The sequence below is a fragment of the Kribbella sp. NPDC051952 genome, from assembly GCF_040680855.1.
GTDB lineage: Bacteria > Actinomycetota > Actinomycetes > Propionibacteriales > Kribbellaceae > Kribbella.
Genome location: NZ_JBFAXQ010000013.1, coordinates 56,075 through 250,165, shown reverse-complemented (window position 1 = coordinate 250,165; position 194,091 = coordinate 56,075). Strand labels below are relative to the sequence as shown.

The following is a 194,091-nucleotide window of genomic DNA, read 5'->3' as shown; positions in this document are numbered from 1 at the left end:
ACTGCACGCAGAAGTCCATGTCGAACCCGCGCTGCGCCTGCCGGATCAACCCGAGGTACGAGTTGTTCACCACGACATGGATGTACGGGATGTTGCCGTCCGGTTCGGGCAAGTCGACGTTGCTGCGGTCGATCAACCATCTGGAGAAGGTGGATCGCGGGCTGATCCGGATCGACGGCGAGCTGATGGGCTACCGCCGGCGCGGCAACAAGCTCCACGAACTGCGCGAGCGGGACATCCTGCGGCAGCGGTCGCAGGTCGGGTTCGTGTTCCAGAACTTCAACCTGTTCGGCCATCTCACCGCGCTGCAGAACGTGGTCGAAGCGCCGGTGTCCGCCCAACGCCGCAAGCGTAGTGAGGTCGAGCCGCAGGCGCGGGAGCTGCTCGAGCGAGTCGGGGTCGGCGACAAGGCCGATGCGTACCCGCGTCAGTTGTCCGGCGGCCAGCAGCAACGCGTCGCGATCGCGCGAGCGCTGGCGTTGCGGCCGAAGGTGTTGCTGTTCGACGAACCGACCAGCGCGCTCGACCCGGAGCTGGTCGGCGAGGTCCTCGACGTGATCAAGGAGCTCGCCCGCGACGGCGCCACGATGATCGTCGTCACCCACGAGATCGGCTTCGCCCGCGAGATCGCCGACACGGTGGTGTTCATCGACGGCGGCCGGATCGTCGAGTCGGGCCCGCCGCAGGAAGTGCTCGACAACCCCGTCCACGAGCGCACTCGCGCCTTCATCTCCAGGGTGCTCTGATCATGAAACGTTCTCTGATCGCTGTGGTGGCCGGCCTCCTGCTGCTGGCGCTGGCCGGCTGTGGCGTGGAGCCGCAGGCCACCGCTGATACCGGCGTCAACACGTCGGCCGAGCAGGACCGCGTCACGACAACGAAGAACGTGGCCGCGGCCGAGCTGTTGCCGGCGAAGGTCCGCGAGCGCGGAACCTTGATCGTCGGCGGTGGGTTCGGCAGCGGGAGTGTGCCGCTGGGGTTCCTTGCTGATGACAACAAGACTCCGGCCGGCCTGGAGGTCGACATCGCCCACCTGGTCGCGGAGGCGCTCGGGTTGAAGGCCGACGTACAGGTGACGAGTTGGGAGAACCTGTTCATCGGGATCGATTCCGGCAAGTACGACGTGGGCTTCTCGAACATCACGGTGACCGAGAAGCGCAAGCAGAAGTACGACTTCGCCACGTATCGCAAGGACGACATCGCGTTCGAGGCGAAGAAGGGCGGCAGCTGGAAGGTCTCCGGGGGCAAGGATGTCGCCGGGAAGACGATCGCGGTCGGGTCCGGGACCAACCAGGAGAAGATCCTGGTCGACTGGAACGAGGCGAACGTCAAGGCGGGCTTGCCCGCGGCAACGATCAAGTACTTCCAGAACCAGACCGACACCTACCTGGCGCTGAGCTCCGGCCGGATCGACGCCTATCTCGGACCGAACCCGTCGATCGCCTATCACGTGAAGACCTCCGGGCAGACCGAGACGATCGGCAAGTTCTCCGGCGCCGGTCCCACCTTGCAGGGGCTGATCGCCGCGACCACCCACAAGGACAACGGTCTGGTGCAGGCCTATCAGGCGGCGCTGAATGCGGTCATCGCGGACGGCTCGTACGCCAAGGTCCTGGCTCGCTGGAACGTCTCCAACGAGGCGGTCACCCAGTCACAGATCAACCCGCCCGGCCTTCCCATCACTAGCTGAGGAACCGCTATGAAACAACGCTCGAACCTATTGGCCGCCCGGCGAGGGGGCGGACTCGTCGTAGTCGCCTTACTGGCGCTCGCCGCCTGCGCCGATCCACAGACGAATGCCTCGTCGACCGGCGGCGATGCGTCGGTGGTGGCGTTCGATACCTCGGCCAAGCAGGAGCGCATCACGTCGGCCAAGGTGGACAGCATCGCGGCCGAGCTGCCGGCCGCGCTGCGTGAGAAGGGAACGCTTGTCGTCGGCAATGGGTCGGCGGGTGGCGGTCTGCCACCGTTGGGCTTCACCGCCGATGACAACAAGACGCCGATCGGCGTGGAGATCGACATCGCGTACCTGGTCGCGAGTGTGCTCGGGTTGAAGCCGGAGATCGACACGACCAGCTGGGAGAACCTGTTCCTCGGACTCGACTCCGGCAAGTACCAGGTCGGCATCTCCAACATCGGCGTCTCCGAACTGCGCAAGGAGAAGTACGACTTCGCGACGTACCGCCTCGGTCTGCACGCGTTCGAGGCGAAGAAGGGTTCGGGTCTCAAGGTCGCCGGCCCGGCCGACATCTCCGGCAGGACCGTGGCTGTCAGCTCCGGCACCCTCCAGGAGGCGATTCTGGTCGACTGGAACAAGCAGAACGTCGCCGCCGGACGCAAGCCCGCGAACCTGAAGTACTACCAGCAGGCGTCGGACATCTATCTCGCGCTGCAGTCCGGCCGGATCGACCTCTACCTCGGCCCGAACCCGAACGCCTCCTACCACGTCGCGACCCAGGGCAAGACCGAGATCGTCGGCACGGTGTCGTCCAGCTATCCGGTCCAGGGCTTGGTCGGGATCACGACCAAGAAGGACAACGGCCTGGTCAAACCGCTCGCCGACGCCCTCAACGCGACCATCGCCGACGGCAGTTACGCGAAGGTCCTGAAGAAGTGGGGCCTGGACGACGAGGCCGTCCCGAAATCCCTGGTCAACCCGCCTGGCCTCCCCAAGAAGTAGGAGAACGCATGTCGACCATCGCAACGATCTCCAGCAGTCCGTCCGTCCCGTCGCGCACCGACGCGGTCCTCGACTATGTCACCAAACGCCTGATCAGCCACGGCCACGACGTCACCCCGATCGTGCTCCGCGACCTACCGGCCGAGCCTCTGGTCCGCGGCCAGGCCAACCACCCCGCGATCGCAGCCGCGGCCGACATCCTCGCGGCCGCCGACGCTGTTGTGGTCACGACACCTGTGTACAAGGCGGCGTACTCAGGCTTGCTCAAGGTGTTCCTCGACCTGTTGCCGCAGTACGCGCTGAAGGGCAAGACGGTGTTGCCGTTGGCAACCGGCGGTACGCCGGCGCACGTACTGGTGATCGACTATGCGCTCCGGCCGGTCCTGACCAGCCTCGGCGCGGGCGCGATCGGCCAGGGCTGGTTCGTACTGTCGTCGCACATCACGCTGTACGACGGCGGCGGGCTGCTGCTCGACCCGGTCGCGTCCGTACCGCTCTACCAGGTGACCGAGGCCTTCCTCGCCACGGTCGAAGGCAATCAGCCGGTGGAGAGTGTCCCGGTCCAGGCTGCCGCGGTCGAGGCAATGCGTGCTCGGCCGGAGGATCCCGAGGCGGCGCCACTCCTCGCGGACCTGGTCGTCGAGTACAGCACTCGCTACGGCCGGACCAACGAGAACACTCAGCTCACCGAGGTCCCGCCCACCGACTTCCACGCCGACTCTGGGGGTGCGTTCGTCCTCCTGAGGTACGGCGACCAGACGGTTGCCGGCGGCGCCATTCGCCGGTACGACGACGAGACCGCGGAGATCAAGCGGATGTGGACCTCCCATCTGTATCGGCGGCAGGGTCTCGGGCGCCGCGTCCTGACGGAATTGGAGGCGGCGGCTGTTGATCTCGGCTACCGGCGGCTCTACCTGACCACCGGACCACGCCAGCCGGAGGCGGCCGGGTTGTATCTGGCGGCCGGCTTTCAGCCGCAGTTCGACACTGAGGCAGATCCCGAGTCGATCGGCCCGCTGCCGTTCACCAAGGAACTGCCGCTCGCGTTGAGGGTGGCGTCATGAGCCGGCGGCTGATCACGGCGATCGAGATCGACGGAGCGGGTGGAGACCCGCGCGCGTGGCGTGGCGCCGAGGTAGATCCGGCCGCGATCCTGACCGGTGAGTTGGCGCTGCGGGCGGTGCAACGGGCCGAGGCAGCCGGGGTCGATCTGGCGACGTTCACGGACACGCTCGAGGCGCCGGCCGACGTACCCGATCAGGTCAGTGTGCGGCTGGACGCACTCGGACTTGCGGCGCGGATTGCTCCCGCGACGGAGCGGATCGGGCTGCTCCCGACGATCACGGTCACGCACACTGAGCCGTTCCACGTGCAGGCAGCTGTGGCCACGCTCGACTTTGTCTCGTCCGGTCGGGGTGGATGGGTTGCCGAGGTGTCGACCTCCGCCGAGGCGGCCGCGGTGATCGGGCGCCGCGAACCGGCGCCGGTGGCCGACACCTGGCGGGAGGCCCGGTACGTCGTTGATGTCAGTCGCCGGCTGTGGGATTCGTGGGAGGACGACGCCATCATCCGGGATGCGTCCACCGGGCGTTTCATCGACCGGGACCGTATTCATTACGTCGACTTCGAGAGCCCGACGTTCAGCATCAAAGGCCCGTCGATCGTGCCGCGCTCACCCCAGGGCCACCCACTCACCGCCATCCGGGTGAGCACGCCGGAGGCGCTGGAAGCGGCGGCCGAAGCCGACCTGGTGCTCCTCCCCGGAACCACAGACCTGGCCGAGCGAGTAGCAGCCGTCCGCTCCGTCGGGGCGCCCCGGGTGCTGGTTTCGGTGAGTGTCTTGCTGGACGAGGATCCGGCGGCGGCTGCTGTTCGGGCTGACGGGGCGACTCATCTCGACCACATCGGCGGCGTGGACGGGCTGGCGGATCTGATCGGGAAGTGGAAGGAAGCCGGGGTCGACGGGGTGCATCTGCGGCCCGCCTCGGTGGAACTCGACGTACCGGTCATCGCGGACCGACTGATCCCGTTGCTGCGGGCAAGGAAGCTCGTCGGGCCTGTCGATCGGGCGGCGACGTTGCGGAATCGGCTGGGGTTGCGGCGACCGGCGAACAGGTACGCGGTGGGAAGCGACCGATGACCAAGCAGATCCATCTCGCCGCGCATTTTCCCGGCGTGAACAACACCACGGTGTGGTCGGATCCGGACTCCGGATCGCAGATCGACTTCGCGTCGTTCCGGCATCTGGCGGAGACGGCCGAGCGCGGGACGTTCGACTTCTTCTTCCTGGCCGAAGGACTGCGGCTGCGGGAGGTGAAGGGAAAGATCCACGACCTGGACGTCGTCGGCCGGCCGGAGTCGTTGACGGTCCTGAGCGCGCTGGCCGCGGTGACCACGCACCTCGGGCTGGCGGCGACGGTGAACTCGACGTTCAACGAGCCGTACGAGTTGGCCAAGCGACTGTCCACCCTCGACCACCTTTCCGGCGGGCGCGCCGCCTGGAACGTCGTGACCTCCTGGGACGCCTTCACCGGGGAGAACTTCCGGCGCGGCGGGTACCTCGACAAGGCCGACCGCTACATCCGCGCGCAGGAGTCGCTGCGGATCGTGCGGCAACTCTGGGACTCCTGGAGCGAGGACGATCTGGTCCTGGCCCAGGCGGCGGGTGTGTTCGCCCGCGAGGGCACTGGGGCCTTCGCGGACGAAGGCGCTCACTTCGACATCCGCGGCCGGTTCGGGCTGCCGCCGTCGCCGCAGGGGCGGCCGGTGATCATCCAGGCCGGTGACAGCGACCAGGGCCGGGAGTTCGCGGCGTCGAGCGCGGACGTGATCTTCAGCCGGCACGGGGCGTTCGAGGCCGGGCAGACCTTCTACAAGGACGTGAAGTCGCGACTGGCCCGCTACGGGCGGTCCGAGGACTCGTTGAAGATCATGCCCGCGGTGACCGTGGTCGTCGCCGATACAGACGCCGAGGCGATCGAGAAGGCGGCGTACATCCGGGAGCAGCAGGTCTCCGGTCCGACGGCGCTCGTACTCGCGGAGTTGCTGTGGGGTCGGGATCTCTCGTCGTACGACCCGGATGGGCCGCTTCCGGTGGAGGAGCCGGTGGTCGGATCGGCCGTCACCCAAGGGCGGGTCGGCTACAACGATCCGGGTCCGATCGTGGCGGAGTGGCGAGCTCAGGCCGAGGCCAATGGGTGGTCGCTTCGCGAGACCGTGATCAACCAGCAGAACCGGCAGACCTTCGTCGGCTCGCCGACCACCGTCGCCGAAGCCATCGACCACCACGTCCAGGAGGACGCGGCCGACGGCTTCGTGCTCGTTCCCCACCTCACCCCAGGCGGCCTCGACGACTTCGTCGATCGCGTGGTCCCACTCCTCCGGGAGCGCGGCGTCTTCCGCACCGACTACACCGGTACGACGCTCCGCTCCCACCTCGGGCTGAACCCATGAGCCGTGCGACAGGGGAGCTGCGGCGACTTCCCACGTCCTCGTCGTCGGACGTGGCGACTGTGGTGTTCGTCGGGGGTGGGCCTCGGACCGTGGGGGTGATGGAGCGGTTCGCCGCCAGCGCCGTCGAGTTGCTCGGAGAACGCCCGGTCGAGATTCATGTGGTGGATCCGTATCCGGCGGGTGGTGGGCGGATCTGGCGGCGGGAGCAGTCGCGGTTGTTGTGGATGAACTCGATGACCTCGGACATCACGATCTTCACCGACGAGTCGGTCGAGTGCGCGGGCCCGATCGTGCCGGGCCCGGACCTGGCCACCTGGGTTGCCGGTGAAGGCGCGGTGATCCTGGAACGGGCCGGGCTGGAGATCCCAGGCCCGATGGACTTCCCACCACGCCTGGTGCAGGCGGAGTACCTGGCCTGGGTGTGGAACCGCGTCGTCCGCGACCTCCCGACAACAGTCACCACGCATCTCGAGCGAGCCGTCGGACTGACTCCCGACCATCGCGTGATCCTTGCGTCCGGCAAGGAGATCGCGGCCGACGTCGTAGTGCTTGCCGTCGGCTACCTCGACCGGTTGCCGACAGCATCGGAGTCGGCCTGGGCGGCGCAGGCTGCCGATGCCCGGCTGACCTACATCCCGCCCGGCTACACCGCCGATGTCGACCTCGACGGCCTCTGGCCGGGCGAGAACGTCATCGTCCGCGGCTTCGGTCAGGCGTTCATCGACCTGATGGTCCTCCTCACCGAAGGCCGCGGCGGCTGGTACGACGAATGTGACGGCCTGCTCAAGTACCACCCCTCCGGCGACGAGCCGGTCCTGTACGTCGGCTCGCGCCGAGGCGTCCCGTATCACGCCAAACTCGGCTACACCGTCGCCGGCACGAAGCCGGTCCCGACCCGCTACCTGACCAAACAAGCCCTCGACGACCTCGGCGACGGCGTCCTCGACTTCGATGCCGACGTACGCCCGTTGATCGACAAGGAACTCGCCTTCGCGCACTACCAGCAACTGTTCACGGCACACCCGGAAAGGACCAGGGGGACGTGGCAAGAGTTCGCAGACGTGCTCGACCGCTTGCCTGTCGTAGCGCTCACGAGTGCGGTTGAAGCTGCCGTGCCCGATCCAGCTGATCGGTTTGTTCGGGCAGATGTCGATCGGCCACTGGCCGGCCGGTTCTTCGAGGATCGGGACCTGTTCGAGCGGTTCCTGACCGAGCTGATCGAGACAGACCTGCTCCGCCGATCGGACTCGTCGTACTCCGCCGACCTCGCCGTCTTCAACGCGTTGCTGAGCATCTACAGCGTCCTCTCGCAGGCGATCACCGAAGGCAGGCTGTCCGACGAGGACCGGGTCCGAAGCGTCGAAACCGAGTGGCACGGCTTCTTCTCGTTCGTGGCCAGTGGCCCACCACCACGCCGGCTGGAGGAACTCCTCGCCCTGCACCGAGCCGGCATCGTCCACTTCGCCGGCCCGGACCTGGACATTGCCATCGACAACGACCGCTTCGTTGCCAGCAGCCCCAACATCGAAGGCGAGATCCACGCCCGCGCCTTCGTCGAAGCCCGGCTGCCACGACCAGACGTCCTCGCCAGCACCGATCCGCTGCTCCAGGGACTCCTGGCCGACGGCGTCCTCGCGGCCGACGAACTGTTCGCCACCGACGGCACGAGCCTCGGCGGCGGTCAACTCAAGGCGGACTCGCAGTCCCGCGCGATCCAGGCCGACGGCACCGTTCATCCGGCGGTGTTCCTGCTCGGCCCGTCCGTCTCCGGCTCGGCCGGATCGTCCGGATTCTCCCGCCCGCACTTCAACGGTCCCGGCTTCCGGCAGAACGACGCCGTCGCCCGGGACCTGCTCCGACTGCTCGCACCCGCCGTACGGAAGGAAGAACGTCATGCCAGTTGAGTTTCTGGGAATCGCCGGCACCAACCCGGCCAGTGAGGTGACACCGCGAACCGGTGGCCCGCTGGACCTGGAGTACACGGCCAAGCTCGCCCGCGCCCACGAGGACAACGGGTGGGACCGGATCCTGTTCGCCTACCACTCGGGCTCACCCGATCCGGCCCAGGTCGCGGCGTACGTCGCCGGCCGGACCGACCGGATCAACCTCGTGGTCGCCCACCGGCCGAACGTCGCCTACCCGACCCTGACCGCGAAGACGTTCGCGACTCTCGACCACATCAGTGGCGGTCGGTTCGAGGTGCACGTGATCACCGGCGGGTCGACCGCGGACCAGGCCGCGGAGGGTGACTTCCTGGCCAAGGACGATCGGTACGGGCGCACCCGCGAATTCATCCAGATCCTCAAGCAGGCCTGGACGTCGGACGAGCGGTTCGACTTCAACGGCGAGCACTACCGGTTCGAGCAGTTCGTGGCCGATATCAAACCGCTGCAGCAGCCCAGGCCGCGGATCTCGTTCGGTGGCTCGTCGTCCGCGGCGTACGCGGTCGGAGCCGCGGAGGCGGACATCTTCGCGCTGTGGGGTGAGCCGCTGGCGGGGACCCGCGAACAGTTGTCGACAATCGACAAGGCGGCCGCCGACGCGGGTCGCACCGACCGGCCGACGATCCAGATCGCGTTCCGGCCGATCCTCGCGCCGACCGAGGAACTGGCCTGGCAGAAGGCGGAGACGATCCTCGGCCGGATCAAGGACGTTCGAGGCGGTCAGTCCAGGAAGCCAGAGAATGCAGGGTCTAAGCGTCTGCTCAAAGCAGTTGCCGAAGGCGAGCGGCACGACCGCGCGCTCTGGACCGCACCGACCGGTCTGACCGGTGGCGGCGGCAACTCCACCGCCTTGGTCGGTACGCCGGACACCGTCGCGGCAGCCCTGCTCGACTACTACGACCTGGGCATCCGGATCTTCTCCGCCCGCGGGTACGACATCTACGACGACGCCATCGACTTCGGCCGCTACGTGATCCCACTGGTCCGCTCCGAAGTCGCCCACCGGGAGCAGCGGAAGGACCTGGCCTCATGACCGTCATCTCGGACCTCGAGCAGGACTGGCAGACCTGGCACGCCGCACGCGAGCGGGATCTGGACACCGACTACGGCTGGCTCTCGATCGCCGCCTTCGACTGGCTGCCGCCGACTCCGACCAGGTTGCAGGGTCTGCCCGGCCTCTGGTGGGCAGACGACGAACGAGCGCACGTACGGGCCGACGGTGAGCTGACCCGGTCCGGCGAGCCGGTCCACGGTGAGGTCGCGGCCAGCGTGCCCGAGGCGGGCTCCCTGAGCTGGCTGCTGTACGGCGATCGCCTGGCCGAGCTCGTGTTGCGCGGCGGACGGTACGCCATTCGCCAACGGGATCCCCAGGCTGCGACCCGGATCGGGTTCGCCGGCGTTCCGACGTACGCGCTCGACGACGGCTGGGTGGTCACGGCGTACTACACGCCGTACCCGCAGGCCCAGCGGGTGGAGGTCTCTACCGCTCGGGATGACTTGCGTCAGCACGTGACGGCGATCGGGACTGTCCACGTTGCGCTGGGCGGGACGGCGTACGAACTCGTGGCGACGCCGGCGGGTGATGGGCGGCTGAACCTGTCCTTCCATGACCGGACCAACGGCGAGGAGACCGCGCCCTGGCGCACGGTGACGACCGGGCCGGTGGGGCGGGACGGGTCGGTGGTGATCGACTTCAACCGGACGATCAACCTGCCGTTCGCGTTCACGGCGTACGGGACGTGCCCGGCGCCGGTCGCGGGCAATCGGCTCGGTCTGCCGGTGACCGCGGGCGAGAAGAAGCTGCGGTGAAGTTCTGTACGTACACGCTGATCGACAACTCGCCCGACCCGATCAGCGGGGTACAGCTCACGCCGTACGAGCGGTTCCAGCACGTTGTACGCCAGGCGCAGTGGGCGGAGGAGCTCGGGTTCGACGGGTACGGCGTGGGGGAGCGGCATGCGCAGCGGTTCATCTCGTCTTCGCCGCCGGTGGTGCTCGCGTACATCGCCGCGGCGACCTCGCGCATCCGGTTGCTGACCACAGTGACTGTGCTGTCCTTGCTGGATCCCGTGCGGGTGGCCGAGGACTACGCGACGCTGGACCAGCTGTCGGGTGGGCGGCTGGACATCATCATCGGCAAGGGGAACGACCCGGACCAGAACGCGCTGTTCGGGTACGACCTGGATGGGCAGTGGGATCGGAACCGGGAGAAGTACGAGCTGCTCCGGCGGTTGCTGCGGGAGACCGGGGTCAGCTGGTCGGGGTCGTACCGGCCGACGTTGGTGGACGCGACCACGCAGCCGCGGCCGTACCGGGCGGACGGCATCCCGTTGTGGCACGGGTCGGCCTCGTCGACGGAGTCCACCGAGCTCGCGGCGCGCTGGGGTGATCCGTTGTTCTCGGCGAACGGCTTCCACCCACTGGAGAAGTACGCCGGCCTGATCCGGCACTACCGCGAGCGATGGGAGGCGTACGGGCGTGATCCGGCGGCTGCCGTGGTCGGGGCCGGGTTCAACGGGCTGTACGTGAAGAAGACGTCGCAAGAGGCGGTCGACGGGTACCGGCCGATCTTCGACGCGTTCATGGACTCACCGGGCGCACGGCACAACCAGTTGCCGTTCCGGACCTTGGAGGAGTTCCTCGAGGGCGGATCGGTGCTGGTGGGGTCGCCGGAGCAGGTGATCGACAAGTTCGGCCGCTACCAGGAGGCGTTCGGGCACGAGCTGTCCGGCATCTCCCTCGAGGTGCCCGGCCTGCCCGAGGAGGACAACCGCGCCTCGGTCGAGGCCTTCGTCACGGAGGTGATGCCGGTCCTGCGCTCGACGTACCCGAGCCGCGTGTGGGCTCAGCCGTAAGTGGGGTGCTGCGGCCAGCCGGCGGGGGAGTCCTCCCAGTCCTCCTGCCGGCCGTACGGCGCGAGGTCGAGGATGTTGTTCACGAAGAGCAGCCGGTCCACGCCACGCTGACCGGTCGAGTAGGTGCGATAGACCTCGTCGCCGTCGCGGATGAACAGGTTGAGCAGGAAGCCCCCACCCACACCGGTGTCCGCGGCGAACGCCGTACCGGCCGAGGAGGCGAACGGGACCGTCCAGCCCATCTTCTTCCAGTAGCCGGCCATCTGGTCGATCGGCATCTCCGACACTGTCGCCCAGGCAACACCGTTCCGCTCCAGGCCGCTGAGGTCCGTGACCTGCTTGGTGAAGTGCGTGCAGCCGGGGCAGAAGTGGTCGGGGCCGCTGTGCATGAACTGGTAGACCGCGAGCTGCTGCTGGTCACCGAACAACTCGAGCAGCGTCACCGGCCCGTCCGCAGACGCGAAGGTGTACTCCCCGAACCGCACCATCGGCAGCCGCCGCCGCTGCGCCCCCAGCCGATCCGCAGCCCGAGTGACCTCCTTCTCGGCCGCCAGCAGCTCGGCGCGAGCCTTCTCCCACTCCTCGGCCGAAACCACCGGGGGCAGAGCGTTCTTCTCAGACATTCCAGTGTCCTCTCGTCTGGTCTTGACCCTAGGACGAAGCCGGTCAGCGATTCTCTACATCGAGTTTCTGCTGCGCGCAGATCATCCTGGGCCGGAACCGGTCCGGCGGGTAGGACTGAGGCATGCGAATCGCGATTCTGGGTGGAACTCGGTTCATCGGCCGGGCAGTGCTGGAGCAGCTGGCGGGGGAGGGACACGAGCTGCTGGTCGTGCATCGCGGCGAACACGAGCCGACCGGGCTGACGGAGGTCGAGCACGCCCACGTGGACCGGAACGACGGTACGGCGTTGGCTGCGGCACTGAAGCCGTTCGACCCCGAGGCGTTGGTCGACATCTCCGGGATGAACGCGGCAGCGGCCGACGCGGCGCTGGGAGCGGTCGGGCCGTCGGTGAAGCTGGTGGCGATCTCCAGTGGAGACGTCTACCGCGCGTACGACGGTCTGCGCTCGGACCGGACCACGGACGAGGTGCCGTTGACGGAGGAGGCGGCGCTGCGGGAGCGGCGGTTCGTCGACGGGCCGAAGTACGAGAACCTGGAGATGGAGGAGCGGTACCTGCCCCGGGGAGCCACCGTGCTGCGGCTGGGGGCGGTGTACGGCGAGCACGACTACCAGCGGCGGTTCGAGTTCGTGCTGCGGCGGGTCCGGGCCGGGCGACGGCAGATTCCGGTCGGATCGGGTCAGTTCCTCTTCAGCCGGGTGTACGTCGGTGACGTGGCCCGGGCGGTGTCATTGGCGCTCGGTGGTGAGTTCCCTGGCGCATTCAACGTGGTCGAGCCGGCGACAGCGCCGTACCGGTTGTTCGCCGAGCAGATCCTGGCCGCGGCGGGCGCTCCGGACGTGGAGCTGGTGCGGGTCCGCGACGACCTCCTGCCGGAGGATCTCTCGCTGACCGGCGCCGTGGACCAGCACCTGTTGATGGACTCCTGGAAAGCCCGCACGGTGCTTGGGTGGCAGCCGCTCGATCCGGCCGGAAGTCTGCTGAGGTCGGTCCGGTGGCATCTCGAGAATCCGCCGGCCGATGCGTCCGACGACTTCGCGGCGGACGACGCCGTACTGGCCTGAAAATTGGTCAGATCCACTCGTGGGAGCCGGTATGCTTTCCGGGACGGACTGAGGGGCCTGCAGGGTGCGGTCGGCTCGATTTCACATCGGGGCGACAGACCGTGTAATCTCTCTCCTCGGCCCGCCCCTTTAGCTCAGTCGGCAGAGCGTCTCCATGGTAAGGAGAAGGTCTACGGTTCGATTCCGTAAAGGGGCTCTGAGAATCACTGTCCCGTCCGGTCCGCCGGATGGGATGATGAACTCTCTGGCGGGGTAGCTCAGGTGGTTAGAGCACACGGCTCATAATCGTGGTGTCGCGGGTTCGACTCCCGCCCCCGCTACCCACCAACGCAGTATCTCGAGAGTGCGATCACCCAAGTTGCGCACTCCTGACATGAAGAGGCAGCAGTGGCCAAGTCAACCGACGTCCGCCCGAAGATCACGCTGGCGTGCACGGTCTGCAAGGAGCGCAACTACATCACCAAGAAGAACCGGCGCAACGACCCGGATCGTCTTGAGCTGAAGAAGTACTGCCACCGTTGCAACGATCATACCGACCACCGCGAGACCCGCTGACCTCAGCTGTTCTTCGAAAGGGCCGCTTCGGATCACCGAAGCGGCCCTTTCGCTATGCCTAGACGGTGAGGATCGGGCGGCCGCCCTCGTAGGCAGTGAGGCGCTCGTCACGTGGAGTCAGACAGCAGGAACCGCAGACCGTGCCGGTGCCGACCTCGCTCGTGTAATAGAGACAGCACGTGTTCCGCAGGTAGACCAGCTTCCCGGCCGCGATCTCCACGTCGCCGAGCCGAGCCAACCCGCCCGGCGCTTGAGCGACGAAGGTCCGCCACTGCTCCAGCAGGTACGCCGGGTCCACAGTCGTCTCCTCGCGGGTGGCCGCGCAGAATCCCATCGCACACCCGGCCGCCACGCCGCCGTGGAGTTGCCGGAGACCGGCTCGAGTCCGGCGGTGGAGCTCGTCCGACAGCGGGAGCAGGTGCTGTCGGAGGACTACGTCGTACAGGGTTTCGACGCCGCCCGGAAGGAAGCTGGCCGAGCGTACGGCGACGGCCGCGAGCCCATGTCCGTCGTGCGGCCGGACCCACAGGTTCTCCGGGCGGATGTCGAGGATGCGGCCCTCCAGCGCCCAGTGTAGGAGTGCCGTCGCGGGCGCTCGGCCGGCGTAGAAGGACATGAAGCTGAGCGCGTTCGCGTGGGCGGATCGGTGGCCGCTCGCCTCGTCGTCGCGCTTGAGCAGCTCAGTCAGCTCCGGACTGTCCGGCTCCAGAATCCGGTCGACCCGCAACCACTCCGAGCCTGCCGGTTCACCGATCTCGAGCTTGTATCTGGGCGCATACCGCTCCAGCCCCATCCCTGCCGTCACGTCCAACCTTCCCCGTCGGATCTCTAGGTCAATGGGTGGCGGCATCCCGGTCAGAGCGTACCTACCAGTCCCATGCCTACTGCGCGGCACTCGGCACGGTGCCTCAGCGCACTGGAGCAAAGGCCACGATGGAAGAACATCGAGGCCTTCACTCCAGCACTCTGAGGCACCGCACCGAGCACCTGCTCGCTACGGCATGGGACTGGCAGGCACGCTCTATCAGTCTGCCAGTAGGGTTAGCGGATATGACGATCGACGCCACGATGGTCGGCCGGAGCTACTCGGCCGCCGAGTCCTACCAGGTCGGCCGGGAGAAGATCCGCGAGTTCGCCGACGCGATCGGTGACAGCAACCCGGCGTACCGGGGTGATGACGCGGTCGCGCCGCCCACCTTCGCGTTCATGCTCGGCAGCCGCGCGCTCGAGCAACTGCTGAACGACGAGGAGCTCGGCCTCCGGCTGGACCGGATCGTGCACGGCGCGCAGAAGTTCACCTACACCCGCCCGATCAAGGCCGGCGACGACATCGCCGCGACCGCCACGATCACCACGGTCCGCAAGGCCGGTGACGTCGAGGTGATCATGTACGAGACCGCCCTGACCACGGTCGACGGCGAGCCGATCGCCACCTCGACCTCCACGATCTCGCACAACCGGGCGGACGCATGAAGACCGCATCAGTCGGCCTGGAGCTGCCCACCCTGACCGTCACGCTGCGGCGCGACGACCTGGTCCGGTACGCCGGCGCCAGCGGCGACTTCAACCCGATCCACTGGAGCGACCGGATGGCGGCCGCACTCGGCCTGCCCGGCGTGATCGCCCACGGCATGCTCACGATGGCTTCCGCCGTACGCGTGGTCACCGACTGGCTGGATGATCCGGCCGAGCTGGTGGAGTACGGCGTACGTTTCACCAAGCCGGTCGTCGTACCGGATGACGACAAGGGCGCCGGCGTGACGTTCTCGGCCAAGGTCGACAAGGTCACGGACGGGCTGGCGGAGATCGACATCACCGCGCTCGTCGGCGACGAGAAGGTCCTCGGCCGGTCCAGGGCGGTCGTGCGCGTCCAGTGAGAACCCACGTACCCCTGGCTGACTTCACCACCCTGCGGATCGGCGGGCTGGCCGACAAGCTCGTCGAAGTCACCACCGAGGACGACCTGGTCACCGCGGTCCGCGACGCCGACGCCGCCGGGGAGCCGGTGCTTCTGCTGTCCGGCGGTAGCAATGTCGTGATCGGCGACGACGGCTTCCGCGGGACCGTGATCAAGATCGCGACGCGCGGCATCCGTGTGGACGCGGACATGTGCTCCGGCGCCATGGTCAACATCGCGGCCGGCGAGGACTGGGATGGAGTCGTCCAGCGCGCGATCGCGGAGGAGTGGAGCGGGCTGGAGTCGATGTCCGGCATCCCCGGGCTGACCGGGTCAACGCCCGTACAGAACGTCGGCGCCTACGGCCACGAGGTCGCCGAGACGATCGCGTCCGTCCGGGTCTGGGACCGGGTCGCCAACGAGGTCCGGACGATCTTCGCCGCGGACTGTGGGTTCAGCTACCGCAACTCCCGCTTCAAGGCCGACCCGAGTCGCTACGTCGTACTCGAGGTCGGCTTCCAGCTGAAGCTCGGTGACCTGTCGGCTCCCATCGGCTATGCCGAACTCGCGCGGGTGCTTGAGGTCGAGCCGGGGTCGCGCGCGCCGATGACCGCGGTCCGCGAGGCCGTCCTCACGTTGCGCCGCAGCAAGGGCATGGTCCTGGATCCGTCCGACCACGACACGTGGAGCGCGGGTTCCTTCTTCACCAACCCCATCCTCGACACCGCCGCCGAGGTCCCCGCCGGCGCCCCCCAATGGCCCCAGCCCGACGGCCGAGTCAAAACCAGCGCCGCCTGGCTGATCGAACACGCCGGCATCTCCAAAGGCTTCGCCCTGGGCGCCGCCGCGGTCTCGACCAAGCACACGCTGGCCCTGACCAACCGAGGCCAGGCCACCGCCAAGGAACTCCTCTCCCTGGCCGCCCACGTCCGCGCCCAGGTCCAGCAGGCCTTCGCCATAACCCTGATAAACGAACCAGTCCTAGTGAACTGCACCCTCTGAGGTCCTAAGGACAGGAGGTAGTGCCGGTCGGGCTGCGTTCCCGGCGTCGCGCGAGCCTGGACTGCCCGGTCGGGGCGGACTACCTCCTGTCGTTAGCGCACCTGTGGATAACGCCCGTCACGATCTCCGCCAATTCGGCAAGATCCTTGGGTGGCATCCGTCGTCGAAGTCTTGGCCCGCCTGGGCGGTTCGGCGACCTCAGCCGAGCTGGCCAGGGCGACGACTCGGGCGGCTTTGAAGGCGGCGGTTGAGCAAGGTGAGGTCGAGCGACTTACCCGTGGTATCTACGGACTGCCGATCCTCGGCGCGGACAAGATGGCCGCGATCGCCTATGACGGCGTCGTTTCGCATCTGAGCGCCGCGGTCGCCTGGAAACTGCCGTTGCTTGTTCGGCCGGAGAAGCCGCACATCACGGTCCCGGTGAAGCGTCGGCCCCGCCCTGGCCGGCCGGTCGTCATGCACTGGGCGGCCGTCTCCTCTGCCGAGCGGATCGGTCGGATGACCTCGTTGCTGCGAACGGTGCTCGACTGCGCGCGGATCCTGCCGTTCGGTGAGGCGCTCGCCGTGGCCGACGCTGCCCTCGCGACCGGCCAGTTGAGTCGAGACGAACTGGAAGCAGCAGCCACCGCAATGCGCGGACCAGGCCGTCCGAACGCACTACGGATTGCCGCGGCGGCGATCGACCGTTCCGAGAGCTTCTTGGAGTCGATGCTGCGGAGTTTGCTGATCGCTGAACGGATTGACGGCTTCGAGCCGCAGTTGCTGGTGGACACCGGCGGCACCCTGGCCAGGGTCGACCTGGGGTATCGCTCGGCACAGGTCGCCCTGGAGGCAGAGGGGTACGAGTTCCACGGCTCGGCCGGCGACTTTGCCGCCGACTGCAGACGGTACGACGACTTGGTCGCCGCCGGCTGGTTGGTCCTCCGATTCACCTACCAACAGGTCCTCGGCGACCCGCGGTGGGTGGTTGAAACGGTCCGCAGCGCGGTGGCCCAGCGATCGCCGGCAGCTAACGACAGGAGGTAGTCGCGGTTCCGCGGCTGGGTGTCGTGGACGCGAGCCTGCTGGTGGTGGCTGCGAGGCACTACCTCCTGTCGTTAGCCACGACCCTCTCTGAAAAAGATTTGCACTTGGGGTTCACAAGAGGCGGCTGGGTCGCTAATCTTTTGCGCAGTCTGGTGGGAGGTGGGTTGTGAGGCGCAAAAGATTTTCGCGGCGTGAGGTGCTCGCGGGGCTTGGTGCGGTGGGTGCGGCGGCGGTGGTGCCGGGGTGTTCTGGTGGTGGGGCGCGGTCGAACGTGCTGCAGGTGTGGGGCGGGGTGCCGGCGGCGTCCGGGCCGGGTGATGTGGTGAAGGCGTTCCAGCAGCAGTTCCCGCACTACAAGGTGAACTACACCCGGTTCGTCAACGACGCCCGCGGCAACCTGAAGCTGGACACCGCGCTCCAAGGCGGCCTCGACATCGACGTGTACTTCACCTACTCGCAGGCCTCGATGGCACTGCGAGCAGGATCCGGGCTCGCGGCCGACCTGACCGACCGAGTCAGCCAGGACCCCGACCTGAAGCCGTTCCTCGACACCGTCGAACCCCGGGTGTACGCCGAGAACGGCAAGATCAAGGCCCTAGCCACGGCCCGCGAACCGAACTTCGTCCTGTTCAACGAGAAGCTCCGCCAGCAGGCCGGCGTCGACCTCCCGCAGCAGTGGACGATCGACGACTTCCGCGCCACGGCCCGCAAGCTGACGACCAAGGACACGATCGGTGCGTACGCCGTCCCGGACGTCGCCCGGATCGCCCTCGGCCCCAACTACTGGTACGCCGGCGACCACTCGAACTTCGGTGATCCGCACTTCGAGCAAGGCTTCCGCCTCGGTCGGGAGATGATCGCCGAGGGGTCCGCGTTCCCGCAGACCGAGGTGCTCGCGCGGCACCTGGACGCCTACCAGCAGAACTCGTTCCTCGGCGCGGAGTTCCATCTCTGGCCGACGGCACCGTTCAACCTGCGCTACCTGTACGACCCGAAGAAGTACCCGCACGACTTCAAGGTCTCGTTCGCCCCGACGCCGACCGTCGACGGCAAGGACTGGAACGGCGGCAGCTACAGCAACTTCATCATGATCAACCCGCAGTCGCCGAAGTTCGAGGCGGCCTGGGCGTTCGCGAAGTTCTGGCTGACCGCCGGCTCCACGCCGATGCTCAAGGGCGGCAAGTTGCCCACCCTCGAGAACGTCACCGACGACCAGGTGATCACCGGCATGCTCGGCAAGGAGCCGGAGAAGTACTTCGACGTCGAATCGTTCCAGCGGGTCGTCCTGGACGCGAAGCCCAAGCTCGCGACCGACACCCGGCTGACCGGCTTCCCCGAGATCAGCCTCGCCGTGAAGCAGCAGCGCGACCTGTGCCTGCTCGGCGAGAAGGACCCCGGCGCAGCGATCCGTGAGGTACGCCGGGTTGCCGACGCCGCGATCGCCCGCAACCAAAGGAGGCCCTGATGGCTACCGCAACCGTCGCCACGGCCGCCGCGGTCCGGACCGAGAAGGCGCCGGGAATCAAGCCCCGCGGCTGGATCGGGTTCCTCTTCATCGCGCCCAACCTGCTCGGCGTGATCGCGTTCACCCTGATCCCGCTGATCAGCGTGATCGTGCTCGCCTTCACCGACTGGAACCTGGTCTCCGGTCTGGGCGGCATCACCTTCAACGGCCTCGACAACTTCGTCGCCATCGCCCGTGACCCCGGCTTCTGGCGAGCCGTCGGTCTGACCTTGGTGTACGTCGGTGTCTCCGTCCCACTGACCGTCGTACTCGGGCTCGCCCTCGGCATTGCGCTCAACCGGCCGTTGCCGGGTCGCGCCGTACTGCGGGCCATCTTCTTCCTGCCGTACATCGTCAACGTGGTCGCGATCGGCATGACCTGGTTGATGTTGATGAACCCGAAGGCCGGGCTGGTCAATCAGGTGCTCGACGTCTTCGGCATCCAGCCGGCCTGGTTCGCGTCGTCGCACTGGGCGCTGCCTGCGCTGATCGTGATGGCGGTCTGGGGTGGTGTCGGCTACTGCTCGCTGATCTACCTGTCCGCGCTGCAGGACGCACCCCGGCAGCTGTACGAAGCGGCCGACATCGACGGCGCGTCGGCCTGGGCCAAGTTTCGCGTGATCACCTGGCCATCGTTGCTGCCGACAACGACCTTCCTGCTGGTCACGCTGATCATCGGGGCCTCGCAGGGCTTCGGCCTGATCGCGCTGATCACCGCCGGTGGTCCGGGCGACGCGACCACGACGATTTCCTACTACATGTACCAAACAGGCTTCCAGTTCTACCGGTTCGGCTACGCGTCGGCGATCGGCCTGGTGACGTTCATCGGCGTACTCGCGCTGACCCTGGTGACCTGGCGCGCGCAGCGAGGAAGGGCACTCCATGACTAACCGCAGCAAGTGGTACTGGGGCATCCCGCTGTGGATCCTCGCGATCGCCTTCCTCGCGCCGTTCGCGTGGATGATCTCGACCGCGCTGAAGCCGGATGTCGACGCCTACAAGATCCCGATGCAGTGGATCCCGAATCCGTTCCAGTGGGACAACTTCAGCACTGTGCTGAGCGGCGCGACCTCGGTGCTCCCGGCGTTCGGTCGCTCGGTCTTCGTCGCCGTACTGCGAGTTGCCGGTGAACTGATCACCGCGACGATGGCCGGCTACGCCTTCGCCCGGATGTCGTTCAAAGGCCGGGACAAGTTGTTCCTGCTGTACCTGGCGACCGCGATCATCCCGGCGCAGTTGCTGCTGGTGCCGCGGTTCATCTACTTCCAGAAGCTCGGGCTGTACGACACGTTGTGGGCATTGATCCTGCCCGGCATGTTCACCGTGCTCGGGACCTTCCTGATGCGGCAGTTCTTCATCAGCCAGCCGGCCGAGTTCGCCGAGGCGGCCCGGATGGACGGCGCGAACGAGTGGCGCGTGTTCACCCGGATCTACTTGCCGTTGGCAACACCGGTGATGAGTGCCCTCGGCATCCTCGCGTTCGTCTGGTCCTGGAACGACTACGAGACCCCGCTGGTGCTGATCAGCAACCCGGATCGCTACACACTGCCGCTCAGCCTGACCAACTTCGTCGACGAACAGGGCCAGATCGCACCCGGCCTGACCATGGCCGCCTCGGTGATCTCGATCGTGCCGGTGCTGATCGTGTTCGTCGTCCTGCAACGCCGGTTCATCGCCGCTATGACTCACACAGGGATCAAATAAATGCAGAACGTCTCAGGTGTCTTCCCGCATCTCGCCCAGATCGGCGACTTCGGTCCGCCGCGCAGCGAGCTCGGCGTCGGTTCGCTGATGCCGTGGAACGGGAAGCTCTACGTCCAGAACTACAACTCCCACAAGGCCAGGTCCGGGGCCGGCGTCAGCCTCCGCCGGGTCGACGCCGACCTCTCGATGGAGGTCGTCGCCGAGACGCTAGGTGTCGACGGCACCTATACGAACCGCTTCGTGCACTTCCCGACATCCAAGCTGGTCCTGGGTCCGCATGTGATCGACGAGGACCACAAGATCGTCACGATCCCCGAGCTGCAGCCGCTCCGGGTCTGCGGTACGGCGCGGCACCTGACGAAACCGGATACGCACGTCTATGTGCTCGCGATGGAAGGCGAGTTGTTCGAGCTCGACCTCACGACGTACGAATGCACGCAGCTCTTCGACCTCAACGACGAGCTCCGCACCGACGGCGAGATGGAGGTCCACTACAAGGACTGCTACACGTCGTTCGGCCGGCTGGTCGTGTGTTCGAACGAGTACGCCGAGCCTGAGTGGGCCGGCGTACGGTCGCGCGGACGACTGGCGGAGTACGACGGTTCGTCCTGGAAGGTGCTGCGGGAGGACCCGTTCACCGCGATCGGTGGCCGGCACGAGTTCGGCGGGACGATCTTCGCGACCGGCTGGGATCGGGCGTCGGCGATCCTCGAGGTGTTCACCGAGGCCGACCAGAAGTGGACGCGGTACCGGCTGCCGAAGGCGTCGCACTGCTTCGATCACAAGTGGCAGACCGAGTGGCCGCGGATCCGTGAGGTCGAGCACGAGCGCCTGCTGATGGACCATCACGGGATGTTCTACGAGCTCTCGCCGTGGGCGTACGGCGGACGCATCTGGGGCGTACGGCCGATCTCGACGCATCTGTGGGTGCTCGGCGACTTCTGCTCGTGGCGCGGGATGCTCGTCGCCGGGGCGGACAACGCGTCGCCGAGTCATGGGCTGAACCCGACGACGGCCGAACCGCAGTCCGGATTGTGGTTCGGGAAGACGGACGATCTGTGGAGCTTCGGGAAGCCGGCCGGGTGGGGCGGACCGTGGTGGGAGACGCCGGTGACCGCCGGTGAGCCGTCGGATCCGTACCTGATGACGGGCTTCGACGGGAAGTGCGTGCACCTGGAGAACTTCTCGGACCAGCCGATGACGATCACCGTGGAGATCGACTTCCATGGACACGGGCGGTTCGGGGCGGTCACGTCGTTGACGGTCGAGCCTGGACAGATCGCGACCCATGTCTTCCCGCCCGGGTTCAGTGCGCATTGGGTGCGGGTGGTGAGCGATACCGACGGTGTGGCGAGTGCCCAGTTCGTCTATACGTGATGATCGCGGGGTGGCAGACAACATGGAGAGAGCGGACAGTCCTAGCCCGTTGCAGCTGGTCAAGCGGGCGCAACCGGAGCTGAACGGTGCGATGCAGCGGGTCGCCGAGTACATCCTGGCGAACCCGGACGAGGTCGCGCGCGGGTCGATCACCAAGCTGGCCGAGGCTGCGCAGACCTCCGCCGCGACGGTGACGCGGCTGTCCACTCACCTCGGCTTCGCCGGCTACCCGGCGCTGCGGGCCGCGCTGGCGATGGAGGTCGGCCGCGGCCTGGAGGCCGGCTGGGCGAGTGACATCGGGATGGCGATCGGCCCGGCGGATCCACCCGAGCAGGTGCTGAACGTACTGGCGTCAACCCAGGCCAACGCACTCCGCAACGCACTGGCTGCCATCGACCTGACCGAGGCCACGCGGGTCGCGGATGCGATTGCGGGCGCTCGCCGTACGCATATCTATGGCGAGTGGGGGGACGCGATTCCGGCGCGGGAGCTCTACATCCGGCTGCTGCGGATCGGGATCCCGGTGTGGTTCTTCGACGGGCCGCAGTCGTCGCAGATCGGGGCGGGGTTGCTCGGGGCTGGTGACGTGGCGTTGACCGTGACTCGGTCCGGCACCGATCCGACCACGCTCGAGTTCGTCCGGCGGGCGGCCGACGAGGGAGCGCTGACGGTCGCGATCACGGGCATGGTCGATTCGCCGATCGGGCGGTTGGCCGACGTGACTTTCGATACGGGTACGCCGAACGGCCGCACCTGGACCGAGTTCTTCGCGGGCCGAGCGAGCGACGTACTGACAGCCGGTCTGCTCTTTGTGCTGGTCGCCCAGCGCGTCCCCGACCACCTCACCGCCAACCACCCGAACGGCCCAGGCCAGCCCGTCGTCCACCCAGACTCCGAACTCCAGCCACCAACCGTCATCCATCCAGATACCCCTTCGTAGAACGTGACGCCCTCCTGAAAGGTCTTGTGTATGCAGCAGCTCGAGGTCCGGACCGATCTGACCGTTGTCGGCGGCGGGCTCGCCGGGATCTGTGCGGCGATCGGCGCCGCGCGGCAGGGGAGCACGGTCGCGCTGGTGCAGAACCGGCCGGTCCTCGGCGGCAACTCCTCCAGCGAGGTGCGGGTGTGGGTGTGCGGGGCGACCGCGCATGGGACCCAGAGCTTCGCCCGGGAGACCGGGATCATGGGCGAGCTGTTCGTCGAGAACCAGTACCGCAATCCGCTCGGGAACCCGTACTACTGGGACCTCGTGCTGCTGGAAGCGGTACGCGCGGAACCTCTGATCTCGCTCTACCTGAACACCGATGTGCGGACGGTCGAGGCAGGCGACGGGGTGATCCAATCGGTCACCGGGTGGCAGATGGGATCCGAGAAGGAGATCCGCTTCGTGAGCCCGGTCTTCGCGGACTGTTCCGGCGACGGGCTGGTCGGGGTGCTCGCGGGCGCCGACTACCGGACCGGGCGCGAGCCGAGGTCTCTTTACGGCGAGTCGTGGGCTCCCGAGATTCCGGATGGGAACACGCTCGGCAGCACGATCCTCTTCTATACCAAGGATGCCGGGGAGCCGGTGCGGTTCGTGCCGCCGTCGTTCGCGCGCGACATCACCGAGACCGCGATCCCTGCCCGCCGAATCATCCGGTCCGACCTGAACGGGTGTGCCTACTGGTGGATCGAGTGGGGCGGCGAGCTCGACGTCGTCGATGACAACGAGCGGATCCGGGACGAACTGCAGGGCGTGGTGTACGGGATCTGGGACTACATCAAGAACTCGGGTCAGTTCGACGCGGACACGTTGACGTTGGAGTGGATCGGGTCGGTGCCGGGCAAGCGCGAGTACCGGCGGTTCCTCGGGGATCACGTGCTGACGCAGCACGACGTACTCGAGCAGACCCTGTTCGACGATCGGGTTGCCTTCGGTGGTTGGTCGATCGACCTGCACCCGCCCGGTGGGGTCTATGCGGCCGAGCGCGGATCGAAGCACTGGCATCCGGACGGGAACTATCACATCCCGCTGCGCTCCCTGTACTCGCGGAACGTACAGAACCTGTGGATGGCCGGGCGCAACATCAGCGCGAGCCACGTGGCCTTCGGTACGACGCGGGTGATGGCGACCTGTGCTGTCCTGGGTGAGGCGGTCGGGATCGGGGCTGCTGTTGCCCTGCGCAATGGACTGACGCCGCGCGAGCTGGCCCGGGATCGCTTCGACCTGATGCGGCAGGCTTTGACCCGCTCCGACGCGTCCGTCCTGGGGCTCGTCGACAACGACCCGGCGAACCTCGCCCTGACTGCTTCCGTCACGGCCTCGTCGACGCTGACCCGGCCGGCCGTCGAGGTCTCGTCGGGGACGTTGCCGTTGACAACCGACATCGCGATGGTCGTCCCGATTGATCCGTCCTTGGATGGCTTTGAGTTGTTGGTCGACTCCAGCGGTGGCACGTTGACCGTCGAACTGCATGATCCGGTGAAGCCGCAGAACTACCTGCCGGCCGCGCTCGTCGACTCCTGCACGGTGGAGGTCCCGGCCGGCGAGAAGCGGTGGATCCACGTGCCGTTGAGCTGGCGGCCGGAGCAGCCCGGCAACGGCATCGTCGTACTCCGGCAGACCCCTGCGATCTCGGTTCACACCGCGGCGACCGCACTGCCCGGGATGATCTACTTCGCCCACCGCGAGCCGGCTCCTGATGAGCAGTGGACCGAGCAGTTCCGCGCCTGGAAGCACATCCTGCCGCGGGCCGGTCTGTGCCTCCGGCTCGGTGAGACCTCGGCGTACTCCCCGTCGAAGGTGCTCGGCGGCTACGCGCGCCCGTACGGCGGCCCGAACCTCTGGTCCTCCGAGGACCTCGCGTGGGACCCCGAGCCGTGGATCGAACTCAGCTGGTCGAATCCGGTCTCGCTGTCCCAGGTGACCGTCATCCTCGACGACGACGTCCAGGAAGACCTCATCAACCTCCACCACCACCGCACCCCCTTCGAGGCCATCCCCACCCTCGTCTCCGACTACACCCTCGAAGCCCGCAACGGCGACACACCCTGGCACCCCATCGCCACCATCACCGCCAACCACCAACGCACCCGCCACCACCACCTCCCCACCCCCTTCGAAGCCACCCACCTCCGCCTAACCACCCAATCCACCAACGGCACCCCCCGCGCCCACATAACCGCCATCCGCACCTACGGAAGCTGATCGACTGTGGCGTCCTGCAGGGTGATCGTGTGGGTGGGGGTCCAGTGGTAGAGGTGGTGGGTTCTGGTTAGGGATAGGAGGGTGAGGGTGTTGATGGAGAGGGCGGTTGAGGTGTCGGGGTGGGCTAGGAGGCGGGTGGCGATGGGGGCCGCCGGGCCGGTGTGGTTGCTGTAGGCAAGGGAGATGTGGGGGTTGAGTTCGGGGAGTTCTGGGACGGCGTCGTCGCCCCAGACGTCGGTGATCGCGGCGCGGGTGAGGTCGCGGAGGTGCTGGAGTGGCTCGATCGGACGGACCGGGAGTTGGAGGGATTCCGGGTCGAGGACGGCGGGACCGACGGTGACGGGGATGGGGCCGAGGCCGGTGACGCGGAGGCGGGTCGCGTCGATGATGGCGGCCAGGTCCGCGTCGGGCACCCGGTCGGCGAAGCCGATGCCCTGCACGGTGAGGTGCAGCCACTCCAGCGGGACTGGCGTGAACCCCGGGAGCTCGCGTAGCAGATCGGCGTACGACGCTTGTAGCGCAGCGATCTCGGGTCGGTCGCCGAACGTGAGGTGCCAGGTATAGAAGGAACGGTCGGGGCGCCAGCCGGGACGCCAGTACCAGTGGTCACGGACTTCTTCGAACATCGGCGGTTGGTCCTCTCACTTACTCGGGGTGGCCCGGCTGGCGGGGTGACGGGTGAAGACCCGGATCGCGTCGTGCAGGGCGCGGGCCTTCGGGTCGTTGGCGTGTTTGCTCATCCGGGTCAGGGCGGCGACCTCGCTGATCCGGTGGATCAGTGGGCGGACCCGGTACTCGACCGGGGTGTTCAGGACGACGGCGACGGCCTCGGTCGCGCCGTCGAGCTCACCGAGATGCAGGTGGGCCTTGGCCTGCTGGAGCCTGACCATGCGTTCGGAGCCGAAGTTGCGGGCCGCGTACGGCGAGGCTTCGAACTGCGCGATCCCCCGATCGGCGTGCGCCAGCGTGAGCTTGGCGTCGCTGAGCGCCAGGTGTGCGTCGGACCAGATGCCCTCGGCGCGTTCCGGCGTACAGAGGAAGGGACCGCCGAGCTCGGCGACGTCGGTGCGAACCGTGGTGCGCTTGGCGATCGTGAGCGCTTCCCGGGCCTCCGCGTGCCGTCCCGACCGGGCCAGGTCGACCGCCACCACGCTGGCGAGGAAGAGCGTGGAGCTCCCCGTCGCGTACCTGAGCCCGTCCTCGGCGTACGTCGTCGCCCGGTCGAAATCGTCCTGCCAGAACGCGGCCGTGTGCTGCGTCGCACGGACCCACGCACGCAGGTCGTCGCGGTCGGCCGCCTCGGCGCAGGCCCAGGCCGTCCGGGTGTGGTTCTCGGCGACGTCCGGGCGGCCGAGGTCCACCGAGATCCAGGCGAGCAGGTTCAGTGCCCAGCCGGCCGCGGCGTACAGGTGGCGGGTCTGGTTCGGGGCCTGCCGTCCGGCCAGCAGCCGGAAGGCGCGGTCGCGGATCGCCCGGCCGCGGACATACAGCGGTTTGGTCGGGGTGCGGAGGTAGGCCTGGCTGATCCGGAGGATGTCGGCGTGCAGTTGCTCGACGGTGAGGTCGCCGACGTTCGACTCCTCGGCGAGGGCGAGCTGCGCGACCGACTCGTCACCGGCCTGCACCAGGTCGTCCTCGAGGTCGATCACCGAACTCACACCCGGCTCGGGATCGACGACACCGAGGCCGCCGGGTGGGACGAACCCCAGGTCGCTGTCGTCGGCGACGTTCAGCACGAACCGGAGACCGGACCGGTACGCCGCGCCGGGCCAGCGCACCGCGCCGCGTTCGAGCTTGGCGATGTAGTGCCCGTCGAGTTCGTACTTCGTCTCGGTCGTCTCCCACAGCCAGGTGCAGACCGCTTCCGCGAGCTCGGCCCGGGACATCTGCTCACCGGGCGCGCGCCGCGACGGCGTCCGCTCCCGTGCGACTCGCAGTAGTTCATTGGGCTCTGGCATGCCGGTAACTGTAGGTGCGCGAACACCGTCTGCGACCCCGAAGACAGGGCCTGTGGATGATCTGCCCCAAGCTGCCCCGAGATGCCCCGCCCTGCCCCGGATCTTCCGCTGTGGAAGGGTTTTCCAGCCACCTCGCGCACCGGCTGAAGGCCGGATCGGGGCAGATCGCGGGCCGAAGGGTGCTCGCTGAGCGTGAAGGCGCGGGGCAGATGCGGGCAGACCGGGGCAACCCGGGGCAGATCCACCTCGATCGGCCCACCCCGGCCAGATACGAGCCGATCAGCGGGCCGGGGCAGACGCGGGCTGATCAACGACGGACCGGGGCAGGGTGTGAGTGGATTGGGCTGGTTGGCACGTCTTCGGCGGGCGATGTCCTGGCTGGGGGACTGGGACTTTTAGGGTGGGGAGATGCCCGAGGAAGCGGTCACAACGTTGCGAGCCGAACTTGACCACTTCGAGCAACCCGAAGAGGCGCTTGCTCTGCTGGAGGTGTTCCTCGAGGTTGCCCGCCCCTGGCTGGGCGCGGTGGTCCTGGATCCCGTCGGCCTGCGACTACCCGAGCAGCTGGCCATCGACCGCAAGGTCGTCCTCGACCTGATCGAAGCCATCGAGAACGAGCCCCGCTCGAACGGCCGCATCGTGGAACGACCCTTCGACCTGGAGGACGACCAGGCCCGCTGGGACTACGTCCGCCTCGCCTACAGCTCCCGCCAGGCAACCGTCTGGAGCCCTCGCCAACGCACCACCTACTTCGAGGTCACCCACCATCACAAAGCGACCTACTGGCTCCCTGACTCCCTCAAAGCCATCTACTTCGAGGCCCTGACCGCCAAGGGCTGGTTCATCCCCACCGACTGGCTGACCGCCGTCCCCAAACGCCCCAAGCCCTGGTGGAAACGCGGCGGCAGCTAGCCGAACCTCTCAGCTGATGGCTGGAAGGCGGGACAGGGCTTGGGCTACGGCGGATTGGATGTCGGCGTCGTTCCAGGAGCGGTCGGTCATGGTGCCGGAGAGGTAGGCGTCGTACGCGGCGAGGTCCAGGTGGCCGTGGCCGCAGAGGGCGGTGAGGATGACCTTTTCCTCGCCGGATTCCTTGCAGCGTTGGGCTTCCTCGATCGCGGCGGCCAGGGCGTGGGTCGGCTCGGGGGCGGGGACGATGCCCTCGGTGCGGGCGAACTGGAGGCCGGCGGCGAAGCACTCGGACTGCGGTTTCGCGATCGCCTCGATCTCGCCGGTCTCGTAGAGGTGGCTGATCAGCGGGCTCATCCCGTGGTACCGCAGGCCGCCGGCGTGGATCGGGTCGGGGACGAAGTCGTGGCCGAGGGTGTGCATCTTCATCAGTGGCGTCATCCCGATCGTGTCGCCGAAGTCGTACGCGTACGTCCCCTGGGTCAGCGACGGGCACGCGGCCGGCTCGACCGCGCGGACGACCGGGGACATCCGGCCGGCCCACCGCTCCCGCAGGAAGGGGAACGCGAGACCGCCGAAGTTCGACCCACCGCCGGTGCAGCCGACCAGCAGGTCGGGAGTCTCGCCGACCATCGCCAGCTGGATCAGCGCTTCCTCGCCGATGATCGTCTGGTGCATCAGCACGTGGTTGAGCACCGAGCCGAGGGCATAGTGCACCTCGGGATCCTGGACCGCCGCCTCAACCGCCTCACTGATCGCGATGCCGAGCGAGCCGGTGGAGTCCGGATTCTCGGCGAGGATCTTCCGGCCGCCCTCGGTCAGGTCCGACGGGCTCGGGTGCACGGTCGCGCCGAAGATCTCCATCATCGTCCGGCGGTACGGCTTCTGGTCGTACGACGCCCGCACCTGCCAGACCTCGCACTCCAGCCCGTACTGCGCGCACGCGAATGCCAGCGCCGTGCCCCATTGCCCCGCACCGGTCTCGGTTGTGAGCTTCCGGACCCCGGACTTCGCGTTGTAGTACGCCTGCGGTACGGCGGTATTCGGTTTGTGCGAGCCCGCGGGCGAGACGCCTTCGTACTTGTAGTAGATCCGCGCCGGTGTGTCGAGCGCCTTCTCCAGCCGATGCGCCCGGTATAGCGGACTGGGCCGCCACAACCGGTACACATCGAGGACCTCGCCGGGGATGTCGACGTACTGCTCCTGGGAGACCTCTTGCATGATCAGGTCCATCGGGAAGAGTGGCGCGAGATCGTCCGGCCCGATCGGTTGCCCGGTCCCCGGGTGCAGCACCGGCGGCGGGGGCGTCGGCAGATCGTGCAACACGTTGTACCAACGGGTCGGCAGCTCGTCCTCTGGCAGCAGGATCTTCGTCGGCATCATGCACGCAAAACTAGGCCCACCCCAGACACCCCGACAATGCCCTGCTCAGGAACTCAGTCCGCACTTATTCTGCCCAGGTCAAACGATCGACCACCGGACCGCGGACCCGATAGACGACATCCGACGGCTGCCCGAGCTGCAAGGCATCCACTACGCCCAGCTGCTTCAACAGCATCCGACCGATCATCTCGTGCGACACCACCAATGGTCGACCGCCGCCAACCTGCGCCAAGGCCCGCCCAGCCCGTGCGTCGGCATCCGCATAGCTCTCGCCCTCAGGAAAGCGAAAGCCGTACTTGTCCCGAACCCGCGCCGCACGCTGCCCCGGCCACCGCGCGTCGATCTCCGCGGACGTGAGCCCGGACCACGCGCCATGCGAGATCTCAGCCAGGTCGTCGAGCACCTGCACCGGCAGTCCGAGCGCCTCCCCGAGGATCTCGGCTGTCCGGCGAGCTCGCCCCAACGGACTCGTGAATACAGAGTCGACCCGCTCGTCGAGGAGCAGGTCCGCGTTCCGGCGGGCCTGAAGCAGGCCCAGTGCGGTCAGCGGTGAGTCCAGCCGACCTTGGCGGCGGCCCTCGACGTTCCACTCGGTCTGACCGTGGCGGGCCAGATAGATGACGTCGAACGTCACGCCGGGACGCTGGCTGGGGTGGTGGCGCCGAGCCAGGCATCGATGTCGGCCAACAACGACTTTTGGATCTCGGGTGGAGCGGTGGAAGCCAGGACTGAGCCCCGGGCCAGGTCGGCCAGTTCTGCGTCGGTGAAGCCGTGCACCGACCGAGCTGTCTCGTACTGCTCGGCCAGGCGGGAGCCGAACAACAACGGGTCGTCGGCGCCGAGCGCGATGCGGGCGCCGGCCTCATAGAGCTGTCGGAGCGGCACGTCCTCGATGCTGCGGTAGACGCCGAGTGACACGTTGGAAGCCGGGCAGACCTCCAGTGCGACCTGCGCGTCGACCACTCGCTTCAGAAGGTCCGGATCCTCAACAGAACGCACCCCATGACCGATCCGGCCGGCCCCGAGCTCGTCCAGGCAGGTCCGCACGGTCGCCGGACCGCACAGCTCACCACCGTGCGGTGTAGAGAGCAGTCCGGCGTTCCGAGCGATCCGGAAGGCCGGCGCGAACTCGGACGTCGTCCCGCGGCGCTCGTCGTTCGACAGCCCGAACCCGACCACACCGCGACCGACGTACTGCGCCGCGAGCCGCGCCAGCGTCCGTGCGTCGAGGGGGTGCCGGGTGCGGTTGGCCGCGATGATCACCTGTACGGCGATACCCGTTGAGGCAGCCGCGTCCCGGGCAGCGTCCAGTACCAGGTCGGTGAACTCAGTGATCCCGTGGAACCGGTTCGCATATCCGGACGGGTCGACCTGGATCTCCAGCCAGCGGGAGCCGTCCGCACTGTCGTCCTCGGCCGCCTCCCGGACCAGACGTCGTACGTCGTCCTCCGTGCGCAGGACCGAACGAGCGATGTCATACAGCCGCTGGAACCGGAACCAGCCGCGCTCGTCCGCCGCCGACAACTCCGGCGGCCAATCGGTCCGCAGTGCGTCCGGCAGCCGCACGCCGTGCTTGTCCGCCAGCTCGACCAGCGTGAGGTGCCGCATCGACCCGGAGAAGTGCAGATGCAGGTGTGTCTTGGGCAGCACCCGCAGATCCCGCTGCGTCATTACCGAAGGTTACCGAGCCCCCACCGATCAGCGAAATCAGCTGAGCAACTTCGCGATCCGGCCGACGCCTTCGGCCAGGTCCGCGTCGCCGAGCGCGTAGGAGAGCCGCAGGTACCCAGGAGCCCCGAAGGCCTCGCCCGGAACCACCGCGACCTCGGCCTCCTCCAGGATGACCTCGGCCAGCTCCGCGGACGTCGTCGGCGTACGTCCGCCGATCTCGCGACCGAGCACGCCCTTGACCGACGGATACGCGTAGAACGCGCCGGTCGGCTCGGGGCACTCCACACCCGGGATCTCGTTGAGAAGACGGACCATGGTCTGCCGACGCCGGTCGAACGCCTGCTTCATCTCCTCGACGGCCGACAAGTCGCCGGACACAGCGGCGATCGCGGCCCGCTGCGCGATGTTGCAGACGTTGGAGGTCTGATGCGACTGCAGGTTGGTCGCAGCCTTGATCACGTCCTTCGGGCCGATCATCCAGCCCACCCGCCAGCCCGTCATCGCGTACGTCTTGGCCACGCCGTTCAGTACGACGGTCTTGTCGGCCAGCTCCGGCACGACCACCGGGATCGAGGTCGACTTGGCCCCGCCGTACGTCAGGTGCTCGTAGATCTCGTCGGTGATCACCCAGAGGTCGTGCTCGAGCGCCCAGCGGCCGATCGCCTCGATCGCCTCCGGGCTGTCCACCGCGCCGGTCGGGTTGGACGGCGAGCAGAACAGCAGGGCCTTGGTCTTCTCGGTCCGGGCCGCCTCGAGCTGCTCGACCGTGACGGAGTAGTTCTGCGACTCGTCGGCGAACACCTCGACCGGCACGCCGCCGGCCAGCTGGATGGTCTCCGGGTACGTCGTCCAGTACGGCGCCGGCAGCAGCACCTCGTCACCCGGGTCGAGCAGGGTCGCGAACGTGTTGTAGACCGCGTGCTTGCCACCGTTCGTGACCAGCACCTGGGCCGGCTCGATCTCGTAGCCGGAGTCACGCCTGGTCTTGTCGGCGATCGCCTGCTTCAGCTCCGGCAGACCGCCGGCCGGGCTGTAGCGGTGGTTCTTCGGATCCCGTGCGGCCGCGACAGCCGCCTCGACGATGTACTCCGGCGTCGGGAAGTCCGGCTCGCCGGCACCGAACCCGATCACCGGGCGTCCGGCCGCCTTGAGGGCCTTGGCCTTGCTGTCCACCGCCAGCGTCGCCGATTCACTGATGGCGCCGATCCGCGCCGAGATCCTGGAACCCATGCCGCCCATCCTGGCACCCGGCCGCCGCCGGAGGCACCGCCGTATCACCAGGTGACGCCGGTACGACGGACGCCGTACGGACCCGGGAACACGCAGGGGGTGTGGTCCGTTGGGACCCGATGAAGGCTGTATGGTTCTGGTCGCGGTACGGCGCCCGATGGGGCTCGTGCGGGTAGGGCCTCAGTTCGACCAGGTGGCTCAGACCCCGTACACTCTTCTAGTCCGGGCGTTGGTGGCCCTGATCCGGCATGCCCGAGATCAGGTTCCGTGCGGCGTCCGGAGGGATTGCAGAGGGCACTAGCTCAACTGGCAGAGCATCGGTCTCCAAAACCGAAGGTTGGGGGTTCAAGTCCCTCGTGCCCTGCAAATCCTGACCGGCGCAGGGCCGGTCAGGCCGCCGCTAGCGAAAGAGGTAGGTCGTGACGGAGACGCGCACCCCGGCACCGTCCGGCGCCGGCAAGCCTGCGGAAGGCAAGCAGCGCAGGGGCCTGCTGCGTTTCTACCGCGAGATCGTCGCCGAACTCCGCAAGGTCGTCTGGCCGACTCGTAAGCAGCTGTCCACCTACTTCGTGGTCGTGCTGACCTTCGTGGTGTTCGTCATCGCGATCGTCTCGGTCCTCGACCTCGCCTTCGGCTGGGCGATGTTCAAGATCTTCGGCTGAGGTTCACAGCCGCCCTGACGCTCCAGCCGCAGGTCCCGGCCTCCGGGCCTGACCGAAGCAAGCCAAGACCCCGATGCACAGATGACGGAGTACAACGTGTCCGAGCGCGACGACGAGGTCCTCGACCTGAAGGACGACTTCGACGTGTCTGCTGACTCCGACGACGTCGAACTCGACTTCGACGAGAACGCCACCGACGATGACGACCTGTTCGCCAACGACGACGACGATGACGACGACCCGTTCGCGGGCCTCGACGACGAGGACGAGGACGACACCGCCGTGGTCGCGGAGGCAACGGAGTACTCCGCCGATGACGAGGCCGAGGAGCCGCCGGCGGACGAGGACGACTCCGACGCGGAGCCGGTCGTGGTGGTAGCGGCCGCCGACGACGCCGAGGCCGCCGAGGTGGTGACCGAGGCCGACGTCGAGGACGCGACCGAGGAACTGGCCGAGGAGACCGCCGAGACCGCGCCGGAGAGCACCGAGGAGGTGCCGGCCCCCGCCGACGAGCTGGTCTTCTCCAGCGCCGACGGTGCCGACTCCGCCGACGAGGACGACGCCGACGAGGAAGCGCTCGCCGCCGCGGCTGCCGCGACCGAGGACGAGGAGCCCGAAGAGCCGGGCGACCCGCTCGAGGAGCTGCGCAGCCGGCTGCGTTCGCAGATCGGCGACTGGTACGTGGTGCACACGTACTCAGGGATGGAGAACCGGGTCAAGGGCAACCTGGAGAACCGGATCAACTCCCTGAACATGGAGGACTACATCTTCGAGATCATCGTGCCGACCGAAGAGGTCGCCGAGATCAAGAACGGGCAGCGCCGGATGGTCAAGCGCACCGTGCTTCCTGGTTACGTGCTGGTCCGGATGGACCTGACCGACGAGTCCTGGTCGACCGTGCGGCACACGCCGTCGGTGACCGGCTTCGTCGGGAACAGCCAGAAGCCTGTCCCGCTCAGCCTCGAAGAGGTGGAGAAGATGCTCGCTCCGGCCGTCGTGGCGGCGGCGGAGCAGGCGGCAGCCGAAGCCGGTGCCGCACCCGCCAAGACCGCGGCCAAGAAGAAGGTCGAGGTCGCCGACTTCGGTGTGGGCGACTCGGTCATGGTGGTCGACGGGCCGTTCGCGACCCTGCACGCCACAGTCACGGAGATCAATGCCGAGGCCCAGCGGATCAAGGCCCTGGTGGAGATCTTCGGCCGGGAGACCCCGGTGGAACTCAGCTTCAACCAGATCCAGAAAGTCTAAGGACCCGAAGAATGCCTCCGAAGAAGAAGATCGCTGCCCTGGTCAAGGTGCAGCTCCAAGCCGGTGCCGCGACGCCGGCACCGCCGGTCGGTACCGCGCTCGGTCCGCACGGCGTCAACATCATGGAGTTCTGCAAGGCGTACAACGCCCAGACCGAATCCATGCGCGGCAACGTCATCCCGGTCGAGATCACGATCTACGAAGACCGTTCCTTCACGTTCGTCACCAAGACGCCGCCGGCGCCGGAGATGATCAAGAAGGCCGCCGGTCTGCAGAAGGGCTCGGCTGTCCCGCACAAGGACAAGGTCGGCAAGATCACCAAGGACCAGGTCCGCGAGATCGCCACCACCAAGATGCCGGACCTGAACGCCCGTGACATCGACGCCGCGATGAAGATCATCGAGGGGACCGCCCGTTCGATGGGCGTCACCGTCGACAAGTAGTCATCCACCAGGTTCACCCCGGTGGACCGGCAGTAGTGGAAGGGCGATGCGATTCGCCCGCCAGAAACCACAACGCGCGAACGATGAACACCGTTCGCCACAGGAGAAGACGTAATGGCACAACGCAGCAAGGCTTACCGCGCAGTCGCGGACAAGATCGACTTCGATCACCTGTACACCCCGCTCGAGGCGATCAAGTTCGCCAAGGAAGCGGCCGGTAGCAAGAAGTTCAACTCCACCATCGACGTCGCGATGCGCCTCGGGGTCGACCCCCGTAAGGCCGACCAGATGGTGCGCGGCACCGTCAACCTTCCGCACGGTACCGGCAAGACGGCACGGGTCCTCGTCTTCGCCACCGGTGACAAGGCTGAGGCCGCGAAGGCCGCCGGCGCCGACTTCGTCGGCGACGACGACATGATCAAGAAGGTGACCGACGGCTGGCTCGACTTCGACGCCGTCGTCGCCACGCCTGACCTGATGGGCAAGGTCGGCCGGCTCGGCCGCGTCCTCGGCCCGCGTGGTCTGATGCCGAACCCGAAGACCGGCACGGTCACCCCGGACGTGACGAAGGCTGTCACCGACATCAAGGGTGGCAAGATCGAGTTTCGGGTCGACCGGCACGCGAACCTGCACTTCATCATCGGCAAGGCGTCGTTCGACGAGGCCCAGCTGGTGGAGAACTACAGCGCCGCGCTGGACGAGATTCTGCGGCTCAAGCCGGCCAGCTCGAAGGGCCGCTACATCAAGAAGACCGTCTTCTCGACCACCATGGGTCCGGGTGTCCAGGTTGACCCCAACCTGACCCGCAACCTGCTCGAGGAGCCGGCCGACGCCTGAGCTACTCAGCTCTGAGAAGCCAGCTTGAGAAGGACCCCCGGGATCTCCCGGGGGTCCTTCTTCGTTTTAGCGGGCGAGGCGTTAGCGCGTGAGCCGTAGCGGCAGATCGCCGGTCTGAACGGTCCAGCCGTCGTCGTGCTCCGCGAGGACAGTGCCCGGCGCGGCCCTCGACTCACCCAGTACGACGTCAGTCCGCGCGATCACGTACGTCGTACCGCCGAGCCGGACCGTGGCTTCGTTGGATGTCACGTTGAGCGCGGCCGCCTTCCGCCGTACGACGGCTGATGGCTCGGTCAGGTCGAGCACGCGCTCCGCATCGGTGAAGAAGGGCGCGTCAGATGCCTGCGCCGGGTCCTGCGGGATGCCGGGGTCGCCGGCCACGAGCTTGGGCACGGCTTCGTCGAGGCAGGCGCGGAGCAGTTCGCCCCAGGACGCCATGATCGCGCTGCCGTTGAGATCCTCGGGAAGTGGCGCGATCCGCTGAGCGAGGATCGAGCCGGTGTCGAACCCGGCCGCGGTCCGGTGCACGCTCGCACCGACCCGCTGGTCACCTTCGTAGATCAGCCGTTGCGGCGTCGGCCCGCGCCCGGCCGGGAGCGGTGACGGGTGACAGTTGATCGCACCGAACTTCGGAATCTCCAGGATCTCGGCCGGGATCAACCGCGGGAACGCCGCCGAGATGATCACGTCCGGCCGCAGAGCGTCGATCACCGACGCGGCCACGGTCCGCAGCTTGCGCGTGATCAGCACGTTCATGCCTTCCGGCAACTCGGTCACCATCGGCGCGCTGGCGCCGTACCTCCCGGCGTCGGGAACTGTCACCACCAACACGAGCTCGTGTCCGTTGCGCTCGGCAAACTCGTGCACCAGCCTGAAACCGGGCATGAACGCGTTCAGCCCGACAATCCGCAAACCCTCCATGCCGTGAGATACGCCCATCACGCCTCCATGGTTCCCCCGAAACAAGCCACCGGGCTGCCGACTCCTTCCATCCCAACCCGTCGATCAGCTAGGGACGATGAGGTCCGGGGTGAGGGAGCCAGGCGTCGGGTGACCGACGAGGCAGAGGGTGTGGTCCAGCTCTTCGGCCAGATCGGTGAGGAGGCGGGTGACACCGGCGGAGGAGTCCACGGTGAGGGCCCAGAGTGCGGGGCGGCCGACGAAGACGGCGCGGGCGCCCAAGGCGAGCGCGGTGAGGACGTGTTCGCCGCGGCGGATGCCGCCGTCGACGTAGACCTCGGTGCCGGTCCCGACCAGCGCCTCGGCGACCTCGGGGAGGGCCCGGGCGGTCGGGATCGAGCCGTCGAGCTGGCGGCCGCCGTGGTTCGACACGATGACGCCCGCGGCGCCCGCGTCCGCGCACCGCTTGGCGTCGTCACCGCGCAGGACGCCCTTCACCACCACCGGCAGACCGGTGCGCTCGGCCAGCCAGCCGATGCTGTCGGGGCTCAGGTCATCGGCCTTGTCCAGGTCGTCGTCACTCCAGTCGCCCTCGGGCAGGTTGGCCAGAAACTGACCGGGCTGGGACAGCTCCCAGACCGTCTGACCGTCGTCTTCCTTCCGGCCGACGACCGGGGTGTCGACGGTAAGCACGATCGCCCGCGCCCCACCCTCGACCGCGGCGTCGAGCATCCGCTCGGTGATGGTGCGGTTCCGCAGGATGTAGATCTGCAGCCACCACGGCACTCCGGCCGCGCCGAACTCGGCGAACCTCGTCCCGGCGTTGCTGGAGACCCCGAGCACCGACTTCGCCGCGAGTACGCCGCGCGCCATCGCGATCTCGCCGTCCGGGTCGGCCATCCGCTGCATCGTCGACGGTGCGACCAGGATCGGTGCGTCGACCGGCGTACCGAGGACGGTGGTGCTCAGGTCGATCGAGGAGACGTCGTTCAGCACCCGCGGCCGGAACCGGTACGCCGACCAGGCCGCCACCGCCTCGCCGACACTGACCCCACCGGCCGAGCCCTGCCGAAAGTATCGGTGCACGGCCTCCGGCAACTTCTCGGCGGCCGCGGCTTCAAGAGTGTCGATCCATCGCATGCCGCCCATGGTTGCATCGCTTCGCTCGCTGGTCCCGCGAAATAAGTTGAGGCATTGAGTAAAGTGGTGGGTATGAAGCGGTACGGGCAGCGATTTCTGCGCCCCGGGCGGCACGACAGTGCTGACGGGGTGAGGTGCTGCTGCGCTCTCTCCTGATCTGACTGCGGCCGGCCGGGGTGGATTCCTCGTCGAGACCGCTACCTGGAGAGAGACCCATGTCTGTTCTTACTACTGCTGAACTTCACGCTGCCCTGGCCCTTCGTGACCTCACCGACCCGGCTCAGGGCCCGCACGCCATCCAGTTGATCGTCGACTCCGTGCGTACGGCGCTCGCCACGACCTGGCCCTATACGGAGATCTGGACCCGGCGCGACCATCCCGTGGTCTCGCTGGCCGACAACTACGACAATCTCGGGTACGCCGGTGACGCGGTGACCCGGGAGGAGCGCTACACCCGGTACGCGTCGGAGACCGAGGTACTGCGAAGTCACACGTCGGCGATGATCCCGCCGGCCCTGCGGGAACTCGCGGCATCCGAGTCGTCCGACGTACTGATGGTCTGCGCGGGGATCACCTATCGCCGTGACTCGGTCGACTGGCAGCACACCGGTACGCCGCATCAGCTCGACCTGTGGCGGATCAGCCGGAACGTCACGCTGGGCGAGCCGGAGCTGGAGGACCTGATCGCTCGCCTCGTCGACACCTTGCTGCCTGGGCAGCAGTACCGGACGGTGCCGGCGGTTCACCCTTATACGATCCACGGCCGACAGGTCGACGTATTGCTGGACGATCAGTGGATCGAGATCGGTGAGTGTGGTGTCGCCGCGCCGCATGTGCTCCGGTTGGCCGGGCTGGACGACAGCTGGACCGGACTGGCGCTGGGGTCGGGGCTCGATCGGCTTCTGATGCTGCGTAAGGGTATCCGGGACATTCGCTTGCTCAGGTCAACGGATGCCCGGGTGATGGGGCAGATGCTCGACTTGTCGCCGTACAAGTCGGTGTCGTCGATGCCGCCGGTCCGCCGGGACCTCTCCGTTGTGGTTGATGCGTCGACGGACGTGTCGGCGGAGGTGCTCGGCGACAAGGTCCGGGACGCGCTCGGGGTGGACGCCGATGCCGCGGAGTCGCTGGAGGTGCTCGGTGAGACGTCGTACGACGACCTGCCGACGACTGCACGCGAACGTCTCCAGCTGTCCCCGGGCCAGCGGAACCTCCTGGTCAGGCTGATCCTCCGGCCGGTGGATCGGACGCTCACCGACGCCGAGGCCAATGTCCTGCGGGACAAGGTCTACCAGGCGCTGCATGAGGGTCCGGTCCTGGAGCTGATCGGCTAGCGCCTCCTGAGCTCGCGTGCTGCCACGAGGAACGCGCAGAGCGCGAGCGGGAGTTCCAGGAGGAGTGCCTCGGTCAGGGAGAGGCGGCGGTCGAACCCGGCGCCCGCTGTGCTGACGTCGAACCAGGCGTCCGCGATCAGCAGCGTCCCGGCGGCCATGGCGGTCATGACGGCGTACCTACTGCGGGTGTGCAGCAGGTACGCCGTCAGCCCGGCGGCGATCGCGGTCCCACAGTCGAGGCCGATCCAGGTGAGCTTCCAGTTGCCGGCCTGGTAGGTGCTCGGCAGGGTGGCCGCGAGGATCAGGCACCAGGGCAGTAGGACGGCCGCGACTCCGGCGGCGACGAGTGTGGCCAGCCCGCCGGGGGAGCGGCGTGGGCGGATCCGGCCGTCCAGCCGGCCCTCGGCGAGGTAGTCGTCGAGCGCGTCGGCCACGCGGTCGTCGATCGCGTCGCCGAGTCTGCCGTCGAGTGTCCTGTGCTCGGAGAGTGTCGTCGTCATGCCTTCGAGGATTCCGCCGACGGGCGGCCGACGCAGTCCGGCCAGCCCACGAACCTGGGTGGGGTTAACCCGACATGCGATCGGTGGGATATCCCGATGTCGGCCGGTTCGTGGGCGTCGTAGGTTGGTCGTGCGATCGGCGCTGACACGGGGAGGTGGTCCGGGTGACGAGTATCGCGAGTCCGGTTCCCCGGACGCCGTGGCGGCTGTGGCGGTCGCCGTACTTGTGGTTGGCAACGATCCATCTGCTCGGCGACGCGTTCGTCGTGCTCACTTCTGGTGTGCTGGTGCTGGGGGCAGTGGTGGTCACGGTCCTGGCGTGGCCGCTGGCGTTCGTCGGGATTCCGCTGACCGTTGGTGCGAACCGGCTTGTGTATGCGGTGGCGGGGTGGGAGCGGGCGCGGGCGCGGATCACGCGGGGGCAGGAGGTGCTGCCGCTGGTGCCGCCTCCGCCGACCGGGTCGCGGATCGGGGATGCTCGGGCGGCCGTGGTCGATCAGGGGTTGTGGCGGCAGTTCTCGTACTACGTCCTGCTGTTGCCGATGGCAATGGTGTGGATCGTGGCGATTCTGGTGGCCTGGTCGGTGCCGCCGGTGCTGATGGCGTTGCCGCTGTACTACACGCGGTTCGCGGCGGCGCAGGCGCAGCTCGGGCCGTTCGTGATCGACACGATGACGAAGGCGTCGGTTGCCGCGGTGATCGGTGGGGTGTTCCTGCTGGTCGCGTCGCCGGTGTTGATGCGGACGGCGTCGGCACTGGACGGGTGGTTGGCGCGGTCGTTGCTGGGGCGGTCGGAGACCGGTGCGCTGGCGGAGCGCGTGACGCAGCTGGTGACGAGCCGGCAGCAGGTGGTCGACTCGGTCGAGGCCGAGCGGCGGCGGATGGAGCGTGACCTGCACGACGGTGCTCAGCAGCGGCTGGTTTCGTTGGCGATGACGCTTGGCCGGGCCAAGAACCGGCTCGGGGACAAGGATCCGGCGGTGCGTACGTTGATAGAAGAGGCGCACTCGGAGGCGCTGCAGGCGATTGCCGAGATCCGGGATCTGACCCGCGGGTTGCATCCGCCGGTGCTGTCGGATCGTGGGTTGGACGCGGCGATCTCGGCGGTCGCGGCGCGGTCGCCGGTGCCGGTGCGGGTGAAGGTCGCCGTGGATCCCCGGCCGTCGCTGACGGTCGAGTCGATCGTGTACTTCGTGGTGACGGAGGCCCTCACCAACATCGCCAAACACGCTGCCGCAGCCCAGGCCTGGGTCTCCATCGACCGCGAGGCCGACGTGATCCGGATAGAAATAGGCGACGACGGCCAAGGCGGCGCCACCTTCACCACCGGCACCGGCCTCCAAGGCCTATCAGACCGAGTATCCGGCATAGACGGCTGGCTCCGAGTCTTCAGTCCACCGGGTGGTCCAACAGTTCTTTCGGCGGAGGTGCCGTGCTGATGAGCAGGTGTGGGGAGGTGGGGTTGTGCGGGTTGTGATTGCTGAGGATTCGGTTTTGTTGCGGGAGGGGATTGTTCGGCTGTTGGTGGAGCAGGGGTGTTCGGTGGTTGCGGCGGTGGGGGACGGGGACTCGTTGTTGAAGGCGGTGGCGGAGCATCGGCCGGATGTTTGTGTTGTGGACGTGCGGATGCCGCCGACGTTTACCGATGAAGGGTTGCGGGCGGCGCTCGTGATTCGCGAGCAGTTCCCGGAGATCGGCGTACTGGTGCTTTCGCAGTACGTCGAGGAGCGGTACGCCAGCGAACTCATCGGCGGGAACCCCGGCGGCGTGGGCTACCTGCTGAAGGACCGCGTCGCGGATGTGGACCAGTTCATCGACGGACTACGCCGGGTCGCCGGCGGAGGCGCGGCCCTCGACCCCGAGGTGATCTCCCAGCTGCTCGTGCGCTCGCGTCGAGTGGATCCGCTCGCGATCCTGAGTCCGCGGGAACAGGACGTTCTCCGGGCGATGGCGGAGGGCAAGTCGAACGCCGGCATCGCCCAGGCCCTCGTGGTCGGTGAAGGCGCGGTGGAGAAGCACATCAGCAACATCTTCCTCAAGCTCCACCTGGCCCCGACCGACGGCGAGCACCGGCGCGTACTCGCCGTACTGAAGTTCCTGGAGTCCTGATGACGACCGCGCAGCGGAGGATGCTGATCATCGGGCTGGTCCCGTTGTTGGTGCTGGTCCTCGGCGGGGCAGCCGTCGCGGTGTCAACGATCCGCGGCAAGCTCCCGTACAACTACTCCGCCTCCTACGCCCCAGGCTCCAAGGGCATCCGCGTAGAGACCGAGGTGCCGACCCAACTGCTGGCGAGCGTCGACGGGCAGGTGCACGTGACCGTCGACGGTTCGTACGGCGCCGCGAAGCCGGCCGTCCAGGTCTCGACGGTCAGCGACCAGCTCACCATCGACACCAGGTGCCCGGATTCGCACTGCGAGGTGGATCTGACCGTCGAACTCCCGGCCGTGTCCGCGGTACAGGCGAAGGTCGGGCGCGTCTCGCTCACCGTCGTCGGGGTCGCGTCCCCGCTGACCGTGGACTCCCTCGACGGTTCGGTGACGATGACCCGGCTGCGGAGCCCACGGGTCTCGGTCGACGCCCAACGCGGTTCGGTCGACCTCATGTTCGACGACGTACCCAACCAGGTCACCGCCACCGCCAGCGATGGTTCTCTCACCGTCCAGCTTCCCCGGTCCGCGACGTACGCAGTCGATGCCGTCGCGGCCCAGGGCACGACCAAGCTCAAGGTCCCCAGCGACCCGACCTCCACCAACCGCCTCTACCTCCGCACGAGCTACGGAAGCATCACCGTGCAGTGATCAGAGCCGTGAAATCTGCGTAGGCCCGAGGTCGTCATGGAGACGGACGCCGTGACCCGGCGTCGTCGGCAGCACAATCTCATCGCCGGCCACCGTCGGGTACCCCTCTGCAAGCTCGGCGTACCAAGTGCGGATGAACGAGCGAGCGGTCTCCTGGATCAGACCGTTCGGCTGGCTACAGACGAGGTGAGTCGAGACAGCCAGCGAAACCGGCCCGGTGCAGTCGTGCGGCGCGATCGGCACCGAGAAGGTGTCGGCCAGCGACGCGACCTTCGCAGCCTCGGTCAGGCCGCCAGTCCACCCGATATCGAGCGTCGCCACGTCGACCGCACCCGCCTGGAACAGCGGCAAGAACCCCCGCCGACCGGTGCACGTCTCGCCGGTCGCGATCGGCATCCCGATCTCCGCCCGCAACGCACCCAGCGCAGCCACAGCGTCAGGCCGCAACGGATCCTCGATCCAGTACGGCCGGAACTCCGCCAGCGCCCGCGCGATCTTCGCCGCCGCGGTCCGGGTCCACAGCCCGTGCAACTCGATCATCAGATTCATCTCGAGCCCGACCTCGGCCCGGATCGCCGCGACGACCTCGAGCCCGGCGGCCAGCTCCCGCGGCGTGATGTCAGTGCCGTTGCTCGCCTCGGCCGCCTGATCGAACGGCCAGATCTTCATCCCCCGGATACCCTCGTCCCACAACTCCCGCGCGAGCCGAGCCGGGTGGTGCATGAACGCGTACAGGTCCTCGTACTGACCGTCCTCCGCCACACCCCAGTTGGACGAGTTCTGCCGCGTCGTCGCGCTGACGTACCGCACGCCGGCGCAGGTGTTGTACGTCGGGATCCGGTCGCGCACCGCCCCGCCGAGCGATCGGGCCAATGGCAGACCGGTGGCCTGCCCCATCAGATCCCACAACGCGATGTCGACCGCGCCATTACCCCGCTGTTCGGCACCGCTGCCCTGATAACCGACGTACGGCGTGAGCAGCGCCGCCATCTGCTGCGGGGACGGATCGTCCAGCCCGAGCAGGACGGGCGCAACCGACTCGTGGATATAGGTCTCGACAGTCCTAGCGCCGTAGAACGATTCGCCGAGTCCGGTCAGTCCGGTGTCGGTGTGCAGCCGGACGAAACACAGGTTCGACTGAACCCGCGGGCGGATGGTCTCGACCGCGGTCACCTTCATGACTGGAGTGCGGCGCAGAAGGTCTTGGCCTTCGTGGTGATGGTGTCCCAGTTGGCCGCAGCCACGTCGGCCGGCGCGACCACGTCCGTACCGGCGCTGACGGCAAGAGCACCCGCGTCGAGGAAGTCCCGGGCGTTGCCGGCGTTCACCCCGCCCGACGGGATCAGCGGTACGCCGGGGAACGGGCCGTTCAGGTCCTTGAAGTACTTGGGTCCCAGCTGGTGCGCCGGGAAGATCTTCACCGCGGCCGACCCGAGTGCCAGCGCGGTCATCACCTCCGACGGCGTGAAGGCGCCGAGGATCACCGGGATGTCGGCAGCGCCCGCCAACGAGGCGATAGCAGCCGCCTCCGGACCCTGACCTGGCGTGACGAGGAACTGCGCCCCTGCATCGATGGCCTGTTGTGCCTGCAGCCCGGTCAGGACAGTACCGGCGCCAACCACCGCACCCGTCTCAACAGCCGTCGACGCGGCCCGCTCGAGGTGCCGGGGAAGGTCGGGCGTGGTGTAGGTCAGTTCGACCACATGGATGCCGCCAGCAACCAACGCGGCACACAGATCCCGGGCATCGGAGATCTCCGGCGCCCGGACGACGGTCAGCACCCGGTCGGCCCGCAGCAGATCCAGCGTAGACATTGAGGTTCCTCTCAGAGGTTGGTACGCCGGATCGCGTGACCCGGCAGTGCGTCGGTGCGATGGCCGTCGTCGATGACGGGCGTCCCGTTCACGAACACGTACGGGATCCCGATCGCCTGCTGGCGGGGTTCCTCGAAGGTCGCCGTATCGCGGACGGTGGCGGGATCGAACAGCACGAGGTCAGCCACGTATCCCGGCCGGACCAGCCCGCGATCGGTCAGGCGGAGGCGGCCAGCCGGCCGACCGGTGAGGTGGTGGATGCAGTCCGCAAGGTCTAGGACACCGAGCTCCCGGACGTAACGGGCCAAGTAGCGCGGGAAAGTACCCCACGACCGCGGGTGCGGCTTCCCGCCGACCAGGATCGCGTCCGAACCGCCCGTGTGGCTGCGGTGACGCATGATCGTCTGGACGTTCTCCTCATGCCCGACGTGCTGCAGGATCGAGGTCGCCAAGTCGTCGCGGATCAGCAGATCGAAGAACACGTCGGCGGGCGCCTGCCCACTCTCGGACGCCAGCGCCGCGATGGTCTTCCCGACCGCGCCGGCCACCGCGTCGTGCCGGACGCCGCCGATCTCGATGGTGTCCCACTCGATCACGCAGCCGTGGCAGCCGTCCGATCCGAGGTTCTCCATCTCGTAGGTGATCCGCTCGCGCGCGGCCGGATCCCGCAGCCGGGCCACCAGTGCGTCCGGACCGCCCTCGGCCGTCCAGCTCGGCAGGATCGCCGCCAGGGTGGTTGCCCCTGGCAAGTACGGATAGGTGTCGGTGGTGACGTCGATCCCGGCCGCGAGTGCCTTGTCGATCATCGCGACCAGCTCGGCGCCGCGGCCCCGGTTCGGCCCGAAGTTCATCACCGCGTGGGTCAGGTGCAGCGCGCAGCCGGACCGGCGAGCCACCTCGACCATCTCGCCGTACGCGTCGAGCGCGCCCTCGCCGTACGAACGCTGGTGCGGGCCGTAGTAACCGCCGTACTGCGCGACGACCTCGCAGAGCTCGACCAGTTCGTCGGTGGTGGCGAACATCCCCGGTGTGTAGGTGAGCCCGCTGCTCATCCCGACCGCGCCCTGCTCGAGCCCTTCGGCCAGCAACCGCTTCATCTCGTCCAGCTCGGCCCGGGTGGCCGGCCGGTGTGAGGTGCCGACGATCATCATCCGCAGCGTGCCCTGCGGGACCAGGTACGCCGCGTTGCAGGCGATCCCCTGGTCGAGCCGGTCGAGGTACCCGGCGACTGTCGACCAGCTGAAGTCGAAGTCGTCTGGCTCACCGTTCCACCCGGCGATCTGACGTCGTACGGCGGTCCGGGTCGGGTCGTCGATCGGCGCGAACGACAGGCCGTCCTGGCCGAGCACCTCCAGCGTGACCCCCTGGCTGACCTTCGCGGTGTGGTCCGGATTCGCCAGGATCTGCAGATCGGAGTGGGCGTGCATGTCGATGAACCCGGGCGACAACGCCAGCCCGTCCGCGTCGATCGTCCGCCGCGCCGTCGGCAGATCGTTGCCGACCGCCACGATCCGGCCGGCGTCGACCACGACATCGGCCCGGACGCCGGGTGCGCCGGAACCGTCCAGGACCACGGCCCCCGTGATCAGCAGATCGGCCATGTCAGAAGAACGTCCGGACCAGGTCGACGACGACCGGGTCGGCCGCATCCGGGTCGTCCACGACCGGGATCAGCCCCCACTTGTCGAACGCCGTACACGGATGGGACAGGCCGATCCGTAGCTCGTCGCCGATCACCACCGGGACCTCGCCGAAGGTCAGGAAGCCGTGCTGGTCGTTGAGCTTGGTGACGGTCATCCCAGTTGCCTCGAGCACCGGCTCTCCGTCAGCGCGGGGACGGATCAGCTGCGGCTCCGGCATGTCCTGGTCGAACGGCAGATCACGCTTGCCCGCATCGAACAGCGCCAACCCAGGCTCGGGTTGCGAGACGATCCGGATCCACCCGTGCATGGCTGGTATCAGCTGCTCGCCATCCGTCCGCGGCGTCTCGCCGAGTGGGGACACCCGGCGGTAGAGGCCGTCGTCATGGGCGATGTACGCACCCGACCGCAGCACGACCCGGGCGCCCTCGCCAGTGAGGTCCGCGAGCACCTTCGCGACCTGCTCGAAGTACTGACTCCCACCCGCGCTCACCACGGGTACGACGTCCGACGGGTACAGATCGCGCAACCGGTGATGGACCTCGACCAGATCACGCAGGTACTCGCGGACCTCCTCGAGGTCGGCCTCGTCCACCCCATGCCCGATCGCACCTTCGTACCCGGCGACCCCGGCCAGCCGCAGCGTCGACGCCTGCGCGATCGCGTTCCCGACGGCCACCGCGGTCTCGGCATCCCGGGCGCCGGTCCGGCCGCCGATGCCACCGACCTCGACCAGTACGTCGAGCGGTCGCGCGTCAGGACCGACGTACGCCGATCGCGCCGCCTCCATGATCTCGATGGTCCGGACCGAGTCGGCCCAGACCAGCACCTCGAACTCAGGGTCTGCCGCGAGCTCGTCGGCGATCCAGCGCAGCTGCAGCGGGGAGATCACCTCGTTCGCGATCAGCACCCGGCGGAAGCCGTGCGCCCGGGCCACGCTGAGCTGGAAGACGTTGGCCAGCGTGATCGCCCAGCAGCCGGCGTCGAGCTGCATCGCCCAGAGCGCAGGCGCCATCGTGGTCTTGCCGTGCGGCGCGAGCTCGACGCCGTGCCGCTGGCACCAGCTGGCGAGCGTGTCCACGTTGTGGCGCATCCCGGCCGCGGACAGTGTCATCAGCGGAGTGGGCAGCTGGGACAGCCGGGGCTTGCCGGCCAGGACCTCGGCGACGGTCTTGCCCCAGAACGCGGGTGGCAGGGCCTTGTCCTGCCAACTGACCTGCTGCTCGGCGAGAGCGGCGACGGCGTCGGCATCGTAAGCAGGCATCGAGTGTCCTCTAACGTGGGTGGTTGCAGATTATGCAACGCTCATTGCGTAATCTGACCTGACGGTTGTAACATCACGCCCAAAGTTGCGTCAATGACCGGTGTTTCACACCCATCTCATCACTTCGCCCCCAAGGAGTGCCGATGCCGGACCCGCTCGCTGAGACGGGCGCGACCGCCGTGTGCATCGGCGAAGCGATGATCATGCTCGCGGGGACGCCGGGCACGGCGCTCGAGGACGTGGAGTCGTTCCGGCGCTCGGTGGGCGGTGCGGAGTGCAACGTGGCCGGTGGGCTCGCTGCCTTGGGTGTCGCCACCAGTTGGGTCTCGCGACTCGGCGACGACGGCTTCGGCCGGCAGGTACTGCGTGACTTGCAAGGCCGAGGTGTTGAGGTCGGTGGGGTCGAGCTGGATCCCGACCGGCCCACTGCGCTGTATGTGAAGGAGTCCTTCGACGGGCGCTCTCGCATGCATTACTACCGCACCGGCTCCGCGGCGGCCGCGATGGATCCGGGCTTTCTGGATCGACCGGCCGTCCAGGACCGACTGGGGAGCGCACAGGTCGTGCACACCACCGGCATCACCGCAGCCATCTCCGCCACGGCAGCTGACATGCTCACGCGCTTAGCCGAGGCGAGCCACGACTTCATCCTGAGCGTCGACCTGAACTGGCGGCCGGTGCTCTGGCGCGACAAGGATCCGGAGCCGCTCTGGCGCGTGTTGCGCGCGGCTGACGTCGTACTGATCGGGGCGGACGAGGCGTTGGTGTTCGCCGGCACCAAGGACCCGGCTGAGCTGCACGAACGCCTCGGCGGGCGCTGCACGCTGGTGGTGAAGGACGACGCGCACACTGCGGTCGTGCTGGAGCCGGGTGGTCGTCGTACCGAGGTCCCGGCCCTCACGGTCAACGTGGTCGAGCCGGTCGGTGCAGGTGACGCATTTGCGGCCGGCTTCCTCGCTGGGACGTTGCAGGACCTGCCGATGAAGCAGCGGCTGAGGCTTGGGCATCTGACCGCCGCTGCGGTGTTGGCAGTGCCGGAGGACCACGCCGCACCGTTCGAGCCGGAGGTTCGCGAGCGGTTGCTGGCGGCGTCCGACGAGGAGTGGGCGGCGACGAAGGTATGAGTCAGAGCCTCGGCAGGGCCCTGCAGATCCTAGCCAGTCTGGGCGAGGGGGAGCGGTCGCTCGATCAGCTGGCGGCGGAGCTCGGCGTACACAAGACGACTGTGCTGCGGCTGCTCCGGACCATGGAGTCCGAGCGGTTCGTACGGCGTGATGCGGCGCACCGGTATCGCTTGGGGTCGCGACTGTTCGCCCTGGCGGACGTTGCCCGCGAGCAGCACGTCGTACAGGAGGTCGCGGCACCGCATCTGCGCGAGCTGAACCAGAAGACCGGGCAGACCGTGCACCTGGCCGCGTGGGAGAACGGTGAGGTCGTCTACATCGACAAGCTCGAGAGTGTCCGGTCGGTGCGGATGTATTCGCAGGTCGGCGTACCGGCGGCGCTGTACTGCACCGCGGTCGGCAAGGTGCTGCTGGCCGCGCAGCCCAAGCGGCTGCGGGAGGCGCTGCTCGTCTCGATGGACTACCACGCCTACACGCCCAGCACGATCACCGATGCGGACGCCCTGCGGGATGAGCTCGATGGCGTCCGGGAGCGCGGTTGGGCGCAGGACCGGGGCGAGCACGAGTCGTTCATGAACTGTCTCGGTGCGCCGATCAAGGATCATGCCGGGCGGATCGTGGGGGCCGTGTCCCTGTCGATTCCCGACGTACTGCTGAACTATGAGCAGGTGCTCGAGCTCCTGCCCGACCTGCTCGCGACCGCAGCCGCAATCAGTGCCGACTACAACTGAGAGGTGTCAGACCTGATGTCCGACAAGACCGTCATCTCCACCACCGACGCACCCGCCCCGATGCCGGTGTTCTCGCAGGGGGTACGCAAGGGCAACATCCTGCAGGTGTCCGGCCAGGGCTCGGTCGATCCGGCCAGCGGCGAGTTCGTCTTCACCGGCGACGTGAAGGCCCAGACCACCCGGGTCCTGCAGAACATCGAGGCGATCCTGAAGGCCGGCGGTGCGAGCATCGACGACGTCCTGATGCTGCGCGTCTACCTGACCACCCGCGACGACTTCACCGCGATGAACGACGCGTACGCCGAGTTCATGTCCACCCGCACCCCGAGCGGCGTCCTGCCCTCCCGCACCACCGTCTTCACCGGCCTCCCCCTCCCCGACATGCTGGTAGAAATCGACGCCCTCGCCGTCCTGAGCTGATTCCACCGAGCCCGGTCCACATGGTGGGCCGGGCCCGCTTTTGCCTGGCAGGCTTCCCGCATGGCGGGATACGATGCCGTAATGCAGGAAACGCGGGGGTCGGTGCAGTCTATTGATCGGGCTGTGGCGATTCTTCGGTGTTTTGACAGTCGTACGCCGGATCTTGGGATCAGTGATCTCGCCCGGGCGACCGGGCTGTCGACCAGCACGGTGCATCGGCTGCTGTTGGCGATGCAGGAGAACGGTCTGGTTCGGCAGACCGCTCACAAGAGGTATGCGATCGGTCCGCTGGTGGTGCAGCTCGCTCACAGCGGTGGCATCCCGGCCACGCTCCGGGACGCCGCGATGCCAGTACTTCGTGCACTCCGCGATCACACAGGGGAGACCGCGGCTGTGCACGAGTTGCTGCCGTCCGGGCAGCGCGTCGTGCTGGACCAGGTCGAGAGCCATCACCAACTGCGGCGTACCTACACGGAGTTCGGCATGCCGGTCGCGTTGCCGCTCGGGGCACCGGGGAAGGCAATGCTCGCGTTCTTGCCGTGGGAACAGCAGGAGGCGGTTCTGAGTGGTCACCTCGAGCGGGTGCTGCCGCAGACCATCACCGATCCGGTGGTGCTCGCTGCCCAGTTCGCGGAGATCCGGGCGCGTGGGTTCGCGCTGTCGATGATGGAGCGGACGCCGGGGATCCGCAGCGTCTCCGCGCCGGTGTTCGGCTACTCCGGCCAGGTGGCCGGCTGCCTGAGTGTGTCCGGCCCCGAGATGCGGATGCCGGTCGAGCGAATGGAGGAGTTCGGGATGAGGATCGTCGCGGCCGCCTGGTCGGTGTCCGAGCTGCTGGGAGCCACTCCGGTCGCCCGCGATCGCTGCATCGCACTGGCAAGCGGTCAGTGATGTCCCAGGCCAAGGACCTCTGGAAGATCGCCCCCGCGGTCTATCTGCCCGCACTGCTCTACGGAATCGGGCAGGGCGCCATCGCGCCCGTAATCGCCTTGTCAGCAACGCATCTGGGCGCCTCGGTCGCGGTAGCCGGGCTGGTGGTTGCCGCGGTCGGACTCGGGCAGGTGATCGGCGACATCCCCGCCGGTGCACTGACCAACCGGATCGGCGAACGACGCGCGATGCTCGGCGCGACCTTCTTGGTCGCACTGGCGTTGCTGGCCTGTTTGCTCGTGCCGACCGTCTGGGGCCTGGCCATCGCGATCGGGTGCACCGGACTGGCCGGCGCCGTCTGGGGCCTTGCCCGCCAGGCGTATCTGAGCGAAGCGGTTCCGATCGAGCTGCGAGCCCGCGCGCTGTCCACACTCGGTGGTGTCCAGCGCATCGGCTCGTTCATCGGCCCGTTCATCGGTGCCTTCGCGATGAAGTTCCTGGGTACTGACGGCGCCTACTGGGTGCACCTGGTCGCCGCACTTCTCGCCTGCGGAGTCCTACTCAGCCTGCCCGACGTCGAGTCAGTGCGACGTACCCGCGGAAGCCGGCCCGTTGCCGCACAGTCGACCTGGGTCGTGATCCGGGACCACCTGCCGGTACTGCGGACTCTCGGGGTCGGAGCGATGCTCGTCGGCGCGGTCCGGGCGTCACGGCAGGTCGTGATCCCGCTGTGGGCGCTGCACATCGGACTGGATGCTCAGACGACCAGCATCATCTTCGGGCTCTCCGGTGCCGTCGACATGCTGCTGTTCTATCCAGCCGGCTCGGTGATGGACCGCCTGGGCCGCAAGTGGGTCGCCGTACCGTCGATGTTCGTGCTGGGGCTGGCGCATCTCATCCTGCCGCTCACACACTCCACTACGACGTTGACCGCGGTCGCATTGCTGATGGGAGTCGGCAATGGGCTGGGAGCCGGAGTGATCATGACGCTGGGTGCTGATGCGTCTCCACCGGTCGGGCGGGCACAGTTCCTTGGTGCCTTCAGATTGTTCGCCGACACGGGGAACGGGGCCGGGCCGCTGCTTTTGGCGGGGGCTACCGCGTTGCTGGGGCTGGGGCCTGCGATTGTGATCATGGCAGGCACAGGGTGGGCCGCCGCGACGGCCATGCACCGGTGGATCCCGCCGCATCCGACCCGCGAACAACCGGCGTGATGGAACCGATTTGGCTAAATACCTGTACACCAGGCACACTGAACCTTGCCGAAGACCGCTGGTTGTCGCTTTCGAGTGACTGAAGGTCCCACCACTGAGTGGGCGGCCCGCGTAGGTGACTTGGATAGTGTGACCGCAGTTATGTTCACGCCCTTGCGCCTGCGCAGGGGCGTTTTCTCATTGATGGAACCGGTCCAGGGGTCGAGGCATGGAAGCGAAACGAAGGAGACCCCATGGCGAGGCCGGACAAGGCAGCCGCAGTCGCCGAGCTGACGGACGAGTTCCGTAGCTCGAACGGCGCCGTGCTGACCGAGTACCGCGGACTCACCGTCTCGCAGCTGCGGCAACTGCGCACTGCGCTCGGTGACGACGTGAACTACGCCGTGGTGAAGAACACGCTGACCAAGATCGCGGCCAAGGACGCGGGTGTCGAGTCGTTCGACTCGCTGCTCGAGGGTCCGTCGGCCATCGCCTTCATCAAGGGCGACCCGGTGGTTGCGGCCAAGGGCCTGCGTGACTTCGCCAAGGCGAATCCCCTTCTCGTCATCAAGGGCGGAGTGCTCGACGGTAAGGCACTCGGCACTGACGAGATCACCAAGCTCGCTGACCTGGAGTCGCGTGAGGTCCTCCTCGCGAAGCTCGCAGGTGCGATGAAGGCGGCCCCGCAGCAAGCGGTGTCGTTGTTCGCTGCTCCGCTGTCGCAGGCCGCGCGCCTGTTCGCGGCGCTGCAGGAGAAGCTGCCTGCCGCGGACGCCCCTGTGCAAGATGCAGTGGCGGACGAGGCGCCGGCCGTGCAGGACACGGTCGAGGCACCTGCCGAGGCGAGCACCGAGGAGGCCGCGCCGGCTGACAGCTGACGCGGATCTCAGCAATACACCCATCAGTGATCACAAGCACCACAGTTAGGAAGGACCGCCAAAATGGCGAAGCTCAGCACCGAAGAGCTCCTCGGCCAGTTCAAGGAACTGACCCTGCTGGAGCTGTCGGAGTTTGTTAAGGCGTTCGAGGAGGAGTTCGGCGTCACCGCCGCCGCCCCGGTCGCCGTTGCTGCCCCGGGTGCGCCCGCTGGTGGCGCCCCGGCCGAAGAGGCCGCCGAGCAGGACGAGTTCGACGTCGTTCTCGAGAGCGCCGGCGACAAGAAGATCCAGGTCATCAAGGAGGTGCGTGGTCTCACCAGCCTTGGGCTGAAGGAGGCCAAGGACCTCGTCGAGGCGGCCCCGAAGGCCGTTCTGGAGAAGGTCGACAAGGCTGCCGCGGAGAAGGCCAAGGAGGCCCTCGAGGGCGCCGGGGCCACCGTCACGCTGAAGTGACCTCGCTTACGTTCCGTTCCGGGACGTAACGAATGTGTACAGAAGGGCGGTCCCCCGCGAGGGGGGCCGCCCTTCTGACATTTTCCGGTAGCTAGGATCGCACCGCTTGAATGCTAGGGGTTACGCAAAACCGTACTCGTGCGTAACCTAGGCCACTGCTCCCTCGTTGAGACCGACGTACTCGTCGGTTTCGGGGCCAAGATCGAACATCCCGTGAGGCAGAGCCGATAGGAGGGCCAGGTGGGCGTAGAAGTCCGCGTCGAGGGTCTCACCAAGTCCTTCGGAAGCCAGCTGATCTGGGGCGACGTGTCCCTGACTCTGCCGGCCGGCGAGATCTGCGTGATGCTCGGTCCGTCCGGCACCGGCAAGTCCGTCTTCCTGAAGACGCTGATCGGTCTGCTCAAGCCGGACAAGGGTCACGTGTTCATCGAGGGCACCGACATCGCCACCTGCTCCGAGCGCGAGCTGTACGAGATCCGCCGCCTGTTCGGCGTGCTGTTCCAGGACGGCGCGATGTTCGGCTCGATGAACCTCTACGACAACGTCGCGTTCCCGCTCCGCGAGCACACCAAGAAGTCCGAGTCCGACATCCGCTCCATCGTGATGGAGAAGATGGAGATGGTCGGCCTGGTCGGCGCGGAGAAGAAGCTGCCCGGCGAGATCTCCGGCGGGATGCGCAAGCGGGCCGGCCTGGCCCGCGCGCTGGTGCTCGACCCCGAGATCCTGCTCGTGGACGAGCCCGACTCCGGTCTGGACCCCGTGCGTACGTCGTTCCTGAATCAGGTCATGATCGACCTCAACGAGGCGTTCGGCCCGACCTTCCTGATCGTCACCCACGACGTGAACACCGCCCGGACCGTGCCGGACAACATCGGCATGCTCTACCACCGGCACCTGGCCATGTTCGGCCCGCGCGAAATGCTGCTGTCCAGCGAGGAGCCGGTGATCCGGCAGTTCCTCAACGCCCAGATGGTCGGCCCGATCGGCATGTCCGAGGAGAAGGACGCCGACGAGCTCGCCGCCGAGGCCGGCCAGGAGCTCCCACCGCTCCCGCCGATCCCACTCCAGCAGCTCCCCAGCAGCGGGATTCGCCGCCCGACCCAGCGCGAGCCGGGCGAGTGGTGCGAAGAGAACGGCATCACCCCGCCCCCGGGCTCGTTCGCCACCGCAACGGTGGGGGCCACGTGACCGTTAGCGCGACCGCGCCCCTGAAGCACGCCGGTTCGCTGTTCTCCTTTGCTCTCGACACCGCGCGCGCTTCGGTACGGCGGCCCTTCCAGCTCAAGGAGTTCCTGCAGCAGGCGTGGTTCGTCGCGAGCGTGACGATCATCCCGACCGCGCTGGTCGCGATCCCGTTCGGCGCGGTGATCGCCCTGCAGGTCGGCGGCCTGATCAAGCAGTTCGGCGCGCAGGCCTTTACCGGCTCGGCTGCGGTCCTGGCCGTGGTCCGGGAAGCGTCGCCGATCGCGACCGCCCTGCTGATCGCCGGCGCCGGCGGGTCCGCGATCTGCGCCGACCTCGGTTCGCGCAAGATCCGCGAGGAACTCGACGCGATGATGGTTCTCGGAATCGACCCGATCCAGCGGCTCGTCGTCCCGCGCGTCCTGGCCACGATGCTGGTCGCCTTCTTCCTGAACGGTTTCGTCAGCGTGGTCGGCGTGATGGGCGGCTACGTCTTCAACGTCGTCCTGCAGGACGGCACCCCCGGTAGCTATATCGCCTCGTTCACCGCGCTCGCCCACCTGCCTGACCTGTGGCAGGGCCAGGCGAAGGCCCTGGTGTTCGGGTTCATCGCCGCGGTCGTTGCCTCGTACAAGGGTGTGAACGCGGGCGGCGGCCCGAAGGGGGTCGGGGACGCGGTGAACCAGTCCGTCGTCATCACCTTCATGCTGCTGTTCGTCGCGAACTTCTCGATGACGGCGATCTACTTCCAGCTCGTCCCGCCGAAGGGGGCGTGACGTGTCGGCCCTGATGGACACCCTGGTGAAGAAGCCGCTTAACTCGCTCGACAAGCTCGGCGAGCAGCTGGCGTTCTACATCAAGGCACTGGCCTGGTCCGGCAAGTCGATCACCCGGTACCGCAAGGAGATCTTCCGCCTGCTGGCCGAGGTGACACTCGGCACCGGCGCGCTCGCGGTGATCGGCGGCACGGTCGGCGTGATCACGTTCCTGGCCTTCTTCACCGGCACCGAGGTCGGCCTGCAGGGCTACTCGGCGCTGAACCAGATCGGTACGTCGGCCTTCGCCGGGTTCGTGAGCGCCTACATCAACACCCGCGAGATCGGCCCGCTGATCGCCGGTATCGCACTCGCCGCGACGGTCGGTTGTGGCTTCACCGCGCAGCTCGGTGCGATGCGGATCAGCGAGGAGATCGACGCCCTCGAGGTGATGGCGATCCCATCGCTGCCGTTCCTCGTCACCACCCGGATCATTGCGGGCCTGGTTGCCGTCATTCCGCTGTACGTCGTCGGCCTGTTGGCGTCGTACTTCGCCACCAGGCTCACTGTGACCACCTTCTACGGGCAGAGCACGGGCACGTACGACCACTACTTCCATCTGTTCTTGCCGCCCGGTGACGTGCTCTGGTCCTTCGGGAAGGTGCTCGTCTTCTCGGTCCTGGTGATCCTCGTCCACTGCTACCACGGCTACCACGCCACGGGCGGTCCGGCCGGTGTGGGCGTCGCTGTAGGTCGCGCCGTACGGACGTCGATCGTCGTGATCAACGTGGTCGACCTGCTGCTGTCGATGGCCATCTGGGGTACGACGACCACCGTCAGGCTGGCCGGGTGACTCGATGCGGAAACTGATCTCCCACAAGGTGCTCGGCGTCGCGTTCATCGGCGTCGTGTGCTTCCTGCTCTGGCTGACGTACGCCTTCTACGCGAAGGTCTTCACCCCGACCGTCAACGTCGAGCTGAAGACCAGCCACATCGGCCTGCAGCTGAACGAGCACGCCGATGTGAAGCTGCGCGGCATCATCGTCGGCGAGGTCCGCGGGGTCTCCACGGACGGCGACGAGGCAACGGTCAAGCTCGCCCTGAAGCCCGACCAGGTCAGCGAGATCTCCAGGGAGGTCAGCGCCCGGATCCTGCCGAAGACGCTCTTCGGCGAGAAGTACGTCGCCCTCGTGCCGCCAACGGGTGCCGAAGGACAGCACATCAAGGCCGGCGACGTGATCTCGCGCGACAAGACCGCGGTCGGCATCGAGATCGAGAAGGTGCTGAACGACGCTCTCCCGCTGCTGCAGGCGGTCGACCCTGCCGACCTGAACGCCACCCTGAACACGCTGGCCACCGCACTCGAAGGCCGCGGCGCCGAGATCGCCGGCACGCTGACCCAGCTCGACGGGTACCTGAAGAAGCTGAACCCGAGTGTCCCGAAGCTGATGGCCGCGCTGACCAAACTCACGCAGGTCGCACAGTTGTACGGCGATGCCACCCCGGATCTCGTCCGTGCACTGCGGAACCTGACCATCACCGGCAACACCGTGGTGGAGAAGCAGGTGCAGTTGCAGAAGTTCTTCGTCGACGTACAAGCGCTGTCGACGAACGGCAACGCGTTCCTGAAGGAGAACGAGGACCGCGTGATCCGGCTCGGCGAGGTGAGCGAGCCGGTGCTGGACCTGCTGGAGCGCTACTCGCCCGAGGTGCCGTGCTTCCTCAAGGTGATGAGCGACACCACCCCGATCCTGAACGACACGTTCCGGAACGGGCAGCTGAACATCAACCTCGAGCTGATCACGAACCAGCCGACGCCGTACGAGCCGAACGAGAAGCCGGTCTACCGGGATCACCGTGGCCCGACCTGCGTCGGCAAGAACTACAGCCACCCCGGTGAGAAGCCAGGCCCGTACACCCAGGAGAACCCGGCGCCGTACATCACCGGTGACGACGGTGTGATCGGCGACCACAACAAGAACCAGCGCTTCCCGCTGAACCTGCAGCTGAACCGGGCCATGCCGGGCTTCGACATGGACACCCAGGGCGTCGGTACGCCGGCCGAACAGAAGGTCGTCGACTCGGTCATCGCCCCGACGATGGGCATCCCGGCCGACGACGTACCTGACCTGACCACTCTGATGGTCGGCCCCCTCCTCCGCGGAGGGCAGGTGAATCTCAAGTGAGCAAGCTGCTGGACAAGAAGACCTCGCTCGACACCGTGCGGCTGGCGATCTTCGTGGTCGTCACCACGGTTGCGACCGCGCTGCTCGCGGTGACGATCGGGAACATCAGCTTCACGCCGACGACGAAGTACAAGGCGGTCTTCACCGACGCGGTCGGGCTGAACAAGGGTGACGACATCCGGATCGCGGGTGTGAAGGTCGGGCAGGTCGACAAGATCGCGCTGTCCCAGACCGATGCCGGGCAGAGCGGGCTGGCGATGGTGACGTTCAGCGTCGACTCCGACCAGATCCTCGACGCCTCCACGCACGCGACGCTGCGCTACCGGAACCTGGTCGGCAACCGCTACATCGCCCTGACCGATGGTGTCGGCGGCGGCGCGCGGCTGAAGAAGAACGGCGTCATCCCGAAGGAGCGGACCGCTCCCGCGCTGGACCTGTCGGTGCTGTTCAACGGGTTCAAGCCGCTCTTCACCGCACTCACGCCGGCCGATGTGAACCAGTTCGCCTTCGAGGTGATCAAGGTGCTGCAGGGTGAGGGCGGCACGATCGAGTCGCTGCTGGCCAAGACGGCCTCGCTGACCACCACGCTGGCCGATGCCGACCAGGTGATCGGCGACCTGATCACCAACCTCACCTCGACCCTGCAGATCGTCTCGCAGCGGCAGCAGAACTTCTCCCAGTTGCTGGTGAACCTGCAGCAGTTCATCACCGGGCTGAGCCAGGACATCAACCCGATCCTGAGCTCGCTCACCTCGATCAACTCGCTGAACTCCAAGACGGCCGGCCTGCTGCAGCAGACCCGGGTCCCGATCAAGGCCGACCTGGACAAGCTGCGGATCACCGCGGCCACCCTCGACGACACGCAGGCGATCTGGGTGAAGACGCTGCAGAACATGCCGGAGAAGCTGAACACGATGACCCGGACCGCGACGTACGGATCCTGGTTCAACTTCTACCTGTGCAACTTCGACGGCAACGTCACGCTGCCCACGGGCACGCGGATCCCCGTCGCCTACGACCTGAATTCGGCGAGGTGCCAGAAGTGAAGCCGTTCCGGGAGCAGAACCAGGTCACCATCGGGGTCATCGGCCTGACGGTGATCGGGCTGATCATGCTGGCCGCGTTCAAGGCGCAGGACCTGCCGCTGATCGGCGGCGGGACGAAGTACTCGGCGCAGTTCTCCGAGGCCGGCGGGTTGAAGCCGAACGACGAGATCCGGGTGGCCGGCGTCCGCGTCGGGCAGGTCCGCAAGGTCGAGCTCGAGGGCACCCACGTCCGGGTCGACTTCGTGGTGGACAAGGGCGTGAAGCTCGGTGACCAGACCGGCGCCGAGATGAAGATCAAGACACTGCTCGGACAGAAGTACCTCAAGCTGAACCCGGCCGGCGGTGGCCAGCTCAAGGCCGGCACCGAGATCCCGCTGGCCCGGACGATCTCGGCGTACGACGTGGTCGACGCGTTCTCGGATCTCGCGAACACGACCGAGCGGATCGACACCGCCCAGCTGGCCAAGGCCCTGGACACGCTGTCGGCGACCTTCAAGAACACGCCCGAAGAGGTGAAGGCCTCGCTGACCGGCCTGTCCCGGCTGAGCCGGAACGTGGCCAAGCGGGACGAGCAGCTGAAGTTGTTGCTGCAGCACTCCAACGTGGTCACCAAGGTCCTTGCCGACCGCAACCAGCAGCTGATCAAGCTGATGAAGGACGGCAACAAGGTCTTCCAGGCCGTCCAGGCCCGGCGGGCGCTGATCCACCAGCTGCTGGTGTCGACGCAGCAGCTGTCCGCGCAGATCACCGCGCTGGTCCGGGAGAACCGCAAGGATCTCGGCCCGACCCTGCAGAAGGTGAACGCCGTCCTCGCGGTGCTGCTGAAGAACCAGAACGACCTGGACGCCAGCATCCGTGGTCTCGCGCCGTTCATCCGGGTCTTCACCAACACCCTCGGCACCGGGCCGTGGTTCGACGTCTACCTGCAGAACCTGGTGCCGGTCCCGGAGATTCCGTTGCCGAAGGTCCCGATCGCCGGACTGCCCCCGATCCTGGGAGGTGGCGGCCGATGAAGATCCAGTCCCTGTCCCGGCTGATCGCGATCGCGGTGGTCCTGGTGATCCTCGCGGTCAGCGTGGTGTCGCTGTGGCCGAAACCCGATCGGGTCACGGCGACGGCGTACTTCCCGCGCGCGGTCTCGGTGTATCCGGGTTCCGACGTCCGGATCCTCGGGATCAAGGTCGGCGAGGTGGAGAGCGTCACGCCGGCCGGGCGGACCGTCCGGGTGAAGTTCTGGTGGGAGGCCAAGCACAAGGTGCCCGCCACCGCCAAGGCCGTGATCGCTGCGCCGTCGATCGTCGCGGACCGGTACGTCCAGCTGACTCCGGCGTACTCCAAGGGCGATGTGATGGCCAACGGGGCGCAGATCCCGGTCGACCGGACCGCCGTACCGCTGGAACTGGACCAGATCTACCAGAGCCTGAACGACCTGTCCGTTGCCCTCGGCCCCAAGGGCGCGAACGACCAGGGTGCGCTGTCGCGGCTGCTGGACGTGTCGGCGAAGAACCTGAACGGCCAGGGCGCGAAGCTGAACCAGACCATCACCGACGTGTCCAAGCTGAGCAGCACGCTGGCGGGGAACTCGAAGAGCCTGTTCAGCACGATCCGGCAGCTGCAGACGTTCGTGTCCGCGCTGGCAGCGAACGACCAGCTGGTCCGTCAGTTCAACACCAACTTCGCCGCGACCTCGACCACGCTGGCCGGTGAGCGCAAGGACCTGTCGTCCGCGCTGTCGCTGCTGGCGACGGCGCTCGGCGAGGTCGCGACCTTCGTCAAGGACAACCGGACGCTGGTGAAGACCACGGTCCACAGCGCAACCCAACTGTCGACCCTCCTCGTCAACGAGAAGGCCGCGCTGGCCGAGATCCTCGACACGGCGCCACTCGGCCTGGGGAACCTGGCCCGGATCTACAACCCGCAGTTCGGGACGCTGGACCAGCGGCTCAACGTGGCCCAGCTGGACGATCCGGCGGACTTCGTCTGCTCGCTCCTGCTGCAGGCGAACCAGCCCCTGTCGACCTGCTCGCTGCTGAAGCCCGTCCTGGACGCCCTGCCCAAGCTGCCGCTGCTGAGCCAGCTGACCGGCGGTGGCATGTCCAGCGGTGGCCCGGCCGGTACGCCGTGGGCCCCGGCCCCGAAGGCGCCGATGACCAGTCCAGACCCGGTCGACCCGACCCTCGGGGGGCTGGTCAAGTGAAACGCCGTACGGGCTTTGTCGCTGGAGTGGTTGCGTTGGCGTTGCTGCTCACCGGATGTGACTTCAGCGTGTATTCGCTGCCGTTGCCGGGTGGCGCGAAGATCAAGGGACCGGCGTACACGGTGACGGTCGAGTTCGCCGATGTGCTGGATCTGGTGCCGAAGTCGTCGGTCAAGGTCGACGACGTCACCGTCGGTACGGTGCAGAAGGTCTGGCTGGACGGGTACGTCGCGAAGGTCCGGATCAAGCTGCCGAAGAGCCTCGAGCTGCCCGACAACACGCACGCGACGATCCGGCAGACCAGCCTGCTGGGCGAGAAGTTCGTGTCGCTGTCCCGGCCGACCGGGTCGGAGCAAGCGCGCGGCAAGCTCGACAACGGCGAGGTCATCCCGCTGTCCCGGACCACCAGCAACGTCGAGGTCGAGGAAGTCCTGTCGGCGCTGTCGCTGCTGCTGAACGGCGGCGGCGTGGCCCAGCTGCAGATCATCACCCAGGAGCTGAACAAGGCGCTCACCGGGAACGAGCCGGCCATCCGCAGCGTGCTGACCCAGCTGAACACGTTCGTCGGCACCCTCGACGCGAACAAGAAGCAGATCGTCACCGCGATCACCGCCGTCGACTCGCTGGCCAAGAAGCTGAACGCGCAGAAGGCGACGCTGGCGACCGCGATCGATTCGCTACCGAAGTCGATCGCCACCCTGGACAAGCAACGTGCGGCCCTGGTCAAGACGCTGCAGGCGCTGGCGACCCTGGGCAACACCGCGACCCGGGTGATCACCTCCGCGCAGAAGGACCTGGTCGCGAACCTCAAATCGCTGTACCCGATCCTGACCAACCTGGCCAAGGCCGGGAAGGACCTGCCGAACTCGCTGCAGCTGCTGTTCACCTACCCGTTCCCGGACGGTGCCGCGAAGGCGGTCGACGGTGACTTCACCAACCTGGGCATCACGCTCGACGTCAACACCCAGAAGGCGCTGCAAAACATCATCGGGCTCAAGCTGCCGACCGTCGGCCCGACTGCGCTGCCGACCGGGCGGGTCAGCCTCCCGATCCATAACCCGACCGGCCGGGGGACCGCCGGCCTGCCGTCCCTGCCGGTTCCGACCGGTACGGCGACCACCTGCATCACCCTGCTCGGCCTGCCGGTCTGTGCACCGAAGCTGAACCGGTCCGGGTTCGACCCCGACCTGGCGAAGGCCCTGATGCCGGGGGTGACCAAGTGATCACCAGAACGGTCCGGATCCAGCTGATGGTGTTCCTGCTGATCACCGTCGTCGGGGTCGCCTTCGTGGGCGCGAAGTACGCGCAGGTGGACAAGCTGCTGTTCGACGACGACTACACGGTCAGCGCGAGCTTCGCCGAGTCCGGCGGCATCTTCACCGGCGCCGAGGTGACGTACCGCGGCCAGCCGGTCGGCCGAGTCGGTGAGCTGAAGCTGCTCTCCGATGGTGTCGACGTGAACCTGGACATCGAGAAGAAGTTCAAGATCCCGAACGACCTGCTCGCGGTGGTCGCGAACCGGTCCGCGATCGGCGAGCAGTACGTCGACCTGCAACCCCGGCGCGACAACGGCCCGTACCTGCAGAACAACTCGAAGATCGCCCGCCAGGACACCGCGATCCCGATCGACACGACCGAGCTGCTGCTGAACCTCGACCAACTGGTCAACTCGGTCGACAAGGACAGCCTGCAGACCACGGTCCGCGAGCTCGGCGCCGCGCTGAAGGGCAAGGGCTCCGACCTGCAGAAGATCATCGACAGCTCCGGCAAGCTGATCGACGACGCGGACGCGAACGTCCTGCAGACCATCAAGCTGATCAACGACGGCGACACCGTGCTGGCCACCCAGGTCGCCAGCGGCGACGCGATCAAGGCCTGGGCGAAGAACCTCGCGCTGCTGTCCGACACCCTGGTCAACTCCGACGCCGACCTGCGCAAGGTGATCGACCAGGGCTCGAACGCCGCCACCGAGGTGACCGGCCTGATCCAGGACAACCGCGCGGACATCGCGGTCCTGCTCGGTAACCTGCTGACGGTGAGCGAGATCACCGCCGTCCGCCTGGACGCCGTCGAGCAACTGCTCGTGGTCTACCCAGCCGTCTCGATGGGCGGGTACGTCGTACCCGCCAAGGACCCCGGCACCGGGCACTACGACGCGCACTTCGGCCTGGTCCTCGGGCTCAGCCCGGCCGCCTGCCGGGCCGGGTACGGCGGCACCGACAAACGCCCGCCGCAGCTCGTCACGAACACCCCCGCCAACACCAAGGCGGGCTGTACGGCGGATCCGAGCACCGGCGTCAACGTCCGGGGCTCGCAGAACAAGCCGGGCCCGTCGTCGCGCGAGGACCTGAACCGGACCGGGTACGGCATCGGCTACGACCCGGCGACCGGCGACGCCGGCGGCACCGACGGGATGCCGTCGATGGTCCTCGGCTCCACCGGCGGACAGGAAGCACTGCTCGGCAGCGACTCCTGGAAAGCCCTCATCCTCGGACCGGTGACCAGCAAGTGACTGCCAGTACCTCCAAGCGTGGCCCGATGATCCTGGCCTGGGCCCTCAGCGTCCTGCTGCTGATCGCCCTGGCCGGTACGACGATCGCGGTGGTCGCACTGCGGAAACAGGACGCGGACAAGTCCGAGCGGTCCGCCGCGATGAAGTCGGCCCGGCAGATGGGCCTCGACTTCACCACGTACGACTACCAGACCTGGGACGCCGACTCGAAGCGCGTCGTGGACGACTCGACCGGACAGTTCAAACAGGAGTTCCAGGACGGCATCGCGACCGTGAAGGCCGACGTCGCGACCAACAAGGCGACCTCCAAGGGTGACGTGAAGGAGGCCGCTGTGGTCTCGAACGACAAGGACTCCGCCCAGGTGCTGCTGATCGTGAACGCGGTGGTGACCAACACGACCGCGCCCACGGGCGTGGAGCGCCGGTACCGGATCAAGCTCGACATGGTCCGGGAGAAGGACCACTGGCTGACCGCCGACCTGCAGGTGGTGGGCTGATGCCGGATCGTTCCCGCAACCGCCCGCGCATCGCGGGCCAGCGCCGTACGACGTCTGATGCAGCATCTGAGGCAGGATCCGGCGCGGTCGACACCGCCGAGCTGACAACGAGCGCCACCGAAATCGGGTCCGAGGATGTGACCCCAGCCACACCGGAGGCCGTCGAGACCCCTTCGGAGCCCGCTTCCGACGCCTCGACGACTACGGAAAGTGATGGAAAGCGGGGTCTGGGCACGATTCTGACCGTGGTCCTCGCGATCGCCGTCGCTCTCGTCCTGGCCGTCGCGGTGGTGCTCGGGATCAAGGCGTGGCAGGGCAAGCAGGCCGAGGACGCCCGCGACCAGGCCGCCGCGGCGGGCCGGAAGGCGGCCGAGACCGCGCTCAGCTACGACTACCGCGACCTGGACAAGAGCTTCGCTGCCGCGCGGGCGACGATGACTCCGGAGTTCGCCGGCAAGTTCGACGAGACCGCGAAGGTGGCCGGCGAACTGGCCACCAAGAGCAAGGCCACGGTGGTGGCCGACGTCCGTGAGGTCGGGGTCCGCGACGCCGACGCCGACCGGGTCACGCTGATCATCTTCGTGAACCAGACCACCACCAGCACGATCACGAAGGGTAGTCCCCGGGTCGACCTGAACCGGACCCGATTCACGATGGTGCGAATTGACGGCCGATGGCTGGTCCAGGAGATCGCCGGACTGTAGTCTCTTTGTGACTCCACACCAGGAGGGCGCCGGGAGGCTCGCGGGTGATCTATCCGCTGGAGACCCCGGGTCGGTCCTTGACGGAGAGGGTGGTCCGAAGGCAGACTATCGGACCCCATTGGACAGGCTTGCCTGTATCGGGTAGCCTATTGCTTTGCGCTGCCTTTCTCCTCGCCCTGGCTCGGGTCTCGACTTGACTAGGGCGGCTTGGCGTGCGCTCCCAGCACCGATGTGATTTTGCGAGCCCGTGGAAGGACGCCCCTTGGTCGCCTCGCGCAACCCCCAGTCCGACAGCATTTCCGACGTTTCCGGCTCACCACGCCGCATCTCCTTCGCAAAGATCTCCGAACCTCTCGAGGTTCCGGATCTCCTTGCGCTGCAGGTGGACAGTTTCGACTGGCTGGTCGGTAACGAAACCTGGCAGGCCCGAGTGGCCGCCGCCGAGGCAGATGGGCGGACCGAACTGTCCGGTCCCAGCGGCCTCGAAGAGATCTTCGAAGAGATCTCCCCGATCGAGGACTTCAGCGGCACCATGTCGCTGTCGTTCCGCGACCACCGTTTCGAGCCGCCGAAGAACACGGTCGACGAATGCAAGGAGCGCGACGTCACGTACTCCGCGCCGCTGTTCGTCACGGCCGAGTTCATGAACAACGAAACCGGTGAGATCAAGAGCCAGACCGTCTTCATGGGTGACTTCCCGCTGATGACGCGCAAGGGCACCTTCGTCATCAACGGGACCGAGCGGGTCGTCGTGTCCCAGCTCGTCCGCTCGCCCGGTGTGTACTTCGAGCGCACTCCGGACAAGACGTCGGACAAGGACATCTTCACCGCCAAGATCATCCCGTCGCGCGGTGCGTGGCTGGAGTTCGAGGTGGACAAGCGCGACATGGTCGGCGTCCGTCTCGACCGCAAGCGCAAGCAGAACGTCACCGTCCTGCTGAAGGCGCTGGGCTGGACCGACGCGCAGATCCTGGAAGAGTTCGGCGACTACGAGTCGATCCGGCTGACCCTGGAGAAGGACCACACCTCCGGGCAGGACGACGCGCTGCTGGACATCTACCGCAAGCTGCGGCCGGGTGAACCGCCGACGCGCGAGGCCGCGCAGGCGCTGTTGGACAACTACTACTTCAACGGCAAGCGCTACGACCTGGCCAAGGTTGGTCGCTACAAGATCAACAAGAAGCTGGGCCGCGACGAGGCGCACGACACCGCGGTACTGACGATCGACGACATCGTCGCCACGATCAAGTACCTGGTCGCGCTGCACGAGGGCAAGACCGAGCTGCCTGCCCCGACCGGCGAGATCGTGGTCGAGGAAGACGACATCGACCACTTCGGCAACCGCCGGCTGCGGACCGTCGGCGAGCTGATCCAGAACCAGCTGCGCACCGGCCTGGCCCGGATGGAGCGCGTGGTCCGGGAGCGGATGACGACCCAGGACGTCGAGGCGATCACGCCGCAGACCCTGATCAACATCCGTCCGGTGGTGGCGGCGCTGAAGGAGTTCTTCGGCACCTCCCAGCTGTCCCAGTTCATGGACCAGACCAATCCGATCGCGGGTCTGACCCACAAGCGCCGCCTGTCGGCACTTGGCCCGGGTGGTCTGAGCCGGGAGCGGGCCGGCTTCGAGGTTCGCGACGTGCACCCGTCCCACTACGGCCGGATGTGCCCGATCGAGACCCCGGAAGGCCCGAACATCGGCCTGATCGGCTCGCTCGCGACGTACGGACGGGTGAACCCGTTCGGCTTCGTCGAGACGCCGTACCGCAAGGTCGTCGACGGCCAGGTCACCGACCAGGTGGACTACCTGACCGCGGACGAGGAGGACCGGTTCGTCATCGCGCAGGCCAACGCCGCGCTCACCGACGACGACCGGTTCGCCGAGGACCGGGTGCTGGTTCGCCGGCGCCACGGTGAGGTCGAGCTCGTGCTGGTCGACGACGTGGACTACATGGACGTCTCGCCGCGCCAGATGGTGTCGGTCGCGACGGCGATGATCCCGTTCCTCGAGCACGACGACGCCAACCGCGCCCTGATGGGCTCCAACATGCAGCGCCAGGCCGTTCCGCTGATCACCGCGGACGCCCCCCTGGTCGGTACCGGCATGGAGTTCCGCGGTGCGGTCGACGCCGGCGACGTGGTTGTCGCCGACAAGGCCGGTGTGATCAAGGAGGTCTCGGCCGACCTGATCGAGGTCGCCGCCGACGACGGCACGTACCAGACCTACCGGCTGGCGAAGTTCCGCCGCTCGAACCAGGGCACCTGCATCAACCAGCGTCCGCTGGTCGACGCGGGGCAGCGGGTCGAGATCGGCTCGCCGCTGGCCGACGGTCCGTGCACCGACGAGGGTGAGATGGCGCTCGGCCGCAACATGCTGGTCGCCTTCATGCCCTGGGAGGGTCACAACTACGAGGACGCGATCATCCTCTCCCAGCGCGTCGTACAGCAGGACCTGCTGACCTCGATCCACATCGAGGAGCACGAGGTCGACGCTCGCGACACCAAGCTGGGGCCGGAGGAGATCACCCGGGACATCCCGAACGTCTCCGACGAGATGCTGGCCGACCTCGACGAGCGCGGCATCATCCGCATCGGCGCCGAGGTCACCACCGGCGACATCCTGGTCGGCAAGGTCACGCCCAAGGGTGAGACCGAGCTGACCCCGGAGGAGCGGCTGCTGCGCGCGATCTTCGGCGAGAAGGCCCGCGAGGTCCGCGACACGTCGCTGAAGGTGCCGCACGGCGAGGAGGGCACCGTCATCGGTGTCCGCGTCTTCGACCGCGACAACGGCGACGAGCTGCCGCCGGGTGTGAACCAGCTGGTCCGGGTGTACGTCGCCCAGAAGCGGAAGATCTCGGTCGGCGACAAGCTGGCCGGACGCCACGGCAACAAGGGCGTCATCTCGAAGATCCTCCCGGTCGAGGACATGCCGTTCCTCGAGGACGGCACCCAGGTCGACATCATCCTGAACCCGCTGGGCGTGCCCGGCCGGATGAACGTCGGTCAGGTTCTGGAGACCCACCTCGGGTGGATCGCCAGCCGCGGCTGGAAGGTCGACCCGGACAACACCGAAGAGTGGGCCCAGCGACTGATCAAGATCGGCGCCGGCGAAGCCGAGCCGTTCACGAACGTCGCCACCCCGGTGTTCGACGGCGCCAAGGAGGAGGAGGTCACCGGCCTGCTCAGCTCCACGCTGCCGAACCGCGACGGTGTCCGGATGGTCGACGGCTCGGGCAAGGCCCGGCTGTTCGACGGCCGTTCGGGTGAGCCGTTCCCGGAGCCGGTCGGCGTCGGCTACATGTACATGCTGAAGCTGCACCACCTGGTCGACGACAAGATCCACGCACGGTCGACCGGTCCGTACTCGATGATCACCCAGCAGCCGCTGGGTGGTAAGGCCCAGTTCGGTGGCCAGCGGTTCGGCGAGATGGAGGTGTGGGCCCTCGAGGCCTACGGTGCCGCCTTCGCGCTGCAGGAGCTGCTCACCATCAAGTCGGACGACGTGGTCGGTCGCGTCAAGGTGTACGAAGCGATCGTCAAGGGCGAGAACATCCCGGAGCCGGGTATCCCGGAGTCCTTCAAGGTTCTGGTCAAGGAAATGCAGTCCCTGTGTCTGAACGTGGAAGTGCTCTCGTCCGACGGAAGCCGGGTCGAGATGCGCGACAGCGAAGAGGACGTCTTCCGCGCTGCGGAGGAACTGGGAATCGATCTGTCCCGGCGTGAGCCGAACAGTGTCGAAGAGGTCTGAGCGGGTTGCCGCTTGAGATCAACAACCAACTCACTCAGACCGCTTCAACAATCGGGAGATAACACATCGTGCTCGACGTGAACTTCTTCGACGAGCTTCGGATCGGCCTGGCCACCGCGGACGAGATCCGTCAGTGGTCGCACGGCGAGGTCAAGAAGCCCGAGACGATCAACTACCGGACGCTCAAGCCCGAGCGTGACGGTCTCTTCTGCGAGAAGATCTTCGGTCCCACCCGGGACTGGGAGTGCTACTGCGGCAAGTACAAGCGCGTTCGCTTCAAGGGCATCATCTGCGAGCGGTGTGGCGTCGAGGTCACCCGTTCCAAGGTGCGCCGCGAGCGGATGGGCCACATCGAGCTGGCCGCGCCGGTCACCCACATCTGGTACTTCAAGGGTGTTCCGTCGCGACTCGGCTACCTGCTCGACCTCGCCCCGAAGGACCTCGAGAAGGTCATCTACTTCGCGGCGTACATGATCACCGACGTCGACGACGAGGCGCGGCACCGCGACCTCTCGTCGTTGGAGGGCCGGACCGACGTCGAGCGCAAGCAGCTCGAGAACCGGCGCGACAACGACATCGAGACCCGGATGAAGAAGCTCGAGGAGGACCTGGCGCAGCTCGAGGCCGAGGGCGCCAAGGCCGACGTACGGCGCAAGGTCAAGGAAGGCGCCGAGCGTGAGGTCAAGCAGCTGCGCGACCGTGCGCAGCGCGAGATCGACCGCCTCGACGAGGTCTGGACCCGGTTCAAGAACCTGAAGGTCCAGGACCTCGAGGGCGACGAGATCCTCTACCGCGCCATGAAGGAGCGGTTCGGCAAGTACTTCGAGGGCGCCATGGGTGCCGCCGCGATCCAGCGCCGGCTGGAGACCTTCGACCTGAAGGCCGAGGCGGACAACCTGCGCGAGACGATCAAGACCGGTAAGGGCCAGCGCAAGACCCGCGCCCTGAAGCGGCTCAAGGTCGTCACCGCGTTCCTGGCCACCAACAACAGCCCGATGGGCATGGTGCTCGACTGCGTCCCGGTGATCCCGCCGGACCTGCGGCCGATGGTTCAGCTCGACGGTGGCCGGTTCGCCACCTCGGACCTGAACGACCTGTACCGCCGGGTGATCAACCGGAACAACCGGCTCAAGCGCCTGCTCGACCTGGGCGCGCCCGAGATCATCGTCAACAACGAGAAGCGGATGCTGCAGGAGGCCGTCGACGCACTGTTCGACAACGGCCGCCGTGGTCGTCCGGTCACCGGCCCGGGCAACCGGCCGCTGAAGTCGCTGTCCGACATGCTCAAGGGCAAGCAGGGTCGCTTCCGTCAGAACCTGCTGGGCAAGCGCGTCGACTACTCGGGCCGTTCGGTCATCGTGGTCGGCCCGCAGCTGAAGCTGCACCAGTGCGGTCTGCCGAAGGCGATGGCGCTGGAGCTGTTCAAGCCGTTCGTGATGAAGCGGCTGGTCGACCTCAACCACGCGCAGAACATCAAGTCCGCCAAGCGGATGGTCGAGCGTCAGCGCGCCCAGGTCTGGGACGTGCTGGAAGAGGTCATCACCGAGCACCCGGTCCTGCTCAACCGTGCACCAACCCTGCACCGGCTGGGTATCCAGGCGTTCGAGCCGCAGCTGATCGAGGGCAAGGCGATCCAGATCCACCCGCTCGTCTGCTCCGCGTTCAACGCGGACTTCGACGGTGACCAGATGGCGGTGCACCTGCCGCTGTCGGCCGAGGCGCAGGCCGAGGCCCGGATCCTGATGCTGTCGACCAACAACATCCTGAAGCCGGCCGACGGCCGTCCGGTCACGATGCCGACGCAGGACATGATCATCGGCATCTACTTCCTGACCATGCTGAAGGAAGGCGTCAAGGGCGAGGGCCGGGCGTTCAGCTCGGTCGCCGAGGCGCTGATGGCGTTCGACCGGCTCGAGCTGTCGCTGCAGGCCAAGATCACGCTGCGGCTGAACGAGTCCGGCGTACCGGCTGGTGCCACCGAGCGGGCCGAGGGTGGCTTCGCACTGGAGACCACGCTGGGCCGGGCGCTGTTCAACGAGGCGCTGCCGACGGACTACCCGTTCGTCGACGTCGAGGTCGGCAAGAAGCAGCTGGGCGGGATCGTCAACGACCTGGCCGAGCGTTACTCCAAGGTCGAGGTCGCGAACGCTCTGGACGCACTGAAGGACCTCGGTTTCCGCTGGGCCACCCGGTCGGGTGTCACGGTGTCGATCGACGACTTCAGCACGCCGCCGAGCAAGCCCGAGATCATGGCTCGCTACGAGTCGCAGGCCGAGAAGGTCCAGAAGCAGTTCGAGCGGGGTCTGATCACCTCGTCCGAGCGGCGGCAGGAACTGATCGAGATCTGGACCGGCGCCAACGCCGAGGTCGGCAAGGCGATGGAAGAGAACTTCGAGAAGGCCAACCCGATCTGGATGATGGTCCACTCGGGTGCCCGAGGCAACATGATGCAGATCCGGCAGATCGCCGGTATGCGTGGTCTGGTGGCCAACCCGAAGGGCGAGATCATCGCCCGGCCGATCAAGTCCAACTTCCGCGAGGGTCTGTCGGTGGTCGAGTACTTCATCGCCACCCACGGTGCCCGGAAGGGTCTGGCCGACACCGCGCTGCGGACCGCCGACTCGGGGTACCTGACCCGTCGTCTGGTGGACGTGTCGCAGGACGTGATCATCCGCGAGGAGGACTGCGGGACCGAGCGGGGTCTGCCGAAGAAGATCGGCGAGAAAGACCCGTCGGGCAAGGTCGTGCACGCCGAGAACGTGGAGACCAGTGCCTACGCACGGACGCTGGCCACCGATGTCTCGGGCGCCGACGGCACCGTCGTACTGACGGCCGGCAGCGACCTGGGCGACGTCTCGATCGCGAAGCTGGTCGAGGCCGGCGTCGAGGAGGTCAAGGTCCGCTCCGTGCTGACCTGTGACGCCAAGACCGGGACCTGCGCGAAGTGCTACGGGCGTTCGCTGGCGACCGGCAAGCCGGTCGACATCGGCGAGGCGGTCGGCATCATCGCGGCCCAGTCCATCGGTGAGCCGGGTACGCAGCTGACGATGCGTACCTTCCACACCGGCGGTGTCGCGGGTGATGACATCACCCACGGTCTGCCCCGTGTCGTCGAGCTGTTCGAGGCCCGGCAGCCGAAGGGCAAGGCGCCGATCGCCGAGGCGGCCGGCCGGATCGCGATCGAGGACACCGACAAGACCCGGAAGCTGGTGCTCACCCCGGACGACGGTTCCGAGGAGGTCGCCTACCCGGTGTCGAAGCGTGGTCGCCTGCTGATCGAAGAGGGTCAGCACGTCGAGGTCGGCCAGCAGCTGACGCAGGGTACGCCGGACCCGCAGGAGGTTCTGCGGATCCTCGGCGTACGCAAGGCGCAGGAGCACCTGGTGGACGAGGTCCAGGAGGTGTACCGGTCGCAGGGTGTGGCCATCCACGACAAGCACATCGAGATCATCGTCCGGCAGATGCTGCGCCGGGTCACGGTGATCGAGTCGGGCGACGCCCAGCTGCTGCCGGGTGAGCTCGCGGACCGGATCATGTTCGAGGCGGAGAACCGTCGCGTCGTGGCAGAGGGCGGTACGCCGGCCTCCGGTCGTCCGGTGCTGATGGGTATCACCAAGGCCTCGCTGGCCACCGAGTCGTGGCTGTCGGCCGCCTCCTTCCAGGAGACGACCCGCGTCCTGACCGAGGCCGCGATCCACGGCAAGTCCGACTCGCTGGTCGGTCTGAAGGAGAACGTCATCATCGGCAAGCTGATCCCGGCCGGTACGGGCATGGACCGTTACCGCAACATCCGGGTGGAGCCCACCGAGGAGGCGAAGGCCGCGATGTACTCGATGGTCGGCTACGAGTCGTACGACTACGACTTCGGCCCGTCCACCGGTCAGTCGGTCCCGCTCGACGACTTCGACCTCGGTTCCTACCAGAACTGAGCCAAGTCACCCGCGAGGGCGGCACTCCCACCTGGGGGTGCCGCCCTCGCGGCATTCCGGGAGTCAAACGCTTGGCTGACAGGGGATCCGGGCATTTTGACGGATGTTGTGCACCGGCTTCGGTAAGACACTCGGGGTGGCGGCTGAAAGTGTCCGGCTGATGCGCCAAGATTGGTCCATGACGGATCTCCCGGCCTACCTGCGGCCTTTCGTCCTGGGAGTTTTGGATGGGCCTGATGTCCGGGTGGACAGACTTGGGGAGATCGACTTCTATCGGCCGGCCGGCACCGCCCGGACCGGTGCGATCTTGTTCGTGCACGGGGGTCCTGGGCCCGACGGCCTCGAGGTGATGCCTCGGGACTGGCCGGTCTACCGGGGTTACGCGACCGCCGCCGCCAGACGAGGACTGGTGGCAGCTGTCGTCGACCACAGTTTGATCCGCGGGTTCGACCAGTTGGTCACCGCCGCGGACGAGGTGGAGACTGCGGTCGGCGTACTGCGTTCGGATCCACGAGTCGACCCCGACCGGGTCGGCCTGTGGTTCTTCTCCGGCGCCGGCCTGCTGGCAGGGGAGTGGCTGGACAGCCGCCCCGACTGGTTGCGTCTGGTCGCCCTCACCTATCCGCTCCTCGCCACCCCGCCCGGTGTCGACGATTTGGTCAATGCCGCCGAAGTGATCGGCAAACACAAGGACCTGCCGGTGCTGCTGACCAGGGCCGGGCTCGAGCATGAGGAGCTCGCCGGCCCGGTCGCGGAGTTCGTCTCCGCAGGTGGCACCGCGTTGGACATCATCGACGTACCGAAAGGGCACCACGGGTTCGACATGCTCGACCACACCGAAGAATCACGCGCCGCCGTCACCAAGGCCCTGGACTGGGCCATCGCCCACCTGGGTGAGGATCCGGACGGCCAGGAAAAACTCCTCGTCCCGCCACCGCAGACCAAGACCACCACTCGCCCGCCGACCACCTCCCGTCCGCCGACCAGCACTCGTCCGCCGGCCACGGCGAAGAAGGCGGCCGCAGTGAAGCGAGCCCCGGCACCCACCGTGCAGGCACCTGCTGAACCCGCCAGTCAGCCGGCGCCCGCCACCCTCCCGATCACCCCGCCGGCCGCGCCACCCGCCGCACCGACTGCCACACCAGCTGCCACGCCACCCGTCACCCCGGCTCCGGTTGTCAAGACCCCGCCGCTGGCAGACCTCGGAGCGGCCACCATTGCCGCTGTCACGGCCGATACCCAGGCCGCACGGGTGATCGGCCGCGAACACGCTGCGTACGCCGCACACGACCTCGAGGCGTTCCTGGCGATGTACTCGCCGACCGCCCGGATCCTGCTCGCGGACGGCACCGAGCTGAAGGGCCGCCGGTTCCTCCGGGAGCACTACCGGCCACGGTTCGACGCCGGCCGCTGCAAGACCGAGGTGGTGCAGAAGCTGATGCTCGGCGAGTGGGTGGTCGAGCACATCCTCGCCTACGATTCCGGCGATCCGACCCCGATGCTGGCGCTGTACCGGGTCACCGACGGATCGATCACCGAGGTCGAGTTCCGGGCCTGATTCCACCGGCAAGTGGTCTGGCCGTCGTACCAGCACGATCACGGCCAGACCGCCGGTGGTGAGGTCCTCAGAGCGTCGCGACCGGGTCACCGCGGTGACCCTGTAAGCTGGAAGAGCGGACAGACCTCAGCCCCGGTCGGTTACTCATTTTGACCGTGCTTGAGGCAGCCGCTAGTCTTAACGATCGTGCCCGGGTCATCCTGGGCCGTCATGCGTGCCCCTCTTCATCGGGTCTGCGCGCGTGGCACGGGAATCCTGCCGACAGTCTGGAAGATTACGGCTTCGGTACGCCCGTGCACACGCGACACACCCGACCGCGGGGGTCAGGCAAGCAAGAGCAGAGAGATAGCCGGACGACAGAAAGAGACCTACGCGGTGCCCACCATTCAGCAGCTGGTCCGCAAGGGCCGCCAGGACAAGGTGTCCAAGAACAAGACGCCCGCCCTGAAGGGTTCCCCTCAGCGTCGCGGTGTGTGCACGCGCGTCTACACGACCACACCGAAGAAGCCGAACTCGGCCCTTCGTAAGGTCGCGCGTGTCCGCCTGACCAGCGGCATCGAGGTCACCGCGTACATCCCCGGTGTCGGCCACAACCTGCAGGAGCACTCGATCGTGCTCGTGCGTGGCGGTCGTGTGAAGGACCTCCCGGGTGTCCGGTACAAGATCATCCGCGGTTCGCTCGACACCCAGGGTGTGAAGAACCGGAAGCAGGCGCGCAGCCACTACGGCGCGAAGAAGGAGAAGAGCTAATGCCGCGCAAGGGCCCCGCCCCGAAGCGTCCGGTCATCATCGACCCGGTCTACAGTTCGCCGCTCGTTACCCAGTTGATCTCCAAGATCCTGGTCGACGGCAAGAAGCAGATCGCGCAGAGCATCGTCTACAACGCGCTCGAGGGCACCCGGACCAAGACCGGCACCGACCCGGTGATCACGCTGAAGCGTGCGCTGGACAACGTGAAGCCGAGCATCGAGGTCAAGAGCCGCCGCGTCGGTGGCGCCACCTACCAGGTGCCGATCGAGGTCAAGCCCGGTCGCTCCACCACGCTGGCGCTGCGCTGGTTGACGTCGTACTCCCGCGCTCGTCGCGAGAAGACCATGGCCGAGCGCCTGATGAACGAGATCCTGGATGCCTCCAACGGCCTGGGAGCCTCGGTCAAGCGCCGCGAAGACACGCACAAGATGGCCGAAGCCAACAAGGCTTTCGCCCACTACCGCTGGTGATCCGGGGTCCGATCCGGACCCCAGAGTTCACCCTTTGGCAGCAGTACAGAATCGAGAGGTAGACCACCGAGGTGGCCGTACAAATCACCACCGACCTGGCCAAGGTCCGCAACATCGGGATCATGGCTCACATCGACGCCGGCAAGACGACGACGACCGAGCGGATCCTCTTCTACACCGGTATCACCTACAAGATCGGTGAGGTCCACGACGGCGCCGCCACGATGGACTGGATGGAGCAGGAGCAGGAGCGCGGCATCACCATCACGTCCGCCGCGACGACCTGCACCTGGAAAGACCACACCATCAACATCATCGACACCCCGGGCCACGTCGACTTCACCGTCGAGGTGGAGCGCTCGCTGCGCGTGCTCGACGGTGCGGTAGCCGTGTTCGACGGCGTTGCCGGTGTCGAGCCCCAGTCCGAGACCGTGTGGCGCCAGGCCGACCGGTACGGCGTTCCCCGGATCTGCTTCGTCAACAAGCTGGACCGGACCGGCGCGGAGTTCATGCGCTGCGTCGACATGATCATCGACCGGCTGGCCGCGGTGCCGCTGGTGCTGCAGCTGCCGATCGGTGCGGAGTCGGACTTCATCGGCGTCGTCGACCTGATCGGCATGCGCGCGCTGACCTGGCGCGGCGAGACCACGATGGGTGAGGACTACACGGTCGAGGAGATCCCGGCCAGCCACACCGAGATCGCGGCCGAGTGGCGCGACAAGCTGATCGAGACGCTGGCCGAGGCCGACGACGAGATCATGGAGATGTACCTGGAGGGCGACGAGCCCACCCAGGAGCAGGTCGTCGCCGCTATCCGGCGGGCCACCATCGCCAGCAAGCTGACCCCGGTCCTGACCGGCACCGCGTTCAAGAACAAGGGCGTCCAGCCCCTGCTCGACGCGATCAACGCCTTCCTGCCCAGCCCGCTCGACGTCCCGGCCATCGAGGGCCACGACGTCAAGGACTCGGACCAGGTCGTGCTGCGCAAGCCGGACGACAGCGAGCCGTTCTCGGCGCTGGCGTTCAAGATCGCGGCCGACCCGCACCTGGGCAAGCTGACCTTCATCCGGGTGTACTCGGGCAAGCTCGAGACCGGCACCCAGGTCCTGAACCCCACCAAGGGGCGCAAGGAGCGGATCGGCAAGATCTACCGGATGCACGCGAACAAGCGTGAGGAGATCGCGTCGATCGGCGCCGGCCACATCGTCGCCGTGATGGGTCTGAAGGACACCACCACCGGTGAGACGCTGGCCGACCCGGCCAAGCCCGTCGTACTGGAGTCGATGCAGTTCCCGGCCCCGGTCATCTCGGTCGCCATCGAGCCCAAGTCGAAGGGCGACCAGGAGAAGCTGGGCGTCGCGATCCAGCGGCTCGCCGAGGAGGACCCGACCTTCCAGGTTCGGACCGACGAGGACACCGGCCAGACCATCATCGCCGGTATGGGCGAGCTGCACCTCGAGGTGCTGGTCGACCGGATGAAGCGCGAGTTCCGGGTCGAGGCGAACGTCGGCAAGCCGCAGGTCGCCTACCGCGAGACCATCAAGAAGAAGGTCGAGAAGGTCGACTACACGCACAAGAAGCAGACCGGTGGTTCAGGTCAGTTCGCGCGTGTGATCATCAACATCGAGCCGACTTCGGTCGAGGCCGGTGGCGAGGGTGGCTACGAGTTCGTCAACTCCGTCACCGGTGGCCGCATCCCCCGGGAGTACATCCCGTCGGTGGACGAGGGCGCCCAGGAGGCGATGGAGTTCGGCGTACTGGCCGGCTACCCGATGGTGGACGTCAAGGTCACGCTGACCGACGGCGCCTACCACGACGTCGACTCGTCCGAGCTCGCATTCAAGATCGCCGGTTCGATGGCCTTCAAGGACGCCGCCCGGCGGGCGACTCCGGTCATCCTCGAGCCGATGTTCTCCGTCGAGGTCACCACACCCGAGGACTACATGGGTGAAGTGATCGGCGACCTCAACTCACGCCGCGGCCAGATCCAGTCGATGGACGAAGGCCCCGGTGGCAGCCGGGTCGTGAAGGCCCTGGTGCCGCTGTCGGAGATGTTCGGGTACGTCGGTGACCTGCGTTCCAAGACGCAGGGCCGCGCTTCGTACTCGATGCAGTTCGATTCCTACGCCGAGGTTCCGAAGAACGTGGCGGAAGAGATCATCAAGAAGGCCCGGGGCGAGTAATCTCTCGCTCCTGACCACCACACCCCAAGCGCGTCGGCGTACGGCGTAGTCAACATTTATCCAGGAGGGCCCCAGTGGCGAAGGCGAAGTTCGAGCGGACCAAGCCGCACGTCAACATCGGCACCATCGGTCACATCGACCACGGTAAGACCACGCTTACCGCGGCGATCACCAAGGTGCTGCACGACAAGTACCCGAACCTCAACGAGGCGTCGGCCTTCGATCAGATCGACAAGGCGCCCGAAGAGCGTCAGCGCGGTATCACCATCTCCATCGCGCACGTCGAGTACCAGACCGAGGCCCGGCACTACGCCCACGTTGACTGCCCGGGTCACGCGGACTACATCAAGAACATGATCACCGGTGCGGCCCAGATGGACGGTGCGATCCTGGTCGTCGCCGCCACCGACGGCCCGATGCCGCAGACGCGTGAGCACGTGCTGCTCGCCCGTCAGGTCGGCGTGCCGGCGATGGTCGTGGCGCTGAACAAGTGCGACATGGTCGACGACGAGGAGATCCTGGAGCTCGTCGAGCTCGAGGTCCGCGAGCTGCTCTCGGAGCAGGAGTTCGACGGTGACAACGCGCCGATCGTGCGGGTTGCCGCGCACCCGGCGCTGCAGGGCGACGCCAAGTGGGGCGAGTCGATCATCGAGCTGATGGACGCGGTCGACTCCTACATCCCGCAGCCGACCCGTGAGATCGACAAGCCGTTCCTGATGCCGGTGGAGGACGTCTTCACCATCACCGGTCGCGGTACGGTCATCACCGGCCGGATCGAGCGCGGCGTCGTCAAGATCAACGAGACGGTCGACATCGTCGGCATCCGTCCGGAGAAGCAGACCACGACGGTCACCGGTATCGAGATGTTCCGCAAGCTGCTCGACGAGGGCCAGGCCGGTGAGAACGTCGGTCTGCTGCTTCGTGGCACCAAGCGCGAGGACGTCGAGCGCGGCATGGTTGTCATCAAGCCGGGCACCACGACCCCGCACACCAACTTCGACGCTTCGGTCTACATCCTGTCGAAGGAGGAGGGCGGCCGTCACACGCCGTTCTTCCAGAACTACCGCCCGCAGTTCTACTTCCGCACCACGGACGTCACCGGCGTCGTCACGCTGCCCGAGGGCACCGAGATGGTCATGCCGGGCGACAACACCGACATGTCGGTCGAGCTGATTCAGCCGATCGCCATGGAAGAGGGCCTGAAGTTCGCGATCCGTGAAGGTGGCCGCACCGTCGGCGCCGGCCGGGTCACCAAGATCATCAAGTGATCTCACGAGGTCCGCGAGGGCTCGCACCACTGAGCCCCCGCGGACCTCTGCTTTGCGCCTGATCCGGCGCTCAGGTGGTACCGGATCAGGCGGAAAGCCACCCGATTGGCGTTTACACGCCGATCTAGGGCACAATATTCAGGTTGCTCAGGCGAGGCCGCCGGGGCGCGCCCCAGACTGTCGTCTGGCTGGTGCGCCGGACCGGAGACCATGCCGAGGTTCCGGTCCGAGACCGGGCCCCGATCACCACTCCAGGTCGACGAAGCGGTGGGTCACGCACGTTCCGCGTGCACGACACACCCGACCGCGGGGGTCGGAGCAACGAACGCGAAGACGATAGAGAAGGACGAAGCGAAGCGATGGCGGGACAAAAGATCCGCATCCGGCTGAAGGCCTACGACCACGAGGTCATCGACAGCTCGGCGCGCAAGATTGTCGACACGGTGACGCGTACTGGTGCGAAGGTTGCTGGCCCGGTGCCGTTGCCGACGGAAAAGAACGTGTTCTGCGTCATCCGCTCGCCGCACAAGTACAAGGACAGCCGCGAGCACTTCGAGATGCGCACCCACAAGCGGCTCATCGACATCATCGACCCCACGCCGAAGACCGTTGACTCGCTGATGCGGCTCGACCTCCCGGCCGGCGTCGACATCGAGATCAAGCTCTGAGGGACGCGAACAACCAATGAGCATTTCCACTAAGAACACGCGCGGTCTGCTGGGCACCAAGCTCGGCATGACCCAGACCTGGGACGAGAACAACCGAGTCGTCCCCGTCACCGTGATCCAGGCCGGCCCGTGCGTCGTGACCGAGGTTCGCACCTCGGACCGCAACGGGTACGACGGCGTCCAGATCGCCTTCGGCGACATCGACCCCCGCAAGGTGACCAAGCCGATGCGCGGTCACTTCGACAAGGCCGGCGTGACGCCGCGGCGCCACCTGCTGGAGCTGCGCACCGCCGACGCCAGCGAGTACACGCTGGGCCAGGAGATCAAGGCCGAGGCCTTCGAGGCCGGTGAGCGGGTCGACGTTTCCGCCACCAGCAAGGGCAAGGGCTTCGCCGGTGTGATGAAGCGGCACGGCTTCCACGGTCTGCGCGCCACCCACGGTGTGCACAAGAAGCACCGGTCGCCGGGCTCCATCGGCGGCTGCGCCACCCCGGGCCGGGTCTTCAAGGGCCTGCGGATGGCGGGCCGGATGGGCCACGAGCAGATCACCACGCAGAACATCACCGTGCACGCGGTCGACACCGAGCGCGGCCTGATCCTGCTGAAGGGTGCGGTTCCCGGCCCCAAGGGCGGCCTCGTGCTGATCCGCAACGCCGCGAAGGGAGCTGCGAAGTGAGCACCGTCGACGTCGTCGTCGTGAAGGGCGACAAGGTCAGCAAGAAGGGCTCCGCCGAGCTTCCGGCCGAGCTGTTCGACGTCCAGGTCAACATCCCGCTGATCCACCAGGTAGTGGTGGCCCAGCTGGCCGCGGCCCGTCAGGGCACGCACAAGACCAAGACCCGGGGCGAGGTGTCCGGCGGTGGCGCCAAGCCGTACCGCCAGAAGGGCACCGGTCGCGCCCGTCAGGGCTCGACCCGTGCGCCGCAGTTCACCGGTGGTGGCGTCGTCCACGGCCCCACGCCGCGTGACTACAGCCAGCGGACCCCGAAGAAGATGATCGCCGCCGCGCTCCGCGGCTCGCTGTCGGACCGGGCCCGTGACGGCCGCGTGTTCGTCGTCGAGAGCTTCGTGGACGGCGACAAGCCCTCCACCAAGTCGGCGCTGAAGGTGCTCGGCGAGGTCACCGATCCGGGCAAGGCGCTGGTCGTGGTCGACCGTGCCGACGAGCTGACCTGGCTGAGCCTGCGCAACGTGCAGCACGTGCACCTGATCGCGGCCGACCAGCTGAACGCGTACGACGTGCTGTGCAGCGACGCGGTCGTGTTCACCAAGAGCGCGCTCGACTCGTTCGTCGCCGGCGCGCCCAAGGGCAAGTCCGTCAAGGCCGTCGCCACGTCGACTGAGGCCGAGGAGGCAGAGGCATGAGCCACGGAGTCAACAAGGACCCCCGCGACGTGCTGCTCCGGCCGGTCGTGAGCGAGAAGAGCTACGGCCTGCTGGACGAGCAGAAGTACACGTTCGAGGTCGCACCGGACGCCAACAAGACCGAGATCAAGCTCGCGGTCGAGAAGGTGTTCAAGGTCAAGGTCAACGACGTCAACACCCTCAACCGCAAGGGCAAGCGCCGCCGCACTCGTGCCGGCTGGGGCAAGCGCCCGGACACCAAGCGAGCGATCGTGACCCTCAAGGGCGACGACCGCATCGACATCTTCGGAGGCCAGTCGTAATGGGGATCCGCAAGTACAAGCCGACAACGCCGGGCCGTCGTGGCTCGAGCGTGGCCGACTTCGTCGAGCTCACCCGTTCGACCCCTGAGAAGTCGTTGCTGCGCCCGCTGCCGAAGAAGGGCGGCCGGAACAACTCCGGCAAGATCACCACCCGGCACCACGGTGGCGGTCACAAGCGTGCGTACCGCCTGATCGACTTCAAGCGGTACGACAAGGACGGTGTGCCGGCCAAGGTCGCCGAGATCGAGTACGACCCGAACCGCACCGCGCGGATCGCACTGCTGCACTACGTCGACGGCGAGAAGCGCTACATCCTCGCCCCGTCGAACCTGAAGCAGGGCACGATCGTCGAGAACGGTCCGGGTGCCGACATCAAGGTGGGCAACAACCTGCCGCTGCGCAACATCCCGGTCGGCTCCACGGTGCACGCCGTCGAGCTGCGCCCGGGTGGCGGCGCGAAGATGGGCCGCTCGGCCGGTACCAGCATTCAGCTGGTCGCGAAGGAAGGCCGGATGGCCACCCTGCGGATGCCGTCCGGCGAGGTCCGGATGGTCGACGTGCGCTGCCGCGCCACCCTCGGTGAGGTCGGCAACGGCGAGCAGTCGAACATCAACTGGGGCAAGGCGGGCCGGATGCGCTGGAAGGGCAAGCGCCCGACCGTCCGCGGTGTCGCGATGAACCCGGTCGACCACCCGCACGGTGGTGGTGAGGGTAAGACCTCGGGTGGTCGCCACCCGGTGTCCCCGTGGGGTCAGCCTGAGGGCCGTACCCGCACCCGCAAGGAAAGCGACCGCATGATCGTCCGGCGCCGCAAGGCCGGCAAGAAGCGCTGATAGGAGCCGGCCAGAATGCCACGCAGCCTCAAGAAGGGCCCGTTCGTCGACCACCACCTGATGAAGAAGGTGGAGGTGCAGAACGAGAAGGGCACCCACAACGTCATCAAGACCTGGTCCCGCCGATCGATGATCGTGCCGGACATGATCGGCCACACGCTCGCGGTGCACGACGGCCGCAAGCACGTGCCGGTGTTCGTGACGGACGCGATGGTCGGGCACAAGCTCGGCGAGTTCGCCCCGACCCGGACGTTCAAGGGTCACGAGAAGGACGACCGGAAGTCACGGCGTCGCTGACCCATGGTCAGTGACGAAGCGAAAGCAACCTACGGAGAGATTCGAACATCATGAGCGTTCAAGAGCGTAGGGCGACCAGCGCCCGTCGCGAGAGCCTGCTGGGCGAAGAGCCCGGGGCCTTCGCGGTCGCGCGCTTCGTCCGCGTGACGCCGATGAAGGCGCGCCGCGTGGGCGATCTGGTGCGCGGTCTGGGCGTCGACGACGCACTCGCCACTCTGAAGTTCGCCCCGCAGGCCGCTGCCGCGACCGTGTACAAGGTCGTCGACAGCGCCGCGGCGAACGCCGAGGGCACCGAGCACCTGAGCCGGGCCGACCTGGTCGTGACCAAGGTCCTGGTGGACGAGGGGCCGACGCTGAAGCGTCACCGCCCGCGTGCCCAGGGCCGGGCCACCCGGATCGACAAGCGGACCAGCCACATCACCGTCGTGGTGACCCCGCGGGTCGAGGACGAGCCGGTCGAGAAGGCTCCCGCCAAGAAGTCCGCGAAGAAGGCCACCACGAAGAAGGCCGACTCCGCGAAGGCGGGCACGGCCAAGAAGGCGCCAGCGAAGAAGTCTGCGGCCAAGGCCGACCAGGCCGACACCGCCGAGAAGCCGGCCAAGAAGGCGACCGCCAAGAAGTCGGCCGCCAAGAAGGCCACCGCTGAGAAGAAGGAGTCCTGACGTGGGACAGAAGGTCAACCCGCACGGGTTCCGTCTCGGCATCAGCACGGACCACAAGAGCCGCTGGTACGCCGACAAGCTGTACAAGGACTATGTGGGCGAGGACGTCAAGATCCGTCGCCTGCTGAGCAAGGGCATGGAGCGCGCCGGCATCTCCCGCGTGGAGATCGAGCGCACCCGTGACCGCGTCCGGGTCGACATCCACACTGCTCGTCCGGGCATCGTCATCGGTCGCCGTGGCGCCGAGGCGGACCGGATCCGCGGCAGCCTGGAGGAGCTCACCGGCAAGCAGGTGCAGCTGAACATCCTCGAGGTGAAGAACGCCGAGGTCGACGCTCAGTTGGTCGCACAGGGTGTGGCCGAGCAGCTGTCCGGCCGCGTGGCGTTCCGCCGCGCGATGCGCAAGGCGATGCAGACCACCATGCGTGGCGGCGCCCTGGGTATCCGGATCCAGTGCTCCGGCCGTCTGGGTGGCGCCGAGATGTCGCGGTCGGAGTTCTACCGCGAAGGTCGGGTGCCGCTGCACACGCTCCGTGCGGACATCGACTACGGCTTCTACGAGGCCCGTACGACGTTCGGCCGGATCGGCGTGAAGGTCTGGATCTACAAGGGTGACGTGGCCGGCTCCCGGGCCGAGCGCGAGGCGCAGGCCGCGGCCCGCGCCGCCACCCAGCAGCGTCGGCCGGCCCGTCGCGACGACCGTGGTGGCCGTGGTGGCGACCGCGACCGTGGTGACCGCGGTGGCCGTCGCGACGACCGCCGGGACAACGCCCGCAACGCGGCTCCGGCCGCCGAGGCGAGCGCGCCGGCTGCCGAGAAGCCTGCCGAGACGACCGGAACGGAGAGCTGAACCATGCTCATCCCCCGCAAGGTCAAGCACCGCAAGCAGCACCACCCGAAGCGCTCCGGCGCTGCCAAGGGCGGCACCACGCTGGCGTTCGGTGAGTTCGGTATCCAGGCGCTGGAGAACCACTACGTCACCAACCGGCAGATCGAGGCCGCGCGTATCGCGATGACCCGGCACATCAAGCGTGGCGGCAAGGTGTGGATCAACATCTACCCGGACCGCCCGCTGACCAAGAAGCCTGCCGAGACCCGGATGGGTTCCGGTAAGGGTTCGCCGGAGTGGTGGATCGCCAACGTCAAGGCCGGCCGGGTGCTGTTCGAGCTCTCCGGTGTACCTGAGGACATCGCTCGCGAGGCCCTGCGCCGCGCGATTCACAAGTTGCCGATGAAGTGCCGCTTCATCACCCGAGAGGCAGGTGAGAACTGATGGCTATCCTGACCGCCGCCGAGCTGCGGAACCTGGGCCGGGACGAGCTGCTGAGCAAGCTCGGTGAAGCCAAGGAGGAGCTGTTCAACCTCCGGTTCCAGGCTGCCACGGGCCAGCTGGAGTCCCACGGCCGGCTGCGCGCCGTCCGCAAGGACATCGCCCGCATCTACACGGTGATGAGCGAGCGTGCGCTCGGCATCACCGATGAGGTCGACGCCCCCGCCGCCGAGGCCGAGGTCGAGACCGAAGAGGTCGCGGACGACAGCGAGAAGGCTGGGAGCAAGGCATGACCGAGAACGCAGCGAAGGACGACACCGTGAGCACGACCCCCGACGTGAAGCGAGGCAGCCGGAAGACCCGTGAGGGTCTGGTGCTGAGCGACAAGATGGACAAGACCGTCACCGTCGAGGTCGAGGACCGGGTCAAGCACAAGCTGTACGGCAAGGTCATCCGGCGTACCAGCAAGCTCAAGGCGCACGACGAGCAGAACGCAGCCGGCATCGGCGACCGTGTCCTCCTGATGGAGACCCGGCCGCTGTCGGCCACCAAGCGGTGGCGCGTCGTGGAGATCCTCGAGAAGGCGAAGTAGTCGTTCCGGCCTGACCGGCAACCAATCGAAATTATTCGTTCCGCAAGGCTCACGTGAGTGAGAACCAGCGAGACAACCAGGAGATCAACAGATGATCCAGCAGGAGTCGCGACTGAAGGTCGCCGACAACACGGGTGCCAAGGAGATCTTGTGCATCCGCGTTCTCGGTGGCTCCGGTCGGCGCTACGCCGGTGTCGGTGACACGATCGTCGCCACCGTCAAGGACGCGATCCCCGGCGGTGGTGTGAAGAAGGGTGACGTCGTCAAGGCGGTCGTCGTGCGGACCGTGAAGGAGCGCCGGCGTCCGGACGGCTCCTACATCCGCTTCGACGAGAACGCCGCGGTGATCCTGAAGGCCGACGGCGAGCCCCGAGGCACCCGCATCTTCGGGCCGGTCGGCCGGGAGCTGCGCGAGAAGCGGTTCATGAAGATCATCTCGCTTGCCCCGGAGGTGCTCTGAGATGGCTGCACAGAGGAAGCTGCACGTGAAGAAGGGCGACACGGTCCGCGTGATCGCCGGTAAGTCCAAGGGTCTCGAGGGCAAGATCATCCAGGTCATGCCCGACGCCGAGAAGGTCGTCGTCGAGGGCGTGAACCGGGTCAAGAAGCACACCAAGGTGCAGCAGGCCCAGCGCGGCGGCACCACCGGTGGCATCGTCACCCAGGAAGCCCCGATCCACGTCTCGAACGTGATGCTTCTGGTCGAGGTCGAGAAGGACGGCAAGAAGCAGAAGGTGACCACCCGCGTCGGTTACAACCGCGTCGAGGTGCAGAAGCGGCGCCCCGACGGCTCGACGTACACCGGTTTCCGGAGCGTCCGGATCGCGCGGCGTACCGGCGAGGAGATCTGATGACTGCGACGGCTACCGAGAACACCAAGGTTCAGCCGCGGCTGAAGACGAAGTACCGCGAAGAGATCGTCGGCAAGCTGCAGGAGCAGTTCCAGTTCGAGAACGTCATGCAGGTGCCCGGCCTCACCAAGATCGTGGTGAACATGGGTGTCGGCGAGGCGGCTCGCGACTCCAAGCTGATCGACGGCGCGGTCAAGGACCTGGCCGCGATCACCGGGCAGAAGGCCCAGGTGACCAAGGCCCGCAAGTCCATCGCGCAGTTCAAGCTGCGTGAGGGTATGCCGATCGGCGCCCACGTGACGCTGCGCGGCGACCGGATGTGGGAGTTCCTGGACCGGCTGCTGGCGCTCGCGCTGCCCCGGATCCGCGACTTCCGCGGTCTGTCGCCCAAGCAGTTCGACGGCACCGGGAACTACACCTTCGGTCTGACCGAGCAGGTGATGTTCCACGAGATCAACCAGGACCGCATCGACCGGGTCCGGGGTATGGACATCACCGTGGTGACCACCGCGAAGAACGACGACGAGGGCCGGGCCCTGCTGCGGCAGCTCGGTTTCCCGTTCAAGGAGAACTGACGTGGCGAAGACAGCACTCAAGGTCAAGCAGGCCCGGAAGCCGAAGTTCGCGGTGCGCGGTTACACCCGCTGCCAGCGCTGCGGCCGGCCGAAGGCGGTCTTCCGCAAGTTCGGCCTGTGCCGGATCTGCCTGCGGGAGATGGCGCACCGGGGCGAGCTGCCCGGTGTGACCAAGTCCAGCTGGTGACCGTCTCCACCCCCGATCTTTTCTCCATTCACCATCTAGTCACCGTAGGTCGCCGGCCGGCGAAACCACGGCGGGAAAGAGGCCCCAGGCCATGACGATGACCGACCCGATCGCAGACATGCTGACGCGTCTGCGCAACGCCAACCAGGCGTACCACGAGTCGACCTCGATGCCGTACAGCAAGATCAAGCAGGGCATCGCCGACATTCTCCAGCAGGAGGGTTACATCTCCTCCTACCAGGTGGAGGAGCCCAAGGAGGGCGCCGTCGGCAAGACCCTGATCGTCGACCTCAAGTTCGGCCCGAGCCGGGAGCGCTCCATTGCGGGCGTCCGCCGGATCAGCAAGCCGGGCCTGCGGGTCTACGCGAAGTCGACCAGTCTGCCCAAGGTCCTCGGTGGCCTGGGCGTCGCGATCATCTCGACGTCCCAGGGACTACTGACGGACCGCCAGGCCAAGAACAAGGGCGTCGGCGGGGAAGTCCTCGCCTACGTCTGGTGACGAAGAACCGGAAGGAGGACCACTGAAATGTCTCGCATCGGCAAACTCCCGGTCACGGTCCCGTCCGGCGTCGACGTCACGATCGACGGCCAGACGGTCACCGTGAAGGGTCCCAAGGGTCAGCTCTCGCATGTCGTGGCTGAGCCCATCGCGGTCAACCGGGACGAGGACGGCACCATCGCCGTCAGCCGCCCCGACGACCAGCGCAAGAGCAAGGAACTGCACGGCCTGTCCCGCACCCTGATCGCCAACCTGGTGACCGGTGTGACGGAGGGCTACGAGAAGAAGCTCGAGATCGTCGGCGTCGGGTACCGCGTCCTGTCCAAGGGACCGACCCAGCTGGAGTTCTCGCTCGGGTACAGCCACACCATCACGGTGGACGCGCCGGAAGGCATCACGTTCGCGGTGGAGGCGCCGACCCGCTTCTCGGTGCAGGGCATCGACAAGCAGTCCGTCGGCGAGGTTGCCGCCAACATCCGCAAGCTGCGCAAGCCTGAGCCGTACAAGGGCAAGGGCGTGCGGTACGCCGGCGAGCAGGTACGCCGCAAGGTCGGAAAGGCTGGTAAGTAACCATGGCGATCGGACTGCGTCCGCACAAGCACTCCGCCAAGAAGACGGCGTCGCGTCTGCGTCGCCAGATCCGGGTCCGGAAGAAGATCAACGGCACGGCCGACCGGCCGCGCCTGGTGGTCACCAAGTCCTCGAAGCACCTGTTCGTTCAGGTCATCGACGACGTGGCCGGCACGACGCTGGTGTCCGCCTCCACCATGGAGGCCGACCTGCGTGGCGCGGAGGCGAACAAGACCGACAAGGCCAAGACCGTCGGCGGCCTGATCGCCGACCGGGCCAAGGCCGCAGGCATCGACGCGGTCGTCTTCGACCGGGCCGGGAACAAGTACCACGGCCGCATCGCGGCACTGGCCGACGCCGCCCGTGAGGGCGGGCTCGGCTTCTGACATGGCGACACAAAGGGAAGAAGGTAGTTCGAAATGAGCGGAGGCCAGCAGCGTCGCGGAGGCGGCGCCGGTGGTGAGCGCCGTGGTCGCGACGGTGGTCGCGGTCAGGCAGCTGACAAGACCGCCTACATCGAGCGCGTGGTAGCCATCAACCGTGTTGCCAAGGTCGTGAAGGGTGGTCGTCGCTTCAGCTTCACCGCCCTCGTGGTCGTCGGCGACGGTGAAGGCACCGTCGGTGTGGGTTACGGCAAGGCCAAGGAGGTGCCCGCGGCGATCGCCAAGGGTGTCGAGGAGGCCAAGAAGTCGTTCTTCAAGGTGCCGCGGATCCAGGGCACCATCCCGCACCCGGTCCAGGGCGAGAAGGCCGCAGGCGTTGTCATGCTGCGTCCGGCCGCTCCCGGTACCGGTGTGATCGCGGGTGGCTCGGCACGCGCCGTACTGGAGTGCGCCGGGATCCACGACATCCTGAGCAAGTCGCTGGGTTCCTCCAACGCGATCAACGTGGTGCACGCCACGGTGGCCGCGCTGCAGGCCTTGGAGACTCCGGAAGCCGTGGCCGCGCGTCGCGGTATGCCGGTCGAGCACGTCGCCCCGGCGGCACTGCTGAAGGCGCGGGCGGAGGTCGTTTCCTGATGGCACGCCTGAAGGTGACCCAGACCCGTTCCGGCATCGGTGGCAAGCAGAACCAGCGCGACACCCTGCGGACGCTGGGCGTGAAGCGGATCGGCGACGTCGCCGTTCACGACGACCGCCCGGAGATCCGGGGCATGGTGCGTACGGTTCGCCACCTCATCACCGTCGAGGAGGTCGACTGACATGGCGCTGAAGGTTCATCACCTGCGTCCGGCGCCCGGCGCCAAGACCGCCAAGACCCGTGTGGGTCGTGGTGAGGGCAGCAAGGGCAAAACGGCCGGCCGCGGTACGAAGGGCAGCAAGGCCCGCAACAACATCCCCGAGTGGTTCGAGGGTGGCCAGATGCCGCTGCACATGCGGCTCCCGAAGCTGAAGGGCTTCAAGAGCAGGAACCGGGTGGAGTTCCAGGTCGTTAACCTGGACAAGCTCGGACAACTGTTCCCCGACGGTGGCGAGGTCGGCATCGCCGATCTGGTCGCCAAGGGTGCGGTTCGTAGCGGTCAGCCGGTCAAGGTACTGGGTGACGGCGAACTGACCGTGGCACTGCAGGTTTCGGTGCACAAGTTCTCCAAGTCCGCGAGTGAGAAGATCACGGCGGCCGGGGGAACCATCACCGAGGTGTGACGAGGTCCAGGGCTCGTGTGTGCCGGCGCTTGATATCCTGCGCCGGTCGGACGAGCCCTGGTTCGTCTCTTGCCCAGCTGCTTTGCTTGGCCCCTGCCCTGCCCGGGGCAGAGGAAACTTGTGGGAGGACAGGGTGTTAGGCGCCTTTGCCAACGCGTTCAAGACTCCGGACCTGCGCCGGAAGATCTTGTTCGTGCTCTTCATCGTCGTGATCTTCCGGATCGGCTCGGTCGTGCCGGCCCCCGGGGTGAACGTCCAGTCGCTGCACACCTGTATCAAGATCTCGCAGGGTGGTGCGAACGCGAACCTTTACAACCTGATCAACCTGTTCTCCGGCGGCGCGCTGCTGCAGCTCGCGATCTTCGCGCTCGGCATCATGCCGTACATCACCGCCAGCATCATCCTCCAGCTGCTCACCGTGGTGATCCCGCGGCTCGAGTCGCTGAAGAAGGAGGGCCAGGCGGGACAGGCCAAGATCACGCAGTACACCCGGTTCCTGACCGTCGGCCTCGCGATCCTGCAGTCGACCGCGTTCGTGGCGCTGGCCCGCACGCCGGGCCGCCTGTTCCAGGGTTGCTCCGAGCCGCTGCTGTACAAGGACGACTGGTTCACGATCAGCGTGATGGTGCTGACCATGACCGCCGGTACCGGCGTGATCATGTGGCTGGGCGAGCTGATCACCGACCGCGGTGTCGGCAACGGCATGTCGATCCTGATCTTCACCCAGATCGTCGCCACCTTCCCGACCCAGCTGTGGAACATCCGTAAGGAGAAGGGCATCCCCACCTTCGTGGTGGTGATCGCGATCGGTTTGGTGATCATGGCCGCGGTCATCTTCATCGAACAGGCGCAGCGCCGGATCCCGGTCCAGTACGCCAAGCGGATGGTCGGCCGGAAGATGTTCGGCGGCACCTCGACGTACATCCCGCTGAAGGTGAACCAGGCCGGTGTCATCCCGGTCATCTTCGCCTCCAGCCTGCTCTACCTCCCCGTGCTCGTGAGCCAGTTCCAGCAGGGCAAACCCTGGGCGAACTGGATCCAGGGGAACCTGGTCAAGGGCGACCACCCGATCTACATGGCGACGTACGTCGCTCTGATCATCTTCTTCACCTACTTCTACGTCTCGATCACCTTCAACCCGAAGGAAGTCGCGGACAACATGAAGAAGTACGGCGGCTTCATTCCCGGGATCCGGGCGGGACGGCCGACGGAGGAGTACCTGAAGTACGTGTTGGACCGCATCACGCTGCCCGGCGCGATCTACCTCGCGGCGATCTCGATGATCCCGCTGGTCGCCCTGGTTCTGCTGAACGCGAACCAGAACTTCCCGTTCGGTGGTACGTCGATCCTGATCATGGTCGGCGTCGGACTGGACACGGTGAAGCAGATCGAGAGTCAGCTGCAGCAGCGTAACTACGAAGGGTTCCTGCGCTGATGAGAATGTTGCTGATGGGTCCGCCCGGGGCGGGCAAGGGCACGCAGGCAAAGGTGCTTGCTGATCGCCTGAATATCCCGGCCGTTTCCACCGGCGACATCTTCCGTGCGAACGTCAAGGACGAGACGCCGCTCGGGCTCGAAGCGAAGCGCTACATGGACGCCGGGGACTACGTCCCGGACGAGGTCACCAACGCGATGGTGCGCGACCGTTTGTCCGAGGCAGACGCGGGTTCGGGCTTCCTGCTCGACGGGTACCCGCGGACGGTGGCCCAGGTGGGCACGCTGGACGACATCCTGGCCGACCACGGCCACAAGCTGGACGCGGTGGTGGCGCTGGTCGCCGACACCGACGTACTGGTGGGCCGGATGCTGAAGCGGGCCCAGACCGACGGCCGGACGGACGACTCCGAAGAGGTCATCCGGCACCGGCAGGACGTCTACACCGCCGAGACCAAGCCGCTGCTGAGTGTGTACGAGCAGCGCGGCCTGCTGGTCGAGGTGGACGGAGTCGGTGAGATCGACGAGGTGAGCGAGCGCGTGCTCGCCGCCCTCAAGACGGTGACCGAATAACCCCATGATGTTTCGGGACCGCGGGATCGAGATCAAGACCCGCGAGCAGATCCTCTCCATGCGTGCGGCCGGCCTGGTCGTCGGCCGCACGCTGGAACTGCTCCGCGGTGAGGTCCGGCCCGGTATCAGCACCGGCGAGCTCGACGCGATCGCCGAGGACAACATCCGTTCGGCCGGCGCGACGCCGTCGTTCAAGGGCTACCACGGTTTCACCGGCTCGATCTGCGCGTCGGTGAACGAAGAGATCGTGCACGGCATCCCCGGCGGCCGCGTGCTGGCCGAGGGGGATCTGATCTCGATCGACTGTGGCGCGATCGTCGACGGCTGGCACGGCGACGCCGCGATCACGGTGGCGGTGGGCGAGGTCGACGCCGAGTTGCTCGAGCTGGCCCGGATCTGCGCCGAGTCGATGTGGCACGGGTTCGCCGCCGCCAAGCTCGGTGGCCGGCTCACGGACATCTCCGCCGCGGTCGAGACGTTCGTACGGGCGAATTCGTCGTACGGGATCGTGGAAGACTTCGTCGGGCACGGGATCGGCTCGGCGATGCACCAGCCGCCGAACGTGCCGAACTTCGGCCGTCCGGGCCGTGGCCCCAAGCTGATCGAGGGTCTGGCGCTCGCGGTCGAGCCGATGCTCACCCTCGGCAAGCAGGAGAACCACACGCTCGAGGACGACTGGACCGTGGTCACCGACGACGGCCGCGCCGCCGCTCACACCGAGCACACGTTCACTCTCACCCCGCAGGGTCCCTGGGTGCTGACCGCGCTCGACGGCGGTGAGGCCGAGCTGGGCAAACTCGGTGTCAAGATCGGCCCACTCGCCGACTAGAAGTACTACAGTCCGCGTCCGCCCATCGGTGGACGCGAGGGAACCGCACCTGAGGCACACTTGAGACATGCCTCAGTACCAGCCGTACCAGCGTTTCACCGAAGCCGACCGCGAGAAGATCGCCGGCCGGTTGCGGGACGCGTTCGCCGACGGCCGGCTGGATCAGCCCGAGTTCTCGTCGCGTCTCGACCAGCTCTACACGGTCCAGACGTACGGCGAACTCGAGCCGCTGGTGCGTGATCTGCCACCGGTCCGGACGTACCAGACGCCCGAGGTGGTCAAGGACAGCAAGCCCGCCCCCGCGCCCGGCGACTTCCCGGAGCGGAAGAAAGGCGCCCATCCGGACCGGCGCTCCGGTGCGATCGGTGGTTTCACCGGTGTGGTCCTCGTCAACGTGGTGATCTGGTTCGTGATCGGCCTGGCCGGCGGCGGGCACTGGCCGTACTTCTGGCCGGTCTGGCTGTTGATCCCGTGGGCCATCATCGCCCTGGGCAATCTCGGGAAGCGCCGTTGACAGCGGCCCCGGTCACCCGCCGCGTCCTCGGCCCGCGCCTGCGGCCGGACTGGGCGTGGCAGCTGCGCCAGGGGTCCGCGCTGGTCTACGTGATCTGGTTCGCGATCGCCGTACCGCTGGTGATCGTCGGTCTGCTGCTGGAGCCGCGGTGGGTCGGTTGGTTCGTGCTGGGCTGGTTCCTGGTGCTGCTGCTGTTCACGCTGTACATGCGGATGGCGGAGAGCCGGCAGCGCAAGTCGTGGAACGATGCGGCCGGCCAGCTCGGCTGGCGGGTCAATGCGAGTGGCCCGGAGCTGCTGGAGCGCTGGCCGTTCCCGCCCTTCACCCTGGACCCGAACGCTTCCGTAGCGGACGTGACTACTGGTAGGCATCGAGGCCGGGAGTTCTGGACCGGGCGGTTCCGGCACAAGGTACGGCGGCGTGAGCTCGGCTTCGACTTCCTCGAGCTGCAGGTGGACCGGCCGCTCCCGCCGATGCAGGTGCTGCCCGCGGCGCTGGCCCCGGTGGCCGCCGCGAGTCTGTTGCCGATCAAGTTGACCGTCGACGCGTTGCCCGGGCACCACCTCCTGTTCAACGGTCGCGAGGACCACGCCCAGGCGGTGTTGCACCCGCGGGCGGTCGAGGCGCTGGCGCAGGTGCCGCCGTTCGGCTTCAGCTGCGAGGGACGGCGGTTCGTGGCGATCCTTCCGGCGTACCGCGATGCCACCACCGCCATCGCCCAGTTGGACGCTGCCTGCGACCTGCTCGACCTGATGCCGCAGCAGATCTGGCGCGAGGGCGAACAGTGGGCGGCCACACACTCTCCGTGACCATTACGCAGGGCGCTGGTCTCGATTGGGTTTCCGGTGGGGGAGTGGCGTAGACTCAACCCTTGGCTCTTTGTGGAGCCATAGTCAGTCACGTCTACAGAAGTGCGAGGACATGCCCAAAAAAGAGGGAGTTATCGAACTCGAGGGCACCATCGTCGAGGCCCTGCCGAACGCGATGTTCCGTGTTGAGCTGTCCAACGGGCACAAGGTGCTCGCGCACATCAGCGGCAAGATGAGGCAGCACTACATCCGTATCCTCCCCGAGGACCGGGTCGTCGTGGAGCTGTCGCCGTACGACCTCACCCGAGGCCGGATCGTCTATCGGTACAAGTAACACCACCAACACCTGTCGAAGAAAGTAGCTCGATGAAGGTCAACCCGAGCGTCAAGAAGATCTGCGACAAGTGCAAGGTGATCCGCCGTCACGGCCGGGTCATGGTGATCTGCGAGAACCCGCGGCACAAGCAGCGGCAGGGCTGACAAGCCTTACTCGAGCAGTACACGGCACTTTCGCACCACAGCGCGCATGCTCGTCCAGCACCTAGGCACCACGCTGGGCGTCGCCCCTGGAACAGAGGCCAGGGCCTTGCCGGTGATCAAACAACTCACCGAGGCGGGCAAGGACGCAGCGCGCCACCACACCTCTGCTGACGAAAGGAACACCGCCACATGGCACGCCTCGTAGGAGTCGACCTGCCGCGCGACAAGCGCATCGAGGTCGCACTCACCTACATCTTCGGTGTAGGTCGTACTCGCGCCCTGAAGACGCTCGAAGCCACCGGCATCTCCGGTGACAAGCGCGTCCACGAGCTGGGCGACGAGGAGCTGGTTCAGCTCCGGGACTGGATCGAAGGCAACTACAAGATCGAGGGTGACCTCCGTCGCGAGGTCACCGCGGACATCCGCCGCAAGATCGAGATCGGGTCGTACCAGGGTCGCCGGCACCGCAGCGGCCTGCCGGTACGTGGTCAGCGCACGCGGACCAACGCCCGCAGCCGCAAGGGTCGTCGCAAGGCGATCGCCGGCAAGAAGAAGAAGTGATGACCCGGATGACCGTCGACCAGCCCAGGAGCAACTGACCTATGCCTCCCAAGAGCCGCACAGCGGCCGGCGCGAAGAAGGTGCGCCGCAAGGAGAAGAAGAACGTGGCCGCCGGCCACGCGCACATCAAGAGCACGTTCAACAACACGATCGTGACGATCACCGACCCGACCGGCGCGGTCATCTCGTGGGCTTCCGCGGGCACCGTCGGCTTCAAGGGTTCGCGCAAGTCCACCCCGTTCGCCGCGCAGATGGCCGCCGAGGCCGCCGGGCGCCGAGCGATGGAGCACGGCATGCGCAAGATCGACGTGTTCGTGAAGGGTCCCGGCTCCGGCCGTGAGACCGCGATCCGTTCGCTGGGTGCCGTCGGCCTCGAGGTCGGCACCATCCAGGACGTCACCCCGACCGCCCACAACGGATGCCGCCCGCCGAAGCGGCGCCGGGTCTGACCCAGAGAGGTAGGTAGCGAAACATGGCCCGTTACACCGGACCGATGACCAAGAAGTCGCGCCGTCTCGGGGTTGACCTCGTCGGTGGCGACAAGGCGTTCGAGCGCCGTCCGTACCCGCCGGGTATGCACGGCCGCGGCCGTCCGAAGGAGAGCGAGTACCTGCTCCAGCTGCGCGAGAAGCAGAAGGCCCGCTTCTCGTACGGCGTCCTGGAGAAGCAGTTCCGCCGGTACTACGAGGAGGCCTCGCGGCGCTCCGGCAAGACCGGTGACAACCTGCTGATCATCCTGGAGTCCCGGCTGGACAACGTGGTGTACCGCTCCGGCCTGGCCCGCACCCGTCGGCAGGCCCGTCAGCTCGTCGTGCACGGTCACTTCACCGTGAACGGCGTCAAGGTGAACATCCCGTCGTACCGGGTGGCTGCGCACGACATCATCGATGTCAAGGCGAAGTCGGTCGAGACGACCCCGTTCATCATCGCCCGGGAGACGCACTCCGAGCGCGTCGTCCCGGCTTGGCTCGAGGTGCTGCCCGAGCGGCTGCGCATCCTCGTCCACCAGCTGCCGACCCGGCAGCAGATCGACACCCAGGTCGCCGAGCACCTGATCGTCGAGCTCTACTCGAAGAACTGATCCTGCTCCGGCCGGTGGCCTCCTGGGCCGCCGGCCGGAAACGGTCAGTTCTTCACTTCGCGGCCTCAAATAGTGGTCGTCGCGGAAAAGAAGGAAGTTAGACAGTGCTTATCGCACAGCGCCCCACCCTGACCGAAGAGGTCGTCGGCGAGCACCGCTCGCGGTTCGTGATCGAGCCGCTGGAGCCGGGCTTCGGTTACACCCTCGGCAACTCGATCCGCCGGACCCTGCTGTCCTCCATCCCCGGTGCCGCCGTCACCAGCATCAAGGTCGACGGTGTCCTGCACGAGTTCTCGACCGTTGCCGGGGTCAAGGAAGACGCCACCCAGCTGATCCTGAACCTGAAGGACCTGGTCGTCTCCTCCGAGCACGACGAGCCGGTCACCATGTACCTGCGCAAGCAGGGCCCCGGTGACGTCACCGCCGCCGACATCGCGCCGCCGGCCGGTGTCGAGGTGCACAACCCGGACCTGAAGATCGCCACCCTGAACGAGAAGGGCCGGCTCGAGATGGAGCTGGTCGTGGAGCGCGGGCGCGGTTACGTGTCGGCGATCCAGAACAAGTCCGCCGACGCCGAGATCGGCCGGATGCCGGTCGACTCGATCTACTCGCCGGTGCTCAAGGTCACCTACAAGGTCGAGGCGACCCGTGTCGAGCAGCGCACCGACTTCGACCGCCTCGTGGTCGACGTCGAGACCAAGCCGTCGATGCTCCCGCGGGACGCGGTCGCATCGGCCGGTAAGACCCTGGTCGAGCTGTTCGGCCTGGCCCGCGAGCTGAACGTCGAGGCCGAGGGCATCGACATCGGCCCGTCGCCGGTCGACGAGCAGATGGCGGCCGACCTGGCCCTGCCGGTCGAGGACCTGCAGCTGACCGTCCGGTCGTACAACTGCCTCAAGCGTGAGGGCATCCACACCGTGGGTGAGCTGATCTCGCGCAGCGAGCAGGACCTGCTGGACATCCGCAACTTCGGCTCCAAGTCGATCGACGAGGTCAAGCTGAAGCTGGCCGAGATGGGCCTGTCGCTGAAGGACTCGCCTCCTGGCTTCGACCTGCGTGCGGCCGCCGAGGCCTACGGCAGCGAGGCGGACGACGAGGACGAGAGCTTCGCCGAGACCGAGCAGTACTGACGTACTGAGTCAACCACCCCCGGGTCCCTTTGTGGCCTGAGATTCCTGGAGTCAAGAGATGCCTACCCCAACCAAGGGTGCCCGGCTGGGCGGCAGCCCGGCGCACGAGAAGCTGATCCTCAGCAACCTCGCGACGTCGCTGTTCGAGCACGGCGCCATCACCACCACCGCGGCCAAGGCCAAGCGCCTGCAGCCGCTGGCGGAGTCGATGATCACCAAGGCGAAGCGTGGTGACCTGAACTCGCGCCGCCAGGTGATGAAGCGGATCAAGGACAAGAGCGTCGTGCACGTGCTCTTCACCGAGATCGGCGAGCGGTACGCCGACCGTCCGGGCGGCTACACCCGGATCACCAAGCTCGGTCCGCGGAAGGGCGACAACGCCCCGATGGTGAAGATCGAGCTGGTCGAGGCCCTGGCCGAATCGCCGAAGGCGAAGAAGGCTGCCGCGAAGAAGGCCCCGGCGAAGAAGGCCGCCGCCAAGAAGGCGGAGACCGAGGACAAGGTCGAGGACGTTCAGGACGAGAAGGTCCAGGACGTCACCGCGGGCAAGTACGAGGGCTCCGCCGCCCCGAACGCCGACGGCTCCGCGCCGGCCGGCTTCGACATCAAGGGCAACGAGAACTCGATGAAGTTCCACACCACCGACTCGCCGTGGTACGACCAGACCGAGGCTGAGGTCTGGTTCAAGAGCGAGGCGGACGCCGAGGCGGCCGGCTTCACCAAGGCCGGCGATACCGAGGACGACAAGTAAGTCCAGGCTCCAGCGCAGCGCCCCTCACTTCACGGTGAGGGGCGCTGTTCGGGTTAGATTGCCGTGTGCGTTGGCGGATTGACCTGAGGTACGACGGAACGGCCTTCCACGGCTGGGCCCGGCAGGACGGGCTCCGAACCGTGCAGGGCGTGCTCGAAGAGACCCTGCAGGTCGTACTGCGCTTGTCCGAGCCGCTGACCGTCACCTGCGCCGGCCGTACGGACACCGGCGTACATGCTCGGGGCCAGGTCACCCACGTGGACGTGAACGGCGCTGTGGACCCGCTGAGGCTGTTGAGAAGCCTGAACGGCGTCCTGCCCGCGGATGTGGCTGTCACCGCCGTCAATGCGGCTCCAGACGGCTTTGACGCCCGGTTCTCCGCCCTGGCCCGTCGCTACGTATACCGCGTGTGCGATGACCCGGCCGGCTGGGATCCGCTGACGCGTGGCCATGTACTGCGGGTGGGCCGCCCACTGGATGTGGATCGGATGAACGCGGCCGCGACCGGACTGCTCGGTGAGCACGACTTCGCGGCGTTCTGCAAGAAGCGTGAGGGGGCCAGCACAGTGCGCGCGTTGCTGGAGTTCTCCTGGCGACGAACAGCTCCCGGGCTTCTGGAGGGCACTGTGATCGCGGATGCCTTCTGCCACTCGATGGTCCGGGCCCTGGTCGGTTCGATGATCCCGGTGGGGGACGGACGCCGTGAGGTCGATTGGCCGGCCGCCGTACTGGCTGGGAAGATCCGGGACTCGGCTGTGTCGGTGTTGCCCGCGCACGGGCTGACACTGGAGGAAGTGCGTTACCCGGCGGATGACGAGCTGGCCGCACGGGCGCTTCAGGCCCGTCAGGTCAGGGGAGAGGTACACCAGCGTGGCTGACCACTACTTCTCGGCGGAGCCCGGTTCCGCCGATGTACGGCGTACTGTCGAGGCCCGGATCTGGGGACGCGAGTACACGTTCACCACCGCGACCGGTGTGTTCTCCCGGGACCGCTTGGACATCGGTACGTCGGTACTGCTGCGCGAGGTGGATCCGCCCAAGGAATCGGGGACGTTCCTCGACCTGGGGACCGGCTACGGGCCGATCGCTTGCGCACTCGCGGTCGAGACCAGCGCAGTGGTGTGGGCCGTCGACGTGAACACCCGGGCTTTGGAGCTCACCGCGGAGAACGCGCGTACGGCGGGTGTGGAAGACCGCGTGAAGCCGGCGCTGCCGGACGACGTACCGGATGACGTGGTGTTCGACCAGATCTGGAGCAACCCGGCGATCCACATCGGCAAGCCAGAGCTGCACAAGATGCTGCTGCTCTGGCTTGCCCGTCTCGCCCCCGACGGCGTGGCGTGGTTCGTCGTCGGCAAGAACCTCGGTGGGGACTCCCTCCAGCGCTGGCTGACCGAGCAGGGCTACCCCTGCTCGCGAACAGGCAGTGCGAAGGGCTTCCGGGTGCTGCGCGCTACCCGCGGCCGCTGACGTCCCGCTCGGACCGGCCGGCCTCCGGCAGGTGCGCGGGTCCGGTGGATGCAGCCACACCCTTGGCTCGGGTGCTACCGGCGAGTGCTTGGCCTGTGGTTGCCGCCCGCAACGCCTGGTCCGCGGACGAACTGACCCTGTCGATAGGTCTCCGGGTCTTGTCGATGGCACGCGTGAGCTTCTGGCTCAGCGCTCTGCCGGCGGTGGCTCGACTCCACGCATGAAGTTTGGCCTGGCCGGTGCGGTCGGCCTCCTGAGCGGTCGCGAAGGTGGTCCGGATGTTCCCGGCGAGGGCCGTCGTGGCGCTGTCCCACTGACCGCGGTCGACGACTTTGCCCTGGTTACCGAGGCTCAAGGCGGCTGCCTTGGCGAAGCGTTCGTCCGGTGGTGTGGTGAGGAGCTCGGCGGCAACCTGGTGCGGCTGCAGGCGGAGTTGCTGCCCGGCCTTCTTCGTCAGGGCCGCCGTGACCTGCGCGGTCGCTGTCTGGCTGTGCTCGGAGCTGGCGTCCCGGGGCGGATCGGGGTAGCCGACAGCGGCGAGCAGGTGACCCCGTTGGCGCTCGACGAAGTCTCGCCGCAGCTGGTCCTCGAAGGCCTGCGCGACGGGATCGGCAGCCGCACTGCCTGGTGTGCTCGGGTTGCAGAGATGGGCGGCCTGACTCGCGACGGCATCGACAGCCGCGTGGACCTCGGGCGTGGGCGGTGCGGTCAGGTCGGCGGTCGCGAGTACGTCGATCACCTTCTCCCGGTCGAACGTCAGCGCACGGTCCGGACCGGCGTACCCGAGCATCTCGCTGGGAAGAGTTGCCTCGTGCAACTGTCCGTTCCAGTAGTCGGTCTCGCCGGCGGTCAGCTCGGACTGCACGGCGGCCACGAGACTCGAGACCTGGGCATAACCGCGTTGCTCGCTGTCGATGTTGTCCCTGGCTTCGTCGAGGTGCCGAACCAGGTTCGTCACCGCCTCCGCGCCGAGCTGGTTGCCGACTGTCCTGGTGTTCCGGCCCATGAAGGCGTGATCTTCGCACCTGGCGAAGCTGGTATCGAGTTCCTGCACGAGACGTGCCTTCAGCGCGGCCAGGTGGTCCGGCGGCAGGGTGCGTGCGGATCCGTCCGGCAGGCGTCGCTGCTGCGGGTCGCGCTCGATCAACGTGTCCGCGAGCACCTCGAAGCGTTCCGCCGGCTCCGCTCGCCGCAGCAGATAGTCGAGTTCCTCGGGCTCCATCTTCATCCGCTCGCCGAGCGTGCCGGTCAGCGTTCGCGTCGCAGCCTGGTACAGCGGGTGCCGGTCGCCCAGGTTGTTGATCTGCGCGAACTCGAGCTCGAGATGCGATTCCCGGATCATCCTCGGGAGGTCGATGTTGTCGCGTAGTCCGCGGTCCAGGACCTTCAACGCGGCGCTGAGGTCCCGGTCGCGCGGCAGCACCATGTCCCCGTAGACGCGCCCGAATCTGGCCACCGTGTACCTGACCTGCCTGGTCTCGGCCAGGGTGGGATCAGGGTATTGGCCTGCGTAGCGCGCGTTCAGCAGTCGCTCGCCGGCCATCGTCGCCCAGCCCGCCGACTGTGCGCTCAAGGTCATGGATCCGTCCGGATTCGCCCTGGTCCCGATGCCCAGCTCGGTCTGCCGGAACAGCTCGAACGGCTCGGAGCGGCGCCGTCTCCCCATGATGTCGTCCATCGTGTCGGCCCAACCCAGGGCCATGTCGGCGCCGCGGTCGAAACGAGTGTCCATGCGCACTTCGTTCTCTCTCGCCATACCTGGTGCATCCTCCAGCTCGAAAAATTGCAGCGTAAACCTGTCTAGCGGTCATGCTGGGCTACTCTGCGAACCCGGCGCATCGGGCCCGAGGTTGCGGGTGTGCAACGAACCCAGGGCCGGCGCCGTCCTGAGGGTATGGAGGCAGCCTTGGCGGCAGCAGAGGCACGAACCGAGTCGCTGGACTTCGAGGTGTGGGTCACCGAGAAGGCCGACGCTCTGCTGCGGTTCGCCTATGTCCTGACCGGGGACCGCAGCCTGGCCGAGGACGCCGTACAGGATGCCTTGACGACGGCCTGTGCCCGCTGGAGCCGGGTGAGCCGGGCCGACGACCCCGAGGCGTACGTGAAGCGGATGGTGGTGAACGCACACATCTCCTGGTGGCGCCGGTTCCGTCGCCGCGAGGCGCCGACACCGGACCCGGTCCGGACCGCGTCGGCCGCACCGGACGGAGCGGGTGCGCGGGCCGAGTCGGAGGCGGTCTGGGCGCTCTGCGCGACGCTGCCGGACAAACAGCGAGCAGCCGTCGTACTGCGTTTCTACGAAGACCTTTCGTACGCCGAGATCGGTGCGCTGCTGCACTGCGCCGAAGCCACTGCCAGATCGCACGTCCATCGAGCACTGGCCGCACTGAAGACCACGCTGAGCAAGGAAGGAGCCGAGGATGCCTGAGCACGACCCTGAGCAGGAGCTCGGCCCCAAGATCGCATCGGCGTTCCAGAACCGGGCCGACAGCGCCGGCGAGTTGCGTAGCAGCGGACTGGCCCGAGAGGCCCGGCGGCGGGTCCACAAACGGCGGCAGACGCTGACCGTAGCGGCGGCGGCCGTCCTGGTCGTCGTGGCCATCGGCGGCGGCTGGAACCTCGCGAACCAACCGTCGCAGGACGCCTCGACCGCCAGCAGCGCGGGGGACAGCAAAGAGGGCGCGGGCACTCCCGACAAGTCGATCCAGGGCGTGCTTCCGTCCGAGGCTGCCCGACCGTCCTGTCCGATCACTCACCCGATTCTCAAGGCCGACGGTGGCAACGAACTGGCGGCTGGGACCGGGCTGGATCTGAGCACTCCGGTACAGGGGCTGGAGGCGTGCCGCTATCAACTCACCACGGGTGCGCTGCTGGGGCAGCAGAGGTTCCCGTCCGCAGTGGCGCAGCAGGTGGTCGATGCGATCAAGGTGCTGCCGGAACGGAACCCGGCCCTGCCGGTCTTCAAGTGTGCACCGTCGACCGCCAAGCCGTCGGAGGCGATCGTGCTGCGGTTCGACACCGCGACCGGCGTCCGCGAGATCTGGGTCGAGTACGACGGCTGCGAGTCGGCCGGCTTCTTCACCGGCACCCACACCTACGGCCTGTACTCCGCGCCCCTCAAGCTCTTCATGGTCGGCGACGTGCGCCCAACCGGTGGCACATATCTGAGCGCCTTGAAGGACTGGTAGCTCACTCGACGCCGCGCTCAGTGCTACGCCGACTTTCCAGCTTGTGCACGTTGTCGGTGGTCGTCGCGGGAACGGCCGGACCGGCCGGTGCGGTGTGCTCCCACAGGAATCGCTGCAGGTCCTGCACCTCCTGCTCCCGTGCCGTCGGGTACGGCTGGTCGGGCAGCTTCGCGTTCTCCTCGTACCCCTGCACCGGCTCCTGCGCGGGCCAGCCCCGGTCGGCCCAGATCTCCCGGATCTCCTCCTGCCGGTCGAGGAAGGTGTCATGGAGCTCGGCCGGGAGCCTGGGTGGCTCGGTGCCGGGGTGTTCTGCCTGCCAGCCCCGGTAGTGCGACTCGATGTCCTCCAGGTTCGCGCCGAGCTCGGTCATCGCCCACTCGGCGGATTCGCTGCCCCAGCTCTGCTTGGTGCCGGGGTGGGTGAGCTGACTGAGCTCTGTCATCGTCAGTCCGCGGAGCTCTCGCCGTACCGGTCCCGCGAGGGCCTCCCGGACCTCCGCGCGGTGGTCGTCCGGCACCAGGCCTTCCAGCTTGTTGTCGATGATCTTGTCCGCGATCGCGGTGAAACGCTGCGCGCGCCCGGTCTGCTCGATCGTCGCCCGCACCTCGGGCACTGGCACTCCGGTGTGCCCGGCCAGGCTGTGCATCATCATGTTCGTCGCCGTGGAGTACGCCGGAAGCCGCATGCTCGTGCCGGTGTACACACCCCGGTCCGCGCCGAACCCGATGTCGTCGAGCAACGCCTCGTCCGAGTTGTTCCGCGTCCAGTCGTCCGCGAGCGTCTGCTCGAGGGCGAGGTCCTCGAGCGACCCGAGCTTCGTAGCACCGGGCGGACTGTCGTCGCCGGGAGCCGACAGTGATTGTCGCGCCAGATTCACCGCGAGTACGGCGGCCTGCCCGGTCTTGACGGCTTCGGCGGAGGAGAGCCGCTCGTCGCTGCTCATGGCCGCCCGGGCCGGCTCGAGTACGTAGGCGCGGTGGACGCTCAGACTGCCGTCGCGGTCGAAATGGCCCGCAGCCGGCAACGTCTCCTCGTACAGCTTCCCGTTCCAGTTCGAGGGCCGGCCGGATCGCTGCTCGACCGCGCGGACCACTCGCGCCATCCACTCGTACTCCCAGCTGCCCGGAAGGATCTCGTTCACCGGGCCTCCTCCTCCGAGAGTGCGCGGAACTGCTGGAGGAGCGTGCTGTTCAGCAGCAGTACGGCGCTGTCCTGTCCGGGTGGCGCCTGCGCGGCCAGCGCCGCGATGCGCTCCATGGTCCGCGGCAGTGAGCGGATCCGCTCGCCGGGTGACGCGGTCGACATGACCGCCTCGGCGTACAGGCGTTGCGCCTCGGACCATGCGTCGGTGGTCATGCGTACCTCTCCTCGCCTCCAGGACCCCGCAGATCATTCCGCCTCAGGGGGTCGATAAGTATTCGCCGTCCTGGGCTGTGGCGGTCAGACTGTTGAGATGGGTCACGTGGATGTCGCCGGTGTCGGGTACGAGCTGCCGGACGGGCGGGTGTTGCTGGACGACATCACGTTCCGGGTCGGGGACGGTGCCAAGGTCGCGCTGGTCGGGGCGAACGGGTCCGGCAAGACCACGCTGACCAGGATCATCGCCGGCGACCTGAAGCCACACAGCGGCAGCGTCTCGCGGTCCGGTGGGCTCGGCGTGATGCGCCAGTTCGTCGGCTCGGTCCGGGACTCGACGACCGTGCGCGACCTGCTCCTCGGTGTCGCACCGGCGGCGATCCAGGACGCCGCGGCCAAGCTGGACCAGGCCGAGCTGGCGATGATGGAGAACGACGAGGAGAAGACCCAGCTCAAGTACGCCCAAGCGGTGTCCGACTGGGGCGAGGTCGGCGGGTACGACGCTGAGGTCCTCTGGGACGTCTGTACGACGGCTGCCCTCGGCGTACCGTTCGAGCGCTGTCGCTGGCGCGAGGTGAAGACGCTGTCCGGCGGTGAGCAGAAGCGCCTGGTCCTGGAAGCCCTGCTGCGTGGACCGGAGCAGGTCCTGATGCTGGACGAGCCGGACAACTACCTCGACGTACCCGGCAAGCGGTGGCTGGAGGAGCAGATCCGCAGCACCGACAAGACCGTGCTCTACATCAGCCATGACCGGGAGCTGCTGGCCAACACCGCCACCCGGATCGTCACCGTGGAACTGGGTGACGCCGGCAACACCGCGTGGACGCACGGCGGCAGCTTCCGCACGTACCACGAGGCCCGGCAGCATCGGTTCGAGCGGTTCGAGGAGCTGCGCAAGCGCTGGGACGAGGAGCACGCGAAGCTCCGCGCCCAGATGCTGATGTACAAGCAGAAGGCGGCGTACAACTCGGACATGGCTTCGCGCTACCAGGCCGCTCAGACCCGGCTGCGCAAGTTCGAGGAGGCCGGGCCGCCGCAGGCACTTCCGCGCGAGCAGAAGGTCAGCATGCGGCTCACCGGCGGCCGCACCGGCAAACGTGCCGTCGTGTGCACCGGCCTGGAGCTGACCGGCCTGATGAAGCCTTTCGACCTGGAGGTCTGGTACGGCGAACGGGTCGCCGTACTGGGGTCGAACGGCTCGGGGAAGTCGCACTTCCTCCGGCTGCTCGCCAACGGTGGTTCGGATCCGGACGTGGAGCACCAGCCGATCGGCGACGTACAGATCGCTCCGGTGGCGCACACGGGCAACGTGAAGCTCGGTGCGCGCGTGCGGCCGGGGTGGTTCGCGCAGACGCACGAGCACCCGGAGCTGGTCGGGCGGACACTGCTGGAGATCCTGCACCGCGGTGACGATCACCGGGAGGGCATGGGGCGCGAGCTGGCGTCGCGGAAGCTGGACCGGTACGAGCTGGCGCATGCGGCCGAGCAGACGTTCGACAGTCTGTCCGGTGGGCAGCAGGCCCGGTTCCAGATCCTCATGCTCGAGCTGTCCGGAGCTACGTTGCTGCTGCTGGACGAGCCCACTGACAACCTCGACGTCGAGTCCGCCGAGGCGCTGGAGGAGGGGCTGGATTCCTTTGACGGCACTGTGCTGGCGGTGACCCACGACCGCTGGTTCGCGCGCGGCTTCGACCGGCATCTGGTCTTCGGCGCCGACGGCACCGTCTACGAGTCTGACGAACCAGTCTGGGACGAGGGCCGGGTAGAGCGGGCCCGCTAGGGGCTAGTGCACCAGCCGTCGCGGTACGCCGCCCAGTGGTCCGCCGTGGCGGTGAAGTCGACGTACAGCGCCAGTCCGAAGTTCTGGCGATCTGAGGCGCCCAGCCCGAGCCGGGCGCCTCGGACCGCGGCCTGGACCGTCTCTGCGTGCCCCCAGTGGGACGGATTGCTCTCCCAGTACGCCGGCAGCCCCATGAGTAGGTCCGTGGACGCAGGGGTGACCTCCAGCGCCAGTTCGGTCTGCTTGGCGACATAGCCGCCGTACAAGGACTCCAGCGGCATGGCGGTGTCGTACGACATGACGGCGATTTGGTTGACCCGCTGGGCCACCTGACCGAAGTACGCCTGTGACCACCACTTGTCGATCGGGAGCCGGTGCAGCTGCCACAGTGGGTCGATCTGCGCGGCCGCTACGGACAGCGTCGTACCCAGCGCGCGGGTCTCATCGAGTACGGCGAGGAAGCCCTTCGAGCCTGACCGCACCGGCTCGAAGTCGTAGTGGAGGCCCTGAAACCCCTGTCCCAGCACGGCTTTCGCCGACGTGACCACTTGCTTCCGGACCGCGGCGTCCTCCAGGTCCATCCCCGGGTTCTTCCCTGGTTGTACGACGTCACCGAGCCAGGCCTGCACCCGGACGGAGGGAGCGGCCGCCTTCATGGCGTCAACGAACCAGCCGGCCTTCGGGGAGACCTTTGCCAGCGGCAACGATCCGTCGTGTTCTAGGGGACCCGTGTGCACATAGAGGTCGCGGATCCCGGTGCCTTGCAGTTGCTTGGCCAGCGCGGTGACGTCGGCCGGGGTCTTTCGGCCGTCGACCCAGGCGTGGCCGAGCCAGAGGGCGTCGTGGTTGCGGGTCCGCGCCTCGGCGGCCGGGTCACCGGCGTACTGGATGCGCAGGGAGACGGCGTACGCGGTGAGTGGGACAGTTATGAGGAGGACGAAAGCCAAGGCGACCAGTAGTAGGCGCCGTCTCACGGCTTCAGGCCGTCGTACACCAGGGCGAGCATCTTGTCCCGGGTGGCCGGCTCGAGGTCGACCGCGGTCGCGCCGCGGGATGCGCCGACCAGCAACGCGTAGACCTCGGGGAACGCGGCATCCGTCCGCACGGCACCACTGCGCTGCGCCTCGGTGAGGAGTATGTCGAAGGCCTCGCGCATGCCACGTCCCGCCTTCTGGGCGTCCTCACCGGCGGCCGAGCCGGCCGCGATCAGCGCCTGGGCGATCGCGAGCTTCGAGGCGGACTCCGACACGACCTGCGTGAAGAAGCTGTAGAACGCCGCGCCCGGGTCGTCGCTGCCGGCCAGTTCGAGGGCGCGGTCGCGCAGTCGCTCCAGGCGCAACGTCAGTACGGCCTCGAGCAGTTCGGTCTTGGTCGGGAAGTGCCGGAACACCGTCGCGATCCCGACCCCGGCCTGCCGCGCGACGTCGTCGGTCGACGCGTTCGGTGAGCGGCCGAAGATCTCGTCCGCCGCCGTCATGATCCTGGCCCGGTTGTCCCGCGCGTCTGCTCGCACCCTGCTCCCCTTCATCCGCCCTCAGCCTAGGAGACGCTCCGAGTCGCCCGGGGGTTGTAAACGAAGTCGTGACTCCATATATTCGGAGTCGTCACTCCATTTAACTCCTGTGAGGAACTTTGATGACTCCCGAAGAGGTCTTCCGCAAGCTCGTCAACGGGGTCGCTGCCCGCGACTTCGACGTACTGCCGGAGCTTTACGCCGAGCAGACCGACGTACGCCATCCGATGAACCCGTACGGCGATCACCCGCTGCTGACCCGGGATGCGCTACGGGAGCACTTCGGGGTGAACGGACCGCGGGTGATGGACGTGGTGCGGTTCCAGCCGGAGAACATCCGGGTGCACCAGACCACGGATCCCGAGGTGATCGTCGCCGAGTTCGACTACGTCGGGACGGTGCTGGCGACGGGTGCGCCGTACCGGACGCCCTGCATCTTCGTACTGCGGATCCGGGACGGGCTGATCGTCGAGTCCCGGGACTACATCGACCACGTCGCGAACATCAAGGCCCGCGGCCAGGTCGAGGAATTCGTCGCCCACCTCCGGGAACCGGCCGGCGCCCCCGCCGCGTCGTAGTCGGCAGAGGCGCCGGATGGCCCCGGACCGAGGCATCAAGCCCGCCCGGGGCCATCTCCAAGTCGCACCGGCATGACCGTGAGTGCTTTCGCCGCAACCACCAGTCCGGCCGCCGCGAGCACGATGTCCTTCAGGACGTACTGCGCCTCGAGCGTCGGAGCTCCCGGGAACAGGTCGCCGAAGAACAGCACCAGCGGCGACATGATCCCCACCAGCGAGAACCCCAGCACCAGCAGCCCCGTCCGCAGGAACCGCCCGGACACCAACGTGATCCCGATGAAGCACTCCATCACCGCAGTCATCAACACCGCCGACCGCCCGTGAATCACCCCGAGTGTCAGCGTGTCGATCGTCCGCATCACCAGCGCCTCCGCCGGACTTGCCCCCGGGAAGAACTTCAACACCCCGAACACGAGAAAGATCACCCCGAGGCTCACGCGCAGAATGTCAACACTCCGACGCCCCAGCCAGTCAGCAACCCGATTCCCCTTGTACAGCAACGCATTCATGCTCTTTCTCCCTGTCGCAATCGATGTGACAACAGAGTCCCGTGAACACCCCGTGGGCCGCGTCGGGCCCACGAGGACACCTCTACTACCCCACCCGACGTACGAGTCAGGGACACCCTGAACCCTGAGGGAGTAGACGGCGCGTAAAGGTCACCGCTTCGCGGCGGCTGTTCTGTTGCCCGCCTCCGGCGGGATGCGCCGGGTGTTGTCACGGGGCGGGTGTACTCGGCGGGTTGTGGGTGTAGTCGTGTGGGGTTGGCGCTTAAAGGACACTGCTTCGCGGCGGCGGTTCTGTTGCCCGCCTCCGGCGGGATGCGCCGGATGTGTCACGGGCGAGTGCACTCGGCGGGAACGGATGTGGGGTGGGGGGCGCAAATGACGCCGCTTCGCGGCGGCTGTCTTGTGGCCGCCTTCGGCGGGTGCGCGAGTCGTTGTCACGCGTCGGTGCGCTCGGCGGAACAGATGTGGTGGACGGCCGCATGTACCTCGTGTGCGGTGGTGAAACCCATGAGGCGTGATCGAGCTCGGCGACGCATTGATCGGCCAGGGGAGGACCTAGATCCACGGCTCGTTGCATGTCGTGGGAGGGCATCCGCCAGGTGTGGTGGGCTCCTCCGCCGAGGGCACTCCTCGGATTCACGATGGGCGACCGCCGCCGGAGACGGGCAAGGGAATGGTCGCGGCGAAGCGGTGTCCTCTACTCGAGGAGGCGGCCTTTTAGGTTCAGGCGACGGACTGTGGTTTCTGGGTGGCGGCCTCGGTTGACGGGGTTCGGGTAGGGCGTGATGGTGACGGGCTGGTGTTCGACTCGGGCTATCTCGGCGATCAGTTGGGCTCGGAGGTCGGCTGCTACCTCCTGGTGGCCGAGGCTGTCGATGCGGTTGTCCAGTTCGTACGGGTCGGCCTGCAGGTCGTAGAGGGCTCGCTCGACGTAGTGGTCGGCTGACGGCTGGTCGCCGGCGTCGGGCGCGTGGACGTAGTACTTCCAGCGCCTGGTGCGGAGGGCGCGGCCCACCTCGGATTCGCTGACCTGGATGAGCACCGCCTCACCAGGAGACTCCCGCAGAGGTACGCCGTCCAGATGATCGGGCAACTCAATCCCAGCGGCATCCAGCAGCGTCGGTACGACGTCAACCGTGCTGACCGGACCACTCACCCGCGACCCACCCCGATACCCCGGGCCCTCAACCACCAACGGCACCCGGACAGACCCATCGTGGGGCGACCGCTTGTACTCGCTGTTCCGCGTCTTGAAGTGAGACCCATGATCAGACGTGTAAACGAGCAAAGTGTCGTCAGCCAACTCCAGACTGGTCAGTGCATCCCGCAGCCGCCCAAGACACTCGTCAACGCGCTTGATCTGCCCGTAGTACCCGGCCGCATGCTGATGCGCCGTACCGGGCAATGTCGCCAGATCCGGCGGCAGCCAAGCCCCGTTGTACGTCTCCCGATACACGTCCGGCGCCGGGTAGTCGTCATGCTCGTTCTGGTGATGCGGCTCGATCAGCGACAGGAAGAGCATGAACGGACGGTCGTCACCACTAGCCCGCGTGACAAAGCGAATCGCCGCATCGGTCAACGCATCCGGCCGATAGCCCGGCAGAAACACCGGCTCACCCTCACGGTCGTACACCACGGTCCGATAAGCATCAGACGTGAACTCGAGCAGGTTCGACCCCAGCCAGAAGTCGTAACCCGCCTGCTCCTCAACAGGAACAGGATCCGTCGTCCCGAGATGCCACTTGCCGACGTACCCAGTCTGATACCCAGCCTCCCCGAACAACCGCCCCAACGTAGGAGCGTCCCTCGGCAGGGGTACGTCGTTGCGATACACGCCAGTGTTCGTCGGGTACATCCCCGTCTGCATCGCCGCGCGAGCAGGTGCACACACCGGGTTCGTCGTACACGCGGCCTCGTAGAACGTCCCGCGACGAGCCATGAGATCCAGGTTCGGCGTCAGGCCGAGTGGGCAGCCGGCGGCGCCGACGGTGTCCCAGCGCTGCTGGTCGGTGAAGAAGACAACCACATTGGGGCGCGTCAAGAGGTGCTCATTTCAGTCCGGAGAGCGCGATGCCCTCGACCAGGAACTTTTGCGTGATCACGAAGAAAAGTGCGGTAGGGACGAACAGAAGGAGTGCACCGGCCGCGGTCAGGTTCCACTGGGTGAAGTACTCCTGGTTGAACAGCGTCAGCCCGATCGGCAGCGTCCGCATCTCGGTCCGGCTGGTGGCGATCAGCGGCCAGAGGAACTCGTTCCACTGGAACACGAACGTGAACAGCCCGAGCACCGCCAGCGCCGGCTTGCACTGCGGCAGGATCACCCGCAGGTAGATCCGCAGCTCACCGGCGCCGTCCACCCGGGCCGCCTCGATCAGCTCGTCCGGCAGCGGCCGGATGAACTGCCGCATCAGAAAGATGCCGTAGGCATCCATCAGGAACGGGACGATCAGTCCTTGGTAGCTGTCGATCCAGCCCAGGCTCGCGAAGATCGAGTAGATCGGCAGCATCCGGACGAAGAACGGCACCATCAGCGTGGACAAGACGGCGACGAACGCGACCCGCTTGCCCGGGAACTCCATCTTCGCGAACACGTACCCGATCAGCGGATCGAAGATCAGGTGCGAGACCGTGATCGCGCCCGCCATCACGAAGCTGTTCACGAAGAACCGCCCGAACGGCGCCGCCTCGAACAACCGGGTGAAGTTCTCCCAGTGCAGCTGGTCCGGCCACAGCACCGGATCACCCGACTGCACCTCGGCGTCGCTCTGCAACGCGAGCACGATCATGTAGAGCAGCGGCAACACCGTGACCAGGCCGAGCCCGACCAGTACGACGTACGCCGCCACGCGGTCGCCCGGGAAGAGTCGTTCACGCATTGGCGCGGTCTCCGATCCGCAGCTGGACCAGGGACAGAACCAGTACGACGATCAGCAGCAGCACCGACAACGCCGATGCGTACCCGAAGTCGTTGTCGTTGAACGCGACAATGAACAAGCGATGCGCGTACAGCGAAGTCGCGTTGCCGGGACCGCCTCCGGTGACGATGTACGGGAGCGCGAACTGTTGCAGGGTACTGATCAGTCCGATGATCGAGACGAACAAGGTCGTTGGCATCAACAACGGGATGGTGATCGCGAGGAACCGCCGCCATGGCCCGGCGCCGTCGATGCGCGCGGCCTCGTAGTACAAGGCCGGAATCCCTTGCAGACCGGCAAGAAACAGCACCATCGTGTACCCGGCACCCGACCAGACCGTGATGCCGACGATGGTTGCCAGTGGATGCGTACTGAGCCAGGTCTGACCGGGCAGCCCGATTGCCTCGAGCAATCGATTGAGAATGCCGACCTGTGGGTCAAGGATGTTCCGCCAGAGCAGGCCGACGATTGAGACCGACGTCAAGTACGGGATCAGCAGCACCGAGCGGAACAGCGTGCGGCCAGGTATGGCCTGGTTCAGGATCACCGCCAGTCCGAGGCCGACCGCCGTACCGACGACCAGTGTGCCCGCTGCGTAGGCGAGCGTGATCAGGAACGAGTGCAGTACTTCGGGATCGCCGAAGGCGCGGGTGAAGTTGCCCAGGCCAACGAACGAGACACCGTCGGAGTCGTACAGGCCGGTCAGCAGCTGGTTGCCGATCGGAAGGAAGAAGAGCAGGGCGAAGAACAGTACCGCCGGAGTGAGGAACAGCCATGCCGTCAGCGCCTGCCGCCGACGGGTCACAGTGCCGCCCCGGCCTGTTGGCGGAAGTCGGCGAGGGTCCGTTCGACCGGCGCGTGCTGGATGATCATCTGCTGGTAGGCCTTCTTCCACAGCTCGTTGATCTGCGCGGCCTTACCGCTGGCGGGCAGCGCGGGATCCTGTTTCGCCACGACTGCAAGGGCTTTCGCGATGACCCCGAGGTTCGGGTCGGCGGCCACGGCCGGATCGGCGGCCCAGCTCTTCCGCGGCATCGACATTCCGGCCTCCTTGGTCGCGGCCAACTCGACCTTCACCGCGGCGAGCTTGGTGATCAGCTCCCACGACAGCTTGGGGTCCTTCGCCTTCGCCGGGACCATCAACCCGGAGCCGGCCATCGCGGACGCCTGGACGGAGCCGGTCAGCGGTACGGCGAGACCGAGGTCGATGTCCGGGCTGCCCTGACGAACCGGGCCGATGTCCCACGGCCCGGAGACGAACATCGCCGCCCGCTTGGCCGAGAAGAGTTTCTGCGGTCCGGAGTAGTCCGTTGTCGCGACCGGCGCGGGGGAGACCTTGTGCGTGAAGATGAGATCTTGCATGTACTGCAGGGCTTTGAGCGCACCATCGGACGGAATCATGAACTGCTTGCCCTTGGCATCGCTGAAGATGACGTCCTGCTGGTTGTAGAAAGGTGCCGCGTAGCTGGCATCAGAGTTCAGTGCGGTGCCGGAGACCTTGTCCTTGGTCGTTTCCTTGGCGACCGCGAGGAACTCGTCCCAGGTTGTCGGCGGCTTGTCGATCATGGCCTTGTTGTAGAAGAGCAGGCCGTTCGGGGTCAGGTGCAACGGAATCGAATACGTCTTGTCCTCGTACTGCCGGGCCACCACAGCCTGGTCGAGAAAGTCGTCCGGGAAGCCGAACGCCTTGTCCGCGGCCGCGAACTCGTCGAGCGCTAGTACGTTGCCGGCCAGGCCGTACTGCGTTCCAGTGCCGGCGCTCACCTCTTCGACCAGATCGGGGACGTTACCGGAGCGGAAGTCGGCGGTGAGCTTGGTGGTCAGGTCCGGCCACTGGAACTTCTGCCAGTTCATCTGCAGGTCGTGATCCTTGCCGAACTGGTCGATCACTTCCTTGTAGGCCTGGTATCCGTGGCCGGCGTTCCAGTAGATCGTGAACGTCCGGGGGTCCTGCTTCTTCGCGGCCGGGGTCGCGGGCGAACACGCCGTACCGACTGCGCCGAGGACGGTGACGCCGAGGCCGAGCTGGAGGAACGAGCGGCGGTTGAAGGAGTGCATGGCGAGCCTTTCAGGCGGATGCGCGGCGGTTCAGGACCCAGGGCATGGACAGCTCCCGGGCCGGCCGCGTGGGGTCGTCGATGCGGGCGAAGAGCGCCTCGACCATCTCGGTGAAGTCGAGTTGATGCATGCCGACACTGGTCAGCGGCGGCGCGGAGTACGTGGCTTCCTGGGTGTTGCCGGTGCCGATCACGGCCAGGTCGTCCGGCACCTTGAAGCCGCGGTCGACGGCCGCTTGGAGGGCGGCGAAGGCACCGCGATCGGACTCGGAGACGAGGGCGTCGGGCGGATTGGGGGAGTCGAGCAGATCGCGTACGACGACCACGGCCTCCTCGCGGGATGCCGCGCCGATGCGGACCAGGGCCGGGTCGACCTCACGGCCGGCGGCTTGCAGGGCATCGGCGTACCCGAGGTATCTGTCCTCGTGGCTGCCGGTGTGGGAGAGGAACGCGATCCGCTCGCGGCCGGCCTGGATGAGGTACGTCGTTGCCTCGGCCAACGCCTGTCGGACGTTGTTGCGGACGAGGTCGACGCCGGGGAGTTCGAGGTGATCGCTGAACGCCATCAGGGCGCGGGTCGATCGCCTTGCCGCGGTCAGGTCCAGGTCGTCACTGAGTCCGGCGACGATGATCGCGCCGTCGACATGGCCGCGGGTGATGACGCGGAGGGACTGCGCTGCGCGGTCGAGCCGACGTACCGGTACGCCGATGACGGAGTAGCCGTGCTGGGCGGCGATGTCCTCGCACTGCATGGTCAGCCGGTCCAGCCATGGGCCGACCGGGGGTGCGTAGACCAGGGCAATCAGCTCGGAGCGCTGGCGGCGGAGGCTGCGGGCGGCCGTGTTGCCTTTGTAGCCGAGCTGCCGGGCAGCCTCCTCGACCCGGCGCCGGGTCGGCTCGGGCAGGGGTGTGGTCCGGTCCGCACGTCCGCTCAACACGTAGGAGCAGGTAGCCACCGAAACCCCGGCAGCCTCAGCCACATCCTTGAGCGTCGTCCGCCCTTCCCTACCCATGGTGAAAGCATTAACCTGACCAGAGACCCGGTCAACACCCCTAAGTTGGTTAATTAGCTAGACATTAACCACGACGATCTGTGGGGTTGCCGCCGCGAAAGGACACCGCTTCGCGGCGGCTGCCTGTTGCCGCCTCCGGCGGGGCTGGTTTCGGCGAGTACGTGCACCTGGGTTGGCAATCGGTGCATGGCGCCGGAGGTGGTCGAAGGGACAGCCGTTGCGTGGCGGGGTGCTTTGCGGGCGGTGTCCCTTCGGGACGTTCAGGCGGGGATGCGGCGGTGGGATGGGTGGGTGGTGACGAGGCGGTGGCTTTCCTCGATGAGGGTTTGGATCAGGGCGTCAGGGACGTCGCTGTTGAGGGTCGCGGTGATCCAGTGGCGTTTGTTGAGGTGGTAGCCCTCGGTGATACCGGCGTAGGTCTGGCGCAGGGCGACGGCCTGGTCGGGGTCGCACTTCAGGCTGATGTCGAGGGGTTCGGTCGCGGTGACGCTGACGGCGTACATCTTGCCGTTCGCGGCTTTGAAGACTGATACGCCGGGGCCGAAGGCGAAGGTCTCCTCGGTGCCGGGGAGGGCCAGGCAGGCGGCGCGGAGTTCGTCCCAGTTCATTGCTGTACCTCCAGGGTGTTCATTGCGAGAGTGCGACGGTGCCGTCGGCGTTGCGGATCAGGGACTCGATCCAGGCGACCTCCCAGGTGTGGCCGTCGGGGTCGGCGAAGACGCCGGAGTACCCGAATCCCTTGTCCTTGGGGGTGGCGGTGACGGTCGCGCCGGCGGTGGCGGCGTCCTGGCAGAGCTGGTCGACCTCGGCCGCACTGCCGACGGCGTACCCGAGGGTGAAGCCGCCCCAGGCGTCGCCGGCGGAGGTGACTCCGCTGTCCTCGGCGAGCTTGCTCCGGTCCCACAGCGAGACGATCATCGGGCCGGCCTGGAACATGACGATGTCGCCGTCGGTGAACGCCACGGTCCAGCCGAGGCGCTCGTAGAACTCGCGGGCGCGTGACACGTCGGCCACGCCCAGGGTGATGACATTGAGTCGTTGGTCCATGGGGTCGACGCTAGGGGCGGGCGGGCCGCGGTTCCTTGGAGAAAACGGACATTGTCGGACCCCGTGAATACACTCGAATCATGTCCGCCGGACCGGCGCCTCGTGCGATCTTCCTGGGCGGGGAAGGTGTGCATTGGAGCGAGCGGCCGCCACCGCCCGAGCTCGCCCCGTGGATCGCCACGTTCTGGCACCTGACCACCGACCGCCCGGCGATCCTCCGGGTGATCCCGGACGGCTGCACGGACCTGATCGGCGGGGACGTCGTCGGTTCACTCAGTCACGCGATCGTGGCTGAGTTGGGGGCCGGCGAGAGCACGTACGGCGTGCGCTTCCGCCCCGGTGCGTTCAACGCGCTGTACGGCGTACCTGCTGGTGAGATCGCGGACATGCGGCTGCCGCTGGCCGACGTCGTACGCCGCCCTCGGAAGCTGCTCGAGCTCGCGCGCGACGCGGAACGGCCGGATCCGCTGGCGACTGCGGCGCTGTACGCGAACGATGTCCGTGCGTTGGCGCGGGAGACCGGATACAGCGAGCGCCACCTGCACCGACGCGTGCTCGCGCTCACCGGCCACAGCCCGAAACGACTGGGCCGGATCGGCCGGATGCAAGCCCTCCTGGCCGCCGGTCGCGGCCAGAACTGGGCCCAAACCGCCGCCCACTTCGGCTACTCCGACGAATCCCACATGATCAACGACATCCGCCGCCTGGCGGACGCTACCCCCCACGCCCTCCTCACCGCCCGCTCCCGCCCAGCACCCCAACCCACGTAACTCCGCGGCCGGCGGTGGGCTTCCGGATCCAGGTGATGCGATCCCTGCCGTGATCGGCATTCGATGGGATAACCCCTTGAGATGAGGGTTATCGGCCGGTACACCACCAGAGAACCCACGTGTCGCGTGGATATCCCCTCGAATGCCAGAGCGGCGGACCCCACACTCGCGCGCACCGCAACCAGCCGCCGTACGACGCGAGGTCTCACCAATCACCCTCGTCGCGCCGATCCCATCCCCGGGAGAACGATCTACGCACCCCGCCGAAGCTGCCGTCGCGGAGCGGGGTCCTTTACGCGAACAACCCCTCGACCGGGTGGTCGAGGGGTTGTTGGGAGTGAGGTTCAGCGGTCGCCCATGGGGACGTACTGGGTGCCTCGGGCGCCGGTGTAGATCTGTTTCGGGCGGGCGATCTTCTGGTCGTTGTCGCCGAGCATCTCGAGCCACTGGGCCAGCCAGCCGGAGGTGCGGGGGATGGCGAACAGGACGGTGAACATCTCCGGCGGGAAGGACAGGGCCTCGTAGATCAGGCCGGAGTAGAAGTCGACGTTCGGGTAGAGCTTGCGGGAGACGAAGTACTCGTCCTCCAGCGCGATCTTCTCGAGTTCGACGGCGATCTTCAGCAGCGGGTTGATCCCGGTGACCTCGAAGACGTCGTCGGCGGCCTTCTTGATGATCTTGGCGCGCGGGTCGTAGTTCTTGTAGACCCGGTGGCCGAAGCCCATCAGCCGCTCTTCGCCGGCCTTCACGCCCTCGATGAACGACGGCACGTTGTCGATCGAGCCGATCCGGCGAAGCATCTTCAGGACCGCTTCGTTGGCGCCGCCGTGCAGCGGGCCGTAGAGGGCGCCGATGCCGCCGGCCACCGCGGTGTACGGGTCGACCTGGGTCGAGCCGATCGCGCGGACGGCATTGGTGGAGGCGTTCTGCTCGTGGTCGGCGTGCAGGATGAACAGGACCTCGAGCGCCCGGACCAGCCGGTCGTCGGAGGCGTACTTCGGCTCGCTCATCTTGAACAGCATCGACAAGAAGTTCGCCGCGTAGCTGAGCTCGTTGTCCGGGTACACGTACGGCTTGCCCTGGGCGTGCCGGTACGCGAACGCGCCGAGGGTCGGCATCTTCGCGATCAGCCGGCGGATCTGCAGGGCCCGCGACTCCTCGTCGAAGATGTCGCGCGACTCGGGATAGAAGGTGGACAACGCCCCGACCGACGCGAGCAGCATCCCCATCGGGTGTGCGTCGTACCGGAAGCCCTGCATGAAGGTCTTCAGGTTCTCGTGCACGAACGTGTGATACGTCACGTCGTGCGCCCAGCCTTCGTACTCCGCCTTGTTCGGCAGCTTGCCGTTCACCAGCAGGTAAGCCACTTCGAGGTAGTTCGACTGCTCGGCGAGCTGCTCGATCGGATATCCGCGGTACTCCAGGATGCCCTTGTCGCCGTCGATGAAGGTGACGGAGGACCGGCAGGAGGCGGTGTTGACGAAGCCGGGGTCGTAGGTGGCGAGCCCGCCGTCGCCGTCGGATGCGCTGATCTGCTTGAGGTCGGCGGCACGGATAGTGCCATCGGTGATGGCAAGGTCGAAGTCCTTGCCGGTCCGGTTGTCCCGGACGGTGAGCGACTGTTCGGTCACAATGCCCTCTTCGGAAGCTGGCGCCATCGCCTGGTGAGTGAGGGTTATCGTCAGCCGGCGGGACGCGGGTTCGGACTGCAATCTTCACCGCTAAACTAGTGCTGTCCTCAGCTGCTTCCAAGCCGGGGTCCCCTGGGCGCCTGGGCTCGCTTTGACCCCGGGGTGCCGACGCCGGTATTCTGGGCTGCTGTTGTGCGTTCCAGGTCCTTGCCATTGTCGGTGGACCGCTCGCCGACGTACCAGTTTTGTCAACCTCTGAGAAACGAAGGTCAACGACCGTGCGCACGTACAGCCCGAAGCCTGCTGACGTCACCCGTGAGTGGCACGTGATCGACGCCACCGACGTCACGCTCGGTCGGCTCGCCGTCCAGATCGCCACGCTGCTGCGTGGCAAGCACAAGCCGACGTTCGCACCGCACGTGGACGGCGGTGACTTCGTCGTCGTCGTCAACGCCTCCAAGGTCGCGCTGTCCGGCACCAAGCGGACGGACAAGCTGGCCTACCGCCACTCGGGTCACCCGGGTGGTCTGACGGCCACTCCGATCGGCGAGATCCTCGACAAGGACCCGCGTAAGGCCGTCGAGAAGGCCGTCTGGGGCATGCTCCCGAAGAACCGTCTGAGCCGGAAGCTGCTGAACAAGCTGAAGGTGTACGCCGGTCCGGAGCACCCGCACACGGCCCAGCAGCCGAAGCCGTTCGAGATCACCCAGATCGCCCAGTAGAGCGATCGCCGAGCCAGGTAAACGAGGATTCACAGCGTGAGCGACATCACCACCGAGACCGACGCAGCATCCGACATCGAGGTCCCCATCGACACCGAGGGCCCGGTTGCCTACACCTCCGAGACGAACCCGAGCCCGGAGCAGCGCGCCGAGTCGGGTCGCGTCGCGGTGATCAACCCGGCCGGTGCGACCGGTCGCCGCAAGGAGGCCGTCGCTCGCGTCCGCCTCGTCCCGGGCACGGGTCAGTGCACCGTCAACGGCAAGCCGCTCGACGTGTACTTCCCGAACAAGGTGCACCAGCAGCACGTGAACGAGCCGTTCGTGGTTGCCGGTCTCGAGGGTTCGTACGACGTCATCGCCCGGATCAACGGCGGCGGCATCACCGGCCAGGCCGGTGCGCTGCAGCTGGGGATCGCCCGCTGCCTGAACGCCGCCGACGAGGAGGCGAACCGCCCGGGTCTGAAGAAGGCCGGGCTGCTCACCCGCGACGCGCGGATCAAGGAGCGCAAGAAGGCCGGTCTCAAGAAGGCCCGCAAGGCTCCGCAGTACAGCAAGCGCTGATCACCTGATGGGCCGTTTGTTCGGCACGGACGGAGTCCGTGGCCTGGCGAACGTGGACCTGACCGCGGAGCTGGCGCTCGACCTCTCGGTCGCGGCAGCTCACGTACTCGGCGAGGCCGGTGCCTTCGAAGGGCACCGGCCACGCGCCGTTGTGGGCCGGGATCCTCGTGCCAGTGGTGAGTTCCTGGAAGCCGCCGTCGTGGCCGGTCTGGCCAGCGCCGGCGTCGACGTGTTCCGGCTCGGCGTCCTGCCGACGCCGGCCGTTGCCTACCTGACCGGTTCGACCGGCGCCGATCTCGGCGTGATGCTGTCCGCCAGCCACAACCCGATGCCGGACAACGGCATCAAGTTCCTGGCGCGTGGCGGGATCAAGCTCGACGACGTGATCGAGGACGCGATCGAGGCCCGGATGAACGAGGCCTGGCAGCGTCCGACCGGCGCGGCCGTGGGCCGGGTGCTGGACGACGGGCAGGGCTTCGAGACGTATGTCTCGCACCTGGTCCGCTCTGCCCCGAACCGGTTCGACGGCGTCAAGGTCGTGATCGACTGCGCCAACGGCGCCGCCTCCGAGACGGCACCCGAGGCGCTGCGCCGGCTGGGTGCCGAGGTGATCACGTACGCCGCCGCCCCCGACGGGCTGAACATCAACCTGAACTGTGGCTCCACCCACCTGGAGGGGCTGCAGCGCGAGGTGATCGGTCACCGCGCCGATCTCGGCATCGCCCTCGACGGCGACGCCGACCGCTGCCTGGCGGTCGACGCGAACGGTGAGCTCGTGGACGGCGACCAGATCCTCGCGATCCTGGCGCTGGCCATGCGTGACAGCGGCCGGCTGTCCAACGACACCGTGGTCGCGACCGTGATGAGCAACCTGGGCTTCGTCCAGGCGATGGTCCGGGAGCAGATCGCGGTCGAGCAGACCAAGGTCGGCGACCGGTACGTGCTCGAGGCAATGAAGGCCGGCGGTCACAAGCTCGGCGGTGAGCAGTCCGGGCACGTGATCCTGTCCGACCACGCCACCACCGGCGACGGCACGCTGACCGCGGTCATGCTGCTCGCCCGGATCGCCCAGACCGGCAAGGCACTGAGCGATCTGGCCGGTGCGATGACGCGCCTGCCGCAGGTTCTGGTCAACGTGAAGAACGTCGACAAGTCCCGGGCCGGCACCGATCAGACCGTCCAGACGGCGGTGGCCGAGGCCACCAACCGCCTGGGCGACACGGGCCGGGTCCTGCTCCGCCCGTCCGGCACCGAGCCGCTGGTCCGCGTGATGGTGGAGGCCGAGTCCTCGGACACGGCCGACGAGATTGCCCACTCCCTCGCCGACGTCGTCGCCACCTCCCTCAAGCTCTAGAGGCCGACGACCTTCAGCACAGAAGGCCAGCTTTCGAGCGTCGCTCGAAGGCTGGCCTCTTCGGTTGTAGCCAGCGCCTCGGCATAGGCAGCCTCCAGTACGTCGGCAATCTGCACGGGTGCTCCCGAGGACGCCGAGCGTACGGCGGCCTCGACCATCGCGATGCTGATCACGTTCGAGTGGACCTCGGACTGCGGGACGGTCGAGGACCGGACCGCGGCGACGAACTCGACCAGCGAGCCCGCGATCTGCTCGGGATCGTCGACGAGCACGGCCGGCAATGTGTCGCCCGAGTCGAGTTCGGCCACGGGCGGGTTGTCACCGTCCCAGGTCGCCGTACCGCCGGATGCGCTGGCTCGCCAGCTGCCGTTCCAGGAGGTCTCCAGGCCGGGGGCGCACCAGCTTCCGGTGAAGGCGAAGCGGGTGCCGTCGGCGAACCGGAAGATCGCCGACGCGGCCGCGTTTCCGTCGAACCAGCTCCAGTCCGGGTTGTACGACTCGCAGTAGACCGACACCGGCTCGGAGTCGATCAGCTTGCGGGCCAGGTCGAACTGGTGGATCGCCATGTCGACCAGGAGCGGCTCGGCCATCCGCTCCCGGAACCCACTGAAATGTGGGGCTTTGAAGAATTCGCACGACAGCGTTCCGAGGGTGCCGAGCTCGGCGAGCTGCCGGCCGAACGCGGCGGCGGCCCGGAAGTAGCGGCGGGACTGCGAGACCATCAGCAGCTTCCCGCTCACCTCCGACGCCGCGACCATCGTCAGGCACTCCCGGACAGTCTCTGCGAGCGGCTTCTCGCAGAGCACGGGAAGCCCACGCTGTAAGGCTTCTACGCTCACGACCGGATGAGCGACCGGCACAGTCACGTCGATGACCGCGTCGGCCTCTACGCCCAGTGAGTCGATCGACGCCGCCACCGGGACAGCGCTGAAGCCGTGCTCGTCCGCCGCCGCTCGCGCGACCGCGACATCCAGATCCACCAGGCCGACGAGGTCGACATCAGGATTGTCGGCAATCGTACGAAGCCAGGCGCGGCCCATCCCGCCCGCGCCGGCCTGGATCAGGCGAAAGGGCTCAGGCATCCGCAGACTCCTCGATCGGGCCGGTGTACCCATGACCGTTGAAGAAATCGCCGGTCTCGTAGCGCAGCAGCACCGGGACAGCCCGCTCGGGCCGATCCGATCGAGCCCACTCGACCCCGTTCGCGATCACCTTGCGAACGTCCTTGTGGTGGTACACCGGGAAGTCCTGGTCGCCGGGGGAGAAGTAGAAGATCTTCCCGTGTCCACGGCGGAACGTGCAGCCGGAGCGGAACACCTCGCCACCGGAGAACGACGACACGAAGATCAGTTCGTCCGGTACCGGGATGTCGAAGAACTCGCCGTACATCTCCTGCTGCTCGATCTCGATCGGGTGCGGGACGCCCTGCGCGATCGGGTGCGTCGGGTTCACCGTCCACACCAGCTCGCGGTCGCGCTCACTGCGCCAGCGCAACGTGCACGACGTACCCATCAGCTTGCCGAAGATCTTCGACCAGTGACCCGAGTGCAGTACGACGAGACCCATGCCCGACAGCACGTGCTGGTACACGCGGTCGACCACCTTGTCCTCCACCTCACCGTGGGCCGCGTGACCCCACCACACCAGTACGTCGGTCTCCGCGAGCACCTCCTCGGTGAGCCCGTGCTCCGGCTCGTCCAGCGTGGTGGTGGAGACGTCGGCCTCGAGGTTCTCGCGGATGCCGGCGGCAATCGTGTTGTGCATGCCGTCCGGGTAGATCTCGGCGACGTGCGGCTCGACCTGCTCGTGCCTGTTCTCGCCCCAGACGAGTACACGAATCGTCATAAGTGTTGTCCTTAAGGGATTATTTGACGGCTCCGCCGATGGCACCGGCGGCGATGTACTTCTGTGCGGCGACCAGCAGCACGATGGCCGGGATCGCCGAGAGCACCGCGGTCGCCATCACCGCGTTCCAGTTCTGCACCTGGGTGCCGAGGTACTGGTAGATCCCCAGCGTCACCGGGCGTACGCCGCCCTTGGTGGTCAGCGTGAGCGCGAAGAGGAAATCGCTCCAGGAGAAGAGGAAACTGAACAGTCCCGCGGTGATCAGCGAGTTCTTGCTGATCGGCAGCACGATCGCCACGAACGCACGGAACAGCCCGGCGCCGTCCACCCGTGCGGCCTCCACCAGTGACGGCGGCAGCGACATCATGAACGACCGCAGGATCAGGATCGCGAACGGGATCCCGCTGCTGCAGTTCGCGACGATCAGGCCCGGGATCGAGTTCAGCAACCCGATCCGCTCGTACGCCGTGTACAGCGCGTTCGCGATCACGATCCCCGGAATCATCTGCGAGATCAGGATCGCCAGTAGCCCGATCGACACCCAGCGGGACCGGAACTGCGAGAGCGCGTAAGCACACGGGGTCGCGATCGCCAGACTGAGCACGACCGTCCCGGCCGCGATGATCATGCTGGTGACCAGGTTGCCGCCCTGCTCGTCGAGGGCGCGTTTATAGCCGGCGAATGTCGGGTGCAACGGCAGGAACCCCGCGGTCAAGGTGTTCCCGGACGGTTGCAGCGAAGCGTTCACCATCCAGTACACCGGGAACAACATCACGCACAGGATCAGGACACCGATGACGGTGTACGCCGTACGTCGCATCGTGGCCTCCCTACTCGTCGACAGCGCGGCGGGTGCTGCGCAGGTAGAAGATCGCGAACAGGAACGAGATCGCGATCAGGATGTTGCTCAGCGCCGCGCCTTCACCGAACTTGAAGTCGATGAACGACCGCTCGTACGACTGGGTCGCGAGCGTCTGCGTCGCATTCGCCGGTCCACCGCCGGTCAGGCCGAGGATGATGTCCAGCACCTTGATCGTGTAGACGACCCCTAGCATCAGCACCACGCCTGCCACCGCCCGCAGGTTCGGCCAGGTGATGTACCAGAACGCACGCCACCCGGTCGCGCCGTCGAGCTGACCGGCCTCGTAGAGCTCGTCCGGGATCTCGCTGAGACCCGAGTACAGCAGGGTCACGTTGAACGGGATGCCGATCCAGATGTTCACGCCGATCACCGCGATCAGCGCGACCGACGGCGAGTTCAGCCATGGCACCGGTTCGTTGATCACGTGCAACCAGGACAACGTCCGGTTCAGGATGCCGCTGTCCTGCTCGAGGATCGAGCGCCAGGTCGCGCTCGACACGATCAGCGGCAGCAGCCACGGCAGCAGGAGCAGCGACCGCAGCAGCCCGCCGAGCGGGAAGCGCTGCCGGAAGAACAGCGCCAGCCCGAGTCCGATCACGAACTGGAACGCGATCGACCCGATGGTGAACAACGCGGTGTTCAGCATCGCGTCGGAGAACAGGTTGTCCCGCACGACCGTGCTGTAATTCTTCAGTCCGACCCAGGGAGCGTCACCGGTGAAGAACGTCCGCAGGCCGTAGTCCTGCAGGCTCATCATGAGGTTCTTCAGCACGGGGTAGCCGAACAACGCGATCATCGCGACCGCGGCCGGCAGGACGAAGAGGAGCTTGGTCAGATCCTCACCCCGGTGGCGCCGGCCACGAGGCCTGCGAGCAGGCGTCGGGCCGGCCACCTTGGCGTCGTCCTGCATCACTGTCGATGCAGCCATCGCGATCAGCCGCCGGACGCCTGCTTGAAGGCGTCCTGGGGTGAGGCCTTACCGGTGAGCGCCAGCTGGATCGCCTGGTAGATCACCTTCGCCGCGTCCGGCCACTTGTCGCCGAGCTTGCCGGTCCGCGCGCGGGCGGTCTTGACCTGCTCGGTGAAGGCCTTCATCGACGGCACGTCCTTGACGTACTGGTCGAGCAGAGCGGTCTTGGTCGGGATCGTGAACCGGGCCTTCGCCCAGGCCAGCTCGTTCTGGTCCGAGTTCAGGCACTTCACGAAGTCCGCGGCCTTCTGCTGCTTGGCCTGGTCCTTGTTCAGCGGGACGGTCCACGCCTCACCGCCGAGCGGCGCGACCGGCGTCTGGTCCGGCTTGTTCAGCGGGAACGTGACCACGTCCCACTTGATGTTCGGGAACTTCTCCAGTGCCGGGATCTGCCACGGCCCGTTCACCATCATCGCGGCCTTGCCGGCGACGAACTGGTCCTTCGCGTCGCCCTGGGTCCAGTTGATCACGCTCTTCGACGCCGACCCGGACTTCACCAAATCCGTCCACAACTGCAGGGCTTCGGACACCTGCGGGGTGTTCAGGTCGGTCTCGTCACCGCCGTTGGTCCACATCGCCGGCAGGAACTGCCAGGAGCCTTCGTACGTCGCGTTGGCGTTGAACGCGATCCCGTATCGACCCGGCTTGGTCAGCTTCTTGGCCGTGGCCTTCAGCTCGTCCCACGTCTTCGGCGGCTGAACGCCCGCCTCCTGCAACATCTGCTTGTTGTAGAACAACGCGATCGTGTTCGTCACCGGCGCCAGTCCGTAGAGCTTGCCCTGGTACGACGTCGCGTCGACCATGCCCTGGATGACTCCGTCCCCACTCAGACCCAGGTCGTTCAGAGGCGCCAGCGCGCCGGTCGCGGCGATCTGCTGTACGTCGGGGTTGTCGAGCATCAGGACATCCGGCAACGTCTTGGACGAGGCCTGCTGCAGCACCTTCTGGATCAAGGTGTCACCAGGCACCGTCTCCCGCTGGATGGTGATGCCGAGCTCGCTGGCACACGAGTCGAGACCCTTCTGCACCAGCGACTTGTCCGGATCGTTGTTGTAGTAGTCCAGGATCGTGAGGCTCTTCACGCTCTCACCGGACGAGGATGACGAACCGGCGTCGCCGCCGTTGTCACCGCAGGCCACCAGCACGAGCGACAACGTGGTCGCCCCGGCCAGTGCGGCGGTGATCCGCTTGCTGATCATGACATCGGTCTCCTTCAGGGGAATGGGCCGATCAAAGCGTTTAACCACAGGTCCGCAGAGATGCGCTGGTTACTTGCCTGATGGTCGGTAAACCGCTTAACTGAGGTGTCCAAGGACTATGTTCCGTAGGTCACACTGCTGTCAAGAGTTCAGAGGGGGGCGCGATCCGATGGTGACCATTCGGGATGTTGCGGATCGTGCTGGTGTCTCCACGGCAACCGTCTCGTTCCTGCTGAACGACACCAAGCCGGTGCGGGCGACCACCCGGGCGAAGATCGAGCAGGCGATGGCCGACCTCGGCTACCGGCGCAATGTGGTGGCGCGCGCGCTCGCAAGCCGGCGTACGCACATCATCGCGATGGCGTATCCGGCGCTCGACCACAAGTTCGGCTTCTCGGCGGCGGAGTTCTTCACCAGCGCGGCTGAGGCGGCACGGAAGCAGGACTATCACCTGGTCCTCTGGCCGGTCGGCAACGACGGCACGGAGCTGGATGAGCTGGTGGGACAGGGATTGGTCGACGGCGTGGTCCTGATGGAGGTCCAGCTGGACGATCCGCGCGTGACCGTGCTGCAGGCCAACCAGACACCGTTCGCGTTGATCGGGCGGACGAGTGCGCTCGAGGGGCTGGCGCACGTCGACATCGACTTCGACAAGACGGTCGAGGACGCGGTCGCCCACCTGTACGGACTGGGCCATCGGAAGATGGTGCTGGTCTCCGGCAACCTCGCGGATCCGTTGTTCAGTACGTACGGTCCCTACGTCCGCTCCGAAGCCGCGTATCGCCGGATCGCTCCGGAATACGGCCTGGAAACCGTGGTGATGGAGTCTTCCGGGTCGACCCGGGCCGGCCAGGAGGCGATGGCCTGCCTGATCCGTGATCACCCGGATGCGACCGCCGTGATGATCGTCAACGAGTTCGCCGCGCTGGGCTCGGTGGCGGGCCTGAGTCGGCTCGGCCGCACGATCCCCGACGACATCTCGGTGCTGCCGTTGCTGATGGCACCGGAGATGGCGGCGCTCACGAATCCCGAGCTGACGATCATGCGAACGCCCGGTCCGGAGCTCGGGCAGCTCGGCACCGAGGCCCTCATCCGCCAGCTGGAAGGCGCGGATCCGCTGCCGCCGCAGCTGGTCCCGGCGAAGCTCTATCCCGGCGCGACGGTCGCGCCGCCGCGGGCTGAATAACCTCGGCGAACGAGTAGAGCTCGGAGGCCTCGCGCAGCGCTCATCCGAGGCCGTTCGAGCGCCCGGCGTACTTGTGCACGTGAGGCGGATCTCCGCCACTCATCAAGCACCGATCTTGGGCGACCGTAGTGCTCCGGCCTGCGTGGGTCGGCTGCGCTGCTCGACGTTGGTGAGTGCTGGGAGTCCACTGACGGGCTGGACGATCGGTCCAAGAGTCCGCCTGGATGATCGGCGTGATCGTGGCGGCCGGCTGGAGTGGCCGACGCGGAGTGGACTACTACGTGTTCTTCGGTACGCCGACGGGCCGAGGATCTCTTGGCATCGGCCAGCTGCTGAGGTTCCAGAGAGCGGTGATGAGAGGGCGGTGAAGATCTGCGCGGCGGACGCAGACGCCGATCGTCAGGGGATCGAGGAGCGAGTCGTTGGGCAGCTCGACGAGGCGGTCGGCGATCGGGGAGGAGTCGAGAACCAGGCGGGGGACGATGCCGGTGCCGTAGCCGAGCGCTGCGAGGGTGAGGAGAGCTTCGTGGCCGTCTGGTTCGGCGGCTATGACTGGCTTCATGCCGGTCGTGCGGAACCAGCGGAAGGCGGCCTCGCGGACGAGCCCTCGAGCCGGCACCACGAAGGGTCCGCGGACGTCGGCAAGTGACGCTGGTGAGTCGGCGTCGCCGCCTGAGGCGGTGACGAGGACCAGGTCGGTGACCGCGAGGGGCCGGGTGACCAGCGATTGGGGCAGGCGTCGAGGGATGCCCGCGACCGCGGCGTCCACTTCGCCTTCGTCGAGTCTGGCGAGGGCTGCGGCTGCGTCGCCGGTCCGGATGTCCAGACGGATCTGGGGATGCGCCGACCGCAATGGCGCGAGCAGGTCGGGAAGGAGGGCCTGGCAGGCGGTGACGGTGGCGAAGATCTTCAGCTCGCCGGCCAACTCGGCCGGCTCGTCCGCGCCGGCCCGATAGTCGTCCCACAGTGCCAGTGCTTCTTCGGCGTACGTCGTGAATCGCTGACCATCCGCGGTGAGCACCACGCCGCGCGGCCCACGGTCGAGCAGCCGGGCGCCCGCGCGGACCTCGAGCCGCTGGATCGTCCGTGTCAGCGTGGCCGCACTGACGTGACACTCCAAGCTCGTCCGCCCGTAGTTGAGCGTCCGGGCCAGATGCAGGAACAACTCCAGCTCGCGGTGTTCCACGTTTCACCTCCTGCAACGCCCCGGTGCAGATGTTGCGCTTGCTGCAACATCGTACCGGGACTTTAACTGAAAGGCATGACCTCCCTCACCTCGTCGGTCTTCCGGACCGAGACCATGACAGTGCCCGGCGGGACCGAGACGATCGTGCGGGGCGGGCGGGATCTGTTCCCGTTGCTGCCGCAGGCGCTGCACGGCGTACGGCGGATCGGCGTCATCGGCTGGGGTCCGCAAGGTCGCGCCCAGGCGCAGAACCTGCGCGACTCGCTGGCGGGGACGGACGTGACCGTGTCGGTCGGGCTGCGGCCTGGGTCGTCGTCTGCCGAGGATGCGCGCCAGCATGGGTTCGCCGTGGGGGACTGGCTCGAGGTCGCGGCCGCGTCTGACCTGGTGATCCTGCTGATCGCCGATGCGGCCCTGGCCGCCGAACACGAGCAGATCTTCGCCGTACTGAAGCCAGGTGCCACGATCGGCCTCTCGCACGGCTTCCTGCTGGGGCATCTGAAGGCGATCGGCAGTGACTTCCCGGCCGGCCATCCGGTGATCGCGGTCTGCCCGAAGGGAATGGGCGACTCGGTACGGCGTCTCTACCTGCAAGGCGCGACGATCAACGGCGCCGGCATCAACGCGAGTATCGCCGTACACGCCGACCCGGACGGTCATGCCACGGATCGGGCGCTGGCGTGGTCGATCGGGCTCGGATCGCCGTACACGTTCGCGACGACGCTGCGGGACGAGTACCTGTCCGACATCGTCGGTGAGCGGGCGATCCTGCTCGGTGCGGTCCACGGCCTGGTCGAGGCGCTCTACCGGCACTTCCGGCTGGACGGGGCCGATCCGGTCACGGCGTACGAGCGTTCTACCGAGGCGGTGACCGGCCCGATCGCCCGGACGATCTCCACCGAAGGTCTGGCCGCGGTCCGGGCTGCGACGGGCGATCAGGAGCTGTTCGATCGCGCGTACTCCGCCGCCTACGGGCCGGCGCGTGACCTGGTCGCCGAGATCTACGACGAGGTGGCCGACGGCACCGAACTGCGGAGCGTGATCCTGGCCGACAAGCGGCTGGCCACCCGGCCGATGACCGAGATCGGCGGCAGCCCGATGTGGTCGCAGAGCGCGGCGGTCCACGCCCGCCGGGAGACGACCGAGGCCACCATCGATCCACTGACCGCGGGGCTGTTCGTGGCGACGATGATGGCCCAGGTCGACGAGTTCGCCGAGCGCGGTCACGCCTGGTCGGAGATCGTCAACGAGTCGATCATCGAGGCGGTCGACTCGCTGCTGCCGTACATGCATGCCCGCGACGTCGCCTACATGGTCGACAACTGCTCCCGGACCGCCCGGCTCGGGACCCGGCGCTGGGGTCCGCGCTTCCAGGCCGCGTACGAGCAGATCGTCCTGCCGGGCCTGGAGGCGCCCGCCGACCCGACCCTGATCAAGGCCTTCCTCGACAACCCGACCCACGAGGCCCTGGCTGCGGCTGCCGTACTGCGCCCTTCGGTGGACATCTCCGTCTGACCGTCATCAACATCAGTTCGTAATCAGTCCTTGACCCGTTGTGCGTGCGTGGGTAACTTTCAGGTCGCGGGGGAGCGCCTGTAATTCAGTTACGTTGACGTCCGCCCCTGCCCGCCCGGACTGAGCTGGTGAACTGATGCAAATGACCCGACGCCAATCCCTCGGACTCGCCGCTGCCGCTGTCGCCGGTACGACGATCGCCGGTACCTCGACCGCCTCCGCCAGTACCGATCGCTGGGTCCGCGAGACCCTGCGACGGATGACGCTGGAGCAGAAGGTCGGCCAGCTGTTCGTCTGCTACGCCTACGGACCGGCTGCCGACACCGCCGACGCGCGCAACACCAGCCTGTACGGCGTGGCGACGCCGGCCGAGGTGGTGGCCAAGTTCCACCTCGGTGGAGTGATCTACTTCGCCTGGACAGACTCGGTCAAGGACCCGCAGCAGATCGCCCGGCTGTCCAACGGACTGCAGAGCGCCGCGCTGGCCGACAGCGGCATCCCGCTGCAGATCAGCACCGATCAGGAGCACGGTGTGGTGGTCCGGGTCGGGCCACCGGCGACCCAGTTCCCGGGTGGGATGGCCCTCGGCGCGACCCGGTCGGCGCAGTACGCGCGAGCCGCCGGAGCGATCGGCGGCCGGGAGCTGAAGGCCGTCGGCATCACCACCGACTTCGCGCCGGACGCCGACGTCAACATGAACCCGCTGAATCCGGTGATCGGCGTCCGCTCGTTCTCGTCCGACCCCGCACTGGTCGCGGAGCTCACCGCGGAACAGGTGAAGGGCTACCAGCGCGACGGCAAGATCGTGTCGACCGCGAAGCACTTCCCGGGACACGGCGACACCGCGACCGACAGCCACACGGGTATCCCGGTGATCAGCCACACCCGCGACGAGTGGACGCGGATCGATCGGCCACCGTTCGAGGCCGCGATCCGGGCCGGGATCGACTCGATCATGACCGCGCACATCGTCGTACCGGCACTTGACCCGGCCGGTGATCCGGCCACGTTGAGCCGGCCGATCCTGACCGGCATCCTGCGCCAGGAGCTGCGGTTCGACGGTGTCGTGATCACCGACTCGCTGGGGATGAAGGGCGTCCGGGACAAGTACGGCGACGCCGGGATCCCGCTGCGGGCGATCGAGGCCGGCGTGGACCAGCTGCTGATGCCGGTCGATCCCGGGCTAGCGTACAACTCGGTCCTGTCGGCGGTCCGCGCTGGACGGATCAGCGAGGCGCGGATCGACCAGAGCGTCGAGCGCATCCTGAAGCTCAAGCTGAAGACCGGCGTCGTCGACCATCCGTACGTCGACCTCGCCCGCGTCGCCAAGATCGTCGGTACGCCGGCCAACTACGCCCAGGCCCAGCAGATCGCCGACCGCAGTACGACGCTGCTGAAGAACGACGCCGGCCTGCTCCCGTTGTCACCGGCGCCGCGGACCATCCTGATCGCCGGCTACAGCCCGGCGATCCTCGGAACTGCGCTGCAAGGCCGCGGTGCGTCCACGGTCGTGAAGGACACCGGTACGACGCCGACCGACGCGAAGATCGACGACGCCCTGGCGGCGGCTGCGACCGCCGACCTCACCGTCGTCCTCACGAACAAGGCCTGGGACACCGAGGTCACCGACAAGGACGCCAAGCAGCAGAAGCTCGTGAACGCCCTGCTCGCCACCGGCCGACCGGTGATCGTCGTCCCGGTGCGCGACCCGTACGACGTCGCGTACTTCCCGACCGCGCAGACCACGCTGGTCACTTACGGCACGGCGGCCGTGTCGATGGAGGCCCTCGCCAAGGTTCTGTACGGCGAGATCGCGCCCACCGGCAAGCTTCCGGTGGCAATCCCTGCGCAACCTGATCCGACCAAGACCCTGCACCCGTACGGCCACGGGCTCACGTTCGACCCACGGCAGACCCGCTTGACGGTGGCGTCGTACAACATCCATGCGGGTGCGGGCGAGGACAACGTGTTCGACCTCGAGCGCACAGCTCTGGCACTGAAGGCGCTTGACGCCGACGTGATCGGGCTGCAGGAGGTCGACGTGCACTGGGACGCCCGCAGCGAGTGGCGGGACACGATCGCCGAACTGGCCGCCAAGCTCGGAATGCACGCGGGCTTCGCACCGATCTACGACCTCGATCCGCCCGCGGCCGGGCAACCACGCCGGCAGTACGGCGTCGGCGTACTGTCTCGTTTCCCGCTGGTTCGGACCGAGAACCACTCGATCACCCGGCTTTCTACCCAGGACCCGAACCCGGTGCCCGCGCCGGCGCCCGGATTCCTCGAGGCGGAGATCGACGTGCGTGGTCGCCGGGTACATGTGTACTGCACGCACCTGGACTACCGGGCGGATCCATCCGTGCGGGCCGCGCAGGTCCGGGACACGGTGAAGATTCTGGCCGGCGACCGGCGGAAGGATCTGCAGATCATGACCGGTGACTTCAACGCCGAGGCGACGGCTCCCGAGCTCGCCGGGCTGTGGAAGCGGCTGACCGATTCGTGGACCGCGGCCGGTTCGACCACCGGCGGTCCGAACACCTATCCGGCGATCGCCGCGAACAAGCGGATCGACTTCGTCACCGTCGGCGCCGGCTTCCGCGTGCTGCGCGCCGAAGTGCCTGCCGAAGTACCGCTCGACCAAGCCGCCAGTGACCACCGCCCGATGGTCGCCGATCTCTCGTTCCACTCCTGAGGAGTTCCCCATGAAGCGACGCAGTTTGCTCGCCGGCGCCGGTGTCCTGGCCGCCGCCCCGCTGCTCGACGTACCGGCTGCCAACGCGACTGGTGGCAGCCACGGCAAGGCGATGACCGGGGCCGAGGCGCTGGCCAAGGACGGTTGGCGTGCACTGGCCGGTCAGAAGGTCGGCGTGATCAGCAACCCGACCGGGATCCTGCCCGACTTCACCCACATCGTCGACACCATGCACGCGTCCGGCAAGGTGAACATCGTCGCGGTCTTCGGCCCCGAGCACGGCTTCCGCGGTAGCGCCCAGGCCGGTGGTTCGGAAGGCGACCACGTCGATCCGCGCACCGGAATCATGGTGTACGACGCGTACGGCGCCAACGCGGACAAGCTGGCCAGCCTCTACACGGCGTCCGGTGTGGAGACCGTGGTCTTCGACATCCAGGACGTCGGTGCGCGCTTCTACACCTACATCTGGACGATGTTCGAGGCCATGCTGGCGGCGGTACGGACCGGCGCGCGTTTCGTCGTACTGGACCGTCCGAATCCGGTCGGTGGGTATGCGCGTGGGCCGATGCTCAAGCCCGGCTTCACGTCCGGCGTCGGGAAGAAGGAGATCCTCCAGCAGCACGGCATGACGGTCGGCGAGCTGGCCCGGATGTTCAACGCCGAGTACCTGCCGCTCGAGCCGAACGGCGGGCGGCTGCGGGAGCTCGAGGTCATCCAGGTGAAGAACTGGAAGCGCGATCAGCTGTACGCCGACACCGGTGCGACCTGGGTGATGCCGAGCCCGAACATGCCGACGCCGGACACCGCGCTGCTGTACCCGGGCCTGTGCCTGTTCGAGGCAACCAACATGTCCGAGGGGCGCGGTACGACGCGACCGTTCGAGCTGATCGGGGCGCCGTACGTCGACTACAAGTGGGCCGAGGCACTGCAGACGAAGAAGATCCCGGGCATCCAGTTCCGGGAGGCCTACTTCACGCCGACCATCAGCAAGAACGCGAACGTGCTCTGCGGCGGCGTCCAGGTGCAGATCACCGATCCGCACAAGGCGGAGGCGATCGTTGCCGCGACCCACATGATCGTCGAGGCCGGCAAGCTCTACCCGGACTTCACCTGGCGGGCCGAGACCCCGCCCGGACGCTGGATCGACCTGCTCACCGGCTCGGACCGCTTCCGCACCATGTACACGGCCGGCGCGACCGCCGAGGAGATCGTCGCGGCCTGGAAGTCCGAGACCGACGCGTGGACCGCTCGCCGGGCGAAGTACCTTCTGTACAAGGGAGCGCACCGATGAAGCGCCTTGCCGCGCTCACGGTAGCCTCTGCGATGATGGTGACGATGGCAAGCCCTGCAGTTGCTAATGGCAACAACTCTGGCCGGTTCGACCACCCGTACGACGGGTATGCGCCGAAGGGGACGCTCTTGCGCGATTCGACCCCTGCGAAGGCCGGTCTCGACCCGGCCCCGATCGACGCCGCCCTGGCCCAGGTGGACGGCTGGACCAGACCCAGCGGTACGACGAGACCCTTGTACGCCGGCGCGGTCACGCTGCTCGGCCACGACGGGAAGATCGTCACCAAGACGGCGACCGGGATGGCGCTCAAGTACGCCGACGGTGCCGGCACCGAATTGCCGCCGGACCAGCAGATCCCGATGCGCACCGACACGATCTTCGACATGGCGTCGGTGTCGAAGCTGTTCACGTCGATCGTCGTGATGCAACTGGTGGAGAAGGGCAAGATCGGCCTGGACACGCCGATCGCGTCGTACGTCCCGGAGTTCGCGGCGAACGGCAAGGAGGCGATCACGGTTCGGCAGGCGCTCACGCACACCACCGGGTTCCCTTCGTGGCTGCCGCTGTGGAGCACGGGCAAGACGCCGGAGGAGCGGCTGCAGCTGGCGCTCACCGCGAAGTTGCAGAACCCGCCCGGAAGCACCTATCTGTACAGCGATCTGAACCTGATCTCGCTCGGCGAGGTAGCGCACCGGGTCACCGGGAAGACGCTCGACAAGCTGGTCGCCGACGGCATCACCAAGCCGCTGCGGATGCGGGACACGGGCTACAACCCGGATCCCAAGAAGAAGCCGCGGATCGCCGCGACCGAGTTCCAGACCGCGCCGCCGCGCGGCATGGTGTGGGGTTCGGTGCACGACGAGAACGCCTGGTCGCTGGGCGGCGTCGCCGGTCACGCCGGTGTCTTCAGCACTGCGGACGATCTGGCCGTGCTGGCCCAGGCGTTCCTGAACGGCGGCAGTTACGGCGGGGCCCGGATCCTCAAGGAATCCTCGGTGACCGCGATGATCACCAACTTCAACCAGGCCTTCCCTGGGAACGACCACGGTCTCGGCTTCGAGCTCAACCAGCGCTGGTACATGGGCGGCCTGTCCGGTCCACGTACCGCCGGTCACACGGGCTACACCGGCACGTCGATCGTGATCGACTTCGACTCCCGCTCGTTCGCGATCCTGCTGACCAACCGGGTGCACCCTTCGCGTGACTGGGGTAGCAACAATCCGGCGCGTCGTGCCGTCGTACAAGGGCTTGCGGAGTCGCTCGGAGTCGGACCACGGCACGGCAAGGACGCCTGGTTCTCCGGTACGACGGACAACGCGAGTGCGACGTTGTCGGTGCAGGTCGCCGTACCGACTGATGGGGCGAAGTTGGCGTTCGATTTGTTCGTCGATACCGAAGATTCGGACTTGCTGTACTTGGAATCGTCGACCGACGGGACCACTTGGAACAAGGTTCCTTTCACCGTGCGCGATCGGGGTTCCGTAACTGACCATGACGGTTCGATCAGTGGATCGGGCGATCGGCATTGGCATCAGGTCACCGCGGAGCTTGGTGCGGGTGCTCAAACGATCAGATGGCGCTACACGACGGATCCGCTGTACGAGGGCCGTGGTGTCTACGTCGACGGTGTGAAAATCACGAGCGGGAGTGGTGAACTTCTCGATGGTGAACGAACGCCTGAATCATTTACCGCAACAGGTTGGAGACTTTCGCGTCGGTGACCCCACTTCGTGCATGGGCGCCGTACCGTGGCTGTCATGAATTCAACAACCTCTCCAGAACCCACGGGGCCGCTGTTGGTCCGGGTCCGCGCGGTCATGCCCGCGCTGGCGCCGGCCGAGCAGCGGGTGGCGAACGCGGTCCTCGCGGATCCGGGCGGAGTGGCGGCGATGACGATCTCCGAACTGGCGGAGGTGGCTTCCACCTCGGAGACCACGGTCATCCGGTTCTGCAAGCAGATCGGCGTTCCCGGCTATCCGCAGCTCCGCCTGCAGCTGGCGGCCCAGTCGGCGCAGGAGAGCCTCCGGCCTGAGGTCGGCGGTGACATCGAGCCGGGCGACTCGTTGGCCGATGTGGTCAGCAAGGTCGCGTTCGCCGACGAGCGGGCGGTCCGCGAGACCGCCCAGCAGATCGACGTCGACGCGCTGGGCAAGGTCGTCGACGCGGTCGTGAACGCTTCGCGGGTGGACCTTTACGGGTTTGCGGCGAGCGCTTTCGTCGCGCTGGACCTGCAGCAGAAGCTGCACCGGATCCGCCGGGTCGCTTTCGCTTGGTCCGACGTACACATCGCGTTGACGAGTGCGGCGCTGCTCGGTGACGGCGACGTGGCGATCGGGATCTCCCACACCGGTACGACGGTCGAGGTCGTCGAAGCGCTCGAGGAGGCGGCCAAGCACGGCGCCACCACGGTCGCCGTGACGAACTTCCCGCGGTCCCCGCTGGCCAAGACGGCCGACCTGGTGCTGACCACGGCCGCGCGGGAGACGACGTACCGGTCCGGGGCGATGGCGTCGCGGATCGCGCAACTGACGGTGATCGACTGCCTGTTCATCGGCGTCGCCCAGCAGGTGCTCCCGGTCGCCCGGAAGGCGCTCGAGGAGACCGCCAGCGCGGTGCGCGGGCACCGGCTCAAGGGCTCGGAGTAGCGGTCCTCGAGGCGGAAGTAACGGATTGCGGTTTCGTCAACTGTTTCCGTCAACGATGAACAGAATTGAAAATCCTTCAGTAGAAAACTAACATCGACCTGTGACCACACCGACGGAGCAGCGCAATCCCCGGACGCTCGCCATCGATGCGGTAGGCACGAGCGAGATCCTCTCGATGGTGAACGCCGAGGACGCTCGAGTGGCCGGCGCTGTCGCCGTCGTCATCCCCGAGTTGGCCCGCGCGGTCGACGCCGGGGTGGAGGCGATCCGCGGCGGCGGGCGGGTGCACTACTTCGGCGCGGGGACGTCGGGGCGCCTGGCGGTGCTGGATGCCGCCGAGCTGCTGCCCACGTTCCACGTTCCGGACGGACTGGTGGTCGCGCACCACGCCGGCGGTCTGGAGGCGTTGCTCCGCGCGGTCGAGAACGTCGAGGACTCCGAGGAGGGTGGAGCCGCTGACGCGGCCACAGTGACCGGTCAGGACCTCGCGATCGGCCTTGCCGCTTCCGGGAGTACGCCGTACGTCGCCGGGGCGCTGAAGGCCGCACGAGCGGCTGGGGCGACCACTGTGCTGATCACGTCCAACCCCGCGGCCCCGTTGGCGCCGCTGGCGGACATCGTGATCGCGGCTGATACGGGTCCTGAGGTGATCGCGGGGTCGACGCGGCTGAAGGCTGGGACCGCGCAGAAGATGATCCTGAACGCGTTCTCGACGACGCTCATGATCAAGCTCGGCCGGACCTGGTCGAACCTGATGGTCGACCTGGTCGCCACCAACAAGAAGCTCCGCGGTCGGATGCTCCGGATCCTCGCTGAGGCGACAGGCGCGGACACCGACGCCTGTGAGGCGGCGCTGGCCGAGGCAGATGGCGAGCTCAAGCCAGCCCTGGTCCATCTCCTCACTGGCACTCCAATCCCCGCCGCCAGGGCCGCCCTAGAGGCAGCCCACGGCCGCGTAGCCACGGCGTTGACCACCCTGGGTGCTCCCGCCTAGTACCTCTCACGCGAGGGGACACCGCCTCTGGCGGCCGTTTGGCGACGCCCTTTGGCAAGTACATAAAGAATGAATATAAAGATGTTATGCTTCTGGCATGAGTCGTCAAGACATCGCTCCTGGCGCGTCCGCCGCCATCGGGGCAGCCCTCTATAGCCTGGCCACCAGGGCCGTGAGACGCCTGCCCCGGGACATGAGCCTGACGTCCGCCGCCACCCTGGCCACCCTGGACCGGACCGGCCCGCGGCGCATCACCGATCTGACCGCGATCGAGGGCGTCACCCAGCCCGCGATGACCGCGCTGGTCCGGGTGATGGAGGAGTCCGGCCTGGTCGAGCGGCGGGGCGACGCGTCCGACAAGCGGGTCACGCTGGTGTGCCTGACCGAGGCCGGCGCCGCCTATGTCCGGACGCGGCGCCAGGCGGGCGTCCACGCGTTCGAGCAGTTGATCGGCGAGCTCACCGGCGACGAGATCGAGGCCCTGGTCGCGGCCCTGCCGGCGCTGAAGCATCTGGCAGAGCTCGAAAGCCAGGACCGCGAAGGGCCGAAGCAGTGACCGGCCAGCCGGTCGGCGGGGGCGCGGCGAAGGCGTTCCCGGTGGCGGGTTCCGAGGAGCGGCTGCTGGTCCCCGCCCTGATGTTCATCGCCCTGGTCGTGGCGGCGGTCGCCAGCCTCGGTACGCCGCTCATCACCAGCGTGGCGACCTCGTTCCATGTCTCGCTCGGCAGCGCGCAGTGGACGCTGACCATCGCTCTGCTCAGCGGCGCCGTCGCCACACCCGTACTGGGCCGGCTCGGAGCCGGTCCGCACCGGCGGGCCACGATTCTCGCCACGCTCGCGGTCGTCGTCGCCGGCAGCGCGCTCACCGTGCTGCCGCTGGGGTTCGCGTGGCTGCTGGCCGGCAGGGCGGCCCAGGGCGTCGGGCTCGGGCTGACGGCGCTGATGATGGGCGTGGCCCGGGATCACCTCCCCGAGGTGCGCAGCGCGGCCGTGATCGCCCTGATCTCGGTGGTCTCGATCATCGGGGCCGGCGTCGGCTACCCGCTGGCCGCACTGCTCGTCGAGCTCGGCGGGGTCCGGGCCGCGTACGGCCTCGGCCTGGTCGTCACCGCCGCCGCTCTCCTGACCGCATGGCGCTCGATGCCCGAAGCTCCCGAGGGCCGCTCCGCCCACTTGGATGTGGCAGGAGCGGTCGTTCTGGCCGCTGCGCTACTCCTGGTGCTGTTCCTCGCCGGCGACCGGAATCTGTGGAGCCGGCACGTCGCCGTGGCGGCGGCCCTTGCCGTCGTCGCGGTGGTGCTGCTCTGCGCCTGGGTCATCATCGAGCTGCGCAGCACGACGCCCCTGATCGATGTGCGGGCGGTGCGGCACCCGGCGGTCGCCGGGGCGAACCTCGCCATGTTTGTCGGCGGGATCGGCATGTACCTCCTGCTCACGCTCATCACCCGGTACGCGCAGACGCCGCACGGCGCCGGCTACGGCTTCGGGCTGACGACCTTCGTCGCCGGGCTGGTCCTCATCCCGTTCTCGGTGCTGGGGTTCGTCGCCGGCAAGCTCACGCCGCGGGTCCGGACGCGGATCGCCAACCCCCTGCTGCTGGCCGGCAGCGCCGTCGTGGTCGGCGGCGGGTTCGCCCTGTTCGCGGCGGCCCGGTCGGACCTGGCCGAACTGTTCGTGGCGATGGGTGTGCTCGGCTTCGGCGTCGGCGGTTTCTCGGCGGCGATGCCCGGTGTCATCCTGGCCGTCACCCCCAAGAGCGAGACGTCGAGCGCCATGAGCTTCAACTACGTCGTACGCAGCGTCGGGTACTCCCTGGGCAGCGCCATCGGCGGCCTGATCCTCGCTGCGGGCACCAGCCCCGGCCACCTCTTCCCCGACGACAGCGCCTACACCACCGCGGCGCTGGTCGGTATCGGCGCCATGGCGATCACGACGCTGACAAGCCTCGCTCTCGCCCGCCGACGCTCGTCCGAAACCAATCCGTAAGTCAGATGCACTCATCTCAACACTGGAGGTTCCATGCCCAAGGGCTACTGGGTCAGCGCCTACCGCACCATTTCAGATCCTGAGAAGCTGGCCGCGTACAACGAGCTGGCCGCTCCGGCCGTCAAGGCCGGCGGCGGCCGGACCATCGTCCGCGGCGGTCGCGTAGTGGCGCACGACGCCGGAATCGCCGAGCGCACCGTCCTCGTCGAGTTCGACACCTTCGAGCAGGCCGTAGCAGCACACGAAAGCCCGGCCTACCAAGAAGCGCTGGCCGCCCTCGCCGACGGCGTCGAACGAGACTTCCGAATCGTCGAAGGAACTGACTGATTGCACATTGGTGAGGTAGGCGAGTGGAGGCTGTGCCAGCCGGCACAGCCTCACCGCCGCCTCACCACGTCACCTCCCACACCACCACCCGCACAAGGCGCCACCCTCACCCGCATCACCACATGCGCGGCACCCTCACCCACCAGCTCCCCGCGCGCATCTCCAGATGCGCGGCACCTCGTCCCTCACCTACCAGCTCCTCGCATCCCGTCGTGTGCCACAACGCCCGGGAGATGAGTCTGCGACTCGCGCCGAAGGCGTCAACAGACTGTCGCCGCCGAAGGCGGTGTCCTTCTACTTACCTTCATCACCACATGCGCTGCCGGGCGATCACCTACCCGCTCACCGCATCCCGTTCGCGTGCCACAGCATCTGGAAGACGGGTATGCGCGCGCCGAAGGCGCCACGAGACTGTCGCCGCCGAAGGCGGTGTCCTTTACCACCCTCATCACCACACGAGACACCTCCTCTCTCACCTATCAGCACCCCACGTGCCGTTCGCGTGGCACAGCGTCGGGAGACGGTTTGCGCCCGCGTCGGAGGCGGTGTCCCTTGAGAGTTTTTGAGGTTGTGGGTGGGGGTTTTAGTGGGGTGAGGGGAAACCTTCATTAATGGGGATCGGGTAGACCTTTTGTAACCTCCGCATACCGTTTGTGTGGTTTGTTTTTGTTGTGGGTGGGAGGGGGGAAATGGGGGTTGCGAGGGGTAATTGGGTGATTACTGCTGGTCCATAGCGTAGTTGTGTGATCGTGTCGTATCGTCGCGTCATCGCCAGGCCTTGGTGGAGGTTCTGGTCTTCGAATCCTTTGTGTGGAACGGCTTTGGAGCTCGGATGACCATGGACGGTGCTGTTGTGCTGCCCGGAACCACCCTCGGTGCGGAGTGGGTCGACGATGTCCTGCTGGCCGGCCCGGCCGGTGATATTTGCTTTCGTTTACCTGACCCGGTCGACCGGGAGAAATTACGCCGACTGGTCCGCGATCGGCAAACCGAACTGGCCCAGTCCGGTTTTAGGCCCGGTGGCGCAGTGGTCTTACGGCTGCCACCGTCAATGGCTTTTGTTACGCATTTGCTGGCGGTTTGGCGCAGTGGTGGCCAGGCGATCCTGCTGGACCACCGCCTGACCGACTACGAGGTCCGTCGCGCGATCGAACGACTGGTCCCGCAGGTGGTCGTTTCCCCGCGCAGACTCGCGCCGGCAGGCCTGCGAACGTTCGTCGAGGTCGACACCGACCTGGCCAGCTATTCGGGCCATCCGGCCGGTACGACGCACGCCGTCGTACAACTGAGTTCCGGCTCGACCGGCCCGTCGAAGGTGATCGGGCGGACCGCGGACGACCTCGTCGAGGAGGTACGCCGGTATACGCAGATCGACGGCGTACCGCAGCGGGGGGAGCGGCTGATCCTGCTGCCGTCGATGGTCCACGTGCTCGGGTTGGTCGGCGGACTGCTCTACGGGCTGCACGCGGGCGTCGAGTTGGTCCCACCGGCCCGGATGACCGGCGATGCGATCGTCCAGGCGATCGGATCCGCCACGACGCCGGCGACGGTGCTCGGGGTGCCCTTCCACATCGGGCTGCTCGCGTCGGTGCAGGATCCGCCGTGGTTGCCGCAGTTCAAGCGGATGACGACCGGCGGCGAGCTGGTGCCCGCCGCGGTGTGGCAGTCGTTCGAGGACAAGTACGGCGTACCGCTCGGGAACATGTACGGGATGACCGAGGTCGGCGTGATCGGCACCGACCTGTACGGCGAACACCGGCCGGCGATCCGGCCCGCGCCGGGGATCGAGGTCCGCGCGATCGACGGCGAACTCCAGGTCAGCCGTCCGGAGTCGCCGTACCTGGGACTGTCCGACCCGACTCGCTGGTCCGGCGGCTGGCTGCACACCCGCGACGCCGGGGTCGTCGACCCGGAGACCGGGCTGGTGAGCATCAAGGGCCGGCTCGACTCGCAGGTCTCGATCGGCGGGCTCAAGGTCGACCTGACCGAGGTCGAGTCCACGCTGACGTCCTTACCTGGCGTCGAATCCGCGGTGGTCGTCTTCGACGGCGCGATCACCGCGTACGTGCAACTGAATACCCCACGTGCTTCGGCGACGCTCGATGCCGATCTCGCCCAACGGCTGGCGCCGTACAAACGCCCGCGGACCCTTCACGTCCTCGATCAACTCCCTCGAACCACCACCGGGAAGCTGGTCCGGGACCTCCCCACCCTCCGCAAGGCCGCCTCGTAATGCACCACGATCTCCACGAGTCCGGTCGGCGCGGCCAACGCGAGTACGGCGCCTTCCCACGGGACGTAAGTCACCACCACCTCGGGCGCGGACTCGACCACCCCGCCACCCAGTGGCATGCGGCGACGAAGGCCGGAGCTGCGAAGGCCACGACCGAGTGCCTTACCCACCGCCTCCTTCGCGGTCCACAGCTGCAGGAACGCGGTCAGCTCGTCGGATTGTTCGGCCATCCACGCCAACTCGGAATGGTCGAACCACCTCTCCGCCAAGGGTCGGATCGAGCGGGGGTGGAGTTCCTCGAGGTCGATGCCGAGAGGTCCGTCGTACGACGCGGTCACGGCGACCAGGTGGTGAGTGTGGCTGATGCTCACCGCGAGGCCGGGGATGTGTGGACGTCCGGATGGGTCATGGGTGAGGGCCGGGCTGTCGACGAGCGAGCCGGCGAGCGTGAGGAGCAGGTTGTGGGCCGCGGTTCGGGGCTCGGCGCCGGCGGGCGCGATCCAGACATGTACGGAATCTCCCACCGAAAGAAGGTAACAACATGAAGGACGAGGTGCGCGCATTCGTCATCGCGCAACTGGAAGACATGAACTACGACATCGAAGGCATCGACGACGACACCACGCTCGGCCCGGCCGGGGTGGATCTGGAGTCGCTGGCGCTGGCGGATCTGTCCGTGCGGGTCGAGGACAAGTTCGGGGTCAGGTTCTCCGACGACGAGTCCGAGCAGCTCGCGTTGATGACGGTCGGTGAGTTTACCGCCGAGGTGGCCGGCCGGGTAGCCCAGCAGGTCTGATGAACTCGACCCCACCCCCGCCCGGGCGGGCCGAGATCCTCACCTGGCTGGCCGGCCTCGGTCAGCGCCCGCCCGAGGCCGAACGGCTCGACTCGATGGAGCTGGCCTGGCTGGTCCATCAGGTCGAGCAGCGGTACGGCGTCGAGCTCGGCGACGACCAGCTCGAACGGATCGTCACGATCGACGACGCCGTGACCGTGATCGGCGAGGTGCTGATCAGCCATGTCTGAACCCCGACCGGTCGCTGTTACCGGCCTCTCGATCCTGACAGCGCTCGGGCGCGGCCCGGAGGCGCAGCTCGCTGGTACGCCGGCTTTCAGCGAGGTCACGCGGTTCGACACGAGCAATCGGCGCGTGCATTACGCGGCGACGGCGACGGAGATTGGCACGCTGGAGGAGGAGCTCGATCTCGCGATTGCCACTGCTTGCGGGCAGGCTGGGGTCGATCGCCGTACGCCGTTGTTACTTGCGCTGCACACTGCACCGACTCGGGACTTCGGGCAGCGGCGGGTCTATACGAGCGCTTGCGTCTCCGCGAGTACGGCGCTCGCGGACGCTGCGACTCTGATCCGTGCGGGGCGGGCCGATCGGGTCGTCGTTGCTGCGGCGTACTTGGTTGAACCTCATCAGTACGCGCTCTTCGACGCCGGTCGGGCACTGGCGACCGACCATGCTGTGCGGCCGTTCAGCCTGCACCGCCAAGGCACTCTGCTTGGTGATGGTGTTGCCGCGGTCGTCCTCGAGGCTGGTGAGGGATTAGCCCAACTGGTCAGCTGGTCCAGAGCCGGTGACGCCTACCACCCAGTCCAACCAGCTCCCGACGGCCGAGGCCTGACCACAGTCATCCAATCCGCTCTCCGCAAAGCCAACCTCCACCCCGAGGACATTGGCTACCTCAACGCCAACGCCACCGGAACCATCTTCAGCGACGCATCCGAGGCTGCAGCCATCACCAAGGTTTTCAACCCTCCGGTGAGCTCTACCAAAGGACTGCATGGGCATGCGTTGGAAGCCTCTGGGCTGGTGGAGTTCTTGATCACCATCCAGGCGCTGCGGGAGGGGAAGCTGCCGGTTAATGCAGGGCTTTTGGAGGCGGATCCTGCCTGCAATCTGGATTTGATTTTGGGTGGGCCGCGGACGGCCTCGACGGCGTATGGCATGTCTTTGAATTCGGCGTTCGGTGGCGCCAATACGGCGTTGGTGGTGCGGGCGGGATGAGGACATTGGCTGCGGGGCGGTGGGATGAGGGGGAGCCGCCGGGGGTGCCGGGGTTTGTGGTGTCGGCGTTCAATCCGATGGCGGTTGCGGCGGCCGAGCGGTGTCTGAGCAAGGCGCCGACGCGGACGCAGCGGACCGGGATCGTGCTGGTGAGCGATGGGGATCAGACCAGCGCCGACCACGTACGCCGACTAGTTGCTGACGGCAAACGTATCGGCCCGCTGCTGTTCTTCCAGTCCGTGCCCAACAGCGTCGCCGGGTGGATTGCGGCGAAGTGGGACCTCCGCGGTCCAGTCGTGTGCGTGACCGACGGCGGGCTCGACGAGGCCGAACTGTTGATCGACGACGGGGACGCCGACCAAGTGCTGATCGTGCAGGTGGGAGCCCACCAGGCGTCCGCCCTGATCGTGAGTGGGGAAGAACCGATATGAAGAGCCTGAGAGCCCAACTCGCCGCGGATCGAGAGATCGGTGCCGGCAACGTCCTCGACCGGGTACTTGCCCACGGCGCCGATCCGACCGGCCCCGGCCTTACCTTCGACACGCCGGTAGACCACCACCCGGCCGAACACCCGCTGACCCTCGGCGAACTCAACGACCGAGTCAACGCCCGTACGGCGTGGCTCACCGAACACGGCATCACCCGACGCGATGTGGTCGCGATCTGGGCCACGGAAGCGCAAGACATCGTGCTCAGCTTCCTGGCCCTCACCCGCGTCGGTGCCATTCCCGCACTCCTCAACGGCAAGATGGCGCCCGCGATCGCGGACGAATACATCCGCCGCCTCCGCGTCACCGCCGTACTCGCGGACGCCGCCCACCGCCAACTCCTGCACACAGACGTCCTGGCTGAGCCGAGAGACCTAGGCACCGGCGACCCCGCCAAGGCGCCTGAGCACTACCGCCACCACCGCGACGATCCGATCGTGATCACCCACACCAGCGGCACAACCGGCGTACCGAAGGCTGTTCTGCACACCCACACCACCTTGTACGCCGCTCTGAAACACCTCCTGACCATGCCGCAAGCGCAAGGCACGGACAGGATCCTCAACGCCCTTCCGATCCCGCACACCGCGACGATCCTGATGGTGAACCAGGTCCTCGGCAACCGCGCCGAGATGCTGCTGCTCTCCAGCCAGGACGCCCCGAACGTCCTGCACTACATCGAACGCTGGAAGCCTCGCGCCGTCTACGGATTCGCCGTCACGTGGGCCGGCCTGGCCCGCGCCGATCTCGGGCGGCACGACCTCGACTCGGTCCGGATGTGGTTCAACACCGGCGATTGCGCGCACGAGCCGCACATCCGCAAACTCGTTGCCGTCGGCACCCGAGAGACCGTGACCCGGGAAGGGCGCCGGACCGTCAAGGGCAGTCACTTCATCGACGGTCTCGGTTCCAGCGAGATGGGCCACAACGGGTTCCACATCACGCACACGATCGACAGCGATCACTACGGCCGGTGCATCGGCAAGCCGTACGCGTTCGCCGAGGCCGCGGTCCTCGGATCCACCGGCGAGGAGCTCACCAACGGTAAGGTCGGTCTGCTCGGATTCCGCTCGCCGTCCGTCTCTCCCGGCTACTGGAACGACTCGGTCAACACCTACCGGTTCAGATTGAACGGCTGGTTCCTCACCGGCGACCTCGTCTACCGCGACGACACCGGCCACTACTTCCATCTCGACCGGGTCCCGGATGCGGTGGCCGGCTTCGACGGCCCACAGTTGTTCACCTCGATGTCCGAGGAACGCATCCTCGCCGCCCTGCCCGACGTCGCCGACTGCACGGTGATCATCGTCAACCAGGACGGCCAGTACGTCGCCGACGTACTCCTCGAACTGACCGCCGAAGCGGCAGCGGCCGACCGCACCGCACAGGTGCGGGCGGCCGTGGGCGAGGAAGTCGCGGCGATCATCCGCAACGTCACCGTGGCCGGCGCGGGCGAGGTGCCGGTCACGGTGACAGGCAAGGTCCGCAAGGTCGCCCTCCGCGAGGCACGCTCATGATCACGATCACCGGAATGGGCCTGCTCACTCCAGTGGGCCGAGGCATCGACGAGGTGTACGACGCCTTGCTGCACGGGCGATCCGGCATCGCCAAGCCGCCTCCGGATCATCCGATCGCGAACTCCATCGAGCTCGCCGGGATCCTTCCGCCGTTCGATCCAGGCAAGATCGCATCCGGCCCCGACGGCAAGGTGATGGACAGGACCGTGATCCTGGCTCAACTCGCCGCCGAGGACGCGCTCGCCGACGCGGGCCTCACCATCGGCGAGAACGTCGATCCGGACCGGATCGGGGTGATCATCGGTGGAGTCGGCGGGATGGCGACTCTCGAGCAACAGGTCCTCGCCCGGGCCGAACGCGGCCGCGCCGCGGTCAGCCCGTACCTGCTCACCGGCATCCTCCCGAACATGCCGGCCGCCCGCGTCGCGATCCGCTTCGGCCTCCGCGGCTACACCTCGGCCGTCGGTACGGCGTGTGCCTCCGGCGCCCAGGCGATTGCGGACGCGGCCCGGCTGATCCGGTCCGGTGAGGCAGACGTCGTACTGTGCGGCGCGAGTGAGGCACCCCTGTTCCCGACATTCGCGGAGACCTTTGCCAACGCACGAGCGCTCGCGCGTGGTTGGGACGACCCGGCGGAGGCGAGTCGCCCGTTCGACCTGCGACGGAACGGATTCGTGTTGAGCGAAGGCGCCGCGTTGCTGGTCCTCGAAAGCACCGAGCACGCCGTGGCCCGAGGCGCGAGTGGCTATGCGGACGTCGCCGGCTACGGAGTCAACTCGGACGCACACCACCCGACGGCCCCGAGACCGGACGGCAAAGGAGCGGCCGAGTGCATGCGACGGGCTTTGGTGAGCGGTGGCGTCGAGCCGCGTCAGGTCGGCTATGTGAACGCCCACGGCACGAGCACGAAGCTCGGTGATGTGGCCGAGTCGGTCGCTATCGGGTTGGCCTTCGGCGATCACGCACCCGCGGTCAGCTCCACCAAGGCGCTGACCGGTCACATGCTCGGCACCTCCGGAGTCGTCGAGGCGGCGGCGTCGGCCCTTGCGGTCAACGCCGGGTTGCTGCCACCGACGTACAACCTCCAGGACCCGGATCCCGCCTGCCCGCTGGATCACGTCCGCAAGGAACCACGCGAGGCGCACCTGGAGTACGCGCTGTCGAACTCGTTCGGGTTCGGTGGCCAGAACGTCAGCCTGCTGTTCGGACCGCCGAGCACAGCGAACAAGAGTGAGGGGAAGGACTGGTGATGGAGATCTACGGGATCGACCACGTCGAGCTGTACGTGGGCGACGCGAAGCAGGCGGCGTTCTATCTGGCGCATGCCTTCGGCCTACAGGTGCACGGTCAAGGCGGACCGGAGACGGGACTGGCCGGACAGCGCTCCCTGCTGCTGCGGGAGAGCGCCGTACAGATCGTGTTGACCTCGGGGCTGACGGCAGAGCACGCCGCGGCCGCATACGTCCAGCGGCACGGTGACGGCGTCGCGGTGGTCGGACTGGAGGTGGACAACGCGGCCGTGGCCTACACCGAGTTGCTGAGCCGGGGTGCGGAGTCGATCGCCGAGCCGGTGACCTACACCGACGAGCAGGAGACGACCGTGGTGGTCGCGGAGGTGGCCGGGTTCGGCGACGTGATCCATCGGCTGGTCGAGCGGCACGGGCCGCGGCGGGAGTTCCTGCCGGGCGCGTTCCAGATCACCGAGCCCGCGGGCGGTCCGGACGAGAAGCTGTTCAGCGAGATCGACCACCTGGCGATCTGTGTGCCGTCCGGGCAGCTGAAGCCGACGGTGGAGTTCTACGAGAACGTGTTCGGGTTCCTGCCGATCTTCGACGAGTACATCGAGGTGGCCGGGCAGGGCATGGAGTCGACGGTCGTTCAGAGTACGTCGAAACACGTCACGTTCACGTTGATCGAGCCGGACCCGAACCGGCGGCCGGGCCAGATCAACGACTTCCTCACCTGGCATGCGGGTGCCGGCGTACAGCACATCGCCTTGCGGACCAGCGACATCGTCGAGGCCGTGGGCACGCTGTCCGGCCGGGGCGTCAACTTCCTCGCCTCGCCGTCGGCGTACTACAAGGCGTTGCCGGCGCGGGTCGGCGAGCTCGAGACGCCGATCGAGGACCTGGAGGAGCTCGGCATCCTGGTCGACCGGGATCACTGGGGCCAGCTGCTGCAGATCTTCACCGAGTCCATGCACGTACGGCGGACGCTGTTCCTGGAGATCATCGAGCGGCGTGGCGCGATGACGTTCGGCAGCGGGAACATCAAGGCGCTCTACGAGGCGAAGGAACGCGAGCTGGCGGGGACGGACGTATGAGCCTCGAGTTCAAATTGTCCGAAGCTGAGATCGAGTTGCTGCCGACGGACGAGGATGTTGCCTTCTACAACGAGCACGGCTGGTACCTGTCCAAGAAGCTGCTCACCGACGACGAGACCGAAGAGCTCGTCAACGCCAGCGAGCGTTACTACGCGGGCGAACGGGACCGATCGTTGCCGGCGGCACCGCCGAAGCTGGCGTACTGGGATCCGACCAAGGGCGACGTCCAGCGGCACAACGACTACGTGCACTACGAGCACGACGGGCTGGCCAAGATCCTCCGCAAGCCGTTGATCGGTGCGGTCGCGGCCCGGCTCGCGCAGACCGACGAGATCCGGATCTTCCAGTCCACGCTGATCTACAAGCCGCCGATCTCCGGTGAACCGTCGAACATCGTGCCCTGGCACTTCGACAAGCACTACTGGTCCTCCTCGGCGTCGGACCGGATGCTGACCGCGTTCATCCCGTTCCACGACTGCCCGCCGGAGATGGGCACGATCACGATGGTCGACGGCAGCCACCGCTGGCGGGAGATCGGGTCGGACGACACCGTCGTACGCCACTTCGCCGACCGGGACCGTTCCCAGCTCGACCAGATGCTGGCGGAGAACGCGGCGTACAACGACGCCGAGGTGATCAAGGTCCCGATCACGATCCCGCGCGGTCACATGAACTTCCATCACTGCCGCACGTACCACGGCAGCGGCGCCAACGTCTCCGATCGCCCGCGTTGCGCCATCTCTCTCCATCTCCAGGACGGCGCCAACCACTACCGCGAGTACCCGCTCTCCGACGGAACCCTCGCCGCCTACAACCACGACGTCCTCGTACGCCGGACTTCGGCCGGCCACCCCGATTACGCCGATCCCGACTACTGCCCGGTCCTCTGGGCCGACCGCTGACAGGAGAACCGCCCATGTCCCGTTACGACTGGGGTCAGACCCACCCCGGCATCGAACAGCTGGAGAAGGCCGTCACCCCGGCCCGCGACCTCGTCGTCCAGCACCCGCTGTACGCGAACCTCGACACCCACGAGGCGCTCGTCACCTTCATGGAGCACCACGTGTTCGCGGTCTGGGACTTCATGTCGCTGTTGAAGTCACTGCAGCGCGAACTCACCTGCGTCACCGTGCCGTGGATCCCGACCGCGCACACCAGCAGCCGCCGGCTGATCAACGACATCGTGATGGTCGAGGAGAGCGACGAACTCGGTGACGGGTTCATCAGCCACTTCGAGCTCTACGTGAACGGAATGCGCGAAGCCGGTGCGGACGTGAGCGCGATCGAAACGCTCGTCGAGCTGCTCCGGGGCGGTGCGCCCGTGGTCGAGTCGCTCGAGAAGGCCGGCGTACCGCAGGCTTCGATCGACTTCGCCGGGACGACGTGGGACATCATCGAGAACGCGCCGGTGCACTGCCAGGCGGCCGCGTTCGCCTTCGGTCGCGAGGACCTGATCCCGGACATGTTCACCCAGGTCGTCGCGGTGAACGAACGGTCGAACAAGCTCAACACTTTCGTCGACTACCTGGAGCGGCATATCGAGGTGGACGGCGAGCAGCACACCCCGATGGCGATGCAGATGGTCTCCGACCTCTGCGGTGACGACCCGGCCAAGTGGGAGGACTGCGCGGACACGATCAACACCGCGCTCGCCGCTCGCGCGCAGCTCTGGGACGCGATCCTGGCCGCGGTGAAGGCCTGACATGACGAGCGCCGATCTCTACCGGACCGTGCGACTGATCCGCCGCTTCGAGGAGCGGGCGATCGAGTTCGTCCGGTCCGGGGAGATCGTCGGCGGCATCCATCCGTACCTCGGGGAAGAAGGCATCGCGGCGGGTGTGTGCGCGGCGTTGTCGGCCGATGACGTCATCACCAGTACGCATCGCGGTCACGGTCATGTGCTGGCTCGGGGCGTAGACCCGGCGCGGTTGTTCGCCGAGCTGATGGGTCGGGAGAGTGGGCTGAACAAGGGCCGCGGCGGGTCGATGCATGCGGCCGACTTCAGTTTGGGGATCCTCGGCGCGAACGCGATCGTTGGTGCGGCCGGCTCGATTGCTACCGGAGCGGCGTGGGCCTTGCGGCAGCAGGGGCGTGACTCGGCGGCGGTCACGTTCTTCGGCGATGGCGCGATGAACGAGGGGATGCTGCTGGAGGCCTTCAATCTGGCCGCGCTCTGGCAGGTGCCGGTGATCTTCGTCTGCGAGAACAACGGGTACGCGACGACCATGCCGGTCTCGTCCGCGGTCGCGGGCAGTATCACCGCTCGCGCCCGGGCGTTCGGCATGCCTGCGTTCACGATCGACGGCCAGGATCCGGAGAAGGTGCTGGAGGCAACGACGGTTGCGGTCGCCCGGGCTCGAGCCGGACGTGGACCGACGTTCCTGGAGTGCACCACCTATCGGTTCGACGCGCACCACACCTTCGAGCATCGAGCCCGGATCAGCTACCGGTCGGCCGAGGAGATCTCGGTCGGGCAGTCCCGGGACCCGGTGGAGATCCAAGGGGAACGCCTGTCGCCTGGCGAGCGGGCCGCGATCGATGACGAGCTCGAGAACGTGCTCGACGCCGCGGCCGGGTTCGCATTGGGCAGCGCTCACCCGGATCCAGCCGCTGCGCTCGAGTATCTCTACGCCTCGCCGGAGGTGCCGCGCTGATGCCGAAACTCTCGTACTTGAAGGCACTCAACCGCGCGCTCGGCGACTCGCTGGCAGATGACCCCTCGGTCTTCCTCCTCGGCGAGGACATCCGCGCGGCCGCGTCCAACCTGACCGCCGGCCTCTTCACCCGCTTCGGACCGGACCGTGTCCTGGACATCCCGCTGTCAGAGCAGGCGTTCACGAACTTCGCCACCGGCGCCGCGCTGGTCGGGATGCGACCGGTGATCGAGTTCCAGATCCCGTCGCTGTTGTTCCTGGTCTTCGAGCAGATCGCCAACCAGGCTCACAAGCTCTCCTTGATGACCGGCGGCCAGTGCAAGGTCCCGGTCACGTACGTCGTTCCTGGTTCGGGCTCGCGGACCGGATGGGCCGGCCAGCACTCCGATCATCCCTACACGTTGTTCGCCCACGTCGGCGTCAAGACCGTCGTACCCGCGACTCCGGCCGATGCCTACGGGCTGCTGGTGTCGGCGATCCGGGACGACGATCCAGTCGTCGTGTTCGCGCCGTCCGGTGCGCTGGGTGTCCGGGACGATGTCGACTTCAGCACGCTGGCGCCCGTGCCGCTCGGCGTTGGCCGGATCGCGCGATCCGGCACCGACGTGACGGTGGTTGCTCTCGGCCACCTGGTGCACGACGCGGTGGCGGTCGCGGACGAGCTGGCCGGACTCGGGATCTCGGTCGAGGTCTTCGACCCACGCACCGTCTACCCGCTCGACACCGATGGTCTGGCGGCCTCGGTCGGCAAGACCGGCCGGCTGGTCGTGATCGACGACTCCAACCGCACGAGCGGCTTCGCGGCCGAGGTCCTCGCGATCGCCGCCGAACGCTTCGACCTCGCTGCACCGCCCCGCCGGGTGACCCGCCCGGACGGCGCCGTACTGCCCTTCGCCCTCGCCCTCGACCGGGCGGTCCAACCTGGCCGGGACCAGCTCGTCGCCGCGATTCACGCCGTACTGGAGGAACGATGACCGACCTGTGGCACCAGTTGCCCGAGGCAACGCGTACGGCGCTCGTCGCGCGAGGAGTCGAGTCGTGGCAGCAGGTGTACGACGGGGTTGCCACCCACAACAAGGAGTGGCGACCGCTCCGGCCCCCGATCATGTCGGCCGATACATATCGAGAGCTGACCGACATCTCGTCGACCGTCGCCCGGTTGATCCTGGCGGCGTGTTTGCGGCGGGCAACCACCGCGGGGGAGTTGCGGCAGGCGCTCAACATGCCGGTCGACGCCATCGACCTGCTCGACGACGACCTGCCGCTGACGGACGACCTGCTGGGTGGCGTGCGGGCGGACATTCTGCTCGCGGACGGGACGCCGTACGTGGTCGAGGCGAACATCGACAGCGCGCTCGGTGGGGCGCATGACTCGGATGGTGTCGCGCGTCGGTTCCTGGCGGCCTATGCGGGTGATCCGGTGCTCGAATCGCTGGCACTGACCGCACCTCCGTCAGCGGTCGACGCTCGCTATAAGGCGGTGCGGACGGCGTTGACGTTGACCGGGACGGATCGGCTCGCGATGGTGTTCACCACCGGCAGCACGTATCCGGGGTCGCAGGACGGGCTCGCGATGATCAAGCTGCTCGAGCCGTTCAGCCAGCGCGGCCGCGAGCTCGGGCTCGACATGCGGGTCTACCCGGTCGAGTGGCTGACCCTGGACGCCGCCGGCCGGCTGTGTGTCGAGGACGGTCCGATCGACGCCGTACTGCGGATGTTCGTCCCGCAGGGCACCAAGCCGAGCGATGGTTTGCAGGCTCTGCACACCGCCAACCGGACGGGCGCGGTGCGGATGTTCACGCAGACGGCCAGCTGGTTGCTGGCCAGCAAGGCGATCCTTGCGTGGCTCTGGGAAGACCTGGCCGACCTGTCACCCGAGGACGCCGAGGTCGTCCGCCGTCACGTTCCACGTACCGAAGTACTCTCCGGTGATCTCCGCCCGCGGGCGGTCGCGGAGCAGAACCAGCTGGTCCTCAAGCCGTCCGGCTCTTACGGCGGTGTCGGTGTGGTCGTGGGTCCGGAGGTCTCCCGGCACACCTGGGCGGCCGCCCTCGACGCGGCGATCTCCGAGCGCGGGTACATCCTCCAGTCGCACGTCGATGTAGACCGCCTCACCATGCAGTTCGTCAACGTCAGCACTGGCGAGACTCAGGAGAGCGCAGTCCCGTTCTGCATCGCGCCGTACCTCTTCGCGAACACTCCCGCCGGCGCCTACCTCCGCTTCACCGTCCCCGGTGCCGGCCCAGTCGTCAACGTGGGACAGGGCGCGCTGACTAGTGGCCTGCTGTTGGTGCCTTGAGCCACTTGCCTAGGACGCGCAGGGTTTCGGCCGTCGCCACCGCATCGCTCCGGGCGTTGCCGTGGCGGCCGTCGGTGCTGTAAAGGGTCGGGTCGGTGGAGAGCGGGTGATCGGTGAGGTGGACGTGGATGGTGCCGAGCTTGTCGGCGAGGATGGCGGTCCGATCGGAGAGGGTCCGCATTCGTTGCCTGAGGCCCGGTCTGAGCCAGTCGGCGACGGCCGGGCTGTAGGAGATGTCGAACATGCCGAGCGTCATCACGTCGGCGCCGGAGTCCTGCAGGGTGGTGACCATCAGCGTGAGTTCGCGATCGACCCGGTCCGCGTCGTACGTCGCCGGGAACGCATCGTTGCCGCCGCCAACGACCAGGGCGAGATCGGGGCCGAACAGGAGAGCGGGCTCAAGTTGGGTCGAGAGGATCTCGCGCGTACGCAGTCCACTCACGCCGAGGTTGAGATAGGCAAGCTCGGGTTGTACGGCGCGCAGCTCGGTGGCAATCCGGTCAGCCCATTGCAGGTCGCTGTACCCCTCGACCGGTTCGCAGAGCCCGGCCGCGACACTGTCGCCGAGTACGACGAAACGCCGCCAAGGATGACCTGCCAACAGTCGGGCGCTCTCACCGGGATCGAGGCAATAGGGGTCGCTCTCCTCGTTCATGTGGCCTCCACTGTGGTGGGTGCGTCGAGGACTTTGCCCGGACCGCGACGGAGCAGAGGGTAGCTGCTCACGAGCAGGCAGGCGATACCTGAACCGATCAGCGCTGGAGTCAACCCGAACCCGCTGACGAGTTCACCGGCCAGCAGCGCGCCAAGGGGGAGTCCGGCGAACGACGTCGCCGCGACCAGGCCGATCACGCGGGCCTGCAGGTTCTTCGGGACGTGCTCGTACAGCGCGGCTCCGAAGACCGGATTGATCGCGGCGATGCCGATGCCGGACAGGAAGGTCACCACCATCACCAGGACGAGGTCATGGCTGAGGCCGAGGACGAGCAGTCGGGGACTGCCGCCGACGAACGCACCGATCGCGAAGGTCAGGTAGCGCGGCACTTTGGTGGCAAGGAGGGCGAAGGTGATGCTGCCGAGCAGAGCTCCGGCCGAGAACGCGCCGAGGGTGAGGCCGAGGCCGGCGGGGGAGCCGAGTTCGTCCGCGACCCAGACCGGGATGAAGACCGCCGTACTCGCGCTGGCGAAGATGTTGATCGTGAACGTGGTGATGAGCATCGTCGCCAGCAGTTGATCCCGGCGGACGAACGAGAACCCGACCGCCAAGGAGCGGAAGTACTTGTCCCGCCGTGCCTCGGCCGGGATCTCCGGCGGGCGGACGAACGCCAGGACCAGTACGCCGCAGACCACGAACGTGACCGCGTCGATCCACAGGACGGACGCCGCGTCGGTCCAGTAGATCAACAGCCCGGCCAAGGGTGCGCCGAGCAGGGTCGCGCCGCGGGCGAACGCTTCGTGCAACGAGGTGATCCGGATCAACTCGACCTCGGCCGCCTCCGCCATCGGCCGGACGAGCAGATCCTTGGAGCGATCCGCGGCACCGCGCAGCGCACCCGCGACCGCGACCAGGGCGAGCAACGCGCCGAAGCCCAGGCTCGTGGTCGCCGCGATCGCGCCCACCGCCACGGCGCTGGCGAGGTTGGCGAGGATCGACGTACGCCGTGGTCCGAGGTTGTCGATCACCGGGCCGGCCATGATGCTCGCGACGATGTACGGCACCATCTCGACCGCTGCCACCAGCCCCATCCGCGCCGCGCTGCCCGTGGTCACCAGCACCAGCCACGGGATCGCCACCATCGAGATCCGGCTGCCCACCGCGGACAGGACGTCGGCGACGAACAGGATGACCAGACCGCGCCTGGGCGTCATGACTGCGGATGCAATTCTGCGTAGAGCTTGCGGAGGGCAAGCTTGTCGACCTTGGCGATCCGGGTCAGCGGCAACTCGTCGACGAAGTCGATGACGGCCGGAGCCCACAGCTCGTTCAACTCGGTGGTGACGAGTTGCTGCAGCTCGGCTGCCGACACACGTGTCCGGGTGACGACGAAGGCATGCACCGCCTCGCCGATGACGGGATCGGGTACGCCGATGACGGCAGCGGTCCGCACCGCCGGGTGACTTGCGAGGACATCTTCGATCGGGCGGCAGAAGACTCCCCAGCTTCGGCGCCTGGTCAAGATCATGTCGTGCACCCGATCGACCAGGAACAGATACCCGTCGTCGTCGAGATAGCCGAGATCGCGGGTGCGCAGCCACCCGTCCACGAGCGTCTCGGCGGTGAGTTCGGGCTTGCCCAGATACCCGGCGAACGTGAGCTTGCTCCGCACCCACACCTCACCTGTCTGCCCGGAGTCGAGCACCTTTCCGTCGTCGTCGCGGATCTCCAACCGCACATCGCCGTACGACGTACCCGCCGAAGCGAGCCGCTCGGGATGAAGCGGATCCTCGGTCAAACCAGGCAACGCGGTCACGACAACCGCCTCGCTCAGCCCGTACACGATCCGCAGCACCGGGCCGAAGCGCGCGATCGCTTGCCGCAGCCGCGCGGGGGTCGCCGGTCCGGCGCCGACGTTCAGCATGAAGATGCTGGTGCAGTCGACGTTCTCGCCACCCGGATGATCGAGCAGCTCGTACAGCATCGGCGGTGTCACGAACGTCGATGTGATCCGCTCGGCCGGGACGATCCGGTAGAACTCCTCCGGCGACCACGTATCGGTCAGGAACAGGACCCCACCGGTGAACAGGTTGACGAAGCTGGTGATCTGCCCACTCGCCAGCCACAGCGGCGATCCCGAGTAGTGCCGCAGCAGCGGGAACCCGTTGGCCACAAAGGCTTCGGCCAGCTCGAGGATCTGCTCGTAGAACGCTTGCGTGTGGTGCACGAGCTTGGGATCGCCGGTCGTCCCACTCGTCTGCAACACCGAGTCCGGCGCCGGCACCGCCGGGTCGATCACGTACGGCGCTCCGTCGCCGAACAGGTCGCCGATCCGATAGGTGGGCATCGGCGCCAGCGATGCGGCCAACTCCCGGCCTAGATCGGTATCGGCGTCGTACACGAACGCGTCCGCGTCGGCGAGCGCGGCGAACCGGTCGATCTCGCGGCGGGACGTGACCGGCGCGCTCCACAGCACCCGGCAGCCGTGCAGATGCAGGGCCAGTTGGAGCGCCGGCGCATCGAAACAGTTCGCCGCCATCACGAGCACGCGACTGCCCGGACGAATGCCCTCGTCGCGCAGCGCGGCCGCGATCCGGAAGACGTCGGCGGTCAGTTCGGCATACGTGATCCGGCGCGCACCACGGACCACTGCGAGCCGGTCCGCGAAATTCTGGAACAGTGCCAGTACGCGCGGCACATAATTGGGCAGGACGAATTCAGGCGGCATTTGGTTTGTCCCCACTCGAACTCCGGCCACCCCCAGCCGTCAGCGCGACTCTACTGGATGCGACGATCGCTGGCCAGAGCCTGGAAACCGTTCTACGGTGGACGGATCGTCGCGCTCCGGAGTCGGCTGATCACACCCTCTCGGGTGCGAAGGAATACCCCTGCAAAACCGCCTGGGAAGGTATCCGCTAACCGCTGTCCGGGCAATTTAGGAAATGCATTTGCTGTGCATTGACCGAATTAGTTCCCGCGTATTACGTTCCGTCCGCATCCGATTCCGCCGGGAGGTCCGTCCATGCGTGTATCCAGCAGTTGGCGTGCAGTCGCGGTGACCGCCGCACTCACTCTGGCCGGCTCCACCCTTGCGGGGGCGAGTAGTGGCTCAGGGCATCATGACGACGAGTGGGTCGGCACCTGGGCGACCGCGGTCACCCATGGCAACGCGACCGGCTCGACCAATCTCGGTCTGACCGACCAGAGCGTCCGGCTGGTGGTCCGGCCAACCGTCGGGGGCGACCGGATCCGGATCCGGCTGTCGAACATCTACGGCGAGAAGACCGTCACGGTCGCCGCGGCAACTGTTGCCAAGCCCAACAAGGCGACGCCGGAGCTGTCCGACATCGACCCGAACACCCTGAAGACGTTGACGTTCAACGGCTCCGGGACGGCGTCGATGGTCAAGGGCAGCGAAATGCTGAGCGACCCGGTGAACCTGCGCCTGGGAGACCTCGACGACCTCGTCGTCAGCCTGTACTTCCAGGACAACACCGGCCCGACCACGTTCCACGGCTCGTCGATCCAGGACAACTTCGTCGGCCCGTCGAACCTGGTGAACGACCCGGGCGGAGCGGCGTACACGCTGACCCGGCGCTGCTGCTTCTTCTTCCTGTCCGGTGTGGACGTGCAGACCGAGAAGTCGGCCGGCTCGATCGTCGTCCTCGGTGACTCGATCTCCGACGGCACGAACAGCACGCCGAACGCCAACAACCGCTGGCCCGATCAGCTCGCCGAGCGACTCGCCGCCGCGGCCGGTCACAAGGCGTTCCCGAGTGTGCTGAACGCAGGTCTGGCCGGCAGCCGGCTGAACCACGAGGGCACCGAACCCTCGGACAACGGCGTCTTCCCCGGCTTCAACGAGGTCGGCGTGAACTCACTGGCCCGGCTGAACGAGGACGTGTTCGCGCAGACCGACGTACGCACGGTCATCACGGAACTGGGCATCAACGACATCTGGATGTCCGACGACTCCGCGGCCGAGATCATCGGCGCGCTGCGCCAGGTCAACGCGCAGTCGAAGGAACGCGGCCTGCGCAGCCTGGTCACCACGATCACCCCGTTCGAGGGACTGAGCGGGACCGACACCTGGACCCCGGCGAAGGAGGCCACCCGCCAGGCGGTGAACAGCTACCTGCGGTCGAGCCATGAGTTCGACGGCGTACTCGACTTCGACAAGGTGCTGCGGGACCCGGCCGCACCGAGCAAGCTCAAGGCCGCGCTCGACTCCGGCGACCACATCCACCCGAACGACGCGGGCTACCAGGCGCTGGCCGCCTCGATCCCGCTGAACCTGGTGCGCTGACCGACGATGCGTACCGCCAACGAGATCCTTGCCGCACTGGGATCCGAGGACGGTCGCCGCGATCCGATGCCGCTCTTCGCGGAGCTGCATCGGATCGGCCCGGTCTGCCGGCTCGTTCCCGGAAGTTCGCCGTACGCCGTGGTCGTGAACGGGTACGACGCTGCGCACGACGCGCTGAAGGACACCCGGTTCCATCGGTTGCTGACCGCCGATCCGGACCCGAAGGATCCGGTCCTGCGGCATCTCGGCGGGTCGATGATGTTCCGCAACGAGCCGGACCATCTGCGGATGCGGAAGGTGTTCCAGGCCGTCCTGACACCACGCCGGTTGACCGGGTTCGAGCCGGTGGTCGACTCGCTGACGGGGGAACTCCTGGACGAGCTGGGGAAGTCCGGCGCGGACGGCCGGGTCATCGACTTCGTCGACTTCGCCTACCGGTTGCCGATCACGGTGATCGGCACGTTCCTCGGGATTCCGCGGTCGGACCTCGGCTGGTTCCGGGACCGGACCCAGCGGATCGACGACTACCTCGACCTCGGCGGCAAGGCGCCCGAGCGGTTGCTCGCGGCGAACCAGGCGTCCGAGGAGCTCAACGACTACTACGCCCGGATGATCGCCGAGCGCCGGATCCGTCCGCGGGACGACCTGGTCGGATCCCTCGTGCACGCGCTGGATTCGGGTACGTCGGGGATCGACGAGCAGGAGCTGATCGACAACCTGCTCGTGCTGGTGAACGCCAGCTTCGTGACCACGATGAACCTGCTCACCAACGGTCTCGACCTGCTCCTCGCCGACCCGGCCCTCATCGACGCGCTGCGTGAGGACGCTGGATTGGCGTCGGACTACGTCGAGGAGATCCTGCGGCATCAGAGCTCGGTCCAGCTGATCAGCCGGAAGGCCTCGGTCGACCTCGAGCTGGCCGGCGAGACGGTCACCGCGGGCAGTCTCGTTCTGATCCTGCCCGGGGCGGCGAACCGCGATCCGGCCAAGCACGCGGGTGCCGACATGTTCGATCCGGGCCGGGAGGATCTGCAGCATCTGTCCTTCGGCGCCGGCCCGTTCTACTGCGTCGGCGCGGCGCTGGCCCGGATGGAAGGCAGGGCCGCGTTCGGGCAACTCTTCCGCCGGTTCCCGAACCTGCGGTCTGCGGGCGACCCCGTGCGCAGTCACAGCCTGTTGCTCCGTGGGCATCAGTCCATGCCGATCCGATTGGGGTGAAGGCGATGCCGTTGGACCCGCAGGTCGAGGCGATGCGCGCCGAGCGTGAGGCGAACCAGGTACCGCAGCTCTACACCCAGACCCTGGCCGAGGCTCGGGCTGCCGACCTGGCGTCCATCCAGGCCGCGGGCGGAGACGTCGAGCCGGTTCACCAGGTCGAGGACCTCGCGACCGACGGCGGCGTACCGCTGCGGGTCTATCGGCCGGACCTCGCCGGCGCCTTGCCGACGCTGATCTACTTCTTCGGCGGTGGTTGGACGCTCGGCAGCATCGAGACCGCCGACGGCATCAGTCGTAAGCTCGCGAATGCCGTGCCCTGCCAGGTGATCACGGTCGGCTATCGGCTCGCGCCCGAGCACCCGTTCCCGGCCGCGGTCCACGACTGTCACGACGCCACTCAGTGGATCGCAGCGAATGCCGACAAGCTGCAGGCCGACCCTGCGCGGCTCGTGGTCGGCGGTGACAGTGCCGGCGGCAACCTCGCGGCCGCGACCACGTTGCTTGCCCGCGACAACGGTCCCGCACTGACCGGTCAGCTGCTGGTCTATCCGAACACCCGGTACGGCGCGGCAACGATCTCCATGCAGAAGGGCGACGACCCGTACCTCTTCAACAACACGTCCGTCGATTGGTACTGGAAGCACTACCTCACCGACCAGGCCGACGGTCTGAACCCGCTGGCGTCACCTCTGCTCGCCGAGTCGCACGCGGATCTTCCACCCGCGCTGGTGATCACCGCCGAGTACGACCCGCTCCGCGACGAGGGCGAGTACTACGCCGAGAAGTTGCACGCCGCGGGCGTCCCGACCACGCTCAGCCGGTACGACGGCATGGTGCACGGCTTCTTCGCGATGTCGGGCATCCTCGACGGCGGTAAGAAGGCGACCGCCGAAGCCGCGGCTTGGCTGGCCGAGATCTTCCGCGATGGCTGAGACCCTCACCGACTACGAACAGCTCGCGGCTGATGCCCTGCCCCAGCACATCTACGACTTCGTTGCCGGTGGCAGCGGTTCGGAGACCACGCTGAGCCGCAACCGCGCTGCCCTCGACGCGATCACGCTCACGCCTCGCATGCTCGCCGGCGTCGCTGAGCCTGATCTGTCCTGCACTCTGCTCGGGCTGCAGTCCACGATGCCGGTCGCGGTGGCGCCGATGGCGTATCAGCGCCTGCTGCATCCCGAGGGTGAACTGCTTCTGGCGAGCGCGGCCGCCACGGCCGGAATCCCTTTCGTGATCAGCACCCTGAGCAGTTTCCCCTTGGAGAAGATCGCCGCCTGCGGACCGACCTGGTTCCAGTTGTACTGGCTGCGAGACCGCGCGCTGATCACTTCGCTGGTGGATCGTGCCGCCGAGGCCGGTTGCGGTGCGCTGCTGGTGACCGTCGACGTCCCGGTGATGGGACGCCGGTTGCGCGACGTACGGAACTCCTTCGCTTTGCCGCCGGACGTGGTGGCGGCGAACATTGTCGACATGGTGACAGAGGCACATTCCGCCGTACCGGGTCTGTCGGCGGTGGCTGCGCATACGGCCTCCGCGTTCGAACCGGCGGTGTCCTGGGATGATCTTGAGTGGCTGCGCCGTACTACTCAGCTTCCCCTTGTGGTGAAGGGGATTCTCGATCCGCGTGACGCTCGCCGCGTCATAGATCTAGGTGCGGACGGGGTGGTGGTGTCGAACCATGGCGGGCGGCAGTTCGACGGTGCTCCTGCCTCGATCGATGCCCTCGGCCCCGTTGTGGATGCGGTTGGCAACGACTGCACGGTGCTGCTGGACAGTGGAGTGCGGAGCGGCCTGGACGTGCTGCGGGCGCTGGCGTTGGGGGCGTCCGGCGTACTCGTGGGGCGTCCGTTGTTGTGGGCCTTGGCGGTCGATGCGGTGGATGAGGCGTTGGGTCTGCTGCGGCAGGAGGTGTGGGACGCGATGCTGCTGGCCGGGTGTGCCGACCTGGCCGCGGTCGGTGAGTTGACGACGGGGAGAGCGTGATGGCGGATCTCAGACTGTCCGAGTTGCACGGCTCGCTGACCGATCGGGCCCTCACCTCGATGAACTTCCTCAACGAGGTCTCGCATCACTACCCGGACGCGATCTCCCTCGCCGCGGGCCGCCCGACCGAGGAGTTCTTCGACCTCGAGGACGTGCATCGCTATCTGGACCTGTTCGCGGAACACCTGCGCACACAGGGGTACGACGAACCAGCTGTCCGTCGGACCATCCTCCAGTACGGGCGGACCAAGGGCATCATCCACGACCTGGTCGCGCGCAACCTCGCCGTCGACGAGAACATCCACGTCGATCCGGAGGCGATCGTCGTCACGGTCGGCTGCCAGGAGGCGATGGTCCTCACCCTCCGCGCGCTGCGGGCAGATCCGAACGACGTGCTGCTCGCGATCTCCCCGACGTACGTCGGACTCACGGGTGCCGCTCGGCTGGTCGACTTCCCGATCCTGCCGGTGACCGAGGACGACGACCTCGCCGCGGTGGTCAAGGCCGCACGCGCGGACGGTCTACGACCGCGGGCCTGCTACGTGATGCCGGACTTCGCGAATCCGTCCGGGCTCAGCCTGGACGTCGAGAGTCGGCGACGCCTGCTCGAGGTAGCGGCCGCGGAGGACCTCTTGCTGCTGGAGGACAACCCGTACGGGCTGTTCGGGGCAGAGCGCAGGCCCACGCTGAAGGCGCTCGACACCGAGCGGCGAGTCGTCTACCTCGGCTCGTTCGCCAAGACCGGTCTGCCCGGAGCACGGATCGGATATGTCGTGGCCGACCAAACGGTCGAAGGCGGCCTTTTTGCGGACGAGCTGTCGAAGCTCAAGAGCATGCTCACCGTCAACACCTCACCGGTCGCGCAGGCGGTGGTCGGCGGCAAGTTGCTCGCGAACGACTACAGCCTCATCGCCGCGAACCACCGCGAGCGGGAGGTGTACGCCGCCAACCTCCGCGCGATCACGGACGGCCTGGCCGCTCGGTTCCCCGGCGGCGAGATCAGCTGGACCGTGCCCTCCGGCGGGTTCTTCGTGGTCGTCACGGTCCCGTTCCCGGTGGACGACGTACTGCTGGAGAAGTCCGCCCACGAGTACGGCGTGCTCTGGACGCCGATGAGCCACTTCTACGCGGGCGACACCCCGATCCACGCCCTCCGCCTGTCCTGCAGCGCGGTCACGACGGCCCAGATCGACGCGGCCCTGAACCGCCTCGCCGCCCTCATCGCCGACCAGCTGCCGTAACTGGTCCTCTCGGCTGGCGCGGAACTGGATCTGTAGGGCGTACCGCTGCACGCCTAGCGTGAGTGACATGACCACCGCGTGCGAGATCCCGACCGTCCAGGTAGCTACCGCCGAGCGCCTGTTGACCAGCCAGTTCGGCCGGTTGCTGGTGATGGTGTTCGGGTCCGGGCTGAGCATGTACCTGCTCACCTCGGTGGTCCCGCTGTACCTCGCCGCCAACGGTTCCGGCGGGATCGGGGCCGGGCTGTCGACCGGCGCGATGATGCTCTCCGCGGTGGGCGTCGAACTGCTCGTGCCGCGGATGCTGGCCCGGTGGGGCTACCAGGTCGTCCTCGGCCTCGGACTGGTCCTGCTCGGCGCACCTTCGCTGGTCCTGCTCACCACCGCCTCCTTGCCGGCTGTCCTCGCGGTCTGCGTGATCAGAGGTGCCGGCCTGGCGATCCTGGTCGTCGGCGCGGTCGCGCTGGTCGCGGACGTGGCACCGGCCGCCCGCCGCGGCGAGGCACTCGGCATCTACGGGCTGGCTGTTGGCCTGCCGGCGGTCATCGGCCTCCCGCTCGGTGTCTACCTGACCAACCTGGTCGGCTTCGGCGCCCTCTTCGTCCTGGCCGCCGTCTCGTCACTGGCCGGACTGCTCACCTTGGGCGCCATGCCCAAGACCGCCAGCTCCGAGGAGCAGCACGTGAACGTGCTCGGTGGCGTTCGGCGAAGCGGGCTGCTGATGCCGACCCTCGTCTTCGCCGCGGTCACCGTTGCCGCCGGCATCAGCGTGACCTTCCTGCCGCTGGCGGTTGCCGGCGACAAGCACTCGCTGATCGCGACGGCCCTGCTCCTGCAGGCCGCGGCCGCTCCTGGCGCACGCTGGCTGGCCGGTCGGTACGGCGATCGCGTCGGACCGGCGAAGCTGTTGGGGCCGGCAGTGGTCCTGGCCGCGGTCGGAGCCGGTTCGCTCGTGCTGATCGGCAGCTCGATCGCGGTCATCGTGGGTTCGACCCTCTTCGGGATCGGGTTCGGCGCGGCACAGAACCTCACGCTGACCCTGATGTACAACCGCGTCAGCACCTCCCGCTACGGCCAGGTGAGCGCGCTGTGGAACCTCGCGTACGACGGTGGCTGGGGGATGGGCGCGATCATCTTCGGGCTGGTGGTTTCCGGTGTTGGCTACCCGGTCGCCTTCGGACTCACCGCGCTGGTTGTGGTGGTGGCAGCGGTCAGAGCTTCCTTAGCCTGACCCAGCGGACGGCGTGATCGGCTCCCTTGCGGAGAACCAGCGTCGCGCGGGAGCGGGTCGGGAGGATGTTCTCCCGCAGGTTCGGGCCGTTGATGCCGTCCCACAGCGACTCGGCCTTCTTGACCGCCTCGTCCCGGTTCAGCTCGCCGTACCGGACGAAGTAGGACTCCGGGTTGCGGAACGCGGTCTCCCACAGCTTGAGGAAGCGGTGCACGTACCAGGACCGGATGTCGTCGGCGGCGGCGTCGACGTACACGGAGAAGTCGAAGAAGTCGCTCACCGCGAGACCGCTCTTGCCGTCCGCATGCCGGGGCGCGGGCTGCAGGACGTTCAGGCCCTCGAGCAGCAGGATGTCCGGCTGCTCGACGGTCGTGCGTACGCCGTTCATCCGGTCGTAGTGCAGGTGTGAGTACACCGGCGCCTCGACCGCGTCCATGCCGGACTTCACCTCGACCACGAAGCGCAGCAGCGACTTGCGGTCGTAGGACTCCGGGAAGCCCTTGCGCATCATCAGGTTCCGGCGTTCGAGCTCGGCGTTCGGCCAGAGGAACCCGTCGGTGGTGACGAGCGCGACCCGCGGGTGCTCGGGCCACCGGGCCAGCAGTTCGCGCAGCAACCGGGCGGTGGTGGACTTGCCGACGGCAACCGATCCACCGATGCCGATCACGAACGGGGTCCGCATCGCGGCTGGTTTGCCGAGGAAGCTCTCCGTGTCCTCGTGCAGCGCCCGGGCGTGCCGGACGTACAGCGAGAGGATCCGCGACAGCGGCAGGTAGACCTCACGGACCTCGTCCATGTCGATCTCGTCGCCGAGGCCGCGCAGCCGTTCGATCTCCTCCGCCGTCAGCGGGGACACGGTGGTCTCGGCCAGTTGCGCCCAGGCGGCACGGTCGAGCTCGGTGTAGGGAGTCACCTCCCGGGACGGCTGCAGCATGAACCCCATTCTTCCCACCCCACCGGAATGCACCCACACCGGGACGGCGTGGGCTTCGTCTCAGCCAGCGCCTCGCGGCGCCGAAACTTTCGGCACTCCATGTGAGGATTCGGTGACCGGTTGGTGTGCGAGGATCGCCGGCGAGGACGACGGGGGGTCTGGGAGGCGCAGGTGGCGGTCGAGGTCGTAAGTCGTGATCCGATCACATTCGATCAGTGTTGGCTGGGCACCCAGCGGTTGCCGGAGGCGACCGTGCATGCCTCCGGCGCACTGGCTCAGACGATCAAGGCAGAGCTCCGCCAGACCCGCGGGATCCGGAACGACGTGGAAGTTGCCCTCTGCATCCTTTCCCGGCTGCGCGAGTCGCCGCTGTGGCCGGAGGCCGAGACCGCGCTGCCCGCGGACGGGCTGGGCGACGAAGGCTTCATGGTGGTACGACGAGGCAACCAACTGCTCGTCGCCGCCGAGGGCGGCCGCGGACTGCTGTACGGGTACTTCTACCTGCTCCGGTACTTCGAGTGGATGACCGCCGACTTCACTGTGGTCGAGCGGCCGGCCGTGCCGATCCGGATGCTGGACCACTGGGACGACCTGACCGGGTCGGTCCAGCGCGGATACTCCGGTGGATCGATATTCTTCCGCGACGGCCGGGTGGTGACCGACCTGACCCGCGTCCGCGCGTACGCCCGGTTGCTGGCGTCGATCGGGATCAACGCGGTGGCGTTCAAGCTGACCGACGACCTGTCGGATCTGGCCCGGCTGGCGGCCGTGTTCCGCGAGTACGGGATCGCGGTCAGCCTGTCGGTCGAGTTCGCTGCCGATCCCTCGGACCAGCAGGTGGTGCGGCGGTGGCTGGCCGCGGCCGGTCGCGCGTACGACGCCGTACCCGATCTGGGTGGGTTCGTGGTGCATGCGGGTCACCCGGCGGAGGGGGCGAACCTGCTCGCGCGGGCGCTGGCGCCGTACGGCGGGAAGGTGTTCTGGCGGTGTTCCGGGGTCGACGGCCGGCAGGACTGGCGGGATCGGCGGACAGATCGCGCGCGGGCGGCGTACGACCAGTTCATCCCGCTGGACGGGCGGTTCGAGAAGAACGTCATGCTGGTGGTGAAGCACGGGCCGATGGACTTCCAGGTGCGGGAACCGATCTCGCCGTTGCTGGGGGAGTTGCAGGAGACGGCGTTCGCGCTCGAGTTGCAGGTGACGCAGGAGTACACCGGTCAGCAGAAAGACCTGTGCTACTTGGGCCCGTGGTGGCGGGAGATCCTGCAGTTCGACCTGCCCGGGCCGGTAGTTGCCGAGCGCACCGATGCGATCGTTGGTATCTCCAATGTCGGCGACGATCCGAACTGGACCGGGCACAAACTTGCTCAGAGCAACCTGTACGCGTTCGGCCGGCTGGCATGGGATCCGGCTGCTGATCCGATCAGTCTGTTGCACGAGTGGGCCGCGGCGACGTTCGCGATGGATGATCGGACCCGCGGTGAGCTGGTGTCGATCATGGCCGACTCGTGGCGTACGTACGAGCGTTATACCGCGCCGCTCGGGGTTGGTTTCATGGTCGCGCCGACGACCCACTACGGGCCGAACGTGAACGGGTACGAGTACTCCGCGTGGGGGACGTACCACTTCGCGGACCGCCACGGCGTCGGCGTCGATCGGACGGTCGCAACCGGCTCCGGCTTCACCGGGCAGTACCCCGAACCACTGGCGAGCCGGTACGAGAACCCGTACACCTGCCCGGACGAACTGCTGCTGTTCTTCCACCACGTCCCGTACGACCACGTGCTGCAGAACGGCCGCACGGTGCTGCAACACATCTACGACACCCATTTCCAGGGGTACGACGAGGTCGCGGCGATGATCGACCGGTGGAAGGCGATCGCGGACCGCTTCGAACCGGCGGTCCGCGAGAACATCACGCCCCGCTTCGAAGCCCAACTCGCGAACGCCCGCGAATGGCGCGACCAGGTCAACACGTTCTTCTACCGGCTGAGCGGGATTCCGGACGCCGAAGGCCGCCTGATCTATCGTTAGGGCGACCATCGAAAGTTTCGAGGCGGAGGCGTCGTGGCTCAGCGGATGACCATCGCGAAGATCGCGGAGCAGGCCGGGGTGTCGGTGCCCACCGTCTCCAAGGTGCTGAACGGCCGGTCCGACGTCGCCGAGGGGACCAGGGCCAAGGTCGAGCGGATCATCCAGGAGCACGGCTACCGGCGGCGGACCGCGAGTACGGCGAACAGTCCGATGATCGACCTGGTCTTCCACGAGATCCGGGGCGAGTGGGCGATCGAGCTGATCCGCGGGGTCGAGGAGGTCGTCCGGGCCGAAGGCGTCGAGCTGGTGTTGTCCGAGTGCGGTGGCGCCCGGCGACCACGGCAGGAGTGGATCGAGTCGGTCCTGAATCGCCGTCCGCTCGGCGTGATCATGGTGTTCTCCGACCTCGACCCGGATCAGCGGGCGCAGCTGGAGGCGCGGCGGATCCCGTTCGTCGTGGTGGACCCGGTCGGCGATGTGGGTGACGACGTACCGTCGATCGGCTCGGCCAACTGGAACGGCGGGCGGATGGCGACGCTGCATCTTCGCAAGCTCGGCCATACCCGGATCGCGGCGATCGGTGGACCGGTCGAGACGCTCTGCTCGCGGATGCGCGTCGACGGGTACACGGACGCGCTGCGCTCGACCGGCCTCACCGTCGACCCGGCGCTGATCCGGACAGCGGAGTTCGATGTGAGCGGTGGTCACCGCGAAGCGTTGGCGTTGTTGCGACTGCGCCACCGGCCGACCGCGATCGTCGCCGGCAGCGACCTTCAAGCCCTCGGCGTCTACCAGGCCGCTCGCGAACTCGGCCTCGACATCCCGCGGGACCTCTCCGTCGTCGGGTACGACGACCTCCCGACCGCTCAATGGGTCAGCCCTGCCCTGACCACCGTCCACCAGCCGCTCCGGCGGATGGCCGAGCTCGCCACCCGCCTCGTCCTGGACCTGGCCCGCGACGTCACCCCGTCCGCCCTCCGGCTCGACCTCGCGGTAGAGATGAGAGTCCGCCAATCAACCGCCAAGCCTGCGAGTTAGGCTGACCAGCATGATCGTCGGCGTGGGTATCGATGTGGTCGACGTGGAGCGGTTCATGAAGACGCTCGATCGCACGCCAGGGCTGCGGGATCGCGTGTTCACGCCGATCGAGGCGCTCAAGCCACCGGCCTCCCTGGCCGCACGGTTCGCCGCCAAGGAAGCCTTGGCCAAAGCGCTGGGCGCGCCCGCCGGCATGCACTGGCACCACGCCGAGGTCCAGACCGACGAGACGGGCCGGCCGTGGCTGGAGGTCACCGGCACGGTCGCCGAGCAGGCGGCCCGACTCGGCGTCCAGAGCCTGCATCTGTCGCTGAGTCACGACGCGGGGATCGCGTCGGCCGTCGTCATCCTGGAAGGCTGAGCATGCGTCGCGCGCACACTGTCGAACAGGTCCGGGCCGCCGAGGCCGAGCTGATGGCCCGGCTGCCGGAGGGCACCCTGATGCAGCGCGCGGCCACCGGCCTCGCGGTTGCCATCAGCAACTTCGTCGGCGGTGCGTACGGCGCTCGCGTCGTCCTCCTGATCGGCTCCGGCGACAACGGCGGTGACGCTCTGTACGCCGGTGCCCGGCTCGCCCGGCGCGGTGCCCAGGTCATCGCCGTACTGCTCTCCTCGAAGGCTCACGCCGAAGGGCTCGAAGCCTTGAAGGCGGCCGGCGGGCGAGTCGGCTCGACCGATGACATCGCGACCGCGGATGTCGTGGTCGACGGCATCGTCGGGATCGGCGGCCGCCCCGGGCTACGTCCCGACGCTCTGAAGGCCGTCGAGCTGGCCGATCAGAACGGCGTACCGATCGTTGCCGTGGACACTCCGTCGGGGGTCGACGTCGACACCGGCGAGACACCGGAGCCGCACGTCCGCGCCGCGCTCACCGTCACGTTCGGCACCCACAAGATCTGCCACCTGATCGACCCCGCGGCCGCCGCCTGCGGCCCGGTCCACCTCGTCGAGATCGGCCTCGACCTCCCGCCTGCGGCGGCGGAGTCCTTCCAAGCCGCCGACGTCCGAGACATCTACCCGGTCCCGCACGGTGAGTCCGACAAGTACTCCCGTGGCGTCCTCGGCCTGATGGTCGGCTCGGTCCATTACCCAGGTGCCGCGGTCATCGCCACCGCCGGTGCCCTCGGCGGCCCGGTCGGCATGGTCCGGTACGTCGGTCCGGATGCGGTGGCAGCCGAGGTCCGGGCCGCACACCCGGAGATCGTGGCCAACGACGGTCGCGTGCAGGCGTGGACTATCGGGTCCGGAATGGGCGATGACCTCGACGTCGCGCGGATCCGTGAACTGCTCGACGCCGAGGAGCCCGTGGTCCTCGACGCGGACGGCCTGAAGGCACTGGACGACTCGGGCGATCACATCGACGTACTCGCGACACCTCACGCCGGCGAGCTCGCACGTCTGCTCGACGTCGACCGCGCGACCGTCGAGGCGAACCGACTCGAGCACGCGCGGCTCGCCGCCGAGCGCTTCGACGCGACCATCCTGCTCAAGGGCTCGACCACGGTGATCGTTGCCCCCGACGGCCGAGTCCGGGTCAACACCAACGCCACCCCGTGGCTGGCCACCGCCGGTGCCGGGGACGTCCTGGCCGGCCTCTGTGGGGCATTGCTTGCCTCCGGCCTCACACCTCTCGACGCCGCATCGGTCGGCGCCTATCTGCACGCCGCTGCGGCCAATCTGGCCTCGGCGAACGGGCCGGTGACAGCTCTCTCCGTAGCCGCTTCGCTACCTGAAGCAACACGCCAATTGCTACGTTGAAAAACGCTCCTTCTGGGTAGGACAGAGGTGCTGGTGCCTCTGCCCGCCCAAGGAGTGTGCACATGAAGCGTTTGGTGGGGTTCGTCGTACTCGCGTTGGTTGCCGCGTTGCCCTTATCGGCTGCGGCGACCACGACGACGACATCGTCCGGGAAGCCGTATGTGGCCGACCGGCAGACGAAGATCGACGTGATGGGGGAGTGGGCCCATCCGGATGACGACACGAGCATCATCGGACCGTGTGGTGTCTGGCACCAGCGGTACGGGGTGAAGTGTGGCGTCATCCAGGTGACCCGCGGTGAAGGCGGTGGGAACGCGGTCGGCAACGAGCTCGGCCCGGACCTCGGCCTGCGGCGTGAGAACGAGGATCGCGTCGCGCACTACCGCTCCGGAACCGTTGACATCTTCAACTTGGACCGGATCGACTTCTTCTACAACCAGAGTGCGCCGTTGACGCAGTACTTCTGGGACGAGCAGGAGACGCTGCGCCGGGTGACCCGGGTCATCCGTGAGACGCAGCCCGAGATCTACATCGGGTTCACGCCGACGCTCGCGGCCGGGCACGGCAACCATCAGCAGGCCGGGCGACTGATCTGGGAAGGCGTCCTCGCGGCCGCCGACCCGACCAAGTTCCCCGAGCAGTTGAAGGGCCCGCACGCGCTCAGCACCTGGCAGGTGAAGAAGGTCTTCTCCGGCGGTGCCACCGCAGGCACCGGCGGTACGACGACCGCCGCGAACTGCACCACCGGCTTCACCCCGACCGGCCTCGACACCGTCGCGGGCGTGTGGACCGGCTACGACTCGCCGTACAAGTGGCCGGCCGGGAACCTGCAGGGACAACCGGCCGGGACCCCGAAGATCTGGCAACAGGTCGCGGACGAGGGCCGGTCGGCGTACCCGACGCAGAGCCGGGTGATGTTCAAGGGAACCTCGGTTCCGGCGTGCTCGCGGTTCGGGATGACGGAGTCGTTCGTACCGTTCCAGCCGAACAGCAGTCCACAGGCGGGACTCGACCAGGCGATCCTGTTCGGTGCGACCAAACCGGATCCCGGTGGGTTGCCGTTGGGGACGATGGAGTACCTGACGTTCTCCCGGTTCTACAACGTCGCCGGTGAGCCGTTCCAGGCGACGGTGCATCTCAAGGCACCGAAGGGAAAGCTTGCCTCGGGCAACGTTGCGCTGACGGTCCCGGCCGGCTGGTCGGTCGACGGACCGAAGCCGGTCAAGTCCAAGGAAGCGGTTGACGTCACGTTCACCGTGACCCCGGCCGCCAACGCGACGGTGGATCAGAACGCGAAGATCGCCGCCACCTACACGACCAAGCACGCCTCCGGCTACACGGACAACGTCGTACGGATCGTTGCCGCCGCCGAGGGACGGTTCCAGCGATGGGGCAACTGGCAGGAGTACGACCAGTGGCTGCAGAACACCGCACCGCAGGCCAATCGGCTCGGGCGGTCGCCGGCGATCCAGTCGATGGGGATCGGCCAGACGATCGACGTACCGGTCGTCGTCCACAACTGGTCGACGCAGCAACAGAGTGGTGCGGTCTCGCTCGACCTGCCGGCGAACTTCACCGTCGACGCGGCGTCGAAGCCCTACGACGTCGCGGCCGGTGCGGACGCCACGGTCACCTTCAAGCTGACGAACACCGACACCACACTGCCCGTTCAGCAGAACGTCTCGATCCCGATCCGGACCGCGACGGGTAGCGAGACCCTGACGTTGACGCTCGTGCCGACGACGGCGATCCCGCAGGCCCAGCCTGTCGTGGACGGCAAAGCGGACCCGGGTGAGTACCCAGGTCCGACGCTCGACCTCGGCCGGATCTGGCAGGGCGCGACGACCTGTACCGGCGTGGACGACTGTGGCGTTTCGTCAACCGGAGAAGGCAGTACGGCGAAGGTCAGCTGGTCCGACGACGCGCTGTACTTCTTCATCCACGTCCGCGACGACTACCAGTCGTACGCCGTCACCCCGGCCGAATGTGTCGGCCACTGGCAGGCCGACTCGGTCGAGATCCTGCTCGACCCGCGCGGCAACGCGTCGCAGGCACTGAAGGACACCGCGAACACGTTCAAGCTCGGCATCTTCCCGTTCACCCAGAGCGGCAGTCCGTGCTGGGAGCGGGACGCCGACAACCACCAGGGGTACTCCAGCGGCTCGCTCGACACCGGCAACGCCCCCGGCGTACAGGTCGCGTCGACCGCACAGTGGGTCGGTAGCAACGAGACGACGGTCCCGCACGCGTACGCGGGTGGCGGCTACGACCTCGAGGTGAAGATCCCGCTGGCGGACCTGCCGGCCGCCGTCGACCCGGCGCGGATGGGTCTGAACATCACGCCGTACGACAACGACGACACGTCGGCCGCTGGTACGACGACGTTGCGCCATATCGACATGAGCACCCGACTCGGATGGTCGGCACTCGGATCGGTCCAGTCCGACCCGTACCGCTGGGGCCTCGCGACCCTCCCGGGCTACACCCCGCCCGCGGATCGCCCGACCACCCCGGCACCGCCGAACGTCTCCAACCCCAACCTCAACGGTGCGTTGTCGCCACAGACGATCGCCCAGTCCGCGCGCAACGGCGTACCGATCTCAGGCCGCGTGCCGACGAGCGACCTGAAGATCCTGTCCGCCGGGCTGCATGGCAACGCCGTGAACATCGTGAGCAGCTCACGCGGATCGGGTACGGCGCGAGCGTTCCTGACCACTGGTGAGATCGGTGCGATCCCGGTGTGGACGACCACGTGCTCACCGGCTGCCGATCCGGCGCCCGACTACGGCCTGACGCCGTGTGCTGTCACCGACGGCGCCATCCCACCCTGGTCGCCCGACATGAGCGGCCACCTGGTCAAGCAGTCGACCAAGCAGATCACCCGCGGCAGCCAGCTGTGGTCGATCCCGCTGACCTCGGCGCAACGTGCCCAGCTCGCGAGTAGTGGGCATCTGCTGATCTCGTACGAGACCCCGGCGAACGAGGTCCAGGCCTTCGACGTCCGGCTCAGCGGGCGGAGGTGAAGTCGAGGCCGTTCGCTGAGCTGCGGAGCTGAAGGGTGTTGCCGTCGACCTTGTAGGTGACCTCGCCCTTCAGCCCGCTCAGCAGAGTCGTTTCGAGTTTCGCCGCGTCGCCGGCGCAGGCTCGGCGGGTGGTAGCCAGCTCGCCGAAGGTCAACGTGCCGGCGGTGCGGGCGACCATGCCCTGGAAGTCGTTGCAGCCGGTCGAACCCGTGACGCGTTCGCCGTTCAGGGTCAGCCAGGCCTGCTCGGAGCCGGCCTGGTGCGAGGCGGTCTCGCCGGTGATGACACTGCTCAGGGACCACTTGGTGCCGTCGAGCGCGACAGCCGGCTCGGCGGTCTCACGATCCAGCAGGGAGATCGTCGTACTGCCGCTGGTGACGTCGAGCTTGCTGCCGTCGAGCTTCCAGGTGGGCTTGGCGGACAGGATCTTCGACAGCCAGGCGTCCTGACCCTGCTGCGGGCCCGGGCAGCCCATCGCGGTCGAGGCCAGCTCACCCTTGAGCGTGAGCTTGCCGTCACTGGTCGACACCTTCGACTGCATCGAGTTGCAGCCGGCATCGGCGACCAGGCGGCCGTCGTCGGTGAACTGCAGCCGGACCCGGGTCTTCGGGGCGAGCTGCTTGGGCTGTCCGTTCTCGCTGACAGCGGTGGACAAGTACGACTTTCCGGTCAGCGAGGCACCCGCTCCGGACTCGTTCCCGCACGCGGTGAGGGCCAGGAGCAACGAAGCTCCGGCCAGGGCGATCATCCGCATCATCACACTTTAGGGACGCCTTCGGTCATTCAAGCGTTGCAGTGTGAAGGCTTGGTAAAGTCGCCTCCTCGGGTTGGCAGCCGAGGTCACGGTTGGATAACGTCAAGCGCGCGAAGTGTGAACGACATGGCCGGGTGACTCTCTGGCCCTTCTGGGGACCAAACCGAACAGCTGTGAGGGCCGTACTCGAGCACTGGGGCAAGCAGTGCGGTCCGTCAAGCACACTAAGGAACGTTTTCGCATGCCCCTCATCCGAACTGCCCGGAATCGCGTGATCATCCCCGCGGTCCTCGCCGCCGGCGCGCTCATCGCTGTGCCGATCGTTGTCCATGCGGCCAAGGACTCGCCGGTGTCGACCGCGAACGCCGCGGACAGCGCGGCATTCGACCTCCCGAGCATCGGCCGGGTCGAGACCTGTGTCCTGGACGCCTACTCCAGCTGCACCGTCGTGCACGGATTCGGCAAGAAGCCGGTCGCGATCACCGCGACCTCGTCCGGACCGGCGATCCTGTCCATCGACCCGAACCGCACCACCGACGAGACCTACCGGCTCCGCGCCCTGCGTTACGACGGCAAGAAGTACCGCGAGGGCACCAAGCTGAGCTACACCGCGCACTACGACTTCGTGGCCGCACCGGCCCAGCCGACGACGCCGAAGCCGAGCTCGACGCCGACGGCCACCGAGACACCGACCAAGCCGCCGACGACCAGCACGCCGCCGACGACGGAGCCGACCAAGCCGACGACCTCGACTCCGCCCACCACGACACCCCCGACGAGTCCGCCGACCACGACGACGCCGCCGACCTCAGGGTCGACCTGCACCAACCCGTCGTTCATCACCACGTCGACGAACAACCAGGGTGCGGGCCGCTCGTTCGGTGCGTACTACGTCCACAACAACATGTGGAACAACGACAACGGCACCTACACACTCGGCGCCTGTAACTACAACAGCTGGTACGTCGACGTCACCCAACCCATGCCGGGTGACAAGGGCGTGCAGGCCTACCCGAACGTCCACAAGGACTACGACGACGTCCCGTTGTCGAAGATCCAGTCGGCCAAGTTCGGCGCGTCGACCCCGGCCACCTGTAACGGCTGCATCTACAACGTCGCCTTCGACGCGTGGATCGGCGACGGGCTGAACAACGAGCTGATGATCTGGACCGAGAACAAGGGCCAGGTCCCGGCCGGCGACAAGAAGGGCACCGTCACCTTCGGTGGCTTCACCTATGACGTCTGGCACGAGAACGGCTACACCGCCTACGTCTCCCAGGTGACGCAGAAGTCCGGCACGATGCCGCTGGCCAGCTTCTTCAACGACATGGCCACCCGCGGCTGGGCCCCGAAGGCCACGACCTGGCAGGTCGACTACGGCGTCGAGGTCGTCTCCACCGGCAACGCCAAGCAGCGCTTCAACTTCACCGACTTCTCCATCCAGGAGAACTGATCCCCCGGTGAGGTGACGCTCAGCACTTCGCAACCCGGCGGCCACCGCGACGCTCCCCATGTCGCGGTGGCCGCTTAGGGTTTCTGGTGTGACAGGACTCGTGATCTTCGACAATGACGGCGTACTGGTGGACTCCGAGCGGCTGGCCAACACGATCCTGGCCGAGCTGCTCACCGAGGCAGGGTTGCCCTACACGTTCGAGGAGACCGTGCGGGACTTCATGGGCGGCAGCATGGCCTCGATGCGGCAGAAGACGGAGGCGCAGCTCGGCCGGCCGTTGCCCGCCGATCTGGAGGACCGCTACCACCAGCGGTTGTTCGACGGATTCGCGCACCTGCAGGCGATCGAGGGGGTTGAGGCTGTCCTCGATCACCTCCAGGCGCGCGGTGTGACCTACTGTCTCGCCTCCTCCGGCACCCATCGGCGAATTCGTACGGCGTTGACCGCGGTCGGATTCCTGGACCGGTTCGAGGGCCGGATCTTCAGCGCCGAGGATGTTGCCCACGGCAAGCCGGCGCCCGATCTCTTCCTGCACGCCGCCGCCTCGATGGGCGTCAAACCGGCCGACTGCGTGGTCGTCGAAGACAGCCCGCTCGGGGTCGCGGCGGCCAACGCGGCCGGCATGAAGGTGTTCGGGTACGCGGGGATGACGGACCCCGCGAAGCTGGTGACGGCCGACGCGGTTTTCCACGACATGACCGCCCTCGCGGACCTGATCGACGGGGCCTGAGACACTGGAAGGGTTATGTCTACCCTCCAGTCACCTAGCGGCGCCTCGGGCGGGGACCGCCCGGTCCGCGCCGAGGCGGTCGTCGATCTGGCCGCCATCCGTCACAATGTGGCCACGCTGCGTGCCCGCGCCGAGGGCGCCCAGCTGATGACCGTGGTCAAGGCCGACGGTTACGGCCACGGGATGGTCCCGGTCGCACGGGCGGCCCGCGAAGCCGGAGCCGATTGGATCGGCGCTGCCGTACTCGACGAGGCGCTCGCGCTGCGCGAGGCCGGCGACACCGGGCCGATCTTCTGCTGGCTGACCACGCCCGGCGAGCCGCTGTCCGACGCGATTGCCGCCGGCATCGACCTGTCTGCCGGTGCGCCGTGGGAGATCGACGAACTGCTCGCCGGCGTCGGCAATACATATCTGGACAGCTCATCGCGTCCGGGTCGCCCGGCTCGGGTGCATCTGAAGATCGACACCGGGATGAGCCGGGGTGGGGCCGTACCTGAGGAGTGGCCGGCACTGATCCGGGCCGCTGCCCAGGCGCAGGCGACCGGCCGGATCGAGATCAAGGGGATCTGGTCGCACCTGGCGTCGTCGGACGAGCCGAAGAGCGAGGTGAACGAAGCGCAGCTGGCGACGTTCCGGGAAGCCATCGAGGTGGCGGAGTCGTTCGGCATCGACGCCGAGTTCAAGCACCTGGCGAACTCGGGCGCCACGCTCGCGCTGCCCGAGACCCATTTCAACCTGGTCCGTCCGGGCGTGGCGACGTACGGGCTCTCGCCGTTCGGGCATGCGCTGCCGTCGGCCGAGCTCGGGTTGCGGCCGGCGATGACGCTGCGGGCCCGGCTCGCGATGGTGAAGCGGGTGCCGGCCGGCGCGGGGGTTTCGTACGGGCTGACCTGGACCGCACCACGGCCGTCGACGCTCGGGCTCATCCCGCTCGGGTACGGCGACGGTCTGCCACGGCACGCGTCCAATGGCGCTCCGGTCCTGTCCGGCGGAGTACGTCGTACGATCGTCGGCCGGATCTGCATGGATCAGAGCGTGGTCAACCTCGAGGACGACGACGCGGCCGCGGGGGACGAGGTCGTGCTGTTCGGGCCTGGGACCGACGGAGAGCCGACGGCGGACGACTGGGCCGACGCGGCCGGGACGATCAACTACGAGATCGTCACCCGGCTGGGTGCCCGGATTCCCCGCCGGTACGTCGACAGCTCCCCGATCGAGAGGTAGTCCGGGATGTCCAAAGCAGGGCGGACTGCCGGTCTGATCGGGGCCGCGGTCGGAGTGCTCGCGGCCGGAGCAGCCGCCGGCGTCGCGGTCGAGCGGCAGGTCATCGGCCGTCGATCGGGTCAGCGCGCGCAGTTGGAGGCCGAGCCGTTCGGCTCGCTCCGCGGCACCCCGCACGTGTTCACCGCCGACGACGGCGTCGAGTTGTACGTCGAGGTCGACGAGCTGAAGCGGTCCCGCCGACCCGAGCCGCCGAAGCGCCGGTTCGGCCGGAAGTTGCCGTTGCCGCCCGAGGACCTGACCGTCGTGTTCGCGCACGGGTACGGGTTGAATATGGATGCCTGGCATTTCGAACGCCGTGATCTGGCCGGCATCGGCACGATGGTGTTCTACGACCAGCGCTCGCACGGCCGATCGGGCCGGTCACCCAAGGACCACGTCACGATCGACCAGCTCGGCCAGGACCTGTACGGGATCCTCGAGGAGTACGCGCCGACCGGGCCGCTGATCCTGATCGGGCACTCGATGGGCGGCATGACGATCATGGCGCTGGCCGAGCAGCATCCCGAGCTCTTCGGCGACCGGGTGATCGGCGTCGGACTGTGTTCCACCAGCGCGGGCCGCCTCGACCAGGTCCCGATCGTGTTCCCGGGCCGGGTCGGCATGCTGGCCCGGGCACTGGCCACCCCGACGGTGGCCGCGCTGGCGCGGATCCCGGATGTGGTCGAGCGCAGCCGCAAGGCCGGGACGGACATCAGCTACCTGCTGACCCGGAAGTATTCGTTCGGTTCCGAGGTCCCGCCGGCCTTCACCGAGTTCGTCAACGAGATGATCGCGGCCACGCCGATCGAGGTGATCGCGGAGTTCTACCCGATCTTCTCGTTGCACGACAAGTACGACGCCCTCGAGCCGCTGCAGAAGGTGGAGTGCGTGGTGATCGGTGGCGACAAGGACCACCTGACCCCGTTCGAGCACGCGGAGGAGATCGTCCGGCGGGTGCCCGGCGCGGAGCTGGTCGAGGTGAAGAACTGCGGTCACCTGGGCCTGATCGAGCACCACCGTGAGTTCACGGCAGCCCTCCTTGGCATGATCGAGCGAGCCGAACAATCCTTGGGACCCAACACATGACCGATCTACACGTCGTCGACGCCACGCCGGAACACGTCGACGAGATCGTGGCCGTCATCCATCACGCCTTCTCCGCGCGGCGGGTGCTTGATCCGCCGTCGACCGCCTTGTCCGAGAATGCCGCCAGCGTGCGTGCCGTGATCGTGGGGGACGGCGGCCTGCTCGTCCGCGTGAACGACGTACCGGCCGGGGCGGTTCTCTTCGAGCAGTCCGGGGACGTCCTGAACCTGCGGCGGGTCTCGGTTGATCCGCGTCATCAGGGTCACGGGGTCGCGTCGGTGATGGTCGGGTGCGCCGAAGAGGTCGCCGTACAGCGGGGACTGAACCGGGTGCAGTTGATCGCGCGGGTCGAGTTGCCGGACACCGTGGAGTTCTGGCGGCGGCGTGGGTATTCGCTGGTCGAACAACAGGACCACAACCTGATCTTCGCGAAGGCGATGCCGATCGCGCTGACCGTACCGACGTCGGACGAGATGCAGGCGATCGGCGAGGAACTCGCGGGGCAGGTGCGGGCCGGCGACGTGCTCGTGCTGTCGGGTGACCTCGGGGCCGGCAAGACGACGTTCACGCAAGGGCTCGGCGTCGGGTTGAAGGTTCGGGGTGCGATCACATCGCCGACCTTCGTGATCTCGCGGGTGCATCCGTCGTTGGCCGGCGGCCCGGCATTGGTGCACGTGGACGCTTACCGGCTGGGTGGCTTCGCCGAGCTGGACGACCTCGACCTCGACGCGAGTCTGGAGGACGCGGTCACCGTGGTCGAGTGGGGTCACGGACTGGCCGAGGCGCTGGCGCCGGATCGGCTGGACATCGTGGTGACCCGTGGCGACGACGACACGGACGAGACCCGGGAGCTACGGATCACGCCGGTCGGCCCGCGCTGGGCGGCGTCCGGCGTACGGGTGTCCGCCGGGAACAGGATTGAGGGCTGACATGCTGCTTGCCTTTGACACCTCGAGTGCGGCGGTGACTGTCGCACTGGCGACCCCGGACGGCGAGATCGTTGCCTCGTCGACGGCCGTGGATGCGTTGCGGCACGGCGAGCTGCTCGCGCCGGCGATCGCTGGTGCCTTGGAGACCGCGGGAGTGACGCCGCGGCAGCTGACCCGGATCGCGGTCGGGGTCGGGCCGGGTCCGTTCACCGGGCTGCGGGTCGGACTGGTGACCGCGCGGACGATGGCCGACGTACTCGGGATCGAGGTCGCCGGGGTCTGCAGCCTCGACATCCTCGCCCGGCAGTCGTCGTTGACGTTGCCGGTCGCGGTCGCGACCGATGCCCGGCGCAAGGAGATCTACTGGGCGTTGTACGACGGCCCGGCCGCGGACGGCAGCCGTCGACGCCTCGAAGGTCCGGCCGTGGATCGTCCGGCCGAGGTCGCGCATGTGCTGTCGGGCCTGCCGGTCATCGGCCGCGGCGCGGTCCTGTACGCCGAAGCTCTCGGCGTCGAGGCGGTCGAGGTCGCCGAGTATCCGTCGGCCGAGGTGCTGGCGAGCGGTGTGGCGACCGGGACGCTGGAGGTTGTCGCGCCGGATCCGCTGTACCTGCGTCGGCCGGACGTGACGATGTCGGCCGGTCCGAAGAGCGTGCTGCCCAAGTGAGACCTGCGATTCGCGCGGCTCGTGTGGACGATCTGCCCGCACTGGTCGCGCTGGACGAGGAATGCTTCGGGCCGGAGGCCTGGAGTACGGTCGCCTGGACCGCGGAGTTCGACCGGTTGGCCGAGGATCGGGTGGTCCTCGTCGCGGACGAGGGCTCGGTCGCCGGGTACGCCGTACTGCTGGTGCCGCCGGTCGAGGTGGACGTGGTCGAGCTGCTGCGGATCGCGGTGTCGCCGGCCGAGCGCCGTACCGGCATCGGCGGTCAGTTGATGATGGCGGCGCTGGCGCGGTGTGCCGGCCGGACAGTGCTGCTGGAAGTTGCTGCAGGCAACGAATCGGCGATCGGCCTGTACGAGAGTTTCGGTTTTGTGGAGATCAGCCGGCGACGTGGGTACTACGCCGGTGGCGAGGATGCGGTGATCATGCGGTGGCGGGAGGCAGTATGAGTGTGGAGCCCCTGATCCTGGGGATCGAGACGTCGTGCGACGAGACCGGGGTCGGTATCGTCCGCGGGCAGACGCTGCTCGCCGACGCAATCGCGTCCAGTGTCGAGGAGCATGCGCGGTTCGGTGGCGTCGTACCCGAGGTGGCCAGTCGGGCGCACCTGGAGGCGATGGTGCCGACCATTCGGCGTGCATGTGAGACCGCGGGGATCAAGCCGACCGACGTCGACGCCGTCGCGGTGACGAGCGGGCCAGGTCTCGCGGGTGCGTTGCTGGTCGGCGTCGCTGCGGCCAAGGGTCTGGCGTTGTCGCTCGAGAAACCCTTGTACGGCGTGAACCACCTGGCCGCGCATGTTGCCGTCGACACCTTGGAGCATGGTGATCTGCCCAAGGGGTGTGTCGCGATGCTCGTGTCCGGTGGGCATTCGTCGTTGCTCGCGGTCGAGGACATCACCGACGGCGTCGTACCGATGGGAAGCACCATCGACGATGCCGCGGGGGAGGCGTTCGACAAGGTCGCACGCGTGCTGGGGTTGCCGTTCCCGGGCGGTCCCTATGTCGACAAAGCGGCGCGCGACGGCGGGGACCGGCTGTACGTGAAGTTCCCGCGTGGTCTGACCTCGCAGCGGGATCTGGAGCGGCACCGGTTCGACTTCTCGTTCTCCGGTTTGAAGACGGCGGTCGCGCGGTGGGTCGAGGCGAAGCGTCGGGATGGGGAGGACGTGCCGGTGAATCACGTCGCCGCGGCCTTCCAGGAGGCGGTGTGCGATGTGCTGACCCGGAAGGCGATCGATGCATGCAAGGACCGTGGGTTCGAGCACCTGCTGATCGGTGGTGGGGTTGCGGCGAACTCCCGGCTGCGTGCGATGGCCGAAGAGCGGTGCGCTGCGGAAGGCATCGCCGTACGGGTGCCGCGGCCCGGGTTGTGCACGGACAACGGCGCGATGGTTGCCGCGCTGGGGTCCGAACTTGTGCGGGCCGGGAAAGCGCCGTCGCCGTTGGGGTTGCCGGCTGATTCGTCGATGCCGATCACGGAGGTGCTGAACAAGTGAAGTGGACCCGCGACGGCTTCGAGGCCGACGACGATGCCGCACGCATCGATGTGGATGTCGTGCACGCTTTCCTCAGTTCGTCGTACTGGGCGGTGGGGATCCCGCGAGAGACGGTGGCGCGGTCGATCGCCGGATCGCTGAACGTGGGGGTCTACGACGGTGATGGGGCGATGGTCGCGTTCGCTCGTGCGGTCACGGATCGGGCCACGTTCGGGTGGATCGCGGATGTGTTCGTGGTCGAGTCGCAGCGGGGGAACGGGCTGGGGCGGTTCGTGGTGTCGTCGTTGCTGGATCACCCTGAGCTGGCCGGCGTACGGAGTTTGATGCTGGCGACCGCGGATGCTCATGAGCTGTATCGCAGCTACGGCTTCAACGAGCCCGAGCCGGGGCGGATGATGGTCATCCGGAAGAACCCGGCGGAGCTGTACGGATCCGCATGAGCCGGTTCGGGGTGGATCTGGTGTGGCATCCGGCCGGGGCTACGGACCTGGTCCTGCTGGCGCATGGTGGTCAGGAGGACTCACAAGCCTCGGCGGGGTTGTGGGGTGGGGCGATCCTGCGGATGTGGCCGTTCGCTGGGGCCGCGCGGTCTGCGGTGCCCTCGGCCGCGGTGGGCTTGATGCGGTATCGCTATCAGGGCTGGAACGGTGCTGCCGCGGATCCGGCGGCGGACCTGCGTGCGGTGCTTGACGAGTTGCCGCCGGTGATCCGGCGGGTGGTGCTGATCGGGCATTCGATGGGAGGACGTGCGGTTGTTGCCGTGGGCGACCATCCGCGGGTGGCCGGCGTACTCGCGTTGGCCCCGTGGTTGCCCGCGGGCGAGCCCCTGGTCGCCCTCCGCCCGCCCGTCACCTTCGCGCACGGCGCGGACGACACGGTCACCGATCCCCGTGGCACCCAGGCGTACGCCAGTCGGCTCAGGTCCAAGGGGACGCCCGTGACCGTCTACTCGCTCACCGACGAAACCCATCCGATGCTCCAGCGATCCACGGACTGGAACACGCTGGTATCAACCTTCACCACCACCGCCCTCACCGATCCGGAGGACACACCCGCCTCGGTCTTCGAGGTTCAGCTGCTGCCGGAATCCGGGCCTCGGGTTTCTCCGGCGGCTGCGATCGCCTCGATCGCACTGGCTCGGCTGCGGCTGCCGGTGATCGAGCGGTTCGAGTTGGAAGGGTAAAACTGCACTGCAGTGCGGGGAAGGGCACGGCAGCGGGCAAAGGCCTGGGGGTAGTTTGCCGCTCGATCCCCAGGCGAACGGTCAGCGGCCAACCGGTTCTGTCACTTACCCTGCCCACCCCAGATGAACGCCTCATGACACCCAGTCGACGGGCGGCTCCTCATCCGCACGTCGGCCGGGTTAGTGGCGGGCCCCCGGGGAGTGCAGCAGCGGACGCAGCACCTCGCCCACCGGCAGGTCACCCGAGGACCCGCACGCGAGATCGATCATATGTTCGAATGCTCTCAGGATGCAACTCGATGGCAGGAAAACGCCACCGCATCCCGTCCGATCCGGGTAATGATCAACGTGGCCGTCGCCGAACCCTTCGGCGCGAGCTTCTTCCGCAGCTGCGCCGGATCGACATCCACCCCACGCTTCTTGATCTCCAGCGTCCCGATCCCCTGACTGCGAACCCACGAACGCAGCGCCTTCTCCTTGTACGGCAGCTCTTCCACCACCTCGTACGCCGAAGCCAGCGCAGTCGGCACCAGCTCCGCTGCGGTCACATAAGCGATCCGCGGATCCAGCAACCACCCGTCCACCGCAACGGCCACCGCAGTCACCAGACCAGCCCGCACCACAGCCCCGTCAGGCTCGTAGATGTACTGACCCACCGGCCCGCTCTCCACCTCCGGCGCCTCGGTCACACTCGCCCCACCCGGCAGCAACGTGGCCCGTCGCGCCACACCGGCGTACAAGGCCCCCGACCATAGCGCCGCCTCCTTCACCTCACCGGCGTCGCTCACCCACTCCGCCTCAACCTCATCCGGTACGGCGTCGTGCGGGATGCCCGGTGCCACCTTCACGCACGCAGTCCGCTGCAAAAGCCCAGTCACAAAGGACCACGGCGGCGAATAGGCGTTGTGGTCGAACACCCGGCGCCCGTCCGCCCGTCGCGCCGGATCCGCAAACACCACGTCGTACGGCGTGAGGTCTGTCGCCTCGGCGTCACCCACCACGACCTCACCCGGCAGACCGAGAGCGGCGAGGTTGGCACGGGCCGTGGCTGCGGTCTCGGGATCACGTTCGACGCCCGTGACGCGTAGGCCGGCGCGGGCGGCGCTGATGAGGTCGCCACCGATCCCGCAGCCCAGATCGACAACGCTGGCGCCAGGCAGGGTGGATGCGATGCGTGCGGCTCGATGTGAGCCCACTCTGGTCCGGGTCGCCTGCTCCAGCCCGTCCGGCGTGAAGTACATCCGCTCGGCGTCCACACCGAACTTGGCGACCGCCCGATGCCGCAGCGAGGCCTGTGTGACCGCGATAGTCACGAGAGTCGCGTCGTACCGCCGCCGGAGCTTCTCGACGAGCTGCAGCTCGCGGCCAGGCTGGAAGTCCGTGCACGCAGCAGCGAGCACCTCAGCGCCCGGGCCGTCCAGCAGAGCAGTGACCGTCACCCCGCAACTTTAGGTCGTGTCTGATGGTCCAGCGCCTACTGCGCGGCACTCGGCACGGCACCTCGCCGCACTGGAGCAAAGGCCACGATGGAAAAGCATCGAGGCCTTCACTCCAGCACGCCGATGCACCGCACCGAGCACCTGCTCGCTACGGCGCTGGACCATCAGACACGACCTAGAGGGGGCTCGAACAGCTCCTGCTCCAGCTTCGGGTCGCGGAGGAGTAGAGGCGCCAGTTCATCGCGGAGCGGGTCTTCGGGCCGTAGATACCGTCGACCACGAGGTGGTGCTTGCGCTGGACCGTCCTGACGACCGCGCGGGTGTTGCTGCCGTAGATGCCGTCGACGGCGAGCTTGGAGCCGTAGCAGAAGTTCAGGTTGCGCTGGAGGACCTGGATCGCCAGCGAGGGGTCGCCGTACCGGTTGGAGCCGCGGTGCGGGTCGTCGCCGTACATCAGGTTGCAGGTGGTGCTGGTGCTGGCGTAGATCGACGGCATCGGAATGCCCCAGCTGCGGTTGACCGGTACGAGCCGCGCGGACCGGCACTGCGGGAGAGCGGCCGCAGCCTTCAGTTCGGCCGCAGTGGCCTCGTGGCTGACGTCGGGTGCCGGCTTGGCTGCCGGAGCTGCAGCGGGCGCCCCGGCGCTGGCCGGCTGGTCCTTGGAGGCGCCGGCGGCCAGTACCCCGACAGCGAGCGCACCTACCGCGGCCAGGACCGCGATCGTGCGGCCGGACAGTTTGGGCAGTGACGGGAAGCGGATAGCCATGGTGACTCCTCCGGGCATACGCCGTTCTGACAAAACGGTCGCACGCCGACCCCGATTAGGCCCAGCGTTTGACCACGATCCGTGCCCGGTCCGTCACCGCCGCGCGGACGAATTGATGTCTCACCCTGAGATGGGTCTGGCACTCGAGTTGACCGAGTGCTAATCGCGGCCTAGATTCGGTGTTGGCACTCTCCACTCGAGGGTGCCAGCGGTCCGGCCTCTGACCCCCGCGACGGCAGGGGAGCGCGACCACCCCGAACGTAGACAAGCAAATCGACCGTGGAGGTCAGCAAGTGTCGGTCACGATCAAGCCGCTCGAGGACCGGGTCCTCGTCGCGCCGCTCGAAGCCGAGCAGACCACGAAGTCCGGCCTGGTGATCCCGGACACCGCCAAGGAGAAGCCGCAAGAGGGCGAGATCCTCGCCGTCGGCCCGGGCCGGATCGACGACAACGGCAACCGCGTCCCGCTGGACGTCGCCGTCGGCGACAAGGTCATCTACTCCAAGTACGGCGGCACCGAGGTCAAGTACGACGGCCAGGACTACCTGATCCTGGGCGCCCGCGACATCCTCGCAGTCGTCAGCAAGTGACGACCGCTCGCTGTTCCTGACTGACACCGCCCTGGTGCCGAACTCGGCGCCGGGGCGGAGTCGGTCTGGTCCCTGACCGGGACGCTGCGGCGGGTTCGCCTGAGCGACAGCGGATGGTTCTAGCCTGCAACGAAACGAGATTTCAGAGAGGGACTGGATTTTTCATGCCGAAGATCCTCGAGTTCGACGAGAACGCTCGGCGCGCGCTGGAGCGCGGCGTCGACAAGCTCGCGAACACGGTGAAGGTGACGCTGGGCCCCAAGGGCCGCTACGTCGTCCTGGACAAGAAGTGGGGCGCCCCGACCATCACCAACGACGGCGTCACCGTCGCGCGTGAGGTCGAGCTGGACGACCCGTTCGAGAACCTTGGTGCGCAGCTGACCAAGGAGGTCGCGACCAAGACCAACGACATCGCCGGTGACGGCACCACCACCGCGACGGTGCTGGCGCAGGCGCTGGTGCACGAGGGCCTGCGGGCCGTCGCCGCCGGGGTCAACCCGATGGGCCTGAAGCGCGGTATCGAGGCGGCCGTCGAGGCCGTGTCCGCGCGCCTGGTCGAGACCGCCCGGCCGGTGGACGACAAGGGCGATATGGCCCACGTCGCCACCATCTCCGCCCGGGACGCCGAGATCGGCGCCCTGATCGCGGACGCGTTCGACAAGGTCGGCAAGGACGGTGTGATCACCGTCGAGGAGTCGAACACCTTCGGAACCGAGCTCGAGTTCACCGAGGGTATGCAGTTCGACAAGGGCTACATCTCGCCGTACTTCATCACCGACGCCGAGGCCGGCGAAGCGGTGCTGGAGGACCCGTACATCCTGATCCACCAGGGCAAGATCTCCGCGATCGCGGACCTGCTGCCGCTGCTGGAGAAGGTCGTGCAGTCCGGCAAGACCCTGCTGATCATCGCCGAGGACGTCGAGGCCGAGGCCCTGTCCACCCTCGTGGTGAACAAGATCCGCGGCAACTTCACCTCCGTCGCCGTCAAGGCGCCGGGCTTCGGTGACCGCCGCAAGGCGATGCTGGAGGACCTGGCCGCGCTCACCGGCGCACAGGTCATCGCCCCCGAGGTCGGGCTGAAGCTGGACCAGGTTGGCCTCGAGGTGCTCGGTTCGGCCCGCCGGATCGTCGTCTCCAAGGACAACACCACCGTGGTCGAGGGCGCCGGCAAGTCCGACGACATCGACGGCAGGGTGAACCAGATCAAGGCCGAGATCGAGCGCACCGACTCCGACTGGGACCGCGAGAAGCTGCAGGAGCGGCTGGCCAAGCTGGCCGGTGGCGTCTGCGTGATCAAGGTCGGCGCGGCCACCGAGGTCGAGCTGAAGGAGAAGAAGCACCGGATCGAGGACGCTGTGTCCGCGACCCGGGCCGCGATCGAGGAGGGCATCGTCGCCGGTGGCGGCTCCGCTCTCGTCCACGCGGCCGTCGTGCTGGAGAACGGCCTGGACCTGGAGGGCGACGAGCTCGCCGGTGTCCGGATCGTGCGCAAGTCGATCGTCGAGCCGCTGCGCTGGATCGCCGAGAACGGCGGCTACGAGGGCTACGTCGTGACCGCCAAGGTCGCGGAGCTCGAGGTCGGGAGCGGCTTCAACGCCGCCACCGGTGAGTACGGCGACCTGCTCGCGCAGGGCGTCCTGGACCCGGTCAAGGTGACCCGGTCCGCGCTCGCCAACGCCGGCTCGATCGCGGCGCTGCTGCTGACCACCGAGACCCTCGTGGTCGACAAGCCCGAGGAAGAGGAGCCCGCCGCAGCCGGTCACGGCCACGGTCACGGTCACTGATTCCCAGGTAGTAAGTAGTACCCAGCACCGCCCGGCAGGTCCTCGGACCGGCCGGGCGGTGCTTCTGTTGAGATAGGGGACATGGCCGAGATCCGCGAACGTACCGACGCCGACCTCGACGTGTGCGTCGTACTGCTGAAGGACGTGCACGAGCTGGCCGGGTATCCGATCAACTGGCCGAAGGATCCGTGGCGCTGGTTGACGCCTGAGGATGGCCTGGGGTCGTGGGTGGCCGTGGTTGACGGACAGGTGGCCGGGCACGTCGCGTTGACGGCGCAGGGGGCACAAGGCGCGTCCGTGGAGCGGTTGTTCGTGGACCCGAAGGCGACGGGGGCCGGGATCGGGCGGCAACTACTGGAGTACGCCGTCACGACGGCCGGGGAGCTCGGCCGGAGATTGTCCCTGGAGGTTGTGGACAATCGAGGCCCCGCGGTCCGGTTGTACCGGCGGGCCGGGTGGCAGGAGACCGGGCGTACGGCGATCGACTGGGGCGGGGACCAGGCGTCGGAAGTCATCCATTTCGACGCTCCGGATCCCGGCGGAGACGGCGTACGCGCCAGTAGTGACAGATTGTGATCAGAACCCGAAACTGCCACTAGGCAAGAGAAGATGAGAGCCGTACTATCTTTCAGGCTGACCGGTCTTACACGAGGGGGCGAGGGGTGGCTGAGGTACGAGTACCGCACACCCACGACCGGGTCGAGCTGAGGGATCTTGCCGCGCTTGCCGGCGACGGGGACCGGACAGCTCTTAACGACCTGCTCACCAGGGTGCGCGCAGTAGCTCACCGTTACGTACGGTCCCGCTTGTGGACCTATCCCGGCGGCGCCGACATGGTCGACGACGTCGCTCAGGAAGTTTGTGTCGCGGTGTTCGGCGCGCTCAGCCGGTATCGTGACGAGGGAAGACCCTTCGAGGCCTTCGTCTACGGCATCGCGGCCCGCAAGGTCGCCGATGCCCAGCGTGCGTTCGCGGTCGCCGACGTTTCGACGCCGGACCTGCCGGACGGCGCGGACGAGTCTCCGACACCGGAAGAGCACGCGGTCCGGAGCTCGGAGGTTCAGCACATCATGGGGCTGCTGGACAAGTTGCCGGAGAAACTGCGGGAGATCCTGCGGCTCCGGGTGGTAGCGGGGATGTCAGCCGAGGAGACCGGCCGGGCACTGGGGATGACACCGGGGGCGGTGAGGGTCGCACAGCATCGGGCGTTGAACACGCTCAGGGGGTATGTGGGGCATGAGGTACGAGGAGCAGGGGAGGGGCATCATGGCTGACCGTTTCGACCTCGACGCGATCGACGCTGATGACGCACTTCTCGACCTGCTAGCTGCTGGAGGTGAGTCAGCACGGGCCGCGGGGGAGCAGGATTCGGCCGTCAAGCTGCTGGCCGACCTGCGGCTCGCCGTGGAGGTCGAGGACCAACTCCCAGTAGAGACGATCGACGATCCAGAGAGCTTCCTGGCACGCTGCGCGTCGCTCAACCCGATCACCGACCCGTTCGCCCGCAAGATGGCGACCCGTGGTCTGGCGCTCGGTGTCGCCGCGGTGGCCGCGCTGTCGGTGTCCGGGGTGGCCGCGGCCGTCAACGGTGACCCGTTGTCGCCGTACGAGAAGGTCATCGAGAAGATGGTCGACGCGGTCCGCCCGCAGACCAGCTTCCCGAAGGAACAGCTCGACGGTATGCCGGTCGTCGACCGGTCCAAGATCGTCAAGGTCGCCAAGAACTACAAGGAAGTACAGGACAAGAAGGCGGCCGAAGAGGAGACCCGGGTCAAGAGCGACCCGATCCCGCCGGCCGCGGTGGTCAAGCCGCTCGACCAGCAGGACGTGCTCCAGCGGGCGCTTCCGAAGCTGCCCGAGCAGCCGACCGCGACGCTGATCGAGCCGACGGTCCCGGTGCCGACGAAGCTGCCGGAGAAGACCGACGAAAAGACGACGGCCGACGATCCGGTCACCACCGACCCGACCACGACCGACCCGAGCACGACGCCGACGGAACCGCCCGCGAGCACGCCGACGGAACCGCCTGCGACGACGCCCACCGATCCGGCCACGACGCCGACGGACCCGGCGACCACGCCGACCGATCCGCCGACCTCGCCCAACAACACCGAGACCGGCACCGGCAACCCGACGAGCGCGCCGACAACGGGTGACGGCGAGACCGGCGGGGACGGCAAGGACGAGACCGGTACGACGACTCCGCCGGCCGACACCAGCCCCGCCGAGACCAACCCCGCCGACACCAACCCCGCCGACACCAACCCGGCTGACACCGACCCGACCGGCTCCGACACGGATCCGGCCGACTCGGACCAGAAGCCGGGCGACGGGACCAGCCCGAGCGCGCCGGCGGACTCGCTGACCGACGTGGTCGACAAGATCCTCGCGCCGGTCCTGCCGACGCCGACCGGGGCTCCGGTGGAGCTCCAGAGTGCCGAGAAGTTCTTCGGCGAGGGTGTCTCGACGACCGCGAAGCACGCCAGCGGGAAGGTGTCCACCGGTTCGGTCAAGAAGGCCTACCCGAAGGGCAAGCACGCGGCCCGCACGTACGCCGAGGGCAAGCACGCGGCGATCGCCCGCGCGCACGGCTCGACCGAGGATGCCGACGTACTGAAGATCCTGAAGGTCGTCAACAAGCCGACCCGGTAACCAGGTCACCCATCAGGTCACCCGCCCGCCGCTGAACCAGCGGCGGGCGGCCCTGTGGACGGGTGGTTCGGAGGGATCCGCGGGCGCCGCTACGATGGTGTTCCGTTGTCGCCGTACGAAGGTGCTTGTTTTCCCCATGGACATCACACCCGCTGGAGTTCCCGACAAATTCGCCGTCCTAGGGCTCACCTTCGACGACGTGCTGCTGCAGCCGAACGAGTCCGACGTCATCCCCTCCGAGGTGAGCACCCGGACCCGGGTCAGCCGCAACGTCGAGGTGAACATCCCGCTGCTGTCCAGCGCGATGGACACCGTGACCGAGGCCCGGATGGCGATCGCGATGGCCCGTCAGGGCGGTCTCGGCGTCCTCCACCGCAACCTCTCGATCGAGGACCAGGCCCAGCAGGTCGACCTGGTCAAGCGCTCCGAGTCCGGCATGATCGCGCAGCCGATCACGATCGGCCCGAAGGCGAGCATCGGCGAGGCCGACGCACTCTGCGCGCAGTACCGGATCTCCGGCGTCCCGGTCGTCGACGACGCCGGCGTCCTGGTCGGCATCGTGACGAACCGCGACATGCGCTTCGAGAACGACATGTCCCGGCCGGTGCACGAGGTGATGACCAAGCAGCCGCTGATCACCGGCAAGCAGGGCATCTCCGCCGACGACGCGATGGCGCTGCTGAGCAAGCACAAGGTCGAGAAGCTGCCGCTGATCGACGACGCCGGGAAGCTGTCCGGCCTGATCACGCTGAAGGACTTCGTCAAGCGCGACAAGTTCCCGCTGTCCACGAAGGACGCCAGCGGCCGGCTGATGGTCGCTGCCGCGATCGGCTTCTACGGCGAGGCGTACAAGCGGGCGATGAGCCTGGTCGAGGCCGGCGTCGACGTGCTGGTCGTGGACACCGCGCACGGTCACTCCCAGGCCCAGCTCGAGATCATCCGCAAGCTCAAGGCCGACCCGGCCACCCGGGGCGTGGACATCGTCGGCGGCAACGTCGGCACCCGTGCCGGTGCGCAGGCCCTGGTCGACGCGGGCGCGGACGGCGTCAAGGTCGGCGTCGGTCCGGGCTCGATCTGTACGACGCGAGTCGTGTCCGGTGTCGGCGTACCGCAGGTGACGGCGATCTACGAAGCCTCGCTCGCGTGCAAGCCGGCCGGTGTCCCGGTGATCGGGGACGGCGGCCTGCAGTTCTCCGGTGACATTGCCAAGGCCCTCGTGGCCGGTGCCGACACCGTGATGCTCGGGTCGCTGCTGGCCGGGTGCGAGGAGTCGCCGGGCGACCTGGTGTTCATCAACGGCAAGCAGTTCAAGGCGTACCGCGGGATGGGTTCGCTCGGCGCGATGTCCTCGGCCGGCGGCCTGCGCAAGTCGTACTCCAAGGACCGCTACTTCCAGGGTGACGTCGGCAGCGACGAGAAGCTGATTGCCGAGGGCATCGAGGGCCAGGTCCCGTACCGCGGTCCGCTCAGCGCCGTCGCCCACCAGCTGATCGGTGGCCTCCGGCAGTCGATGTTCTACTGCGGCTCCCGCACCGTCCCCGAGCTCCAGGACAAGGGCCGCTTCGTCCGCATCACCTCGGCCGGCCTCCAGGAGTCCCACCCCCACGACATCCAGATGACCGTAGAAGCCCCCAACTACTCCGGCCGCTGACCTCGGCGTGCTCGATCCGGACGAGGCCCTCGCGGCGCGGATGTTCGCCGCGGTACCGGGGCTTCGGGCCGAGCTGGACGACTACCAGCGCAGGTACGTCGGTGATTGGGCCGGGCCGCAGTCCGACGCCGCTCAGCTGCCCGGCTTCTTGGTGAAGCTCGCGCTCGACTGCCGGCGCCGTGGTGCGGACGAGCGGGGACTGACGCAGGAACTCTTCGACTACTTCGAGTCCGAGGTTGGGCGCGACGACGAGGTCGATGGGTTGATCGAGGGGTTCTTCGTGGCTTATCTGCCGGAGCCCGCGGATCGGGCCGGTGACGTCTTGGGCTTGCTCGGACCGGAGTTGTGGGAGGTCCGGGCGCAGCTGTTGGTGGATGACCAAGCGGGTGTGCTGGAGTCCGTGATCGAGTTCGTCTACCGGCTCGCGGAGGAGATTCCGGACCTGCGGGATCGGGTCGATGTGCAGGCCCGGCGCGGACGCCACACCCGGCTGGCGGATGCGGTGCTGGCGGAGCTCGCGGTCGACGCGGTGGAGATGGTCGCCGTCGGACGGGCGCTCGACGTACTGCCGTTGCTGGAGTTTCTGGAGTCCGAGTACGGCGCGAATCCGGCGATCGACACCGTGATCGACGTCTCCTTCCTCGAACTGCTGCCGGACTCGGAGCTCGTGACTCTGCTCGGGCCGAAGCTCCAAGCAGAGTTCAAGCGGCAACGCGAGTGGGTGCCTGGGGGCGGGTCTCGGTAGGCTGCGGTCATGACCGAGATCGAGATCGGCCGCGCGAAGCGGGGGCGGCAGGCGTACGCGTTCGACGACATTGCGATCGTGCCGTCGCGCCGGACGCGGGACCCTGAGGAGGTCTCGGTCGCCTGGCAGATCGACGCGTACCGGTTCGAGCTGCCGATCCTGGCCGCCCCGATGGACTCGGTGATGTCGCCGGCCACCGCGATCGCGATCGGCAAGGCCGGCGGTCTCGGCGTCCTCAACCTCGAAGGTCTCTGGACCCGGTACGAGGACCCGACCAGCCTGCTGGAGGAGATCACCTCCATCAGCAAGGAGGCGGCGACCCACCGGCTGCAGGAGATCTACTCCGCGCCGATCAAGCCCGAACTGCTCTCCCAGCGCGTGCAGGAGATCCGCGACTCCGGTGTCACGGTCGCCGGCGCCCTGTCGCCGCAGCGGACCAAGCAGTTCGCCAAGCATGTCGTGGACGCGGGCGTCGACCTGTTCGTCATCCGGGGTACGACGGTCTCCGCCGAGCACGTGTCGGGCCAAGCCGAGCCGCTCAACCTGAAGCAGTTCATCTACGACCTCGACGTACCCGTGATCGTCGGTGGGTGTGCCACGCACCAGGCTGCTCTGCACCTGATGCGGACCGGTGCGGCCGGCGTGCTCGTCGGCTTCGGCGGTGGCGCGGCGCACACCACCCGCAAGGTGCTCGGTGTCGCCGTGCCGATGGCGAGCGCGGTGGCCGATGTCGCGGCGGCCCGGCGGGACTACATGGACGAGTCCGGCGGCCGCTACGTGCACGTGATCGCGGACGGCTCGGTCGGCCGCTCCGGTGACGTGGCCAAGGCGATCGCCTGTGGTGCGGACTCGGTGATGGTCGGTTCGCCGCTGGCCCGGGCGAGCGACGCGCCGGGTGGTGGGTACCACTGGGGTGCCGAGGCCTGGCACGCGGACCTGCCGCGCGGTGAGCGGGTCGAGGTCGGCGTCACCGGGACCCTCGAGCAGATCCTGTTCGGCCCGTCCTGGGTGCCCGACGGCACGATGAACCTGGTCGGCGCCCTCAAGCGCGCGATGGCCACCACCGGCTACACGGAGCTCAAGGAGTTCCAGCGGGTCGAGGTAGTCGTCGGGTGACAACCGGCGTACTGCTCCTGCACGGTTCGAGCGGTACGCCGGACCACGAGCGCGCCCGGGTTCTCCGCGCCGAGGGGTACGACGTACTCGCGCCGGCGTGGATCGTCGGTCCTGAGGTGCCGCTGGAGTCGTTTCCTCTGGACGAGCTCGCGCGGCGCAACGATCGCTTGGTTGTCATGGGCAACTCATGGGGTGCCGAGGCCGCGTTGCTGCTCGGCGCGCTGGACGAGCGGATCGACGCGGTCGTCGCCTTCGCTCCGAGTGCCTACGTCTGGGGCCGGTTCCGCGAGGACGGCCTGCAGCGATCGGCGTGGACGACAGGGTCTGGCCGTCGGAAGACCGCCGGGCAGCGGATGGCCCGTGGTGGACGGATGCGGCGGACCGGGAACTCGGCGCCCTGGCCTGGCCGGAGATCGTTCGCGTGCTGGCGGCATGACCGGACGCGACGTGCGTCGAGTCTTCACGGGTTGAGGGATTCTGGAAGGATTGCCGTATGGGATTGTTCAGCCGGAACAGCAGCCAGGACACGGACAATGTTGCCCTCGCCGCAGCGCGGTCGCGACTGTCCTCCGATGACGTCGACCAGGTGCGCTTCCTGATCACCACCAAGAAGATGGTTCACGCGGTCAAGCTGGTCCGCGAGCGAACCGGCCTGGACCTGAAGTCGTCGAAGGGACTGGTCGACGACATCCGGCTCGGCCGCTACGTACCGCCCACCACCGGGACGCCGGTCGTCCGCCTCCCCGGCGCGAACCTGGCCGAGCGCACCCGCACCCTGAAAGCCGCCGGCGAACTGCACCAGGCGACCGCCCTGGTCGTCTCCGAAACCGGTATGACCGAGGCCGAGGCCGGCTTGTTCGTCGGCGCCCTCAACCCTGACCTGCAGGACTCCTGACCCACCGCGGATCGCGGCCGAAGGCGCCGAGGAGGGCATCCTCAGGATCGGTGAAGCCGGCGCGGTGCTCGGCGATCATCCCGGCCGAGCGGTACATCTCCTCCCGGGCTTCGAACCACTCCGCCACCTCGGTGACCAGGTCCGGATCCATCCGGGTGTCCGCGCCGAGCGCGGCCGCCAGATCCCACCCGTGCACGAGGTGATCGGCCGCGAGCTGCCGGAGGTACTCGCCGCTGTCCTCCTCGCCGTACGAGAGATGCACGGTGGCGATCGGCCGGCGGCCCGCCTCCTCGGCGGCGCGGGCGGCGTCCGCGGCCGCGCTGATCGGATCGTCGCCGAGCAGGTCCCCGTCGAGGGAGTCGCCTACCTCCGCGATCGTCTTGCCCGCCATCAGCGGTACGGTCCACCGTTCTTCGCCGACGACGTGGTTCACCAGCGCGCGGACGTCCCAGTCCGAGCACGGCGTCGGTGCCGACCACTGGCTCGGGTCGACCTCGCTCACCAGCCGGGCGAAGTTGCTGACGGTCCGGCTGTGCAGTTCCACCGCATCCATGACGTGGCCCCCTCTCAGCGCCAGCGTCCGCCGGAGGGGTCAGCGCGTCAACGGCCCAGCTGGAGTTGCTGTGCGGCCTCGTGGGCCTGCTGCGATGCGGTCAGGTCGCCGGTCGCGGCCAGGAGGTCGCCGTGGTGGCGGTAGCAGGAGCCGGCCAGGTCCTTCATCACGGTGTCGTCGTCGGTGAACGGGATCAGTGCCGTCGCGACCTCCGCGCACCAGCCGCCCAGGTCGAGGGCGATGTCGGTCCGCCCGGCCTGGTAGTACGCCTCCGAGATGTCGAGCAGCAGTTGGGCCCAGATCGGCACGTAGGTGCTCGTCTCGTACCGCATCCGGTGTGACTCACGCTCGGACGAGATCGCGAACAGGTAGTGCGCCTCCAGACCGAGCGTCAGCCCGGTGTCCGCGTCCTGTCCCAGCAACGGCCGGATCAGCTCGGCCAGCTCAGCCGCCCGGACAGCCGCCGACTCGGGATCGGTCCGGCCGGACACCGTCGCCAGCGTCATGCCTGGCGCCGGCTCACTCAGCGCGAGCAACCGGTGGTACTGCTCGAACGGTCCGAGCTTGATCTCGGCGTTCTCCAGCGCCGCGACGAGGGTGAGCGGCAGCCCCCGGTCCAGTTCCTCGGTCACGCGGGTCGCGGTCTCCGGATCGGTGTCGTACGCCGTCCGCATCGAGGTCTCGCCCTCGATCATCCGGCCGACGATCCCGAGGTGCTTGCCCTTGCGGACCAGCGCTGCGACCAGCGTGCGCATGTCCGTCGCCGAGTCGGAGTCGGCGAGGCTGTCGGCCGTGGTCAGGCCGATCTCGTCCGCTTCCAGCGCGAGGTCGAGCCGGCCTTCCGCCGCATGTACGTCGGCCGATACGGCGGTCGCCGTACACAGATAGCGCGCGTACGAGAGGGATTGCGGGCTCTCGTTGATCTGGTCGGCCAACTGCAGGAACAACTGGGTCGCCGCATCCGCGGAGGCGACTGCCAGGGCGGGATCGCCGTACCGCCGCAGGATGAGGGCGTTCATCGCGAGCACCCGGGCGAAGTCCGGCTGGTGCTTCAGCCCTTCGGTGCCGCCGACCAGTTGGCCGTACGCGATCACCGCACCGTCCATCTCCAGTACGGCGGTCGCCCCGTGACCGCGGTGTGCTTGGGTCATCGCCCGCCGGGCGCGGACGTCCGCGAGGAACGAGGTCGCGTCCACCACGCCGGCGTCGCTGAGCTCGGTGTAGCCGAGTTGGGCCTCGTGCAGTGCGGCCAGTGCCTCCTCGTGCCGACCGGACGCGTTCAGCGAACCGGCCAGCTCGTACTGGGTCGCGGCCATCAGGTGCTTGGCCTCGTAGTGGTTCGGATGCTCCTCGACCCGTTCCCTGGCCAGCTCGATGACGCGTTGCTGGTAAGGCCCGGCCTCGGCGGCCCGGCCTTCCTCGATCAGCACCTGGGCTGTCTGCAGCGCCTCAGCGAGCTCGTCCTCAGGAGGCGTCCAAAGCCCCCCGCTGTCCACCATCTCGACGTTCCACCCCTTCGCAGGTTCAGCCGTTCAGCTTAGTGGTCAATACCCAGGAACTCTCAGTCCTGACACGTCCGGTTCGAGTACTGACATGGCTATTACCGGCAGGTAGCCTGGTCGAATGAGCGAGCAGACCTCGATTCCCGCGGATCCCGAGCTGGACCCGACGGCGTCGTACGCGACCGATCAGTCGGTGATCCGGCGGCTTTCGGGGCTGTTGCGGGCGACCGCCGGGACCCGGACGTCGTACGCGCCGGCGACCGGTCAGCCGATCGCGGACCTGCCGGTGTCGAGCCCGGACGACGTGATCGCGGCGGTCCGATCGGCCCGTAAGACCCAGCAGACCTGGCGCCGGGTGCCGCTCGCCGAGCGTGCCGCGATCCTGCTGCGGTACCACGACCTGGTCCTGGATCACCGGCACGAGCTCGTCGATCTGGTCATCCGGGAGTCGGGCAAGGCGCGCAAGCAGGCGTTCGAGGAGGTCGCGCACGTCGCGCTGACCGCTCGCTACTACGGCCGCAAGGCCGCCGAGCTGCTCGAGCCACAACGCAAGCTCGGCATGTTCCCGCTGCTGACCCGGGCCGAGCAGCGGTTCGTCCCGAAGGGCGTCGTCGGCGTGATCTCGCCGTGGAACTACCCGCTCAGCATGGCGATGGCCGACGGTCTGCCCGCGGTCCTCGCCGGCAACACCGTCGTACACAAGCCGGACAGCCAGACCCCGCTCACCGCACTCCGCGCGATCGAGCTCTTGTACGACGCGGGTCTGCCCCGCGACGCCTGGCAGGCGGTGAACGGCGACGGCCCGACCGTCGGCGGCGCATTGATCCAGAACGCGGACTACATCTGCTTCACCGGCTCGACGAAGACCGGCCGGCTGGTCGCGAAGCAGGCGGGCGAGCGGCTCATCGGCTGCAGCCTCGAGCTCGGTGGCAAGAACCCGATGCTCGTGCTGCGTGATGCAGATGTCCACCGGGCCGCGGACGGCGCCGTACGCGC

Annotated in this window: 198 protein-coding genes, 3 tRNA genes and 1 pseudogene (1 of these 202 running past the window's edge); 157 read left to right on the top strand and 45 right to left on the bottom strand. The window is 67.5% G+C overall.

The window, feature by feature from the left end:
* The first annotated feature begins 17 nt into the window (after nucleotides 1-17).
* From AB0L70_RS24685 to AB0L70_RS24640, 10 genes are read left to right on the top strand one after another with little or no spacing between them, the layout of a single operon-like run.
* Entirely contained in the window at nucleotides 18-746 is a 729-nt protein-coding gene (locus AB0L70_RS24685) for an amino acid ABC transporter ATP-binding protein (protein WP_363687925.1), read from the top strand.
* Between the two features lie 2 nt (nucleotides 747-748).
* On the top strand, nucleotides 749-1,690 hold the full coding sequence (locus AB0L70_RS24680; protein ID WP_363687913.1) for an ABC transporter substrate-binding protein: 942 nt from the start codon (nucleotides 749-751) through the stop codon (nucleotides 1,688-1,690).
* Nucleotides 1,691-1,699: 9 nt separating this feature from the next.
* On the top strand, nucleotides 1,700-2,680 hold the full coding sequence (locus AB0L70_RS24675) for an ABC transporter substrate-binding protein (protein ID WP_363687911.1): 981 nt from the start codon (nucleotides 1,700-1,702) through the stop codon (nucleotides 2,678-2,680).
* Nucleotides 2,681-2,688: 8 nt separating this feature from the next.
* Entirely contained in the window at nucleotides 2,689-3,744 is a 1,056-nt protein-coding gene (gene ssuE / locus AB0L70_RS24670) for an NADPH-dependent FMN reductase (RefSeq protein ID WP_363687909.1), read from the top strand.
* Nucleotides 3,741-4,820 carry an LLM class flavin-dependent oxidoreductase gene (locus AB0L70_RS24665; protein ID WP_363687907.1) on the top strand — a complete coding sequence of 360 codons (1,080 nt, stop codon included), beginning with the start codon at nucleotides 3,741-3,743 and terminating at the stop codon, nucleotides 4,818-4,820. Before ssuE ends, AB0L70_RS24665 begins: the two co-directional genes overlap by 4 nt.
* Nucleotides 4,817-6,133 carry an NtaA/DmoA family FMN-dependent monooxygenase gene (locus tag AB0L70_RS24660; protein WP_363687905.1) on the top strand — a complete coding sequence of 439 codons (1,317 nt, stop codon included), beginning with the start codon at nucleotides 4,817-4,819 and terminating at the stop codon, nucleotides 6,131-6,133. The genes AB0L70_RS24665 and AB0L70_RS24660 overlap by 4 nt, the downstream gene beginning before the upstream one ends.
* Complete coding sequence (locus AB0L70_RS24655) at nucleotides 6,130-8,037, top strand: FAD/NAD(P)-binding protein (protein WP_363687903.1); 1,908 nt, start codon at nucleotides 6,130-6,132, stop codon at nucleotides 8,035-8,037. Before AB0L70_RS24660 ends, AB0L70_RS24655 begins: the two co-directional genes overlap by 4 nt.
* Entirely contained in the window at nucleotides 8,027-9,109 is a 1,083-nt protein-coding gene (locus AB0L70_RS24650; RefSeq protein ID WP_363687901.1) for an LLM class flavin-dependent oxidoreductase, read from the top strand. The genes AB0L70_RS24655 and AB0L70_RS24650 overlap by 11 nt, the downstream gene beginning before the upstream one ends.
* On the top strand, nucleotides 9,106-9,885 hold the full coding sequence (locus AB0L70_RS24645; protein ID WP_363687899.1) for a DUF1684 domain-containing protein: 780 nt from the start codon (nucleotides 9,106-9,108) through the stop codon (nucleotides 9,883-9,885). Before AB0L70_RS24650 ends, AB0L70_RS24645 begins: the two co-directional genes overlap by 4 nt.
* Nucleotides 9,882-10,931 (top strand): LLM class flavin-dependent oxidoreductase, encoded by a 1,050-nt coding sequence (locus AB0L70_RS24640; RefSeq protein WP_363687897.1) that lies wholly within the window; start codon nucleotides 9,882-9,884, stop codon nucleotides 10,929-10,931. The genes AB0L70_RS24645 and AB0L70_RS24640 overlap by 4 nt, the downstream gene beginning before the upstream one ends.
* Here the strand turns inward: AB0L70_RS24640 and AB0L70_RS24635 are convergent.
* Entirely contained in the window at nucleotides 10,922-11,554 is a 633-nt protein-coding gene (locus AB0L70_RS24635; RefSeq protein WP_363687896.1) for a DUF899 family protein, read from the bottom strand. The two genes, AB0L70_RS24640 and AB0L70_RS24635, sit on opposite strands and share 10 nt — an antisense overlap.
* 122 nt (nucleotides 11,555-11,676) lie before the next feature.
* Between AB0L70_RS24635 and AB0L70_RS24630 the strand changes: the two genes are divergently transcribed.
* The 4 genes from AB0L70_RS24630 to rpmG all read left to right on the top strand — a co-directional run bounded on the left by AB0L70_RS24630 (nucleotide 11,677) and on the right by rpmG (nucleotide 13,173).
* The gene (locus AB0L70_RS24630; RefSeq protein WP_363687894.1) at nucleotides 11,677-12,618 is read left to right on the top strand and encodes an NAD-dependent epimerase/dehydratase family protein; all 942 of its coding nucleotides are present in this window, start codon (nucleotides 11,677-11,679) and stop codon (nucleotides 12,616-12,618) included.
* A gap of 123 nt (nucleotides 12,619-12,741) precedes the next feature.
* Nucleotides 12,742-12,814: transfer RNA gene (locus AB0L70_RS24625), tRNA-Thr, on the top strand.
* Nucleotides 12,815-12,864: 50 nt separating this feature from the next.
* A tRNA-Met gene (locus tag AB0L70_RS24620) sits at nucleotides 12,865-12,938 on the top strand.
* Between the two features lie 67 nt (nucleotides 12,939-13,005).
* Nucleotides 13,006-13,173, top strand: coding sequence for a 50S ribosomal protein L33 (gene rpmG, locus AB0L70_RS24615; RefSeq protein WP_344232941.1), 168 nt, complete (start codon nucleotides 13,006-13,008; stop codon nucleotides 13,171-13,173).
* A gap of 58 nt (nucleotides 13,174-13,231) precedes the next feature.
* On the opposite strand, the gene AB0L70_RS24610 is transcribed toward rpmG, so the two are convergent.
* Nucleotides 13,232-13,978, bottom strand: coding sequence for a hypothetical protein (locus tag AB0L70_RS24610; protein WP_363687892.1), 747 nt, complete (start codon nucleotides 13,976-13,978; stop codon nucleotides 13,232-13,234).
* Nucleotides 13,979-14,223: 245 nt separating this feature from the next.
* On the opposite strand from AB0L70_RS24610, the gene AB0L70_RS24605 reads away from it, so the two are divergent.
* From AB0L70_RS24605 to AB0L70_RS24560, 10 genes are all read left to right on the top strand, one after another.
* Nucleotides 14,224-14,646 carry a MaoC family dehydratase N-terminal domain-containing protein gene (locus tag AB0L70_RS24605; RefSeq protein WP_363687890.1) on the top strand — a complete coding sequence of 141 codons (423 nt, stop codon included), beginning with the start codon at nucleotides 14,224-14,226 and terminating at the stop codon, nucleotides 14,644-14,646.
* A complete protein-coding gene (locus AB0L70_RS24600; RefSeq protein ID WP_363687888.1) occupies nucleotides 14,643-15,050 on the top strand; it encodes a MaoC/PaaZ C-terminal domain-containing protein in 408 nt (135 codons plus the stop codon). Before AB0L70_RS24605 ends, AB0L70_RS24600 begins: the two co-directional genes overlap by 4 nt.
* Nucleotides 15,047-16,072 (top strand): UDP-N-acetylmuramate dehydrogenase, encoded by a 1,026-nt coding sequence (locus AB0L70_RS24595; RefSeq protein ID WP_363687887.1) that lies wholly within the window; start codon nucleotides 15,047-15,049, stop codon nucleotides 16,070-16,072. Before AB0L70_RS24600 ends, AB0L70_RS24595 begins: the two co-directional genes overlap by 4 nt.
* Nucleotides 16,073-16,222: 150 nt before the next feature.
* Entirely contained in the window at nucleotides 16,223-17,098 is an 876-nt protein-coding gene (locus AB0L70_RS24590; protein WP_363687885.1) for a DUF559 domain-containing protein, read from the top strand.
* 166 nt (nucleotides 17,099-17,264) lie between these two features.
* Complete coding sequence (locus tag AB0L70_RS24585; protein ID WP_363687883.1) at nucleotides 17,265-18,563, top strand: ABC transporter substrate-binding protein; 1,299 nt, start codon at nucleotides 17,265-17,267, stop codon at nucleotides 18,561-18,563.
* Nucleotides 18,563-19,492: a sugar ABC transporter permease gene (locus AB0L70_RS24580; RefSeq protein WP_363687881.1), complete on the top strand. Its 930-nt coding sequence runs from the start codon at nucleotides 18,563-18,565 to the stop codon at nucleotides 19,490-19,492. Before AB0L70_RS24585 ends, AB0L70_RS24580 begins: the two co-directional genes overlap by 1 nt.
* Nucleotides 19,485-20,306, top strand: a complete 822-nt coding sequence (locus AB0L70_RS24575) for a carbohydrate ABC transporter permease (protein WP_363687879.1) — start codon at nucleotides 19,485-19,487, stop codon at nucleotides 20,304-20,306. The genes AB0L70_RS24580 and AB0L70_RS24575 overlap by 8 nt, the downstream gene beginning before the upstream one ends.
* The gene (locus AB0L70_RS24570) at nucleotides 20,307-21,683 is read left to right on the top strand and encodes a hypothetical protein (RefSeq protein WP_363687877.1); all 1,377 of its coding nucleotides are present in this window, start codon (nucleotides 20,307-20,309) and stop codon (nucleotides 21,681-21,683) included. It begins immediately after the preceding gene.
* Nucleotides 21,684-21,705: 22 nt separating this feature from the next.
* Nucleotides 21,706-22,623 carry a MurR/RpiR family transcriptional regulator gene (locus AB0L70_RS24565; protein ID WP_363687875.1) on the top strand — a complete coding sequence of 306 codons (918 nt, stop codon included), beginning with the start codon at nucleotides 21,706-21,708 and terminating at the stop codon, nucleotides 22,621-22,623.
* Nucleotides 22,624-22,653: 30 nt separating this feature from the next.
* Nucleotides 22,654-24,870, top strand: a complete 2,217-nt coding sequence (locus AB0L70_RS24560) for an FAD-dependent oxidoreductase (RefSeq protein WP_363687873.1) — start codon at nucleotides 22,654-22,656, stop codon at nucleotides 24,868-24,870.
* On the opposite strand, the gene AB0L70_RS24555 is transcribed toward AB0L70_RS24560, so the two are convergent.
* Both AB0L70_RS24555 and AB0L70_RS24550 read right to left on the bottom strand, forming a co-directional pair.
* On the bottom strand, nucleotides 24,858-25,496 hold the full coding sequence (locus AB0L70_RS24555; RefSeq protein WP_363687871.1) for a 2'-5' RNA ligase family protein: 639 nt from the start codon (nucleotides 25,494-25,496) through the stop codon (nucleotides 24,858-24,860). The genes AB0L70_RS24560 and AB0L70_RS24555 overlap by 13 nt on opposite strands.
* Nucleotides 25,497-25,511: 15 nt before the next feature.
* Nucleotides 25,512-26,828 (bottom strand): hypothetical protein, encoded by a 1,317-nt coding sequence (locus AB0L70_RS24550; RefSeq protein WP_363687869.1) that lies wholly within the window; start codon nucleotides 26,826-26,828, stop codon nucleotides 25,512-25,514.
* A 408-nt stretch (nucleotides 26,829-27,236) separates the two neighbouring features.
* Here AB0L70_RS24550 and AB0L70_RS24545 point away from each other — a divergent pair, with 408 nt between their 5' ends.
* Nucleotides 27,237-27,740 carry a hypothetical protein gene (locus tag AB0L70_RS24545; protein ID WP_363687867.1) on the top strand — a complete coding sequence of 168 codons (504 nt, stop codon included), beginning with the start codon at nucleotides 27,237-27,239 and terminating at the stop codon, nucleotides 27,738-27,740.
* Between the two features lie 9 nt (nucleotides 27,741-27,749).
* Here the strand turns inward: AB0L70_RS24545 and AB0L70_RS24540 are convergent, their stop codons facing one another.
* The 4 genes from AB0L70_RS24540 to AB0L70_RS24525 all read right to left on the bottom strand — a co-directional run bounded on the left by AB0L70_RS24540 (nucleotide 27,750) and on the right by AB0L70_RS24525 (nucleotide 32,021).
* The gene (locus AB0L70_RS24540; protein ID WP_363687865.1) at nucleotides 27,750-29,120 is read right to left on the bottom strand and encodes a TrpB-like pyridoxal phosphate-dependent enzyme; all 1,371 of its coding nucleotides are present in this window, start codon (nucleotides 29,118-29,120) and stop codon (nucleotides 27,750-27,752) included.
* Nucleotides 29,121-29,184: 64 nt separating this feature from the next.
* Nucleotides 29,185-29,754, bottom strand: coding sequence for a histidine phosphatase family protein (locus AB0L70_RS24535; protein WP_363687863.1), 570 nt, complete (start codon nucleotides 29,752-29,754; stop codon nucleotides 29,185-29,187).
* Complete coding sequence (locus AB0L70_RS24530) at nucleotides 29,751-30,791, bottom strand: adenosine deaminase (protein WP_363687861.1); 1,041 nt, start codon at nucleotides 30,789-30,791, stop codon at nucleotides 29,751-29,753. Before AB0L70_RS24530 ends, AB0L70_RS24535 begins: the two co-directional genes overlap by 4 nt.
* A gap of 36 nt (nucleotides 30,792-30,827) precedes the next feature.
* Nucleotides 30,828-32,021, bottom strand: coding sequence for a pyridoxal phosphate-dependent aminotransferase (locus AB0L70_RS24525; RefSeq protein ID WP_363687859.1), 1,194 nt, complete (start codon nucleotides 32,019-32,021; stop codon nucleotides 30,828-30,830).
* Nucleotides 32,022-32,312: 291 nt separating this feature from the next.
* Between AB0L70_RS24525 and AB0L70_RS24520 the strand changes: the two genes are divergently transcribed.
* From AB0L70_RS24520 to rplA, 5 genes are all read left to right on the top strand, one after another.
* A tRNA-Trp gene (locus AB0L70_RS24520) sits at nucleotides 32,313-32,385 on the top strand.
* A gap of 55 nt (nucleotides 32,386-32,440) precedes the next feature.
* Complete coding sequence (gene secE / locus AB0L70_RS24515) at nucleotides 32,441-32,683, top strand: preprotein translocase subunit SecE (RefSeq protein ID WP_363687857.1); 243 nt, start codon at nucleotides 32,441-32,443, stop codon at nucleotides 32,681-32,683.
* A 492-nt stretch (nucleotides 32,684-33,175) separates the two neighbouring features.
* On the top strand, nucleotides 33,176-33,928 hold the full coding sequence (nusG, locus tag AB0L70_RS24510; protein WP_363687923.1) for a transcription termination/antitermination protein NusG: 753 nt from the start codon (nucleotides 33,176-33,178) through the stop codon (nucleotides 33,926-33,928).
* 11 nt (nucleotides 33,929-33,939) lie between these two features.
* Nucleotides 33,940-34,371: a 50S ribosomal protein L11 gene (rplK, locus tag AB0L70_RS24505; protein ID WP_363687855.1), complete on the top strand. Its 432-nt coding sequence runs from the start codon at nucleotides 33,940-33,942 to the stop codon at nucleotides 34,369-34,371.
* Nucleotides 34,372-34,485: 114 nt separating this feature from the next.
* Complete coding sequence (gene rplA / locus AB0L70_RS24500) at nucleotides 34,486-35,208, top strand: 50S ribosomal protein L1 (protein ID WP_363687853.1); 723 nt, start codon at nucleotides 34,486-34,488, stop codon at nucleotides 35,206-35,208.
* Nucleotides 35,209-35,289: 81 nt separating this feature from the next.
* Here rplA and AB0L70_RS24495 read toward each other — a convergent pair whose 3' ends face one another.
* Nucleotides 35,290-36,147 carry a formyltransferase family protein gene (locus AB0L70_RS24495; RefSeq protein WP_363687851.1) on the bottom strand — a complete coding sequence of 286 codons (858 nt, stop codon included), beginning with the start codon at nucleotides 36,145-36,147 and terminating at the stop codon, nucleotides 35,290-35,292.
* 66 nt (nucleotides 36,148-36,213) lie between these two features.
* Nucleotides 36,214-37,248: an alpha-hydroxy acid oxidase gene (locus AB0L70_RS24490; RefSeq protein WP_363687849.1), complete on the bottom strand. Its 1,035-nt coding sequence runs from the start codon at nucleotides 37,246-37,248 to the stop codon at nucleotides 36,214-36,216.
* A 215-nt stretch (nucleotides 37,249-37,463) separates the two neighbouring features.
* Between AB0L70_RS24490 and AB0L70_RS24485 the strand changes: the two genes are divergently transcribed.
* Entirely contained in the window at nucleotides 37,464-38,582 is a 1,119-nt protein-coding gene (locus AB0L70_RS24485) for a hypothetical protein (RefSeq protein ID WP_363687847.1), read from the top strand.
* Here AB0L70_RS24485 and AB0L70_RS24480 read toward each other — a convergent pair.
* Nucleotides 38,579-39,082: a hypothetical protein gene (locus AB0L70_RS24480; RefSeq protein WP_363687845.1), complete on the bottom strand. Its 504-nt coding sequence runs from the start codon at nucleotides 39,080-39,082 to the stop codon at nucleotides 38,579-38,581. The two genes, AB0L70_RS24485 and AB0L70_RS24480, sit on opposite strands and share 4 nt — an antisense overlap.
* A gap of 164 nt (nucleotides 39,083-39,246) precedes the next feature.
* Between AB0L70_RS24480 and AB0L70_RS24475 the strand changes: the two genes are divergently transcribed.
* Genes AB0L70_RS24475 through AB0L70_RS24465 form a run of 3 tightly spaced genes read left to right on the top strand, consistent with a single transcriptional unit; the run spans nucleotide 39,247 to nucleotide 41,883 of the window.
* Entirely contained in the window at nucleotides 39,247-40,521 is a 1,275-nt protein-coding gene (locus AB0L70_RS24475) for a sensor domain-containing protein (protein WP_363687843.1), read from the top strand.
* A 25-nt stretch (nucleotides 40,522-40,546) separates the two neighbouring features.
* On the top strand, nucleotides 40,547-41,191 hold the full coding sequence (locus AB0L70_RS24470) for a response regulator transcription factor (protein WP_363687841.1): 645 nt from the start codon (nucleotides 40,547-40,549) through the stop codon (nucleotides 41,189-41,191).
* Nucleotides 41,191-41,883: a DUF4097 family beta strand repeat-containing protein gene (locus AB0L70_RS24465; protein WP_363687839.1), complete on the top strand. Its 693-nt coding sequence runs from the start codon at nucleotides 41,191-41,193 to the stop codon at nucleotides 41,881-41,883. The genes AB0L70_RS24470 and AB0L70_RS24465 overlap by 1 nt, the downstream gene beginning before the upstream one ends.
* Here the strand turns inward: AB0L70_RS24465 and AB0L70_RS24460 are convergent, their stop codons facing one another.
* From AB0L70_RS24460 to AB0L70_RS24445, 4 genes are read right to left on the bottom strand one after another with little or no spacing between them, the layout of a single operon-like run.
* Nucleotides 41,884-43,062 (bottom strand): mandelate racemase/muconate lactonizing enzyme family protein, encoded by a 1,179-nt coding sequence (locus AB0L70_RS24460; RefSeq protein WP_363687837.1) that lies wholly within the window; start codon nucleotides 43,060-43,062, stop codon nucleotides 41,884-41,886. It abuts the gene before it with no gap.
* Nucleotides 43,059-43,697 carry a bifunctional 4-hydroxy-2-oxoglutarate aldolase/2-dehydro-3-deoxy-phosphogluconate aldolase gene (locus AB0L70_RS24455; protein ID WP_363687835.1) on the bottom strand — a complete coding sequence of 213 codons (639 nt, stop codon included), beginning with the start codon at nucleotides 43,695-43,697 and terminating at the stop codon, nucleotides 43,059-43,061. Before AB0L70_RS24455 ends, AB0L70_RS24460 begins: the two co-directional genes overlap by 4 nt.
* An 11-nt stretch (nucleotides 43,698-43,708) precedes the next feature.
* Entirely contained in the window at nucleotides 43,709-45,298 is a 1,590-nt protein-coding gene (locus AB0L70_RS24450) for a D-aminoacylase (protein ID WP_363687833.1), read from the bottom strand.
* Between the two features lies 1 nt (nucleotide 45,299).
* Nucleotides 45,300-46,601 (bottom strand): amino acid deaminase, encoded by a 1,302-nt coding sequence (locus AB0L70_RS24445; protein ID WP_363687831.1) that lies wholly within the window; start codon nucleotides 46,599-46,601, stop codon nucleotides 45,300-45,302.
* 143 nt (nucleotides 46,602-46,744) lie between these two features.
* Here AB0L70_RS24445 and AB0L70_RS24440 point away from each other — a divergent pair, with 143 nt between their 5' ends.
* From AB0L70_RS24440 to AB0L70_RS24145, 60 genes and pseudogenes are all read left to right on the top strand, one after another.
* Entirely contained in the window at nucleotides 46,745-47,725 is a 981-nt protein-coding gene (locus AB0L70_RS24440; protein WP_363687829.1) for a sugar kinase, read from the top strand.
* A complete protein-coding gene (locus tag AB0L70_RS24435; protein WP_363687827.1) occupies nucleotides 47,722-48,456 on the top strand; it encodes an IclR family transcriptional regulator in 735 nt (244 codons plus the stop codon). Before AB0L70_RS24440 ends, AB0L70_RS24435 begins: the two co-directional genes overlap by 4 nt.
* Nucleotides 48,457-48,471: 15 nt before the next feature.
* The gene (locus AB0L70_RS24430; RefSeq protein WP_363687825.1) at nucleotides 48,472-48,876 is read left to right on the top strand and encodes a RidA family protein; all 405 of its coding nucleotides are present in this window, start codon (nucleotides 48,472-48,474) and stop codon (nucleotides 48,874-48,876) included.
* Nucleotides 48,877-48,936: 60 nt separating this feature from the next.
* Nucleotides 48,937-49,767 (top strand): IclR family transcriptional regulator, encoded by an 831-nt coding sequence (locus AB0L70_RS24425; RefSeq protein ID WP_363687823.1) that lies wholly within the window; start codon nucleotides 48,937-48,939, stop codon nucleotides 49,765-49,767.
* A complete protein-coding gene (locus AB0L70_RS24420; protein WP_363687821.1) occupies nucleotides 49,767-50,960 on the top strand; it encodes an MFS transporter in 1,194 nt (397 codons plus the stop codon). Before AB0L70_RS24425 ends, AB0L70_RS24420 begins: the two co-directional genes overlap by 1 nt.
* A gap of 233 nt (nucleotides 50,961-51,193) precedes the next feature.
* On the top strand, nucleotides 51,194-51,817 hold the full coding sequence (gene rplJ / locus AB0L70_RS24415; RefSeq protein WP_363687819.1) for a 50S ribosomal protein L10: 624 nt from the start codon (nucleotides 51,194-51,196) through the stop codon (nucleotides 51,815-51,817).
* Between the two features lie 63 nt (nucleotides 51,818-51,880).
* Complete coding sequence (gene rplL, locus AB0L70_RS24410; protein ID WP_363687817.1) at nucleotides 51,881-52,270, top strand: 50S ribosomal protein L7/L12; 390 nt, start codon at nucleotides 51,881-51,883, stop codon at nucleotides 52,268-52,270.
* 240 nt (nucleotides 52,271-52,510) lie between these two features.
* On the top strand, nucleotides 52,511-53,458 hold the full coding sequence (locus AB0L70_RS24405) for an ABC transporter ATP-binding protein (RefSeq protein ID WP_363687815.1): 948 nt from the start codon (nucleotides 52,511-52,513) through the stop codon (nucleotides 53,456-53,458).
* Nucleotides 53,455-54,228, top strand: a complete 774-nt coding sequence (locus AB0L70_RS24400) for an ABC transporter permease (protein ID WP_363687813.1) — start codon at nucleotides 53,455-53,457, stop codon at nucleotides 54,226-54,228. Before AB0L70_RS24405 ends, AB0L70_RS24400 begins: the two co-directional genes overlap by 4 nt.
* Nucleotides 54,229-54,241: 13 nt before the next feature.
* Entirely contained in the window at nucleotides 54,242-55,060 is an 819-nt protein-coding gene (locus AB0L70_RS24395) for an ABC transporter permease (RefSeq protein WP_363687921.1), read from the top strand.
* Nucleotides 55,061-55,064: 4 nt separating this feature from the next.
* Nucleotides 55,065-56,393: an MCE family protein gene (locus AB0L70_RS24390; RefSeq protein WP_363687811.1), complete on the top strand. Its 1,329-nt coding sequence runs from the start codon at nucleotides 55,065-55,067 to the stop codon at nucleotides 56,391-56,393.
* Nucleotides 56,390-57,439 carry an MCE family protein gene (locus tag AB0L70_RS24385; protein WP_363687809.1) on the top strand — a complete coding sequence of 350 codons (1,050 nt, stop codon included), beginning with the start codon at nucleotides 56,390-56,392 and terminating at the stop codon, nucleotides 57,437-57,439. Before AB0L70_RS24390 ends, AB0L70_RS24385 begins: the two co-directional genes overlap by 4 nt.
* On the top strand, nucleotides 57,436-58,452 hold the full coding sequence (locus AB0L70_RS24380) for an MCE family protein (protein ID WP_363687807.1): 1,017 nt from the start codon (nucleotides 57,436-57,438) through the stop codon (nucleotides 58,450-58,452). The genes AB0L70_RS24385 and AB0L70_RS24380 overlap by 4 nt, the downstream gene beginning before the upstream one ends.
* Nucleotides 58,449-59,636 carry an MCE family protein gene (locus AB0L70_RS24375; protein WP_363687805.1) on the top strand — a complete coding sequence of 396 codons (1,188 nt, stop codon included), beginning with the start codon at nucleotides 58,449-58,451 and terminating at the stop codon, nucleotides 59,634-59,636. Before AB0L70_RS24380 ends, AB0L70_RS24375 begins: the two co-directional genes overlap by 4 nt.
* The gene (locus AB0L70_RS24370; RefSeq protein WP_363687803.1) at nucleotides 59,633-60,859 is read left to right on the top strand and encodes an MCE family protein; all 1,227 of its coding nucleotides are present in this window, start codon (nucleotides 59,633-59,635) and stop codon (nucleotides 60,857-60,859) included. The genes AB0L70_RS24375 and AB0L70_RS24370 overlap by 4 nt, the downstream gene beginning before the upstream one ends.
* Nucleotides 60,856-62,148 (top strand): MlaD family protein, encoded by a 1,293-nt coding sequence (locus AB0L70_RS24365; RefSeq protein WP_363687801.1) that lies wholly within the window; start codon nucleotides 60,856-60,858, stop codon nucleotides 62,146-62,148. The genes AB0L70_RS24370 and AB0L70_RS24365 overlap by 4 nt, the downstream gene beginning before the upstream one ends.
* Entirely contained in the window at nucleotides 62,145-62,645 is a 501-nt protein-coding gene (locus tag AB0L70_RS24360) for a hypothetical protein (protein WP_363687799.1), read from the top strand. Before AB0L70_RS24365 ends, AB0L70_RS24360 begins: the two co-directional genes overlap by 4 nt.
* Nucleotides 62,645-63,349, top strand: a complete 705-nt coding sequence (locus AB0L70_RS24355) for a hypothetical protein (RefSeq protein ID WP_363687797.1) — start codon at nucleotides 62,645-62,647, stop codon at nucleotides 63,347-63,349. Before AB0L70_RS24360 ends, AB0L70_RS24355 begins: the two co-directional genes overlap by 1 nt.
* Before the next feature lie 262 nt (nucleotides 63,350-63,611).
* Nucleotides 63,612-67,097 carry a DNA-directed RNA polymerase subunit beta gene (rpoB, locus tag AB0L70_RS24350; protein WP_363687795.1) on the top strand — a complete coding sequence of 1,162 codons (3,486 nt, stop codon included), beginning with the start codon at nucleotides 63,612-63,614 and terminating at the stop codon, nucleotides 67,095-67,097.
* Nucleotides 67,098-67,165: 68 nt separating this feature from the next.
* A complete protein-coding gene (locus AB0L70_RS24345; protein ID WP_363687793.1) occupies nucleotides 67,166-71,026 on the top strand; it encodes a DNA-directed RNA polymerase subunit beta' in 3,861 nt (1,286 codons plus the stop codon).
* A 178-nt stretch (nucleotides 71,027-71,204) separates the two neighbouring features.
* Nucleotides 71,205-72,584 (top strand): nuclear transport factor 2 family protein, encoded by a 1,380-nt coding sequence (locus AB0L70_RS24340; protein ID WP_363687791.1) that lies wholly within the window; start codon nucleotides 71,205-71,207, stop codon nucleotides 72,582-72,584.
* A 375-nt stretch (nucleotides 72,585-72,959) separates the two neighbouring features.
* Nucleotides 72,960-73,334 carry a 30S ribosomal protein S12 gene (rpsL, locus tag AB0L70_RS24335; RefSeq protein ID WP_328526112.1) on the top strand — a complete coding sequence of 125 codons (375 nt, stop codon included), beginning with the start codon at nucleotides 72,960-72,962 and terminating at the stop codon, nucleotides 73,332-73,334.
* Nucleotides 73,334-73,804: a 30S ribosomal protein S7 gene (rpsG, locus tag AB0L70_RS24330; protein WP_363687788.1), complete on the top strand. Its 471-nt coding sequence runs from the start codon at nucleotides 73,334-73,336 to the stop codon at nucleotides 73,802-73,804. Before rpsL ends, rpsG begins: the two co-directional genes overlap by 1 nt.
* A 71-nt stretch (nucleotides 73,805-73,875) precedes the next feature.
* On the top strand, nucleotides 73,876-75,987 hold the full coding sequence (fusA, locus tag AB0L70_RS24325) for an elongation factor G (protein WP_363687786.1): 2,112 nt from the start codon (nucleotides 73,876-73,878) through the stop codon (nucleotides 75,985-75,987).
* A gap of 74 nt (nucleotides 75,988-76,061) precedes the next feature.
* On the top strand, nucleotides 76,062-77,255 hold the full coding sequence (tuf, locus tag AB0L70_RS24320; protein WP_363687784.1) for an elongation factor Tu: 1,194 nt from the start codon (nucleotides 76,062-76,064) through the stop codon (nucleotides 77,253-77,255).
* Nucleotides 77,256-77,614: 359 nt separating this feature from the next.
* Nucleotides 77,615-77,923, top strand: coding sequence for a 30S ribosomal protein S10 (rpsJ, locus tag AB0L70_RS24315; protein ID WP_012923688.1), 309 nt, complete (start codon nucleotides 77,615-77,617; stop codon nucleotides 77,921-77,923).
* 16 nt (nucleotides 77,924-77,939) lie between these two features.
* Nucleotides 77,940-78,599 carry a 50S ribosomal protein L3 gene (gene rplC / locus AB0L70_RS24310; RefSeq protein WP_363687782.1) on the top strand — a complete coding sequence of 220 codons (660 nt, stop codon included), beginning with the start codon at nucleotides 77,940-77,942 and terminating at the stop codon, nucleotides 78,597-78,599.
* On the top strand, nucleotides 78,596-79,288 hold the full coding sequence (gene rplD / locus AB0L70_RS24305; RefSeq protein WP_363687780.1) for a 50S ribosomal protein L4: 693 nt from the start codon (nucleotides 78,596-78,598) through the stop codon (nucleotides 79,286-79,288). The genes rplC and rplD overlap by 4 nt, the downstream gene beginning before the upstream one ends.
* Nucleotides 79,285-79,590, top strand: coding sequence for a 50S ribosomal protein L23 (gene rplW / locus AB0L70_RS24300; protein WP_329003464.1), 306 nt, complete (start codon nucleotides 79,285-79,287; stop codon nucleotides 79,588-79,590). Before rplD ends, rplW begins: the two co-directional genes overlap by 4 nt.
* The gene (gene rplB / locus AB0L70_RS24295; protein ID WP_363687777.1) at nucleotides 79,590-80,423 is read left to right on the top strand and encodes a 50S ribosomal protein L2; all 834 of its coding nucleotides are present in this window, start codon (nucleotides 79,590-79,592) and stop codon (nucleotides 80,421-80,423) included. Before rplW ends, rplB begins: the two co-directional genes overlap by 1 nt.
* A 15-nt stretch (nucleotides 80,424-80,438) precedes the next feature.
* On the top strand, nucleotides 80,439-80,720 hold the full coding sequence (gene rpsS, locus AB0L70_RS24290; protein ID WP_363687775.1) for a 30S ribosomal protein S19: 282 nt from the start codon (nucleotides 80,439-80,441) through the stop codon (nucleotides 80,718-80,720).
* Between the two features lie 50 nt (nucleotides 80,721-80,770).
* Nucleotides 80,771-81,262: pseudogene (gene rplV, locus AB0L70_RS24285) on the top strand (50S ribosomal protein L22); the annotation flags it as partial.
* 121 nt (nucleotides 81,263-81,383) lie between these two features.
* Nucleotides 81,384-82,232 (top strand): 30S ribosomal protein S3, encoded by an 849-nt coding sequence (rpsC, locus tag AB0L70_RS24280; RefSeq protein ID WP_363687773.1) that lies wholly within the window; start codon nucleotides 81,384-81,386, stop codon nucleotides 82,230-82,232.
* Nucleotides 82,233-82,235: 3 nt separating this feature from the next.
* Nucleotides 82,236-82,655: a 50S ribosomal protein L16 gene (gene rplP / locus AB0L70_RS24275; protein ID WP_363687771.1), complete on the top strand. Its 420-nt coding sequence runs from the start codon at nucleotides 82,236-82,238 to the stop codon at nucleotides 82,653-82,655.
* The gene (gene rpmC, locus AB0L70_RS24270) at nucleotides 82,655-82,945 is read left to right on the top strand and encodes a 50S ribosomal protein L29 (RefSeq protein WP_363687769.1); all 291 of its coding nucleotides are present in this window, start codon (nucleotides 82,655-82,657) and stop codon (nucleotides 82,943-82,945) included. Before rplP ends, rpmC begins: the two co-directional genes overlap by 1 nt.
* Entirely contained in the window at nucleotides 82,942-83,244 is a 303-nt protein-coding gene (gene rpsQ, locus AB0L70_RS24265; protein WP_363687767.1) for a 30S ribosomal protein S17, read from the top strand. Before rpmC ends, rpsQ begins: the two co-directional genes overlap by 4 nt.
* A gap of 91 nt (nucleotides 83,245-83,335) precedes the next feature.
* On the top strand, nucleotides 83,336-83,704 hold the full coding sequence (gene rplN / locus AB0L70_RS24260) for a 50S ribosomal protein L14 (protein ID WP_012923677.1): 369 nt from the start codon (nucleotides 83,336-83,338) through the stop codon (nucleotides 83,702-83,704).
* A gap of 1 nt (nucleotide 83,705) precedes the next feature.
* Entirely contained in the window at nucleotides 83,706-84,095 is a 390-nt protein-coding gene (gene rplX / locus AB0L70_RS24255; protein ID WP_363687764.1) for a 50S ribosomal protein L24, read from the top strand.
* Nucleotides 84,095-84,670 (top strand): 50S ribosomal protein L5, encoded by a 576-nt coding sequence (gene rplE, locus AB0L70_RS24250; RefSeq protein WP_363687762.1) that lies wholly within the window; start codon nucleotides 84,095-84,097, stop codon nucleotides 84,668-84,670. The genes rplX and rplE overlap by 1 nt, the downstream gene beginning before the upstream one ends.
* Before the next feature lies 1 nt (nucleotide 84,671).
* Complete coding sequence (locus tag AB0L70_RS24245; RefSeq protein WP_012923674.1) at nucleotides 84,672-84,857, top strand: type Z 30S ribosomal protein S14; 186 nt, start codon at nucleotides 84,672-84,674, stop codon at nucleotides 84,855-84,857.
* A 91-nt stretch (nucleotides 84,858-84,948) separates the two neighbouring features.
* Nucleotides 84,949-85,356 (top strand): 30S ribosomal protein S8, encoded by a 408-nt coding sequence (gene rpsH, locus AB0L70_RS24240; RefSeq protein ID WP_363687760.1) that lies wholly within the window; start codon nucleotides 84,949-84,951, stop codon nucleotides 85,354-85,356.
* 27 nt (nucleotides 85,357-85,383) lie between these two features.
* Nucleotides 85,384-85,926 carry a 50S ribosomal protein L6 gene (gene rplF, locus AB0L70_RS24235; protein WP_363687758.1) on the top strand — a complete coding sequence of 181 codons (543 nt, stop codon included), beginning with the start codon at nucleotides 85,384-85,386 and terminating at the stop codon, nucleotides 85,924-85,926.
* 2 nt (nucleotides 85,927-85,928) lie between these two features.
* A complete protein-coding gene (gene rplR, locus AB0L70_RS24230; protein ID WP_363687756.1) occupies nucleotides 85,929-86,312 on the top strand; it encodes a 50S ribosomal protein L18 in 384 nt (127 codons plus the stop codon).
* 33 nt (nucleotides 86,313-86,345) lie between these two features.
* The gene (gene rpsE, locus AB0L70_RS24225) at nucleotides 86,346-86,945 is read left to right on the top strand and encodes a 30S ribosomal protein S5 (protein WP_363687754.1); all 600 of its coding nucleotides are present in this window, start codon (nucleotides 86,346-86,348) and stop codon (nucleotides 86,943-86,945) included.
* Nucleotides 86,945-87,127 (top strand): 50S ribosomal protein L30, encoded by a 183-nt coding sequence (rpmD, locus tag AB0L70_RS24220; RefSeq protein ID WP_012923669.1) that lies wholly within the window; start codon nucleotides 86,945-86,947, stop codon nucleotides 87,125-87,127. Before rpsE ends, rpmD begins: the two co-directional genes overlap by 1 nt.
* Nucleotide 87,128: 1 nt before the next feature.
* Nucleotides 87,129-87,569 carry a 50S ribosomal protein L15 gene (rplO, locus tag AB0L70_RS24215; RefSeq protein ID WP_363687751.1) on the top strand — a complete coding sequence of 147 codons (441 nt, stop codon included), beginning with the start codon at nucleotides 87,129-87,131 and terminating at the stop codon, nucleotides 87,567-87,569.
* Between the two features lie 133 nt (nucleotides 87,570-87,702).
* Nucleotides 87,703-89,004 carry a preprotein translocase subunit SecY gene (gene secY / locus AB0L70_RS24210; RefSeq protein WP_363687749.1) on the top strand — a complete coding sequence of 434 codons (1,302 nt, stop codon included), beginning with the start codon at nucleotides 87,703-87,705 and terminating at the stop codon, nucleotides 89,002-89,004.
* Complete coding sequence (locus AB0L70_RS24205) at nucleotides 89,004-89,576, top strand: adenylate kinase (protein ID WP_363687747.1); 573 nt, start codon at nucleotides 89,004-89,006, stop codon at nucleotides 89,574-89,576. Before secY ends, AB0L70_RS24205 begins: the two co-directional genes overlap by 1 nt.
* Before the next feature lie 4 nt (nucleotides 89,577-89,580).
* On the top strand, nucleotides 89,581-90,405 hold the full coding sequence (gene map / locus AB0L70_RS24200) for a type I methionyl aminopeptidase (RefSeq protein ID WP_363687745.1): 825 nt from the start codon (nucleotides 89,581-89,583) through the stop codon (nucleotides 90,403-90,405).
* 67 nt (nucleotides 90,406-90,472) lie between these two features.
* Complete coding sequence (locus tag AB0L70_RS24195; protein ID WP_363687743.1) at nucleotides 90,473-90,919, top strand: DUF1707 domain-containing protein; 447 nt, start codon at nucleotides 90,473-90,475, stop codon at nucleotides 90,917-90,919.
* Nucleotides 90,916-91,728, top strand: a complete 813-nt coding sequence (locus AB0L70_RS24190) for a hypothetical protein (RefSeq protein WP_363687741.1) — start codon at nucleotides 90,916-90,918, stop codon at nucleotides 91,726-91,728. Before AB0L70_RS24195 ends, AB0L70_RS24190 begins: the two co-directional genes overlap by 4 nt.
* Before the next feature lie 112 nt (nucleotides 91,729-91,840).
* Nucleotides 91,841-92,062: a translation initiation factor IF-1 gene (gene infA / locus AB0L70_RS24185; RefSeq protein ID WP_012923661.1), complete on the top strand. Its 222-nt coding sequence runs from the start codon at nucleotides 91,841-91,843 to the stop codon at nucleotides 92,060-92,062.
* Between the two features lie 32 nt (nucleotides 92,063-92,094).
* Complete coding sequence (rpmJ, locus tag AB0L70_RS24180) at nucleotides 92,095-92,208, top strand: 50S ribosomal protein L36 (protein ID WP_008361054.1); 114 nt, start codon at nucleotides 92,095-92,097, stop codon at nucleotides 92,206-92,208.
* Nucleotides 92,209-92,397: 189 nt separating this feature from the next.
* Nucleotides 92,398-92,769 (top strand): 30S ribosomal protein S13, encoded by a 372-nt coding sequence (gene rpsM / locus AB0L70_RS24175; protein ID WP_363687739.1) that lies wholly within the window; start codon nucleotides 92,398-92,400, stop codon nucleotides 92,767-92,769.
* Nucleotides 92,770-92,810: 41 nt separating this feature from the next.
* Nucleotides 92,811-93,218: a 30S ribosomal protein S11 gene (rpsK, locus tag AB0L70_RS24170; protein ID WP_012923659.1), complete on the top strand. Its 408-nt coding sequence runs from the start codon at nucleotides 92,811-92,813 to the stop codon at nucleotides 93,216-93,218.
* Nucleotides 93,219-93,241: 23 nt separating this feature from the next.
* On the top strand, nucleotides 93,242-93,850 hold the full coding sequence (gene rpsD, locus AB0L70_RS24165; protein ID WP_363687737.1) for a 30S ribosomal protein S4: 609 nt from the start codon (nucleotides 93,242-93,244) through the stop codon (nucleotides 93,848-93,850).
* Nucleotides 93,851-93,954: 104 nt separating this feature from the next.
* Nucleotides 93,955-94,980: a DNA-directed RNA polymerase subunit alpha gene (locus AB0L70_RS24160; protein WP_363687735.1), complete on the top strand. Its 1,026-nt coding sequence runs from the start codon at nucleotides 93,955-93,957 to the stop codon at nucleotides 94,978-94,980.
* 58 nt (nucleotides 94,981-95,038) lie between these two features.
* On the top strand, nucleotides 95,039-95,731 hold the full coding sequence (gene rplQ, locus AB0L70_RS24155) for a 50S ribosomal protein L17 (RefSeq protein WP_363687733.1): 693 nt from the start codon (nucleotides 95,039-95,041) through the stop codon (nucleotides 95,729-95,731).
* 65 nt (nucleotides 95,732-95,796) lie between these two features.
* Complete coding sequence (gene truA / locus AB0L70_RS24150) at nucleotides 95,797-96,609, top strand: tRNA pseudouridine(38-40) synthase TruA (RefSeq protein WP_363687731.1); 813 nt, start codon at nucleotides 95,797-95,799, stop codon at nucleotides 96,607-96,609.
* Complete coding sequence (locus AB0L70_RS24145) at nucleotides 96,602-97,201, top strand: methyltransferase (RefSeq protein WP_363687729.1); 600 nt, start codon at nucleotides 96,602-96,604, stop codon at nucleotides 97,199-97,201. The genes truA and AB0L70_RS24145 overlap by 8 nt, the downstream gene beginning before the upstream one ends.
* Here AB0L70_RS24145 and AB0L70_RS24140 read toward each other — a convergent pair.
* Nucleotides 97,185-98,933 (bottom strand): hypothetical protein, encoded by a 1,749-nt coding sequence (locus AB0L70_RS24140; protein ID WP_363687727.1) that lies wholly within the window; start codon nucleotides 98,931-98,933, stop codon nucleotides 97,185-97,187. The genes AB0L70_RS24145 and AB0L70_RS24140 overlap by 17 nt on opposite strands.
* Nucleotides 98,934-99,107: 174 nt before the next feature.
* On the opposite strand from AB0L70_RS24140, the gene AB0L70_RS24135 reads away from it, so the two are divergent.
* Nucleotides 99,108-99,629 (top strand): SigE family RNA polymerase sigma factor, encoded by a 522-nt coding sequence (locus AB0L70_RS24135; protein ID WP_363687725.1) that lies wholly within the window; start codon nucleotides 99,108-99,110, stop codon nucleotides 99,627-99,629.
* A complete protein-coding gene (locus AB0L70_RS24130; protein ID WP_363687723.1) occupies nucleotides 99,622-100,389 on the top strand; it encodes a hypothetical protein in 768 nt (255 codons plus the stop codon). The genes AB0L70_RS24135 and AB0L70_RS24130 overlap by 8 nt, the downstream gene beginning before the upstream one ends.
* A gap of 1 nt (nucleotide 100,390) precedes the next feature.
* Here the strand turns inward: AB0L70_RS24130 and AB0L70_RS24125 are convergent, their stop codons facing one another.
* Both AB0L70_RS24125 and AB0L70_RS24120 read right to left on the bottom strand, forming a co-directional pair.
* The gene (locus tag AB0L70_RS24125) at nucleotides 100,391-101,530 is read right to left on the bottom strand and encodes a hypothetical protein (RefSeq protein ID WP_363687721.1); all 1,140 of its coding nucleotides are present in this window, start codon (nucleotides 101,528-101,530) and stop codon (nucleotides 100,391-100,393) included.
* Nucleotides 101,527-101,745: a hypothetical protein gene (locus AB0L70_RS24120; RefSeq protein ID WP_363687719.1), complete on the bottom strand. Its 219-nt coding sequence runs from the start codon at nucleotides 101,743-101,745 to the stop codon at nucleotides 101,527-101,529. The genes AB0L70_RS24125 and AB0L70_RS24120 overlap by 4 nt, the downstream gene beginning before the upstream one ends.
* A 97-nt stretch (nucleotides 101,746-101,842) precedes the next feature.
* Here AB0L70_RS24120 and AB0L70_RS24115 point away from each other — a divergent pair, with 97 nt between their 5' ends.
* Nucleotides 101,843-103,525 (top strand): ATP-binding cassette domain-containing protein, encoded by a 1,683-nt coding sequence (locus tag AB0L70_RS24115; RefSeq protein ID WP_363687717.1) that lies wholly within the window; start codon nucleotides 101,843-101,845, stop codon nucleotides 103,523-103,525.
* Here the strand turns inward: AB0L70_RS24115 and AB0L70_RS24110 are convergent.
* Nucleotides 103,522-104,499: a hypothetical protein gene (locus AB0L70_RS24110; RefSeq protein WP_363687715.1), complete on the bottom strand. Its 978-nt coding sequence runs from the start codon at nucleotides 104,497-104,499 to the stop codon at nucleotides 103,522-103,524. The genes AB0L70_RS24115 and AB0L70_RS24110 overlap by 4 nt on opposite strands.
* Nucleotides 104,496-105,053, bottom strand: a complete 558-nt coding sequence (locus AB0L70_RS24105) for a TetR/AcrR family transcriptional regulator (RefSeq protein WP_363687713.1) — start codon at nucleotides 105,051-105,053, stop codon at nucleotides 104,496-104,498. The genes AB0L70_RS24110 and AB0L70_RS24105 overlap by 4 nt, the downstream gene beginning before the upstream one ends.
* A gap of 107 nt (nucleotides 105,054-105,160) precedes the next feature.
* Here AB0L70_RS24105 and AB0L70_RS24100 point away from each other — a divergent pair, with 107 nt between their 5' ends.
* Nucleotides 105,161-105,616 carry a nuclear transport factor 2 family protein gene (locus AB0L70_RS24100; RefSeq protein WP_363687711.1) on the top strand — a complete coding sequence of 152 codons (456 nt, stop codon included), beginning with the start codon at nucleotides 105,161-105,163 and terminating at the stop codon, nucleotides 105,614-105,616.
* 35 nt (nucleotides 105,617-105,651) lie between these two features.
* Here AB0L70_RS24100 and AB0L70_RS24095 read toward each other — a convergent pair whose 3' ends face one another.
* The 8 genes from AB0L70_RS24095 to AB0L70_RS24060 all read right to left on the bottom strand — a co-directional run bounded on the left by AB0L70_RS24095 (nucleotide 105,652) and on the right by AB0L70_RS24060 (nucleotide 113,157).
* Nucleotides 105,652-106,125, bottom strand: a complete 474-nt coding sequence (locus tag AB0L70_RS24095; RefSeq protein WP_363687709.1) for a DoxX family membrane protein — start codon at nucleotides 106,123-106,125, stop codon at nucleotides 105,652-105,654.
* Nucleotides 106,126-106,822: 697 nt separating this feature from the next.
* On the bottom strand, nucleotides 106,823-108,166 hold the full coding sequence (locus AB0L70_RS24090) for a sulfatase-like hydrolase/transferase (protein ID WP_363687707.1): 1,344 nt from the start codon (nucleotides 108,164-108,166) through the stop codon (nucleotides 106,823-106,825).
* 7 nt (nucleotides 108,167-108,173) lie between these two features.
* Nucleotides 108,174-109,001 (bottom strand): carbohydrate ABC transporter permease, encoded by an 828-nt coding sequence (locus AB0L70_RS24085; RefSeq protein ID WP_363687705.1) that lies wholly within the window; start codon nucleotides 108,999-109,001, stop codon nucleotides 108,174-108,176.
* Entirely contained in the window at nucleotides 108,994-109,845 is an 852-nt protein-coding gene (locus AB0L70_RS24080) for a sugar ABC transporter permease (protein WP_363687703.1), read from the bottom strand. The genes AB0L70_RS24085 and AB0L70_RS24080 overlap by 8 nt, the downstream gene beginning before the upstream one ends.
* A complete protein-coding gene (locus AB0L70_RS24075; RefSeq protein WP_363687701.1) occupies nucleotides 109,842-111,098 on the bottom strand; it encodes a sugar ABC transporter substrate-binding protein in 1,257 nt (418 codons plus the stop codon). The genes AB0L70_RS24080 and AB0L70_RS24075 overlap by 4 nt, the downstream gene beginning before the upstream one ends.
* A gap of 10 nt (nucleotides 111,099-111,108) precedes the next feature.
* Nucleotides 111,109-112,110, bottom strand: a complete 1,002-nt coding sequence (locus AB0L70_RS24070; RefSeq protein ID WP_363687699.1) for a LacI family DNA-binding transcriptional regulator — start codon at nucleotides 112,108-112,110, stop codon at nucleotides 111,109-111,111.
* A gap of 260 nt (nucleotides 112,111-112,370) precedes the next feature.
* On the bottom strand, nucleotides 112,371-112,718 hold the full coding sequence (locus AB0L70_RS24065) for an MmcQ/YjbR family DNA-binding protein (protein WP_363687697.1): 348 nt from the start codon (nucleotides 112,716-112,718) through the stop codon (nucleotides 112,371-112,373).
* A gap of 19 nt (nucleotides 112,719-112,737) precedes the next feature.
* Complete coding sequence (locus AB0L70_RS24060) at nucleotides 112,738-113,157, bottom strand: VOC family protein (RefSeq protein ID WP_363687695.1); 420 nt, start codon at nucleotides 113,155-113,157, stop codon at nucleotides 112,738-112,740.
* An 80-nt stretch (nucleotides 113,158-113,237) separates the two neighbouring features.
* Between AB0L70_RS24060 and AB0L70_RS24055 the strand changes: the two genes are divergently transcribed.
* Entirely contained in the window at nucleotides 113,238-113,927 is a 690-nt protein-coding gene (locus AB0L70_RS24055; protein WP_363687693.1) for an AraC family transcriptional regulator, read from the top strand.
* Between the two features lie 344 nt (nucleotides 113,928-114,271).
* Here AB0L70_RS24055 and AB0L70_RS24050 read toward each other — a convergent pair whose 3' ends face one another.
* Nucleotides 114,272-115,558 carry a citrate synthase gene (locus tag AB0L70_RS24050; protein ID WP_363687691.1) on the bottom strand — a complete coding sequence of 429 codons (1,287 nt, stop codon included), beginning with the start codon at nucleotides 115,556-115,558 and terminating at the stop codon, nucleotides 114,272-114,274.
* A 278-nt stretch (nucleotides 115,559-115,836) separates the two neighbouring features.
* Between AB0L70_RS24050 and rplM the strand changes: the two genes are divergently transcribed.
* Genes rplM through glmM form a run of 3 tightly spaced genes read left to right on the top strand, consistent with a single transcriptional unit; the run spans nucleotide 115,837 to nucleotide 118,195 of the window.
* Complete coding sequence (rplM, locus tag AB0L70_RS24045; protein WP_329482126.1) at nucleotides 115,837-116,280, top strand: 50S ribosomal protein L13; 444 nt, start codon at nucleotides 115,837-115,839, stop codon at nucleotides 116,278-116,280.
* 45 nt (nucleotides 116,281-116,325) lie between these two features.
* A complete protein-coding gene (rpsI, locus tag AB0L70_RS24040) occupies nucleotides 116,326-116,841 on the top strand; it encodes a 30S ribosomal protein S9 (protein ID WP_363687919.1) in 516 nt (171 codons plus the stop codon).
* Between the two features lie 7 nt (nucleotides 116,842-116,848).
* Nucleotides 116,849-118,195: a phosphoglucosamine mutase gene (gene glmM, locus AB0L70_RS24035; RefSeq protein ID WP_363687688.1), complete on the top strand. Its 1,347-nt coding sequence runs from the start codon at nucleotides 116,849-116,851 to the stop codon at nucleotides 118,193-118,195.
* On the opposite strand, the gene AB0L70_RS24030 is transcribed toward glmM, so the two are convergent.
* From AB0L70_RS24030 to AB0L70_RS24010, 5 genes are read right to left on the bottom strand one after another with little or no spacing between them, the layout of a single operon-like run.
* Nucleotides 118,192-119,277, bottom strand: a complete 1,086-nt coding sequence (locus AB0L70_RS24030; protein ID WP_363687686.1) for a Gfo/Idh/MocA family oxidoreductase — start codon at nucleotides 119,275-119,277, stop codon at nucleotides 118,192-118,194. The genes glmM and AB0L70_RS24030 overlap by 4 nt on opposite strands.
* A complete protein-coding gene (locus AB0L70_RS24025; RefSeq protein ID WP_363687684.1) occupies nucleotides 119,270-120,040 on the bottom strand; it encodes a ThuA domain-containing protein in 771 nt (256 codons plus the stop codon). The genes AB0L70_RS24030 and AB0L70_RS24025 overlap by 8 nt, the downstream gene beginning before the upstream one ends.
* 19 nt (nucleotides 120,041-120,059) lie before the next feature.
* Nucleotides 120,060-120,860: a carbohydrate ABC transporter permease gene (locus AB0L70_RS24020; protein WP_363687682.1), complete on the bottom strand. Its 801-nt coding sequence runs from the start codon at nucleotides 120,858-120,860 to the stop codon at nucleotides 120,060-120,062.
* A gap of 10 nt (nucleotides 120,861-120,870) precedes the next feature.
* Nucleotides 120,871-121,830: a sugar ABC transporter permease gene (locus tag AB0L70_RS24015; RefSeq protein WP_363687680.1), complete on the bottom strand. Its 960-nt coding sequence runs from the start codon at nucleotides 121,828-121,830 to the stop codon at nucleotides 120,871-120,873.
* Nucleotides 121,831-121,835: 5 nt separating this feature from the next.
* Entirely contained in the window at nucleotides 121,836-123,071 is a 1,236-nt protein-coding gene (locus AB0L70_RS24010; RefSeq protein ID WP_363687678.1) for an ABC transporter substrate-binding protein, read from the bottom strand.
* A gap of 169 nt (nucleotides 123,072-123,240) precedes the next feature.
* Here AB0L70_RS24010 and AB0L70_RS24005 point away from each other — a divergent pair, with 169 nt between their 5' ends.
* Nucleotides 123,241-124,257: a LacI family DNA-binding transcriptional regulator gene (locus AB0L70_RS24005; RefSeq protein WP_363687676.1), complete on the top strand. Its 1,017-nt coding sequence runs from the start codon at nucleotides 123,241-123,243 to the stop codon at nucleotides 124,255-124,257.
* Nucleotides 124,258-124,534: 277 nt separating this feature from the next.
* On the opposite strand, the gene ilvY is transcribed toward AB0L70_RS24005, so the two are convergent.
* Nucleotides 124,535-125,443, bottom strand: coding sequence for an HTH-type transcriptional activator IlvY (gene ilvY / locus AB0L70_RS24000; protein ID WP_363687674.1), 909 nt, complete (start codon nucleotides 125,441-125,443; stop codon nucleotides 124,535-124,537).
* 75 nt (nucleotides 125,444-125,518) lie between these two features.
* Here ilvY and AB0L70_RS23995 point away from each other — a divergent pair, with 75 nt between their 5' ends.
* From AB0L70_RS23995 to AB0L70_RS23950, 10 genes are all read left to right on the top strand, one after another.
* Nucleotides 125,519-126,958 carry a ketol-acid reductoisomerase gene (locus tag AB0L70_RS23995; RefSeq protein WP_363687672.1) on the top strand — a complete coding sequence of 480 codons (1,440 nt, stop codon included), beginning with the start codon at nucleotides 125,519-125,521 and terminating at the stop codon, nucleotides 126,956-126,958.
* 142 nt (nucleotides 126,959-127,100) lie between these two features.
* Nucleotides 127,101-129,650, top strand: coding sequence for a glycoside hydrolase family 3 N-terminal domain-containing protein (locus tag AB0L70_RS23990; protein WP_363687670.1), 2,550 nt, complete (start codon nucleotides 127,101-127,103; stop codon nucleotides 129,648-129,650).
* A gap of 10 nt (nucleotides 129,651-129,660) precedes the next feature.
* Nucleotides 129,661-130,941 carry a DUF1343 domain-containing protein gene (locus AB0L70_RS23985; RefSeq protein WP_363687668.1) on the top strand — a complete coding sequence of 427 codons (1,281 nt, stop codon included), beginning with the start codon at nucleotides 129,661-129,663 and terminating at the stop codon, nucleotides 130,939-130,941.
* The gene (locus AB0L70_RS23980; protein WP_363687666.1) at nucleotides 130,938-132,662 is read left to right on the top strand and encodes a serine hydrolase; all 1,725 of its coding nucleotides are present in this window, start codon (nucleotides 130,938-130,940) and stop codon (nucleotides 132,660-132,662) included. Before AB0L70_RS23985 ends, AB0L70_RS23980 begins: the two co-directional genes overlap by 4 nt.
* Nucleotides 132,663-132,698: 36 nt before the next feature.
* Nucleotides 132,699-133,586 carry a MurR/RpiR family transcriptional regulator gene (locus AB0L70_RS23975; RefSeq protein ID WP_363687664.1) on the top strand — a complete coding sequence of 296 codons (888 nt, stop codon included), beginning with the start codon at nucleotides 132,699-132,701 and terminating at the stop codon, nucleotides 133,584-133,586.
* Between the two features lie 100 nt (nucleotides 133,587-133,686).
* Nucleotides 133,687-134,580: an N-acetylmuramic acid 6-phosphate etherase gene (gene murQ, locus AB0L70_RS23970; protein WP_363687662.1), complete on the top strand. Its 894-nt coding sequence runs from the start codon at nucleotides 133,687-133,689 to the stop codon at nucleotides 134,578-134,580.
* 97 nt (nucleotides 134,581-134,677) lie between these two features.
* Nucleotides 134,678-135,136 carry a MarR family transcriptional regulator gene (locus tag AB0L70_RS23965; protein WP_363687660.1) on the top strand — a complete coding sequence of 153 codons (459 nt, stop codon included), beginning with the start codon at nucleotides 134,678-134,680 and terminating at the stop codon, nucleotides 135,134-135,136.
* Complete coding sequence (locus AB0L70_RS23960; RefSeq protein WP_363687658.1) at nucleotides 135,133-136,566, top strand: MFS transporter; 1,434 nt, start codon at nucleotides 135,133-135,135, stop codon at nucleotides 136,564-136,566. Before AB0L70_RS23965 ends, AB0L70_RS23960 begins: the two co-directional genes overlap by 4 nt.
* A gap of 33 nt (nucleotides 136,567-136,599) precedes the next feature.
* Complete coding sequence (locus AB0L70_RS23955) at nucleotides 136,600-136,893, top strand: DUF1330 domain-containing protein (RefSeq protein WP_363687656.1); 294 nt, start codon at nucleotides 136,600-136,602, stop codon at nucleotides 136,891-136,893.
* Between the two features lie 832 nt (nucleotides 136,894-137,725).
* On the top strand, nucleotides 137,726-139,126 hold the full coding sequence (locus AB0L70_RS23950; RefSeq protein ID WP_363687654.1) for an AMP-binding protein: 1,401 nt from the start codon (nucleotides 137,726-137,728) through the stop codon (nucleotides 139,124-139,126).
* On the opposite strand, the gene AB0L70_RS23945 is transcribed toward AB0L70_RS23950, so the two are convergent.
* A complete protein-coding gene (locus tag AB0L70_RS23945; RefSeq protein WP_363687652.1) occupies nucleotides 139,057-139,650 on the bottom strand; it encodes a 4'-phosphopantetheinyl transferase superfamily protein in 594 nt (197 codons plus the stop codon). The genes AB0L70_RS23950 and AB0L70_RS23945 overlap by 70 nt on opposite strands.
* A 17-nt stretch (nucleotides 139,651-139,667) precedes the next feature.
* Between AB0L70_RS23945 and AB0L70_RS23940 the strand changes: the two genes are divergently transcribed.
* Genes AB0L70_RS23940 through AB0L70_RS23885 form a run of 12 tightly spaced genes read left to right on the top strand, consistent with a single transcriptional unit; the run spans nucleotide 139,668 to nucleotide 150,421 of the window.
* The gene (locus AB0L70_RS23940; RefSeq protein ID WP_363687650.1) at nucleotides 139,668-139,922 is read left to right on the top strand and encodes an acyl carrier protein; all 255 of its coding nucleotides are present in this window, start codon (nucleotides 139,668-139,670) and stop codon (nucleotides 139,920-139,922) included.
* A complete protein-coding gene (locus AB0L70_RS23935) occupies nucleotides 139,922-140,152 on the top strand; it encodes an acyl carrier protein (protein WP_363687648.1) in 231 nt (76 codons plus the stop codon). The genes AB0L70_RS23940 and AB0L70_RS23935 overlap by 1 nt, the downstream gene beginning before the upstream one ends.
* Complete coding sequence (locus AB0L70_RS23930) at nucleotides 140,145-141,140, top strand: beta-ketoacyl synthase N-terminal-like domain-containing protein (protein ID WP_363687646.1); 996 nt, start codon at nucleotides 140,145-140,147, stop codon at nucleotides 141,138-141,140. The genes AB0L70_RS23935 and AB0L70_RS23930 overlap by 8 nt, the downstream gene beginning before the upstream one ends.
* A complete protein-coding gene (locus tag AB0L70_RS23925) occupies nucleotides 141,137-141,571 on the top strand; it encodes a hypothetical protein (RefSeq protein WP_363687644.1) in 435 nt (144 codons plus the stop codon). Before AB0L70_RS23930 ends, AB0L70_RS23925 begins: the two co-directional genes overlap by 4 nt.
* Nucleotides 141,568-143,145 (top strand): class I adenylate-forming enzyme family protein, encoded by a 1,578-nt coding sequence (locus tag AB0L70_RS23920; RefSeq protein WP_363687642.1) that lies wholly within the window; start codon nucleotides 141,568-141,570, stop codon nucleotides 143,143-143,145. Before AB0L70_RS23925 ends, AB0L70_RS23920 begins: the two co-directional genes overlap by 4 nt.
* Entirely contained in the window at nucleotides 143,142-144,395 is a 1,254-nt protein-coding gene (locus tag AB0L70_RS23915) for a beta-ketoacyl-[acyl-carrier-protein] synthase family protein (protein WP_363687640.1), read from the top strand. Before AB0L70_RS23920 ends, AB0L70_RS23915 begins: the two co-directional genes overlap by 4 nt.
* Nucleotides 144,395-145,468, top strand: a complete 1,074-nt coding sequence (gene hppD / locus AB0L70_RS23910; RefSeq protein ID WP_363687638.1) for a 4-hydroxyphenylpyruvate dioxygenase — start codon at nucleotides 144,395-144,397, stop codon at nucleotides 145,466-145,468. Before AB0L70_RS23915 ends, hppD begins: the two co-directional genes overlap by 1 nt.
* Nucleotides 145,465-146,370, top strand: a complete 906-nt coding sequence (locus AB0L70_RS23905; RefSeq protein ID WP_363687636.1) for a phytanoyl-CoA dioxygenase family protein — start codon at nucleotides 145,465-145,467, stop codon at nucleotides 146,368-146,370. The genes hppD and AB0L70_RS23905 overlap by 4 nt, the downstream gene beginning before the upstream one ends.
* A gap of 14 nt (nucleotides 146,371-146,384) precedes the next feature.
* Nucleotides 146,385-147,170, top strand: coding sequence for a DUF3050 domain-containing protein (locus AB0L70_RS23900; protein WP_363687634.1), 786 nt, complete (start codon nucleotides 146,385-146,387; stop codon nucleotides 147,168-147,170).
* A 1-nt stretch (nucleotide 147,171) separates the two neighbouring features.
* Entirely contained in the window at nucleotides 147,172-148,122 is a 951-nt protein-coding gene (locus AB0L70_RS23895; RefSeq protein WP_363687632.1) for a thiamine pyrophosphate-dependent dehydrogenase E1 component subunit alpha, read from the top strand.
* Nucleotides 148,122-149,096: a transketolase C-terminal domain-containing protein gene (locus AB0L70_RS23890; protein ID WP_363687630.1), complete on the top strand. Its 975-nt coding sequence runs from the start codon at nucleotides 148,122-148,124 to the stop codon at nucleotides 149,094-149,096. The genes AB0L70_RS23895 and AB0L70_RS23890 overlap by 1 nt, the downstream gene beginning before the upstream one ends.
* Complete coding sequence (locus AB0L70_RS23885; RefSeq protein ID WP_363687628.1) at nucleotides 149,093-150,421, top strand: hypothetical protein; 1,329 nt, start codon at nucleotides 149,093-149,095, stop codon at nucleotides 150,419-150,421. Before AB0L70_RS23890 ends, AB0L70_RS23885 begins: the two co-directional genes overlap by 4 nt.
* On the opposite strand, the gene AB0L70_RS23880 is transcribed toward AB0L70_RS23885, so the two are convergent.
* The 3 genes from AB0L70_RS23880 to AB0L70_RS23870 are packed head-to-tail and all read right to left on the bottom strand — an operon-like array spanning nucleotide 150,396 to nucleotide 153,804.
* Nucleotides 150,396-151,076, bottom strand: a complete 681-nt coding sequence (locus tag AB0L70_RS23880) for an SGNH/GDSL hydrolase family protein (protein WP_363687626.1) — start codon at nucleotides 151,074-151,076, stop codon at nucleotides 150,396-150,398. The two genes, AB0L70_RS23885 and AB0L70_RS23880, sit on opposite strands and share 26 nt — an antisense overlap.
* A complete protein-coding gene (locus AB0L70_RS23875) occupies nucleotides 151,073-152,290 on the bottom strand; it encodes an MFS transporter (protein WP_363687624.1) in 1,218 nt (405 codons plus the stop codon). Before AB0L70_RS23875 ends, AB0L70_RS23880 begins: the two co-directional genes overlap by 4 nt.
* Nucleotides 152,287-153,804: an AMP-binding protein gene (locus tag AB0L70_RS23870; protein WP_363687622.1), complete on the bottom strand. Its 1,518-nt coding sequence runs from the start codon at nucleotides 153,802-153,804 to the stop codon at nucleotides 152,287-152,289. The genes AB0L70_RS23875 and AB0L70_RS23870 overlap by 4 nt, the downstream gene beginning before the upstream one ends.
* Nucleotides 153,805-154,098: 294 nt before the next feature.
* On the opposite strand from AB0L70_RS23870, the gene AB0L70_RS23865 reads away from it, so the two are divergent.
* The 6 genes from AB0L70_RS23865 (at nucleotide 154,099) to AB0L70_RS23840 (ending at nucleotide 161,055) form a co-directional block, all read left to right on the top strand.
* On the top strand, nucleotides 154,099-155,382 hold the full coding sequence (locus AB0L70_RS23865; RefSeq protein ID WP_363687620.1) for an SGNH/GDSL hydrolase family protein: 1,284 nt from the start codon (nucleotides 154,099-154,101) through the stop codon (nucleotides 155,380-155,382).
* A 6-nt stretch (nucleotides 155,383-155,388) separates the two neighbouring features.
* Nucleotides 155,389-156,600: a cytochrome P450 gene (locus AB0L70_RS23860; protein WP_363687618.1), complete on the top strand. Its 1,212-nt coding sequence runs from the start codon at nucleotides 155,389-155,391 to the stop codon at nucleotides 156,598-156,600.
* 5 nt (nucleotides 156,601-156,605) lie between these two features.
* Nucleotides 156,606-157,532 carry an alpha/beta hydrolase gene (locus AB0L70_RS23855; protein ID WP_363687616.1) on the top strand — a complete coding sequence of 309 codons (927 nt, stop codon included), beginning with the start codon at nucleotides 156,606-156,608 and terminating at the stop codon, nucleotides 157,530-157,532.
* Nucleotides 157,525-158,583 carry an alpha-hydroxy acid oxidase gene (locus AB0L70_RS23850; RefSeq protein WP_363687614.1) on the top strand — a complete coding sequence of 353 codons (1,059 nt, stop codon included), beginning with the start codon at nucleotides 157,525-157,527 and terminating at the stop codon, nucleotides 158,581-158,583. The genes AB0L70_RS23855 and AB0L70_RS23850 overlap by 8 nt, the downstream gene beginning before the upstream one ends.
* Nucleotides 158,583-159,824 carry a PLP-dependent aminotransferase family protein gene (locus tag AB0L70_RS23845; RefSeq protein WP_363687612.1) on the top strand — a complete coding sequence of 414 codons (1,242 nt, stop codon included), beginning with the start codon at nucleotides 158,583-158,585 and terminating at the stop codon, nucleotides 159,822-159,824. The genes AB0L70_RS23850 and AB0L70_RS23845 overlap by 1 nt, the downstream gene beginning before the upstream one ends.
* A gap of 67 nt (nucleotides 159,825-159,891) precedes the next feature.
* Entirely contained in the window at nucleotides 159,892-161,055 is a 1,164-nt protein-coding gene (locus tag AB0L70_RS23840) for an MFS transporter (protein ID WP_363687610.1), read from the top strand.
* On the opposite strand, the gene coaA is transcribed toward AB0L70_RS23840, so the two are convergent.
* Nucleotides 161,036-161,989, bottom strand: a complete 954-nt coding sequence (gene coaA / locus AB0L70_RS23835) for a type I pantothenate kinase (protein WP_363687608.1) — start codon at nucleotides 161,987-161,989, stop codon at nucleotides 161,036-161,038. The two genes, AB0L70_RS23840 and coaA, sit on opposite strands and share 20 nt — an antisense overlap.
* A gap of 171 nt (nucleotides 161,990-162,160) precedes the next feature.
* Here coaA and AB0L70_RS23830 point away from each other — a divergent pair, with 171 nt between their 5' ends.
* The 5 genes from AB0L70_RS23830 to AB0L70_RS23810 all read left to right on the top strand — a co-directional run bounded on the left by AB0L70_RS23830 (nucleotide 162,161) and on the right by AB0L70_RS23810 (nucleotide 169,842).
* A complete protein-coding gene (locus AB0L70_RS23830; RefSeq protein WP_363687606.1) occupies nucleotides 162,161-164,023 on the top strand; it encodes an alpha-glucuronidase in 1,863 nt (620 codons plus the stop codon).
* A gap of 33 nt (nucleotides 164,024-164,056) precedes the next feature.
* The gene (locus tag AB0L70_RS23825; protein WP_363687604.1) at nucleotides 164,057-165,061 is read left to right on the top strand and encodes a substrate-binding domain-containing protein; all 1,005 of its coding nucleotides are present in this window, start codon (nucleotides 164,057-164,059) and stop codon (nucleotides 165,059-165,061) included.
* A 10-nt stretch (nucleotides 165,062-165,071) separates the two neighbouring features.
* On the top strand, nucleotides 165,072-165,422 hold the full coding sequence (locus AB0L70_RS23820) for a holo-ACP synthase (RefSeq protein ID WP_363687602.1): 351 nt from the start codon (nucleotides 165,072-165,074) through the stop codon (nucleotides 165,420-165,422).
* A gap of 2 nt (nucleotides 165,423-165,424) precedes the next feature.
* The gene (locus AB0L70_RS23815) at nucleotides 165,425-166,819 is read left to right on the top strand and encodes an NAD(P)H-hydrate dehydratase (RefSeq protein ID WP_363687600.1); all 1,395 of its coding nucleotides are present in this window, start codon (nucleotides 165,425-165,427) and stop codon (nucleotides 166,817-166,819) included.
* Nucleotides 166,820-166,881: 62 nt separating this feature from the next.
* The gene (locus tag AB0L70_RS23810; RefSeq protein WP_363687598.1) at nucleotides 166,882-169,842 is read left to right on the top strand and encodes a sugar-binding protein; all 2,961 of its coding nucleotides are present in this window, start codon (nucleotides 166,882-166,884) and stop codon (nucleotides 169,840-169,842) included.
* Here AB0L70_RS23810 and AB0L70_RS23805 read toward each other — a convergent pair.
* Entirely contained in the window at nucleotides 169,826-170,596 is a 771-nt protein-coding gene (locus AB0L70_RS23805) for an META domain-containing protein (RefSeq protein WP_363687596.1), read from the bottom strand. The two genes, AB0L70_RS23810 and AB0L70_RS23805, sit on opposite strands and share 17 nt — an antisense overlap.
* Before the next feature lie 241 nt (nucleotides 170,597-170,837).
* Here AB0L70_RS23805 and AB0L70_RS23800 point away from each other — a divergent pair, with 241 nt between their 5' ends.
* From AB0L70_RS23800 to AB0L70_RS23755, 10 genes are all read left to right on the top strand, one after another.
* Nucleotides 170,838-172,049 (top strand): hypothetical protein, encoded by a 1,212-nt coding sequence (locus AB0L70_RS23800; protein ID WP_363687594.1) that lies wholly within the window; start codon nucleotides 170,838-170,840, stop codon nucleotides 172,047-172,049.
* Between the two features lie 88 nt (nucleotides 172,050-172,137).
* Nucleotides 172,138-172,779: an HAD family phosphatase gene (locus tag AB0L70_RS23795; protein ID WP_363687592.1), complete on the top strand. Its 642-nt coding sequence runs from the start codon at nucleotides 172,138-172,140 to the stop codon at nucleotides 172,777-172,779.
* 15 nt (nucleotides 172,780-172,794) lie between these two features.
* The gene (gene alr / locus AB0L70_RS23790) at nucleotides 172,795-174,003 is read left to right on the top strand and encodes an alanine racemase (RefSeq protein WP_363687590.1); all 1,209 of its coding nucleotides are present in this window, start codon (nucleotides 172,795-172,797) and stop codon (nucleotides 174,001-174,003) included.
* A gap of 6 nt (nucleotides 174,004-174,009) precedes the next feature.
* Entirely contained in the window at nucleotides 174,010-175,128 is a 1,119-nt protein-coding gene (locus AB0L70_RS23785) for an alpha/beta hydrolase (protein WP_363687588.1), read from the top strand.
* Complete coding sequence (gene tsaE, locus AB0L70_RS23780) at nucleotides 175,125-176,057, top strand: tRNA (adenosine(37)-N6)-threonylcarbamoyltransferase complex ATPase subunit type 1 TsaE (RefSeq protein ID WP_363687586.1); 933 nt, start codon at nucleotides 175,125-175,127, stop codon at nucleotides 176,055-176,057. Before AB0L70_RS23785 ends, tsaE begins: the two co-directional genes overlap by 4 nt.
* A 1-nt stretch (nucleotide 176,058) precedes the next feature.
* Nucleotides 176,059-176,724 (top strand): tRNA (adenosine(37)-N6)-threonylcarbamoyltransferase complex dimerization subunit type 1 TsaB, encoded by a 666-nt coding sequence (gene tsaB / locus AB0L70_RS23775; RefSeq protein ID WP_363687584.1) that lies wholly within the window; start codon nucleotides 176,059-176,061, stop codon nucleotides 176,722-176,724.
* Nucleotides 176,721-177,170 (top strand): GNAT family N-acetyltransferase, encoded by a 450-nt coding sequence (locus AB0L70_RS23770; protein WP_363687582.1) that lies wholly within the window; start codon nucleotides 176,721-176,723, stop codon nucleotides 177,168-177,170. Before tsaB ends, AB0L70_RS23770 begins: the two co-directional genes overlap by 4 nt.
* Complete coding sequence (gene tsaD, locus AB0L70_RS23765; protein ID WP_363687580.1) at nucleotides 177,167-178,219, top strand: tRNA (adenosine(37)-N6)-threonylcarbamoyltransferase complex transferase subunit TsaD; 1,053 nt, start codon at nucleotides 177,167-177,169, stop codon at nucleotides 178,217-178,219. The genes AB0L70_RS23770 and tsaD overlap by 4 nt, the downstream gene beginning before the upstream one ends.
* Nucleotides 178,216-178,659 carry a GNAT family N-acetyltransferase gene (locus tag AB0L70_RS23760; protein ID WP_363687578.1) on the top strand — a complete coding sequence of 148 codons (444 nt, stop codon included), beginning with the start codon at nucleotides 178,216-178,218 and terminating at the stop codon, nucleotides 178,657-178,659. Before tsaD ends, AB0L70_RS23760 begins: the two co-directional genes overlap by 4 nt.
* Complete coding sequence (locus AB0L70_RS23755; protein WP_363687576.1) at nucleotides 178,656-179,402, top strand: alpha/beta fold hydrolase; 747 nt, start codon at nucleotides 178,656-178,658, stop codon at nucleotides 179,400-179,402. The genes AB0L70_RS23760 and AB0L70_RS23755 overlap by 4 nt, the downstream gene beginning before the upstream one ends.
* 284 nt (nucleotides 179,403-179,686) lie before the next feature.
* Here AB0L70_RS23755 and AB0L70_RS23750 read toward each other — a convergent pair whose 3' ends face one another.
* Nucleotides 179,687-180,841 (bottom strand): class I SAM-dependent methyltransferase, encoded by a 1,155-nt coding sequence (locus tag AB0L70_RS23750; RefSeq protein ID WP_363687574.1) that lies wholly within the window; start codon nucleotides 180,839-180,841, stop codon nucleotides 179,687-179,689.
* 175 nt (nucleotides 180,842-181,016) lie between these two features.
* Nucleotides 181,017-181,607, bottom strand: a complete 591-nt coding sequence (locus AB0L70_RS23745; RefSeq protein WP_363687572.1) for a peptidoglycan-binding domain-containing protein — start codon at nucleotides 181,605-181,607, stop codon at nucleotides 181,017-181,019.
* Between the two features lie 293 nt (nucleotides 181,608-181,900).
* Between AB0L70_RS23745 and groES the strand changes: the two genes are divergently transcribed.
* From groES to AB0L70_RS23695, 10 genes are all read left to right on the top strand, one after another.
* Complete coding sequence (groES, locus tag AB0L70_RS23740) at nucleotides 181,901-182,197, top strand: co-chaperone GroES (RefSeq protein ID WP_130384566.1); 297 nt, start codon at nucleotides 181,901-181,903, stop codon at nucleotides 182,195-182,197.
* Between the two features lie 164 nt (nucleotides 182,198-182,361).
* Nucleotides 182,362-183,981 (top strand): chaperonin GroEL, encoded by a 1,620-nt coding sequence (groL, locus tag AB0L70_RS23735; RefSeq protein WP_363687569.1) that lies wholly within the window; start codon nucleotides 182,362-182,364, stop codon nucleotides 183,979-183,981.
* Nucleotides 183,982-184,062: 81 nt separating this feature from the next.
* Nucleotides 184,063-184,557, top strand: a complete 495-nt coding sequence (locus AB0L70_RS23730) for a GNAT family N-acetyltransferase (RefSeq protein ID WP_363687567.1) — start codon at nucleotides 184,063-184,065, stop codon at nucleotides 184,555-184,557.
* An 86-nt stretch (nucleotides 184,558-184,643) separates the two neighbouring features.
* Complete coding sequence (gene shbA / locus AB0L70_RS23725; RefSeq protein WP_363687565.1) at nucleotides 184,644-185,255, top strand: RNA polymerase sigma factor ShbA; 612 nt, start codon at nucleotides 184,644-184,646, stop codon at nucleotides 185,253-185,255.
* Nucleotides 185,248-186,633 carry a hypothetical protein gene (locus AB0L70_RS23720; RefSeq protein WP_363687563.1) on the top strand — a complete coding sequence of 462 codons (1,386 nt, stop codon included), beginning with the start codon at nucleotides 185,248-185,250 and terminating at the stop codon, nucleotides 186,631-186,633. The genes shbA and AB0L70_RS23720 overlap by 8 nt, the downstream gene beginning before the upstream one ends.
* A 136-nt stretch (nucleotides 186,634-186,769) precedes the next feature.
* Nucleotides 186,770-188,284, top strand: coding sequence for an IMP dehydrogenase (gene guaB / locus AB0L70_RS23715; protein WP_363687562.1), 1,515 nt, complete (start codon nucleotides 186,770-186,772; stop codon nucleotides 188,282-188,284).
* Nucleotides 188,285-188,291: 7 nt separating this feature from the next.
* Complete coding sequence (locus AB0L70_RS23710) at nucleotides 188,292-189,029, top strand: hypothetical protein (RefSeq protein ID WP_363687560.1); 738 nt, start codon at nucleotides 188,292-188,294, stop codon at nucleotides 189,027-189,029.
* Between the two features lie 9 nt (nucleotides 189,030-189,038).
* Complete coding sequence (locus tag AB0L70_RS23705) at nucleotides 189,039-190,145, top strand: GuaB3 family IMP dehydrogenase-related protein (RefSeq protein ID WP_363687558.1); 1,107 nt, start codon at nucleotides 189,039-189,041, stop codon at nucleotides 190,143-190,145.
* A 310-nt stretch (nucleotides 190,146-190,455) separates the two neighbouring features.
* Nucleotides 190,456-190,581 carry a hypothetical protein gene (locus AB0L70_RS23700; RefSeq protein WP_363687556.1) on the top strand — a complete coding sequence of 42 codons (126 nt, stop codon included), beginning with the start codon at nucleotides 190,456-190,458 and terminating at the stop codon, nucleotides 190,579-190,581.
* A 57-nt stretch (nucleotides 190,582-190,638) separates the two neighbouring features.
* Complete coding sequence (locus tag AB0L70_RS23695) at nucleotides 190,639-191,040, top strand: hypothetical protein (protein ID WP_363687554.1); 402 nt, start codon at nucleotides 190,639-190,641, stop codon at nucleotides 191,038-191,040.
* Here the strand turns inward: AB0L70_RS23695 and AB0L70_RS23690 are convergent.
* Together AB0L70_RS23690 and AB0L70_RS23685 are read right to left on the bottom strand one after the other, a co-directional pair.
* On the bottom strand, nucleotides 191,015-191,593 hold the full coding sequence (locus AB0L70_RS23690; protein WP_363687552.1) for a TIGR03086 family metal-binding protein: 579 nt from the start codon (nucleotides 191,591-191,593) through the stop codon (nucleotides 191,015-191,017). The genes AB0L70_RS23695 and AB0L70_RS23690 overlap by 26 nt on opposite strands.
* Before the next feature lie 47 nt (nucleotides 191,594-191,640).
* Nucleotides 191,641-193,092 carry a hypothetical protein gene (locus AB0L70_RS23685; RefSeq protein ID WP_363687550.1) on the bottom strand — a complete coding sequence of 484 codons (1,452 nt, stop codon included), beginning with the start codon at nucleotides 193,090-193,092 and terminating at the stop codon, nucleotides 191,641-191,643.
* 124 nt (nucleotides 193,093-193,216) lie between these two features.
* Between AB0L70_RS23685 and AB0L70_RS23680 the strand changes: the two genes are divergently transcribed.
* Nucleotides 193,217-194,091, top strand: the 5' portion of a protein-coding gene (locus tag AB0L70_RS23680) for a succinic semialdehyde dehydrogenase (protein ID WP_363687548.1). 718 nt of this gene lie beyond the right edge of the window; 875 of the gene's 1,593 nt are visible here — the first part of the coding sequence; the start codon lies at nucleotides 193,217-193,219; the stop codon falls past the right edge of the window.

What these genes read in the sequence shown, in the direction of transcription:
- AB0L70_RS23850 (WP_363687614.1), top strand. Translation starts at nt 157,525, where the DNA reads ATGGCTGAGACCCTCACCGACTACGAACAGCTCGCGGCTGATGCCCTG.
- AB0L70_RS23935 (WP_363687648.1), top strand. Translation starts at nt 139,922, where the DNA reads ATGAACTCGACCCCACCCCCGCCCGGGCGGGCCGAGATCCTCACCTGG.
- AB0L70_RS24675 (WP_363687911.1), top strand. Translation starts at nt 1,700, where the DNA reads ATGAAACAACGCTCGAACCTATTGGCCGCCCGGCGAGGGGGCGGACTC.
- AB0L70_RS23905 (WP_363687636.1), top strand. Translation starts at nt 145,465, where the DNA reads ATGAGCCTCGAGTTCAAATTGTCCGAAGCTGAGATCGAGTTGCTGCCG.
- AB0L70_RS24655 (WP_363687903.1), top strand. Translation starts at nt 6,130, where the DNA reads ATGAGCCGTGCGACAGGGGAGCTGCGGCGACTTCCCACGTCCTCGTCG.
- AB0L70_RS24480 (WP_363687845.1), bottom strand. Translation starts at nt 39,082, where the DNA reads ATGACGACGACACTCTCCGAGCACAGGACACTCGACGGCAGACTCGGC.
- rplW (WP_329003464.1), top strand. Translation starts at nt 79,285, where the DNA reads ATGAGCCACGGAGTCAACAAGGACCCCCGCGACGTGCTGCTCCGGCCG.
- tsaB (WP_363687584.1), top strand. Translation starts at nt 176,059, where the DNA reads ATGCTGCTTGCCTTTGACACCTCGAGTGCGGCGGTGACTGTCGCACTG.
- rplJ (WP_363687819.1), top strand. Translation starts at nt 51,194, where the DNA reads ATGGCGAGGCCGGACAAGGCAGCCGCAGTCGCCGAGCTGACGGACGAG.
- AB0L70_RS24495 (WP_363687851.1), bottom strand. Translation starts at nt 36,147, where the DNA reads ATGGGCGTATCTCACGGCATGGAGGGTTTGCGGATTGTCGGGCTGAAC.
- AB0L70_RS23895 (WP_363687632.1), top strand. Translation starts at nt 147,172, where the DNA reads ATGACGAGCGCCGATCTCTACCGGACCGTGCGACTGATCCGCCGCTTC.
- AB0L70_RS24095 (WP_363687709.1), bottom strand. Translation starts at nt 106,125, where the DNA reads ATGAATGCGTTGCTGTACAAGGGGAATCGGGTTGCTGACTGGCTGGGG.
- AB0L70_RS23985 (WP_363687668.1), top strand. Translation starts at nt 129,661, where the DNA reads ATGAAGCGACGCAGTTTGCTCGCCGGCGCCGGTGTCCTGGCCGCCGCC.
- AB0L70_RS23820 (WP_363687602.1), top strand. Translation starts at nt 165,072, where the DNA reads ATGATCGTCGGCGTGGGTATCGATGTGGTCGACGTGGAGCGGTTCATG.
- AB0L70_RS23810 (WP_363687598.1), top strand. Translation starts at nt 166,882, where the DNA reads ATGAAGCGTTTGGTGGGGTTCGTCGTACTCGCGTTGGTTGCCGCGTTG.
- AB0L70_RS23915 (WP_363687640.1), top strand. Translation starts at nt 143,142, where the DNA reads ATGATCACGATCACCGGAATGGGCCTGCTCACTCCAGTGGGCCGAGGC.
- AB0L70_RS23965 (WP_363687660.1), top strand. Translation starts at nt 134,678, where the DNA reads ATGAGTCGTCAAGACATCGCTCCTGGCGCGTCCGCCGCCATCGGGGCA.
- rplP (WP_363687771.1), top strand. Translation starts at nt 82,236, where the DNA reads ATGCTCATCCCCCGCAAGGTCAAGCACCGCAAGCAGCACCACCCGAAG.
- AB0L70_RS24665 (WP_363687907.1), top strand. Translation starts at nt 3,741, where the DNA reads ATGAGCCGGCGGCTGATCACGGCGATCGAGATCGACGGAGCGGGTGGA.
- AB0L70_RS24065 (WP_363687697.1), bottom strand. Translation starts at nt 112,718, where the DNA reads ATGAACTGGGACGAACTCCGCGCCGCCTGCCTGGCCCTCCCCGGCACC.
- tsaD (WP_363687580.1), top strand. Translation starts at nt 177,167, where the DNA reads ATGAGTGTGGAGCCCCTGATCCTGGGGATCGAGACGTCGTGCGACGAG.
- AB0L70_RS24140 (WP_363687727.1), bottom strand. Translation starts at nt 98,933, where the DNA reads ATGGACACTCGTTTCGACCGCGGCGCCGACATGGCCCTGGGTTGGGCC.
- AB0L70_RS24565 (WP_363687875.1), top strand. Translation starts at nt 21,706, where the DNA reads ATGGAGAGAGCGGACAGTCCTAGCCCGTTGCAGCTGGTCAAGCGGGCG.
- AB0L70_RS24570 (WP_363687877.1), top strand. Translation starts at nt 20,307, where the DNA reads ATGCAGAACGTCTCAGGTGTCTTCCCGCATCTCGCCCAGATCGGCGAC.
- rpsQ (WP_363687767.1), top strand. Translation starts at nt 82,942, where the DNA reads ATGACCGAGAACGCAGCGAAGGACGACACCGTGAGCACGACCCCCGAC.
- rpmD (WP_012923669.1), top strand. Translation starts at nt 86,945, where the DNA reads ATGGCACGCCTGAAGGTGACCCAGACCCGTTCCGGCATCGGTGGCAAG.
- AB0L70_RS24020 (WP_363687682.1), bottom strand. Translation starts at nt 120,860, where the DNA reads ATGCGACGTACGGCGTACACCGTCATCGGTGTCCTGATCCTGTGCGTG.
- rpsH (WP_363687760.1), top strand. Translation starts at nt 84,949, where the DNA reads ATGACGATGACCGACCCGATCGCAGACATGCTGACGCGTCTGCGCAAC.
- rpsS (WP_363687775.1), top strand. Translation starts at nt 80,439, where the DNA reads ATGCCACGCAGCCTCAAGAAGGGCCCGTTCGTCGACCACCACCTGATG.
- AB0L70_RS24010 (WP_363687678.1), bottom strand. Translation starts at nt 123,071, where the DNA reads ATGATCAGCAAGCGGATCACCGCCGCACTGGCCGGGGCGACCACGTTG.
- AB0L70_RS23920 (WP_363687642.1), top strand. Translation starts at nt 141,568, where the DNA reads ATGAAGAGCCTGAGAGCCCAACTCGCCGCGGATCGAGAGATCGGTGCC.
- AB0L70_RS23730 (WP_363687567.1), top strand. Translation starts at nt 184,063, where the DNA reads ATGGCCGAGATCCGCGAACGTACCGACGCCGACCTCGACGTGTGCGTC.
- coaA (WP_363687608.1), bottom strand. Translation starts at nt 161,989, where the DNA reads ATGCTGCAGCCGTCCCGGGAGGTGACTCCCTACACCGAGCTCGACCGT.
- AB0L70_RS23950 (WP_363687654.1), top strand. Translation starts at nt 137,726, where the DNA reads ATGACCATGGACGGTGCTGTTGTGCTGCCCGGAACCACCCTCGGTGCG.
- infA (WP_012923661.1), top strand. Translation starts at nt 91,841, where the DNA reads ATGCCCAAAAAAGAGGGAGTTATCGAACTCGAGGGCACCATCGTCGAG.
- rplN (WP_012923677.1), top strand. Translation starts at nt 83,336, where the DNA reads ATGATCCAGCAGGAGTCGCGACTGAAGGTCGCCGACAACACGGGTGCC.
- AB0L70_RS24115 (WP_363687717.1), top strand. Translation starts at nt 101,843, where the DNA reads ATGGGTCACGTGGATGTCGCCGGTGTCGGGTACGAGCTGCCGGACGGG.
- AB0L70_RS23885 (WP_363687628.1), top strand. Translation starts at nt 149,093, where the DNA reads ATGACCGACCTGTGGCACCAGTTGCCCGAGGCAACGCGTACGGCGCTC.
- AB0L70_RS24445 (WP_363687831.1), bottom strand. Translation starts at nt 46,601, where the DNA reads ATGCCTGCTTACGATGCCGACGCCGTCGCCGCTCTCGCCGAGCAGCAG.
- AB0L70_RS24440 (WP_363687829.1), top strand. Translation starts at nt 46,745, where the DNA reads ATGCCGGACCCGCTCGCTGAGACGGGCGCGACCGCCGTGTGCATCGGC.
- AB0L70_RS24055 (WP_363687693.1), top strand. Translation starts at nt 113,238, where the DNA reads ATGTCCGCCGGACCGGCGCCTCGTGCGATCTTCCTGGGCGGGGAAGGT.
- AB0L70_RS24015 (WP_363687680.1), bottom strand. Translation starts at nt 121,830, where the DNA reads ATGGCTGCATCGACAGTGATGCAGGACGACGCCAAGGTGGCCGGCCCG.
- AB0L70_RS24680 (WP_363687913.1), top strand. Translation starts at nt 749, where the DNA reads ATGAAACGTTCTCTGATCGCTGTGGTGGCCGGCCTCCTGCTGCTGGCG.
- AB0L70_RS24120 (WP_363687719.1), bottom strand. Translation starts at nt 101,745, where the DNA reads ATGACCACCGACGCATGGTCCGAGGCGCAACGCCTGTACGCCGAGGCG.
- AB0L70_RS23955 (WP_363687656.1), top strand. Translation starts at nt 136,600, where the DNA reads ATGCCCAAGGGCTACTGGGTCAGCGCCTACCGCACCATTTCAGATCCT.
- AB0L70_RS23860 (WP_363687618.1), top strand. Translation starts at nt 155,389, where the DNA reads ATGCGTACCGCCAACGAGATCCTTGCCGCACTGGGATCCGAGGACGGT.
- AB0L70_RS24060 (WP_363687695.1), bottom strand. Translation starts at nt 113,157, where the DNA reads ATGGACCAACGACTCAATGTCATCACCCTGGGCGTGGCCGACGTGTCA.
- rpmJ (WP_008361054.1), top strand. Translation starts at nt 92,095, where the DNA reads ATGAAGGTCAACCCGAGCGTCAAGAAGATCTGCGACAAGTGCAAGGTG.
- AB0L70_RS24025 (WP_363687684.1), bottom strand. Translation starts at nt 120,040, where the DNA reads ATGACGATTCGTGTACTCGTCTGGGGCGAGAACAGGCACGAGCAGGTC.
- rplC (WP_363687782.1), top strand. Translation starts at nt 77,940, where the DNA reads ATGAGCATTTCCACTAAGAACACGCGCGGTCTGCTGGGCACCAAGCTC.
- AB0L70_RS24005 (WP_363687676.1), top strand. Translation starts at nt 123,241, where the DNA reads ATGGTGACCATTCGGGATGTTGCGGATCGTGCTGGTGTCTCCACGGCA.
- alr (WP_363687590.1), top strand. Translation starts at nt 172,795, where the DNA reads ATGTCTACCCTCCAGTCACCTAGCGGCGCCTCGGGCGGGGACCGCCCG.
- AB0L70_RS23865 (WP_363687620.1), top strand. Translation starts at nt 154,099, where the DNA reads ATGCGTGTATCCAGCAGTTGGCGTGCAGTCGCGGTGACCGCCGCACTC.
- AB0L70_RS24560 (WP_363687873.1), top strand. Translation starts at nt 22,654, where the DNA reads ATGCAGCAGCTCGAGGTCCGGACCGATCTGACCGTTGTCGGCGGCGGG.
- AB0L70_RS24340 (WP_363687791.1), top strand. Translation starts at nt 71,205, where the DNA reads ATGACGGATCTCCCGGCCTACCTGCGGCCTTTCGTCCTGGGAGTTTTG.
- guaB (WP_363687562.1), top strand. Translation starts at nt 186,770, where the DNA reads ATGGACATCACACCCGCTGGAGTTCCCGACAAATTCGCCGTCCTAGGG.
- AB0L70_RS24455 (WP_363687835.1), bottom strand. Translation starts at nt 43,697, where the DNA reads ATGTCTACGCTGGATCTGCTGCGGGCCGACCGGGTGCTGACCGTCGTC.
- AB0L70_RS23755 (WP_363687576.1), top strand. Translation starts at nt 178,656, where the DNA reads ATGAGCCGGTTCGGGGTGGATCTGGTGTGGCATCCGGCCGGGGCTACG.
- AB0L70_RS23685 (WP_363687550.1), bottom strand. Translation starts at nt 193,092, where the DNA reads ATGGTGGACAGCGGGGGGCTTTGGACGCCTCCTGAGGACGAGCTCGCT.
- AB0L70_RS24605 (WP_363687890.1), top strand. Translation starts at nt 14,224, where the DNA reads ATGACGATCGACGCCACGATGGTCGGCCGGAGCTACTCGGCCGCCGAG.
- AB0L70_RS23875 (WP_363687624.1), bottom strand. Translation starts at nt 152,290, where the DNA reads ATGACGCCCAGGCGCGGTCTGGTCATCCTGTTCGTCGCCGACGTCCTG.
- AB0L70_RS23815 (WP_363687600.1), top strand. Translation starts at nt 165,425, where the DNA reads ATGCGTCGCGCGCACACTGTCGAACAGGTCCGGGCCGCCGAGGCCGAG.
- AB0L70_RS23690 (WP_363687552.1), bottom strand. Translation starts at nt 191,593, where the DNA reads ATGGATGCGGTGGAACTGCACAGCCGGACCGTCAGCAACTTCGCCCGG.
- AB0L70_RS24530 (WP_363687861.1), bottom strand. Translation starts at nt 30,791, where the DNA reads ATGACGCAGCGGGATCTGCGGGTGCTGCCCAAGACACACCTGCATCTG.
- AB0L70_RS23990 (WP_363687670.1), top strand. Translation starts at nt 127,101, where the DNA reads ATGACCCGACGCCAATCCCTCGGACTCGCCGCTGCCGCTGTCGCCGGT.
- rplX (WP_363687764.1), top strand. Translation starts at nt 83,706, where the DNA reads ATGGCTGCACAGAGGAAGCTGCACGTGAAGAAGGGCGACACGGTCCGC.
- AB0L70_RS24205 (WP_363687747.1), top strand. Translation starts at nt 89,004, where the DNA reads ATGAGAATGTTGCTGATGGGTCCGCCCGGGGCGGGCAAGGGCACGCAG.
- AB0L70_RS23745 (WP_363687572.1), bottom strand. Translation starts at nt 181,607, where the DNA reads ATGGCTATCCGCTTCCCGTCACTGCCCAAACTGTCCGGCCGCACGATC.
- AB0L70_RS23890 (WP_363687630.1), top strand. Translation starts at nt 148,122, where the DNA reads ATGCCGAAACTCTCGTACTTGAAGGCACTCAACCGCGCGCTCGGCGAC.
- AB0L70_RS23840 (WP_363687610.1), top strand. Translation starts at nt 159,892, where the DNA reads ATGACCACCGCGTGCGAGATCCCGACCGTCCAGGTAGCTACCGCCGAG.
- AB0L70_RS24540 (WP_363687865.1), bottom strand. Translation starts at nt 29,120, where the DNA reads ATGATGCCGACGAAGATCCTGCTGCCAGAGGACGAGCTGCCGACCCGT.
- AB0L70_RS24525 (WP_363687859.1), bottom strand. Translation starts at nt 32,021, where the DNA reads ATGGGTTCCAGGATCTCGGCGCGGATCGGCGCCATCAGTGAATCGGCG.
- rplA (WP_363687853.1), top strand. Translation starts at nt 34,486, where the DNA reads ATGGCACAACGCAGCAAGGCTTACCGCGCAGTCGCGGACAAGATCGAC.
- AB0L70_RS24030 (WP_363687686.1), bottom strand. Translation starts at nt 119,277, where the DNA reads ATGCCTGAGCCCTTTCGCCTGATCCAGGCCGGCGCGGGCGGGATGGGC.
- AB0L70_RS24425 (WP_363687823.1), top strand. Translation starts at nt 48,937, where the DNA reads ATGGCGGGATACGATGCCGTAATGCAGGAAACGCGGGGGTCGGTGCAG.
- AB0L70_RS24460 (WP_363687837.1), bottom strand. Translation starts at nt 43,062, where the DNA reads ATGAAGGTGACCGCGGTCGAGACCATCCGCCCGCGGGTTCAGTCGAAC.
- rplE (WP_363687762.1), top strand. Translation starts at nt 84,095, where the DNA reads ATGACTGCGACGGCTACCGAGAACACCAAGGTTCAGCCGCGGCTGAAG.
- hppD (WP_363687638.1), top strand. Translation starts at nt 144,395, where the DNA reads ATGGAGATCTACGGGATCGACCACGTCGAGCTGTACGTGGGCGACGCG.
- AB0L70_RS24075 (WP_363687701.1), bottom strand. Translation starts at nt 111,098, where the DNA reads ATGCACTCCTTCAACCGCCGCTCGTTCCTCCAGCTCGGCCTCGGCGTC.
- AB0L70_RS24600 (WP_363687888.1), top strand. Translation starts at nt 14,643, where the DNA reads ATGAAGACCGCATCAGTCGGCCTGGAGCTGCCCACCCTGACCGTCACG.
- AB0L70_RS24685 (WP_363687925.1), top strand. Translation starts at nt 18, where the DNA reads ATGTCGAACCCGCGCTGCGCCTGCCGGATCAACCCGAGGTACGAGTTG.
- AB0L70_RS23705 (WP_363687558.1), top strand. Translation starts at nt 189,039, where the DNA reads ATGACCGAGATCGAGATCGGCCGCGCGAAGCGGGGGCGGCAGGCGTAC.
- AB0L70_RS23870 (WP_363687622.1), bottom strand. Translation starts at nt 153,804, where the DNA reads ATGCCGCCTGAATTCGTCCTGCCCAATTATGTGCCGCGCGTACTGGCA.
- AB0L70_RS24465 (WP_363687839.1), top strand. Translation starts at nt 41,191, where the DNA reads ATGACGACCGCGCAGCGGAGGATGCTGATCATCGGGCTGGTCCCGTTG.
- AB0L70_RS23855 (WP_363687616.1), top strand. Translation starts at nt 156,606, where the DNA reads ATGCCGTTGGACCCGCAGGTCGAGGCGATGCGCGCCGAGCGTGAGGCG.
- rpsE (WP_363687754.1), top strand. Translation starts at nt 86,346, where the DNA reads ATGAGCGGAGGCCAGCAGCGTCGCGGAGGCGGCGCCGGTGGTGAGCGC.
- rpsJ (WP_012923688.1), top strand. Translation starts at nt 77,615, where the DNA reads ATGGCGGGACAAAAGATCCGCATCCGGCTGAAGGCCTACGACCACGAG.
- AB0L70_RS23980 (WP_363687666.1), top strand. Translation starts at nt 130,938, where the DNA reads ATGAAGCGCCTTGCCGCGCTCACGGTAGCCTCTGCGATGATGGTGACG.
- AB0L70_RS23975 (WP_363687664.1), top strand. Translation starts at nt 132,699, where the DNA reads ATGAATTCAACAACCTCTCCAGAACCCACGGGGCCGCTGTTGGTCCGG.
- AB0L70_RS23785 (WP_363687588.1), top strand. Translation starts at nt 174,010, where the DNA reads ATGTCCAAAGCAGGGCGGACTGCCGGTCTGATCGGGGCCGCGGTCGGA.
- AB0L70_RS24545 (WP_363687867.1), top strand. Translation starts at nt 27,237, where the DNA reads ATGCCCGAGGAAGCGGTCACAACGTTGCGAGCCGAACTTGACCACTTC.
- tsaE (WP_363687586.1), top strand. Translation starts at nt 175,125, where the DNA reads ATGACCGATCTACACGTCGTCGACGCCACGCCGGAACACGTCGACGAG.
- ssuE (WP_363687909.1), top strand. Translation starts at nt 2,689, where the DNA reads ATGTCGACCATCGCAACGATCTCCAGCAGTCCGTCCGTCCCGTCGCGC.
- AB0L70_RS24085 (WP_363687705.1), bottom strand. Translation starts at nt 109,001, where the DNA reads ATGCGTGAACGACTCTTCCCGGGCGACCGCGTGGCGGCGTACGTCGTA.
- AB0L70_RS24580 (WP_363687881.1), top strand. Translation starts at nt 18,563, where the DNA reads ATGGCTACCGCAACCGTCGCCACGGCCGCCGCGGTCCGGACCGAGAAG.
- AB0L70_RS24630 (WP_363687894.1), top strand. Translation starts at nt 11,677, where the DNA reads ATGCGAATCGCGATTCTGGGTGGAACTCGGTTCATCGGCCGGGCAGTG.
- AB0L70_RS23845 (WP_363687612.1), top strand. Translation starts at nt 158,583, where the DNA reads ATGGCGGATCTCAGACTGTCCGAGTTGCACGGCTCGCTGACCGATCGG.
- AB0L70_RS24420 (WP_363687821.1), top strand. Translation starts at nt 49,767, where the DNA reads ATGTCCCAGGCCAAGGACCTCTGGAAGATCGCCCCCGCGGTCTATCTG.
- AB0L70_RS24650 (WP_363687901.1), top strand. Translation starts at nt 8,027, where the DNA reads ATGCCAGTTGAGTTTCTGGGAATCGCCGGCACCAACCCGGCCAGTGAG.
- AB0L70_RS24195 (WP_363687743.1), top strand. Translation starts at nt 90,473, where the DNA reads ATGCCTCAGTACCAGCCGTACCAGCGTTTCACCGAAGCCGACCGCGAG.
- rpsK (WP_012923659.1), top strand. Translation starts at nt 92,811, where the DNA reads ATGCCTCCCAAGAGCCGCACAGCGGCCGGCGCGAAGAAGGTGCGCCGC.
- groL (WP_363687569.1), top strand. Translation starts at nt 182,362, where the DNA reads ATGCCGAAGATCCTCGAGTTCGACGAGAACGCTCGGCGCGCGCTGGAG.
- AB0L70_RS24645 (WP_363687899.1), top strand. Translation starts at nt 9,106, where the DNA reads ATGACCGTCATCTCGGACCTCGAGCAGGACTGGCAGACCTGGCACGCC.
- AB0L70_RS23940 (WP_363687650.1), top strand. Translation starts at nt 139,668, where the DNA reads ATGAAGGACGAGGTGCGCGCATTCGTCATCGCGCAACTGGAAGACATG.
- AB0L70_RS24555 (WP_363687871.1), bottom strand. Translation starts at nt 25,496, where the DNA reads ATGTTCGAAGAAGTCCGTGACCACTGGTACTGGCGTCCCGGCTGGCGC.
- rpsM (WP_363687739.1), top strand. Translation starts at nt 92,398, where the DNA reads ATGGCACGCCTCGTAGGAGTCGACCTGCCGCGCGACAAGCGCATCGAG.
- AB0L70_RS24450 (WP_363687833.1), bottom strand. Translation starts at nt 45,298, where the DNA reads ATGGCCGATCTGCTGATCACGGGGGCCGTGGTCCTGGACGGTTCCGGC.
- AB0L70_RS23900 (WP_363687634.1), top strand. Translation starts at nt 146,385, where the DNA reads ATGTCCCGTTACGACTGGGGTCAGACCCACCCCGGCATCGAACAGCTG.
- AB0L70_RS23695 (WP_363687554.1), top strand. Translation starts at nt 190,639, where the DNA reads ATGGGATTGTTCAGCCGGAACAGCAGCCAGGACACGGACAATGTTGCC.
- rpmC (WP_363687769.1), top strand. Translation starts at nt 82,655, where the DNA reads ATGGCTATCCTGACCGCCGCCGAGCTGCGGAACCTGGGCCGGGACGAG.
- map (WP_363687745.1), top strand. Translation starts at nt 89,581, where the DNA reads ATGATGTTTCGGGACCGCGGGATCGAGATCAAGACCCGCGAGCAGATC.
- AB0L70_RS24390 (WP_363687811.1), top strand. Translation starts at nt 55,065, where the DNA reads ATGCGGAAACTGATCTCCCACAAGGTGCTCGGCGTCGCGTTCATCGGC.
- AB0L70_RS23995 (WP_363687672.1), top strand. Translation starts at nt 125,519, where the DNA reads ATGACCTCCCTCACCTCGTCGGTCTTCCGGACCGAGACCATGACAGTG.
- AB0L70_RS24660 (WP_363687905.1), top strand. Translation starts at nt 4,817, where the DNA reads ATGACCAAGCAGATCCATCTCGCCGCGCATTTTCCCGGCGTGAACAAC.
- AB0L70_RS24105 (WP_363687713.1), bottom strand. Translation starts at nt 105,053, where the DNA reads ATGAAGGGGAGCAGGGTGCGAGCAGACGCGCGGGACAACCGGGCCAGG.
- AB0L70_RS24435 (WP_363687827.1), top strand. Translation starts at nt 47,722, where the DNA reads ATGAGTCAGAGCCTCGGCAGGGCCCTGCAGATCCTAGCCAGTCTGGGC.
- rplK (WP_363687855.1), top strand. Translation starts at nt 33,940, where the DNA reads ATGCCTCCGAAGAAGAAGATCGCTGCCCTGGTCAAGGTGCAGCTCCAA.
- AB0L70_RS23930 (WP_363687646.1), top strand. Translation starts at nt 140,145, where the DNA reads ATGTCTGAACCCCGACCGGTCGCTGTTACCGGCCTCTCGATCCTGACA.
- AB0L70_RS23800 (WP_363687594.1), top strand. Translation starts at nt 170,838, where the DNA reads ATGCCCCTCATCCGAACTGCCCGGAATCGCGTGATCATCCCCGCGGTC.
- AB0L70_RS23720 (WP_363687563.1), top strand. Translation starts at nt 185,248, where the DNA reads ATGGCTGACCGTTTCGACCTCGACGCGATCGACGCTGATGACGCACTT.
- rpsD (WP_363687737.1), top strand. Translation starts at nt 93,242, where the DNA reads ATGGCCCGTTACACCGGACCGATGACCAAGAAGTCGCGCCGTCTCGGG.
- rplO (WP_363687751.1), top strand. Translation starts at nt 87,129, where the DNA reads ATGGCGCTGAAGGTTCATCACCTGCGTCCGGCGCCCGGCGCCAAGACC.
- rplQ (WP_363687733.1), top strand. Translation starts at nt 95,039, where the DNA reads ATGCCTACCCCAACCAAGGGTGCCCGGCTGGGCGGCAGCCCGGCGCAC.
- AB0L70_RS24490 (WP_363687849.1), bottom strand. Translation starts at nt 37,248, where the DNA reads ATGCGATGGATCGACACTCTTGAAGCCGCGGCCGCCGAGAAGTTGCCG.
- AB0L70_RS24355 (WP_363687797.1), top strand. Translation starts at nt 62,645, where the DNA reads ATGCCGGATCGTTCCCGCAACCGCCCGCGCATCGCGGGCCAGCGCCGT.
- AB0L70_RS24575 (WP_363687879.1), top strand. Translation starts at nt 19,485, where the DNA reads ATGACTAACCGCAGCAAGTGGTACTGGGGCATCCCGCTGTGGATCCTC.
- AB0L70_RS24100 (WP_363687711.1), top strand. Translation starts at nt 105,161, where the DNA reads ATGACTCCCGAAGAGGTCTTCCGCAAGCTCGTCAACGGGGTCGCTGCC.
- AB0L70_RS23805 (WP_363687596.1), bottom strand. Translation starts at nt 170,596, where the DNA reads ATGCGGATGATCGCCCTGGCCGGAGCTTCGTTGCTCCTGGCCCTCACC.
- AB0L70_RS24635 (WP_363687896.1), bottom strand. Translation starts at nt 11,554, where the DNA reads ATGTCTGAGAAGAACGCTCTGCCCCCGGTGGTTTCGGCCGAGGAGTGG.
- AB0L70_RS23925 (WP_363687644.1), top strand. Translation starts at nt 141,137, where the DNA reads ATGAGGACATTGGCTGCGGGGCGGTGGGATGAGGGGGAGCCGCCGGGG.
- rplR (WP_363687756.1), top strand. Translation starts at nt 85,929, where the DNA reads ATGGCGATCGGACTGCGTCCGCACAAGCACTCCGCCAAGAAGACGGCG.
- rplF (WP_363687758.1), top strand. Translation starts at nt 85,384, where the DNA reads ATGTCTCGCATCGGCAAACTCCCGGTCACGGTCCCGTCCGGCGTCGAC.
- rplB (WP_363687777.1), top strand. Translation starts at nt 79,590, where the DNA reads ATGGGGATCCGCAAGTACAAGCCGACAACGCCGGGCCGTCGTGGCTCG.
- AB0L70_RS24550 (WP_363687869.1), bottom strand. Translation starts at nt 26,828, where the DNA reads ATGCCAGAGCCCAATGAACTACTGCGAGTCGCACGGGAGCGGACGCCG.
- AB0L70_RS24485 (WP_363687847.1), top strand. Translation starts at nt 37,464, where the DNA reads ATGTCTGTTCTTACTACTGCTGAACTTCACGCTGCCCTGGCCCTTCGT.
- AB0L70_RS24430 (WP_363687825.1), top strand. Translation starts at nt 48,472, where the DNA reads ATGTCCGACAAGACCGTCATCTCCACCACCGACGCACCCGCCCCGATG.
- AB0L70_RS24375 (WP_363687805.1), top strand. Translation starts at nt 58,449, where the DNA reads ATGAAGATCCAGTCCCTGTCCCGGCTGATCGCGATCGCGGTGGTCCTG.
- AB0L70_RS23880 (WP_363687626.1), bottom strand. Translation starts at nt 151,076, where the DNA reads ATGAACGAGGAGAGCGACCCCTATTGCCTCGATCCCGGTGAGAGCGCC.
- AB0L70_RS24395 (WP_363687921.1), top strand. Translation starts at nt 54,242, where the DNA reads ATGGACACCCTGGTGAAGAAGCCGCTTAACTCGCTCGACAAGCTCGGC.
- rplL (WP_363687817.1), top strand. Translation starts at nt 51,881, where the DNA reads ATGGCGAAGCTCAGCACCGAAGAGCTCCTCGGCCAGTTCAAGGAACTG.
- AB0L70_RS24070 (WP_363687699.1), bottom strand. Translation starts at nt 112,110, where the DNA reads ATGGGTAGGGAAGGGCGGACGACGCTCAAGGATGTGGCTGAGGCTGCC.
- AB0L70_RS24130 (WP_363687723.1), top strand. Translation starts at nt 99,622, where the DNA reads ATGCCTGAGCACGACCCTGAGCAGGAGCTCGGCCCCAAGATCGCATCG.
- rpsG (WP_363687788.1), top strand. Translation starts at nt 73,334, where the DNA reads ATGCCGCGCAAGGGCCCCGCCCCGAAGCGTCCGGTCATCATCGACCCG.
- glmM (WP_363687688.1), top strand. Translation starts at nt 116,849, where the DNA reads ATGGGCCGTTTGTTCGGCACGGACGGAGTCCGTGGCCTGGCGAACGTG.